This window comes from Rhodococcus opacus B4 (genome assembly GCF_000010805.1).
Classification (GTDB): Bacteria; Actinomycetota; Actinomycetes; order Mycobacteriales; family Mycobacteriaceae; genus Rhodococcus_F; species Rhodococcus_F opacus_C.
In genome coordinates, this window is the sequence record NC_012521.1 from 1 (window position 1) to 230,686 (window position 230,686).

Sequence of the window (230,686 nt, forward strand, 5' to 3'; positions counted from 1 at the left end):
CGCGGCGCTGCTCCCGGCGCTCCGCGCCGGGAGACGGGGCGAGTCGCTTCGCTCCCCGCCAGGGAGCCGCTGCGCGGCTCGCGGTGGGTCCATTCCCGTTGCCGACGATCGAGTCGCTTCGCTCCTCTGAGTTTCCGAGATTAGGCTCCCACCAAAGCTTTTCATCGGCACGTTTGATCCGGTCCCCCACAGCCGAACGAGGCTGTGGAGACGGGGTGGTGCGCCCGGCCCGCCGCCCACTCGCCTTCCTGTGCCGCTCCATGTCATACCCACAGCATACCACCCACCCCCACACAACCCAAAACATCGAAAACCTCAAATCATCTAAATCTGTTGATGAACAACAACTTCCAAACCTTACAAGCTGAGGTTTGTGCACAAAACACGTAAAGACCTATTCACCAACTAATTACCGAAACATGTTGCAAATCAACGTCTTTCAAAAACGACTCAAAACCGGACGCAACAGACACCCGCGCGCCCGCCGGAACCCCGGCGCCGCCACTCCCCGAACAGGTCGCCGGCGCCCCCACATCACAAACCGGGGACATGTCATCACACCAGGTCACAGCACCATTACGGCCGCGAGTGCCGAGGTCGCGTCGATCCCACCCATAACCACCTACACACCGCCCAGAATGGGCAGCAGGGAATTCAGCAGCGGTTCGCGTCGCTCGCGGCGACGCCTGGGGAGGAAGTACGTCATGGTGTTCGAGAGATTCTCCGATCAAGCCCGTCAAGTGGTCGTCCTCGCCGCCGGCGCCGCCCGCACCCACCACCAGAACTCCGTCGGCACCGAACACCAGCCCGCCCCAGATCTTCGACGCCGGCGCCCCGGAGCGGCAGCGCTGACCTCATGGGGTGTCACCGCGCCGGCCCTCGAGAGCAAGCTCGCGGGTGCCAGCGCACCGGCAGGCTCCGCTCCGGCGGTTGGGCACATCCCGTGCACCGGCGAAAACGAAGAAGGTCCTCGAGGACAGCCTGCGCCAGACCGCCCTGCTCGGGCACGAAGAGGATCGGCACCGACCACCTTCTCCTGGCCCTGCTCGACGACCCCACCTCCACCGGCGCTCAGATCCTCACCGACCTCGCATCCCTGCCCATCAGCGAGATGCGTGAGCACCTCAGACGCGAACTGGCCCAGCAGCCCACTCCAGGTCCCGCACACCGCATCCCCATTCGGCTCAGCGACGACGAGTACACCCGCGCCCACGCTGCCGCCCGCACCGCCGGCCAGAACCTCGAAACCTGGATCCACAACCGCATCACCGACGCCCTCGAACAACCCGAATAGCAGGTTCAGTCCACACACCCACCGGCGGGCGACCGAGGTTCTACCTACTGACACCGGCACCGAGACTGCCGAGGCACAACACGAACGGCCCCCACCACCGCAAACGGTGGAGGGGGCCGCCCCACGACACAGACGCGCCTGCATCGCATCAGCCCGTTTTCACCCGACTGCCAAGCGCACTAGTCGCTCCGCTGGCCGGAGAAGGAAGACCGGACCGAACCTGGACGTCACGCTACTGCGACCATCCACTCACGCACAACCACCGAAACCAGCACCGGGCTCACACCGGGACGTGTCATCTTTCCTGGTCAGCGCGCTCTCCGAAGCCGCGGTTTTTGCCGTCCATCCACGCGATGACATCGAACACCCGCAGTGCCGAGACCTCTTCGGGAAGGCCGGCCTCCTATTCAGTCTCGAATGGCTCGCGCGGTATCCATTAGGTTCTTTCTGGCCTGCACATACCCTTGCCGCGGTTCGTCAACATCGGGTGGCGACGGCTCATCGGAAAGGTCACCGTTGTTCTGAATATAGGCAACGGTCCGGCTCAAAACAGTTCGGTTCCAGTCAATGACCGACTCGCCGAACTTTGTGAGGGCTGTGTGCAGCTCATCTAGAGCCGTCTTGGCAGATGGAATTACTAACTCCGCGCGCGCAATCGCGTTCAGGAGCGCGGTTTCCTCCTCGCGGAACTTCCGAATCCGGGAGGCAATTTGTTCCCATATCTCGTCCTCATCGTTGTAGGTCGAGTACATTCGGATCTCGCTCTCAGCCGCGTCAATCCCGACGAACGCATGGTCCGCCGCTGCGACTGCCTCGACAAGGGCGATTCGTTGCTTTTCTCGCTGGTCGACACCGCGGGTTCGGTTCGACCATATGAGGTTGAAGGTCTGAGTGATAACAATGCCGCTGAGGGTGCTACCTGCCGCAAGGATTGCCGCCCAACCTGGGGTGAAGTACATCCTCAAACAATTACACGAGCGATCGCACTCACGCTGGTCGGGATATTCGGGTAAGTCATCTACGCGCTGCAACTGGCAACGCAATCCCGCGCTAACCGTTACCCGGTGGCGGCACCGGTTTCGGGTGATGTGGCTGACAAACCCCGCCAGCACAGTCGGGGCGGCGCTCACCGTCTACGTCCGCCGGGGCGGCGCGGTAACCTTCCACAACCACTTCCGATGGCCCGCAATCACACCCCAGCGGCCACCGGCCGGCCGCCAGCTACGGCTCGAACTACTGACCATTGCCGCCGAGGCCGACCAACTCGTCATTACCTTCACGACAGATAAACGCATCGCCACCACGTACAACAGGGACGGGTGGCGGGCACCCACCCCCGCCGAACGTCACGAGTACACGATCCCGACAACCACGAAACAAAACGGCGAGTTCACGCGCTGGGATCTGCTGTTCGATCCTCACGACGAAAAATGCGCAGCCACCCTCACAGCTGCACGAGCCGAACTCGCTACCTGAGAGACGCAGCTGTCGGTGGCTAGGCGCCGCGGCGGGCACGGGCGCCCTCGACCACGGACCGCTGAAGCACCCAGGTACCGCCCACACGGGTGACCGGCAGCCCTTGCCCTTGATGGCCTTCAGCACGCCCTGACGGGTCATTCCGAGGCCGTCGGCGGCCTCCTGCACCGACACCAGCGGCGGGCGGCGGTCCATCGCGTCGGTGAGGCGGTCGAGATGGAACCGGAACGGATCCTCGACACCGCACAGACCAGTAACCCGAACGCGACCCAGGGGCAAATATCGCTCGAGACTTCCAGTTCGGGGCAAGATCGAGACCTTCACCCGTCAAACATTTCGCCCACCACCTGTCAATACGCTGGGTGAATGAGTCCAACAAATGGTGAAGACTAGCCGCTTCGCCTGCAGACCGCGGTTCGGACGCGGAGCCGTATATTGATGCGATGACCACAAGCACGCAAAGCGCTCGGAGACTAACGCCACGCTCCCGCGTCATCCAGTGGACAGTCCGCAACTTCAAAGCGCTCGAGCATGCGACGTTGCCCCTAGACAGATTGAACGTGCTTGTTGGCCCAAATAGTTCCGGAAAATCGAGCCTTATCCAAAGCTTGTTACTTTTAGCGCAAAGCACTGATGATGAAGTAATCCTCAACGGCCCATTGGTCCGCCTTGGCGACCCTCTCGATGTCATAAGCGCAGATTCCGAATTTGTATCTCTTGGTTTTGTAGTAGACGGGACAAGAATCCCCGGAGCCGACGAATCGACAAGCAACGTACTGTTCGAAGTGACTTTGAGTCACCAGCACGGATCGCTCGTAGTTTGCGAATTTACTGCAGTCGAGGAAAACACTGACCGGATACTTATAAGAGCAACATCCGAACGAGTCAATGCCGGAATTCGGGCCGACGTCACGAAGGACTCGCGAGTCCACGAAACAGTCCTCCGCGTCCGAGAGATTAACGGCAGCGACTCACCCTCATCAACATTCATTACCTTTACCGGCCTATTTCCGGAAGCTTTGGTCTACAAAAGCACTCGGCAGCAGGTGCTGTCCGAATTGCGTAGAGGTATACGTAGCGCCAGAAACGATTCCGATTCTGAACTTGCATTTTCTGCGACGTATGAAGTAACACAGTGGATGCGCCGCAATATAGACAAAATGCCCGAAGAAGTCCGTGGCATCGTGACATCAAAATCACATGGGGCCTTCTCGCAACTGTTCGAATTGCCGCGCACTGCCTTGAGCGAGCTACTAGACGCATTCGTCGCGGCCGAAGTATCCGAAATCGAATGGGCACGAGTATCGATTACCAACTTCCGGCGCCTTGGGACCCGACGTATCCGATCTACCGCACTGCTTGGACTTAGCCCTAAACGTGAAAACGTTGTTTCGGTCCTTGCACTCGCTTCAGATGCTCTGCTGGCCTTCCAATCTTCGATTCGCTACCTTGGGCCCCTCCGTGAAGAGCCGCAGGTGGTTTCCCCGACCGGCGCCAGATATCGCGCGTTACCGGCAGGACCCAAAGGTGAATACACCGCCGATCTCTTGGCCAGAATGAGGGTAAGCGAGATCCGTTACGGCGATTGGAACGGCGAGATTCGCGTCGGAACAGTGTCCGAGGCTCTTACCCTATGGACCGCCTACCTTGGGGTCGGGGACGACGTCTCGGTTGAAGATCAAGGAAAACTGGGCAGAGGACTTCGCATCCGCGTTAACGGGATCGAGCGCGACCTTACAACAATTGGCGTGGGAGCGAGTCAACTAATACCCGTCCTAACCGTTGTTCTCACTGCTCCTGCCGGTTCAATAGTTCTCCTGGAACAACCGGAACTGCATCTGCACCCTTCGGTGCAAAGTCGTTTGGCGGATTTTTTCCTTCGTGCACGCATCAACATAAAATTGGTCGTAGAGACACACAGCGAGTACATGATCACACGGATTAGGCGCCGTGTAGTAGAGAAGACGACACCTGCCAGACATATTGCGGTTCTATTTGCCGAGCAACACGATGGCATCACTGAAATGCGCCACCTACACCTTGACCGCCTCGGAGACTTCTCTCATTGGCCACGCGCTTTCTTCGACACTCAGGACGAAGAGGCACGCGCCCTTGTGGTCGCTGTCAGAAAAGCTATTGATTCTGGACAAAAGTCATGAAACTGTTGCTCGATCCCCGATTGCTGATTTTCCCGTCAGAGACCAGCGACCGGAAGCAGTTGATTGAAATATGGGGAAGAATTGTAGATTGGTCTTCAGACAGTCGCATCGCTATAGGCACCGAATCCCTAGAACATGTGTGGAATCACTTCGGGGAGGTCGGATATCCCGAGAAGGACTTAGCAATGTACCCGCCGGCACTACGAAACGAGTACAGGCAGGCATTGAATAAAATAATGTCGCGCATTATCGAGCACTGTAATCACCCCACCGAGCTTGATGTGCGTCCGGAGTACGTCGGAAGTGAGGAACAGAAGAATGCGTTGACTCGCGACGTCGCGGGCACAGCCGGAGGGTCGATCGTCGGCATCGCGAGCACTCGATCAAGCTGGAGCGAGGATTGCGTAAAAGTGTGGTTCACACCGCCACCACCTAGCGAACTCGAAATATGCGTTGATGCACGCTCACCACTTGCAATTGAGACTCGAGCGACCGTCGAAGCCGCCCTGCGCGGAAGACGGGTTCACATAGTCGGCGGCAAGCCGAATCAACGTATTTATAAATCGATTTTTGAAATGACGGGGATCCGAGAGTCGGACATACACTGGATCGCTGCGGAAAAGTCTAAGCCTCCACGGGATCTAGACAAGAAGTGGGGAAGCTTAAGACCAGACCGCGACATAGCTATATGCATCACGGGGAGGATCGGACATGCACAGTCAGAAAGGGCCGCTACGACTGCCGCAAAGGCCGGGGTTATATACCTCCCACTGGAATCGGCTAACGAAATTGAATCTGCATTAGTTGAAGTGATTCCGCGCATGAGGGAAGCCCAAGGCTGGCGTATCAGCGAGAAAGATTGAATTGCCAGCCTTGGATTTTGTTTTATACGTAGAGCAGCATCCTCACTCAGGGACGCCGCGAGAAATGTCGAGGACACTGGCGAGCGGGGTAGAACAAGGTCAACCCCACCGGCTTTGTGGTGATTCGGCGACCGCTCACGGCTTCCGGTTGCCGAGGATTGCTAGCACAAGCGCCGGAAATCTTACCTCCCAATATTCGAATAGCCCACGGTCTTGCCTTCCTCATTCAATACTTCCACACTATCGCCTAGAAAATTCTCGACAAGCCAGTCATATACCTCCTCGCAAATTGCGACGTAGCGCGCCGGGTCTAGTTTTCGACCACCATGCATTTTTCCGTGCGCAACGTCATTCCTAACCTCAAGCAAATCCGACAGAATATCACGTCGATTGCTGTTCAAGAATTTTTCGAATGCAGATTTTTTCTCGTTCCCAAACCGTCCTATTAATGAAATAAATGGATTCACGCGTAGGTTAGGTGCATAGATAAAGCTCGACTTTGAGAACTCAAGAATCGGCCCGCTAGATTTCTGCACTAGATAGGAGGTTAGTATGACATGGGTTACCTGCTCAAGAAACCCAGCACACCGGAGACAAAGATATTTGCGCAGGTCTTCCTGCAACTTGAGTTCTGTCATCGGGATGTACCGCAAACTACGAAGATACCGCTCGTGCTCGGATTTCAAGCTTGTCCACAGAGAGTGTGCCTCCGCACGTCCAGCTATCACAACTCCGCGGCCTCAGAAAATATTGATCTTGCCACAGAAAGACGACCATTCACGCTATCCCGGTGTGACGTACTGCGAGTAACATACGCTCGGTATTCCTCCGAATCTCGAAGTTTGTCAAGGCTTTTTTTGAGCTCAGATGGAGAAATTGATCCCCCACCCAGAAAGATACTCATTAAATTTGCCAGTGTTGCATCCACATGCGCAGCATTGATGGTCCCTGAGTACCTTAAGGCATTACTGCCCGACGCCGCCACCAGCGCCGATGTCGATTTAGCGAAAGCATCCGAAAGTTCAGCAGTTGGAGTCGACTTCAGATCGCGGTTGTCTTTCAGATAGTTATTCAAGAAGTCGGACATGGGAGGACGATAAGCACTGGTCTCCCCGTTGCCCGACCCCGACGTGCTCATTGCCCGCAGCAGCGCCAGCGATCTTAGGATAAGCTCATGATCTTTAAGTCGTTTATGGGCTGGCCCGAAAAGCCTTCTCCAATTTTCGTCATGATTTAGATCTCGTATCCAGTCGACAACCGGACCGCGATAGAGTGCAACTCGGATTTCCTGAGCCGTCAAAGATACCCCACCACTATTTAGTCTACCGAAAAGTCGATAAATTGATTCGCGACCATCAGGGCCTTTAGGCTCAATAACGGTTGCTTGGATAAATGTATTGTTTAAGCGCCGCCGACTCTCACTATTTAGGGTTTCATATGTCGCCCCTTGGAGATGCTCCGCAACTTCGTTGAGTGAAAATTCACGGCCGTTGGGATACTTGCCCTTGTAGAACGACTCGAGAGCGGTCAATCGTTGTTGTCCGTCTAGGACCAAGTAACGCTGGTCGGGTTCAAGGACAAGAAAAATGCTTGGAACAGGCCATCCTAATAGAAGTGATTCGATGAACTGTTCCATCTTCTTAGGAGTCCAGACTCCCTGCCGCTGGAATCCGGAGATCTCAGATCCCGCCGATTCGTCAGGGTCAAACCGCGGTACTACGATATCTCCCTGCTCAAGTCGACGCACCAATCCAGCCACGTCGAAATCTGCACCTAGATAGGACAGTGTTGAATCACCTAGATCTACTAGGCCCTCGTCGTCCGTGACACTCTCGTCAATAACGTCGGGGTCTGGGAGGTCGGCGCTCGTTTGCATGCGATCACCATATCCGCGGGGAAGTGCAGATGGTAGTTCTCTGCGCTCGCGCCCTCCAACTGCGGAGGGGACGCGTTCCCCGTCAGCCTTCGCTGTTACTCGCGGAAACGCGCATGCTTGCCGGTCTTGCTGGCCACAGCGGTTGCGCCAGGGACTCACATCCATATGCCGATCTGGCGCCCTTGTCAGATACTGGCACCACAGCTATCTGACGTTGCTATCTCAATTTGTCCTCACCTGCGACAGCGCAAATTCGTCACAATGGTTTTTTGAGCTGACCGGACACGGCCCAAAGGAGTTGCCCTCGATTTCACGGAAATGCGGCTTATGTGAGAGTAGACGTTGCTCGAACATAAATTACTATTGAAAATGTGACGTAGATCCACTAGGCGCCCGGCAATCCTGTGTTGCCCCCGCAGTCGTTCCATTTATCAGGTTTCTAGCTGACTCGCGACCGAAACGCGGTGATGTATTCGTGACGCTGATGATCGTCTTGTCCGGTGAAGCCTTTGAACTCCCCCAGCCGGTAGGACACGCCCGACTTCGTCTGTTTGATGTCCACGGTGAAGTCGCGGGACAGGTTGGCGATCCGCCGTTCGAGGTCGTGCTCTTCCACCAGTCCGTCGGACAGTTTGAGAAGCTTTGTTGCGGTGACGAATCCGTCCGTCGATTTGAGGATGCGGTAGACGGCGTCGTGCACAGTCTCCGGCGCGAGCTCCAGGATTTCTCGGCGGGCGGCGGTCTTGTCGAAGGCGGCGACGATCGACTTGCCGATAGCCTGCGCCACCGGCGGGGGGAACGCGTTTCCGATCTGCCGGTACTTCGCGGTCTTGCCTCCGGAGAATTCCCATTCGCCGTCCTTCCAGCCCTGCAGCCGGGCGACCATCGGCAGGGTCAGCTTCGGCGGCACGTCCGCCGGGTGCGGGGAATCGGCTGCCGGGGGGTCGTTGGCAATGCCCATCCCGCTGGTGCCGAGCTCGAGCCAGGCCCGCTTGGCACGGGTGGGACCGAGGTCGGCGCCGCCGTGTTTTTTGCTGCCGCCGACCAGGGTGGGTGCGATGTCGTTGGCCAGCGCGGCCCAGTCGTCGACATGCTGCCACCCGTCCACGCCCATCAGGTCCTTCAATGCCGACCCGACAGTGTCCTGGGTGGGGGTTTTCTCGGGCCAGTGGAAGTAGGCGGCGTCCTCCTGCCGCAGTGCGACGAGGACGAACCTCGGGCGCAGCTGCGGAACCCCGTAGTCCGACGCCTGCAGTAGCCGCCAGTCGGCGACGTACCCGAATTCGGTCAGCCGGTCGAGGATCCGCTGCCGGTAGGCGGCGAACCGGGGGGCGGAGAGCCCGCGGACGTTCTCGAGCATCAGCGCCCGGGGCTGGATCTGCCCGGCCGTCTCCACCGCCCAGGCGAACAGGTCCCGCTCATCGGAGGCGCCGAGCTGCTTGCCGGCGATCGAGAACGGCGGGCACGGCACCCCACCGGCGAGGAGATCGACTCCCTCGTGTTCGCTGGGCTTCCATACCGTGGGGTCGGCGACGTCGCCCTCCTCGACGTCCCAGTCCGGCCGGTTCAGCTTCAGGGTCGCGCAGGCGTTGGTGTCCAGCTCGACCGCCAGCTTGTGCGAAAAGCCGGCCTTTTCCAGGCCCAGAGCCTGGCCCCCGGCACCGGCGCAGATCTCGACGACCTGGTAGTCGGACCTCGGCGTGGCGCTCTTCTTCTTCGCTGGCATGGGCCCCATCTTCCCTTACGCGGAACTGTTCGATGATATCCCCTCGTTCGAACACCCGTTTGATGCTGCCTTGTTCGGCGTGTCACGCCGAGCAGTGTCGCCGAACAGCGTCGAATATTCGCCGGACGTTGCCGCATCTCGACCGGCGCATTTGCTCGGACGAGCAGGTAGTTGTTGTTCGGGGCCAACCGGACCGGAGCCCAATGACCCCTCGCGAAAGGACACCGCCCGTGACGAACGGAGAAGTGCGCCGCTCCTCGCGGGTGCTGGTTGCCGAGTTCATCGCCGGAATCGGTGAGGGAAACAAGTTCACCAAACTCGACCTGAACAGGGCGATCCCCTTCTACGCGCAGAACGACCGGCGCATGCGTGACCTGCGCGAATGTGGGTGGGTCATTGACAACTACAAGGTCAACCCGTCGCTGGCACCGGACGAATACCTCGTCCGGCGCATCGGGGTCCGGATCGACCTCGGCGAACGCCCGCCCAAGCCCGCCCGCAAGACCGTCGGCGGAGCCAAACGCCGCCGGATCCTCGAACGCGACGGGCATGTCTGCGCCATCTGCGGCGTGCCCGCCGGTGAACCGTTCCCCGACGCCCCCGGCCGGCGGGCGGTGCTCACCATCGGGCACCTCATTCCCGTGGCCCGCGGCGGCACCGACGACGAGAACAACCTCCGCGCGGAATGCCAGCGCTGCGGTGACGAGTCCCGGGACAACACCCTCGACCCGCCCACCACCGACTTCGTCCTGACCCGGGCGAGGAACATCCGCAGCCGCAAGGAGAAGAAGCGGCTGTTCGCCTGGATGGTCGCCCGCCGTAAGGACCCTGACGACACCGAGCTGGTCTTCCTGGACTGGTGCCGGCTTCCCCACTCCGAACAACTGCGGGTGATGCAGGAATTCGGCCGACAGGTCCTCGCCGACGACGAGGGCTAACCGCCACACCCCTATTCACCACCCCTTATGACCGCGAGGTGCAACACGCACCCCGCGCGATCACACCTGCGCCGAACCGGCGCGAATCAGTTTCCGGAAAGGAACCCGGCCTGTGACCACCATGGACGCCTTCGCCGCCCCAGACCCCGAAATGGAGGCCGTTGCAGACGAACTCCTGCGCGCCGACCCGGACGGAGCCCGCTGGGCCGCCGTAGTCCGGCACACCTACGACATGATCTACAACGGCGCCGAAACCGGGCGCTACCGCTGGGACCAGCTGATGAAAACCGAGAAGACCCACTTCGGGACGTTGTTCGAGATCAATGCCCAGCGCGAATTCGAGTTCGACGGTGGTGACCAGACGGACTACCGCATTGCCGGTCACCAGGTCGATGCCAAGTGGAGCCAGAAAGAAGGCTCCTGGATGCTTCCCCCCGAGGTGTTCGGCCGCCTCGCTCTGGTCGCCACGGGTAACGACGAACGCGCGATCTGGTCCCTCGGCCTGGTCCGCGTCCGGCAGGAGTACCGCTCCGAGGGGGCGAACCGGGACAAGAAGACCACCCTCAACGCCCTCGGCAGATCCTCGGTGCGCTGGCTGTGGAAGGACGCCCCGATGCCCGCCAACATTCTCCTGCAGCTCCCCCGACCCGCCGTGGACGACCTCTTCACCCGCAAGCACGGCACGCAGCGGACCAACCAGCTCTTCCGCCTCGCCGAAGGGCAACTGGTGCACCGCAGCGCCGTCCGCACCGTCGCGATGCAACTCGACGACCAGAAACGCGTCCGGGCCAACGGCGGCGCCCGTTCCGCCCTCGCCCCCGAGGGGTACATCATTCTCAGCGGCACCTGGGAGAAGCAGAAGCAGATTGCCGCAGACCTCGGGGTCCCCGTACCCAGCAGGAAGGAATACATCTCGGTGCGGATCGTGCCCTCCGACCCGGGCACCGGCACAGAGATCAAGGGCGGACACTGGCGGCGGGCCACGCCGGGTGAGAACGTGACCGAACCGGCGCCGCTGTTCGTCAAGGACGACGAATAGGAAGAGCCAGGGGCAGGCGAACCCGGCCAGCACCGGAACAGCACGCACGCGATTCCGGAGCTGCGGGTCTGGCCACGGCGGTTCTCCCATGCCCCGCCGGGGCATGGGAGACCGAACGGCACTCGCGCTAGCCTGCGGACATGGCATCCGAGACGCGACCGCCGAGGAGCGGACGGGGTGCGCCGAGCGACGACGTCGTGGCGACATCGGCGGGCCGGTCACGCAACATGCAGGCCATCCGGCGCGCCGACACCAAGCCAGAGATCCGGTTGCGATCGGCCCTGCACGCGCTCGGGTTCCGATACCGCAAGGACTACCCCATCCGCATCGACGGCAGACTGATCCGTCCGGACATCGTGTTCACACGCCGGAAGGTCGTCGTGTTCGTCGACGGGTGCTTCTGGCATTCGTGCCCCGAACACGGTCGCAATCCCGCGGTCAATGAGCGTTACTGGTCCCCCAAGCTGCGACGGAACGCCGAGCGAGATGTGGAACAGACCCGGCTCCTGGAGTCGGCAGGCTGGCGCGTCCTGCGGATCTGGGAACACGTGCCCCTCGACGACGCGGTCGCCACGGTCACGGCTTCACTCACCTAAGCCGATCACCAAGCGACCGCTCACCGGAGACGGCAGCCCTTTATTCGCTGCCATCCCGACCGTGCATTTGTCACACACCGCGGGTGTATAGACACCATGCTAGGGTGTCTATACACCCACGGAAGGACCACGAAATGCGCACACTCAACGACTGGATCCCCGCCCTCGCCGCCAAATACGGCACCCCCGACGTCGTCATGCACATGACCGCTCAGCGCCAGGCCGGAGACCTCGGAATCGCCTGGGCAAAGGACATGCCTGCGAGCGACGTTCAGGCCGTCATCGAGGCCGTCGATGCCCTTTACTCCAAATGAGCAAAGGCACACCGCAGAAGGCGATTCGTGTCGACCCAGAGCTGTGGGAGACGGCGAAGCAGATCGCCTATCGACGCGATGAAACAATTTCCGATGTGATCCGACGGTCACTTCAGGAGTACATACGAGATCACAGCTAACGAGCGACGGCACCATGCGACCTCACCCACGCTCCGGCCGAGCGCACGGTGTACCGAAAGTTGTTGAATGCCGATCGAACCCGGCCTTACGGTCGTGCGAAGAAGCCCAGGGTTGGATCTGCGAATGTGCCGATGACTAGACCACGATCTAGGAAGCGGTTGAACTCTTCACAACTGGTCTCGGGCAGCAGCGCGCAGCCGTGGCAGGCGGCGAGGTTGCATGACTCGGGACCTTGCCCGAGCTCGCCAACTTCCATGCAGACAGGGTCGGTCGAGCACCAGCGGGCCTTATCGATTGTGGCTTCGAATACGGGTCCTAGGTTTTCGGGTCGGGCCATGCGCACCAGCCCACCCATCGTGCCTTCTGAATCACCAGCTGCGGTATAGATCAGTACACCAGCCATCTCACGGCCCGGCTCACCGGAGACGTACAGGCGTTCGCGTAGCGCTGCGGAGCTGTAGCCGCAGGTGAAGACCAGCTCGTTGATCAGCAGGTGCGCCAGGGTGTGCAGGAGGATCAGGCGTGGACTCAGGTCGCGTACCGGCCCGTCCGTTCCATGCCGGGAGGCGACGTAGTGCGTGCTGATCCGTCTCGCGCGCACCCGGACCTCGTCCCTGTTCTCCCAATCGGATAGCGCTTGGCTGTTGAGCTCGAGGTAGAGGCCTTCGCCCTTGACCACGCACGCTGGTAACCAGTCGTGGTCGGGAGGGAGGGCAGTCCGGCGCAGCATCGCCTTGCCCTCGCTGAGACGGAGCAGGCCGTCACGGACGCGGGTGAAACCCCGCAGCGCGCGGGTCTCGCGGAGGACTTCGACGCGGCGCACCCGATCGAGTACCTCGACGAGGCGATCCGGCACGCCGGGATCGCTGGCTTTCAGGTCGGGATCGTTCGGTGTTTCACGGAGCAGCTTGAATTCGGGATAGCGCCAGGTCACCGTTGAGGTCAAGGTTTCCGTTTCGCTGGGTCTGTCCGTTTTCTGACTGTTGCCGAGAAGCTCGTCGAGTCCCGCCGCCAGCTCGTCGTCGGAGAAGGATTTGAGTAGCTCAAGGGGAGTGGTCTTCCTCAAGCTGTCGGTTGTCACCTGTCCGACGATTTCATGGATCGCCGTGATCCTGGCCTGAACGTCGGGACGCCGGAGTAGCTCCAGCACTTCGGCGCTCACACCGCCTTCGTGTCGTGGCAGGTATATCGAGGATTCGACCTTCGGGAAGTAGACATTGCCGGCGGCCCGCAGCGCTCCGCGAAGGGGAAGGCCGCAGCCGCTCCCTTCATCGGCAACCCATGGGCGACTGCCGACACAATTGAATTCCGCGCCTGCGGCGAGATGGCTGGACAGTATCGTGCGCTCTTCGTCGCCGCGTTTGGCCGCTGTCTGTGTGATGCCCTCGAGTGAGCGTTGTGCCTTGCATCCGTCGCACTTGACGAGCTGCCCTGCAAGGGTCCCGCCGCCCTGTGACAGCAGGCGCAGTGTCCCGTGGCAGGTGGGTGAGAGCGAGTGGTGGACCCACTCGGGGAACGGGAAATCGTCTAGATGCCCACGCTCGCAGATGACGATGAACGGTACCTGCGACATGACTGGTCGCCGTCTTTCGTCGTGGGTGTTGTCTGTGCAGCGAACGAGTTGGGTCATGCTCAGCTTGGTCCGGCTGAGTCGTTTGCAGTAGATGCAAAAACACCAGCGCGGGAACCGCAGGACAGGAACCGAGAGCTTGAGATTGCGCTGTTCGTTACCTCCGCCGCGGGGGCGGCGGAAGTCTGGTGGCAATCGCAGCTCGCTCACCCTGAGCCGCTCTTGAAGCCGCCATTCCGGTACGAGAAACTCGTCGGGGTACAAGTTGTCGCGGTCGTCGGACTCGTACCAGTGATCGAGTCCGGCTGTGATCACCGAGCTGCCATTGACGAGGATGCTCAAGGCACCGACACCAAATGGGCTGACCAGTTGCGATCTGCGCATGTTCCCGGTGCTCATTCGGACTCCTCTGTCGTGCTTGCTGCGTCGGCGGCGTAGGCGGCGGTGATCCGCAACTGACATTCGGCGTCGACGTTGCGCATGCTTGTCGGTGTGTCCCAGATCGTCGGTACCAGTGCGCCGGGCTCTTGGGCCGATCCGGCCCAGCGCATCAGGCCCTGCATCGGATCGCCGCCATTTACGTTGGCGCTCCACTCTGTGCGCTCCCCATGGCGCCATTCCCGGGCGCGCCGGTCGATCACCGCGTCGAGAGTGGGTAGCTCGGCCGGGTCTGCGTGGGCGGCGCGGTCGCGGATGAGGCCGGTGGCCACACCGAAACGGGCGTCGGGAAACGGGTCGGGTCCCAATCGTGTCTCGGCGGACTGGCGAATATGGGCGACGGTGGCACCGTGTAGGCCACGTAGCAGCACCGGCAGGGCGAATGGCGTCAGGCTCGTGGGCTCGACCTGCGCGTAGAGACGCTGGTGGTAGCTGCGGAAGCGCTCGTAATGGCTACGGTCGCGTGGCTTGGCGGCACCGTAGATTGTGATAACCAATCCGGGCCGCTCCCACCATCGGCGGCCGACCCGGCCGCTCACCTGGATGTACTGAGCGGTGGTCTTTGGCTGCCCGATGATCGTCATGAGACCGAGCCGGTCGATATCGACGCCGACTTCAATGATGTTCGAGGCCAGGCAGACATCAACGCAGCAGTCCTGCCCGTACTCCTGCTGGAGCTCTTCTATCGCTTTCGGGATCTCGTCACTGCGCCGTCGGCTGGTGAGTTCTAGGGTGTTCCGCGGCCAGCGTATGTCCGCCGCGATGAGCCCATCGCGCTTGCGGATGCCAGTGAGGTAGTCGGGTATGTCGGACTGCAGGAGCGAGACGGTGTTGCCGAGTTCGCGCAGGCTGTTGAGGAAGTTGAGATTGGTCCAGTAGCCATCGCGATCCGCTTCCGGGATCTTCGTGGCTCCTTGGAGTGTCGCAGCGGCGACGCGGACCTGGACCGTCTGGATCGAACCCAGGGAGGGACTCATGACACCGAGGTAGCGGCGACCCTTGGCCTGGGTCCCGTCGGGGAGCGTGGCGGTCTCGGCGAAGAAAGACTTGCCCTCCTCGAGCCCATGGGGTGGAAACAGGGCCACCCGTGTACGCCCGTACAGGTCACGGATTTGCTGCTCGTAGCGCCGGATGGTGGCCGTGGAAGCGATGATCTTGGGGCGGATCGGCTCCCGGCCGCGATGGTCGGTGCAGAGGTCCTCGATAATAGCCTCGTACAGGCCGACCATCGATCCGAGCGGGCCGGAAATCAGGTGTAGCTCATCCTGAATGATGAGGCCCGGGGGGGAGACCTGGCGGGCACCATCCGAACCAAGGCCAAACAGGCCGCGGGCGTTCGGCTCCCAGGCGAGCATCGCGAACTTGTCTACAGTGCCGATGACCAAGGTAGGGCGAGTGTCATAGATGTCTTCGTCGACGACGTGGACCGGGAGGCCCTCCCGGTTGCGCATGCCGAATCGGCAGTTGCCGTCTGGGCAGATGAAACGGATCTTCGACCCGGCCACCGTCATATAGCCGATTGGTCCCTGACCGCCTGCTCTCCGAGAGTTGGACGCGGTCCCGGCTTTCGTTGCTCCCTCCGGCGGCCCCATCTGGGCGCCGCACCAGGGGCAGCGCAACAACAGGAAAGGGTTCTCCTGACTGCTGTCTTGCCGCAGCTTGCCGAGCGCGGTTTTGGCTGCCGCCCACCGGTTGGGTGTGGTGGCACTGCCGAGCCATATTCCGATGCTGAAGCGCTCGGTCCCGAGATCCGCTGCTCGCGAGCGAATGTCGTCCATCACGCACAGCAATGAGGCGGCCCGCAGGAACTGTTGTGCGGTCAGCAGCCGTAGCGTGTAGCGCATGAGCACGTCGGTGCCCGCGTCTGCCGGGTTGCGGAGTCGCCGGGCGAACATGCTGATTGCCGCCGCACCCAGATAGGCCTCGGTCTTGCCGCCCCCGGTGGGGAAGAAGATCAGGTCGACCAGTTCGCGGTCGGCTGTCGACGGGTCGAAGACGTCCGGCAGGCTGGCCAGGAGAAAGGCGATCTGAAACGGTCGCCAGGACCCGATGCCGGGTTCGGGTACAGCTGCCGGTGTTGGCCCGGCGACCTCGAAAATGCCTTGCCTGTTGAGGCTTACGGTACGGAGCGGGAGGCGCGAGCGGATTTGCTGGTAGTACATGGCTTCATTGGCGAGGCGGAACGCGCGGGCGGCGGCGGTGTTCGACTCCAGCAGTGCCTGCCCGGTCCGCATCCGTTCCAGGGCGCCCTCGCAGAGCTCCATGTGGCGGGCCGCGGCGTCGCGGTACCGATCCGGCAGGCCGGTTATCTCGTTGCGGCGGTCCTCGATCCAGCGGGCGTACAGACCGAGGACGGTCTCGATCTGCCGGTGCCCGTCCGCCGAGCCGTCGGCGAGGGATTTCATGCTGACCCGTACTGGTTCCCGCTGACCGTTGCCGTTGATGCAGTAGACATCGGGTGTCAAGCTTGGCACCTCGTAGGCCGGCAAGGCCTCGGCGCGGACCGCGCCCACCGTGTCACCGCCGGGCTCGTCCCAGTCGGCCGCGCAGCCATGACCGACGGCGTAGGTCCGCTTGTGCCGGTACAGCAGCGCGATGGACGCTTCCTCGTTACCGGATCCGCCCGGGGTGTCGGGCTCTGGGTAGGCCTCGATCCGGGCACCGTCTGCGGGGCGGACCTCGAATCCGGCTTGCAGGAGCGCGGCAGCTGAACCGCTGCCGCTTGTGGTGTTGACCAGCACGATGGTCACCAGGCGGCACGCGGGATCGGGATCGCCGGGGACGGGCCGGGTATAGGCCTGCAGTTGTGGTTGCACGCGCTCGTGGCGGGAGAGTTCGGCGTCCAGCGGGAACAGTTGTTTGGCGCCTCTGAACAGTGATTCAGCACTGGCTGTAGCGGTCATCGTGACAGGCCGGCGCAGCCACCACTCGCGCGGCGCGCCAGCGATGTGGACAGGCAGCCTGTCGTAGTACCCGAAAGAGGCCCGTATTTGCAGCGACTGTCCCGGTGCCATGCGGACACGGAAGGAAACGGCCATGGCGCTGGGCTGGAAGGAGTTGGCGTCGCTCAGGTCGAAGTCGTCGGTGTCAGGATCTGGCTGCCGCGTTGGCGTGACCGTGCCGCTGGGATCGATGTCGCGGATTTCGTCGTCCGTCGGAAGTCCCGGCGTTCCGGCGATGGTCTCGCCGGCGGCCTGGCTGCGGGCGGCCGAGCCTTGCGGGTACAGCACGCCGATACCGTAGCGCCGTAGCGGCTCGGTCTCGGTGAGGATTTCTTGACCGGTCGTCTCGTCGTACCAGAGGCCGTGCGAGGCGGGCCACGAGTCGAAGTGCACTGCACCGGTGGTCGTGTCGATCGGCTTGCCTCGTCGCGTCTCGCCCGGTGGAGGGCCGAACAACTCGCGCCGGACTGCCGCTTCCATGACTCCGCGCGCTTCGATCCCGCTCATTACTTCAGACCTCCAACTTTGGTCGCAGCGCTGATCGCCTTCCCACAAGGGACAGCCGGTCGGTGGCGCGGGTGAGACCGACGTAAAGCAGGGCATCGAATCCGGGAAGGCTGGCGTCGTCGATATCCGTCAGGATGATGGCCGGTGCTTCCAGGCCCTTGTAGGCATGAATGGTCGCGAAGCGCAGGCGGCCTTTCCGGGGCTGAGTGCCTTCTTCGGCAGCCAGGATCTGTCTCAGCCAGGTGTCGGTGGTGGTCGCGGCGAGCGAGCCGTCACGCCGGGGGCTCAGCAGCACGATCTCGTCCAGCTCGTAGCCCTCTGCTTTCAGGTCGCCGATGGCCTTGATGACCTCGGCGGCCTGCTCGCCGGGCGCCTCATACCAGTAGTAGCGCGGCGTTGCGCCGTCGTCGTCGCGCCGGAACCGTTTGTATCCCGGCGACATCGCCGCCAGCAGTTCGACCGTGGAACCAATGCGCGGCCTGTTCCGGCAGTTGGTCATCAGGCGGTGGTGGGCCAGGCCCGGGATGCGCTCGCGTAGGGCATCCCGCCCGTCTTCGAGGTCGTAGAGCGCCTGCCGCTCGAAGTCACCGAAGAAGAGGCAGCGACCGCCCGCCAAACCGCCCTTCACCATCAAGTCGAGCACGTCCAGATACGCGGGTCTCGCCAGATCCTGCATCTCGTCGACGATGAGGAAGTCACGGGTGAAGTCACCGTCGAGCAATCGGTCGATGGCGGTCACGAGTAGCTCATCCCAGAACGCGCGGTCGGGATGCGGCGGCGGTGTCAGCCTGGTCAGGCGCAGCAACTCGCTATGGAAGCCGCCGGCCTGCAGCCCGGCCGACGCCGGGGTGCTGGCCCGCAGGTGCCGGCCGAGCAGCCGGTTGAAGCAGAGAAGGCGACCATCAGCACCGCGAGCCTGCTCACGGCGTGACGCCTCGAGCGCCAAGAAGGTTTTTCCCGACCCTGCCGGGCCGGTGAACAGGACACTGCGATTCTCTGCCATGGCATCGAGGGCCTCGTACTGTTCCCCGAGGAAGGCTGTCAACTGCGTCGTACGGTCATGGCGGAGGTCGGCGGCCGCGATGGTGACGTCGAAGCGGGGACGCAGCGTAGCAGTGAGAGCGCCGGCCGACTCCTGGCTCGGCTGCCCGGGGCTCTGGCGCAGTGTGGGCAACCGGCCGGTCAGGTGTTCGCGGCCCTTGACCAATAGGCGCAGTACTGCCCGGGCGGCACCGGTGCGGAAATCCGTCAGGTCGAGAAGCTGCCACTCGTGCCACTCCGGTGAGGCCGGCAGGGATGCGCGGGCCCGGAGGTGGGTGAACCAGACACCGCTCACTATGGGCACCGCCCGCAGGTCAGCGCCCCGCTTCTGCAGGTATTCCCGAATGCTGTGCATTGCTTCATTCGACTGCTGGAACGGGCTGCGCGCGGTTGGCGGGTGGTTGCCGAGCTGCCAACGGCCATCGGGTAAACAGGTTGCCCTGGCGTGTGACTTGATCTCGATCACGGCGATGCCGTGACCGGGGGCAACGACCACGAAGTCCGCCTCACCCTGGGTCTGCCTGACATGTTCGGCGAGTGCCAGCGAGTGCAGCACCGTCCAGTCCTCGGCGAGGGGATCAGTGGCTAGCCGCTCGAAGACCTGGCGCTCCCCAGGTGGCGCATCGTGGGCAACGATGGGCGGAATCATTCGAGCCACTGGGCGCTCCGATCCTTGGACGGACGGCGGATGTCGCCCCGGTGCACAGGTTCGAGGTTCGGTGATATCGCGAGCACACGGGTCGCGATCATGCTCCGGAAGCCGGGGATGTTGAGTTCTAAGCGGAGGAAGCCGTCGCGATCGAGCCCGGCCAGGTCGGCTGTCGAGATGGCCTCTTCGAGGATCTCGCGGATGTCTTGACTGGCTTGCAGTCTGGCCCGGCGCAGGCTTGTGGCCAGCTCATAGTGCGGCTCCTTGGGCATGCCTAGCCAGCGCAGCAAGAACACGAAGTCGTTGCCGTTTTGCGGTCGCACCATGGTGGTGCTCGTCCATGCCGGTGCTCGGTCGGCGCGCGTGACACCGGCCTGCGCGAGGGACTGGATGGCAGTGCGGGTGCCCATACGGTCGAGTTCGCGGCGGAGCGCGGCCTTCCATTCCGCCTGGGAGGCGCGCGCTGCCGAACCGCGAGCGCCGAGTAACTCGATGGCCCGGTCGTAGAGCATCTCGGAAACGGTCGATCCCTCCCGCAGGACAAGGTAACTGCCCACCGTCAGGGCCGAGACGTCACTGAGATCGACGCGTTGTCCCGGCGGTCTTTGCGGGTGCAGGGTCCGGATGTGTTCGCCGGCCTGGTCGAGCATGATTGCCAGTCCACCACCGAGGAATACCTTCCGTGCCAACACCTCGCCTGGTCGAGGTGGCCGCGAGGGGGCCTGCGGGGACCAGCTCGGCTGCGGCACCAACTGGTCACCCACGACGACTGGAACTGGGGCGAGGACCGGTTCCGCGCCGATCGTGAAGACCTTGCGGCGGGGCCTGATCGCGCCCTCCGCATAGTCCGAAATTGGCGATACCGGCAACGTGCGGTCCTGCACCCACGACGGCAGCACGTAGGCAAGCTCACTGGCCCGCGGGGCCGACAGTAGCCCGGGGCCGAACAGTGAGGGCGATCCGACAGCGTAGGCCTGCTCGACGACGAACGCCTGCTCGCGAAAGGTCGCGCACAGAACCGGCACCGCGATGCCGAGTTCGCCAAACCATTGGCGGGTCGCATCCTGAGTGCGTCCAGACGCCGTAACCACAACACACGATTCGTAATTCACTTCAGCCAACGATTCGAGCAGTACCGCGCCGGTCGGGCGGTCCTCGAGATGTGCCCGTTCTGCCCGGTCTGCTAGATCGCTCAGAAGGAGCTGCGTCGTTTCATCCGCCCCGCGGATTCGCCGATCGCAGGCCGATCCCAGCGCAGCGACGAGTTCGTCCTCTCCAACCCGGAAGACTGGTGGGGCCGGGTTCGTCGCCAGGCGCCAGCGGAGTTGCCGGGCCATGGCCAGCAGGTCCTGCCAGACTTCAGGATCCTCCTCTCGCAGCCGGGCGATGAGCCGGCGCAGAGCAGCATCCAGCTGTGCGCCGGCGTCGTCGGCGACGGCATATAGCGCGATCTCGGCTCGCGCTAGCACCGCGGCCGCCCGGTAGCGGCCGGCGATCTGTGTCAGCGGCGTCATCGGCATGTCTCAAAGGCCAATGCTTCGATCCCCGGGGGTGGGTGCCAACCAATGTCATTGAGGGAGAGGGGAATGCCGCCCATCGAACGGGCCGCGAGGATGGAATCGGCGGCGAACTCATACGCAGCCGAACGATCGACGATCGCAACGGTTACATCGCACGACAGGTCGCTGATCCACCCAATCGCACTGCTGCCGTCCAAAACCGTCAGCCTAGCTTCGGGTGGCATGATCGCTTCTTCAGACCTGGCTGCGGGCAAAATTTCGCTGCGCCACGAGGGCCGAATTCCGTCGCTGGGGCGTAAAAGCTCAGCGAAGCTATTCCAGCCGGGATCGGAATCTCCTAACCCAATTCTGACGTCCATTTCCGAGGTGATCCAAGTCTTTGTGCCGATCAAGACAACATCTGACCCCGAGGCGACCTGTTCGGCTGGCCATGCCTCGGCACGGCCGGCACTGGTCACCAAACTACCCGCGAGGGGCACCTTGAGCTTGCGGTATCGGCTAAACCGCGGGGCCGGTACCAGGTACTTGATCTTCTCGAGCTGATAATCCATCTCACCGCCATGAATCTGGGTTCTTCCCTTGACCACACGCGACTCGTAGAAAGTCTCGGCCACCAAGCAAGTCCCGGCGAGTAGAAGAAGGACAGGCGTTCCCCGTTGCAAGGTAGGCAGCACGGTGTCCGGTGACCCCGGTAGCTCAACCGGTCTGGTCAGCGCCCAGCCCGTCGCGACAAGGACGGCGGCCAGATCCCTTGTTGGCACGGTGATCGCGACAATCAATCGCCTATCGGCAGCGGGTGGGGGCCGACGTGCAAGTCGCGCCCCCAGCGCAAGTATCGGGGCGGCCCAGGCGGCCTCCACAGGCTCAGCGCCATCATTCTCTAGCAGCACCAGGCCGCCTGTCATCTGCCGTCCCCTTTTTGCGCCGCGGTGTTCGTCGCATACTTACCATCGGACGACGACTCGTTGTCATTACAGCGCTGAGGCCGATCAGCCTGGGCGCCGCGCCCCGTCTGCCGGGGTGCGTGCGTTCCGCGGGCACAGTCTGGTTCGTACAGGGTTGATGTGCGATCCCACCCGTTGGGTTCAGTCCGACGCACCGCGAGGTGGCCGCATGTTCGCCTCGAGTGCAGCCGTCACTATCGGCATCGGCTAGTGCCCGCACCACCGACCAGCCGCAACCGATCTGGTTCGGCCCTTCGATGCTCGGCAGCTGCGGGCACGGGCTCCCGAACCGATACCGGGTTTGCCGGAGACGGAAACACCCGGACCGTTCCTGCCTGCCGATGCACGGGCCGCTCGTGCCACTCGAACCGCCAACCGACGTACGTGATGTGATTCGGTCGACGGTGCCCGCGATTTACGGCCCGCCGGCACGAAATGGAGGACCACGATGACCGAAGACGACTACATCGACGTGGTCGGGGCACAGTCCGTGCTCGAGGTGGCCGAAGTGGTCGCCGCGGTGCTCGGGGCCCGGATGGAGATGGGCGGTGAACCCGGCCGCATCGTGGTCACCGGAGCACCCGATCCCGATCTTCGGGTTGCCATCGGGCTGGCGATCAACGACCGCGGGCTACCCGAAAGGTGGACCAGGCGGATCACGATCACCCACAACCGTAGTAGCGACGAACGCCACCGCTGGGCACAGCACCTACACCGCGCCCTCACCGAACGGCGCGACTGGACACTCACCGTCACCCCCGGCGGTCCACCGAACCCACACACCCCACCCCCTTCGAATACCCAGGGGGGATGACCCGCTCCGCGGAAAGACACGCGCTAGAACCCTAGACACCGCCCCCTCGTGCACGCCGGGGGAGCAAGGCCGGGTACAGGGCGGCCCCCTGACCGGCGGGGGCATCGGCGTGAGGAACATGTTGGGGGTCGTTCTGACGCCAAAGCAGCCGCACCGCCAACGCGTGCACGCCAGACACCGAGGATCCTCACGGGACTCGGCCCGCGTGGTCACCGAGTCTTTCACGGACGGCGAGGTCGACTCGCCGGTCGCCCTGCTCGTGGGTCGACTCGGCGGCCGGGGCGCCGCGGCTGTGGTAGCCGCCTTCACCGCGCAGCGTCCACGCCGCACCCCGGAGCACCGGCTCACGCAAAGTTGAGCTGAGGTGACCGCCGTCGCCGGTGTCCCCTGTCCCCGACTGCGTTCTATCTGCAACACACACAGCTAATTCCGGTCATGAACGCGGCACCCACACTGGTCGGTCGGCCGTACGCTGACCCCACAGCGAAGGACCGGGCGCAGAAGTGGGGCGAGGCGACATGGACGAACTCGACAGCAAAAACCTGGGTAGGCTGCGCCGAATCGCGGACGCCCGATCAGTGTGGACCTCAGAGTCCGGCGACTTCACACCCTGGCTCGCCGAGAACATCGACGTTCTCGCCGACGCCCTCGGCATGTCCTTGATCGTCGTCGATACCGAGGTCCGCATCGGGGACTTCCGCCTCGACATCCACGCCAAGGACGGCAACGACCGCTCCGTCGTCATCGAGAACCAACTCGAACGCACCGACCACGGACACCTCGGACAGTGCCTCGTCTACGCCTCCGGCCTGGACGCCTCGACCGTCATCTGGGTCGCCCCCAATTTCCGGGAAGAGTTCCGCAGCGCCCTCGACTGGCTCAACGAACGCACCGACAGCGAACTCGGCTTCTTCGGTGTCGAGGTCGGCATCGTGCAGATCGGCAGCGGACCCCCGGCGCCGGTGTTCGACGTAGTCTCGCGCCCCAACGACTGGCAGAAAACGGTCAAAACCGCCGGTAACGCCGCCGAAGCCCGCGCCAGCACTCCGGTCAACGCCGCCCGGCAAGCCCTGTTCACCGACATCCTCACCGACGCGAACACCCGTCAGCCGGCCATCTCGGTTCCGACACCTGGGAAGGGAAACTGGATCTCCTTCGCCTCCGGACCATTCGGGAACTGGGACCTGACAGTCAGCGACGGCCGCCTACGCGTCGATGCCTACATCGACACCTACAACCGCGATCTCAACAACGCCCTGTTCGACGAATTCGCCGCCAAGGCCGCCTCCTGGCAGACCCAGACCGGACTGGATCTGGCATGGGAGCGGCTCGACGACAAACGCGCATCACGCATCGCCGCCTACCGGCCGGTCGACCTCGACGACCCCGCCGACCGCGACGCAACCCGCCAATGGGCGGCCGACGCGTTGGTCGCGATGTACAACACCCTGAACACGCCCCTGCGCGCGGCCGCGAAAGTCCGGCGCGCGGAGTACGCCGCCCCTGCACCACCGCCCGAGTCACAGATCTGACCTAAAAGGTGCTGCCACCTGCCCTGATTACCCCGCTTCTGGGGGCGATGTGCGAGGTGATCGGACCCGCCCTTCAACGCGGGCTCACGAGTCATCAATGCCTGGAACCAGACCTACCGACCATGGTCTACGACCCAGCCGGTCTACCGGCCGAGGGGTCCGTCGCCCGGTGGTGTGTGGCGGCCGCAATTGGGTGCGCTCGAAAGGGGTCAGCTGGTGGTGAGAAGGCGACCGCGGACGCGGCGACGAGAAGCCCGGCTGCCTGTCTCGGGATGAAGCGTTCTCGAAGAACGGTCACGCCGAGCAGACGGGGACGACCGGGTAGGGGGAGGACAACACAACCGCGACCACGACGAGGTGCTCCCTCGTGGCGAGCATGTAAGCGATCAGTGCCGCTGCCTCGCCCGTGAAGCCGGCGGCCAACGCGGGGACAAGGGACCACCGGATGTGTGTGCCTCGCGCAGTCGGCAGCAGCGGCACGATGGTGAGGATCGCCGCGACCCGCCCAGCGGCAACGGGCCACAATCCTGACCCCGCGCCGACCTGCGCCAACGCAACATATTGCACCGCAATGCCGAGTCCCGCGACGAGGCCGGCGAGGGCGGCGGCCGGCAGCGCGGGTCCGGCGTGAGTGCCGGTGTGCGCGACCAGCCATAGTGCCGGAACCGCGATCACGATGCCGAGCCAGGACAGCGTGGACGGGCGCTCACCGAGAGCAGCGACTCCCATCAGGACCGGCACGGCAATGCCGCAGACCGCGCTGATCGGAACAACCACGCTCATCGCCCCACGGCTGAGGCCGCGGAACAGGATAGGTGTCGGGCCACTCGATCCCGTAACTGTCGATTCCGCCCAGAATCTGGGTGGCAGTGACGATCCCGTCCTCCACGAGAGCCGCCACGAACACGCGGTCCTTCTCGCGACCAGCGATCGCCTTGGACGCACACAGGTCGACGGGATCGAGACAAAAGCCCGCCCGCCCGTATTCCGACCCGTCCTGAACCTCCACCGCGACCAGCGGTTGTCCCATTGCTTCGGCAGTACCACTACATCCCTTGTGGATCCCCTCGACGTACACGCCGAAAGACTCATGAAACGGTGAGCATTCACCAAGCCGTCCGTTGAGGATGAGGATCTTTTCCACCACTGCCGGCGACGCCGGAGCGTCGATGCCGCTCCGCGGAAAAACATCGACCTCACGCGACAAAGTCGCGTACTCCGGCAACTCCGTTTCGTCGTAGGTCCCGAGGATCGACTGGGAGCCGAAGACAATCACCTGACCCTCGTCGAGGTTCGCGCAGGCTGCCTCGATGACGTGCTCGAGCTCCTCGCGGTTCACTTCAGGACGAGCTCACGCAGATCATCGAGGACCTTCATTCGTTCATCCTCGGTCAGCAGCACGTGCAGCGGGGAAAGGTTGCGCATCTCGTTCCCAGTCTCGTCATCCGACTCCACGATCCGACGAAGGGTCTCGACGTCGTTGTCCTCGACGATTCGCTCCCACCGATCCAGGAAGTCGGTGAAGTACGGGCTGCGACTGACATGCTCGCGGACACTCTGCAGACTGCGGCGAACGCGGACGGTGTCGAGGGGCAGATGCTCGCGCTCGACCTTGTTCAGGATGGCGGCCTGCATGAGCTTCTGTCGGGTGCTTCATGTTGACGACGGTCATCTCTCGCTCCCTCATCGCTCAGGCCAACTACCGATGCGGTCGGTGCCCACAGTGTACGGGTCCGGCCACCGTTTACGCAGGTCACCCCACGCTCACGCAGCGACGACCCGACCTCCACCCGCCTATACGAACAAGGGCTCACAGGACCATCCGCGCTACCGCGATCACGCCCCGATAGCGTCACCTGTCGGACGACGGCAGCGCCGTCTGCTGCGGGGATCAGGCCACTGCTTCGCCGCAACCGCGGCGAGCACCGCGTTGGTGCGGCTGTTGCTGCGACCACCGCGGAAGAAAAATGTGCCGCCCAGGCGCATGGCCGTGAGGTGCCGATCCCGTCCTGCCCGTCCTTCGGTGGTATCTCACTGCCGACGCGGCGCCGGCCGCTACATCTCCGCCGTGGTGGTTCGGTAGGTCTTCGCCGCAGCGATACCGTCGTCGTAGTCGCTGACGTACGCACCGGCCGCCGGGTCATACAGTGAGCCGACCGCTGCTGGATCGTGGGCCATGAACACCACGTCGGGCCGTCCGTTGTTGTAGCGGCGGTAGGTGTCATAGTCCCAGCCGTCGGGTGCGTAGTCGTCGTTCCATGCCAGCCGGGCGACGGGGACGAATCCGGCGTCGGCATAGATGTTCGGCAGAACCGTGTCGAAGCAGTCGAGTCGCCTCCCTCCGAGGACGGTGGCCTGGCGCAGCATCGACGGTGCCGCGTTGGGATGCGCGCCATCGTTGTGGGAAAACACCGAGACGACTTCATCGTCCTTCAGAGCGACGCCAGCTTTTCCATCCTCGGTGACCAGCATCCGCATTTCGGCGTATTCATTCTCGTCATAGACGTACACCGAGGATGCGTAGCGGTTGTTGCTGGTCAGTTCCAGCATTTGGGTGCGGTACAGATCCGCATCCGACGACGATAGCTCGTACAGCGTCGGGCTGGACAGTCCGCGCGCAGCGAAGTCGGCTTTCTCGGAGTCGGGCCGGCTGTATGCGGCGAGCGGGTCGACGCGGCGGTCACCAATCAGAAGCCGAGGGCTTCGGCTTCCTCGATCTTCTCGTCCGTCCAGACCTGCTCGATCGCCTTGCGCTGCTCCGGCAGCAGATCGGGTGTCCACCGGTACTTCCGCCAGAACGCTTCCCTGCGCTCCTGCGTCATCGGCTCGTGATTCATGGCTGTCAGCTCCTTCGGTTCGAACATCGTTCCCAGTGTTTCGGGCGCGGCTCAGTGCTTCAGTTTGGTTCGCACGCAGTCTGTCACCTGCAGCCAAGCGGCGCTCGAGGTCGCTTCGGGCGGGCCCGGCTTCGCTCTTGATCGCCGACCGTAGTTCTTGTTGGCCACCGGGTGTGGCGTCGTAGAGGGCTTGAATTTCGGCGTGGTTGGATTCGGCCTTGTTGAGCCGTTGCTGGAGGTGGACGGCGTGGGGTTGGGCGTCGAGGTCGCGGCGGGCTTCGGTCAGCCGCGTCGCGGCGCGGGTGAGGCGGTTGCGCATGTGCGGGGTGCAGCGTGGTCCGGGCTTGGGTTTACACATCGGCGCCAACCTCGGTTGCGGTGTCGATGAGTTCGGCAAGGTACGTGCCGAGCTGTGCGACCGAATGTTTGCCGGGGCGACCATCATCGGGCAGATAGGTGTCGCGGCGCAGCTCGATCATCACGGCGGATACGCGTTCGTCGTGGCCGTAGCGGCCGAGTGGCACGTAACACCCGGCGTAGGGGGTGTTCTCAGCGATCTCCCCGAGAGGAAGGAAGGCCCGGCGGGTTGCGCTCGTCAACCAGTCCGGTGTGTGAAGGCGATCCGTGCCGATGCACACCGCTGGTCGTGCCGCGACCGGGTTCTCGAATCCAGACGGGCGTTTGGGGTAGGAGTGCACATCGATGATCACTGCTCGTCCGCATGCAGCGATGCGGTCGGTGACGAGCTCGGCGACAGCGCGGGCGTACGGACGGAAGTACTCGTCGAGAAGTGCCTCGGCGGCGGCGAATGGTTCGCCCCTAAGCCGCCTTCCGTTGCAGGCGCGGGTGTAGACGGCACCGCGGCCAAAGACTGTGGCCGGCTCAGAGGTGTCGGGGAACCGTTCGGGGTCGACGACCAGTCGGGACAAGGCGTTCTTCACAATCCACGGATGGGTGCGGGCGTGGTCGGCGCCGAGTGTGGCGATCAGGTCGGTGTCGGTATCGGTGGCCTCGTCCAGTTCGGCGTCGAGTGCCGCGTCGTCGAGCAGCAGCTGTGCGCGGACGTGCGGGGGAATCGTGCGGGAGGCGTGCGGTACGTGCAGGATCACCGGCGATGACGGGCGACCTGGCAGGATCGAGAAGCTGTTCATGCGTTCCTTTCGTAGATCGGCTGGCGGCCAACCTTGGCGGTAGGTCTGAACCGTGGCCGGTGGTCGAGCGCTCCGCCCGGACTACGTCCCCGTTCGGTCGGGTTCGTTGGCGGCAGCGAGCACTCCCGCCGGGCCAGGGACTCAGGTGAAAACATCGACGTACCAGCGCCCGTCGACCTTGTGGGTGGTCACGGTCTGGGTGCCGCGTTTGACCGGCTGGGCGGGTTGCATCACGGACAGATCGACGAGGTAGACCCCGTCGGACAGTTCGACGGTGCGGAGGCAATAGTTGGTGCCGATCGGGACCGCGTCGATGACCTTCTGCAGCTCGGGACCTGGCAGCACCGAGGAGGTGGGGGTTGCGAGGCCGCGGGCGGCTTCGCCGTTGCGCTGGCTGTAGTAGGCGTGGTTGAACGCTGCGATCACGCCCGCGCCGCTCTTCTGGTCACCGCGGTCGGCCCGGCATTCCCCGTCCGACGTGGATGTCTGTTCGGCCTGTTCGGGTTCGGGCAGGTTGAGGATGGGCAGTCCGTTCTCGTCAGCTGCTGTGGTGGTGGCGCTGGTTGTCGCCGCGGTAGACGCGGTCTCACTGTCTCCGCTGCACAGGTGGATGACGGCTACCCCGCCGGCCACAGCGACGGCGACCGCTGCGACGGTGGCAATCGTCTTCTTTCCCGGCCCGCGGCCGCCGCGGGCCGGCGGTAGAGGCGACCGGGGTGGGGGCGGTGGTGTGGCCGGGCCGCCGAGCGCCGTGGTGCGGGCGCCCGGCGGGTGGTCGGCGGTGGGTGTGGTGCCGAGAAGGTCGATCACGGCCGGATGCCGCGGCGTCGATCGGCCGAGGGTCGGCTTCTTCATGGTGCGCACCCGCCTTTGTGGTTTCAGTTCGCTGCCGGAATGCCGCCACCGATGGCGCCCGACAACAGGTTTCCGGCCAGGCCAGGGGTGGCGTCGGTGAAGAACGAATTCAGGGCGCCATCGACCTGCTCGATGATCTGCTCGCCGCCGGGCTGGGCAGCGACGAAGTCGCGGGCCTGCTGGTCGATCGCGGGCGCAGCCAGGGCCGTGTCCTGGACGGCGTCGGCGGCGGCCTGACCGACCGGGCCGGAGTTCTCCCAGTCGGTGAGCACGGTCTCGGTCTGGGCGGTCACAGCTTCGGAGTCGATGTCCGGGACCTCGATCTCCTTCGGTTCGCCCTTGTCCCCGGCGGCGATCGGGGTGACCGCGGCGACCGCGACCGCTCCGCCGACGACGCCGCCGAGCGCTGCCGCGGGAAGCCCGAATGCGGCGGCCCCGGCCGCAGCACCGGCGCCGGTCGCGATGGCCCCGACCGGTGCCCAGCCGATGCCGGGGATGAACGCGTTGCCTGCGGTAGCGCCCACGAGTCCTGCGACGGTGCCGACAGCGGCCCCGCCGGCGATGGCAGCAGGAACACCGGCGGCAGCAGCACCGGTGACCACTCCCAGCGCGCCGGCGCCGACCTGTGCGGCGGCGATTCGGTCGGCCCGGTTCGTGTCCACGCCGATCGACCGCCAACCGGTCGAGACCCCGGCCTGGACCACCGACATCGTGTTGTTGGTGCGGTCCCTGTCCAGGTCGCTGATCCAGTTCGGCTGCTTGATGTGCAGCTCACCCAGACGAAGGGTGTCTCGGGGCGCGATGAACGGTGCGGTCGGCTCCACCGGGGTCGGCAGGTGCAGCTGGTCGAACGCCACCGGCGCGAGGTAGTAGTTCTCCGGCTCGACATAGGCATTGGTGTCGTAGTCGTAGTTCGGGAGCGGCTGGTACTCGATGTTCTGGTACTCGGCGGGCGGATCAACCCAGTACACCGGTTCCGCCGGGATCTGCGGCACGAATGCGGTCTCGGGCTCGGGTGCCGGTGTCGGGGCGGTGGTTCCGCTCTGGGTGTCTCCTCCGGTGACACCTTCCTGGGTCTCGCCGCCCGTGACACCGCCCTGGATCGGGTCGGCGAATGCGGACGGGGACAGAGCGATTCCGGAGGCCAGGGCAGCGGCGATGACCGCGAGCGCGGTGGCGGCCTGGGTGGCGCTGCGGCGGCGGTGCCGGGCGCGGCGGGCGGCGCGGTTACCGGTGTTGATGTCGTTGCTCATCGAGCATCGCCTTTCATCTGGGTTCGCCCCTCGTGGGAGGGCCGGATCTTCATGGAATGGGAAGGATCGGAGGTAGGACGGTCACTCCCGACCTGGCTGGCCGGGCCAGCGCATCAGCCCACGGCACCCGCCATCAGGTCGACAACGGTGGCCGCGAGCACGGTCAACGCGTCCTGCGTCTCCCGCCGCAACTGGCTGAGCGCAATGCGCTCGCCGGAGGCGAACAACGGCTCGAACGGCATCCGGCACACCCGCAGCGCGGGGAGCGCGTTGACAACCTCGGTCTCGACCATCGGCACGTCCCCGGGCCCAGCGGTGATGACCACGACGGTGCGGGCGAGAACGTCGGGCCGGACTGCTGCGATCGTGGCGAGGGTGCGTTGGGCGGCCGCGGCGGCGTCGCGGCGCAGCGGAACCGGGAGTATCACCGCGTGCGCGGCCGTGATTGCCCAGCGCCAACTCCCGTCATGGCTGGAATTTCCGGTGTCAGCGACCAGGACGTCGCGGTGCCGGCCGAGGATCGCCCCGAGCGCTGCGGCGTCGTCGTAGCTCAGAGGCGAGTCGGCCCCGTCCCGCCCGGCGATGATGTCGGAGCCGGACGGCTGACGCGTCAGGTAGCGGGCAAGCGTGGACGGCCGGACATCGGTGGCCGCCGGGTCGACCGCGGCCAGCAGGCCGACCACGTCCTTGCCCGTGGCTGGAGGAACGGCCACGCGATCAGCGAAGCTGCCGCCGACTTCGCCGAGGTCCATGCACGTGACGGTGGCGGGGCCTCGGTGCTCGGCCAGCGTCTCGGCCAGGCTGATCGACATCGGGGTCTTGCCGACGCCGCCCTTTAGGTTGGCGAAGGTGATCACTGCGTCCTCGGGGAGCGGGCGGGCGATCGTTGTCTGCGAATCGCGCAGTCGCATCTCGAGCGAGTCCTTCTTCGGTGCGAGCTTGAGTCCGAGCATGGCGTTGAGTCGGCCACGCACACCGAGCCGAGCAGGGTCGCTCACCGCAGGGTTCGCGCGCGGCGCGGACAGCTGCGGGAGCACGTCCAGCGGGCCCGTGATTGGGCCTGTGATCGGCTCTGCCGGCCGCTGCCCCACTAGCGAAGGTGTGGAGACACCGAAGGGTGGCGGCGCCGCCTCGTAGGCGATCTGTTCGGCCGCCACGACCACCGGCCCGCCCGGCGGCGTGGAGACAGGCTCCGCCGCCACCGGTTCGGGCGCGGTCTGCGTGACGGTCGGCAGGGGCATGCTCGGGGCGCGTTCCTCCGTCTTCCCGTCCGGGCCGACGGTCAGGAACCGAGTGTCCTTTCCCGTCCGGTAGACGACCTCAACGTCAGCGCCCTGGGTCTGCGCCATCTTGTGCAGGAACTCGTGCACAACAGTGGAGAGGGTTTTGCTCTCGTTCGACTCCAAATTCATCGGAGGCACGTCGGCGTCCGCCAGGGTGGCGCGGGCAGTGGTCGCGGAGGTGATCTCGACATCAACGGTCGGCGGCGTCATCGTCAGCTGACCCCGAAGGTACTGGCCCCGGACAGCGCCTTGTCCATGTCGTCGACGACGGCCTCGGCCGTTTCCAGCTCGGCGAGGGCCTTGTCACGGGCGCTTCCCTCAGGCAGCGCTTCGATGACGACCCGACGCTTGGACGAGGCATCCCGGATCTCCGCGAGCCGCTCGCGGGTCAGCTCCTGCTCCTCACTGAGCTTGGCCAGCCACGCGGGGACCGAACTCTTGAAGTACTCGCGCAGCGATTTGATGACAGGGTCGTTCGCACCCTTGGCAACGAACGGTCCGCGCAGCGCGGCCACGTCCTCGGTAGTCGGGGTGATCGACTGGGAGATACGGCGACTCATGGGTGTTCCCTTTCGGTGGTGGTGTTGGTGGAGCTGAGGTCAGTCGCCCCGGGAGGCGTTGTCGAGGAAATTCGGGAGTTCCCGCGAGTACCAGGTCATCGGCGTAAAGGTTGGTTCTGCCGTGGTCTGCTCAGGGGCTCGCATCTGCACGGCAGTGGGCCGACCGTCGTCTCCGAGCGCGATCCCGCGGCCCTTGACGGAGGTGTCGACCTCGCGGCCCACGGTCGAGTCGCCCCACATCATCAGCGCGCCGTCCTGCGACAGGTTGCCGAGGCTGATGCGGGTACCGAAGTTGTCGCGGGCGTTACCGGACGCGCCACCGAACAAACTGGCGTCGGGGCGCTGCACCCCGAGTAGCAGCCGGATACCGGCCGAACGGGCAAGAACGGCGAGGTCGGCCCACGCACCGAGCGGGTCGAGTTCTTTGAGCTGTTCGCGGGTCTCGTCGTCGCCGGTCTTGGCCAGGCGCTGCCACTTACCGGAAAGGATGAAGCACTCGTCGACCGCGACTATGAGCGGCTGAAGGTCTGTCGGTTGTGCCCGGTTCTCCTGAACCCATCCCACCCGCGCGTGCATCTCGCGGTGCAGTGCTCGGATGAACCCTGCGGCACGCAGTGCATCGCCGATGATCGTGACGCAGTTCGGTTCGGTTTCGAGGCCGTCGAGTTCGATCGTCTTTGGGTCGACGCCGACGAAGGGAATGCCGCGGCGGGCGGCCTCGGTCAGCAGGGTGCGGATCACCGACGTCTTGCCGCCCCCGGTCGGTCCGACGATCAGGCAGTGCGGTCCGGCTGCGTGGGAGGAGATGTTCCAGGACACGGTTTCACCGTTGGCGGCCGTCGCATAGGGCAGATGCATGTCGGTACCTTCAGGCGGGTTCGCGGCGGTCATGCAGGCGCTCCTACGAGGTCGGGTTCGGGGAGGACGACGACGCCGGTGACGTCGAAGGTGATGCGGGTCTTCACACGTCCGGTGCCGACGGTCAGGACGGTTTCGGCGACCTCGCCCTTGGCGCCGCGGCGGACGTCGACCGAGTCGACGGTGACGGGGACGAGTTCGCCGTTGTCGTCGTCGACGAGGACGGTCTGGCCGGCCACTACTGCGGAGGCGGGAATGACGTCCGAGAAGTCGTCGTCGCCGGTGGGCGCGGCGTCCGCAGTCGGTGACGTGGCGGACGGGCCGTCGTCGGTGGTGGCGGTCGCGCCGATGACGATCGGCTCGGGAGCACTGCCGTGCTTGCGTGCTCGCTTGGCCAGGGCGCGCTCGGATTCGATGAACGAGGCCAGCTCCTGTGAGTAGCAAGTGAACTGCGGGGCCTCGGTGGGTTTGAGGCCGTCGATGATCGCCTTCTCACTCTCGGCGAGCTGGTTCCACTTGTTGGGGTGTCGGTCGACGTTGGGGGTCCACCACATCTGCGCGTCGACGGGGTTGCCGTCGTCGCCGAGCGCGATCCCGCGGCCCTTGACGGAGGTGTCGACCTCGCGGCCCACGGTCGAGTCGCCCCACATCATCAGCGCGCCGTCCTGCGACAGGTTGCCGAGGCTGATGCGGGTACCGAAGTTGTCGCGGGCGTTACCGGACGCGCCACCGAACAAACTGGCGTCGGGGCGCTGCACCCCGAGTAGCAGCCGGATACCGGCCGAACGGGCAAGAACGGCGAGGTCGGCCCACGCACCGAGCGGGTCGAGTTCTTTGAGCTGTTCGCGGGTCTCGTCGTCGCCGGTCTTGGCCAGGCGCTGCCACTTGCCGGAGAGGATGAAGAACTCGTCGAGGACCGCGATCATCAGCGGCAGCTGCGAGCCCTCGATCTTCATCTGGTGGATGTAGGCGTTGCGGGCCATCATCTCGGTGTGCAGCGCGCGCACGAACATCGCTGCGCGCAGTGCGTCGTAGATGATCGCGCCGCAGCCGGGGTAGCCCTCGAGGCCGTCGAGTTCGATCATCTTCGGATCGACGCCGACGAACGGAACTCCGCGGCGGGCGGCCTCGGTCAGCAGGGTGCGGATCACCGACGTCTTGCCGCCCCCGGTCGGGCCCACGATCAGGCAATGCGGCTTGTTCGAGCTCGTTGACACATCCCAGTACATGATTCGGTCCGCGGCACCGGTCGCATACGGCAGGTGCCGCAAGTTCTCGTCGACCAATTCGAGCGGGTGGTCGACGCGCGAGGGCATCGCGGTGACCAGACGCATCACCAGGTAGCCCTTGTCGGGGTACCAGTCGGTGGTCCAGTTGCGGCCGGACTCGTGCTGCCCCGCCAGGGAGGCGAGAGCTTCTTCGACCTTGAGCTGGAAGCCTTTGGCGCCTGCGTTCATCGACTTCTCGAACGCAATCCGGTAGCCGGTCTCGACGCCGGCCTCGTCGACAGTCTCTACGGTGACCTTCGGGTCCTTGAAGATCGAGGCGTCGTCGAGCGCGCCCTGGAGGGCCTTCTGGCGGTCGGAGCGGGTGTCCGGGGTGATGGTCTTACGGGCGATGATGATGCGGTCGTGGTGGGTCTTGTGGCGGACCTTGACCTCCCACTTGTCACTGCCGGGGAACGCGGCCGCGATCGCGCGGGAGACCTCCTCGAACTGCTTGGGCCGGATGACGGTGCCGCGGTGCAGTGTGATCGTCGCGCGTCGGATCACACGCCACCCGGGCGGGAACGAGACGACGATCTTCTTCGGCAGGTGTCCGGTGCCCTGTCGGACCACCGATTCGAACATCTGCGACCACCTGTGCATGCGGTGGCGCAGGACGTCGACGATGACGAGCAGGGCAGCGGCGGCGACGAGCAGCACCCGGTAGTCGTGCAGCTTCGTCAGCACGCCGACGACGGTCTCGTTGTCGGTGGCCGCCGACATGAGGCGCGGGGAGTACACAGCAAGGCCGGCGGCGACGATGGTGATCGGCGAGAGCGGGGTAAAACGGCGGATGCGCGTCGGCTGGCCGTCCTCCCTGACCTGGTTGCCGCGACCGTCGCCGGAATCGCCGAAGATGTCGCGCCACGTCGCGACCAACCAGTCCTTGAGTGGGTCGTGATTTCCGCTCACCGCCTGTGCCTTTCGATCGTTTCGATCCTGAACGCCTTCCGGGGAGGCGTCTTTGAGCACAGTGACAGAAACCCGTGATTTTCCTCAACGGGGTGTCCCCCTCGTGCGGCGCACCCCCGCCGGTGCGGTGAACACCGCTCTCGCGCATGATCTCCAGGCCGGAGTGCCGAACCCTCAACGCGTTCGACTCGCGCCCTTGACGGGTCTCTGATCACCGCCTTTGTGAGCTGTGGTTGCATCGGTATGTCGACCGCTGCGCCGAGGGGACTCTGTCGACCGCTGTTCGGCACGCTCGTTCGAGCGCTCTGCGGGAGCGTTCACCGAGTGCCCTGCGGGGCAATGTGGGACGCGGGATTCAGCGCCCGTGCGAGTGCTTTTTCGAGTACTTCGCCACGCGGGTCTGCGGACGGGTGCGCCCGCTCGACCGAGTGGTGTTGTGAGCGCTGCGGAAGGCGTGGACATGCCCGGTGGTGAGCGCTCGCCGCGGCACTGGTTCGAGCACTGCTCATAGCGTTCTACGTGGGTGTTCCGAATAGCGTTGGCGCTGAGCGCAATTCTGGATTACACTCCCCCCCAAGGAACGCCGGGGGGGAGTGGCCCCCGGAGGGGGTGGGCCTGGGAGGCGCTTTTTCGAGCGCTCGAATCCACCGCCGAAATCCATCGCCGAATCCGGCGCCGTTTTCACCGCGCATCTGAGCGCTGTCTCCACGCACCGGCGCACTGGGTGCTCGAGCCGCTCGCTACGCACCTGCCGCGACAGCCCGTCTGGGCGTGGCCTTTGGACCCGCCGTCTGCCCGAGTGCGCACACCGCCCGACGGTCGGTCGACGAGCAGGTGGAGCGCCTGACTCTGATCACCGCGACGACACACGAGCCGCCCCCATCGATCGAATCACCGCGGGGAATCCCCCCACGCGCAGCCTGATTGCCGGCTGCCCATCGAGATCGTTCCGGCCGCGCCGCGCCGCCGCTTCGCACCCATCGCTGGAAACGACATTCCCGATGCCGCACCGCCCCCGTTCACCTGCACCGATGACCCGATCCCGGCGCGGACACCCCGTTGAGATGAAAAGCGAGTTCGACTTACGGTCGTGCGCATCCACATTCAGATGCACCTACCGAACTCAGCGATGGAGTGTGCTCATGTCCCTCACGTCCGCAGTCGTCGACCTGGCGACCACCCCGCCCGGAAGCGTCGACGTACTCGCCCAGAACACCGAAGTCACCACTGGCGGCCTGCGCGCGTGGATCGGCGACAACATCATCTTCACGATCCTCGCCCTGATCGCGTGCGTCGTCCTCCTCGGCGGCCTGCGCGGCAACCTGTCGAAGGTCTTCACCGTAGGCGGTCTGTCGCTCGTCGGTATCGCGTTCTTTTCCCTCGCGAGCAGTGAGAGCGCCGCGACCGGAATCGGCAACTGGATTCTCGGCCTGTTCGGCATCCGAGTGGTCTGACCTGCCGTGCCCGATCACCAATCGACGATCGAAGGGAGCCGACTGTGATCGACAACGACGACCTGCTGCACCGGGTGGATCAGCACTACCTCGGCCCAACCGGGTTCACCCTGCCCGTCCGGATTCGGTACGCGGCGCTCGGGCTCGGGGCCGCATTCATGGTCACCGTCTTCGTCATCGCCCGCGGCATCGTGCACGTGCCGCTGGGTTTCAAGTCCCTCGTCGTGATGGTGGTCATCACCGTCGTGCTCACCGCGCGGGTGACGAAGTTCGTCAACGCCGACCGCCCGGTCCGGGCGGTGATCCGGGCTGCGTGGAACGACCTGAACGCACCGCGCCCACCGAAGCCCGGCCAGACCGTCGTGCTCCGCATTCCCGCCATTTCCCGCGCTGCCGGCAGCGCGCATGCCGTCACGCCGATCGAAGGTGAGTCCTCCCGATGACTTTGCAGCCCGACAACGAGATCGCCGCACTGTTCGATCCGAACTTCGACGAGCCCGAGCCGGTCATCGTTCCGCCCGGTGCGTTGCCACCGTCGTGGGCGGCGGCGATGGCGGCGAACCGATCGGCCGCCACGCCGGCCCCGGCCCAGGAATTGGCTTGGTCACAGGCTCCGGACAGCAACATCGCAGCCCCCACACCTGACGTGGTCCCCTCCCCCGCACCTGACGCGGAGCCAGAACCCACCGCGAAAGGTAAGCGGCGCGGAAAGAAGCGCGGCCGCCGCAGCGACCCGGAGGCGGAGTTCACCAGGCAGGCCGCTGCGGCGAAGAAGCGCGCGGACCGCGAACGCAAGGCGGTGCGGCTCGCGCTGGTCGGGGTGGAGGGCAACGTCACTCGCACGCGCCGGCAGTCGACGGCGTGGTTCGTGCAGCCGCCGGGGCCGTGGAACATGCGTCCGGTCGGCAAGCAGCGCCGCTACATCCAGAACGAGGGGTTGGTCGTGGCGAACCTCGCCGAGGCCGGTGTGACGGGGCTGCACCGGCGGCTGGTGCGCACACCGTGGCCGGTGCGGCAGTGGGCGCAGGCGCATGACGGGTGGGCCGATCCGATCCCGGACGTGCCGGGTGCGTTGTCGTGGGCGGATTACCTACGCGGGCAACAGCACGCGATGCTGTGGGGCAACCCGACCCAGAAGGGCCGCTACTGGGGAGTGGAGCTGCCGCCGCGCTCGGTGCTCGCGCAGGGGCTCGACACGGTCGGGCAGTGGCTGGTTCCTGTCGTCGACTGGCCACTGCTGGGCACGTTCGCTCAGCTGTGGCGCAAGTGGGCGCGCGATGCGTTCCTCGGCGAGCAGAAGGCGATCGCCGATCACCTCGCCACGATCGAGCGGCACCTGTCCGGGCAGGGCGTGAACGCCAAACCCGCGACCGCAGCGCAGATGGACTACCTGTTGCTGCGCTCGGCGACACTCGGGCTGCCGCTCGATGCGGACGGCGTGATCTCCGGCGGCGGCGACTGGGAAGAATCCGACGTCGCCGCGCTCGAAGACCTCACCACCCTCGAGCTGACCCCCGGCGACGGCTACACCACGGTGCGCGGGCTGGTCGGCGGCCGGGACTACACCGGCTACGCGATCGTCCTGACGGTCGGGCGCATGGCGCCGCTGCCGATCCCGGAGAAGATGCTGCCGTGGCAGGTGATCGGCGATCCGTCAGGCGAACCCCTCGAATGGTCCGAGCGGATCTCGCTCAAGACCAAGGGGCAGACGCTGCGCAGCCTGCGCCGGTTGACGTCGAAGATCGAGGCCCAGTTCGACCACTACACCGTCGAACACGACCAGGTCCCGCCGCAGGAACTGGCCGAACAGCACGCACTCGCCCAACGGGTGATCTCCGACATCGAGGAGGACCACTCGGGCCTGTCGGTACGCACCCAGGGCTGGTACCGCGTCCTCGTCGTCGGTTCGTCGCCGGAGGAGGCAAAGGAGAAAGTCGCGCTGCTGCAGGAGATGTACGCGCCGCGGATTCGCCTGGAACAGGAGCACGGCCAGTACCAGCTGCTGCGCGAGTTCATCCCGGGTGAGCCGCTGGCGAACATCGCGCACTGCCGGCGGATGAACGTCGAGGCGCTGTCGGCTGGCATGGCCGCGGTCGGTGACCGGATCGGTGACCGCACCGGCGTCGTGGTCGGGCAGACCGCGTCGATCGCTCCGCGGCCCGCGGTATGGGATCTGTTCGCCGCGCACGAGAAGAAGCACAAGTCCGGTCTGACGCCGATCGTCGCGGTGCCCGGCTCGGGTAAGACATTCCTCGCTGGCATGCTCGTCTACCAGGCGGTGCGTGCGGGTGCCTACGGTGTGGTGCTCGACCCGTCGGGGCCGCTGAAGAAGCTTGCGCAGCTACCCGAGTTCCGGGGTATCGCCGAAGTGCAGGCGCTGACCGGTCGCACCTCTCGTCCGGGATCGCTCAACCCCTACCGAGTGATCGTCGACCCTCGGCGCGAGGATCCGGAGTACGACCCGACGAGCCCGGACTACACCGACGACGCCGATCCGGTCGCCGCCGCACAGTCGCAGTACGAGGCGGATCTGCGAGCCGCGGAGGCGGAGCGGATCTCGGTGGCGGTGTCGGTGTTGAAGATGATGCTCACGCCGTCGCGTCTCGAACATCAATGGACCGAGACGGTTCTACAGACCGCGGCGAACATGGTCGGCGGCGACCGCCGCCACAACCTGAGCGAAGTCCTCGCCGCCATCGCCACGATCGGCGAAGGCAAGGACGAGACCAACGCCGACCTGATTTCCTGCGCACGGTCCATCCACCAGGACCTGGCGATGATGTCCCAGCTTTCCGAGGCTCGCGTGCTCTTCCCTGAGGAGGGAACCATCGGCGACGGCGAGGACGTCGACCGCAACGTGCGCCTGACGGTCCTGACGATGCCGGGCCTGCAACTGCCCCCGGAGGGCACCGACCCGGCGCAGTGGACCCCGCAGCAGCGGATGGCCGGCCCGCTGATGCATATGGCGGCGTGGATGGCGAACCGGCTCGTCTACGAGCTGCCGCGTTACGAACGCAAGGTGCTCTTTCTCGACGAGAACAAGTACCTCGAGCAGACCGGCGCCGGACGCACCCTGAACCTGCGGATCGCCCGCGACAGCCGCAAGTACAAGGTTCGCGCGCTGGTGTGCTCGCAGCTGCCCGACGACTACCTCGGCGTCGACGGCACCGACGACAAGTCCGCGCTGACGTACGAGGTGATCATCGGTGATCTCGGCGGCAACGCCCACGCGATCGAGGGCGCGCTCAAGCTGCTGAACCTTCCGCTCGGCGAGGGCTACGAGTCACTTCTGGCCGGCCTCGGCGGCGGCGGGGAGGACACCCTCGACGAGGACACCGACACCGAACACCTGGACCAGGCCCGCCGGTTCATCGTGAAGATGGCCGACGACATCGAGCTGATCCGTTCGGACTGGACGCACTACGTGCACCTGGCCCACGTGTTCGACGCCTTGGACTCGCGAGCGACCCGCGCGGCGATCGGGGGTGCGCCGTGAGCCGGCTGCGGCCCAAAGCCGCAAGGATCGGCCATTCCCCTTCCCCGCGCCGTTTCGGGTGGCGTACGGGGCTCGTAGGGCGTGTTCTGGTGGTGCTGATGCTGGCCGCGGTGTCGCTGATCGGACTCGGTGGCGCTGTCGCGGCGGCCGGCGGGTTCGACTGCCAGGACGTCCCGCCGCCGGAGTTCCCGAACGAAGTCATCGAGACCACCTTCGACTCGACCAGCGCCGACCGGCCGACCACCGGCGGCACCGGCTATCAGACCTACGGGTGGGCCGGGCTCAAGTGGCACACCTATGACCTCGGCTGCGGCGCGGACCTGGTCAAGGCACCTGGTGCGGTCGGCGACACCACCCTGGGCAACACGTTCTTGACCATCGGCAAGTCGATGGCGGCCGCCGCGTTCTGGCTCGACGACCAGACCAAGATCGGCCAGGACGCCACGGAGGCCGGGGTGACTCCCGCGCTGGAGCGGTTCGACCAGATCGTCTTCTCGATCACCGAGGGCATGCGGGGCCTCTACGGGCAATGGGTCGGCATCGGCCTGGTCGTCGTGGCCTCGATGATCCTGTGGAAAGCCCTGAAAGCCGACACAGCCGGAGTCACGAAGACCTCGGCGATCGCCGCCGCTGGGCTCGCGCTCGGGGCGTTGATGGTCGGGGCCCCGCAGAAGGCGCTCCAGGTGGCCGACGAGACGTTCGGGGCGCTGATCACCGAGACGCAGGACCAGATTTTCGCGGTGCAGTTCGGCGACGACGGAGGCACGCTCGCCGGCGGCAGCACCGACCCTCGAAACGTGCTGATCGACAAGGTCTTCCTCGACGACTGGCGCAAGGGTTGGTTCGGCCAAAACTACGACCCAGAGGACAAGGACCAACTCGGTCCGAAGCTGCGGGATGCGCTGGCGTTCAGCTATGACCAGCAGAACACGGTGAAGGACGATCCGAAGGCACAGGCGCAGCTCGCCGAGGAGAAGGCCGACCAGTTCCGCGACATCGTCTCCAAGCTGGAGACCGACTACCAGCTCTCCTACTACCAGTTCCAGGGCAAGGACTCCGGCCGCACCTCCACCGGCTTCATGGGCATGACCAAGCTGGCCATGCCATCGCTGCTGTGGATCGGCGCATCCCTGCTGAAGCTGACCGCACTGCTGGCGATCCGGTTCGCGATCCTGTTCGCCCCGATCTGGATTCCGGTCGCGATCGCCTACGGCGGGTGGCTGGCCCGGGTGATGCGTATGCTCGCCTCGGCCTACATGTGGGGCGTCGCCGGCTCGGTAATCGTCGCGCTCTACCTGATGGCGCTGGTCCAGCTCTACGTCAACTCGAACGGGGCCGTCGACGGCTCCTGGCGACTGTGGTTCATGGTGCTGCTGACCGTCGTGTGCTGGGCGATCATGCGGCCGTTCAAACGGATGAGCCAGACCTTCACACAGAACAGCGCGAGCATGGTCAACCGCAAGGCCCGAAGCGCCAAGAAGTCCATCAAACGCAAGGCATTCGACGCTGCAAGCTTCGCGGTCGGCGGGCCCGCGCAGGCGATCACGGAAAAGGCCGCCGAGCGCTTCGCCCGCCGTGGACGCGACGGACAGGAGGACGACGGGGCGACCACGGTCACTCGGCCCGAGGGTCGCGCGCTGGGCAATCGCCGCCAGCAGGCGCTCACGCAGTCACGGGCAGATGCCCGGAAAGCGCAGGGGCTCGGCCGGTCCGCACGCCTGGGCCAGGCGTCCGACGCCGCGATCGAGCGCGATGCACGTATCGCCGGGATCGCTGCCGTGGCCAGCCGCGACATCGGCCGCGGCAAGGGCGGGGTCGACGGCAAGGACGCCAATCGCGCGGTCAGGTCCGGCGCCGCGGCGTGGAAAAGGTTCGACCAGGACGAGGCCGACAACCTCGTCCAGGAACGCCGGGCCCGCAAGGAACTGCTGACCGCCAGCGTCGGGCAGCGGTGGGACGGCGGTGACCGCTCGGCCATCGCGCCGATGAAGGTCTACACCCCCACCAGCGGCCAGCGAGCGGCACATCACGCCACCGCGTCCACGCCGCACCGATCACCGGCGAAGGCGCCGCCGAACGCGAAGGTGTGGAACGCCGCCGCCCCGGCCCGCACGACACCTGAGGACCGGTACATCTGATGTCGTCATCCGGACCTCACCCTGTCCTCGCACCGATTCGCCGATGGGTGCTCTACTCCCGCACCCACCTGGCGATCACGGCGGCCGGCACAGTGGCGTTGCTGTTCGCCGCCGGCGCGGCCTTCGGAGAGAACCCTCCGCCGCGCGCAGTCACCCACCAGGCCGAAACCACCATCGAATCAGTCACGCCCGCGGAGACGATCAGCTACGACCTCGACGAAGTGAGCGAGTCCCTGGTCGCCGCCAAGACCGCAACCTGGGCCGCATCCAGCGCGCCTGCCACCGCAATGGCCTACGCGCATGCCTTCGTCGACACCACGCCGTCGGATGCGATGTGGGCCAGCACCATCGGCCGCCACACCGCCGACAAGCCGGGAGAGCACGTCGTAGCGGCCCGCCCGCGGACCCCGGTGGTCATCACCGGCCCCACGGTCAGCACGCTCACCGACGGGCCCGACGGCGAGCGGACCGCGCGGGTGACCGTTCCGACGCAGGCCGGGGACCTGCGGATCACGCTCACCGTCAACGAGGTCAACGGTGGGAAGCGGTGGGTGGTAGGCACTCCCCTACCGACCCTCGACCTCTCCGAGGTCGAGACGATGGCCCGGGCGACCACCACTGCGACACCACTCACATCGACGACACCGACCACCACCGCGGCCGAAACGACACCGCCGCAGCCGACATCGACGTCGAGCCTGTCAACGACGCCGCAGCCGATGTTCGATCTCGACGAACCGGCAACCGCCCCGAGCCAAGGCAACGACCCGACACCGATTCCCGGTCCGATCCCGATCCCGGAACTCGACACCCCAATCCCCGGAGGAAGGTGAACATCGGCGGCGCCCAGCGGGCGCTGCTGCTCACCGGTGCCATCGGCATCATTATCGGGACATCGGCGTGTTCACTGGGCGCACCAGTCATCCCGAGAGATCCGTGCCGGACCGTCACCTCCGACAGCGCCAACAGCGCGGGGTCGATCGCCGAGAATCTGACGCTGACCGTATCCGGACCAATTCGCCTGCCGGTCGAACCTGGGACCACCACGTTCACCTCCGGATTCGGTGAGCGCTGGGGAGCCCAGCACCAAGGAGTGGACCTTGCCGGGCCGGTCGGCACCAAGATCCTCGCCGCGCTCGACGGCAACGTCGTCAAAGCCGGGGACTCCGGCGAAGGGCCCGGGGTCGGGTTCGAGAACTGGGTGGTCATCGACTCGAACGTCGACGGCAAGCCCGTGAGCACGGTCTACGGCCACATGTTCGCCGATGGAATTCACATCAAACCAGGCCAGCAGGTCAAGGCCGGCGACCACATCGCCGACATCGGCAACGCCGGCGGATCGACGGGCCCGCACCTGCACTTCGAGTACTGGCAGGGCGGCCGGCTGCAGGGTGGAACGGCCCTCGACCCCCTCACCGTCCTACCCGACATCGCCGAACAGAACGGCACCAGTGGAGGCGACCCCGACACCGCCAGCAATAGTCCCATCCAACTCGTGGCCGCATCCCAGTCGACGACTGACTGCTCTGGCTTCGGCATGGCCGGCGGCGGCGAGCTGGCATTCGGGATCGTGCCGGCCGAGTTCGAGCCGTGGCTACGCCGCGCCGGCAGTGTCTGCCCGGAGATCGCCCCTCCGTTGCTCGCCGCACAGCTCCAGCAGGAGAACGGATTCCGGCACGGCCCCCATGCCCCGGTATCGGACACCGGAGCGCTGGGACCGGCACAGTTCATGCCCGGCACCTGGGCAACTTGGGGTAAGGACTACGACGGCGACGGGAAGGCCGACCCGAACTCCATCGGTGACGCGGTGATGTCGCAGGCGCATTTCATGTGCGCCCTGTACCAGGACGTTTCCGGCTACATCACCAGCGGCCAGGCCAAGGGCGACCCCATCGAGCTGACGCTTGCGGCCTACAACGCCGGCGCCGGCGCCGTGCAGAAGTTCGGCGGTATCCCGCCCTTCGCCCAGACCGAGAATTACGTGCCCAAGATCCTGCAGGCCCGTGCAGGGTTCACCAATCCCAATGCCCGCGGCCGATTCATCCCCAACGCATCCGGTGACAGCAGCCAAGTAGTCACGGCCGCTCGCGAATACCTTGGTACCCCGTATGTGTGGGGTGGCGGCGGAACCGGCGGACCCTCCGGCGGTGGGTTCGACTGCTCAGGTCTGACCTCGTACGCGGTGCACGCGGCCAGCGCAGGCAAGGTCTCCCTCCCGCGCACCTCGGAGCAGCAGTGGGGTGTCGGCATCGAGATCCCGATCGACCAGGCGAGTCCCGGCGACCTCGTCTTCGGCAGCTGGGGGCCGAACGGGCCTGGACACGTGGGTGTCTATTCCGGCAACGGCCAGATGGTCCACGCCCCCACGCAGGGCGATGTCGTCAAGGAAGCTCCACTCCAGCCAGGGCTTAAGGCCCGCCGCGTGATGTAGGGGGCGTGCCATCTCCGCAGGTGTGGATTCTCACACGACTTTTCGCCCTTCTCACGATCTTGTCGCCACTTCGTCGACGGCGAACCGGATTGCCAACGAACCTCCAGGTCAGCGACTCATGCGGATGGGGCGGGAGGTGCCGCCGAGTGCTGGAAGCTGGCCGCCAGCCGAGGAAAGCGACATTTCGATGAGAAGAGCTACCGACAGAGCGGTGAGAAAGCTACGCGAAACTGCAGGTTACGAGACAACTCGGCGAAAAATACGACGAAGACCTCCAGCTTGCGTGGTCGATGTCGTATCACCGCTCCGCGCCGGACCACCCATTCGGAGCACGGGGGACGTGTCATTTATCCTGGGTAATGGCCAAATTCTGCCACGGGGAGGAGGGTGACGTGAGGCCACGAAAGCTCGTCATTGCGGTGTTGGTGGTCGCTGTCGTCGGATTCCTGGCCTACTCGTACCTCTCCCGAACCAACGACGGCGAGGACTCGGCGAGCGTGGCAGCGTCGATGACCACCAGCGCGCCCACGGCCACTGCGGCCGCGGCGTCGCCAGTCGACGTCGAGACCGCCGAGCTGCCGACTTCCTCCCGCGACGCTGAAGAGGCCGCGCGACAGGGGCTGACCGTGGCGTTCACCTGGTACCCGGCTACCGACACCAACCAGAACGACGCATATGGGCGGGCCCGAAACTGGCTGACCGGCAAACTCGCTGACCGCATGCTCGTCGACGCCCGCACCGAGCGCGGGCCTGGCGTGCAGTGGGACGAGTGGGCGCAGGAGCAGGCCAAGGTCATCGCCGATGTCAGCGTCGAATGCTCCGGCTGCCCCGAGGACACCGACACCGTCGTCTCGCGGGTGGCCACCATCAAGCAGACCACGATCGCCGGCAGCAGCACCGATACGGTCGAACCTGACACCACGGTGTGGGTCTCCGTCGTCCGCGAGGGCGACCGCTGGCTCATCGACGACATACGCTATTGATCCGGAGGGCCCGTGAACCGCAAGAACGTTGCCGCAGTACTGATCCCCACTGTTCTCGCCGTCGGCCTGACCGCATGCAGCAGCGATGAGTCGACCACCCCCACCAGCGCACCAATAGCGACCACGACGATGTCTGCGTTCGGCACCGATGAGTTCATCGCCAACCGGCTGCGCAGCTCATCTACGACAATCGTCGAGACAGTGGAGGAACGCGGCGGCACGCCAGAACAGGCGATCGCTGCTCTCGTGTCCAGTGAAGCCGAGACGGGCTGGCAATCCGGACTTCGGATGGCCCCGCCGGCAACGGACATCCGGGACATCTTCGGCTGGCGGCTCGCGTACAACCTTCCGGCCGACTCCGCTGAGGTAGTCGTTGCCGCCACCAACACATTCATGGACAACGCCTCCACCGTCACTGTCAGCGCCGACGACCCGGCTGCCTACGCCCTGGCCGCCCAGTACGCAGACCCCCGCGGCTACAACGAGAAGGAACACTTCTACAGGAAGGGCGAGACCGCCGCCACCGAGTACGCCGTCGCCCTACCCAAGGCCCAGGCCGCGTACGCCGAGCTGCGCGGTTCGCAGTAATGAGAGCTTGGGCGTCGTTGGTGATGCCGGTATTCGCACGACTTCTTTGACGGGTCTGTCTTCGGTCTCGATGCCGTGTACACCTTCAGGGACGGCGAAGCCACGGTGCGCTGTGCGTTCCCCACCGTTGTACCGTGCAGCTCCTGGCCCATATGGTGTGACACGGTGTACCACCAAATGATCGGAGTTGCGTGTCCAAGACTGACGACAAGGCCGTCCAGGCTGGAGCTGCGCCGTATACCGCTCCCCTCGTGCACATTTACGACCTATGGGTGGTTCACCTCTCCAACGATCTGGCCGGCGCTGCGGCCGAGAGCGATTCGTGGAGATGGATGACCGGCACGTCGGCCGCGGTCATCACGAGGTAGGTCCGGGGAGCGGCTGGTACATGGCCAGCGAGGACCGAGCTCACCCGTCTGGACTTGAACGCCAACAGCCTCAAGCACTCCTACCGTCGGTTGTCCCCGCGCTATGACGTGCGGACAGTGGAAGCCAACGTCTTGGATCCCGTGCCTTCGAATCTGGGACCATTCGACTCCGTCGGTGTCAACCACGTCGTGCACTGTTTACCGGGTGGCTGGCGTGAGAAGGGTGCGGTCTTTCAGAACCTGGCCGGTGTGCTTGCAGCGGATGGCGTCCTCTTCGGTTCCACAGTTCTCGGGCCGGGGGTGAAACGGAACATCTTCGGCTTGGCGCTCAGTGAGGCATACAACCGTCTCGGGGCTTTCCATAACCGCGGCGACGTTACGACGGTCTCGTCGAAGCCCTGCGGGTCTCGTTCGGTCGCGTCGAGGTCTCTCAGGTCGGCAATGTGGGCGTTGTTCGTCCCCAGTAAGCCCAAGCGCTAGTTTCGGCGACGGGTGCGAAGCCTCAATCCTTCTGGTTTGAGGGTGATCAGCTCCTGGACCTGGAGTTGGTATGCGGGGTCTGCCTCGAAGTCGAAGCGGTGCAGAAGGAACGCCAGCGCGAGGATCGTCTCATGATCCGTGAGTCTTTCGGCGCAAACCCGGTCGTTCGGCCCGCCTGCGGACTCCCTCCGAGGCTGAATGTCGGACTGTGTGGCTAGTGTCTGGGTTATGGCGGGGAGGGTAGTGAAGCGGGCGTTCAAGTACCGCTTCTATCCGACTGCGGTGCAGGCGGAACAGCTTGCTCGGACGTTCGGATGCACCCGGTATGTCTACAACCGGGCGTTGGCCGAACGCTCGCGTGCCTGGTCGCAGGAACGGCGGCGGGTCACCTACAGCGACACCTCGAAGATGCTCACCGGATGGAAGCGAGACACCGAGACCGAGTGGTTGTCGGAGCCGTCGAAGGGGCCGCTGCAGGAATCGCTGCGGCAGTTGCAGGGCGCGTTCGACAAGTTCTGGCGCAAGCAGTCCCGCTACCCGCAATTCAAGAAGAAGGCCCAGTCGAAGGATTCGGCGACCTACTACTCGAACTGCTTCACCTACCGCGGCGGGCAGATCCGGTTGGCCAAGCAGTCCGAACCCCTGGACATTCGGTGGTCGAGGCCGCTACCGGAGGGGGCCGTACCGTCGCAGGTGACGGTGTCGCGCAATGCTCGCGGTCAGTACCACATCTCGATCCTCGTCGAGGACACGATCACCGAGCCCCCGTCGACCGATCGGGTGGTCGGGCTCGACGCCGGGATCACCAGCCTCTACACGCTCTCGACGGGGAAGAAGATCACCAACCCGCGCCACGAGCGCACAGACCGTGAGCGGCTGGCGAAGGCGCAGCGGGTGCTGGCCAAGAAGCAGAAGGGATCCCGTAACCGGGCCAAGGCCCGACTGAAGGTCGCGAAGATCTATGGCCGGATCGCCGATCGGCGCCGCGATTATCTGCACAAACTCTCCACTCGGCTGGTGCGCGAAAACCAAGTGATCGCCATCGAGGATCTGAGTGTGCGGAACATGGTCAGGAATCGGTCGTTGTCTCGGGCGATCTCGGATGCGAGTTGGTCCGAGTTCCGGTCGATGCTCGAGTACAAGGCCGACTGGTACGGGCGGCGGGTGGTGGCGATCGACCGGTTTTATCCGTCGTCGAAGACCTGCTCGGTGTGTGGGGCGATCGCGTCGACGATGCCGCTGAGCGTGCGGGAGTGGGCGTGCCGTTGCGGCGTTGTCCATGATCGGGATGTGAACGCGGCGAGGAATATTTTGGCCGTCGGACTGACGGCGGCAGCCTGCGGAGATGATGTGAGACCGCCCCGCACCTAAAGTGTGGGGAGGCGACTGTCGGTGAAACAGGAACCTCGGGACGCGAGTCTCGAGGGGAATCTCGGTCGTTCACGGCCGAGAGGACGTCAAAGGCGAACTGGCGGCCAATGCACGCACGGAGACCGGTACCGAATGGCTTGTAAACCACTGAGCTCTGTATTAGACACAGGGTCTCTCAAAGAACCGATCCGGATCAAATCCTCACCTTCCTCGTTGCAGGGCACGAGACATCGGCAGGGGTATTCGCCTTCGCATTGCATTACCTCGCAACGAACCCCGAGATCGCTGCAAAAGCCCGCCCCGAACTGGACGAGAGGTGGCCGACCGGAGACGTGACCGCGATCAGGTACGAGGACGTCGCGCGATTGCGCTACCTCCGACGGGTAGTGGACGAGACATTGTGCCTGTGGCCCATTGCTCCGGGTTACTTCCGAGAGACGAAAGAAGAGACGGTAATCGGAGGAAAGTACAGATTTGCGCCCGGTGATTGGGTCTTCGTGCTCACGTTGCAGGCTCACCGTGACCCGGTGTGGGGACCCGATGCGGAGAAGTTTGATTGCGTACGTTGACCTCGTCGAGCGGCTCACCGGTTTCGGGGCCGGGCTCGGTCAGCATTCGGGCAAGCAGATCGTTGTGTGTTCCTGAGTCTTCTGTTTTGCGTCGTTTGATGACGTCGTCGACGACCTGCATGACGAAGTGGATGTCGCGCTGGTGTTGCGCGGCCTGTCTGCGGCCGATTGTCTTCTGCAGGATTGGAGGCAGGTTCGAGTTGCTGTAGGTCAGGCCGCGCATCATGGCAACGAGAACAGCGAATGGGGACGTGTCGTTTACACAGGTCAACGGTATTAATCTCTCTCCAGTTCATCGCTGCTGACGCAGTCGCGAGGAGTAGATGAAGAGGCCTGGCCCGGCATCCTGGCCGCCGTTTGATGTGAACGGGGGTGGGTGCGGGACCAGGCCTCTTCTCGTAATCCGGTGATTGTCGTTTCAACTGATAGACCGGGTGTCGCGAAGACCCTGGCCGTCGAGAAGACTTTTGGGATTCATTCGTGACCAGCGGCGAGCGAGGATGATCGCGGTCCCCACCAACACGATGCCGACCACGGCACCGAGGGCGGGCCCATATCGGGTTCCCCACAGGATCGCGGTACGGGCGTCCTTCGCTTGTTGGGCAAGGCCGTTGATCGTTTCGTTGTCGAAGTGGGTGTGCGCTTCCAGCGTGGTCACAGCATTCGGGTCGTCAACCGACCGCGCCAGCCATCGCCTCGGCTGCTCCTCCACAGCAACGATCGCACCAGATGCAGGCTCGACCCACACATCGCGCGTGGTGGAGTAGTGCAGATCCATCGTTGTCGGCTCCGTGCCAGGTAGCCCCCACTTTTCAGCGGGCAAGGTCGTCGTCGCGACACTGCCGATCGATTTCCCAAGGTTCACGGGGCCGATCGTCTGCTGAAAGTGATACAGCCGCATGCCGTCGACCACGCGATCGTCGTCTACGTACTCGATCGGATGCGTCTCCCGTGCCGTCCCGTCGTAGTACGGGTAGCTGACCTTCTCGACGTCGAACGGAAACTTGTACTGAATTCCGGCGCGAGGCGTCTCCGTCGGGGGCTTGCCCTGCTCGGCTTGAGTGGTCGGGACGGGCTCGGCGAGCGGCATGCCTGATCGTCGGTCGATCGTGACGCGATCGACCATTGCCGAGACCAGGCCCAACCCCTCGCCCCAGTCGGTCCGGACCGTCTTCTGCGCCGCCTGCAGAGTTGTCGAAGCGGCCGAAACTGGATCCTCTGTCGTCACGTACACCTGAATCCGCAGCGGGACACCCCGGTCGGTCTTCAGCGGACCTTTCATAGCCACCGAGGTGGCCTTGAGCACCGCCGCGTCTTCCGCAACCGACACTGTCGCCGATTGCACGTCGAGCGGGATGACCTTCAACCTGGCGGCACCGTAGGTGGGAACCAAGACAGCGACGGCGAGCAGGCACGAGCCGAGCGCGAGGAGAGTGCAGACCGCTGCGGATCTCCTCCAACCCCGACGGTCGGCGGCATCCGCCTTGTGCACGTTTTCATCCAGTACGGTGTCGACCTGAGCACTCACGTAGCGCACCCTAGCTGCCGGAGCAATGCAGAATCCCGGTCAGCCGGTATCTTCGTCCTGAGGTATTTGCCACATCGCAGAAGGGAACCTGGTGCTCGATCCGTTTGCGCCTGGCTTGAGTGTCGCGGAGGCCGATCGCTTGCATGCGCACCTTCGCGCTGCCGGCCCAGTTGTCGAGGCCACCGACGCCGACGGACTGCGCGTCTGGATCATCACCCGGTACGACGACGTCTCTCGACTGCTCGCTGACCCCGGAATCGTCAATGTCCGGCCCGGCGGCCCGTCAGGCAGCCCGGGTCTTCCCCTACCACCGGCACTTGCCCGCAACCTGCTCAATATGGTCCCCGATGATCACCGGCGCGTCCGCGCTTTGGCAGCGCCCGCGTTCTCACGGCGACGAATCGGAGCGGTGAGGCAGATGGTGACCGCCCGTGCCGACGGACTCCTGAACGAGCTCGACCCGAACGAAACCGGTGTTGTCGACCTCTTTCCCGCCTACGCCTCTCCCCTGCCTGCTGACATCATCGCCGAGATCCTCGGCGTGACCGATACGGACGCCGACGAGTTCCGTACCGCCGCGGCGACCGTGATGGCAATGAATCCTGGCGAACCCACCGCGGACGACCCTCGCATCCCGGCCATGACCACGATCGTTCTCGTACTCATGCGTGTGATCGCGGCCAAACGGAAATCACCCGGTGACGACGTCATCACCGATTGGATCACCGCCCGCGACGCCGAAGACCGGCTGACCGAAGAGGAACTCATCTCCCTGGCATTCCTGACGTTTCTCGCCGGATTCGAGAACTCCGTCTACCAAATCGCCAACGCCATCGGCATTCTCGCCGGACTCGATCGAGACCAACTACTCGTCGAAATCGCCGACGACCAGCTCTGGCGCGCCCGGGTGACGCATCTTGTCCTCGACGCCGCGCCCGGGTCCTACGCGATACGGCGATTCCCGGTTGAGAACATCACCGTCGGCGGCATTCGCATCCCCGCCGGCAGTCCTCTGTATCTCTCCCTGCGCGCGGCGACCAACGACCCCGCCCGCGGCGAGCGCCCGGACCTGGCCTTCGGCCGCGGACCTCATTACTGTCTCGGCGCCGATCTCGCCGTGATGCAGCTCGACATCGCTACTCGCCGCCTGTTCCAACGCCACCCGGGCCTGTCCCTGGTGAAGCCATGGGAAACACTCGACCGGCGACATACCTGGCGCACTCACGGACCCACTGAGATGCCAGTAAACCTGATCTGACCCGCAAGCCAGTACGGGAGAAACGGATAAACCGATGACAGCTGATGCCCTCGAGCTCACACACGCCGAACCCACCCACCCGATCCGCGAATGGACGACCGTCTTCGTCGGTACCGGCGACGAGCACCATGTCGTCGCCGAAGGCGCCAAGATCCGCGAATGGCGCAATATCAACAACGTCGTTCGCGGACCTGCCCGCACGGCTGTCCTGGGGTTGATCCGTCAGTGCATCGCCGATCGTGACCTCAGGATCGAGCCGTTCGATGGCAAGGTCGCCGACGCCCTGGGACCGGTCGGGGCAGCCCACCCCATCCTGACTCCCGACAAGAGCGTGGTCGTAGCAGTTCAGGTCTGGACCGGTGACCCGAAGAAGAACCCGCCGGACCGCCCCAATGTCGGGGCATGGGAGTGGGTTCTGAGCTCGGAGGACAACCCGCCCCCACCGCAGTTGCAGTTGGACCCCGGAGCTATCGAGCTCATCGGGATGTCCGCCCGGCATCAGGATCGATCGGTTTTCGGTCCTGCGGATCTCTACACCCGTTCGGCCCGCCTGTCCGACACGTTGCGGCATGTGCGCCAAATCCGAGACTGCCAGGTAAAGGACAGGTTCGACGGCACGTTCACCATCCGGGCTGAGACCGACGTCACCCGGGAGCTGCGCTACGCCGAGCGGTGTGTGGAGGGCCCGGCGGGTAGACGTGTGCGCGGGATCTGCTGGGACGCGGGCACCGACGAAGCCCGTGTCCACGAAGCGATGCTCGACGCATGGTTGTCGACAATGTTGGCATCGACCTCGGGGATGTACATCGCGGTTGGGGATCTGTCGTACCAGTACCCGTACTGGCTGAAGTGGGTGACCGAGCACGTTCCCGGCCTCGGACACGGCGTGAGCACCGGACAGACCTTCGCGCTCCATGAGGAAGACTGGCCGAAGATCATCGAGTGGGTTCAGCAGGTGCGTAAGGGGCCGGTCTCCGGCACGGTGCGGGCACGACGGGGCGGTGGCGGCTGGCTGAAGGCCGAATTTCGGGGCTTCCTTCTCGATCCCCTCGTCAGCGACTCGATCGGTGTCGCGGTGATCTCCCCCGAGATCGAAACCATCCCTGACGAAACCTCCTGACGGAGAAAATCTTTCGGAGGACAAAGCTCGTGTGGAGAGTGTTCTACAACGCCGCGTTAGTTGTTGCGTTCATGGCCACCTACAAGACCGCCGGAATCTTCGCGGCGACGGTCGTGGTCATGGCCGGCGTCGTCGGCGAGATCATCGTGACGGTGGCCCGACGCCAACGGGTCGACAAACTGCAGTGGATCGGTCTATGCCTTGTGCTCGTCCTCGGTGGTTCGACTCTGTTGTTCCACAACGAGACCTTCATCAAGTGGCGTCCCACAGGGGTGTACTGGCTAATTGCCGGCGCTTTCCTGACGTCGTTGGTGGTCGCGAAGCGTGACCCGGTGCGTCTGATCATCGGACGATGGGTGAGCGCACCGGACGCTGTCTGGCGCTTCCTCAGTTGGAGTTGGTTCATGGCACTGGTCGCGGTCGGCGCCGTCAATATCGTGGTCGCCTACACGATGTCCACGGATACCTGGGTCAACTGGCGTGTCTTCGTCGCACCCGGAAGCCTCTTGGCTCTCGCTGTCGCCCAAGCCACCTGGCATCGCAACTACATCCTCACGGCATGGCGCGACCACCAATCCGAGGAAGCTATGTAATATCCCCTCCGACGTTGGTTCGACATAGAGTTCGCCGAGCGGACTGACTGCGCGATGCCCCCTCTGGCACGTGCCCGGTCGGCCGACGTCAGCGCACCTCACCCGAGGTTGCGGCGCGACCTTTTCGCGTTGCCCGCGCAGCACGCAGAAAGCCCCTCCTCGAAGGGGCTTTTCGTCATGCTCGCGAGAAGGTCGAATGATTACTCACATTGCTTACTGCACCACCACGGACGCCAACACCCACGTCCAGTGCGACTGGAACCGTTCACTTAGCATCCGCGGCGCCCGAGGGCTACGCGGGAGTGCCGGCGGGGCGGGTTCGTACCCGCTCGTAGCTCGCCCGCAGTTCGCTTTCAGGGATTTGAAGCGCTGCAGAGAGCTTCCTTGCCATGTTGTCAGACAGCGAAATCTCGCCTCGTTCGACACTTCCAACGATTTGGGTGGTGACGCCGGCAGCGGCGCCGAGCTGTGGCTGGGTAAGCCCTCGCAGAATCCGCCAATCGCCAGGGTAGCGGTCACCCTCCGGAACCTTGACGAGGTCGGAAATGGACACCCCAATCGCGGCGGTGACACGGGCGAGCAAATCAACCTGCGGCGACGAGTCGCCAAGTTCCCATCGCCTAATCGTGTCGGCATTGAGTCGCGCCAGGCGCGCGAGTTCGCGCTGCGATACACCAGCAGATCGGCGGGCTTTCTCCAGTTGATCAGGCTGGAATCCGCGCATAACTCGACGGCTCACAGACTGAGCCTTACCAGAAAAGTCGTCATCACTAGACACTGTGCAATCCCCTCGTTACGATGCGCACATAACGGTACCTATAAATCAATAGGTATAGATTCGGAGAAGGAGCGATGGGAGTTCTCACCAAACGTGAACGGTCCCCCGGCTGTTAGCGCAGCCAGGGGACCGTCAGAACAGCAAGTCGACTGTTAGCGCAGTCGGACAAGCCATGAGACCAGCGGGTTAGCGGCCCGCGGCCTCGAATGCAGATCGGAGCCTGCAAATGAACACGTTAGATGGCGCTGGTGCTCTACGCCTAGCGGCTGCAAGTTCTCATGCTGGTCGGGAGAAGGTCGACGGGCACGATCGCGTGACCAACGGCCCTCTCCGCGAGATCCTGGCCAAGCATCGTTCAAACCATGACCACACGTCGTGCACGGCCTGCGGGTTCGTCTACACCCCCGATCTCCCGTTGTGCCCGCCCGTCGCTGGCGCTCTGCGCGAGCTGTCCACGGGCGCCGTCCGGCCCCAGGACCTGTCTCTGGGCCACTACACGACCGGTCGACTTCGCGCGATGGCGCGCGAGCACACCGGCGAGGGCCGGTGCCGGCGGTGCGGGTTCGTTTACTCCGGGCAGGTGCGTCTATGCCCGACGTCGCGGCGGATCGCCGCCGAACTCGAGACCCGCGGCAAGGCGCCCGCGACCCAGCCCCGCACAGGTCAGGGGCTGTGCGCAGGTAAGGGCTCCGGTTGGACCGTTACCAGCACAAAGGCCGCGGCGTGGAAGCGTGCGATGGCGGCCTGCTCGGTGTGCCCGCTGCTCGCGCAGTGCGAGACGCAACTGGAGGACAGGCTCGCTACCGGTGTGAAGGTCCGCGAGCAGATCATTGCCGGAAGGCTGTTCACCGTCACCGGCCGCGAGGTCGAAGCCGCTGGGGTCGATGCGTTCGCAGTTGCCCGGGGGCGGACGAAGAAGAAGCAGCAGCAGAAGCCCCGGGCCCCAATCCCGGCCCCTGCTGCTACTCCGGCTCCGGCGCGGCAGCTCGCGCTCTTCGAGGACGGGGTGGCATGACGGTCCGCTCGGGTTTCGGCCTGAGTCGCAGCGTGACCACTGTCAGCGCTGTCGACTTTCACGGGCGCCAGTGGGACCTCGTCCCGATTCAGGATGTCATCTGCGCCATGATCGTTGCGGACAGCGTGGCGATACCTACTGTGCTTTCCGAACAACTTCTCGCAGAATGTCCTCTGGTGATCTCGGCTGAGGCGCCGACCCTGAGTGTGGGCGCCCGAGAGAAGCTCACCGATGTCATCGACTTGGTCGTGACGAACCCTGAGACGGCTTCCGTTGAACAGATCCGTGAGGTCGCTTCGCTCGCCCGTCTACTTCTCCGCCGACATCCCGCGTAGCAGTACAGATTCAGCGCGCTTCAGAGCAGGGCGGATCGGTCCCGATCACCCAATCTTGTCGCGCCTCACTGGAAGCGGGGTCGCTGAAACCCGCGGCTAAGTCCGTTCAGTCCTGATACGCCGAATCGACGAAAGGCAGTCACCTTCGATGACCACTTCAGTCACATGCGACACACCGAAGAGCGCCGGTTACCCGTATCGGTTACAGGTTCGATCTAGGGTTTCCTCATGGCACAGCACAACAAGGGGCCCCGCGGTCAGATCGCTACTCGCGCACCCCTCAGACACCACAAGGTTTACGAGAGTCGGGCAGCCGAACTCGGCATCCCTGCTGGCGACTACTCCGTGCTTATCCTCGCCATCACGCACGGACTGGACATCCCGGATTACATCAGCGAGAAACTTCGACCGGAACAGCTCCGGCTACTCGAAGTCGAGGCTTCAGGGTCGTTGCACCAGATCGAGCAGTTGGCGATGGGCGCATGAACGACACCTAAACACGAAACAACCCCCAGGGCTTGGCGGCATCGGGGGTTGTCCGTTTATGAAATTTCGGGACCTTGCCAGCTCCCTGACCACCACTACCTCGAAAGGAAGAGGCGGTGCTTTCTCAATGATAACGCACGTCCGCAAGTCTGCTTTGTCTGCGAACTTCTATTCGGTCACATGTCTGTCTCAGCAAGACCACACACTGACTGCTGCACTCCCGCACAATCGAGACCCTTTCGACGGCGCTACCTCTGTGTTGGCTTACCAGGGCGCCCATTACGCGACGGAATCTGCGGATTCTGATCTGCGACTTCCGGTGCTGCTTGGGAGCGCACCGGCCCTTCCAACTGAGGAAGGCGGTGGTCCTGGCGAATAGCGGATCGGAACTTCCTCGATAGCTAATTCAAGAGCGGCGGTACAAGCCAAAGGGACCCCCGGCGGGGGTGGGTTTATCCAATGAATCCCGATGGGAGGACTGGCAGGTCCTCCCCGTCTAGGGCGATCGTCTGGCAGGACGGTCATTCCCTGAGGTGAGTAGAAGAAGTTAGCAGCCTCTTCAACTCGGTACTGCATTCCCCGAAGGGACTACCTGTGCTAGGTACGTCTGAGGATAAACCATGCCTTGACGCCTTTTCCACGGTTCAACACTCCGATCTCGGCGTGTCGTGGGATAAATCACACAACTCGCCGATTTCCCAAACCACGCAACCGGACACGCATCCACTTCAGACCCCGTGGATTGACGAGCTGCGACGACTCAACACGGACACCGATCAGCGCGGAAAATCCTGGACGCTGCCCGTCAAGCCCGGCCAAGAAGCAAGCATCCCGATCTGGACAAGCCGCGACGGATGGATGCGACAGGTCCGGTACGCAATCACCAAGACCGCCGACGGCCGCGCCGCAGCCGCCCGACACAGGATCGGCGTCGAAAGTATGGTCGCCGTCGCTGGCGCGCACGCGTCGTCAGCCGACTCGAAAACTGGGCGCCGCGTTACTGCCACAGTCCAGAACCTCGCCGCCCGAGCAGGTGTGTCCGAGGCGGTGGTCAAACGAGGTCGCCGCGTGCTGAAAGCACTACACCTGGGCTTCGAGCTGGTACGGGGCCGCACCCTGACTACGCGGGAATTCCAAGCCGCAGAAGTCCACCATGGTGGGCGTCAGCACCGCGCTGCCAGCGTATGGGCTCTGTCCTCCCCACCTGACCTCGTCGCAGCCACCCCCGCTCCCCCACAACCAAAGAAGCGCGGACGCTCCCACGGCAGGACATACCGCCCGGTGGAGCACGCTCGCCACACCGCCACAAGGGGTTCGAATCCCAATCCCCAAGCCCGCGACCGTGACCCCCTATCTTTGAGTGGTCTTTCCCCGAAGGGGATCTCTTGTAGAGAAGTAATCACCAAACGCGCGTGCGCGCGCGAGAACCAAACCTCATCCTCAAATCAGACAGACCCGCGCCCGATGAATCTCCAACGAGCCGCCTCCGCGCTGGTCGCTGCAGCTCCAGCCATCGCCCCCAGCGGCCACATCGGAGCCGTGTGCGACGTCATCGAGCGTTCAGGAATCGACACCACCCGCTGGACAGGACGGGATATCGCCCAAGCTTTGACCGCTGACACAGTGTCGCGAGGTGAGCTCTGGCCAAACGCGGTGCGCTCGCCAATCGGATATCTGACCTGGCGTTTGTCCAGAATCGACTGGTCAGGCCCCTCCCCCAGTGAGCAACGCGCCACAGAGGCCGCGCGCAGCGCACAGCTGCGGGCTGCACGTGACGCCGAACGCGAGCGAGCTCGTCGCGCAACGGCCTCGCCTGAGCGCCAAAAGGCATTTATGGAACAGATCCGTGCCACCCTGGCGCCCAAAAGCGGGCAGCCTAACGATGCTCATCCAACCTCGGCGCACCATCCACACGGGAACGCTGGTCGGACCGACCGCGGACAATGACACCGCGCCGAGCGACATCCCACTCGCTACCGTGTATGGGCCATATCCTGCGAGAATCACCGTGGCCGACTTGCACAGAACGGAGTGCGCTCGTGGGTAAGAACACCGTGTCCCGATCGACCCGACGCCACCCGCGGGTCGATGTCAGTCGAGTCCAGGCGCATCCCCGCATCAGCCGCAACGCAGACTCGATCCGCGAGCGTCTCCGCAACGGCGCCCGCACAGTCGTGGTTGACACTGCAGGTCAGCTAATCGAACTCGACAACCACACCTTCGCGACGGCCGGCGACGAGTGGACCTTGCGTTTTACCGCTGGATCACAAGCACGGATTCATCTCGACTCACCACTACCCGCGACCGCGCACATCGTCGCCACTGACGCAGCGACCGTGGAAGTCACAGGGCACGTTCATCTTTGGGCCTATACCCACGCAACGGTTACTGCCTTCGATCAGTGCCGGGTCGTAGCTCACAATCACGCATTCATCAGAGCATGCGACCGCTCCTCTGTGTGGGCCGACGACAATGTCGTTGTCCACGCCTACGACGAGGCCACGGTCCAAGCTAAAGATCACGCGATTCTCGCCCTTTCCGATGAGGCACACGCAGTCGTGGAAACCGCAGTCGTGGTTCGCGGTCCAGCTCGCAAGAACGTCACCATGAGGGACACATGATGCCTGAGCATGGGCAGACGCAGCTCTCACACCGCACCACCTGCCCACCAGCAGTTCCGAGATGGCCTCGTATGCCTGACCATCGAAGTCGACCCTCTCGCACAGCCGTCGGTCCACCCCGTCTTCCTTGGTGAAGACTTTTCAACGGCGCACAACCCCAGCGGTCGCCCTCACCGGGCACAGCGTCCTTCTAAGCTGTTCGGCAGCCAACCAACCTGACCTGGCTCTGCTAGCAATGCGAGCTAGCAGAGCCAGGTAACTCTAGCTATTGCGAATAGTTAGACATCCCAGGGCCGTAGGACGTCAAGCAGCCCGGATGGTGCGGTGATCCCAGGCGATGTGTTCGTCGTAGTGGGTGTGGTGGCGGAGGCAGCCGTGGAGGAGGCCGACGAGGCGGTTGCCGAGGGCGCGGAGCGCTTGGTGGTGCAGATCGCCGGCGTCGCGTCGCTGGTCGTAGAACTCCCGGGCACCGGGACTGGACGACAAAGCGCAGAACGCCCACTGGTCGATAGCGTCGTAGAGACGCCGGTTGCGGACGTGGCGGGCGAGTACCGCGCGTTTCTTGCCCGACGCGACCGTCAGCGGGGAGGTGCCGGCGTAGTTTCTGCGAGACTTGGCGGTGGTGTAGCGGTCGGGGTCGTCCCCGAACTCACCGAGCACCCGGGCGCCGAGCACAACACCAAGTCCTGGCAGGGAACGGTAGATGTCGGCGTCCGGGTGTGACTCAAAATGGTCGGCCAGTGTGGACTCGAGTTCGATGATCTGCCGGTTCAACTCGACGATGAGACCGACCGCCGCGCGGGTGGTGGCGGCGAACGCGGCGACGACCGGCGCCGGCGCGGCGAGCTGCTCGACCCGCAACCCGGCCCGGATTTCGCGGGCCCGGGTATCGAGATTTCGTTGCCGACCAGCCCTTTTGAGCGCGGATCGGATCGCCGGCAGGGTCAGGTGCGCGGCCTCGGCGGGTGTCGGGGCGCGACCGAGTACGGCGAGGGTGTCGCGGTCGTGCAGGTCGTCGAACACCTCCAGCGCGGCCGGGTAGTACTCGCGCAGCGCCGAGCGCAGCGCGTTGGTTTGCCGGGTCCGGGCCCAGATCAGGTTCTGGTGTCCGCGGGCGAGGACCTTGATCGCCTCCACGTCCGGGCTGTCGCCGGCGATCGGGCGATGATTGTGCCGGTCCGTGCGTACCAGGTCCGCGAGCAGTTTGGCGTCACCGGCGTCGGACTTCGCGCCCGAGACGTGGTGACGGTCGCGGTAGCGTGCGACCGCGAGGGGGTTGATCGGGTACACCTGATAGCCGGCGGCGGTCAGCGCCTGTACCCACAGACCGCGGTCGGTTTCGATGCCGATCACGACCTGACCCGGCTCGTCGGCGTGGCCGGCTATCAGTTCGTGCAATGTGCAGATGCCGGCGAGTCCTTCCGGCAGCCGACGCGACGACAGTCGCCTGCCCGTGTCGTCCATCAAATGGACATCGTGATGTTGTTCGGCCCAGTCGTCTCCGACGAAGATCATCGATCGCCTCCTTTGGTCTCCTATTCTTGATGAAACCTGTTCGAGCCCAGAGGCACCCGGCATCGACCTAATGGATCAGTGCTCATACGGCACGACATCCCATCAGCGCTATAGGCGACCTCACCGACCGGCCGGGGCACAATCTAACTCTAGGAATCAACCTCACTCCAGGCGAGAGCAGTGCTCACCGGCCGGCGGCTCAGTGATCAGCTTGTCGTGGACGGGCAGTCACCTGTCGAAGGCTCGCCGATCGACTCCCATTAGGCGAGCATTGATGTCCCGGCTATCTACAGTTTCTGTCACGTGACGGCACATACGGACGTCGCCGGAATCTCGCCGGACGGCGCGCCGTGATAGCGCCTTGGCCGGTGCCTGTGGTGGACTGCGAATATGCCCAAGAGCCGAGGCCGCCGCAAGGGCGGCAAAAGCCGACCCGTTCGCCGTCCTCCCCGGCAACTCCACCCCGCCGATCTTCTGCTGCGCGACGCCCGGCAACTCCTCGAAATCGACGATGCGCTCACCGCGGAGACCTGGGCCAGCGGCTGGCTCGGCGAGGCGTGGTCGACGGCGGCAGTGACCGAACACGAACCCGAGCATCAACTGTGCATGCAGGTCACCGGCCGAGCATGCACCACACCGTCCCCGCACTCACTGGCCGCGATCGACGCGCTCGCGCGGGTCGCACCCGCGTCCGACACAGCCATGCTGACCGACACCCTCCACATCTTGACCGAAACCCAACCACTGCCGACCTGGCACACCGTCGAGGCCTGGACCCCGACCGCGGCGTGGCGCGCGGTCGACGTGTACGACAGCGAACGGGTCCTGTTCATTGACTACGACGGACCGCACCCACACACATTGATGGCAAATATCTACCAGGTCGGCGGGCTGATGATCGACAAGCTCGCTCTCCTCAATCCTGGCGCAGCCACCACCTGGGACCAGCTGCGCGAGCCCGACGAGGCACCCATGCCGCTCCAGCCGGTCCCGGTCGCCGAGGTGCTCGCCGATCTCGCGCACGCGTTGCGCATTACCGACATGACCTGGCCCCGCACCACCGACGAGGACTTTCGCGATCACCAGGCGCTGGCATGGTCCCGCTGCCGGGACTACCTGCCAGAATGGCCCGAACATGTCGGACTTCCCGAGCAAAGGCGCCGCCAACTGGTCGAGGACTTCCTCACCGACATCGGAAGCGACGACGAGGTGAGCCGGTCGCTGGCCGAGCTGTTCCTGGACTATGGCGACGGCTACATCGGCGCCGGGGCGCTGTGCTGGAGTCCGGGCGAGGTGATGCTGCTGCTTACAGATTGGCTTCCCCGCAAAGCAGTCCTCGACGCCGACCAACGCAACGCACTGCCCTTCGTGTTGCGCCGATGGCTGACCTTCGTGCTGACCCAACAGGGGATCGACCGCCAGTGGATCAGCCTCGTCGTTGATGCTGTCGACACCTTCCTGCCCGAGTTCCATGACGCGTTTGACGACGAAACTGCTTGGGGCCCTGCCAAACAGGTGGCCGCGGCGCTTGCCGAGCGAGGCGTCGACCTCACCGACCGCTGCGCCGTCGATGACGCCATTCGGCAACTCAACGCCGAACAACTCGCCCACCGATTACTGCCGTGAACCGTCGGCTTGGCTCTGTGCACACCCGATTCACACGGCCTGCCGCGGCCCAGCGAATGTGCGCTCGTTGGGAAAGTGATGTAACCCCACAGTGCGATGCTAGTAAGGCTACCTAGCGTCGATAGAGACGCTAGGTATCTTAGTAACGCTATTCCAGCTATTTTGGCTTGCTAGGCGAGCGTTGATTGCTCGCCCGCCTACTCCTGCTAGGAGTGAAGTAGTAGCTAGCAGTGAAGCGACCGTTGCACTAAGGCCGCTCGCGGAAATAGCAGTTCTCGCTCACAGAGATAAGGACGCTAGCCTAGCTAGCGGAGCGCGGCTAGCCCGAGAATCGTGCTCGGTTGATCCGGGGCGAGATCCGCTCGGGCAGCATGTCGAACTGCGATAACCAGAAGCCTGGCCTGCTCCGTTTCGCCGGGTTCCGCCGCGCCTAGGCAGATGCGATCTGGCTGGAGGGATGCGTTTCGCGTGACGGTGCCTCGTGCATATTTGGGGCGGCGACCCACTGACCTGCTGAAATATCAATGCTAGCTCCTGTAGCATTGGCGGGATCTACTTTGATAGCAGGAAGGGAAGCATAACTATCCAGGCTATCTGGGCTATGGTCTCTAGCCTTCATATCGCGGATATTCCTGCTAGGGATACGATCACAACTACTCGTTGTAGCGCAGCAATTCTCGCAATCGTGGCTATCAGAGAGATGCCAGCAACGATATCTACGTGAGCTAGACGCCGTATGAGCGCTACAGTAGCCCCGTTTTCTAGAGACGCTCGCACGTCTAAGCTGACTCGCCTTTCTAGCCTTACTAGGCTGGCAACGCAGTCTAGGGGCCATAGGGTTGCTTGCAGAGCTATGAGTGCGAACAAAACTACGAGTGCGATGCTTGCTAGGGAAGTTCAACTATCGATCGTTGCTGTCATCGCTATAGGCACATTCGTACTTAACGTCGCTATGAAAACTAGTGCAGCAAGTGTTGCGAGCAATGCGATTACAGACACCGTAGATACGATCGCAACCGTAGAGGTAATAGCTATGTCTGCGTCGGCAGCGTCGATCGCTACGAAAGCAAAACTAGAGAAGCTAGTTGCAATATGCACGCTAGCTCACCTAGCAAAGAACGCTAGCGTTGCTCGGCGTGTCGAGCTAGCTCAGCAGCCAAGCCTGGCTATGCTCCCTACGCGAGCGTGCGGAGTTGCACTAACGCTCATCGCGCGCATCTGGAAGTCTCCTGGCCTCGACGGAACGGAAACCAAGTCATGACACGCAAATGCGCGATCTGCAATCAGAAAGGGGGAGTGGGCAAGACCGCCACGACCCTCGGTCTCGCGAGCGCAATAAGCAACGCCGGCGGACACGTCCTCATCGTCGACGTCGACCCCCAGGGCAACGCCACCAACGGCGTAGGCGTCACCATCACCGACGAGATGCTGACAACCTACGACCTGATGAGCCGAACCGCGTCGGGCACGGCGATCGACGCCGTCATTGCCACCCCATGGGACGGCGTCGACCTGATCCCGGCCGACCAGACGCTCGCGAACATCGAGTCGGATGGGGCCAACGACCTCATCTTCCGCCTCGACATCGCCTTCGAGGGCCTCGACCTCTCCGCCTACGACGCAGTCCTCTTCGACTGCCCACCGTCGCTCGGCAAACTCCTCTTCGCCGTCTTCTGTGCAGTGGACGGGGTCATTGCAGTGACCGAGCCCACTATCGACAGCGTCCAAGGCGTCACCAAGCTCTTCGAAACCGTCGAGAACGTCCAGCGACGCCCCAACCCGAACCTGGCCATCGACAAGATCGTCCTCAGCCGACAGCGGGGGACAGGCGAACACCGATTCCGGGAGAGCGAACTGCGCGAGGTCTACGGCGACCTCGTCGCGCGCACCACCATCCCGGAATACGCCACGCGGCAGGACGCACACAGCGCGCGCACCCCGATCCACAAATTCACAGGCGGAAAATCGCTGTCACTGCAGCTCGCCTACACCGACCTTCTCAACGAACTACCCATCAAGACCGCAGGAGCGACCGTATGAGCGTCCAACGTGAACCCGCTATCCGCAGGCCGGCGCACCCTGCCGCAGATCTTCCTGAGCGCCCCCGGGTCGTCAAAGACCCCACCCCGGCCGCCGTCGACGAGCAGCCGACGCAACTTCCGACCGAATCGACCATCAGACGTGTCGCCGACGTGCCCGTCACGCCGGTCTTGTCTCCTGCACCCGAGGCGGCATCGCCTGTCGAGAAGCTCAGCGAACAACACAACGTACGGTTGCGGCCCTCGACGAAGGCGCGCCTGACGCGCGGTGTGGACAAGTTGCGCTACGAGACCGGGGATCGGAGCATCACCATTTCGTCGGTCACTGACGCCGCGCTTATCGAGTACCTGGCCAAGAATGGCTGCTAGCGCCAATAGCGACGCTAGCTATCGGTGCTAGGCGGACGCTCGTGGTTCGAGGTACCCCCACCGAAAAACGCTGGCCGCACCAACACAAGGAGGCCCCCGCCGATTGCGCCGGCGGGGGCCTCGTGGACCGGGACCCCGTGGAAGGAAACCCCGATCATGAACGACCTTAGTATCCGAGCAGCACGAATCCAGCTCCGCGCCCTCATTGCGGCCCTAATCGTTGCGATCGCCATTGCGGTCGGTATCACCACCGGAGCGTTCGTGCTGTCGTTCGCCGTGCAACGCGACCTCGCATTGCAGGCCGGAATCCCGCACTACCTCACCTGGATCTTCCCCGCCATTGTCGACGGCGCAATCCTCGGCGCAACGATCGCCATCGTTGCGCTAAGCAAAATCAACGGCAGCGCAACGGGGAAGCATTTCTTCCTCTGGCTCGCAGTGGTCGTCGTCTTCATCAGCGTCTTCGGCAACGCCTACCACGCCTACCGCGCCGGGGAAGCCGCCGCACGGAGTGCTGCAGCTGGCATCGACCTGGGATACACCCCACTGACTCCAACCGGCGCATCGCTCATCGCAGTCATCCCGCCACTTTTGGTCTTAGCTTTCACCCACGGTGTCGGAATCCTCATCAAGGCCATCGGCACCGCCCACACCGAGTACACCGCGGTCGTCCGAGACACCCGCGACCGCGAACAGCAGGACGGTGAGGACATCGCGGACCATTATCCGACGGTGGCGGCAGAGTCGATGCCGGCATCCGAACGGAACGTTGGCCATGTTGCGGACATCGTTGCGCCGCACATTGCTCAGGACCCCGACGTTGCGCCGCGCATTGCTCAGGACCCCGACGTTGCGCCGCGCATTGCTCAGACCGTTGCGCAGTTCGCCGACGTTGCAACGGCAGACGACTCCTCGGCACTCGACGACAGCCGTGCGGCCGCCGTAACCGGACCTGAGAGTTCCACTGGCGTTGCGGATGCCGCGCAACCAACCGAAACGAACCCAGATGACCGCACCGATGTTGCGACCCTCACCGAGGAGCACGTTGCGCGCAATGCACTGGACGGAAGCAATGCCGCTGCACTGAAGGTCAGCAATGCGCTCGAGGACTCGCAAGAGCCATTCGTGTTGCCGGACGAGGCCCAGACCATCGAGAACCTCCTCGACTTCATCGAAACGTGCGCCGACTTCGAGCCTGTAGTGAAGGAGACGGCCCGACTGCGGATCATCGAACAGCACAGCTACGCGGAGATCGCCACCCTCACGCGGGCCAAGGCCGCAAGCACCGCAATGCGCCGGTTCGACAAGGTTGCGCAACGCGCGGTCGACGCCGGGTTCCGGACGCCCCCGTTGCCGGAACTCGAGGAGATTGCGGACGGACGCAATGCGGCAACGCTCGATCCGCAGTACACATTGGTCGGGACACCCTGAACATCCGCCCACAGCAGGGCGGCGACGGCCAGTTCGTACTCTCCGGCGCTCGACTGGGAGACGACCGACCAACAGCGCGGGGCACGCCCCACACCCAGGGACTCTCGAACGGCTGCAACACCCAGCGCCTTTGACCGCAATGCTGCTCGACGTTGCAGCACAGCCAGATGGAGTTGCAACGCAACGCCGACAGTGCGAGATTGGCAACGCAACGTCAGATTCGGATGCAACGGACAACCGGACGTGGGCCGCTATGCAGACGCAACAACGTCGGCGCATTGCAGGTGGGCGGGCGCCGCATTGCAGGTTGGATGCTGGTGATTTACGCAGTTCACCTGAGAAGAGTGGATGAGGGACCGGTCGTGGAATGGTTCGTATCGTTTTGGGATCTGGAGACTCAGCGGACATCGGTGCGCGCGGGGGAAGCGTCCAATCGCGTTGACGCCATGGCTCAGGTCATCGCCGCGGGGCGCGAGCTGGCGCGCCGCGACGACGGGTCGGTGGTCAATAAGACTGCCCACGTCCGTATCGGAACAGAGCTGGCGGTGGTGGCCGGGTTCGACGATCCACACCTCGGCGACGAAAACCTGAGCTGCCGTATCGAGGCCGCTATCACCGCGAAGCAACAACACGCCCGCAGGATGCAGCAGCGTATACCCGTCGAGTTCTAGTCGCGGTCTCCTCTGGGGTACCTGGTGACGCTGACGCCCGCCGCAGGCACACCCATCCCGCCACTCGATCTCGAAGTGGGCGAGTAGATCCAGGACTAATGTCGTTTCGTCAGTCAGCGCCCTCGGCACGGAATACTCAGGTATGACGGCCGTAGTGGTGCACCACAGCCCAATGGTGGAGCGCGGCGACCCGTGCGATGATCGGATGTGGGGCGCTCGCGATCGTGGCAGACGGGGCCGCAACCTGACGACTCCGCTCGGCGTGCCGTGGGCTGCGACCGTCGGCGTCGCGGTGATTCTGGTGTTGCTGTGCGGCGCTGGTGGCAGGGGGAGAGCGCGGACAAGTTTTCATCACTGTGACGTAAGTGCCCGAGCTTGGGCGGTTGTCTGTTTTCTTTGTCGGCGGCCGGATGGCTGCCGCGGAAGTGGCATCGTCATGAATCGTGCGCCGAAAAGGCTCCGCGACCGTGACCGTGACCTCGAAGCGAGGATAGCTAACTCCGCTACGCTAGCTAGCATCTCAATTTGTGGGTTGCGTATTGTGCAACGCAAGGTGCCCGTCGTGGTGCCTCGTCCGTATCGACCACCCCGGGAGTCGTTCTCGCGGCGAGTAGGGCTGTGGCGGAACTGGTCGATGACATCGACCCAGACATGTCCGGCGATGAGGGCGAGACATCAGCTACTCGTCGTCAGTGCCGAGTACGAGATCGATCTCAAGGACGAGAACGCCAGCGCGTTCCACGCAGCCCTTGACTACTGCATCACACATTCGAGGTGGCCAGGTGGCGGTGAGCGCCGCTCATTTCGTGGCAGCATCCGCGCCTAGATCGTGCAACCCTTCCGTGCGCCTACTGATCCGGCATCGCACGTCTGGGGGATCGGTGACGGATCGAGCGGCGCCGACTGAAATCTGTCGTAGCCGGGCCGACGGTTTGGGGGTCATGGATTCGTCAGGACCGGATTTCGGGCCTCTACTTCGTCGGTCGGCTGTGCCATGCTGGTGCCACGGTTCGGTGACGTCGCGAGCGTGAGGGTGACATGACTGTGCAGGTGATCCAATCCAGTGGACACTGAGGTTGCCCCTCGGGAGTGGACACCCGATTTCATGCGGCGACTGACAGCGTAGACGACGCGATCAGCCGTTGTTCGAACTCCACCGGGGTGAGGTATCTCCGAGGGCGGAATGGCGGCGACGTCGATTGAAGTACGAGAGCCACTCGAACAACTCCAGCCGTGCCTGCGACTTCGACGTCCGGCTCCGTCCGTGCAGCCACTCCCTCTTGAGTCCTTGGAAGAACGACTCGGCGAGAGCATTATCGTAACTCGAGCCAACGCGGCCTCGACTCGGGCGGATCCCATGACGGCGGCACACATCGACGAAAGCTGCTGCGGTGTACTGAGATCCGCGGTCGCTGTGGAAGATGACGCCACGCACGTCACCACCGCGGGTGCGCACCGCCATCTCGATCGCGTCCGTGACGAGATCGGTGCGCATGTGGTCGGCGATCGACCAACCCACCACCCGGCGTGAGCAGATGTGGGGTGGGTCCACCAAGGCGCGACGAACGCACGAGGCTCGGTGACGCTCCAGCACCGGAACCAACACGGCAGCGGAGAAGGACATGCGGGCAGTGTCGGAGGGCGGCGATGGTTAGGCCGGCAAGGCCGGCGACCGCGACGAGCATGAGGAGGGCCAGCACGACGGATCTGAGGACGGTGCACGCGCGGATGGTCAGCACCGCCAGGCAGATGGTCGCGGCGACACCCGCGTCCGAGGACTCGAGGAGCGCCGCGCCGTGTCGCGGTATCTGGTGCCGTCCAGCGTTTTCACCGGTCGGGCTCGTCGGGTCTGCGGCGCTGACTCTCACACTGACACCAGGTTCGCTGAGGATCAGAGGTCCCACAGCCCCAGCAACGCGGACCTAAGGCCAGGGGAGCGGACGTAGTGGTCGGTCCGCAGCCGTGACCCGGGGTGCCCGAGATTGGTCAGCGCCTTCTCGGCGCCGGGGAGGGGGAGCGGAGACAGGCCGGTGCGCAGGCGGAGGAAGTACAGAACCGCTCCACCGGACCGCGGGATCTTCATCGGATCGGACACCACGACCGCCGGCGCGTAAATCCACTCGTCATCGGCCGAGACGAAGACGATCACGTCGCCCCGTCTCACCCCGCTGGGCCTGTCGAGGCGAAGCGATTCGAGCTGGTACTTCGCCGCCGGGCCGCCGCGGCTGTGGTGCCGGCCCCGCTGCTCGTCGAGGACCTGTTGTTCGGTGCGGGTGGGTTCGTAGTCGACGGCGTGTTTGACGAACATCCGGGTCACCGGCGTCGGCAGGAAATCGGTCTCGGTGCGGACGCGGCCGGTGACCCCGGGCAGGGGGACCGCGCGGCCGATCTCCCACTCGAGGATCGCGTCGTCGAGGAACACCTGATCGACCTCGGTGATCTCGTCGAGGCCGTCGATGAACTTACGCACGGAGGCGACGATCTCGGGGTCGTCGGTGATGACCACAGCGTCGTCGGCCAGGGTGGAGTTTTCCGACGCATTCGCCGACCCGATCACCGCCCGGGTGTTGGTGACGATCACCTTGGCGTGCAGGGTCGGCGACGACAGCACCCGCACCCCCTTGTTCACGTAGTACGCGAGGGCGGCGGGGGAGGTGGCGTGCGCCCGGACCGCGGCCTTGGAGGCGTTGACGACCAGGACGTCCCCGGCGCGCAGCGGAAGCAGGGCGGGCGCGTCCTGTCCGAGGTAGCCGATCGCGGCGTACCGGGCGCCGCGGGTGCGGATGGCGCGGGTGATGTGTGGCCACGGGCTCGGCCCGTGGAAGGTGGTCCCCATACCGACAGACGGTAACCGGCCAGGCCTTGTGCCGGGTGGCGGTCCCTGGCAACGCTAAAGAAGCTAAACGGGGGCGCCGCCGGTGCGGCGCTCCCTGGCGAGGTCGACGGTGGCGCGGGTGAGGGGCTGGCCGCAATCGCTCTGGGGGCAGCGATCCGGTCGAATGTCGGTTGCGGACAACGCGTCGGCGTCGGCGTCGGCCCCGACCGGCGGCCCGGCGCTCTTACGCTGGTGAGCACCACGAAACGAGACCGGCGGGAGAAGGATGATGAGTTACGAAGCGATCTACGACGGGGTCCGATATCCACTCGCCGATGCGGCCGCCGCCCACGGCCTTGAGGACGCCATCCGGGGCATCTTCGCAGACAACGGCAATGGTGGATTCGTCGGGTTCGTCAGCCAGAACTCGACGGTTCGCCTGCTGATCACGCCGGCGACTCCGATCGCGATTCGGGGCAGCGACGAGCCGAACCCGACCGTCGTCCACCGCTGGTAGCCCCGCCCCAGCAGATACCCCCCTCGGACCGAGACGGTGTGTCCGCCCAATGGACGAGGGGTTGTCAGCGAGACTTTCGGCAACGATCCACCGTCAGCAAAGGAGGGTATGGTGCCCAGCCTCATTTTTGGGTGGTGTCACCTACGGCATCAGCCAGACCAGGTTCGAGGCCACCCGGGAGCTGCTCGCACGGTTCGCCGAGGGACACACCCTGGGTGTGGCGATGTCGCTCACCCATGACGGCGCCCGGCACCACCTGTTCATCACGCCCGGGGTGCCGATCACGCTGGTGGACTGACGACTCCGCGGTGGTCGAGTCATGACGGTTTCCTGCGCTGACGGCCCGGGCAGTGTCTCCGGCGTCGTCGCCGCCAGCACCCGTCGATGCCCTCGGCGCGAGGTAACACCCCGTCACAGTCTGGGCGCAACTCTGCGCGCAAACATGCCAGCGAAAATACCGGCAACACGGCGCGTAGTGGGTAGGGTGATGTCCGCGCACGTACACGGGAGGCACACCGAACACGAGTGGGTGGGGATGGCGAAGGTAGGAAATTCCGAAGGCGGCGCCCGCCGCCGCCCGACCGGGGCCGGACGAGCAGCCGTAAAGGCGGCGAAGCGCGCGTCCGGTGCGGGAGACGTCGGCGGCCCGGGAACGCCGAGTCCGGAGCTGACGGCGAAGCTGGAACCGCGGAAGGGCCCGGCGAAGGTTCCGCTCAATACCCGCGTCCTGGCCTCGACGGAAGCCCGGTTGAACTGGCTGGTGAACGATCGCCAATCCACCGTGACCAACGTCGTGGACGTGGCGCTGCAGGAGTTCTTCGACCGCTACCACGTCCCGCCGGCAGATCATGACGGCCGGATCACCGAGCAGGAGTCATGAGCAGTCCGTGGGAACAGATCCCCCTGTTCGCACTGCCCGAGACAACCCTGACGACATCTCCCTCCTCCACCGATGATGTTCTCCCCGACGATGACTTTCTCCTCACCGATGAGGACGTTGTCTCTGTCGATGCTGATGTCTTCGTCGAAGCCGATCATGCGGATTCTGAGCCGGCCGCTGCCGCACACCCTGCATCGCCCGAGCGGTCGGATGTGGCCGAAGCCGCCGACCCCGCCGAAGCCCCGTCCCGGCCGACACCCGAGACGGACAGCGAAGAAGTGGACAACGCTGCGGTCGACGGCGACGAAGTGCACGACGACGCGGCTGAAAGCGACACGGCTGGCAGCGAAGAGGCTGGCAGCGAAGAGGCTGGCAATGACGCGGCGGATCCGCCGGTGTGGGAGGCGCTGCCAGTGGGTGAGGATGCCGATGGCCATGCGTTGATCGTGACCGCCGCCGGAACCTTCACACCCTCCGGGCGGGAGTTGACCGGTCCCGTCGATTCGGTGGAGAAGCTGGACAAGCTGATTCGCTGGGCCTCGTTGACACCGTTGGGTGCCCCCGCACAGATCTGGGTCGTCGGACAGGGCGCGTGCGAGCTGCTCGGGTGGATCATCGACCCGGGCAGCGAAGACGACGTCGACGACATGGAGGCCCTGCGCAACCGCGCCGCCCAGGAACTGACCGCCGTCCTGCACGCCACCCTCACCCCAATGCTGAACGCGGGCTGGGAGTTGCGCGGCGACCCCGGGCACGTGGTGCACCTGTCCCGCTCGATCGGGAATTTCACCTCGATGGTCGATGTGGTGATCGAACCGTACGTGTGGACCTATTGGAACAAGGACTTCGGTTGGCGCAACCGGGTCGGCGACATGGGCATCCTCGGCTCACCCACCGCGGGAACGTATCTCCCGGACGATGACCTCCCGGCGGCACGGGAGCTCGGTCGCCGGTTGGCGTGGTGCGCCGCGCACCTCGGGGTGCTCCCGGGGCCGACGCCCGCGCGGACCGGCGCGGCCCTCGTCGACAAGATCAAGCGGGAACGCACCCGCAGCGGCAAAGGCATCGTCGTCACCACACCCGGTTCGGTCCCACCGCTGGACGGCGCGCCGCGGGGAGACCTCGAACCCGCGGTCGGCTGGACCCGCGTCCCCGACGCGCAGGATCTCGAGGACACGACCCGGTTGGTGTCCATCGATCAACGCGCCGCCTACCTCGCCTCCGCGGGCATGCTCGAATTCGGCTACGGGCAACCCACACACCTCACTGGTGACACTGCTGCGGCCGCGGCAGTGGGGGAGAAGGGTGCCCCGTTCGGGCTGTGGCGGATCACCCTGCCGCCCGGGCAGACACTGTCACTTCCGGGAAAGATACCTCTGCCGCACCCGCACATGCACGCCGACCAACCGGTGCAGACCTGGGTGAGCACGGTCAGCCTCGACGGACTGTGCTCACCGGTCGCAGACGGAGGAATCGGCGCCGACCTCGACGACCTCGACATCGCCGAGGCCTGGGTCTACCCACAGCAGGGCCGGGCGCTGGACAAGTGGGCCAAAATCCTCCGCGAGGCACGGAAGGTCGCGGTGGACACCGACGACGACGCGACGAAGCGGTTCCTCGGCACCTGCTACAAGGGTTACATCGGGCGGATGGTGAACCCGGACATGTGGACTGCGAAGCAGATGCAACATCACCACCAACCGCTCTGGCGCGCGTCGATTATCGCGCACTGCCGGTGGCGCGGCCGCCGGGTGGCGATGCGGATCGCCCGCGAACACAATCGTTGGCCGGTCCGCACCGTCACCGACTCCTGGGTGTACCTCCTCTCCGGCGGTGAGGACATCGCCGACCCGAGCGACGCTTTGGGGAAGATGTCGGTCGAGAAGGACGTGGTCCTCACCGACACACTCCTGTCCGCCTTCACTTCGGCCGAGGACGTACACGAGGTGAACCTCGCGATCAAGGCGGCCTTCGCCGACAACGAGGACACCGACGACGAAGGGGAGGGGGTGCTCTGATGGCCCTACATCTCCCGAAGCCCCGCACCAAAAAGCCCGCGCAGGAGGCGGTCGGCCTCGACGGCCTCAAGGTCTCCGTCGCCAACGCCGCGACCAGCGGCGTCGAAAAATCCAAGCAAGTCAAAAGCGGGGGCCTGGCCGGACTGACCAGCAAGGTCTCCGTCAAACAACTGCGCAAGGAACTCGGCAACGAGGGCTTACGGCAGGCCGCGATCGATGCCGGCCGCACACCCCCATCCGCGCGCACGTTGCGCCGGTGGGCGCAACAGGGCCGCATCCCGCACGCCGACGTCGTCGAGCGTGCCCAGCGGCGTGCGGCGATCGAACGCCTCGGCGGCGTCGATGCCGTGGCCGCCAAGATCGGGCGGTCCCGCTCCGCCGTCTCCCGGTACAGGTCCGGTGAAACGAACGAGCTGCGCGCCGACGCCAGCAAGAAACTCCGCAACGTCAAGGCCGAGGACATCATGAAACGCGCCGGCGTACTGCGCCCCGACGGAACACCCAAAAAGGCGGTCATCCGCGTCAAGGGCGGCGTCATGGTCCGTAACGGCGCCGACGAGGGCTACGACTACCGGGTCCGGACACTGGATTTCGCGAACTCGGACACCCCGTTCACCAGTGAGGAGTCCCGCGAACTGGCCGCCGCGCTGGCCAACGATGATCACGCCCGGGTCGTGGCCTTGCTGGAGCGGCACGCCACACTCGACTACCCGGAGAACAAGGGTTTCGACAAGTACAGCGACCAGTTCGGATTCCACTTCGACCACATCGACTCCGTCCACATCGACTGGATCTAAAAACGCCTGGGGACCACCCCCCACCGGCCCGCCGCGGCACGGGTCGGGTGGCCCCTTGTTCCATCGCCTGTGAAAACACCCGACTCCGGCCCATTCTCACCGGTCAGCACCCGAAAAGGGAGCGGGGGCACCCCGACACCCCGTTGAGGGGAAACACCGAAATGGGTGAAGGTAGGCAGCAGTGTCCCTTCCGGCAATTCGAGGTGCCCATGCCCGCCAGACGTTCGAGAACCCGTCGCACGGTCGCCCTGATCGCCACTGCGACCGTCGTCGTCGGCGTCGCTCTTACCGCACCCGCGATCGCCAACGCCGCCCCGGTGGGCTGTGTGTCGACATTCAACCTGCTCATCCCCGGCACATGGGAGACCAACGAGCACGCCGACCCGAACCAGCCCGTAGGCATGCTCGCCCCGGTCGCGGAGGCAATCAGGGCACAGAACGGTGCCCGCGCACAGATTTACACGCTGCCGTACATGGCGTCCGCGTTCGACAACGGCCACACCTACGCCGACAGCAAACTCGACGCGGTCAGCAAGGCCACCGCCGTGTTGAAGTCCTACGCCGACAAATGCCGGGGCGCGAAGATCACGATCACCGGATACTCCCAGGGTGCAGACGCTGCAGGCGATCTCGCGTCGGCGATCGGAAACGATCAAGGGCCGGTCGATGCGGACCAGGTCCTCGGTGTGGCGCTGATCGCCGACCCGGGTGCCGGCACGAAGGGCGCCGCACCGGTCGGACCGACGACCTCCGGGGAGGGGATCGCCGGTCCCCGGTCGCAGGGCATGGGCACGCTGTCGGGGCGGGTCGCCTCGATCTGCGATCCGAAAGACCTGTACTGCTCGATCCGCAAGGGCGCCAACCCGTTCCTCGGATCGCTCGGATCGATCCTGTCGAAGACCCCCGGCAACACCAGCACCGGTGCCGGCGCGGATGGTGGTACCGCGGCGGTCGCCCACGCGCTGACCTCGGATTTCACCGACGCCGACCTGCCCGGTCTCGGATCGAATGTCGACGCGCTCGGACAGCAACTGTCCGGCAACGGTACCGGCGGCTCGATCGATGTGAACCAGATCGCCGACTCCGCAACCTCGCTGAGTAAGACGCTCAGCCCACTGGTCGACCTGCTGCAGTCCGGGGCCGCGAACACCGCCGCCACCAGCAAGTTGGCCGCAGCCCCGGTGGGTACACCGGAAAACGCGGCCGCACAGGTCCTCACCACAGCCAGCCATGCGGACCTGGGCGGTGCACTCGACTCGGTGGCCACGATCGCGAACACCGCAGCCAAACTCGCCAATAACGGCGCCACCACCCTGCCCGCCACCGCACCCGAAATCTCTCAACTCGCGGGCACCGCCGCATCACTCGGTAGCCAAATCGCACCCGTCGCCGCCACCCCGGCAGATGCCCTCTCCTCCGCGTCGAGCGTGCTGTCGGTCCTCAAACCGAAAGTCGTCGTCGACCAGGCCCTGAACGTCGTCACCGGCGTCACTGCCCTCGATATTCCGAAGATCCTGAACAACCTGATCGTGCTCCCGCAAAGAATTGCCGCCGGCGATGTCCGCGCCGCCCGCGATACCGCCCGAGAGCTGAACGTGCAGTTCGAGCCCATAGTGAAGATGGCCGCCGGTGTCGACTTGAAGTGGGTCTCCCAGATCCTCGCGATCATCCCGGACCCGTCCGGATACACCCAGATCGCAGCGTTGGTCACCAGCATCCTCGGCAACGTCGACGTGATCAAGCTGGCCACCATCGCCGGTCAAGCCCAGGAAATTGCGTGGGCCGCCGCGGACAAGCTCTTTCCCCCGCCCGGGGTATTACCCGACCCGGTCGGTGCCGCGGCACAGACCACGGCGTTGATCCCACTCGGCCTCGACCTCGCCTCGGTGGCCGCGAACATGCTCACCGGCAAAGCCAGCAAGACCGACCCCGCGCTGCTCGGCAAACAGACCAATCCCGTGGGCAACGCGATCACCACGCAGGCGCAGACCCTCGACCTCGCAGGACTCGCCGGGTCGGTGTCGACGATGACGCAGTCGCAGGGGGCCGAGGATCTCGCCGCGGTAGTCGGCGAGGGCCTGAACGCGGCCAGCTTCTTCGCCTCCGGTGCACACCAGAGCTACCAGAACCTCGTCGTCGACAACGCCGGCCGCAACGCCATCCAGTGGGTCTCGGATTGGCTGAACCTGCAGATCACCCGCGCCGCCTGACGAACCGACATCGTCCCGGTAGGACCACCACTGCGTGCTTCATCTCGCGGCCGACTTCATTTGAACTTCACCTCGACCACGGAACCGAGAACCTGGCAGATAGAGCGGATGCTGTGTCGAAATCCGACCTGGCCCGGACGAAGAAACGCCGCAGTTCAGGTCACCGCCCCGGCGTTGACGTTCGGTCCGAGAACCTATATCTCCCAGTCGAATAGGAGCACCGGAAAGTGGCCCGTCGAACACACCGCCCGACATCGTGCTGGGTGAGTTGCCCGCACTGCGGCGGCAAACGCACCTACTTCACCCGCAGGACCGCGCGTGCGGCCCGCACCCACCACGAAAAACGCCACGGCCTGGCGATCTACCCCTGCCCCCACCGACACCAGGACGGCGACGCCGGGATGTTTCACGTCGGGCACCGGCCAGAGGGGTTGGGTCGCGGCCACATCGACCGGGACACGCTCGCCGATAATCAGCGGGCAGCGCTCCAAGGCAGGGCTGCGGGCGGGGGTGCGCGGTGACACTGATGAACGCCACGGGATCCCCCACACCTCCGATCTCACTCGATGTTGGTGGGCGGATCCGGTTCGGTCTCGAACCACGCCGCCCCTACACCGTCCGCGCACTCTCGGAGCACTTCGTCGTCTGCACCCGCCCACGCGACTTCGCCACCACCGGTGAGTTCGTCTACACGGTCATCGACTGGCGGAACGGAATCCGCGGCCCGGTCAACGGGCAAAGCGCGGACGTGAGCACCGATGAGCGGTGCCGCGACCTCCTCGACGACCTCGAAGCCGGCCGGTGGGAGATCAGCCACCGCAACCGCGTCCAGCTCGACATCATCGAAAGTGACCAGTCATGAGACCAACCAGCCGAAAGAGCCTATTGCGCTGCGCTACCGCAGACGCAGTGGTCGTTCCACCAGCGTGGTGAAGGGCACTGTGACGCGTACTTCGATGGTTACAGGTCCAGCAGCGCCAGCAGGGCGGTCCGGAGGCGGCGGGGGAGGTGGCAGCACCGGGGATAGCGGCCTTGGAGGCGTTGACGACCAGAACGTCCCCGGATCGCAGCGGAAGCAGGTCTGGTGCGGCCTGGCCGAGGTAGCCGGTCGCCGCATAGCGGACGCCGCGGGTACGGATCGCGCGGGTGATGTGCGACCACGGACTCGGCGTGGAAGGTGGTCCCATACCGACAGACGGCAACCCGTCTCGTCCACTGCCTCATTAAGCGCCACAGGAGGCGCTGAACCTGGCCGCCGACCCTCCAGCACGGCTCACTCGAGTTCGACGGCGCAGGAGCCGGTCGGACGAGGACCCCACGGTGTCGGCCGGCAACACTGCAACCAGCCCTGTGGGTGCCGACGCGTCGACGAAGTCCGACAGCATCGTCACCGAGGCTCGCCACAAACCGACACTCTGCAGAGCAAAAATGCGGTGACGTGGGGATCCGGGCCCGTCGCTGCGATAACTGAAATTATCGTCGCCGAGTACGCACAAACCATGAGTGACACGATGTTGCGGCCTGAAATGGTCTCTTACAGGCCGATGATGTGTAGGTTCTCACCGCCGGTGCCAGTTTTCTCGATTTCGTTTCAGTAGGACGCGAACTTTGCGCGTTACCCCAGTTCAGCGACCTGGACGTCATCGAAATGTCCGAGATTCTGACAACTTAGTGAGAATCCCTCGGCGACAACACTTTGCAAAAAGGACGCAGGTCAGCACGGCGTGCGACCGACAAGACCGACGAGACCTACACGATGTAAGTTCCACGTCCTTTGCCGTTTGACTTGAGGGCGTTGCACGCTCACCGGAAGGCAGCCTCGACGTTCCTGCCATCGAGTTGAGGAGATTGAGCCTCTACCTGGCGTTTCGCAACAATCACTCACTGATCGGCGTCGACGACAGGCCTCAACTTGAATTAGGAATGCAGCAGAAATATCACCTGCGGCCGGTCGCCCATTGTGGAGGGCATCCAGATCGCGGCCCGTTTGTGTCTCAGATCAGAATGGCAGCGGGGCGGTTTCACTGGGCGCCCATGGGTGAACGACAAGGTACACCCGGTCACGTGGTTTTTGGACTTGCGCACAATGGGTGCATCCCAAGAAAAGCCGTCTCCTCGGCGTTGATGAGACGATCGTCACATGCGAGCTTCGGGCCCACCGCAAAGACCGCGCGTTCTCAGTGCCATCCAAATCCAGCCGACACCCACCAGCTGTCCGAGTACATTCGAATACGACGTGTGAAGAGCGTACGGAACTTTCGGGACCACACACCACCGCTGCGCCGGGTGGATGTTTCATTGACCACCCAGGGCAACAGCGAAACAAATGCCGGCCGCATCGCGTCTCAGAATCCCACCTGTCAGACATGGCTCATGAACCTGCCACTCTCCTTCACAGGAAACGTGGAAAAGAGCCGAACAGGAAGTATCTCCATCAACATCCATGGGCTCGTATCGGGCTCGAGTCCCACGCCCCTACTCCAGAGAGAAGCCAGATGGTATCGGAAAGCACGCTTACCACTCGTGCGGGCAGCACAGTTACCCGCAGCGCCAGGAGGGCAATTGTTGCGGCCAGCTTCGGCACATACGTGGAGTATTACGACTTTGTCGTATACGGGTATGTCGCTGTGTACATCGCCCATGCGTACTTCCCCTCCGACAATCCCCTCGTCGGCTTACTGCTCACCTTCGGGGCTTTTGCTGCGAGCTACGTCGCGCGTCCGCTGGGCGCGGTAATCTTCTCCCCGCTTGGCGACAAGTACGGACGCAAAACCGTACTCGCCGTCGTCATCTTGATGATGACCCTTGCGACCGCAGCGATCGGGCTTCTACCGACATATGCACAGATCGGTCTCTTCGCCCCGATACTGCTCACCGTGCTTCGTGTCCTACAGGGGATCTCAGCCGGTGGCGAATACGGTGGCGCAACCTCGCTGATCGCCGAGTTCTCCCCACCCGACAAGCGTGGGTTCTACGTCGGATTCATAGCTCTCACAACTGGTCTTGCACTTCTTACCGGATCGATCGTGGCTCTCTCCCTTACACGGATGCTGCCGGAGGAATCCATGCTCTCATGGGGATGGCGTATCCCCTTACTGCTCTCCCTACCGCTTGGTCTTGTCGGCCTGTACATCCGATTCAAACTTGAGGAGACCCCGCACTTTGCTGCGCTGAGCTCGCAAGAAAAGGCGGTAAACAAACCTCTGGCAACTACTGTCAAACGTGACTACAAGACGGTCATACTCACAATTGGACTCGCGGCCACGAACGCAAGCTTGCTGGCTGTCTACTTCATCTATATGCCATCAGCTTTGAAGCAATTCGGGAATTTCGAGGCCGCCGATGCCCAACTCATCACGTTCTCTGGACTGGCCGCCTACTGCCTGGCAATCGTTCCCTTCGCAAAGCTGACCGACAAGGTAGGTCGCCGCCCACAGTTGATCGCCTCGACGATCGCGCTTGTCCTCGTAATCTATCCATCCTTCCTGTTGGTATCACATGGCAGTATTGCTCTTGCTGTCTTGGGTATGGTCATCGTCACGCCGCTTATGGCAGCCAATGTAACGGCGGTGCTCCCGCTCCTTACCGAGCTATTCACTACCGCCAACCGGTACACCGGATTGTCGTTGGGCTGGCAGATCGCGACCACGCTGTTCTCGGGCCCCACTCCGGTCGTGCTGGCCGCGCTGGCCGGGGCCGCTGGCGCAACGATGCCGGCGTTCTATGCGATGGCCATCGTCGCACTGTCAGCATGTGCCGCATTTGCCGTTCGGGAAACCTTCGATACACCACTGCAGTAGGTGGTGAACCTGCTGAGAGCAGACTGAATTGTCGGGGGTCTCTACAGAACGACTGGACATCAGACGAATCGCCCGTGCAACTCAACGGCCGTCTGCAGAGCGTCAAGCATCCAGCTGCTCCTCCGCCGACCGCACACACCCACCCGCCGACGCCGGTCAAGAAGGTGCGAAGCTCTCAGGCCGCGGCGAATTGACGAGGCTCAGCGAAATTCCCCACTTCTGCTCGGCGAAATTCCCCACCTGTGAGCGGTGTTTACTGTAGCGGTTGCCGGGTTGCGGTGGTGGCTTTGCGGAGGTTTTCGGCGCGGGCGTGGTGGTCGCGGAGACGGTAGGAGTCGCCGTCGAGGTTGAGCACGACGGACCGGTGCAGCAGCCGGTCGAGCATGGCCGCGGCGACGGTGGTGTCGCCGAGGACCTCACCCCATTCACCCACGCTGCGGTTCGTGTTTACGATGATCGAAGTTTTCAGATATCGTTGCGCCACAACCTGAAACAACGCAGACGCCGCCTCGCCGGGCAACGGGAGATAGCCCAGTTCATCGACCTATACCGATGTTCACATAGATCGCTTTATGCCGCCCCCGTAACTATGCCGACATCGTCCTGTGGCGAACACGGGATGCACTGCAGCCTGGTGGTTCGTTGGAGATCACCTGCTGATCATGTCGGCATAAGCCCCACCGTCTGATCGATGCTGATCTGGACGGAGCACGGTGCTCCGGGATGGAGACACAGCCATGTCAGGTACCCGCAGAAGGACCGGGCCTCTGAGCCCGTTCGTCGAGAACTATCGGGATCTACTTCGTGGATTGGGCTACCGCAGCGAGACCATCAGAGGAATGGTCAAAGTCCTCGGCCAACTCGACCGCTGGATGATCAGCAACGAGATGTCGGTATCGAATCTCGATGCGACACAGATGGACTGCTTCCTCGCGTATCGGCGCGCCGACGACTACCGGCAATCACCGCATCGGCGAGGACTGCGGCTCCTGCTCGACATGTTGATCGAGATGCACGTCGTCGCGCCGCTGCCGGACGACCCACTGACCAGCACCGAGGTACTGCTCGACGATTACCGGCGGTGGTTGATCGAGGATCGCGGCCTCGCCGAGGCGACCGTGCAACGGTACGAGCGATCAGCGCGAAAATTCCTACTGACCGGATCCGACGCCGGCAGCGTCGACCCAACGGCGTTGACCGGCAGCGACGTCAGCGGCTATCTCCTCGCTGAAGCGGGGCGATGCAGCGTCGGTGCCGTCAAAGGCCGCGTCGCGGAAATGCGAGCACTCCTGCGCTACCTCTTCGTCCATGGCATGACCCCGACCCTGCTCAGCGGCGCGATCCCACCGGTCGCCGGCTGGCGTGAGACCTCGATACCCCGCTACTTCGCCCGCGACGACGTTGACGCACTGCTTGACACGTGCGACCGCAGCACAGCTCTGGGAGCTCGAAATTTCGCGATGCTGATGTTGCTGAGCATGCTCGGTCTACGATGCATCGAGATAGCGCGACTCGAACTCGACGACATCGACTGGCGGTCCGGGCACCTACGAGTGCGTGGTAAAGCCCGCCGGCTCGACACCCTGCCCCTGCCCCACGAGGTCGGCGACGCGGTTGCCGGGTATCTCCGAGACGGCCGACCCCACACCACGGACCGTCACCTTTTCCAGACGTACCGCGCCCCCATCCGAGGTATCCCTCCGGACCTGCTCAGCGACGTCGTCCGCCGGGCATGTAAACGCGCGGGCCTCCCACCGGCAGGGGCTCACCGACTTCGGCATTCGGTGGCGACGACGTTGCTCTCCGAGGGTGTCGCACTGGCCGACATCAGCCAGGTTCTGCGCCACCATGACCTGGCCACGACCGCCATCTACGCCAAAGTCGACCTGGCGTCACTGCGCACCGTCGCTCAGCCCTGGCCGGGAGCCCTCTCATGACCACCACCGAGAACCCGACATCCTTGCGGATGCATCTGACTCAATATCTGCTGCTGCGCAACCGATTAGGGCACGAACTCGCGTACGCAGCGCGCCTCCTGCCGCGCTTTGTGACCTACCTCGAGGACCTCGGTCACTCCACGGTGACCATCGCCGATGCACTGGCGTGGTGTCAGCAACCACCATCACCGCCCGGGAGCTCGGTCTGGCCGCGGCGGATGGGCGCAGTCCGAGGCTTCGCTCGCTACCTCAGTGGCATCGACCCGGCTACCGAGGTGCCGCCCATCGGGTTGCTGCCCAGTCGCCGCCGGTGGCGTCCACCATTCATCTACAGCTCCGACGACATCGCGGCACTGCTCGGCGCAGCGGCCGCGCTGCCCTCCCCGCGGCGGGCAGCGACCTACTCCACCCTGTTCGGTTTGCTCGCCGCCACCGGCATGCGAGTCGGGGAAGCGTTGACCCTCGATAGCTCCGACATCGACTGGGACGACGGTGTTGTGCTGGTTCGGGAATCGAAGTTCGGTAAGTCCCGTAACGTCCCCCTCTCGGACAGCACTACCGAGGCGTTGGCGCGCTACGCATCCCTACGCGAGGGCTTCGATCGCACACCCGGGAACGAGAGCTACTTCGTCTCGCTCACCGGCCGCCGGGTGATCTACGAGTCGGTGTTCGAAGTATTTGCAGACCTACGGCGCAGCAGCGGAATCGGGCGCCAATCGACGGTGACGCCGAGGATCCACGACCTCCGCCACACGTTCGCAGTGACAGTGCTGTTGCAGTGGTACCGCGACGGCGGGGACGTCGCCGCTCGACTTCCGCGGCTCTCCACCTACCTCGGTCACCGCGACCCACGATCGACCTACTGGTATCTGTCCGCGGCACCGCAGTTGCTGGCGTTGGCGGCAGAACGGCTCGAACCAACCCTGCCGCAGGTGAACTCATGACCGCCATCGCGCCGACGGTGCAGTCGTTCTTCCTCGAGCGGTTGAGCACGCAGCGCCGCGCCAGCGAACACACCATCGCCGCCTATCGAGATGCGATGCGGCTGCTGCTGGCGTTCATGGAACAACGAACCCACCGAGCCCCGTCACGGTTGGACTGGACCGATCTCGACGCCGACGCGATCTGCGCGTTCCTCGATCACCTCGAAAAGGACCGCGCCAACTCCGCACGCACCCGAAACGCCAGACTGACCGCCATCCGCTCGCTGTTCTCCTATGCCGCCCTGCGGCATCCCGAGCATGCTGCGCTCATTGCACAGGTCCTGGCGATCCCACCGAAACGGTTCGACAAAGCCATCGTCTGCTTCCTCGACGAACCCGAGGCCGCTGCGATGCTTGCCGCTGCTGACCGCAGCACCTGGGCCGGGCGGCGTGATCATGCGCTGATGACGTTGGCGATGCAGACCGGTCTGCGGGTCTCGGAACTGCTCGGACTCAACTGCGGCGACGTCGTCACCGGAACGAGCGGACACGTCCGGTGCGTAGGCAAGGGCCGCAAAGAACGGTCGGTGCCGATGACGGAATCGGTGCGCTCAGTCATGAACGTGTGGCTGATCGAGCGAGCCGGACAACGCGACGATGCGGCGTTCTGCACTCGGACCGGCCGACGGTTGAGCGTCGATGCCGTCCAACGCAGAGTCAACATCTACGCCGCACAAGCTCGGCAGTCCTGTCCGTCGCTGGTCGGAAAACACCTCAGCCCCCATGTCTTCCGGCATACCTGCGCCATGACACTTCTGCACGCAGGCGTCGATACGACCGTCATTGCCCTCTGGCTCGGGCATGCAGACGTTCGATCCACCACCGCCTACCTGCACGCCGACCTCGCGATCAAAGAGCGTGCCCTCGCGCACCTCGCGTCGTCGACATCGCCACCCGGACGCTACCGGCCACCGGATCAGCTGCTCGCGTTCCTGGAGGCACTGTGAATATGCTGAGCACATTCAGACTCGAAGTACTGCAAGTCATTGCAAGACAGGGCAGCCCACCCGGAACGCCGCCCGGCATCGGCATAGTTACGGGGGCGGCATAAATCAATTATCAGGAGGGTGGGGCCAGCGAAGAACCGCATCGTCGTCGCCCACCGGCCCTCGATCGCTGCCCGGTGACAGCGGGCGGCGAGGTCGGCGGCGGTGGTGAAGTAGGTGCGGTACCCGGCGTGCACCGCGGCCCGCGCCAACCCCACCGACAGGTGTGTCTTGCCCACCCCCGGCGGGCCGACCAGCAGGATATTCGTGGCGGTCTCGAGGTAGCGGCAGGTGCCGAGCTCGGCGATCAACTTCCGGTCCAGGCTCGGGGCGGCGTCGTGGTCGAAGTCCTCGAGCGACGCCGGGGTCGGCAGGCACGCGAACCGCAAACGCCCGGCCAAACGGCGGGCCTCGGTCGCATCGACTTCGATGGCGAGGAGCTCTTCGAGGGCGGCGGTCATCGACAGGTTGGTCTTCTGGGCGCGGTCGAGGACCGCCGGCAGCGCTTCGGCGGCGTCGTGCAGTTTGAGCACCGCCAGATGACCGCGCAGGCGTTGGTAGAGGCTGGCCGCCGCGGCGGTGTTCGGCGCCGGAGGAGTATCGGCGGCAGGGGTGGTGTTCATGTCAGGGTGTTCCTTCCGCGGGCGGCCCGCTCGTAGGTGGACAGGTCGATAACGGTCGGTGGCGTTGGCATCTGGGATGTTTCGGCTGCACCGGAGGTCGTCATGTTCGACTCGCTGGTGCCCCGACGCAGTGCTTCCGCGGCCGCGATCGCGGCGGGCCCGGGTGGGATCCGTTCCTTGCGGCGGTGCGGGCGACCGGCTGAGCCGGCGGCCGCCATGGCCGCCTGCTCGAGCGCGTAGACATGGCCGTGGTCGCGGACCGTGACGCCGGCGCCGTCCGGGGCGAGGCGGTGGCGGGCGATGGTGATCTGCGCGGTGGTGACGATGTCGATCACCTCGGCCCCGAGCACCCGGGTGACGGTGACCTGCGCCGACGCGAGCTCCGGGGGCACCGAGTACCGGTTGCCGCGGTACGACACCAGCGCCTGCCGGGATGCGGTCCGGGGTTCGGTGAGGATCGCCGGATACGGCGTGGCCGGCAGCGCCGTGAGCGGTTCGGTGGCGGCGACGGTCGCCACCGAGGCCTTGCCGTCGGCAGTGGCCCGCATCCGGGTATCGCCGCGCAGCCGGCAGAACTCGTCCAGGCGCTGCTGCGCCTGTTCGACCGTGACGTCGTCGGGCAGGGTGCGCCACCACCGCTGGGCGGCAGTGTGATTGGCCTTCTCCACCACCCCCTTGCGGTTCCCTGCCTTGGGTGGGCAAATAGCCACCGCGACCCCGTAGTGCTTCGCGGCGCCGGCGAAGCTCGCCGTCACCCGGCCCGACTCGGGGTGGCACACGGTCGCCATCCGATCGAACCGCCACACCTTCGTCACACCGCCGAGCCGTCGGCTGACGCGGTCGAGGCCGTCGACGAGGTGCGGCTGGGTCATCGCCGGCGCCAGGATCCCGCGCCAGCGCCCCGAATGCGCCAGGGAGCCGACCAGCAGGTGCGCCATCCCGCCCCAGCCCCAGGAGGCGGGTGGATTCGGCAGGTCGACCCAGTCCCACTGAGTTTCCTCGCCGGCAGGATGGGCGATGATCGCGTTCGCCCGGTCGGTGGCGGTCGCGCAGGCCTCGCACACCGGGCGCAGTCCGCGGTCACGGATCTGCCGGGTCAGCGTCGGATACGACAGCCGATATCCGAGCTCTTCGAGCTCGTCGCACAGGGTGCGAGCCCACAGATGCGGGTCCTCGGACAACCGGCAGGTGACGTAGTCGACGAACGGTTCGAACGGGTCCGGTTCGCGGCGTTTACGCACTCCAGGGGTGCGTTCGTCGTTCAGGTAGGCCCGGACGGTCTTGCGGTCCCTGCCGGTGTGGCGGGCGATCGCCGAGATCGACCAACCTCGTTTACGTAGGGCATGTACTTCCACATCGTCCTCCCATGTCAGCATGTGAACGCGGGTCTCCTTCGACTGGCTGATGTGTGGTCAGAGACCATCAGCATCGAGGGAGACCCGCCCTCGTTGGCGGAGCCACACGGGTGGGGAATTTCAGTGAGCGTTACTGGGGAATTTCAGGGATCTGGCGCACTTTTCGTGATTCTGTTGTCGGCCTTAGCTATACGGTGTGGATGACGCGCTTGCGGAGCAGGTCCAGGTTTGCGCGTCCATACATCTGGCGTTTGAGCATCTTGATGCGGTTGATGTGTCCTTCAACAGGGCCGGAGCTGTAGGGCAACGTCAGCCCTGCGGTGACGGCATCGAGATCGCGACGCAAACCTGCGACGAAGGACCGCAATGCCCGATCTCCGTTGGTGTCAACGGCCGTCATCCAGGCGCCGAGGTCGCGCCCGCGCCGCTCGATCATGATCTCGGCGAAGCCTTGGACGAGGTCTCGGGTGGCGGCCAGGGCGGGACTGCGTTCCAGCAGCGACTCGAGCTCAGTGCGTTCGTCGTCGCTGAGCCGATCCGGGTGGCGGGTCAGCCAGCCGGTGGCCTGCCGGACCGACGGCGAAGCGGGTCCTGACGGAAGCGGATTCAGAGTGCTCCGCAACGGCTGCAGGTAACGTCGGACAGTCTTGTCGCTGCCGCGGTATCCCAACAGGGCGATCTCACGAGTAAGTCGGGCGGCATCGGTGCACCCGGCGTTGAAGCGTTCGTGGAGGTGGGGCTTGAATTCGTCGAGCAGGCTAGCGCGGGATTCCGTCTTGGTCAGCAGCTCCTCGACCTCGGTGGCGCGGGCGAACCGCCGTACCGTCCTGCGGTCGAGTGAGAGCTTCCGCCCGATTGCGGAAATCGACATGCCCTGGGATGCCAGTTGCTGGACTGCGGCGTGCCGTTCGCGGGTTCGGGTGACGAGCCGACCGTCGATCGGCTCGACTTCGGCGTGGACGATCTCGTCGATGCCATCCGGGACGACGCTGACTTGATCGGCGTCCTCATCGGGCAGACGCAGGTCGGCGCGGTGACGGGTGACGGTCTTCTCCACCGCCTCGGCCAGGTTGTGCCACAGGTGCCAGCGGTCGGCCACCTGGACGGCGTCGGGAGCACCGATCCGGACGCCTTCGGCATAGGCGCCGGCGCGGTCACGGCACACCACCTCGGTGCCGGGATGCTTCTTCAGCCAGTCGGCAACGGTGTCCGCCGTGCGGTCGGCGAGCAGATCGATCGGCTTGCTCGTGACCATGTCCAGCATGAGGGTGCCGTACACGTGACCGCGGCGGATCGCGAAGTCATCGATGCCCAGGACGCTGACCTCGCCGACCTTCGGATCGCTCAGGGCCCGGACCGCCCGCAACAGGGTGTCCCTGCCGACAGCGACCCCGAGGCGAGCGGCCAGCCGGGCCCCTGCCCGCCCGGCCACGGCCAATCCGATCGCTGTGACCATCGCGCCGAGCACGGGCGTGCGTCGCGACCGTGATGTGGTCAGACCCGGCACCTGCTCGGCGAAAGTCTTTGCCGTGCAATCAATGGTGTCACAGAAGAATCGACGCACCCGAAGGTCGATCATGACCGGATGCCCACCGATCGCAGTGTCGGCCAGCTGCCGGCGGTACCGAGAATGCACGCGAGCGGACTCACCATCACAGCGCGGACACCGTCCCCCGTCGCCCTTCGGCTCTGCGGCGATACGGATCGTCGAACCTACCCGACGAACCCCCGCGACAGCGACACCAACCAGGTGAGGCAGCAACGCCCGCACGCCCTCGAAATCACACGCCGACGATCCTCACCCGCCGCAGGTCAGCGCACCGTGGCGACACGCCGAATACCTTCACGAAAAGTGCGCCAGATCCAATTTCAGCGAGCGCCGTCAGAATAGCCGCGGCCTGAGAGTCTGGCCTTCCCAACGGTGCCTGGGTGCGCAAGTCCCCGCAGATGAACGAGGTACTGCCGCTGTATCTGCACGGGCTCTCCACCAGTGACTTCGGGCCGGCACGCGAGCAGTTCCTCGGATCGGGCGCCGGGCTCTCGGCGGCCTCGATCACCCGGTTGAGGGACCCTCACCAGCAGTCGGGTAGCGGGGACGCATTGCTGCGTCCCCGCCCCCTCAGATCCGTGCGAGCGACTTTCACCGCACACGGCTCAAGCAAGCCGCAAGGGCGTCACGGATTGCTGGTTCCTCCTGCGAGCCTGAAGGCTGCGTCGGCAGGAGGCGTGCACAAGGCGTGTCGAGTTCCCCTTCGCCGCGTCATCTCGCCCGTGGTGGGTGAGGTAGTCGGCAGCGATTGCCTGCCTGACCACGCCGAGCCACCAGCGTTCCCATTCATCAGGGGAATCTGGCGGTTGATCGGGCGTGAGCAGGTGGTCTCCGCAGAGTGGACAGCGGCCGTTCTGCCTAGCGAGCAGGCCGGCGTTGTAGCTGTCGAGCGGTGGTTTGACCTTGCGCCGCCGCCTGATCCAATAGTCACGGAGGTCGGAGTCGTCTGGAGACGCCCTTCCCGCGACCGTGGTGTGACGGACGATGGGAGTCCAGGCGAACTTGACCAGGTGGGTGATGACCTCACCGTGGTCGCCACGCGGGTGGTCGGGATCGCCGAACACCCATTGGTCGTTCCTGAACTTGTGGAACCGGCCGAAGTAGCGATCTGCAATCCACCACTTCGGCTTGCCGGGGTGGCGGCGGCGGGCCCACCGCCATGTGAGCCGCCACATGTGGTAGTCCAGCGAGGCGAAAGTCTTGCTGGACACCACGCCCCGGTAGTAGGCGGTCCAGCCCCGGATGATGGGGTTGAGCCTGGCGATGACCGCCAACGCGTTCGAGCCACGCATACGGCGCATCTCGTTGGCGAGCCTACGATGGATTCGCTTGACCGCATCCGAATTCGGCTTGATGAGTAGTTTGGCGGGCCGGGTTCCGCGCCGGTATCGGCGGATGTTGTACCCGAGGAAGTCGAAGCCCTCTTCTTCGAGGTGCACGATGTGGGTCTTGTCCTCGTTGAAGGCCAGTCCCCTCGGAGCCAGCCAGCCCGCCAACCGGTCCTTGACCAGTTCGGCTTGCTGCCGGGAATGACAGCAAGCCACCAGGTCATCGGCGTACCTCACCAGAACGGGAGTCCCCGGCACCGAACGCGCATCGAGCGTGTCGGCGGCCTTGAGGTAGCGGACTCCTGCAGCCTCCTCCAGGCCGTGCAGCGCCACGTTCAACAGGAGTGGACTGATCACCCCGCCCTGTGGAGTGCCCTCCTCGGACGACGCGAACCGTCCGTTCTCAATCACCCCGGCCGTCAACCACTTTCCGATCAATTCCCGTGCTGGGAACGAGCCGAGTGTGTCGAGAAGCCGGGGGTGGTCGATTCTGTCGAACGCGGCCGACAGGTCGGCGTCCAGAATCCACACCCGTTTGGCTCGTGACCCATTGAGCGTAGAATACAGGGCGCCGATCGCATCGGCGCAGCTTCGTCCCGGCCGGAACCCGTACGAGCGGGCCTCGAACCGGGCTTCCCACTCGGGTTCCAGGGCGGTGCGGACCCGAGCCTGATGGCATCGGTCCATTACCACGGGAATGCCGAGCGGACGCCGCTTGCCGCCTGCCTTCGGAATGTACACGCGCCGAACTGGCACCGGCTCCCACGACGACCGCGACTCATGCACCCGCACCGCCATGTTCGCCCGCGCCTCCGGTGACAGGGCAGTCTCCCCGTCGATCCCGGCCGTTCGACGTCCAGCATTGCGTTGGGTCACCTGCCGAACACTGACCAACGTGTTCGACCAGGAACCCAACATCAATTTCTGCAGCGACCGGACCGCAGCCCAGTCCTGCTCCCGCGTCGCCTTGAAGATCCTGCGCCGCAACCTCACTACGTTCTGCTCATGGGCGCGCCAGTCAATGGCATCCCAGTCCAGCACGACGTCCCGGGGTCCGTTCACCTCATCGGTGTCCAACTTGCCCCTCAGGTTCATGAGGCCACAGCCTCGGTGTTCAAAGGCTCACCTGCCCACGTCAGCACCCTCACGGGCCCGACCGTTTCCGGTCGGTATCCGGCCAGTTATGCCACGGCGGTCGACGGAGGCGTCGACCACGCTGCCGCGGGTTTCCTGTCGCCTTTCGGCTACCGGCATTGGCTTCTTGGGCATCCTGTCCCGCCGAGGGATTCAGCTCTCCTTGCGGTCGGCTTACCACACGAGCGCCGACGTATGTCGGCGCTCCTGTGGACCACGGCGAGGTTTCCACGTTCCGCACACTCGATATCCGACCGGATTGGGTGCCCTCTTTACCCCGAGACCACGCGGTGCTCACACGATCGGTCATGCCCGCCCGATCGTCGCGCGCCCCCTCTGCCAGGGGCCAGGTCCTGTCACCCCGGTCACCATCCCATCGCCGGAGCTGAGAATGACGAGGCGTCGTCAAGGGTTCACTTGCGTTCACCCGCCCGGTCTTCTCCCTGACCTGGTGATCCCTGGATGGAACAAGGATCCCTTTGGGTACGATCCTCGGGCTTCGCACCCCACCGGCCAGGAGCCGGTGACGCACGCCGAGGCGGGAGACGAGCAGTTGAGCACTCGCCCGGAGCTACATGAGCGACACAGCGGAACCTGTCAACCTTTCTGAGACAGCGCTTCGGCAGGTTTAGTGTGTCGGGTTCTCCTCCTCGGTGCGTGGTTTGTTGATCCAGCTGGTGGTGGGCAGTGCCGGTGGTTCCGGTGGGTTGCGGACGAATCGTTCGGGGTGCGCGGCGTACGCGGTATCGAGGACGATGCCACGCCGGCGGCGCACCTCCGTGGCTCGGCCGTAGTGCACGTCGGCGGCGGTGTGTAGGCCGATCCCGGAATGGCGATGCTCGAAGTTGTACCAATCGAAGAATTCCTTGCCGTGCATCCGTGCGGCCTCGATGCTGTCGAACTGCCCAGGAAAGTCCGGCCGGTACTTCATCGTGCGAAACTGCGACTCCGAAAACGGGTTGTCATTGGACACGTGCGGGCGTGAATGGGACTTGGTGACCCCGAGGTCGGCGAGCAGCAACGCGACCGGCTTGGACGTCATCGACGACCCTCGATCGGCATGCAGGGTCAGCTGGTTACGGCCGATGTTCTGCTCCCGGATGGTTTCGGCGATCAGGCGTTCGGCCAGCGTCTTCGACTCGCGGGGGGCGATCATCCACCCCACCACGTATCGGGAGTAGATGTCCAAGATCACATACAGGTAGTAGTACGTCCACTTCGCCGGCCCGTGCAACTTGGTGATGTCCCACGACCACACCGAATTCGGTTGATGAGCAACCAGTTCCGGTTTCACCTTCGGCGGGTGTGTGGCCTGCCGGCGACGGTCCCCGGTCTGGTTCTTCTCCCGCAGGATCCGGTACATCGTCGACTCGCTACACAGATACATGCCCTCGTCGAGGAGGGTGGCATACACCTGCGCGGGAGCCATGTCGGCGAACCGCTGCGAGTTCAGTACTTCGAGGACCCGCACGCGTTCCGCGTTCGACAATGCCCGCGGCTGCGCACTCTCCCGCCCGGAAGCGTTCGCCGGCCCGACTTCGGGGATTTTCGGTGAGGTGCCCTGTATGCCAGCGTGTTTCGGGTGTGCACGATAGTAGCTGGCGTGTGCACGACCCGTCGAAGTGCACGCGTGGCGCACCCCGATCAGCGGCGTCAACTCGGCGATCGCGTGATCGATCATCGTCAACGCCTGCTCCCGCGATTCTCCACGCTGCTCGATGAGAGCTTCTCCAAGAGCGCGGACAGTTCCCCCTGGATGCGGATCACGTCCCGGGCCTGCTCGAGCTCCGCGGTCAGCCGCGCGTTTTCCGCAGCCAATCCGCTCTCGGTGGGCCCGGCTGCGGGCTTGGGTCCGCGCGGCACCGACAAGCCGGCGAGGGCACCCCTGTCGCGTTGACGCCGCCATTCGGTGAGCAACGACGAGTACAGGTTCTCCCGCCGCAGGATCGCCCCCCGCTCACCGTGGTCGGCTCGCTCGTATTCCTCGACGACGGCGAGCTTGTACTTCGCGGTGAACGTTCGCCGCACCGCCTTCTCGGCCACTTGGGGGTCGGGCACCTCACCGGGTCGCACACCGACCGGATCCATCCGGTCCGCGGTCTCTTCGCTACTCAATGCTTCCTACTCCGAACTCGCCCTCAAAACCTCACTGATTACAGACACAGATTGTGTCTCAGTGAAGGTTGACAGAGAGGGCAGCCGACCTCCTATCCATGCAACTCAATCGATGTGTGCGACTTCGTGTCGCACGGCATAGTTTGTCCTGCTCAAGCCTCACCTTGAGGTGGATGCCGTCGACCCACAGATAGACGAACTGCCCGAGAGGTCCCGACCCTGGAAGGCCTTGGCCTCGTCCTGCCCCTGCAGTGCTTGGGGGAATGATCGGGGTCCGCGCGGACGGCCGGAAGGAGCTCGTCGCCCTCACCGACGGGTACCGCGAGTCGACCGAGTCGTGGGCGGACCTGCTGCGTAGGTTGCCGACGCCCCGGCATGGCCGCTCCCGTCCTCTCGGTCGGTGACGACGCGCTGGGGTTCTGGAGGGCGCTGCGCGAGGTGCTCCCCGAAACCCGCGAGCAGCAGCGCTGTTGGTTCCACAAGCAGGTCAATGTGCTTGCTGCGCTACCGAAGGTGGCGCACCCAGGTGCACTTGCGGCGATGAAGGAAATCTACAACGCCGAGAACATCGACAAGGCGCAAGTGGCGATCAAAGCCTTCGAACTCGACTACCGCGCGAAGTATCCGAAGGAGGTCGCGAAGATCACCGACGACATGGACGTGCTGCTCGAGTCCTACAAGTATCCGGCCGAGCACTGGGTGCATCTACGCACGACAAATCCCATCGAGTCTACTTTCGCGACGTGCGGCTCCGGACGAAGGTCACTAAGGGACCCGGATCCCGTGCGGCGGGACTTGCCATGGCCTACAAGCTGATCGACGCCGCCTAGGCGCGCTGGCGTGCGGTCAACGCACCACATCTGGTCGCGCTCGTGCGCGCCGGCGCGGAGTTTCACAAGGGCAGACTGCTCGAACGACCCACCGACACCACCCCGGCCACATATCTCGGAAGGAGCGCCCCTCGCCCTCTATCCAGTTCACGCAGGGCAAGACATTGTCACCAGCACTTCAAACGAATTGTGATGGTCATATTGATCACATCATGGAGTTGGCATCACGTCATTGCCCTCATCAAACTGGGTAGCTGACGCAATCGCCATTGCCGCAAGGTAGCAGTCGGGTCGCGGGGGACGCATCCGGGATCCCACACCCGAACTGTGCCTTCGCTTCAACGCACACCGATCGAGCAAGCCACCTGAGCGGCCCGAAGTTGACCCCCTGCTCAACCAGCACCCAACGAGAGAAGTATGTGGAAAGCAGATCCCCGAAGGATGTCACTCTCAGGAGCCCACCTGCTCGCACGCGTTTCCTCGTTGGGGCGACACGTATCGACCACGAGAGTTATCAACGCGCGCCGAAAACGGGCTTTGCTAACTGGGGAGATGGCTATACGTCGAGGACGATGCGAGGGGTCTTCGACCTGGAGCAGCAGGGCGTGATGACCTCTCCGGATGCGCGTTGCTCCTCGGTGAGCACAGCATCTCGATGCTCAGGAATGCCCTCGAGCACTTTGGTCTCGCAGGTTCCGCAGACTCCTTCACCGCAGGAGACGGGAATGTCGATGCCGTAACCGGCGAGCACGTCGACGATGGTTTGGCCGGCGGGTATCTGTGCGGTTACTCCGGACTGTGTTGCGACGACCTCGAACGTCGCATCACGGAGAGGATCTGTCCCCGGGTTGACGGGTGCTTGGAATCGTTCCACGTGCAGTGATCCGGGGGGCCATGAGCGCGAGAGGCGTTCGACGGCTTTGATCAAAGGTTCCGGACCACAGCAATAGATGGCCGTCCCGAATTGCGGTGTACCGAGAACGGTGTCGAGGTCGATCAGGCCCCGCTCCTCTTCGGGCCAGATCTCTACCTTGTCACCGAAGCGGTCGAGTTCGGAGAGGAACGCCATGGATTCGCGGCGCCGGCCGCCGTAGACAAGAGTCCACGGTGTTTCCGGACGGGCCGCGTGGAGCTCTTCGATCATCGGCAGCAGGGGGGTGATGCCGATTCCACCTGCGATGAAAACGTACTTGCGCGCGGATTTCAGCGGGAACTTGTTGCGCGGGCCCCGTACCCGGAGGTGGTCGCCGGCTCGGATGCGATCGTGAACCCATTCGGAGCCGCCCCGGCTCTCACTGGCGCGGAGCACCGCTACCCGCCAATGGGACCGGTCGTCTCGAGACCCGCACAGGGAGTACTGCCGCTCGAGTCCGTCGTCCAACACCAGATCGATATGCGCGCCGGGATCCCAACCGGGCAACGGCCGGCCGTCGGGCGTGACCAAGGACAAGGATCGAACTCCGTCGGACTCCTCGTGCACGGTCTCGACGAGGACGTCGAATCCGGTCATGTCATGAGGTTGGGTCATGCTGTCGGTCCTGATACTTCCGCTAGTGGTCATCATCGGTTCCTGCCGCTTGTGCTTCGCGCTCAACCATGCGCAAGTACAGTTCTAATATTCTTCGGTCGAGTTGTTCGCGCAGAACTCCGTCCAGCGACTGGTCTGAACGCCAGCGCTGGTCGAAGTCTTCGAGGAGGCCCTGAAGGGCTTCGTTGACGGCCATTTCCATGGCCAGTCTGTGGTCGTGCACTCGGTACTGCTGTGTATTTGTACCGTTGCCGCCGGTTGCTTTTGCGAGGCGAGTAAAGAGGTCGCTGTAGTCCGCCCCGGCTGCGGCGGCGGCGACGTCGGCGAGGGCGATGCTCAAGGTTGCTGCAATGTCGTCGTTGTCGGCCGCCAAATTGGCCGGCATCCGATCCCAGGAGCGTTCGAGTCTGCCGAGGATGTGCAGTGCCGCCCGAAGTTGGCGGGCGGCGCCCCCGTCGGACACCTTCGGGAGGACGTCCTCGGTCAGGCCGCGACGTACCCCGCCGAGCAGTTCTGTGGTCGTGGGTTTCAGCACCAGGCCCATCCTTTCCCGTCGTCGGCGATCCAATTCAAGCTGCGTTTCAGTGAGGCGGTGACGGTTGCGGCGCGGTCCGCCAAGCGGAGGTTCCCGCTGACACCATCGGCGAACGAACGTGACGCCTTTAGGGAGATGGTTGCGAACTTCACTTCGGAGAAGACCCGGTAGAACCGCAACGCGTGTTCGGTCACCTTCGGTCCGCCGAACTCCTCGTACGAACGGACGAATTCCTCGAGGCCGACAAATCCTTCAGGACTCCACAGCGCACGGTAGGCCCAGGCGAGATCTTCGACCGGGTCACCGAGATGCGCCATCTCCCAGTCCAACAACGCGATCACGATGTTGTCTTGGTACAGAAAGTTCCCCGGGCGGAAATCCCCGTGTACCACGCTGATTTGGGTCGGCTCCGGCAGGTTTTCCCTCAGCCACCCGAATACGTAACCCAGTGCTGGATGAGGCTCCATGCGGCTGGTCCGGAACTGGGCTTCCCAGGATTCGATCTGTGCGAGTGGACTGCGGTCGGTGGGTCCGGACGCGAGGATGTCACCGAGGCCGAGTCCTTCCCAGTCCGAGGAGTGCAGTTCCGCGGCGGCCCGGGCGAGGTCGAGGGTCAGCTTTCGGCCACCTTCCCGGTCCTCGGATCGCAGGAAGCCGAGCGGATCGGCGCGCCCAGGCATCCGCTCGAGCAGGATCGACGGCGCCCCGACCACGGAGCCGTCCGCGTCGAGCGCGAAGGCGCGTGGTGCGCGGGTCGCCGAGTGCCCGAGTGCGCTGAGAACACCGAACTCCCATTTTGGGTCGGCGTCGACCTGTGATCCGTTCGTGCGGCTGAGCATGATGACCGATTCGGAGCGGCTGGCACCGGATTGGTCGGTCCAACGGACCGTCGATGCCCATGCGCGTCGGGCATTGCCGCCGAAGACACGCTCGACGCCGTCGGCCCGCACGTCGCGAGCACCGGTGATCGAGACGCGCAGCAGCTCCTCGATCCGCTCGCCGATCTCCGAATCGTCCATGGTCAGCGCACCCCGGCCGCGACTCGCATGACCTCACCGGTGACGGCGTCGGACTGTGGTTCGAGGAAGAAGGCGATTCCCTCGCCCAGATCTTCCGGTGTAGCCAGGTCACCGAGAGCGGTGTAGGCGAGGTGGCGCTCGTGATAGCCCGGTTCGATCCACGACTTGACACGCTCGCTCAGGACCAGGCCCGGGGCGATGCAATTGGCGCGGACACCCTTGCGGCCCATCGACATGCTCAAGCTGCGAGTCAATCCGACGACGGCGGCCTTTGCCGAGTTGTAGGCGGCGTTGCCGAGCTCGGGGCGGTTGGCGAAGGCGGCCAGTGAGGCGACGTTGACGATCTTGCCGTAACCCTCGTCGTAGAAATGTCCTTCGATCGCCTTCGACAACAGGAAGGCACTGTTGACGTTGAGTGCGAAGGTTCCGGCAAAGTAGTCGAGTGAGATGTCCGACAACGGCAGGTCGTACACATCCTGGTTGATGTTGACCATGCCACCGGCGACGTTGGCGATGCCTTGCACGGAGCCGAACTCGGACAACGCGTAATTGACGGCGTCCTGGGTGCCGGACTCGGTGGTCACATCGACCTTGATCGTCTTCAGCTTCCCGGGCAGATCTTTGGTCTTGTCCTCCGTCTCCGCCAGTCGTCGCGAGCTCAGATCAACCCCGACGACGTTCGAACCCACGCGCAGCAGTCGTGCCACCGCGGCGCCACCGATGCCACCACCCGCTCCGGTCACGATATAGGTCCGATCCTGCAGAGCCCGATTGGATCGGGGCGGAGCGGTAAAAGGCTGAGTTGACATGTGTGGTCGTCCTTCTGGTGTGGTCGTCGGTGATCAGATGTAGGAGCGCTGCTCGAATACGGGTGGCCGCTTTTCCTGCAGCGCGGCGAGCCCCTCTTTGGCTTCGGGGCCGGTGAAGCCGAGGATTCCGAAGGCCAGTGACGCCTCGAACGACGGCCAGGCGGCCCGAATCCAGTTGTTGAGAGCAAGTTTGGTGAATCGGATCGCGCTTGGCGCCCCTTGGGACAGGCGGATCGCGATCTCGAGAGCGCGAGCATCGACCTCATCGTCGTCCACGCAGAACGACACCAATCCGATGCGCTCGGCTTCCTCGCCGGTAATTGCGTCGCTGGTCATGAGGTAGTACTTGGCCTTGGCCATGCCGCACAGCAGCGGCCAGAGTGCGACGGCGTGGTCGTCGGCGGCAACGCCGAGGGTGGTATGTCCGTCGACGAGTTTCGCTGTTCGTCCCGCGACAGTGACGTCGGCGAGTAGTGCTGCGGCCAAGCCGCCTCCGGCGGCGGGGCCGCTGATCGCGGAGACGATCGGTTTGGTGCAGTCGAGCATGTTCTGCACCAGTGCGCGGCCTTCCTTCCACATTTGGCAGCGGAAGTCGTAGTCGTCGATGATCCGCTGGACCATGTCGAAGTCGCCGCCGGCGGAGAAAGCGCGTCCTTCGCCTGCCAGCAAGACCGCCGAGACGGTCGGGTCCTCGTCGATCCGGCGCCAGATGGATCCGAGGTCCTTGTGCATCTGGAAGTCCAGCGAGTTCATCTTGCCGCGGGAGAGCAGGACACGCAGCACATGAGGAGCGGGCCGGTCCAGTTTCAGGCTTTCGTAGTTGGGATAGACAACCGGCGGTGTTTCCGGGGCCGTCGTGGTGTTGTTGGGGGTGGACATCAGGCGGTTCCTCCGACGTATTCGATGGGTGCGCCGGTACCGAATTCACGGCGCAGAGCCTCTTTTTGGATCTTTCCGTACACGGCGCGCGGCAAGTTGTCTCGGAATATCACCGCACTGACCCGTTGATACTTCGCGAGTTGGTCGTTGCCCCAGACCCGCAGTTCCTCGTCGGTGATCACGGCACCGGCGCGGGGAATGGCGATCAGGATCGGGGTCTCTCCCCACTTGGGATCCGGTTTGGCGATCGCCGCGACCTCGAGGACGTCGGGATGGCGCATGAACACCTGCTCGATGTCCACGGCGAAGATGTTGATGCCGCCGGATTTGATCATGTCCTTCTCGCGCCCGGAGACGTAGAGGAAGCCGTCTGCGTCGACGTGACCCACGTCGCCGGTGCGCATGAAGGAACGACCGTCCGGCGCGTACCAGGTCGCCGCTTCGGTCAGCTCCGGGTTGTTGTAGTAGCCCTTCATCATGCCGATGGAGCGGGCGACGATTTCTCCGGTCTCACCGACGGGCAGTTCGGTACCGTCGCCGCCGACGATACGTACCTCCTCGAGCATGATCGGCTTGCCGACCGACGTCCGTTTCCCTCGGGCCGCGTCCTCCGGGATACGCAGGTAGGCAAAGCCTTCCGAGAACCCGTAGACCTCGTAGATGCCGGCGTTCTCGAAGGCGCGGTCGATGGCGTTGTAGGTCTTCTCGGCGATCGGCTGCCCGGAAGTGACCAGGCATTGCATCGAACTGACATCGAAGTCGCTCAGGTGCGGATCCTCGAGCAGCGCGATGTACTGGGTGGGCACGAGGAAGGCGTGTGTTCCCCGTTCCCGTTCGACCGCCGCGAGGAAGGCGTTCGAGGTGAACTTCTCCAAGATCACGATCTTCCCTCCCCGGTACATCGTGGGGATCATCGTGATCCAGGTACCCGACGCATAGGGCGGAGTGGCCAGGATGGCGGTCGAGTACCGATCGATGCGCAGCCCCATGCCGAAGCCGTAGGGATACATCATCCGGCTGAGATGAGTGTGTTCGATGCCCTTCGGCATCCCGGTGGTTCCGGAGGTGTAAAGGATCGTGATGGTGTCCTGCGGCTTGATCTTCACCGGCGGCGCCTCAGGTGAAGCGCCCTCGATCAGGGGCCGGATATCGGACCATCCCGTCCCGGTCTCCCCGAACGTGAAGAACCGATCTGCGGGAATGTTGGTCAGCGTCGAGCGAACGGAATCGATCTGGGCCGCGGTCTGCGAATCGACGAAAATGATTTCGGCATCGGAATCGTTGAGCAGACGGGCCAGGGAGTCGCCGTCGAGCAACACGTTGAGCGGAACGGTCACGCACCCGGCCTTCGCGCTACCCCAGAACGCGATGAAGGTGTCGATCGAGGCGGGCATCAGGAGTGCGACTTTGTCGCCCTTGTCCAGTCCCAGCTCCCGGAGGGTGTTGGCGAACCGATTGGTCGCCTCGTCGACCTCGCGCCAGGTCATCCGGGTGTCACCGCACACCAACGCAGTCTGATCTGTGAAGACGCGACCGTTGTGGCTGATCACGTCCGGACACATCAGGGGGAAGTCGTACTCGAGGGTCATGGGGTGCTCTCCTGTGCGGTGGTAGCGCTTCATGCGGATTGGGAGGTCGGTGCGTGTTGTGCCCTGCGGTCGTGACACATGCACCGGGTGCGGGAGTCACACTGTGGTGGTAGCCACACTAGGGAACGAAGGCGAAATTCTTTGGACTAGTCACCTCTGACCTTTGTGCACAAGTCCAAAATCCGGTTGCCGGTCGGCCGGCACCCGGGTCGTGGGCTCTGATCGGCACACCGGTGATCAGAGGAAGGCCCACCCGCGCTCACCGCGGGCACAGGACTCGTAGGCGTCCGGTTCCAGTGGTTGCAAGATTCCCGTGGTGGTGCGGTCCTCACAAATGATTCGGCAATGGTGCTCATTGAGACCGCTCAGTTTCGAACGCACCGAGGCCTCCCGGACATCGAATTCGTCGCCCTCCACCATCGGCTCGCCGACGTATTCGCCGTGGTGGAGGCCTGTTTCCGGGCTCCCGCCGTAGAGGCCGCACTTCATGTACGCGGTCTGGAAACCCAACCGTTCGAAGTGCACCTGCCGCTGCTCGCCGGTGTCGAAGGTGTAGTCGATCACGCCCTCGGTGAAGATCTTGGTGTCTTCCTCGAACCGGAGTCGGCGTTCGACGTTGACCACCCTTCCCGCTCCCGGGCGGGGATCACCGAAGTCGTAGAGGACGGTGCGACCCCAGATCGCGAAGTCGTCGAACCAGATCCAGTTCCCGCCCTTCCAGCCGGCCTTCACCGTGCGGCCCGGATGCATTCCGGGTCCGCCGACACCGCGCCCGATACCCCAATGCCGATCCCGGGTCCCGCGGGCGGCACCTTTCGGCCATTCGACCCGGACGTCGCCGATCTGCACCCACCCGGTCACATCCCCGAAACCCTCGAAACCCGCGGTCACGTGCTTCTGCGAACCCGTGGGGGTGGCTGATTTGAGAGATCCGTAGGCGGCGCTGTAGACCTGCCGCCTGCGGTCGACCCAGTCCAGCTCGTAGGAGATGTCCCAGTCATTGGGTGCGAGTACATGCCGCCATCGTCGAAGCCCCTCGACGATAGACGGCCGGATCGGACCGACTTCCAGGTCCATGCGGTCGACGCCGAGCGGACGAAACGCCCGGACGGAGCGGTGAATGCCGCGATAATTGACGATCGCGTACGCCTCCGCCAAGTCGAGGTTCGGGTAGAAGGTCCCCCCCGCGGCGATCAGCAGATCACCCACCTCGTCATGGAAGACATTCCAGTACCGCTCGTAGAACCGGGGGTCCGAGGACCAGGCCACCCTGATCGGATCCGGGGTCTGATGAATGAGGTGATCATCGAGTGGCGCCAGGGGAAACTGCTCGTCTAGGTGCTCCACGGGATCAGCTCAGCTTCACTGGAAGTCGGGTGGGGCCACGGGTGACCATCGAGTTGCTCCACGCGATCTCCTCGACCGGCTCACTGATCCGGTAGTCCGGGAAGCGCCGCACGATCTCGGTCAAAGCGATCTGCGCCTCGAGCCGGGCGACGGGGGCTCCGAGGCAGAAGTGTGCACCCTTGGAGAACGCAACGTGGGCGTTCGGGCGACGCTGAAGATCGAGTTCGTCGGGTCGATCGAACACGGCAGGGTCACGGTTGGCGGCAGCAAGGATCGCGAAAATGCGGTCGCCCTCGGCCAGGTGCTGTCCACCGAGTTCGGTGTCCTCGGCAACGATCCGGGCTGTCGAGAGCACCGGACCGTCGTAGCGTAGGAATTCCTCGATCGCCCCGGGTGTCACCTTGGCCGGATCGGCGCGCAATTCAGCCAGCGTTTCCGGGTGCTCCTGCAACGCCAGCAGGGCATTGCCGATCAAGTGCGCGGTGGTCTCCTGGGCGCCGTTGCCGATCATCATCATCGAGGCGACCAGTTCGTCCTCGGTCAGTGTCTCGCCGTCGATTTCGCTGGTGATCATGCGGGTGAGCACATCATCCTGCGGCGCCGCCTTCCGGTCCGCGATCAACCCGCGGAACAGTTCCGCCATCGCCAACGCGCCGTGGCGGGCGCGGCCGTACTTGTTCTCCACCGAGCGTGCACTGCCGATGAACAACATCATCTCGTCCGACCACTGTTTGACCTCCGGCAGCCGCTCCCGAGGGACGCCGAGCAGGTCCATCACGACATATCCGGGCAGCTGCAGGCCGAAGTCGGTGTAGAAGTCGAACGACTCGTGCTTCGGGAGACCGTCGAGCAACTCGGTGGTGATTTCCTGGATCGGCTCGCGCAGAGTCTTGGTCATGTTCGGGTTGATCACCTCCGCCAAATGGCGGCGCAGCCGGGTATGGTTCGGCGGGTCCTGGAACACCATCCAGATCGACAACCACCGCATGACGTCGGCGGCGGAGGCCTGATCTTTTTCCTTGAGCCGATCGAAGACCGGCACCAGGCGGTTCGCCGAGAACACCGTCGGTGTCGTGAGCACCGTCTGAACGGACGCCGCGTCCACCGCCAACCAGGCTGACAGCTCCGCGCTCCAGTGCACGGGCGCCTCGGCCCGCATCCGCGCGAACGTGTCATACGGGTTGCGAAGGGTCGCAGGATCCGTCGGGTCGAATTTAATAGTCGAAGTAGGCACTGTTTTCTCCAGATCATGTGGCTGGGGCCACCACCTCTGCCCGCGGCTGGGACGTGGCCGGCTCGTGTTTCGAGCATCACACGGATGAGTGCGGAGCCGGTGCGGCCAGCGTCGAAAACTTTGGACATCGGCACAAATAGTCATCGACCCTGGTGGAGGACGAGATCCAGGCTCGGATGGCCGGAGAGTCGAGGACGGCAGGCGCGCTGCGAGGGTTCTCCTCGCCCTGCAGTCCTTCCGGTACGCAGGCCCGACGACAAAGGTGTCCTCGTCTAGTTGGATAAGGGCACAAAAATTCGTCTCGTGGGCGGCACGGTAAACGAGAGCGTTATGAGACTGTCGTCACATGAGCCTTCCAATCAAACGCGTGGTCACCGGTATCGATTCCAATGGCAAGTCGGTCGCCTACGAAGCGGCGGATGTTGAACCCGTCGAGTTGGCGATGATGCCCGGCGCCCAGTTCTTCGCGATCTGGGGCACCGAGGGAGCCCTCGAGAGTCCGGTCGTCTCCCCGCAACCGGCCAACAAGACCTTCTTCCCCGGCCCGGGGGGCACCCGGTTCGGGTTGCTCCGTTTCCCTCCCGAGTCCGCGGCAGAGCCGGACGCCCCCGCTCCCACGGAAGAGGAGATTTCCGAGTGGGCCGCGGAGGCCGAAACAAAGCTTCCCGGCCTGGTCGGAGTCTTCGAGCCCGACGCCCCGGGTATGCACCAGACCACGACGGTCGACTACTCCATCGTCGTCGAAGGTGAGCTCTACCTCGAACTCGACGACGGCGCCGAGGTGCACCTTCCCACCGGGGCGACGATCGTTCAAAACGGCGCACGCCACGCCTGGCGCAATCGAAGCGACCAGCCGGCGACCCTCGCCTACGTGATCCTCGACGTCGACAAGTAGGAGTCGGCTGGACCTCACATTGCCGCCGAGACAGATCCTCACCGCCCGGGCATCCCGGGATACCTAGGAGATGGTTGTGCCTACCAACCCTTACAAGTCGCTCGATCTGACGGATAAATCGCTGATCGTCACCGGCGCCGGCAGCGGTATCGGCCGCGCCAGTGCACAGCTGTTCGCTGCGCGCGGTGCAAATGTGATGGTCGCCGACATCAATGAGCAGAACGCGAAAGAGACCGCAGAGCAGATCAAATCCGGCGGCGGCCGGGTCGAATACCTGCGCATCGACGTCTCCGTCGAAGAAGAGGTCGAGGCCCTGGTGCACACCACGGTCGAGAAATTCGGTGGCCTGCACGGCGCGTTCAACAACGCCGGAATCGGGCCACAGTCACCGCTTCACGAGACCAGTGCGGAAGACTGGTACCGCACCCTCGGCATCAATCTGACCGGTGTCTTCTTCTGCCTCAAGCATGAAATCGGATACCTGCTACAGCACGGCGGCGGGTCGATCGTCAACACCGCATCCCTGGCCGGATACAAGGCAGTTCCCGGGATGCCGGCGTACGTGTCGAGCAAACACGGCGTCGTCGGACTCACCCGCGCCGCCTCACTCGACTACGCATCCCAAGGCATTCGGGTCAACGTCATCTTGCCCGGCACCATCGCCACGCCGATGCTCGACTCGGTGCTGCACGATCCGGTGCTGGCGAAGTCATTGGCAGAGGGTCAACCGATCGGACATGTCGGGAACTCGATCGACATCGCCGAGCAGGCTGCCTGGCTACTCTCCGACGCCTCCGCCTTCTCGACGGGTTCACTGTTCTTCGTCGACGGCGGCAGCAGCGGTGTCTGACCGGCTTCCTCACTTATACGAGTCCAGGACATCGTGGTGGTTGCTTGTGGGACTGTCCAATTCTGCCAAGCGGCCGCCGAGGTGACCGCGCCAATGCCCTGCTACACAGGGAACATCGGCATCACCTTCGGTGAATTCCTCGAGGATCGGTTCGCTGCCACCACCTTTCGCGCCACCGGTGTCGTACCAGCTGGTGCCGAGAAGCGGGCCCCCGCCCGCCAGGGCGTCGAGTCCTCGAGCCGGTCGGTGCCCAGGAAATCGCCTACGCCGGGGCGCCGACCGCTTCCATCCGCAACGAAAGAAGTTCACTCATGACCAACGCGGTAATCGTCGATGCCGTGCGCCTCGCCTCCGGCAAGGGCAAGCCGGGTGGTGCCCTGTCCGGCACCCACCCCGTCGACCTGCTCGCCCACGTGCTGCGCGCCGTGGTCGACCGCAACAACCTCGACCCGGTTCTGGTCGACGATGTCATCGGCGGCTGCGTCTCCCAGGTCGGGGAACAGGCGCTGAACATCTCCCGCACTGCGCTGCTGTCGGCCGGATTCCCGGAGTCGGTGCCCGCGACGACCGTCGACCGCCAGTGCGGCTCGAGCCAACAGGCCGCGCATTTCGCGGCGCAAGGCATCATCGCCGGCGCGTACGACATCGTCATCGCCTGCGGGGTGGAATCGATGAGCCGCATCCCGTTGGGTGCCGCGTCGATCGGTCAGGACACTTCCGGCCCGGGCATCGCCGCCCGCTACCGGCAGGGCCTGGTCCATCAGGGCATCTCCGCCGAGCTGATCGCGGCCAAGTGGAAGTTCGACCGTGAGGCCCTCGATGCGTTCTCGGCCGAATCCCACCGCCGGGCCGCCGCCGCGGCCGCGGCCGGATTCTTCGACGGTGAGATCGTGCCCATCGCGGTACCCAACGCCAACGGCAGCGTCATCGAACACACCGTCGATGAGACGGTGCGCGCCGCGACCACCGCCGAGGGCTTGTCCGGACTCAGGCCGTCGTTCCGCACGGACGGGTACGCCGCCCGGTTCCCCGAGGCGCAGTGGCTGATCACCCCGGGCAATTCGTCGCCGCTGACCGACGGGGCGTCGGCGGTGCTGATCATGAGCGAGCAGGCCGCGGCCAAGCTGGGCCTGACTCCGCGGGCGCGGTTCCATTCCTTCGCCGTCGCGGGCGACGACCCGCTGTTCATGCTCACCGCCCCGATTCCGGCCACCCGCAAGGTGGTGGCCAGGTCGGGGCTGGGCATCGACGACATCGACGCCTTCGAGGTCAACGAGGCCTTCGCGCCGGTGCCGTTGATGTGGGCGCACGAGTTCGGTGCCGATCCGGCCCGGATGAACCCCCGAGGCGGCGCGATCGCCCTCGGGCACGCCCTCGGCTCGTCCGGCACCCGGTTGCTGACCACGCTGGTCAACCACCTCGAGGTCACCGGTGGCCGCTACGGCCTGCAGACCATGTGTGAGGGCGCCGGCCTGGCCAACGCCACCATCATCGAACGCCTCTGAAACGAAAAGTCGGAACAACAATGCAGCGCACCTTCTTCGAAGAAGACCACCAGGCGTACCGGGAGACGGTGCGCGAATTCCTCGCCCGCGAGGTCGAACCGCACTACGAGCGGTGGGAGACCGAACGGCTCATCGACCGCTCCGCCTGGCTCGCCGCCGGCAAGTCCGGGATCGTCGGCCTCGCCATACCAGAGGCCTACGGCGGTTCCGGCGTGACCGACTACCGATTCCGTAACGTGGTCGCCGAAGAGATCGCCCGCACCGGCACCACATCCTTCGGCGCGGGTATGAGCCTGCAGGACGACGTCGCACTTCCGTACATCATCGATCTGGGCACCGACGACCAGAAGCAGCGCTGGCTGCCCGGCATGGCGGCCGGCGAACTCATCGGCGCCATCGCCATGACCGAACCCGGCACCGGATCGGACCTGCAAGGAATCAAGACCACCGCCGTCCGCGACGGTGACGACTGGATCCTCACCGGACAGAAAACCTTCATCACCAACGGCATCCACTCCGACGTGGTGATCGTCGTCGCCCGCACCGACCCCAGCGCCCGCGCCCGCGGCTTCTCCCTGCTCGTCGTCGAACGCGACATGCCTGGCTTTACCCGAGGACGCAAGCTGCACAAGGTCGGCCTGGCCGGCCAGGACACCGCCGAACTGTCCTTCGACCAGGTGCGCGTACCAGGATCGAACCTGCTCGGCACCGAAGGCCGCGGCTTCCTCTACCTGATGGAGCACCTTCCCCTCGAACGGACCTCCATCGCCGTCACCTCGATCACCGGCGCCCGCGCCGCGTACGAATGGACCAAGAACTACGTGTTCGAGCGCAGCGCGTTCGGCGCACCGATCGGCGACCTGCAGAACACTCGCTTCGCTCTCGCCGAGATGCTCACCGAAATCGAAGTCACCCAATCGCACATCGACCGGTGCGTCCTGGCCCTCAACGCCGGGGAGCTGACCGCCGTCGACGCCGCCAAGGCCAAATGGTGGGCCAGCGAACTGCAAAAGCGTGTCGTCGATCGGTGCGTGCAACTGCACGGCGGCTACGGCTACATGCTGGAATACCCCATCGGCCGCGCCTACGTCGACACCCGCGTCCACACCATCTACGGCGGCACCACCGAAATCATGAAGGAAATCATCGGCCGCGACATCGCCGCCGACATGTCCGCACCTGCGTAACCCGAACACCGGACAACAGCTCCGTGACCGGGCTCGTCCCAATCCAAGGAAGACGTGCCCGGCGGGCCAGTTCACGTGAACTGATCCAGCAACACCACGGGCGACCAAGTAACCAACTGCCGGGCGCTGTTTTGATGCGGCCACCCGGCGTAACGCGAAACTGAGGTGAAACGTATGGCCAAGCCCGTACTTCTCGTGCACGGTGCCTTCACCGGAGCATGGGCATGGGACAAAGTGATCGCCGAACTGGAACAGCGCGGGATACGGGTAAATACCGTGGATCTTCCGAGCCGCGGTCCGGACGGAACGCTCGAGCGAGATGCCCAGGCAGTCCGCGACTCGCTGAAGGTTTTCGATGAGCCGGCCGTCTTGGTGGGCCATTCGTACGGCGGTGCCGTGATTACCCGTGCCTCCGCGGACAACGACGGCGTGGCACATCTCGTCTACGTCTGTGCCGCTCTGCCCCAGACCGGCGAATCCGTAAGCGACCTCCTTGGCCGCGACCCGGAGCCACAGGGCGATCTCGGTGTAGCGCTCGAACCGCGGGAGGACGGCACCGCCACGCTCGAGCGCGAGGCAGCACGGGAAACCATGTTCAACGACGCCCCAGACGAGCAAGTCGCCCACGTATTGGACAAGATGGGCCCACACGCGCTCGGCACGCTCGGCGAGACCGCCACTGGGCTCGGCTGGCAGCAACACCCCGCCACCTACGTGATCACGCTCCAGGACAAGATGTTCTCCGTCGCCTTGCAGCACGAGTTCGCGAGCCACGTCGACACTGTCGTCAAGGTGGACGCGGGACACGGACCGATGTTCACCAAACCGGTCGAGATCGCCGAGGCGATCGCCGCAGCGGCGAGCTGACCCTGTCCAAAAGTGCCGGGCCGGAACGAATTCCGCCCGGTCCGGCGACGCGTAGTCAGCCGATCTAGAGGAAGCCCCTGGCCCTTTTCGCGGGGACACGCCTCGTACTCGACGGGTCGATGGTCTGGCCGAAGGCCGTCCAGCGGGGTGCCTGTCCGATACTGGCGGGCGCGTCGTCTCAACAGCACCGTGGCGTGCCATCGAGTCACCCCCGGCGCGTCTGAAGGGGGACAGCGACGACGTCGAAGCAGCGGCCGGGCGCTCGGTGTCGATCTAGGCGAGCGGGCGGGTGGTCTGCCTCGGTGCCGCTGTGCGCGGGCCCTCCCGACTCAGTTTCGGGTCACGTCCAGCGGCGGCGCAGCTCTCCGCCGATCGCGACTGCCCGTCGGCGACATCTCTACCGAGCCGGGCTGTTGAGGTGGGTGAAGAATCGCGAAGACCCGGCGTGTTGGGGGAACTGACGTTCAAGCGCATTGGGGATGGTGTGGGCCGGCCTGAGTTCGACTGGCGAGGTGTGCGCATCGATCTCGGCGGTGGGAGACGACAGAAGCCACGAATCAGCCCGATCGGGATGCGCAGCAGGTGCTGAGCTGGCCGGGCGAGCACCCGTTCGACGCGGCATCAGGATTGCGCTCGGTCGACGAAGCTGGTGCGGCTCGGCTCCTGCTGGATCGCCTGCGGGGGGAGGCCCCACATCCCGAGATGCGCTCGGATTGCTGGTCCGGACCGTCGGGTCATGGCCGAGCAGTTTGCTCGAGGCCCCTGGAGTCGTTCCTCATGTGGGGCGGGAAGCGTGCGCTGACCGTGCCGGCGAGCTCGGCGTTCATGCGAACACGGTGCGTGAGCGTTTTCGGCGGCGTCGCCGGCTCGCTTGCCGATCACGACCCGGCGATCGCGACTACATGACGGCCCGGACGGCGTTCCCCGTCCGTGGCTCGGGCGAACCGCTACTGGGCCGGCTCGAGGCCGTTCCGGCCACCGGCTGACGGTTCGTCGAGGATGCCCGTCTCGTCGATCTCAAGCTCTGCGAGCACTTGACGCGTTTGGTCGCTTCCCCGCGCGGTGGTGCCCAGCGGCCGAAGCGCCGTTCGGCTGAACCGGGGCGCCGGCGAGGGAAGGAGATCGTCGCCGGCTCGGGTGAAGACCCCACGTTCCCGGTTGTGCGGATGGTCCGCGGCCTCCGCCCCCGTCAACACCGGCGAGATGCAGGCACCAGCGGCCTCCGCGTGCTCGGACCACTCGGATTGCGTGCGCTGGGCGAAAGCGGCCCCGAGTCGTTCACGCCACCAGGGCCAGGTGGCACGATCCCACCGATCCGGCCCGTCTCCAATGTCGAGCAGCGCCAGTAGGAACTTCCAGTACCGCTCCTCCACGGCTCCGACCGCGACAAGGCGGCCGTCAGATGCTGGGTATACGTCGTAGAACGGGGCGCCGGAATCGTTGAGGTTCGAACCCCGGTCTTCGTTCCACCGTCCCTCGTTGCGCATCTCGTGACTCATGGTGCTGAGCAGCGCGTGGCCCTCGAGCATCGACGTGTCGACCACCTGTCCCATACCTGACGCGCGGGCCTCCAACACGGCAGCCGTCACCCCTAGCGTGAGCAACATTGCGCCACCGCCGTCGGCGAGCAAGTTCATCGGTGGTGCCGGCAGGGTGCCGGCGCGTCCCAGGTGGGCGAGTACGCCGGAGACGGCTAGGAAGTTGATGTCGTGGCCGGGCTGGTTCGCCAAGGGCCCGGTCTGCCCCCAACCGGTGATGCGTCCGTAGACCAGCCGGGGATTTGCGGCCATACAGTCAGCGGGTCCCACACCGAGGCTCTCGGCGACTTCGGGTAAGAAACCCTCGATGACGGCATCGACCCGGCTCGCGATCGCGAGCACGACCCGCCGCCCCGCATGGGTGCGCAGATCGAGACTCACTCTCCGCCTGCCGCGCCCGAGCCCGGCGTCTCCTAACGGCGTGATGTCATCGGCGGGCCGAGGGCGGCAGATGCTGATCACCTCGGCGCCGAGATCGGCTAGCAGCATTCCGCTGAAGCGCACCGGACCTCGGCCCCCGAGCTCGAGCACCCGCAGTCCATGCAGGGGTCCCACGTTGCATCCATTCCCGTACGGATTATCGCGCTTCGAGGGTCCGCTCGCGCTACTGCACGAGCGGACCCTCAAATGTCAGCTAGGCAAGAACGGGCGCGGCATCAAGCACATAGCTCGAGAACCCGCCCTCGACCTCCTGATTCACGGCTGTGACGTAGTTGCCCAAGCCGCCCAGATAGCACAAGGTGCTCGGCTTCTTTCCGGGCACGTTCGCGCCCAGGAACCACGGCCGATCGCCCAGGCCCTGCTCGAGCAGCGTCGCCTTGAGGACCATGTCGCACTGGTCCGACCAGGCCTCGACCCCCTCCGGAGTGGCCTCGACACGGGTGGCCTTCTCGGCTAGGGCGCGTTCGAGGATCTTTTCGATGAGATCGACCTGCGTCTCGATGACCGGTGGGTGGCTGGCGAAAGGCGCCTGAGGTCCCAGGATCGTGAACAGGTTCGGGAAGCCGGCCGCCGACAGACCGAGCAGCATCTTGGCCCCATCTGCCCACTGCTCCGCGATCGTGCGACCTCCGACTCCGCGGATGTCCAGGTTGGACAGGGGGCCGGTGATGGCGTCGAACCCTGTTGCGTAGATGATCACGTCCAGCTCGTACTCGGCGCCGCTCGCAGTACGTAGGCCGGTCGGCGTGATCTCGTGGATCGGATCCTCGCGCACACTCACCAGGGACACGTTCGGACGGTTGTACGTCTCGTAGTAGAAAGTTCCCAGCGGTGGGCGCTTGCCACCGATCGGGTGGGTCGTGGGGCAGAGCAGCTCGGCTGTGTGCGGGTCCTTCACAATGGTCCGGATCTTGCGGCGGACGAACTCCGCAGCCGTATCGTTGACGCGCTGGTCTACCAGCAGGTCGTCGACGGTCTCGAAGATGAACCGGAAACCGCCGGCCTCCCAACCCGCCTCGAAGACCTTCTCCAGCTCCTCGTCGCTGAGCTCGGAACCAAGCCGCTCCGGGGATTCCATCGGGAAGCCGAAGACGTGCTTGAACGCCTTGTCCCAGACAGTCTCGTAGTCGCGACTGAGCTCGGCCTTCTGCTCGGGCGACAACGCATGATTGCGGGTGGGCACCACGAAGTTGGGGGTGCGCTGGAAGACCGTCAGATTCTCGGCGACGTGCGCGACACTCTGGATGACCTGGACTCCGGTAGCCCCGGTACCGATGACGCCGACCCGCTTGCCGGCCAGGTCGACCGGCTCGTGGGGCCACTGGGACGTCGAATAGAACTCGCCCTGGAAGGAGTCCGCTCCGGGGAAGGGCGGCTTGAAGGCGACACCCAGCCACCCGAGGCCCGTGATCAACCAGCGGCAGCTGACCTCGAGGCCGTCCTCGGTGACCACGGTCCAACGGTTCGTGTTCTCGTCGAAGGTTGCGCCCGTGACACGCGTGGAGAACCGGATGTGCTTGCGCATGTCGTGCTTGTCGGCGACATGGCGAAGGTAGTCGAGCGTGTCGGGCTGCGCGGAGAAACGCTCACGGAAGTCCCATTCCTCCCAGCCCTCACGGTCGAAGGAAAAACAGTAGGCCCAGCTTTCGGTGTCGGTCCGTGCCCCGGGGTACCGGTTCCAGTACCAGGTTCCGCCGACGTCGGTACCGGCCTCGAACACTTGCATGGACAGCCCGAGCTTGCGCAGGGCGTGGATGGTGCGCAGGCCGGCGAAGCCTGCGCCGATGACGACGGCGTCCACGTCGGACAGGGTCTGCAATGGCATAACGGGTGGTCCCTTCGATCTTTCAGGTTTTGTGTTACTGGTGCGCCAGCTTCGGCGGTCGACCTAGATCGACGAACTGCGTCGAGGATCAGGTGGGCAAGGTGTGGCCGGCACGCTGCCGTGGTTGCCAGCCGGGCCGGACTCGTCCTGGACGCAGCCGCCCACCGGAAAGCGCATGCCGTCGGTGGTGACGCCAGTGATGACTCGCTGGAGGGGAACAGTCATGACGCAACTGTGACACGCATCTCAGAACCGGTCATCCTCGTGCCCACCACAAGTTTGTGCACTAATACAGAAGCGGTCCGAACAGCGCCTCCGCTGGAATTCCCGCGGTGATTAGTGCGGGTCTGGATTGAATTACGGTTCGACTGCGGAGAAGGCGACTCCTCTGCCGGCACGCGACCCGCGGCCCCGGCGCCCGCCGGTGTTGTCGGCCAGGTTGAGCGGGGGCTGAGGGTTGACCTCGACAGAAGATCTTCCTGGCCGGTGCCGTCGACCTCACCTCGACGACGGCACCGCCCGCCAGCCGCGTCACGGGGCTCGACCATCAGGTGACCTAAGCGGCGGCTTCCACCAACACTTCGGGCAGCGGTCTGCATCACGGGGAGTACGACGGCCCCGAGCGGGTCGAGTCGGACTGGTTTGCCGTGACGGATCCGGATGTCGAGGCTCAGCTCGGGGAGGGAACGAGCACTACGACCGGGTCGTCAAAGGGAGCCCGCACCACCACTGGCATCCTGCAGCCCCTGCAACCCGACACACGCGTCACCTGCATCGACCGGCAGTTGGGCTGGTGACTGTGGGACGACCACTGCACCCTCTTTGTATGTATACACAGAAATGCAGCGTCGGAATCATGGCCTGCGAACCCTGGGGAGACTCGCCGCCGAGGCAGACACCGCCGCGGCCCGGCTAGAACAATCATCGGGCCAGCTCGGACTTCGACCCGGCTACCTACGGAGGGAGCTGGAAAGTTGAGAGTCCACGACTTCTCCCTGATGTGTCCAAACCTCATCAAACACGCTCACCAGCCACAACAGGTCCACTTCGAGCCGACTCTCGTACAGCACTTTGGTGCGCCCGTCGAATCGGCGGACGGTGAATCAATCGATTGGATTAAGAGTTGCTATTCCACGTCCGCGTCGTCGGCCTCGTCGGCCTCGTCGGCCTCAATCTGATCGCTGGTTTCGGTGGGGTGATCTGTCATGGGTAGGGCGGATGTCGGGGGGAGCAGGCCATTCATCCGCAGAATGAGGAGTGCGAGCTGCGCAGTCAGCTGGGCGTGTGCATCGGTGGCGACGTCGAGGCCGGTCAGCTGCTCGATCCTGGCGGTGCGATAGCGGATGGTGTTGGCGTGTACCCCCAGAAGTCGTGCGGCGCGTCGAACGCTCCACCCGGCATCCAAGAAGACGCTGAGCGTGGTCAACAACTCTCGGGTTTTGGCGCTGTCCGACGCGAGGAGCGGGCCAAGTGCGTCATGCGCGTAGCGCAAGGCATCAGTCGGGTCGGTGGAGGACAAGAGCAGACGGCCGGCGCCCAGTTCGTCCACTGTGAGGAATTGAGTGCCGGGAATGCCTAAATGGTGGTGCATGCAGGACAGGACCTGACGGGCCTCGTTAAAGGCGCGGGTGTCCTCACCCGGGGCGTAGGCCACGGTGGAAATGGCAACGTTCAGAGCGTCCTCGGAGGCGATTCCGGTGACGGCTGCACGGACTCGATCTTTGGCCCAGGCGACGCCGCGGCGGTGATCGGCACTCTCGGGAAGCTCGAGAATCAGGGCAATGTCGTTCCCGGATGGCGCAGCCATGACCGCCGAGGGTGATTCACGATCGGTGAGCCGTTTTGCCAGCATCTGAGGTGAGATTTGCAGGGGCGCGTCCTTCTGCCGCGCGGCAACCAGACATACGACGCGCGGAACGTCCAGACGCAGGCCCAACACCTCGGCCCGCTCCTCGAGGGCCGCGAGCGACTCATCGCCACGTAACAGACTTCCCGTGAATGCCTCGATTGTGTGCCATTGAACGGTGCCGGCGCGTCGCTCACCGGATCTTTCCAGCGCGATGTTCAGTGCGGCGCGGCGAACCACGGCCTCGTCGAGCGGGCTCAATCGACGACCGTGCTCGGCTACAACGACATAGCCCCAGCAATCCCCATCGAGCATGACGGCGCAGAGGAGGAGACGGTGATGCAATCCAAGCCAGGGGAGGGGTTGGATCACCGTGGGCGTTCCGGGCTTCAATTGGGCGAGCGATTCCCTGACCGCTGGAGCCTCGCGAATATCCTTGTCCAACAATTTCGGGGTGAAGTTCTGCGCGGACTGGGCAGGAGAGGACAACACGCGTCGGCGGAATGCGTTGTCGTAGATCGCGCACGGTTTGCCCAGAAGGCGGGCGACCGTGTCACCAATCTCCCTTAGGCTCGACCCTCGAAGCACTATCTCGGTCAACTGCTCTTCCAGGCTGGCGGCTTGCCGCAGCTGTTCGATCTGAGTGGCTACCGTGGACAGACTCGAGCGCAGTCGAGTAGTTAACTGTGTCTGCCGGATCGCCGTGGCCCCCAGGTCCGCGAACGCGACAGCGAGTTCCTGGTCCGCGGCGCTGAACTCGACAGGGGTGTTTTCGCTGTCGAGGTAGACGACCCCGATGACTTCATCGTGAAGGACCATCGGAACACCGAGGACGGATTGGGCGTTCCATCGGCGCATCGCGGATTTGATCGGTCGCGGGTCAGATAAGGTGTTCGATAGGGCCACCGGTCGGCGAGTCGAGAGGATCTCCCGGGTGAAACTGTCCTGCATCGTGCCGCTGACCAGCTGTTTGACTTGAGCGTCGATGTTGGTCGGGGCATGCGCCGCCCGACCATGCAGAAGCCCGGTTTCCTTATCCACCAGATGAATGCTGCACCGGTCGGCACCGGTCAATAGGCACAGCTTCTCGGCGATAACATGCAATACGACATCGAGATCGCGGCCCTCGGCCAACGCCTCGGCCACCTCACGAAACGCGGTGCACGCCCGGATGTCGGCGCGGTAGGAACCTTGTGCCGTGCCAGCTGATTTACATTTATCAGGCAAGGGGGCTGCAGTGCTCACACGAATCTCCGTTGATCTGGGTCACGCCTGGAGGCAACCCGTAATGTGAAGCCTGCCACATGACCCATGTAGCGCCATGCTCGCGATGAGAAACCCTGATGTCAAATCTCCGCGCGGCTTCATCCAGGATGCCCGCATAGCGGCGTGTCTGTCACGTCGGTGCGGTGGTCGAGGAGTAGGGCCGGATGATGGAACTGGCCATGGCTGACCGTAGGGCCGTCGCCACGGCGATCGCGACCCGACGAGCCGGGTATGGCGAAAATCTCGACGAGCTGTGCGCCCGCGACCGGCGGCATAGCGACCATGCCCGCAAGGCATTGGGGGTAGCTTTGATCCCGAAGGCGGTACATCCCCGGACAGCAGGCCCGCCGACGTACGAGCCGAACGTTGTTGCGGCGTTGATCTTCTGCTGGGCGGCGCTGGCAATGGGCGGCAAGCGGCTGGCGCCGACGTTGGCCGATCTCGTACCAACCTCGTACCCACTGTGCGGTCGTTCGATGAACTTGACGGCAGGTCTGCGGAGCCATTGACGGAAGGCCGAACGCATGAAGTAGCGTCCTTGCGAGGCTGGATGTCCGTGTTTCTTCATGACACCGCCACACAGGACCGTGGGCTCTCAAAGTTGGATCTGGGGCAGCAGGCACTTGTGCAACGCGAGCCGGTAATCCTCACTCAACCCGGCTGCGCCGGCTTGACCCTCGATGGTATTCACGTCGACAGACCGCGACACGGCCACACAGCGGTCCCCCTGGAAGAGAGCAGCTCCTTGCCGTACCGAGGTTCTGCCGATCTCATGGACGCCGATTCCGAGCTGCACCTCGCCGGGGTAGGAAACTTCCGCGGCATAGTCGATTTCGACGTGTGCCAGCACCATCCTCATCGGGCGTTTCTCGGAAAGATAGCTGTCTACCATTCGATACAGATGGACCCGTGCCTCTTCGAACAATCTCGCGATCGCCACGTTGTTCACATGGCCGACGGTGTCAATGTCCCCGAACACCAGGCTGAGGTCGCGCTGACACGGGTACTTGTCGAGCGGCAGGCGAGCCAGGGGATACATGGTCATGAAGTACTCCAGGCGCCCGTGTTGGTGTGACGAAGAAGCTGACTACCCCAGGCCGAACGCATTCTGCGCGTCGTCGGACGTCGCGGAACCAGGTCGGACATCGCCGACTCAGATAGTGGGGTGGGTCTCGGACCAGCAAGCATGTGCTGATCCTCTCAGTAACGTCAGTGACAGGTTGTTCCGCGGCGGGCACACGCTGTGCACAACTCCAAAACCCACGTCAGCAGGATGAACCGGCACGATCAAATCGCCATCTGGCCACCACTCACGATTGTCCGACGATTCTTATTGACTCACCCAACACCCAAAATGCGCGGCCACCACATCAACGATCCTGCGCCGGGGATAGGTCGACCCTTTGCTGCTTCACGCGTATTCGATATAGCTGACTGCCCCCGGTCAATCCCTTCAGTTGATATGTTCCCGCCGATTCAATGGTTATTTCAGCACTGTCAATTCGGCGCATGGCCTCACTGTCTACAAGCACCTCAAGAGGCTCGGCTATTGTTGCGATCCTGCTGGCCCGATTCAGCGGCTGGCCAATCCAATCGCCAGCACTGCGGACAGCGGTACCCCACGCAATGCCGGCATGTATGGGCGGAAGGCCCTCCTGTTGGGCGGCGGTAACAATTTTGAGCACAACCGCAGCCAGACGGGTTGGATCGGGCGAGAGTAACATCACCGCGTCGCCCACTGTTTTGACGAACTGGACCGGCGGCTCGACCAAATCGGTAGTTAGGGTGTCAAGTCGATCAGCCAAGTCGCCCAGTTCGGTCGGCGTCAACTGTTCGCCTAAAACGGTGAATCCGACCATATCAGCGAAACACGCTGCAATGACATGTGATTCAGACGTGTGTTCAGTAGTTATGTCTGCACGAATTTGTTGACTGATTTGCTGTCTAAGGCGAGTGGCGACCGCCCCGTGGAGAAGTTGGGATTGAAATTCGGCGAACCGTTGCAACTCACGCGCAAATTGTAAAGCGATTTCTGGTCGATCGCGGTTGGTGTCCAGATTGTTCTGTATCAATGACTTGCTCGCGTCGGCTAAAGTCGAGGTATTTCTGCCCACGATCCGGGCGAACGCGAACAACCCAGCGTCTGCGATACCCAAAGCGCGATACTCGTTGAGTAGTTGCGCAAGGCGCAGGTCGTCATCGTTATAATCTACCGAAGTACTTGCAGACACGCCGCGACCCATCGACCTAAACCATCTTTCCACGTCTTCCGGCGATATATTGGTCGATTGTGAAATCTGCTCCAACGAGTATATGGCGCCGTGGGGCGAAAGGGTCACGTCGAGCAATTGGTGACCTAACTGGCCTTCACGAGTTGCGGACGCCAGGCTATCGGTACTGATCCCTCGGTCGGCGAGATGTTGCAGTACCCGGATCCGGGTAGATCGTTCTGTTCCGTCCAGGCCATCTAACAAGCCCGCCTCTGCGAATTCGCGAATACGCCGGTGTCGTCGAAGAACTCGGACGAATGCGGACCACAGAAATCTACCCCTTGACGACGGCACGTCAAGATTGTCTCAGGCCGCGCCCGAGGCGGCTCAGGACCAGACTCCACTCAGCGCCGATTCCATGCCCAGCGGGGGGTGCGGTCTTCTCGAGCTTCCATCATGGCGTGGTCGGACTGGGGGCGGTCGGCTTCCAATTCGTGTTGAGGTTGCGCGTGCGAGGGTTCGGGACGATGACCCATGAGCCTGCACAAGGCGGCGACTGACTCTGCGAGTGATCGTAGGGTCGCCCAGCTTAAGGCTTGTCCGGCTTACGCTGCATGCCGACGAGATGGGCACGTCGTCGACCGACTACCCGAGTGTTTCTGTAGAAATAGTTATTGGAATACCGTCCAGGGATCTTTCGCCCGGTGGGGGATGTAACGTGGTAGGACGGCTAGATTTCCCCCATGGGCGAAGACAGGGTGCGTGTCCGAGTAGGGGATAACGGTGTCGCGACGGTCACCATGGTCCGCAGCGACAAGCACAACGCGTTGGATCATGCAATGTTCGAAGGATTGCTGGAGGCTGCCGACGAGTTGGCTGCCAACCGACGTGTTCGAGCAGTCGTGCTCCATGGGGAGGGTAAGAGTTTCTGCGCGGGTCTGGACGTTCCGAGCTTTCTGGCTGGTCCAACGGGTATCGATGTGCTACTCGTCCGAGAACACGGTCGTAAGGCCAATTTCGCCCAGCGCGCAGCTCATGACTGGTCGCGCGTCCCTGCGCCGGTGATCGCCGCCATCACCGGCAACTGCTTCGGAGGAGGCATGCAGATCGCACTCGGCGCCGACATCCGTATCGCCGCGCCCGACGCGAAACTCTCCATCATGGAGGTCAAGTGGGGGCTCGTGCCGGACATGGCGATCACACAGTCGCTACCCAGGTTGGTCGGCATCGACGTCGCCAAGGAACTTACTTTCACCGGCCGCATCCTCTCCGGCGATGAGGCCGATGCGCTTGGTCTGGTCACTCGCACGGCGGAAGATCCGCTCGCATCGGCGTTGAGATTGGCAAACGAGATTACCCAGAAGTCCCCCGACGCGGTCCGCGCGGCCAAGCGCCTGTACGACGAGACCTGGTCCGGCGCCGACGCCGCCGCGGCACTCATGCTGGAAACGGACTTGCAGACCGAACTTTACGGAAAACCTAATCAGGTCGAGGCCGTCACAGCGGGCGTCTGCAAACGAGCTCCGTCATTCGCCGATCTAGACTGAGGCCTGCCCCAGGGAGTTCAAGACACAGTAGGCGGAGGTCCGACGGCGCATCCCTCACAGGGTGGGCGACAGGGGCGTGTGCTCGTTCCTGTTGGTGGCCTCAGTTCGAGTGGGATGAGAATTTGGACAACACACCAGGGTTGAGACAACACACCAGGGTTGATCTGCCGAGCCAGCGGCCCGCTCTTCACCTCAGATTAATGTCGGCGGGATACGTCGTCCGTCGGGAGGAACTTGAGTGTCTGCTCCAGTTACAGAGAAGAAGGGCCCCCTCGCGGGCATTCGCGTCGTCGAATTCGCAGGCCTGGGCCCGGGCCCGCACGCCGCCGCGCTCCTGGCCGATCTCGGCGCCGACGTGGTGTGCGTCCAGCGTCCCGGAGTGATTCCGCCGGACGGCCCGTACGACCAGATCCAGCGGGGTCGTCGCGTCGTCGAGGCCAATCTGAAGGACCCCGAGCAGGTGGAGAAGGTTCTCGGTCTGATCGAGCGCGCCGACGTCGTGATCGAGGGCTTCCGCCCCGGTGTCACCGAGCGCATGGGTCTCGGCCCCGACGTGTGCCTGGAGCGCAACGAGCGCCTGGTGTACGGACGGATGACGGGCTGGGGACAGGAGGGCCCGCTGGCCGGCGCCGCCGGCCACGACATCAACTACATCTCGCTGACCGGTGTCCTGCACGCCATCGGCCGCAAGGGTGAGCGTCCCGTGCCGCCGCTGAACATGGTCGGCGACTTCGGCGGCGGCTCGATGTTCCTGATCTTCGGGATCCTGTCGGCGCTGGTGGAACGCCAGACGTCCGGGAAGGGGCAGGTCGTGGATGCGGCGATGGTCGACGGCGCGCTGGCCCTGTCACACATGATGTGGGCGTTCCGTGGACGCGGCGTGTGGTCCGACGAGCGGGGTGTCAACCTGCTCGACACCGGTGCGCCGTTCTACGACACCTACGAGACGTCCGACGGCAAGTACATGGCCGTCGGATCGATCGAGCCGCAGTTCTACGCTCTGCTGCTGCAGGGCCTCGAACTCGACCCCGCCGAACTGCCGCAGCAGATGGACGTCTCGGCGTGGCCGCAGATGAAGAAGGTGTTCGCGGAGAAGTTCCTGTCGAAGACCCGCGACGAGTGGGCGGCGATCTTCCTCGGCACCGATGCCTGCGTGTCGCCCGTGCTGACGTTCGCGGAGGCGCCGTCCAACGAGCACATCGCCGCGCGCGGGTCGCTGGTCGATCTCGACGGCGTCACGCAGCACGCCCCGGCGCCGCGGTTCTCCCGCACCCCGGCCGGCGCACCCACCCCGCCTGCCCGCGAGGGCGTCGACATCGACACCGTCTGGGCCTGACCTGGAACAGGCGGAAGCATGCAAAGGCGGCGGCGCCTGTATCGAGGCTGCCCTTGATTACTGGCTAACTCCGACGGCCTCGAGCACTGGAGCTGGTCGTCACCGGCGGGCAGGACTTGCTCTTGATCTCGCCGGCGACGCCGGCGAAGTACCGGAACAGGTTCGCCAGGGTGGCGATCTCGGGGCGCGCCTGGGTGTGCAGCGCATCGCCGGTGTCCAGAGCGGTCATGCGGGCCAGTTCCTCGGCGCGCGCGTTGGCCATACCCAAGCCCCATGTTCCCGAGCCCGAGCCCGAGCCCGAGCCCGAGCCCGAGGAAACGGTAAACCGACCGATCCCCCCTCGACGGCGGAATAAACGATTCCTGCGGCTCTGCTCGATCCGTCGCACTCGCTTGCCGCGGACTGTGCACCCCAGTCCTGAACCGGGATCGTCAGAAGTCAACTGCAGCAGTCGCAAAGTGCCAGCTAGCGGTGCAGTCGTCTTCTGAATCTGACACCGCAGGCCGGTTTCCGGCCACTTGGTCGACAAACGCGGCTAAGGCGTGAGCGCGCCGACAGGTACCGCCGACGCGCTCTCCGTCTCTGGACGTGCTGGGTCAGCCAGCCAGGATAGGACAGTATGTGTAGGACGACGAGCGTGAGAGCGCGAATTCGAAGATCCCGTAGCCGGTCTGCCCGTTCCACTCGAACTCGCAGCAACGGTCGGTCAGGGCCGAGTCGAGAGTCTTCGGACCCACGGTCCCGTCGAGCGGGTAGACGTCTAACTCTTCGTGGTCGCGGCCACGAACCTTGCCGTGATGCCCGCCGTAACCGCCGCCCGCCATGTAGCCACCGCCGGCCGAGGCGTCCGAATCGATGCGGTAAGTCCTACCGCCGGCAGTCACGACCTCCACCGCGCCACTGGCGAGGTCGTTGCCCGCGGTGAACACCAAGTCGTGCCGGACGTCGGTGATGTCGTCGAGTCGGCCGTCGTCATGCATGACGGCACCCTCCAACAGGATTCGCCCGCCGTCACGATCCTCGACGAGCAGGAATCCGAACGTGCGGTCCGGGAACTGCGCCTGGTACCAGATGTGCAGACCCTGGCCCCGGACATGGTGCGAACCCCGCGGGAACGGTCCCGCAGTCCGTACCAGCCCGCGACGTCGGTGGTGGTTCCGTCGAGGGTGAGTGTGCCCTCGTACCGGCCGGGGTGGAACAGATGGTCGAATGAGGTGACGTTTCCGTCGGTGTTCTCCACATCCACCGACCCGAGCCAATAGGGTGCGCGGGCGTGCCAGAGCAAATCCAGTGTGAGGCCGGTCTTGTTCTCGCCCAGCTGGATTCGCCAGGTGGAATTGTCGTCGACCGTCTCCCACTTCAACGGTCCGACGGAGGCGGCGTCGGTCTCGGAGTGTTCGGTGGAGTAGCGGAGATTGCGCTGCTCGGACTCCGTGGTGAGGACGACGAAACCGTCCACGACGTTGCGGGGCGGGTAGACACCGGCGCCGAGGATTACCGACGGTGTGGTGCCGCTGTCCGGGTGGAGATTGAACATGAACCGGTCGAAAAATCTCTCCGGCATCTCCGAGGTGGCCTGCGTTACCAGGGCGTCGTGGAATCCGTCGGTCATACGTGCTCCTTCTGGTTGACGGCAGGTGTCAGCGGGAGACAGGCGCGGTCGTCTCCTGTTGACTTTTCGATGGAATCGACCTCTTTGTGGTCGAGGGTGAACCGGTAGGAGCTCCTCATCAGCAGGGAGGCGAGGGAAACGCCCTCCAGCGGGAACGCCTCGGTTTCGTACGCGGACCACATCCCCCGCGGCCGGACCGTCCGGGGGGGCTCAATTCGGCGGCGGTACCCAGTGGCGAGATCCGCCCCCCCAAACCGGATCAAGTCGACCTACATAGAGTCCGGCAACTCGCGAGAGCCATACACAAAACACTGCATCAAGCTCGGTCAGTTCTGATCTTCGCTCCCTCGGATGTGCTGTGTCATCAGTTCGCGCGCACGGCCCGAATTGCGGTCGGCGATCGCTTCCGTGATCTCGCGGTGAGCCGTTAGCGAGCAGAGACGGGACTCGTGCGAACTGAAGCGTGCACTATTGGTTGCCGCCATTAGTACCTCGGCAGTGGCGTGCATGAACGCTGCCAATAGTGTGTTGTGACTTGCATCACTCACTGCGACGTGCCAAGCCTGACTTGCTGAGAGATACTCGGGGATGTTGTCGAGCGAGTGTGCCTGGCGATCCTGGAAGAGGTGAATCGCATCGAGTTCGGCCGTGGTCCGCCGCTGTGCCGCCAGAGCGGCGCATGACGGCTCGATGATTTCGCGGGACTCAGTCAGCGTGGGAGTCTCCGGTCCCCAACCCTGCGCCTGGAGAAAGACATCGAGCGATGTAATCAGGTCTTGCTGCGTTGGGCGAGACACAACGGAGCCGCCGTGACGTCCGGTTAAGGTGACGATCAGTCCTTGTTGTTTCAGGATGGCGAGGGCGTCGCGAACCGCCGCACGGGTGAGTCCACCCTGCTCGACGAGGACTCGTTCGGGCGGTAGGTGATCGCCGGACTTGTATTCCCCGTTGAAGATTTTCGTACGCAGATGCTCGGCGAAGAGCTGCGCGGCTGTAGGTACCCGCACAGGGCCGAATGGGGTGTGTCGCTGCGTGTCATGTTCCACGTCCACGGTGCTCCAATCGGGTTCAATATCGACTGGTCCAACCATATCCGGTCTACTTCGGTGCAGCTGGTGCAGCTAGAGACTTGTGATTACTTGGACACTGCCTGCAAACGTAATATCCGGGACAACGACGCTAATAGCACTGGTTGGGTCATTTGGAATTCGTCGTCAGTGAATTGTTGCGTGTTTGGGCCAGCTTCAATCCGTCCTCCCATGTCGCGGCACGGGCAATGAGGGCCCGGTATTTCATGATGTCGCTGCGACGGTTGAGGGTGAGCGCGCCGATCAAACGGTGGCCGTCTCGGTAGAGGGCAGTGAACACGTCTGTGGCAGTGTCTCCGGTAACGACTGTTGGTTCGCCGATAGGCCGACCAGCGAGTTGAATGCGGTTGCCATACCAATCGGACCAGAAGTAGGGAATGTGGCGGTAGGGCGTTGCGTTGCTGGGATCGAGCAGGTTACGCATGGCGTGCGCCCCCTGTTCTGCGGCGTTTGTCCAGTGTTCGATCCTAAGTGGTGTGTCGAAATCCTGGCTGTACCATCGCGCAACATCCCCGGCGGCCCACACATTGCCCCCCGCGTGCATCGTTGCATCGCAGACGATGCCGTTGTCGAGGGTTAGTCCCGAACCCGTCAGCCAGTCGGTGGCAGGTGTGGCCCCGATTCCGACCACTACGAGGTCGGCGGGGAGATGTCGTCCATTCGCCAGACGGACCCCTTCGACGCGGTGATCGCCGGAGATCGACTCGACCGCGACACCGCAGATCAGCTCAGTTCCGTTGCGTTCATGCAGTGCGCTGAGCCACCGTCCGGCGGTCTCGCCGACCGCGCGGACGAGCGGTATAGGGAGCGCCTCCACGACGGTGACTGAGCGACCCCGCTTACGAACGGCGGCGGCAACCTCGGCGCCGATGAATCCGGCGCCGACTATGACCACTCGTGCGCCCTGGTCCAGAGCCGAACGCACGATTCGCGCGTCGTCGATTGTGCGTAATGTGACCACCCCGTCGAGGTGGGCGGCAGCGGGTATGGTGCGCGCGATGGCGCCGGTCGCGATCAGGGCCGCGTCGTACGGCACCGTGCGGTCCCCGACATGTACGATGCCGTTGGCAAGATCGAGTGAGGTGGCTGGTTGGCCGAGCATCAGGCTCACTCCGAGTCCGTCGGCCAGTTCTTCTACGCCAGTGAAATGGGTGATATGGGAGTCCTGATCGCTGTCGATGTACTCCTTCGACAGCGGTGGACGATCGTAGGGCAGATGCGTTTCCGCCCCGATCAGGGTGAGTCGGCCAGCGTATCCGGCGCGGCGGGCAGTCTCCAGTGCACGCAGGCCAGCCAGCGAACCGCCGACAACGACGATATGTTCCGGTGCCATCGTTCAATCCTGCTCGAGGATGAGTGCGGCGGTTGGGCAGGCCGCGACCGCCTTCTCCACCAACTCGCGCTCGTCCTCGGGGACGTCCTCGCGCAGAAGAAGGAGATCCCCCTCGTCTCCGACTTCGAAGTAGGTGGGGGCAATCGCTTCGCAGTTTCCCAGGGCGGTGCACTTGGCGCGGTCGACTACAACTTTCACTGTTCTTCTCCTTCGTGCGCGTACTGTCGTGCCCATTCCTCAAGGGCGGGGAGTTGAGGAAGTTCGTGTTCTATTGCGCGGATGACGATTTCGTCCGTCGGCGTCGTTACGGCACCACGCCAAACCTGGCCCGTGGTGCCGTCGATGGTGATGACATCTCCCACGCGAATCAGCAGCCCGGAAGGGGCGTGGATGCCGTTCGCGCTGCAGGTCAGGTCTTGCGCGCCCACGACTGCCGGGATGTTCCAGCCGCGTGCGACGACGGCGGCATGGCTCACCAGGCCGCCCTTGGTGGTGAGCAGACCCACGGATGCGGCCATGCCCGCGACGTCCTCGGGCTTGGTTTCGGGACGGACGAGAATGACGTCATCGTCGGCGTCCGCGGCCTCATCGCTGGTCAGTACGACGCGGCCGACCGCCCGGCCGGGAGACGCTCCGAGTCCTGTTGTAACGAGATCGTGGGCGGCGTCATCCGCTCCGACGTGGGCAAGGGCCTCGTCGCGTGCCCGCTGACGAACGGCGGCAGGTACACGGCTGACTGCCTCGGTGGGAGTCAGCCGGATATCCGGGTCGTTCACGAGGTCGACCGCAATTCGTACGGCGGCGACCGCGCTCCGTTTGCCGGCACGGGTCTGCAGCAACCACAGTCGACCGTTTTCAATGGTGAACTCGACATCGCACACGTCGCGGTAGTGCACCTCCAGGCGGCGCAGGGTCTCCTGCAATTCGGTATAGATCGCGGGGTGCAACTGTTCTAGGTCGGCGATAGGCAAGGTATGTGCAGTGCCCGCGACCACGTCCTCGCCTTGAGCCATCGGGAGGTAGTCGCCGTAGAGGACTGCCTCCCCGGTCGACGGGTCCCGGGTGAAGACGACACCGGTTCCCGAGTTGAGCCCTCGATTGCCGAACACCATTGCTTGTACGTTGACCGCGGTGCCCATCGACTCGTCGATGCCTTCTTTTGCGCGGTAGGTTCGGGCCCGCTGGCTATCCCACGAGCGGAAGACCGCCTCGACCGCTTCACGCAATTGCACCGTCGGCTCGGCCGGGACGTCCCGGCCGGCTACCTGACGGATGCGTTCACGCAGCAAAACGACATGCTCGCGTAAAGACTCCGTGGTGTCGCCGCTGTGGCCGACGTACAACTCGTCGCAGTGCACGCCCATGACGGTGGTGGCATACATGTGCAAGAACCGTCGGTAGCTGTCCCAGGCGAACTTCTCATCACCGGAGACCTTGGCCAACCCTTCGACGGTGTACTCGTTGAGTCCGAGATTGAGCACCGTGTCGAGCATCCCCGGCATGGAAACCGGGGCTCCGCTCCGAACCGCGACGAGCAGCGGATCGTTGTGGTCACCGAACCGGCGGCCCATCCGGTCACCCAGCCGGCTGGTGTGCAGGGTGATGGCCTCGTCCAACCCCTCGGGCCAGCCCTCCCTCCGATATCGCTGGCAGAGCGGAACCGAGATGGTAAAGCCCGGCGGGACGTTGATCCCGAGTGTCGAGATCATCTCCGCCAGGCCGGCCCCTTTGCCACCGAGCAGATCCGTCAATGCCCGCGGACGAGCACGGTGCGGGTGATCGAACGGATAGATCGCCGCGGTCAGCGGGGCGGCGTCCCCCAATGCATTCGACTTATGAGCAAGCGGCACGTCAGATCCTTTGGTCATGCCATTTTCAATGGTTGACAGAAACGTAACAGAGATCATAGCGTCTGGGGAAGAGAGACGTAGAAAACAGACGGGAAGTGGACAAAGTGGCGGCAACCGAGGCGGCATCTCGCGCGGACTTGATGGACATCTCAATATTCGGCCAGGACCGCGAGATGCCGGTCTTCGACGAATTGCGGGCGCACGATCCGGTGCATTGGAACGCACCGTCCCCTCTCGGCCCCGGATTCTGGGCCCTGACGAAGTACGCCGACGTGAAGTCGGCCGCGTCCGACAACATCAGGCTGTCCTCCGCGGGAGGCACGCAGATCCTCGACCGGAAGGTCGAAGGCAAACTCGCCAGCCTGCACAACATGGACGATCCGGAACATGCCCAGCTCCGAAAAATTGCGGTCCCACACCTGCGTGCCCTCCGCGTCCAACAGTGGCAGGACGCGATCGACGAAGCGGTGAAGTATCTGCTCGACGACGTCGCGAGCCGAGCAGGCGAATTCGACATGGTGCACACGGTCTCCGCGAAGCTGCCGATGCTTGTGCTCTCCCGAGTCCTCGGCGTGCCCGCAGCCGATGCGCCGAGAATGGTCGACTGGACCAATCGGCTCACCAGCTCCGACCCAGCCGACGAGGTCGATCAAGCGGCACTGGCCTCGGCTCGCGACGAGGTGATGGCGTACTTCGAGAAACTGACCGAGTTGCGTCGACGTGAGCCCACAACCGACCTGATCAGCGTCCTGGCCAACGGCAAGAAGGATGGTCGGCCGCTTACTTGGGAAGAACTCGCGGCCTACTACATCCTGCTGGTCGCCGCGGGAAACGAGACGGCCCGACATGCAGTCTCCGGCGGCACCATGCTGTTGCACCGGCACCCGGAAACCTGGCAACGCCTGGTCGCCGATCAGAGCCTCCTCCCTTCGGCGGTCGAAGAGATCCTCCGGTGGGTCACCCCCGTCGCAGCAATGCGGCGTACCGCGCTCGAGCCACTTCGGATCGGTGACAAGGACATCGCGGCGGGCGACAAAGTGGTGTTGTGGTTCTCCGCGGCCAACCGTGACCCCGAGGTATTCGAGGCGCCACATGAGTTCCGTATCGATCGAACTCCCAACGAGCACCTGACCTTCGGCTGGGGTATCCACTTCTGCCTCGGCGCACACCTGGCCCGCGCAGAGATCCGCACCTTCTTCGGCGAGGTACTGCGCCGCGGGATCCGATTCGAGGTGATGGGTGAGCCTACGCGAGTGCAGCACAACATCTTCCGAGGTTGGACCCAACTGCCGGTCCGCGTCGGAAAGGCATAACGATGTCCACGACCATGCCGGGCTCCGACACGATGCCCTTCCCACCGAATTCGGTGTATATCGCTGGTGAATGGATTTCATCCCCCGACCTGGAACGGTTGCCGGTGCTGAACCCGGCCTCGGAGGAGGTAATCGGTTCCATCGTGGACGCCTCCCCAGCCGAGGTGGAGGCAGCTTTCGCCGCCGCCCGGGCCGCGCTACCGAAATGGTCGGCGACGGCACCGGGCCAGCGAGCCGACGTTCTCGACCGACTTGCCGACGCGTTCCGTGAGCACGGTGAGGAGTTGGCGGTTCTTGCCTCCCGTGAGATCGGCATGCCCATCAAGGAGTCCCGCGCCGGTCAGGCCGACCTGCCCGAGCGCGTGCTGCGTAGCACCGCAGATATCGCCCGGAACTTCCCATGGGAAGCCCGCGACGCATCCGGAACTACGGTCATCCGCGAACCAGTCGGGGTGGTACTCGGCATCACACCGTGGAATTTCCCTGTGCACCAGATCGTCGCCAAGCTGGCGCCGGCGCTCGCGGCAGGCTGCACTATCGTGCTGAAGCCCGCCGAACTCACCCCCTTGAACGGACTGTTCGTCGCAGCCCTCTGTGAGCGGATCGGGGTGCCGTCCGGCGTCGTCAATGTGCTGACCGGTAGAGGGGCGACGACGGGGGAGGCGTTGGTTCAATCCGGCCAGTACGACCTCGTCTCGTTCACCGGCTCACTGGCAGTTGGTCGCCACATCGGTGCGGTCGCCGGTGAGCGAGTCGTTCGCGCGACGTTGGAGCTCGGAGGAAAGTCGCCCGCTGTGGTCCTTGACGACGCGGACGTCGAGGCAGCTGTGCGTGCCACCGTGCGCAACTGTTTCACCAACGCCGGCCAGAAGTGCAACGCCCCCACCCGCCTCATCGTTCCGGAGGCTCGACGTGAGGAAGCTGTTTCTATCGCCGCGTCGGCGGCCGCGGCGTACGTACTCGGGGACCCGCTCGACGAGAACTCCACGATGGGCCCGCTGGCGTCCGCTCTGCAGCGCGAGAAAGTCTTGAGCTATGTGGAAGGTGCACGCGCGCGCGGTGCACGCGTTGCAGGCGGTGGTGCGGTGGACGGGGTCAATCGCGGCTACTTCGTTCGCCCGGCGATCATCACCGACGTCGAACCAGACGACCCGGTCGTACAGGAAGAGATCTTCGGTCCCGTCCTCGTCGTTCTCGGGCACGAGGGTGAAGACGATGCGGTCAGGCTCGCCAACGACACCCCGTACGGTCTGTCCGCCGAGGTGTGGTCGGGGAACCCCGCCCGAGCCGCGGACCTAGCGCGCCGAATCCACGCCGGGCAGGTGCGCGTGAACGGGGTGCGGACACCGGCCCTGCCGATCTCGCCGTTCGGCGGTTACAAGGCGTCCGGGCTCGGCCGTGAATTGGGGCCGTTCGGCCTCGAGGAGTACGTCGAGGTCAAAGCCGTTCTTGGCGACCCAAGTGATTCGATCCCATCGAAAGAGGAGCCGCAGTGCGTGCTGTAGTCATCTGGAACCCGGGCGAGCCTTTTACCATCCACGACAACGTCTGCCGCCCGGCACCTGGGCCGGGTGAAGTGGTGGTGCGCATCCGCGCGGCCGGTGTGTGCCAGACCGATATCGCGTTGTCGAAAGGTGCTTTCGGGCAGTCGACACCGGTCGTCCTCGGCCACGAAGGCGCCGGCGAGATCACCGAACTCGGGCCGGGCGTAACCGGCCTCATCCCCGGTGACCGAGTGCTCGTCACCTGGGTACCGCCATGTGGTCGTTGCTACCACTGCGTGCGAGGGGAAACCTACATCTGCTCCAATCGTCGCCGCTCTAGTGAGCGAGGCGACGAGGGAAGTCTCTCGGTCAGCGGAGTGCCAGTCCAAGCCGGAATGGGCACCGCAACCTTCGCGGAGGAGACCGTCGTCCCGGCCACCGGAGTGCTGCCGCTTCCAGACGACATCCCCTTCGAGTACGCCGCATTATTGGGATGCGCCGTACCCACCGGATGCGGTGCAGCACTGAACTCGGCGCGGGTGCGAGCCGGAGAGTCGGTGCTGGTCATTGGTTGCGGCGCGGTGGGGTTGAGCGCTATCCAAGGCGCTGTCATCGCCGGTGCGGCCGACATCGTTGCGGTGGACCCACAAGATCCTCGTCGCCGAGCGGCGCTGGAGTTCGGTGCGACTGCGGCCCTGCCACCCGGTTCGGATCCGAGGGAGAGTTTGGTGGACGCGCCCGGATTCGACGTAGTGATCGACGCCGTCGCGCGGTCATCGACCATTCGCGACGGGTGGCAAGCAGCTCGACGCGGCGGTCGCGTCGTCGTCGTCGGCGCCGGCAAGCCCGACGACATGGTGCAGTTCAGTGCACAGGAGCTGTTCCACGACGGGAAGCAACTCATCGGGTCCTTTTACGGTTCTTCGGATATGCGCCGCGAACTTCCGCGACTCATCGCCCTGTGGAGGGCCGGGCGACTCGACCTCAGTCGCATGGTCTCCGAAGTCGTGGACCTCGAACGGATCAACGACGTCGTGGCCCGGCAGACAGCAGGCGAAGTCGTGCGTTCCGTCCTATTGGTTTGACCAGTGTCTCCCGGTAGACGCGACGCAACCACGCAGGTCACGCGATTGATCGGCGAAACCAGTGGGCGGGCGGGGCCTGGGACGGCGTCGACGGCGCGGGCACCTCTGAGTTCGCAGACCGTCGCAGCCGGTCCTACATCTATTCAGCAACGTTGCGCGACACGGCGTCAGCCGGTCCGTTTGAAGGAGACCACATTCATGGGCAATCAGACGCTCGCAAACACACCGCTCGACCGTGAGGCGCTTGACCGGTTGCTACGGCCCGAGCGGATTGCCTTGGTCGGCGCGAGCGACAAGAACCTGTTTTCTCGTCGAGCATTCGCACAGCACCACAGGGTCGCAGCGGCCAAGCAGCTGATCCTGGTCAACCCGCGCAGTCGGCAGGTTCACGGCGTCCACACGGTGCCGACGTGCGGTGACATCGACGGCGGTATCGACTGCGCGTTCCTCATGACACCGCAGCATGCGACCGGCGAAGCGCTGATAGATGCCGCTGCCGGTGGTGTGAAGGCGGCTGCCGTGCTCGGCCAGGGCTGGGCGGAGGAGGGATCCGAAGGCTTACAACGGCAAGAGGAGCTTGTCGCGCTCGCCGAGGAACTCGGGGTTGTGCTGCTCGGGCCCAATCACCTCGGGTTTGCGAATCTCTGGGACGGCGTGGCTCCGTGCGCTCTGGGTTTGGACATGCCGGTCGAGCCGGGCGCCTTCGCTCTGGTTTCCCAGAGCGGCGCAGTGGGATCGTCGATGGTCGGCTACGCCGGCCGGCAAGACGTCCGATTCAGCTTCGTCGTGACTACCGGTAACGAGGCGATGGTTACGGTTGCAGATGTAGTGCGCTACCTCGTGGAGGACGAGCACACCCGCGCTATCGGCATCTTCGCTGAGACGATCCGCAAGCCCGCGGTCTTCCGTGCTGCCGCCCGGCGCGCAGCCGAGCTGGGAAAAGCACTCATCATCCTCAAGGCCGGGTCGAGCGAACTCGCCGCACAGACTGCTCAAGCACACACCGGTGCACTTGTCGGCGACGATCGGGTGATCGACGCGGTATTGCGGCAGGACGGTGTGATCCGAGTGCGCTCGGTCGAGGACCTGATCTGCACGGGAATGCTCTGCGCTGGTACCGGACCGTTGCGTGCCAGCGGCGTCGGAGTCATGTCGGTCTCCGGTGGCGCTTGCGACCTCATCGCCGACCGCGGTCAGGACGTTGGACTCCGGTTGCCGCCGCTCTCGTCGGCGACCAAGGACCAACTTGCGCAGGTACTGCCAGCATATGGCCACCCCCAGAACCCGCTCGACGTCACCGGATCGGCCGCGACCCGGCCCGAGGTGTGGCGCAGCGCGTTCGAGTCGCTGGCCGCCGAGCCCACGATCGGGCTGATCGGCGCAGTCACCTCGCTACCGACGCCTGGCGAACCGCAACGCGACGACACCTTTCATGCCGTCGGCGCGGCAATCAGGGCCACCGGCGTCCCCGGCGTGATCTTCCCGCAGATCGATCAGATTCAGAACGATCATGTGCGCGAGGTCAAGTCAGCGTCCGGAGTGGACATCGTGCTGCCGAGCGTCGAGCGCTTTGCTCTTGCCGCCGCCGGACTCGGGCGTTGGTCGGACTGGCTACGGACCCGGCCGGGCCGGCCTGCGGCGTCTTCGGCGTCGCACGGCGATATCACCCTGCCGGGCAGTGGGCCGCTCAGCGAACTGGCCGGACGGGACCTGCTCGAGCGGGCCGGCATTCCTGCCGTCCCAGCGACACTCGCAACCAGCACTGACGACGCCGTTGCCGCCGCGGTCCGATTGGGTGAACCGGTGGCGCTCAAGATGTGCTCAGCGCAGGTAGCCCACAAGACCGAACTCGGAGGCGTCGAACTCGGCGTCTCCGGTACGACAGCGGTCGCTGCGGCATACGAGCGTCTGGCCGCTCGGGCTCAGGCGGCAGGTGTCGAACTCGACGGTGTGCTCGTCAGCCCCATGCGAACGGGCGGCGTGGAACTTCTCGTGGGAGTGACACACGATCCCGACTGGGGTCCCGTCCTAGCCGTTGCGGTCGGTGGCGCATTGGTGGAACTGCTCGACGACAGCGCCCTACGGGTGCTGCCGGTCGGACCGGACGAAGTTCGATCGATGTTCGAAGAACTGCGCGGCTACAAATTGCTGACCGGATTCCGGGGAAGCAAGCCCGCAGACATCGACGGTCTTGTCGACGTGGTACTCCGGCTGTCGGAGTTGGCGCTAGCACTCGGGCCATCGGTCGAGTCGGTCGAGATCAATCCGTTGTTGGTGGACGGCGACCGGATTGAGGCACTCGATGTCCTCGTCACACGGTCCGTTCCATCCTGAGTCAGGCCCTACCCTTCCTTGAACTGATGATTGGAAACGAATATGGTTAGACCGCCTTTGACAGGAAACCGTATTACTCCCGCTGCAGCCGAAAGCGCCGAGGCGGACCGTATGGTGCACGCGCTGCAAAGTGCTGGGATGGCGGTGCCGAGTGCCGAATTGATCGGCATGGAGAAGGCACCTATCGGGATCGGCGCCATGGCCGATACCTTCCGAATCCAGCTAACTTGGTCGGAAGAATCCGCCGGTCCTCGCTCACTCGTCATCAAGAAACCATCCGCAGACCCGGCTGCCGCGGCGACGGCTGCTTCGCTCGGCGCCTACGAACGCGAGGCCAAGTTCTATGTTGAGTTGGCGCCACGCACTGCGGTTCGGGCGCCGCGGCTCTTCGGTGTCGAACTCGACGACGGCATTCCGAGCACCGTGCTGCTGGAAGACCTGTCCGAGGACTACCAGCCCGGCGACCAGTTCGCCGAGCTGGCGCTACCGCTGCTGCGCCGGGCGCGGCATCAGCTGGTGCTGTTGCAAGCGCCATTCTGGCAGAATGCGGACACCGCCAACCTGGACTGGCTGCACCGGCGCCTCGGCGTACCGATCCCGGCCATCGTCGAGCGGATGCAGCGCTCGTGGTGGTCGGCTCGCTCGACAATCGGGAGCGGCCTGACCAGCGACGAACGAGCCTGTGTCGACCGATTCGTGAGTCACGCTGGGGAATGGGCGTCCGGCCTGAATGGACCGTGTTCGCTTGTCCACCACGATTTTCGCGTCGACAACATGCTCTTCGGGCAGAACGAGATCGTCGTGCTCGATTGGCAAACCATCGGCTGGGGTCCCGCGATGTTCGACGTGGCCTACCTGCTCGGTACCTCACTTGAACCGGAGCGCCGGCGCGCTGTCGAACGGGACGAAATTGCCCGTCACGTCGACGAGCTGGCCGAGCATGGCGTGGACTGGGACGTTGCCGAAGCCTGGCAGGCATATCGGCAGGCGGCGTTCGCCGTGCTCCTGATGCTGGTGCCGCCCATCGCAAGTGTCAAAACCAACGCGCGTATGGAGGCAATGTACCGCCGCCTGATCGCATTCGGAGCGCGCATGGCAATCGATCTGGATGCTCTCGATCTCCTGCCCGCTTGACCAAAGATCTTGACTTACTTCCGCTATCTCCATCTGGGTACGACCATCGGAGGAACCATGACCATTCCCGAGCAGACAGTCTGCGCGACGCCGGGCGCTTTCGAGCCTGTCGGCACCGGACTCAATGTCTATGTAAGCCCGGACGCGGTTGAGGGCCGCGCACAGTGGCTGGACACACCTGAAGATGTTATCTCCTTCGTCGAGAGCGGGGAGGACGTCAGCGATGTGATTGTGATCGCACGCGGCGGAACCACGACGTTCCTGTCCATGGCATTGAACGCCGGGGTGCGTGGTGTGATTACCCTGCAAGGCGCACCGGAGAGCCACCTTGGAATCCTCAGCCGCGAATACGGCATTCCGTGCATCATGTCGGTCGCCTTCGACAAGGGCGTCCGTACCGCTCGCGGCGAAATTATCCCGGCGGACGGCGTCCGAGTGCGCATGGACCTCACCTCTCGCCCGACGGGCACAGTGAGCGTCGAAACGGGTGCGCCGGTGGATGATACGCCGACGACGGACAGCGCCCCAGCCATGACGGCCGAACAGTTGGCACAGATCCAGTTGTTGCTCAACAAGTTTCAGGGCGAGGTTCCGCGCGGGCGAGAAGGTCACGAGGTTATGGTCGCCCGCCAGGGCTCGGCGGTGCTCGACCTCGATGACACGTCGATGAATCGTGAGCTCACTGTGGACGAGGTGAACGATGTGCTTCACTACCTTGTCTGGAACGAGTGGGATGCCCTCGCCGCCCGTGCCACCGAGGGCGAGTCCGGTCTGATTCCTCGTCAGGAGTACGAGGCGATGGGGATCATGGATAGCTGGTTTCATCACCCGGAGTGGCTCAGAGTCATCCAGGACCACGTGGGTGCTGACGGAATCAGCGCGATCGCGACCCGAGCGCACCGGGAGATCGGCACCAAGATCAATATGTTGCACATCTGGGCGTGCGCCAGCGCACCGAGCTTCGGGCGGGGTATCGCTCTGGAACTCGGACTGCATGACTACGACTACCGTACGCGGCGGATTACTGAAGCGATGAGCACGGTTCGACGTCTGTACAGGGGCTTGTGGGGATCTGGACCGATGTTCGCGTCGATGCGCGATTATCAGGCCCCCATCCTCGATCCGTCATGGATCGCGCGTTTCGAGTCCGACCGCATTGCACTCTCCGACGACAGGGGCCGGTCGACGTTCCAGCGGTTCAACGGCGCCCTCGAACTGCTCGGATTTCTTGTGCACTTCGACAATCGCCTCGGACTCGGCGACAGCGGCCCGTATCCCACTGCGGACGGCGGCTTCGTCATCGTGCGTGATCTGTTCATCAACGAACCGGCATACCCGTGGTCGGACACCACGGCGGGCCTGCCGTATGCCGTGACGATCGCAATGTTCTTCGCGGGTGATACCGACCTCGAGACGAAGGTGTTCGACCTCTCGACGATGTTCACCGAACCGAGCAACTACCTGCCCCACGTCACCGGCGTGGCGGTATATGCCCGCGAGAAGTTCGATACACCAATCGACCAACTGCGCACATTGTCTTTGGAGGACATGGCGCAATTGCGGGCCGAGGCGGAAACCAAGTCCGAGGCGCTCTACAAGCGGATAGCCGTTATGAGCCAACAGGAGAAGGTGATGGCCGGCGCGGTTGTCTACGCCTCGGGCTTCCTGCTGCCCTTCGCCCGCGCGGCGGGAATCTATGACGATCTCGTTCGCGATCACGGCTTCATGTCGATTCATCCCGTCGTTGAGGCATGCCACGACAGGATCGTCGGGGGCGTCGCCAGCGAGATGATCCCGCGGCTCTTCCTGACCGGCTCGTGGGCCAACGACGTACCGCCGCACAGCAGCGACACCGTATCGACCATGCCCGACGAGTTCGAGGTACTTCAGGCAATCCGAACTCGTGGGTTCGCAACCGTGGAGCAGATCTCCATCAGTAGCGGCATCCCGGCCGAACGTGTTCGCGAGGTGGTTGCGGCGAGCGAAGAGAAGGGCTTCGTCAAGCAACGCACGGGACGGATCAACGGAGCCAGCCTCACCCCCGTGGGCCGTGCACGTCTGCTGCTGGTCACCGAGGCGGCGGTAACCGCCGACCAGCACGCGGCCATCACGTCTGCCTACGCCGTGTTTCTCGGGCCAAACCGCGCCTTCAAAGCCATCGCTTCGTCCTGGCAGATGGATCAAGACCTCACCACCACGCTCGGCAGCCTGCCGCCCGTCCACCACGATGTTGCCGCGGTCATAGCGCAAGCGGCCACTGCACAGCCCAGATTCGGTCTCTATCGTCAGCGCCTGGACCATGCGTTCGAACAATTCCGGAACGGAAACACCGACGCACTAGCCCGTCCGATGGTTGAGTCGTATCACGACATCTGGATGGAGTTGCACGAAGACCTGCTGGCCACACTGGGTCGCGCACGCACCGACCACGATGAGTGACGAACGCTCGGTGGGGGCTCGACGGAACCAGCTCGATCCCCGGATCCCGATTCCTGGCACTACCAACGTCCGAGACGTCGGCGGATACCCCACAGGCGACGGAAAGCGGACCGCGATGGGCCGGCTGTATCGATCGGAGGTTCTCGGGCTTTCCGGATCCGGTGCCGAATCGCTATGGGATGAGCTCCGCACAGAGGATTATCAGTGCCTTCGTCTCAGGTCAATTGTCGACTTGCGGTCGCACCGCGAGGCCAGAATGATCCCGTCTGCCTGGGATCGAGCGACCGGCGCACAACTGGTTCACGCTCCGATCCCCGAAGGTGTCGAAGGTAGTGAGACTGACTTCATGCGCCTGCTGCGGGACGGCAAGATCACCACATTCGACGAGGAAGATCTCGGCCGGTGGTACCAACTGGTGCTACGTCGCCGCACCGACGTGCTGGGTGAGGTGATCCGAGTACTGTCAAATCCGCACCACCTCCCGGCTCTCGTGCACTGCCACGCTGGAAAGGATCGAACCGGCCTCGTTGTGGCCCTTGTTCTGGAAGTGGTCGGCGTGCCGCGGAACGTCGTGACCGCCGACTACGCACTGACAAGTAGGTACCGACCCGACCGGGCGGCCGAGCATGCTGCTCTGCTCGAGCACCTCGGAATCCACGTCGACGACGTTCGGTCCTTGTGGGAGGCGCCGGCGCGGGCGATGGAGTCGGCGCTCGAATTCCTCGACATCACCTACGGGGGAGTCGCTGCCTACCTCACGAACGAATGCTCAGTCACCCCCGCGCACATCGAGTCACTGCGCGCCCAGATGCTGGAGGATGCATGAACCCCACCACCCTAACCGAGCCCTCTATGGCGGGTGACATCGCCGAGGCTCTCCGAGCTGGTGGATCGCTGCCCGAAGGCGGGAATGTCGAGCAGTGCCGAGCGCTGCCACTCGGGGCCGGCCAGCTTGCCGACAGCTACCGCGTCGAGCTCACCTACACCCCCGGGCCGTCAGGCCCGTCGTCCGTGTTTGTAAAGCTGCCCCCCAGCGACACACACTCGGCAGCAACGGCATCCAGAATCGGCGCATTCGATCGGGAGCGATTCTTCTATGCAGAACTCAGACCGCGCCTCGACATCCGGACACCGAGGTTCCTTGGCAGCCTTCCCCGAGGGGACGGTCCGCCCGGGCTGATTCTGCAGGATCTCTCCTCCTCCACCCGTCCCCTGGACCAACTGCGCGACGGTACGATCGAACAGGTTGAATCTGTCGCAGATCAGCTGGCGGGACTCCAGGCCCCCTTCTGGGATGACGAGGATGCCGTGGGTGGCACCGACCGCTTCTACAACCGAACCGAAGACCACATCACGGGTCTCGCTGAACGCTATGAACAGTCGTGGCATCGGCACCGGGACACCGTCGGCGCTCTCCTAGACCCACAACAGCGGCAACTCATCGAGACATTCGGTCACCACTGCCTCAGCTGGGCGTCCGGAATTCGAGGGCCCCGCACACTCGTGCACCAGGACCTTCGCCTCGACAATCTGCTGTGGGGTGATGCCGGCGCCTGGATAGTCGACTGGCAGACGCTGGCCTGGACCTCACCCGCCTGGGACCTCGCATTCTTCCTGGGCACTGCACTCGACCCCGACACTCGCCGCCGAGTGGAACAGCGACTGCTCGAAGCGCACGTGAGTGCGCTGCACGACCGCGGCGTACAGGGGTGGGATATCGATACCGCAGAGCGTGAGCACTGGCGGCTCAGCGGCTCCGTACTTATCGCCATGGTTGCCGCACTCGCATTCGTGCAGCCCACCGCGCGCGGTTTCGAAATGTTTGCCTCACTCATCCATCGCGGTGCCCAACAGGCACTCGACCACGACTTGCTGTCTTTCATCTGAAATCCAAAAGGAGAACCTGTGCTGAGCAAATGGGACGACTATCCGGTGCACCAGGCGGCGCTGCCTGTGGCGCAGACCGCCTCGAGTGACCTAGGCCGCTATGACCGCCACTGGATGGCAATGCACGACATCGACTTGACCACCCAGGTCGGCTTCGGCCTCAGCGTGCATCCGAACCGCGGTATCGTCGACGCCTCGATCAGCATCGCGCGTGACGGCCGCCAAGACTCGGTGTTCGCCTCCTCCCGACTCTCGCGCGATCGCGACACAATCGCGGGCCCCCTGCGAGTCGAAGTCATCGAACCGATGCGCGTGCTACGTGTAGTGCTCGAGGAGCACGACGGTATCTCGGCCGACCTCACCTTCACCGGTGTAACACAGCACATCGAGGATGGACGGATGAGACGAGACTCAGGAACGACTCTCGTCTCGGAACGTCTCCGTACAGTGCAATTCGGAGACTGGTCCGGAGAATTCACCGTCGGCGGGGAAACCGTAACCTGCTCGCCCGACAAGTGGCGGGGCTTCCGAGACCGCTCGTGGGGCAGCCGGACCACCGGCACTGTGGCCGAAGGTCAACACGGTGTACACAAGAGCGCCATCTACTTTGCCTGGACGCTGCTGCGATTCGAGGACGAATGCTTGCTCGTAGCCGTAAATGAGATGCCGGACGGCCGCAGCGAAGCACGAACGGTCGCCGTCCTGCCCTTCCTGAAGGCCGGCGACCCGGCTTACGGCGAAGAGGATCGGATCCTCCGCGGCGACACCTTCCAATTCGACATCGACTACCGGCCTGGGACTCGCCGCGCCCAACATGTTGACCTCACCGTCGGACCGCGTGGGCTGGTCAACCGGAAGATCACCATCGAACCCGAAGGTCTATTCCTCATGCAGGGATTGGGCTACTACCACCCGATGTGGAAGCACGGCACCGATCACGGGAAAGACATTGTCGGAACGGACAGTTGGAAGCTCGCGGGCCTCGATCCGAGCGCGATGGAAAACGTTCACGCACAGCAGATTTGCCGAGCAACCCGCGCCGACGGTGCGATAGGTCTGGGCTTGTTCGAGCACGTGGCGATCGGACCGCACTTGCCTTCCGGATTGCCTGACGGGATTGCGCCACTCGGCCAGTGACGGCCTTGAATCACCACTCGTGCTGTTGCCGGGAGGCGGTCGGTTTCGACGGGATGCACCATGTTGCCTGTGGAAGCCGCCCTCATCAACCGACGTCACGCACGGCCACTTGTTCCTGACTCAACAGGAGCGCGAAAAAGGCGGGGCGTTGTGGCGCTAGTGTCCTGAGTCATAAATAAGCCATCGGTTGTTAAGGTTGGTCATGGCAACTCGTGGTCCGCGACCGACGGAGATTGTGCTGACCGAGACCGAACGCGTAGAACTCGAGGGGTGGTCGCGGCGACGCAAGACCGCTGCAGGTTTGGCGGTACGGTCGCGAATCATTCTCGCTGCGCCGATGGTGGATCGAATACCGAAGTGGCGCAGAGGTTGGGGTTGAACCGAGGCACGGTGCGGCGGTGGCGGGACAGGTTCGTCGAGGACCGATGCGACGGGTTGCTCGACGAACCACGCCCGGGCCGTCCGCGGACGATCGACGACGACAAGATCAAGGATCTGATTACCTCGACCCTCGAAACGACACCGAAGAATGCCACACACTGGTCCACACGATCGATGGCGGAGCATCTCGATATTTCGCAATCGACGGTCTCGAGAGTGTGGCGCGCGTTCGGTTTGGCCCCGCACAAACAGGACTCGTGGAAATTGTCGAAGGATCCAGTGTTCACGGAGAAGGTCCGTGACGTCGTCGGCCTGTACATGAACCCGCCCGAGCGGGCTCTGGTGCTCTGCGTCGACGAGAAGACTCAGATCCAAGCACTGGACCGGACCCAACCGATATTCCCGATGCTTCCCGCCACCCCGCAACGCGCTAGTCACGACTACGTCCGCAATGGCACCTCGAGCCTGTACGCCGCTCTAGACATCGCCTCGGGGAAGGTGATCGGATCACTCCATTCACGCCACCGCGCACAAGAATTCATCGCATTTCTTCGCAAGATCGACGCTCAGGTGCCCGACGATCTCGATGTCCACCTCGTGATGGACAATGCATCGACCCACAAGACTCCCGCGGTCAAACGATGGCTCCTCGCGCACCCGCGCTTCGTCATCCACTTCACACCGACCAGCTCATCGTGGATGAACCTCGTCGAACGCTGGTTCGCCGAACTGACCACCAAGAAGCTCCAACGCTCCACGCATACCTCGGTCCAACAGCTCAACAAAGACATCCGAGCATGGATCGAGACCTGGAACGACAACCCCAGACCTTACGTCTGGGTCAAGACCGCCGACCAGATCCTCGACTCCATCGCACACTACTGCGCCAGAATTAAAGACTCAGGACACTAGAACGCCACAACGCCGCGATCATGAGGGAATGGATCCAAAGCGATTAGCGCCCGCACGGACAGCCTCCCGCCCTGAATCGACCGACTGAGAGGGAACGCGTGGCTACCGCAGTGCGGAAGGGTCGTCCGACGGCCTGGCAGCTCACTGACGACGACATCCTGGACTTAGCGATCCTTTGGTACCCTATCGGCAGACCGTCCGCCGCCAGGATCCGCGCGGCATTCGGAATCGGGATGAACGAGTACCGCCGCCGACTCGAAGCCGCTGTACGCACCCACCAACAGAAAACTCTCGACACCCGCGGTTCGTGGCCGGACCGAGTCTATGCGCACAACGTCCTGGAAGCCGTGGTCCGGCAGGTGGTAGATGCGCCAGTAGGTGCTGGCTTACTTGACCAGTTGGTGCATTAGTTTAGCCTCGATACACCGATTCGCATGAGTGCCTGAGGGTGTCATAACGGCGAAATGCCCTGTCGTAGTGGAAGAATAATACTTCTCTAGGGTCAAATTCAGGCACGCCGAAGGGCATTTCGTAGATGCAACTATCTCACACCCGACCCGTTACGGCGGCCAGGTTCGACGACCCCGACCTCGTGGCGACCGCGGGACTGGTCCCGGTGGTGGCATTGGCCCAGGCCAGCGGCCTGCTCACGCTCGCCGATCAGCACCTGAGCGTGCCGACCGACAAGGGCGCCAACACGGGCCGCAAGATCGGGTCCCTGATCGGTGGGATGGTCGCCGGCGCCGACAGCATCGCTGACCTGGCGATCCTGCGGCACGGGGCGATGGGAACGATATTCGATCGACCCTATGCACCGTCGACGCTGGGATCGTTCCTTCGCCAGTTCAGCTTCGGGCACGTCCGGCAACTCGACGCCGTCGCCTCGCGGTTCCTGAGCAACCTCGCCGCGAAGACCCCGCTGGTCACCGGCATCGACACCGGGCGAATCCTGGTTGATATCGACGATACGATCATCGAAGTCCACGGCCACGGCAAACAAGGCTCCGGATACGGCTACTTCGGGATCCGCGGGCTCAACGCCCTCATCGCCACCGTCACCAGGCAGACCGCTGCGCCGGTGATCGTCACCCAACGCCTGCGCCGAGGAGCGCGCGGCTCCGCACGTGGGGCCGCCCGGATGGTCGCCGACGCCCTGGCCACCGTCGACCGGCTGCGCACCCACGCCGGCGGACCCAGCGGCAACGGGGCACCGAAGGTGCTGATGGCGTGCGCCCAGCGGCGGGTGGTGACGTATTGCCGGGCTTCGCATTTGGTGAGCCAGAGGTCTTGTTCGACCGCGGAGAGGTGCGGGCCGTGAAGTGCGGCGGTGGTGAGGGTGACGGTGAGGGCGGTCAGGGTGCGGCCGGCCACGGCGGAGGCAGAACGATCCTCGCAGTGGTGGGGTCCAAGGGGAGGACCCGGCAGATGGTTTCGGCGATCGAACCCTTTGCATGGAGCATATTCTCGATATATCGAAGCCGCAGTTCATGTTCTCGATCATGCTGTGACTGCGCCGCACTCACGTCATGATGTCCAAGTTGCCCAAGGCGACCTGACGCCTTATCTGCAGTGACGTTGCTTGTGGCCTCCACCTCCGCAACTGGTGGTCGTCGCCATCCGGTCGATATGCGAACGAGGAACGAGCATTGATTGCTGGCTCGTGCGTCGATCGCGGGTCCCGAGGAGATCGCTTCTTGGCATCTGCTCTGGAGCCGCTGACATTCCCGACTCGGGGTCTTGCGGGTGGCCAGCGGTCGATTGGCCTACTTCGTCATCTCGCTCGGCCAACTGCTGGTGAGCCCACCTCGCGAGCAGCTTCTGCTTCTGCGATTAGCCTCTTTTCTGAAAGTCTCAGCAAGTTCGTCCGCGTTTCGGTGTCAAGCGAGTGTTGTGATGTGTGTAGCACCCGTGTTAGCCGCTTATAGAAGATGGATGGCGTGACACCGAAGTTGACGAATATCTCTTCCCGGGTTCCGCCACCGAAGTAGTGCCAACGCCGTGCGAAGTCGATCATTCGTGACGTCTCTGTGATCGAGGTGGGCTTCATCTGAGATGTCGAATCCTTTGCTGGGTGAGACGCGCTTGAGCGAGTCCTCGGCTCTTCTCGCAGTTCACAAGTTCGTTGTTTTGCTTTGTTGTTGGGTCTTGTCCGAATCCCTCTCGAGGGATTCATAATGCGCTGGTCGATAGCGGCGCATGGTGACTGCGATGATGACACCGGCAGCAAACGCAACCGCGAGTATGACGCCGAGGGCTACCTCGGCGGCGGTGTTCTCACCGACGAGTAGTCCAAAGTTCTGTATTGCGATAACGAGGACGACGACCATGCCGATCGAGGAGACTGCCGGTGCAATCAGGGTTGTCCACGTGCCGTCGGACGTCGGATGGTGGCGGAAGAAGCGAATGACGGCGATGCCTGTTGTTGTCATCATGATGATGATGCCGAGTGTTGCTGCGCCGGAGAGCCAGGTGAATGCTTCCGAGATGGGGTCGAGTCCGAGAGCGACGATCATCATCATGCTGACGACGGTGATCAGGGAGATCACTGCTGATGAGCGTGATGGGGCATGATGTTTGGGACTGATTCGTCCGAGCGAGCGGGGTATGACACCTTTGGTACCCATAGTGTACTGGTAGCGGGTCAGGACGTTGTGGAATGCCAATGTGCATGCGAATTGACTGCTCACCAGCAGTACCAGCATCACGTCGCGGGCTATGGGTCCCACATACTCGCTGGCGAGGTTGAGCACTGCCACTGTTGGGTCGTCGCCTGTGACCGCAACGGCGCGGCTGGGGCCGATGCCCATGATCACGCACCACATGGTGACTGTGTAAAACAGTCCGATACCGATGACGGCAATGTAGGTTGCGCGAGGGATGGTACGGACGGGGTCCTTTGCCTCGTTGCGGAACACTGCGGTTGCTTCGAAGCCGAGAAAACACAAGAAGGCGAACATGAACCCGAGGCCAGGGGCGCCTTGGGTGAGCATGGACGGGCTGAAGGGCTCTGCCGAGAGTCCCTCCTCGCCGCCCTGGAGGATGATCGCGGTATCGACGACGATGACGATGGCGGCTTCTAGGACGAGGACCAGTCCGAGTACGCGTGCGGAGAGGTCGACGTTTCGATATCCGAGGTAGCCGGCAAGTGCGAACGCGATCAGGCACCATGTCCACCAGGGCAGGTCGATGTGCAGGAATATTCGGCCGGCGTTCGATGCGTTTACCCCAAGATACGTTGTACTGCCCACCAGGAGCATCAGATACGAGACGTATGCAAGTGTCGCGCAGCCGGTCCCGATGATCCTGCCCAATCCGGCCTGGATATAGGAGTAGAAGGCACCGGCGTTGGGCACATACCTGCTCATGGCTGTGTAGCCGACGGCGAAGACGGTGAGTAGCGCTGTGACCATGAGCAGGAACAGGGGTGCGCCGATGCTCTGCTCGACTGAGATGATGACCGGGAAGGTAGCGGCCACAACACCGAGTGGGGCTGCCGCGGCGACGACCATGAACACGATGGAGCCCACGCCGAGACTGCTTCGGAATGAGGTCTCGCCTTCCCCAGCGATGTTGGTCGGTGCGGTGCTTGGTCCTAGATTCTCAGATGTATCCATTGCCTGCTCCGCTGTTCTGGGCCGTGTAGGTATAGGGAAGAAGTTTCATGTGGACTGTCCTCACAGGGATTTGCGAGTGGAGTCGATCTCGGACAGGACCTTCGCCAGAGCGTTCCGGATCAGGGTGAACTCCTGGTCTTCGGCGACGAGTGGGGGTGATACACAGATGATCGGATTGACGCTGTCGAGCGAAACCCGCGTGAGGATGCCGAGGTCCTCCAAGGCGCCGGCGAGATGGGGGCGGGCGAACAGACGATCTCGCTGGGGTTGGCTCAACGGCGAACCGTTCGTGTCGGTACCGGTCAATTCGACGGACCAGAAGAATCCGGCGCCGCGGACGTCACTGACGATCTCGAGATCACGGAGGGACTCCAAGCTGGTGCGCAGCGAGTTTTCCTTCGCACGGACCTGTTCGGGGATCTGAAGGCGTTCCATGATCTCGAGGTTCTTGAGGGCTACAGCGGCCATGACAGGGTGTCCACCGAAGGTGTTCCCGTGCTGCAGGGAAACGCCTTTTTCGGAGAAGGGCTCGTACACACGGTTATTGACGATCACTGCGCCGATCACTGCGTGCGCTGACGACAATCCCTTGGCGGTGGTGATGATGTCGGGGGTGAAGTCGAATCGCGTTGATCCGAACCATTCTCCGACGCGCCCGAAGGCGGTGATGGTCTCGTCCGAGACGAGCAGGATGCCGTACTTGTCGGCAAGCGCACGAATGCCGGCGAAGTAGCCGTTCGGTGGGGTCAGCGATCCGCCGTGGTTCTGGATGGGTTCCAGAATGATCATGGCGACGGTGCTGGGATCCTCGGACACGATTCGTTGCTCGAGGTCGTCGAGGAGGAATGCGGTGAAATCTTCCTCGGATTCGCCTGCGGGGCGGCCTGCCCGAGCTGTACTCCGCGCGTGTGCCACGGCCGGTACGAGTGGCTCGAAGGGTGAGCGCATCCGATGGATGCCGCCGAGGGATAGTGCGCCGAGCGTCGTCCCGTGGTATGCCATGTCGCGGGCGATCGCCTTCCAGCGGTTTTCACCTCGGAGCTGATAGAACTGTCGTGCAATCTTCCAGGCGGCTTCGACGGATTCTCCGCCGCTGGGCGTCAGGAACACATGGTTGAGGTCGTCAGGGGCGAGCTCGGCGAGGCGTGCAGCCAGTTCGATCGCGCGCGGGTGTGTGGTTGTCCAGTTGCTGTGATAGCCGAGCTGGCGATACTGGTCGAGCGCAGCCTGTCCGAGTTCTTCACCGTACGAGTAGCCGAGGTTCACGCAGAACAGGTTGGAGACTGCATCGAGGTAGCGGTTCCCGTCTGTGTCGAAGAGGTAACTTCCCTCTCCTCGGGTGATCACTTTGAGGGGGGTACGCTCGGCCTCCGCCATTTCTGCGAAATGCCGCCACAGGTGCTGTCCTGCAGTCGTGCGGTAGTCGGCGTCATCGGCCACGGCGTCGGGCATGAAATCGAGGTGTGTCACAGGCTCTCCTTGGGGTGTCTGGATCTTCCGCGGCAGATTCGCGCGTGTCTCATACCGGCGAGAGGCAGGCACCGTGACATGTCGACCTTCGTGTGATCGCTGGTGCAATCGCCGGCCTGGGTCGGTGGCTACTGGGCGCGCTGACGTCGCCATCGTCTGGTCTCGGACCAGGCGGCGCTTGCGTTCATGCTGCGTTGAAGTGGATAAGACGCTAGCCATCGTTGGACACGGTGTCAACCGTCACACTGGGCGAGCATGTGGTGGAAAATCCGGCGGATCGTGCGTGGTCATGGGCAGGGAAGTCCCATTTCATACCCGTCGCGAGAGGGATGATCTACCTACTTGTCGTTGAGGTTCGCACAGAGACGTTCGATCCAGGCTCCGCGGCCTGACGCACTGCCGATTCCACCGTTCGGCCGGACCTTCGCCCAGGAAAACCGGGCCTTGACACGGTGTCTAACGCGTGGTTAGTTTGTCCAGTGTGAGTCCGGCAACAATCACCGTTGGTTGAGTGGATGCCCCGGAGCGTCGGACCAAGCGACGATTCGTGAGAGCTGCCGATCGCAGTCACAACTTTAAGGAGCGCAATGCCGAAATTTGATGGCTTCAGCGCTCCGGCGCAGCACGAAGAATCTCGAGAAACGGAGTCCCCGTTATGGGCAGGATAGAAGGCAAGGTCGCGTTCATCACGGGCGCTGCGCGTGGGCAAGGGCGCGCCCACGCGGTACGTTTCGCTTCCGAGGGAGCCGCCATCGTCGCCATTGACATCTGCGAGGCGATCGAAGGTGTTCCGTATTCGCTGTCGACCAAAGATGATCTCGACGAAACGGCACATCTGGTACGCGAGGCCGGAGGTCGTGTGATCACCGCCGTCGCTGACGTACGAAACCAAGAATGTCTTGACAATATTGTTGCAGAAGGTATTTCGGAGTTCGGTGGCATCGACATCCTCATCGCAAACGCCGGCATTCTGACATCGGAAGGGCGTGCGTGGGAAATCTCTGACCGAGCCTGGAACGACATCCTCGATGTGAATCTCACAGGCGTGTGGCGCAGCGTGAAAGCTGTCGCACCCACGATGGTCGAGCGGAACCAGGGCGGCTCCATTGTCCTGACGAGTTCGTACACCGGATTAAAGGGCGAAGGATACATCGCACACTACGCCGCCGCCAAGCACGGGGTGGTCGGCCTCATGCGCTCCCTCGCCCATGAGCTCGGGCCGTACAACATTCGTGTCAACACGGTAAACCCGGGCAATACCGCCACGGGAATGGTCCTCAACGACTTCAGCTTCGGCCTCCTCAGGCCCGACCTCGCCAACCCGGACAGGGCGGATGCGGCCGAGACCCTCAAGCATTTAACACTTATGGATGTCGACTTCATCGAGCCGGAAGACATCGCCAATGCCGCCCTATGGCTGGCATCGGACGAGGCCCGGTTCGTCACGGGCGTCACCCTGCCGATCGACGCCGGCTGGTACGCCAAGAGCACCTAGACAGCATCTGGATCCCGAGCTCTGGGGTCCTACCTGCCACTGAGCTACTGATAGGAACCACAATGACGACCGAACAAGGCGAGTCGCCCCCGATCACCCACGACGATCAGTTCGTCTACACCGAAATGACCACCGACAGAGTCGCGATCGTCAGGCTCGAGCGACCAAGAGCCAACGCATTGTCGCTCGCAGTCCTGCGCCAGCTCGACGAGGCGTTCCAGGCGCTCGCGAGTGACTTGCCCGGTGCAGTTGTCATATGGGGGGGCCCTCGCATCTTCGCCGCCGGCGGCGACATCTCGGAGATGGGCGGACCCGAAGATGCGGCGCGCTTCGTGAAAGCATTCCGCTCGACCTTCGACAGGATCGCCTCCATCCCTCGTCCGGTGATCGCGGCCGTGTGCGGCTACGCATTGGGTGGTGGACTCGAACTCGCGTTGTCAGCCGATCTGCGTGTTGCAGGCGAGGGAGCAAAGTTCGGGTTGCCCGAGGTCAATCTGGGACTCGTGCCCGGAGCTGGAGGGACCCAGCGACTGAGCAGGTTGGTCGGGCCATCCCGCGCGAAAGATCTGGTGATGACCGGTCGTCAGGTGAATGCAGAGGAAGCCCTCCGGATCGGCATTGCCGACCGAGTCGTGCCCGACGACGAAGTGTTCAGTGAGTCGATCGCCCTCGCGAGGCGCCTGGCCACCGGACCCAGTGTTGCTCTGGCCACGGCCAAAAGTCTCATTGACGCCAACTTCGATCAGCCGTTGAATGCCGGGTTGGATGCCGAGGGCCGGGCCGCAGTGGCCATGCATCACACCGAGGACGGCCGCGCGGGTGTGAAGTCGTTTATTGCGAACGGTCCGGGCCAGGCAAAGTTCGTGGGCAGGTAGGTCCGACGTGACGAATGTGAACAGCTCGGTCCTTGATGACGCAACGTTCCCCAACGGTGGCGGTACCAGACCGTCGAAAGAGGCTTCGACGGTCGACGGACTGATGATGGACACCCCCCTGACGACCCAAATGCTGTTTCGGCGTATGCAGACTATATGCGGACAGCGCAGGATCGTCACGATCACCGATGACGGCAGGCGGATGTCCCAAACGTTCGAACAGGTATCCCGTCGCGCGGCGAGCTTCGCGCAAGCACTCGACAGCTTGGGCGTCTGCAGAGGCGACCGCGTCGGAAGCTTGCTATGGAATACGCAGGAACACGTCGAAACCTACTATGCCACAATGGGATTGGGTGCGGTCCTTCATACGATCAACCCCCGCTTGCACGACGAGCAGGTCATCTACACGATCAACCATGCTGGTGATCGCGTGATCGTCGTTGATTCGTCGCTGGTCGACCAACTCGACCGTGTGCTCGACAAGCTCGCCAGTGTGGAGCATGTAGTCATCGTCGGTGACGGCGCGAGTGTGGTGTCGAGGTCGGCGAAGGTACATAGATACTCTGAAATGCTCACCCTCGGTGAAGGGGTGAACTTCGAGTGGCCAGCGTTGGAGGAGAGCTGGGGGGCTTGTCTGTGCTACACCTCCGGTACCACTGGGAATCCGAAGGGCGTTCTGTACACCCATCGCGCGATCGTCCTGCACGCATTGACGATGGCTGGCGTCGGCGGTCTCCAGGTGCAGGAGGGCGACCGAGTCCTCGCGCTGGTCCCGATGTTCCATTCGTTGGGGTGGGGTCTTCCCTTCGTCGTCACTGTCACCGGATCAGACCTGGTTCTTCCCGGACGCAATCTCGGTCCCCAGGCCGTTGCACGGGTGATCCGTGACGAGAGGGTCACTTGGGCCGGCGGTGTCCCAACCCTCTGGATGGATCTCCTCCGCCACGTCGAGGATCCCTCGAATAAGGATGCTGTCGACCTTTCGAGCCTGCGGATGGTCCTCTGCGGGGGTGCGAAGGTAGCAGTGCCGCTCATGCAAGCGTACGACGAGAGGCTGTCCGTGACGCTGATTCAGGGGTGGGGCATGACCGAGACATTACCCGGCGCCGCAATGAGTTTGGACATCGTAGCGCCACCCGCCGAGCGCTGGCAGCGGCGCGGTCAGGTAGGACGGGTGTCCCCGCTATACGAGATGCGGATTGTCGATGTGGACGGCAGTGTTTTGCCCTCCGACGGCACATCTGTCGGCGAGGTCGAGATCTCGGGTCCGATCGTGGCTGGCAGCTACTACGGACCGGAGGACACCTCGGACAAGTTCCACGAAGGTTGGCTGCGCACAGGAGACTTGGGAACACTCTCGTCCGACGGCTGGCTGGACATCACCGATCGCGCGAAGGACGCGATCAAGTCCGGAGGAGAATGGATTAGCTCGCAGGACCTTGAGTCGGCGCTCATGGCTCATCCGGCCGTCCACGAAGCGGCGGTCATCGGCGTCCCAGACCCGCGATGGAGTGAACGGCCGGCAGCCTATGTCGTTGTTTCACCCCACGGACCCACAGATGACGAACTGCGAGAGCATCTGCGTTCCCACGTCGCGAACTGGTGGATACCCGAGGAATATCACCGCGTCGATACTCTTCCTCGCACAAGCACAGGGAAGTTCGACAAGAAGGAACTGCGGCGCCACCGTGCGGATTTGGCAGGTAGCCTGCAGAAAATCTCTCCGGTAGAGAACGCCTAGAGGCAGAGAAGGATTGTCAGCATGCCATCAGATGAGCAGGACAACAGGGAACGGATCCTGGCGGCGGCACGGCGCCACTTCAACTCGCCAGGATACAACTCCGCTCGCGTCGCCGACATCGCGAAGGATGCTGGTGTTTCTCGGGCGACTGTGTACAACCACTTCCCGGACAAAGATGCAATCCTGGCAGCGCTCGTCGACGAGTACCTTGCAGGCTACGCCAGAATCGGCGAGGCGATGAGCGCAACCGTCGACGTCGGCGATACTGTGTTCGCCATCCTGTTGAGAATGGTCGAAGACACCTTGATGTGGCGGGTGGAGAATGCGGACCTGCGACCAGCGATAGACGTGGCGCGGCAGGTTCTTCCAGCGAACCTGCTGGAGGCGAACCGGGCCGCCGACGAGGTACTGCGAGGTCACCTGGCCGATGTGTATCGACGAAGTACCGCCCACGGGATTGTCCGCGACGACATCGATCCCGAATTCGCGGCCTCCGCGCTGTATTCGATGATCGAAGCAGTGCTCAACGCCACTGACGTCGGTTCGAGTGTGGACGAGATCAAATCAGCGGCATTGCAGCTTGCGCTTCTGCAATGGTACGCGGTGTACACGATTGTTCCCGAGCAATCCCCGAGGTTGGACAGCATCTGAGACTTTCGTCGCCCGTCGGCGATAGCAGTTTCGATCGCATCGAATCGGCTACACGTGACGCCGATGGAGATCCTACCGACCCGAACAACCTTCGATCGACTCAGTGATCTCCGAACGGAGTCAGCATCGCGGGTCCGGTCAACCGTCACCGTTTCCTGCGCGAACTGGCACCACCGGTGGTTGTGCCCCTGATCGTTGGCGACGCACTCCTCTGCTCGAGGTCCTCGGGCGGCCAGCCACACAGCAAAACTCATCCTACGAGGCCCGAGCCTCCGATTGGACGGACATGATGACCGAATATGCAATGACCATCGACGGGACGCTGGCGAAGTCGGCTACAGAATTCGATGTGGTGAACCCGGCAACCGGCCAGGTGTTTGCCACCGCCCCTGATTGCACACGCGAGCAGCTGGATCAGGTGATGGACACGGCTCATCGAGCTTGGCTTGAATGGCGAACGGACGAGGGCGCTCGGCGCAAGGCTCTCCTGGAAGCTGCCGAGGTGCTTGGATCCGCGGCGAACGAACTCGCTGCCCTTGTCACCGCAGAGCAAGGAAAGCCCCTCAGCGAAGCCGCGGAAGAGGTACGCGACGCACAGACGTGGTTCCGCTATTACGCGGACGTCGAAGATCAGCCTCAGATCATTCAAGACGATGCCATTGCCTACGTCGAAGTCGTGCGCAAGCCGCTCGGGGTTGTCGCTGCCATCACACCGTGGAACTTCCCGATCACCCTGGCCGCATGGAAGTTGGCACCGGCGTTGCGGGCTGGCAATACCGTCGTGCTCAAGCCATCTCCGTACACGCCCATGGCGACGCTGCGGCTCGGTCAGCTCCTCTCCGGGGTGTTCCCGCCCGGTGTCGTCAGCGTCGTGAGCGGAGGCGACGAACTCGGCCAATGGGTGACTTCGCACAACGTGCCGCGCAAGATCTCCTTCACCGGATCTGTCAGAACAGGCATGCGTGTTGCCGCCACCGCCGCGACCGATCTCAAGCGTTTCACACTCGAGCTCGGCGGAAATGATGCAGCGATCCTGCTCGACGACGTCGACGCCGCGTCCATCGTGGAGAAGCTCTTCTGGGCTGCGTTCGAGAACAACGGCCAGGTGTGTTCGGCGATCAAACGGATTTACGCGCCCGCGTCCATCTATGACGAAGTCGTCGAAAGCTTGGCTTCCTACGCCCGATCGGTCAAGGTCGGCGACGGTGCCGTCGAAGGCACCCGCCTGGGCCCGATCAACAATCGGCCGCAACTCGAGAGAGTTCGCCATCTGGTTGACGAGGCACTGAGGCAAGGGGCGAGGTCCGCCACGGGGGGAAAGCTCATTGAGGGTCCGGGCTACTTCTATGAACCGACAATCCTGGCGGATGCCTGCGATGGCATGGCCATCGTTGACGACGAGCAGTTCGGGCCGGCCCTTCCCGTTGTGCGATATGACAATCTCGACACCGTCATCGAGCAGGTGAACTCATCGAATTTCGGGCTGTGCGGCTCGGTCTGGAGCAGCGATCTCGATCGCGCCAGCGCAGTCGCGCCCCGAATCGACAGCGGAACAGTGTTCGCGAACACGCATCTCGCGCTCCAACCGAACCAGCCGTTCGGTGGATCGAAATGGAGTGGGATCGGCGTCGAGAACGGGATTGCGGGGCTCCACGGCTTCAGTGAGCCTCAAGTCTTTCACCGGCCGGCGCGCAGCGTCGGGTAGACCGTCCCGCTTCTGATAATCGAACGTCAATGAATTGAGAGCCTATGAGATCCGCGGTTATCGTAGATGTGGTCCGGACACCATCCGGCAAGGGCAAGCCGGGCGGCCAGCTGTCACATCTGCACCCCGTGAACATCTACGCCGATGTCCTGAACTCCATGATCGAGCGAACAGGACTCGATCCGCGACTTGTCGACGACGTGATCACCGGCTGCGTGAGCCAGGTCTCCGAGCAGTCCTCCAACATCGCCCGAAGTGCAGTTCTGGCGGCGGGTTGGCCCGAGCACGTCCCGGGCACGACCATCGACCGGCAGTGCGGCTCCAGCCAGCAGGCGCTGCACTTCGCAGCACAGGGTGTGATGGCCGGCGCCTACGACATAGTCGTGGCCGGCGGTGTCGAACTGATGAGCCGAGTCCCGATGTTCTCACCCGTGCAGGGGAGCGACCCATATGGGGACAGGCTGACTGCCCGCTACAACGACGCGCTCGTCAACCAAGGTGTGTCGGCGGAACTGGTCGCCGGCAAATGGGACCTGTCACGCCGACAGCTCGATGAGTATGCGGCCGAATCGCACCGCCGCGCTGCCGCCGCAGCCTCGGACGGCGGCTTCCACAACGAGATCATCCCAGTGGGTACGGCGACCCACGATGAGACGGTCCGGGGTAACACCACCAGCGAAAGTCTCGCCGGGTTGAAGGCCAGCTTCGCGACGCCGGAAACACGCACTCGCTTCCCGGATATGGATTGGCGCATCACACCCGGAAACTCCTCACCGCTGACGGACGGGGCCTCGGCCGCATTGATCATGGGTGAGGACACCGCGAAGTCGCTAGGGCTGCGTCCACGTGCTCGTTTCCACTCGTTTGCCGTCGTCGGAGACGATCCCATCTTCATGCTGACTGCCCCCATCCCGGCCACGCAGAAGGTGCTGAACAAGGCGGGGCTCACGATCAGTGACATCGATGCTTTCGAGGTCAACGAGGCATTCGCTTCCGTTCCACTGGCATGGCTGAAGGAAACTGGCGCCGACCCCGCCAAACTCAACCCCCGCGGTGGTGCAATCGCCCTCGGGCATCCTCTCGGGGCATCTGGTACGCGCCTGATGTCCACAATGCTCAACTACCTCGAATCCACCGGTGGCCGTTTCGGCCTCCAGACGATGTGCGAGGCCGCTGGTATGGCGAACGCCACTGTTATCGAACGGATTTGACGCTCGGATGAAGCGTCTGGGTCACACCAAACGGACTCTGATCCGTGCGAACCATGAAGGAGAAGCAATGTCCACAACTGATGTGAACCGCGCAGCGGTCCTACGAGAATTGATGGTCGATCGATGGAGCTGCCGCTCCTACCTCGACAAACCCGTTACCGATGACGTCCTCGACGAGCTCCTCACCATGGCACAGCGCAGTCCCTCCTGGTGCAACTCGCAGCCCTGGCACGTCACAGTGATCCGAGGCGATCGCCTCGACGACATGCGAGAGAGGTTCGTTCGCCACGCGGAGTCGCATACCGAGGCGCCCGACCTTCCCTTTCCCCTCCGGTACGAAGGTGTGTACCGTGAGCGTCGCCGTGAATGCGGCTGGCAGCTCTACGACAGCGTCGGAATCCAGAAAGGTGACCGCGAAGCCTCGCAGAAGCAGGCGATGGAGAACTTCCGATTCTTCGGCGCTCCCGCCCTCGCGATCATCACCACCGAGGCAGACCTTGGCACCTATGGTGCAATCGACTGCGGCGTCTATATCGGGAACTTCCTCCTTGCAGCCCAATCGCTGGGGCTGGCGACCATTCCGCAAGCCGCTTTGGCATCGCACTCAGGGTTCCTTCGCGGCGAACTGCAGCTTCCGGACCACCGCAAGGTCGTCGCAGGTGTCTCCTTCGGATACGCCGACGAGAACCACCCCGCCAACGGCTTCCGCACCCACCGTGCAGACATTGGTGAAAGCAGCACCCGAGTCGGCAGCTGACCGATCCGGCGCAACCACACCACACGGAGACACCATGAGCTACAAGATAGTCGCCTTCCTCGCCAAACGAGAGGGCCTCAGCATGGAAGACTTTGTCGACTACTACGAAAATCGGCACGTTCCTCTTGTCCTGGGTCTGCCAGAGACTCCAAACAGCTACGTACGCAATTACATCGAGCCCTCCGGAGACGATATTGAATTTGACGTGATCAGTGAACTGAGGTTCGACGACGAAGGCGCATACAAGCGCTGGATCGCCGCCATGTTCGCTCCGAACTCGGGAATCCCCGAAGACGAGGACCAGTTCCTCGACCGTCGGCGCACCAGGTCACACGTCGTACGCGAGTGCCCAATCTCGTCCGTGCAGTGACAATCACAAAGAGTGTGGTGCCGTGCCGACACTCAACGGTGAGAAGCTCCAAAACCATCACGAGAGGTCCAGCACCTGAAATACGTCGGTTCGGGCAGCACTCGGCTCCCTTTGGTCCGAGGGCCTACCCACAGGTCGTGCGTAGGTCGATGCACCGTGGCGTGGAAGGCGATCCCCGATCGTCGATGCGGACAGCAAGTCGATTCAGTGCGACGTCGACATCACACCTGCGGATGGACGTCGAGTGACGACGTGCCCTCCTGTGGAGGATTGAGACACCAACTCACGCAGTGCCATTCACGCGTGAATGCCGCCCCGGGATTCCAGAGTCCTTGGTGGGGGTCCGCTGTCGGACACCCTCGCGGTGGAGAACGCATTCCGTGGTCCGTGTGATCCCCAGCGAGTCCCCGATCGGGCTATGTCCGGTTCGTGGAGTGTCGATGGGGTGAGCCCGCCGGCATCGGACACAGTGTGTGTTCACCCGCGGGCCCCGGCCATACGAATAGAGTGTGGCTCGTAGGAATTCAGGTGGGGGCGAACGTTTCCTACTGCCGTGCGAGCCCTGCTGCGACGCTTGGCCAGTGTACATCCGGTTCCCGATGTGATGGCACGGAGTCGTTGCGTGCTTGGCGTGGGCGAAGCTCGGCTGGACGGGGAGATTGCGCTCATGATGTGTTCTGTCCTGGCGGCTGGGTCACTGCCCTGCACCATGCCGCCGCCACCCCAATGCTCAGGCGTAGTGCTGCTGCTGTCGATGTGCCCGTTGAACAATGTGCCGTGACGCCGGAGCGCCGCGCATCGACGACAACGGGTGCAGACTGTTGGAGATCGATGTCGCCGTATCGGCGAGTGCAGGAGAAAAGGAGGCCGGATGACCGCAGCCCACGCCGTCTCGATCGCGGTGACCTTCACCTGGCTGGGGATGGTGGTCATCTCGTTCATCGAAGCGCCGCTAAAGTTTCCGTACGCTCGGGTGACGGTTCGGCTCGTACTGGAGATCGGTCGGCTCGGGTTCCGGGCCCTGAACGTCACCGAGATAGTCTGGGCGGCACTGCTCATTGCAGGGCTCGTCGCCGGTGACGAGGTCCCGTTCTCACGCGCACTACGTCTACTTTGGTCTGAAAATCGTTAAGGTCGTTGCGCTGCTGGTGACGGATCTTGTTGCTCGGTGTGGGAGGTGCCTGCGGTGACCTGTGTCCGGGGAAGGTGCACTACGGGTTGCCGAGGGGTGGGTGGAGCCGCCGAGTTCGTACGGGACGTCGAGGTCAGGTCCGCTTTCTCGCGGATTTGGGCGCTGGAGTCGCAGCGGAAGGATTTCTTCACCGTTCAGCCTCTCAACGAACAATTGCTAGAGGATTCTAGATGTGCGCTCGCCGCTATGGCTAACCATCTTGCATTGGCTCGTGCGACGGCGAAACTCGTAAGGATCCGTTGGATCGATGCGGTGGCGCGGCGGGGTGTGATCAGACTGGCGAACGCAATCGCCGCATGAATGATGAGCAATGGCATTGGGATCTCCTAAGTCTGCGGCGAGGTGACGATTTGGACATCGGATACTTCGTGAACGGAGGATCTGATGGTTGCAGTGTCGGATGCGGTTGGTGTCCGTCAATCGGTGAGCCGGATTGCGCCGACGACGAATGCCCGTTGTGATGCGCTCAAGGAGCCGCGGTAGGCGGAAGTGAGCAGGGTGAGCGATGATCGTCATGAGCCGCACCGCCGACGCGAACCTGATCAGCCCGGGATCAAAAGAGACGGATTCCGATCGGGCGCACGGACGGGGTGCTTCGTCTTGCCCGGCTCACCCTCCCCAGACCTCGGGCTCTGGGGGGTACAACGTTGCCCCGCTGTACCTGAGTGAGGGTGTACGGTCTTCTGCAAGAAGCAGTGGCCCGTCGAGGTGCACCACGTCGGCCCGTTGCGCAAGGATGATTCCCGGAGCCATGGACAAAGAGGTGGCGACCATGCAACCGACCATCGTGCCCAGGCCGCTAGCCCGTGCTGCGGCCTGCAACGACAAGGCCTCCGTCAAGCCGCCAGCCTTATCCAGCTTGATGTTCGCGATCTCGTACTTCCCGACAATCTTCGACAGGCTCATGAGTGTCCGACACGATTCGTCCGCCGCCAATGGGACTGGGCTATTGAAGCTCTTGAGAAAATCATCGGCGTCCGCTGGCAATGGCTGCTCGATGAGCTCGACTCCCATTGCAGCGAATTCCGGAGCGAACGCGCGCAGATGGTCGATGCTCCAGGCTTCATTGGCGTCGACCATCAATCTGGCATGAGGGGCCGCGGCGCGCACGGCTCGAACCCGCTCCAAGTCACCATCTCCACCAAGTTTGAGCTTCAGGATTGGAAGGTGCTCGTGCACGGCGGCGGCTTTCCCCATCGCTGCAGGGGCGTCGAGGCTGATCGTGAATGCCGTGAGCACAGGTTGTAGTTCGTGGCCGAGCTCGATCACTGATGCCAGAGACTGCCGTGTTTTCTGTGCTCGAAGGTCCCACAATGCGCAATCGACGGCATTGCGCGCCGCTCCGGGTGCCATCGCTGACTGCAGTTCACTGAGGTCCATTCCCGCCTCGATCGCGGGTGTCATGGACCTGATCTGGTCCATAACACTCTCGATCGTCTCGCCGTACCGGGCGTATGGCACACATTCTCCGCGCCCGATATAACCGCTCTCGGCTATGGAGACCGCGATGACCTGAGCGGATGTCTTGGATCCGCGACTGATTCGAAAAATTCCATTGATCGCGAAGGTTTGCGGTATGGCATCGACGGTGCGCACAGCAACTCGCCCCTTCATCAAGCTGTTACCAACTCGTCGGCGGGCTCCTTCAAACGCTGGCGCCCGATGATGGCTGCGATAGCGGATAGGGCTCCGACAATGGCGAGATAGACGCTGAAGGTGATGTTACTGCCGGTGACGCTGTTGAGCCAGATGCCGAGGGAAGGGCCCGCTGCGCCGAAAAGGATTGTGCAGACGTTGTAAGCGAATGCTCCTGCTGTCACTCGGACTTTGGCGGGGAACATGTAGGACATCGCCATCGCGGCGGCTACAGCGACAAGTCCCTTTCCGATGGAGAGGAGTGATCCGCCGATGAGAGCTCCGACGATACCGAGGGTCGAGATTGCAAAGGCGGGCACGCTGACCACCGCGATAAAGAGACCGCCAACGATGAATGTGCGCTGCAGCCCGTATCGGAACATCACCCGACCGGCGGCCAGGGTAGTGGCGATCATGACCACGTTGATCGCAAGCGACACGTTGTAGGACTGGCCACTGGTCAATCCGCCTGACAGCTGAATGAAGGTGATGAAGTAGGAAGACAGGATCGGCGTGATCAAGGCATACGACGAGACGATGCAAAAGAACAGAATCATCGCGGTCGCTTGGGTCCGGAACGTGGACCTAATCGGTGCGGCTTTGACCTCCGACGTCTCTCGGTCGGCTGCGAGCTGCTTGAACTGGGGTGTCTCCGATACCTTGCGCCGCAGGTACATGCCTGCAAGGCCAAGGGGCGCCGCGAGCCAGAACAGGACGCGCCAGCCCCAGTCTTCGAATGCTTCATCACCGAGGACTGTGGTGCACAGGCTGGCGATCAATACGGCGCTGGTGATGCCGAGGAAGGTGGTGGTGACGAGGTAGCTGATCCGAATAGGCCTCGCCCGCGCCTGACTGTGTTCGTAGACGAAGCTGATTGCGGAACTGTATTCACCTCCTGTGCCGAGTCCCTGCACGAGCCGACAGAGGGTCAGCAGGATCGGCGCCAGAACTCCAATCGCGTTGTAGGAAGGTATGAATCCGATGAGTGCGGTTCCCGCGCACATCAGAAGGATGGTGAACGAGAGTGCACGACGTCGTCCGAGGGTGTCGCCGAGCCAACCCGCGATCAATCCGCCGATGGGGCGACTCACATAGGTCAGTCCGAATACGACGTATGCACTGATCAGTCCGACGACTGGATCGCTTGATGGGAAGAAGTGGAGGGCCATGATTGAGGCGACGACCCCGTAGACAGCGAAGTCATACCACTCAGCGAAGTTGCCGATCGCAGCTGCGGTGATGGCTCGCCTGGGGGAACTAGCTGAAGTCTCGCCTTCCACTTTTTCCTGCTGTGACGTGTGGGCACTGGCACTCATGGTCGATCTCCTGTCTTGACAATAACGCCGGGAACCCCGATCCGATACCTTCTGAATAGAACATACGTTCGATTCGGCCGGGAGCGATCAAGGCTCCAAACCCATATACTGGGTGAGTTATGTAATGGAAAACCATTCTATGGCTCACGTCGATAGTGAACCTCGGTGTGACCCATGTCAACCCAACGAATAGAAGCGGCCTGCATGACGGCAGTCCGAGCCCGGCGCGGCCGTCACGTCCGTTCCACGACCGCGCATACCGCGGCCAAGCATCGGCACATGCGCGGCAGGGCCCCACGCTCCAGTGATTCGCACGCCGTGCCCGGGTCGGCCATGGCCGCCGCGGTCGAGTCAAAACCCCTCAAGGGCTCTGTGCCAAGCGCCGTGCAGCGCAACCCCTTGATGATCAGTTCACTGTGGGCCATACTATGGTTTGTGAAACCATATAATGATCGGAGGTTGTGGTGAACGATCAGGCGTCCCGGTCCGAGGCCTCAGCGCCAACTCGCACATCGAAACTGCACAGCCTGCAGTCGGCGGTCGAGTTGATCAAGGACGGTGACTTCATCGCTCTTGGCGGGCTGTGGTTCCAGAACAATCCGTCCGCAGCGGCCCGCGAGCTGGTGCGGGCCGGTAAGAAGGGCCTCCGGCTAGTGGCGGCACCACCGGCAAGTTATGCGGTAGACCTGCTCTTAGGGGCAGGCTGCGTCAAATCGGCGCACTTAGCGCATGTGTCCTTCGAGCACTTGGGCATGGCGCCGAACTTCCGACGCGTTGTCGAGCAGGAACTGACCAAGGTGTTCGACTGTGATGAGGCGACGATCCTCGGAGGACTGATGGCAACCCTGGAGGATCTGCCGTACCACCCAGTTCCGTCGGTGAAGGGCACGGACATTATCGATGGCTGCGCTCAAACCAGCACGCGTCTGGTAGCGGGACTGGGCACGGTCGTGTCGGCGCCGGCAATCCGGCCCGATGTGTGCCTTCTCCACGTTCAAGAGGCGGACGCCTACGGGAATGTTCGTTATCACGGAACTCCGTTCTGCGATCCGCTCTTCGCTAAAGCCTCTACAACCGTGATTGTGACAGCCGATGTCATTGTGAATAATGACGTGATTCGGGCCGAACCGCACCGGACGGTGATCCCTGGATATCTTGTCGATGCTGTTGTCGAAGCACCCTATGGCGCCCACCCCTGCGCAAGTCAGGGACACTACCCCCACGACGAACCCCACCTTCTCGAGTACATCGCCTCAGGAGCGTCCGCTCACCGATGGAACGACGAATACCTCGGGCCCTTCGTTCACCAGCCGGCCAACCTCGACGACTACATCGAATTAGTTGGCGGCGCAGCACGAATCGACCAACTAACAGACACAGTCCGATGATTGATTCCTACTCGACAGACGAACTGATGACCGTATTAATGGCACGGGAGTTGCACAACGGCGACTTGGCGGTCACCGGCGCAACCTCCCTAGTGCCGGTCGCTGCGTGTCTCCTCGCTCAACAACTTCATGCACCCGACCTCACACTGATCATGCCCTCGGGCCTCGTCAATCCCCGACCAGGACGCCTGTATCGCTCCGCTTCCGACGGGCGGTGGGTAAAATGCGCCGAGGCAGTGGGAACCGGATACGACCTCTTCGAGATGTCGGAAAATGGCCGGCTCGACGTCATGTTCTACGGCGGAATTCAGATCGACAAACACGGCAATATCAACCTCACTAAGACGGGACTCTCACAGGGGAGTCCACCAAAATTTCGGGGACCCGGCCTCGCCAATACATCCTTCGCCGTGGTATCCAAGCGAATCATCCTCTTCAGCCGGTCGCATACCTCTCGTACCTTCGTGGAAGAAGTCGACTTCGTGACCGCTTCCGGTCATCTGAGCGGCGGGTCGTCCCGGGCCGAGTCCGGCATCACAACCGAGGGTCCGGTCGTTTGCATCACACCGCTTGCCACCTTCTCGTTCGACGAGACCAAGGCGATGCAAGTACGCAGCATCCACCCTGGAGTCAATCCGGAAGACGTTGCAAACAACACAGGATTCAATTTGAGGCAGGGAAATTGGGACACAACCAGAGCTCCAACGGTCAACGAACTGACGACATTACGTCAATGTGTCGATACCACAGGAGAACTCCGCTGAACGTCTCACTGGCCTAGTCGGAAAGGGCTAAAACCAAATGAACTACAGCAATACCGCGCTCAAAGGTCTCCGCATCGTCGACTTCTCACGTGTTGTTGCGGGACCGTTCTCGACGATGATTCTGGGTGATATGGGCGCCGAAGTCATCAAGATCGAGCGACCGGGAACCGGTGACGACAGTCGCGGATGGGGCCCGCCGTTCCTCGGGGAAGTCAGCTCATACTTCATGGGCTTGAATCGCAACAAGAAAAGCGTAGCGATCGACTTGGGAACTCCTGAGGGAGCATCGATCGCGCGTGAACTCGTCCGGAGCGCAGACGTCGTCGTCGAGAGCTTCCGGCCCGGGGTCATGAAACGGCTCGGACTGGACTACGAAACACTCCGATTGACGAACCCAAGCCTAATTTACTGCGCGATATCGGCTTTCGGTCAGGACGGTCCTTACCACGAGCGGCCGGGCTACGACTTGATGGTCTCAGCCCTGGGTGGACTGATGAGCGTCACGGGACCACCGCAGGGTGAGCCGGTCAAAGTAGGTGTAGCCGTGATCGATGTGTGCACGGGGCTACACGCTGCGCTGGGTGTCCTCTCCGCCTTACACCACCGGACGGTGACGGGCGAGGGGCAGCGAGTTGACGTGTCGCTTCTGAGCACCGAATTGGCGATGCTCATCAACACCGCCAGTGAGTACCTCATCGGCGGCAGCGTCGCTAAGCCGCAAGGTTCAGCACACGCGAACGTCGTTCCCTATCAGGCATTTCCCACCGAGGACGGATGGGTGTTGCTCGGTTCTCCCAATGATAAGCTCTTCCGAGTTCTTGCGGCAGCACTCGGAAGACCCGAGTGGGGAACCGACCCACGGTTCATCACGAATGGCGAGCGAGTCAAGCACCGCGACGAGATTGTTGCGCAGATCAGTGCGATCACATGCACCCAGACAACGGCACATTGGGTGGAACTTCTGTCTTCCACCGGCGCGCCGGTCGCCCCGATTAACCGGATGGATGCTGTTTTCGAGGATCCTCAAGTACGTCATCTCGATCAAGTGGCAGAAGTTGACCATCCCATGTTCGGTAAGCACAAAGTGGTCACATCGGCACTAAGGCTCTCCGCCACACCGCCCATCGTCGGTGACGCTGCTCCGCGGTTGGGTGAACATACGAAACAGGTTCTGACCGAACTAGGCATCACGAATGATCGCATCGATGAATTGGTGGACCACTGTGTTGTGGAATTCCGTCCGGCCGATGAAGAATTCACGCTGGTCGATTAGAGCCACGATGGCGATCTTGGCGTGCACACTTCCTTGAGGAGATATCTCGTGGCACAACCCTCCATCCCGTTCCACCGTGGGCCACTCACTGGTCTACGAATTGTGGACATGACAACTTCCTACGCCGGCCCCACCGCGGCGATGTATCTCGCAGATCTCGGTGCTGATGTCATAAAGGTCGAACGCCCTGGCCACGGCGACGAGGCCCGCATGTGGGGTCCCCCGTTCGTCACGCACGCCTCCGCATGGTTCGCCTCAGCCAACCGCAACAAAAGGTCAGTTGTCCTCGACATTCGTCATAATGAGGGTCTCGACGCCCTGTACAGCTTGATTGGTAACTCTGACGTCTTCTTGCAGAACTTGAATCCTGCGAAACTCAGGAAGCTAAAGCTGCATCCTGAAGTTCTACGTACCAGATTCCCGCGCTTGATCTACTGTGCCATTTCAGGATTCGGCCTCGACGGACCGGACGCCGAACTTCCCGGTTACGATCTGGCTGCGCAGGCCAGATCGGGGTTGATGTCGGTGACAGGTGCGCTTGGCGGATCGCCTCAGCGAGTGTCGACCGCACTCTCGGACATCGTGACCGGAATGTGCGCGGCTCTGGCGGTTAGTGCGGCAGCGGTGAGACAGCGCACCGATGGTGTCGGCGATACGATCGACGTTTCGTTGCTGGACTCGGACCTGGCACTGATGGCGCCGCGAATTGCTGCTTACTGCGCTGGCGGGACCGAGCCAGTACCGAGCGGCGGCACGGATTCCGTCCTGGCGGTTTACCAGACATTCCGAACGGAAGACCGGGATATCGCGATCGCGATCGGCAACGATTCCATGTGGACACGCTTCTGCCGAGCAATCGGAGAGCCCGATCTCGGTACCGACCAGGCCTTTGGAACTAACGCCGATCGACGCCGCCACCGAGGGCAGCTCACACAGCTAATCGAACGCCGCCTCATCGAGAGACCAGCCAGCGAATGGTTGACGATTCTTGCTCAGTCCGGGGTGCCGTGCTCGCTCGTTCAATTCCTCTCCGAAGTCGTCGCCGATCGCCAAGTCATTGCGCGTTCGAGCCTGATGCCAGTTCCCGAGTCTGCAAGGCAGATGGTGAGCGTGCGGAGCCCATTCCGACTCGCTTCCATACCGAATCCGCGGAATGACCGCTTCCCTGAGCATGGAGCCCACACCGAAGAAGTTCTTCTCGAAAGCGGCTTGAGCCCGGAAAGGGTTGCGCAGCTACTCGTATCGGGGGCGGTCTCCCAGCTAGAGCAGAAAGAATGATTTGATGAGCACCGCAAATGAGTTGCAAGTCAGTACCCATGGTCCAATCACGGTTGTCACAATCTCCCGACCAACAGTTCACAATGCCCTCAACAGCGCCCTTATCCAGCAGCTCGCGGCCGAAGTTCGTGATCGTTCCGAGGACGGTCACACCCGAGCGATAGTAATCACCGGCCTCGGTGACAAGGCCTTCAGCGCCGGAGCCGACCTCAATGAACTGGCCACGCTCGACGCAAACGCCGCGTACGAGGTTATGCGTGCCGGACAGACAGCATTCCGCCTGATCGAAAGGAGCCGCATCCCAGTGATCGCTGCTGTCAATGGCATCGCGCTGGGTGGGGGGTTCGAGTTGGTCCTGGCATGCTCTTTCTCGATCGTCAGTCGGAACGCCTCCATGGGGCTACCTGAGTCTGGTTTGGGTCTCATTCCGGGGTATGGCGGCACCCAACGTCTGCAGCGACGTATCGGCCCCAGCACCGCTAGGTTCGTCATGTTGACGGGCCGACGGGTGGATGCAAATCGCGCCTACCAGATCGGTCTCACCCCGTTCCCACCAACGGATCCAGAGCTGCTGATGCCGGTTGCCTTGGAAGTGGCGGAAGAGATCGCCCACCGCGGGCCCGTTGCTACCGAAACCATTCTCGGGCTCGTCGATCAGGGCTACGAACTCGCCCTTGACGCAGCACTTGCACTCGAGACGCATCATGCCGCGCTGGCAATCGGCGGCAACGAGTCGACGGTGGGTATCCAGGCATTTCACGATCGGCAGAGACCACAGTTCGCTGCGTTGGCCACCACCACCACCACATCCGATGACAGGAGAAACTGACATGAATCTGATCCAAAGCCCGGTTGCGGTCATCGGGGCCGGAACGATGGGTTCCGGAATCGCAACCGTCGCGGCCCGGGGAGGCTATGACACCGTCGTCTATGACGTCAGCGAGCAGGGACTGACCCGTGGGCTCGACACAATTCGTTCCTTCTTCGAGAAGAGCCGAGATCTAGGGAAACTCACCGCGGAGGAGGCCTCCGCTGCGAACGCTCGTGTGAGGGGTACGACCGACATTACTGATTTGGCAACCGCCGGAGTAGTCATCGAGGCGGTCTTCGAAGACTTGGCGGTCAAGAAGGAACTCATGGGGCAGGTGGAGTCCATCGTGGCCGCGGACACGCTTCTTCACACCAACACGTCAACGCTGTCCGTCACCGCGATCGCGTCAGGTCTCAAGCATCCCGACCGTCTCGTTGGAACGCACTACTGCAATCCTGCGCCTCTGCTCTCGCTCGTCGAAGTCGCGGATGGACGACACACCGCAACGAGCGCACGTGAAACATGTATCGAGTTCCTGCGATCGGTTGGTAAGACGACGGTCGTAACAAAAGATCGTCCTGGTTTCATCGTCAATCGCTTCTTGATCCCGTGGGAAAACAGCTGCATTCAAGCCCTCGACTCGGGTCTCGGAACGATCGAGTCCATCGACACCGCAGTCACCGGGGCACTCGGCCATCCGATGGGGCCGTTCCGACTTCTCGACATCGTCGGATTGGATATCCACCAGCAGGTCGCGACCCGACTGTATGAGCAACTGCGCGATCCCCGCTTCTTCCCGCCGCCCATGGTCGAACGGATGGTCTCCGCCGGCAACCTCGGACGAAAGACGGGACGCGGGTTCTACGAGTACGACAACACCCGGCTGTTCGGATCGTGAGCGACAACAACATTCCTGGTTTCTTCCAAGCCCAGCAAAGGAGTACCGATGTCTGAACTACAGAACGTGGCAGTAATGGGATACGGCACGATGGGAGCCGGAATCGCGCAACTCATCGCTCAGTCCGGGCGCACAGTGAGGATCCTCGAAGCCGAGCAGGACCGTCTAGACGCCGGTCGGCGATCGGTGGAGGAATTTACGGCCACCGGTGTACGGCGCGGAAAGCTGAGCGAAGACCAGCGCGAACAACTACTCGGCCGTTTGCACGGCACAACCCAAGTTTCGGATCTCAGTGACTGTGACCTCGTAATCGAAGCGGTGACCGAGCGGAAAGACGTCAAGCAGGACCTGTTCGAGGCCGTATCGGAGCACGTGCCGACGACTACTTTGATTGTCACGAACACTTCGGCTCTCTCAATCACCGAACTGGCGCGCAGCGTCGAGGCACCCGAGCGGTTCGCAGGACTCCATTTCTTCAATCCGGCACCACTAATGTCGGTTGTCGAGGTTGTGCATGCTCTCCAGACCTCCGACACTGCAGTGACGGCCCTGTCGGAATTCGTCACCTCACTAGGCAAAGCCCCTGTCGTCGTGAAGGATCGTCCGGGCTTCCTCGTGAACTTTCTGCTCATGCCCTATCTGAACGACGTCGTTCAGGCATACGACGATGCACTCGCAACCGCCGAAGATATCGACACCGCCCTGAAGCTAGGTCTCGGCTATAAACTGGGGCCGCTCGAATTGCTCGACATGATTGGGCTCGACGTACACAATCACGCAACCCACAGCGCGTACGAGGCGACGTTGGACCCCCGATTCGCTCCGCCCCCACTCCTTCGCCAGATGGTCGCGGCGGGTCGCCACGGAACTAAGACCACGTCGGGGTTTCGCACGCAGGATGGTACGTACTGATGAGCGCTGAATACGATGACATCCAGATCAAACACAACGGAGCGGTGCTGACGATCACCATCGATCGGCAAGAGTCGGGCAACAAACTCCGCGCACAGACGTGCAATGAGCTCATCGATGCCCTCCAGCGCTTTCGGCTCGATCCCGCTCTGCAGGCTGCTGTGCTGACCGGCGCCGGCGAGAAGTTCTTCTGCATCGGCGGGGAACACGACGAACTTACTCGACTCGACCAATCGGCGGTCATTCCAATTATCGACGTATACCAGTCCATTGACACGATCGGGAAACCGATCATCGCGGCGGTGAACGGCTTCGCGGTCGGCGGTGGCAACGTCCTCCACACCGTTTGCGACCTGACGATCGCCTCCGAGTCAGCGGTGTTTCGTCAGGTAGGGCCTATGGTCGGCAGCTTCGACGCCGGCTACGGCACTTGGTACCTGGAAGACACTATCGGCCGGAAGCGGGCCAAGGAGATGTGGTACCTGAACAAGAAGTATTCGGCAGCGCAAGCGCTCAGTATAGGCCTCGTGAACGAGGTCGTTCCGATAGACCAACTGCAGTCGCGCGCACGCGAAGTGGCGCAAGATATTTCGCACCGCAGCCCGCTCGCCATCGGAGCACTCAAAGGAGCGTTCTCGGCACGGCACAATGGTGTTTCCGGGCAAGCGCGCCTGGCACACGACCAGTTGCTGACCCTCTACTTGGCGACCGACGAGGCGCACGAAGTCGCGACGTCGTTCGCCGAGCGACGTCAGCCCGATGCCAAAACCTTCTGGACGTAGGGGTCCGGGGGAGCACCTCGCTCCAGGCAGTACTAGGCCCGGCAGCCAGACTCCGGGCGGTGTCTTCAGTACTGGCACCATCGACTTCAACCAGCACGACGAGTGCCATTGGCAAGGGACTCTCACCTCCTCGCTACACGCTCGCAATCGTGCATCGCTGGAGGTTCGTTACTCTTGATCTGTCCATGCGGTACGCGAATTACGAGACCGAAGTGAGGTTGTTTGGCGGTGTGCGCCCGTATCGCATGCCGCCAAACAACTGCGCGGTGACGGTGTATATTCTGGCGCCGAGTAAATACTCAGCCGCTTCGTGTGGCCCCACCGAAAGGCGCACCGAGATGCACCGTCGCCGAGATCCGTCAGGGTCGCAGCTCAAGGGTATCTCGGGGCGGCGGTTCTGCACTGAAGAAGGGTGCAAGTCCGGTGACCGGGACAATTCAGCAGCGTGATCGAGGACCTGTCGAATGCCGTGGCATCCGCAGGACGCCGGGGGGTGAACCGCGCTGCCGACCGCCTTCCTGTACGTCTGGTGGAACGGCGACGTTGAGTGCCTACGGCCGGAAATTTCGACTCACGCCTACTCCACCGGCCCTGCAGTGGAAACGGCATCGAACCCTCGACCACGTTCTCCTACCAATCAACCAACGCTCTCGGTCCAGCCACCAGGCGACAACTTTGAGCCAGGTGCGGGCACAGGCGCGTTCCGTACCGTCCTACTACCTTTGGGCCTGGCCCGCGCGAGGGAGTGCGGCGGCTCCAAAACGAGACGCGACCGCTCGAATCCAACACCGGTGAACTCCCGCCAATCCTGTGCCGGTTGTATGATTAAGTAACGAAAGTTACAAGGAAGGTCACCAGTGGCGAAGCAGTCTACGGGGCAAACGCTCCGCTCGGCTGAACGAATGCTCGACGTACTCGAGGCATTCTCACTTCATCAGCCAGCGTTAACCGCAGCGGAGGTAAGCGAACAACTCGAGTTGGCTCCGAGCACTGTTCGCCGACTCCTCAACGTTCTCGAACAGCACGGTTTCGTACGGGTCGACCCGATGACAGGTCAGTTCGCTCCTCACTACCAGGTCGTACGACTGGCCGCTGTTGCCCTCGAGGGCAACGATCTGATCTCCAATGCACGAGTCCCCCTCGACCTGCTCCATGACCGCACCCAGGAGGCGGCCCAGCTGGTGGTGCTATCTGATCATGACATCGTCTTCGTAGATCGACGTGAAAGCTCGAGCCTGATTAAGATCTTCAGCGCGATTGGGCAGCGCTACCCTGCATGGGACGGGCGCGCTTCAGGGAAAGTCTTGCTGGCGTGGCTTCCTGAAGACGACGTAAGCGCAATGCTGCCAGCCCCCGAGGATTGGGCTCAAGCGGGCCCGAATGCAGCGCCGACTCCGCAGACATATTTGGAGGGGTTGGCAAAGGTCCGGGCGCAGGGATATGCCGTCAATGATGAAGAAACTGACCGCGACGTCTGGGCCGTTGCGGCCCCCGTCCGAGACCACACGGGACGCGTAGTCGCCGCGATCAATGTTCCGGTCCTGAAGACGCGAGCAACGGACCCCAACCGAGTCGCCGAACTGATCGACGCCACGACCACGGCGGCAGCATCCGTATCCGAAGGCTTGAAGTTCTTCTTCTCTCACTAGCTTGATTTTTAACCTGGGCAGGCGGCCCCGACGGGTTTTCTAGCTTTGGTTTCGGCGCGTTTGCCCACGTGGTGATGCGGTGCGCGGTGGGTGTTTTTCGATCCGGGTGGGCGTCCGGGTCCGGGTCGACTGGGTTTCGGTGCACTGGCCGGAACAGGCATCGTCGCACGGGTGCGCGAAAACCCTCGACGAACCCGTGCCGGCGTCAATCGTGTTGGTGGGACAGGCCGTTCCCACGGGCGGCGTAGGTCCTCGGCCAGAGGACGGGCGAGCCGGAGTTGGGCGTAGGCCACCAGCACGATCCAGGTCCAGCGGTCGGCCGCCTCGGGACTGCGGAGCCGAGGTGCGGTCCACCCCAACGTCTGCTTGAAGAATCGGAAGGTGTGCTCGAGATCGAATCGCCGCAGAAACAGCTGCCACAACCGGTCGAGATCGTCGGCACTGACGCCCGGGTCCGAGCACCACAGCCACACCGGGGTGGGATGCCGGTCCCCAGGAAGGTGGTCGACGGTCAACCGGATCACCGTGCCTTCCACGATGGGTGGCGGCCCCGGGTGCTGAGCCCACGAGCCACGATGAACAAGTCGCGGGTGCAACCGATTCCACGCCGAAGCGGAGGCTGTGCCGTATCGGTCCGTCTCGGTGCTCGAGGTGGTCTCGGGTGCAGGCCACGTAATCGGGTCGGCGAATCGAAACTCGGGGCCGTGCCGGGGTGGGCGCCCAGTACGGCCCGGTGGCGGCGCCGGGAAGCACAGCACCCGGTCCGAACGCATCCGACCCAACACCTGCACCGGGAGATCGGCGAGCACGAACGCCAACCGCGCCAACTCGTATCCGGCGTCGAACACCAGCAGAATGTCCGGGTCGCCGTCGCGGTGGTGCCCGGCCTCGCGCAACCGCGTGATCACTTCACGCACCTGGGTCGCCGTCACAGCGGTTTCGTCATCGTCGGGGCGCAAGCGAACCGCGTCGAGCACCGACGTCCACGAGGTACGCCCGGTCTCGAGTGCGGCGACGAACGAGTACGGCCACCCCGGGATCAGCTGCGCCTGATTCTTCCCGCGGCCGTAGACGTGGCAGAACCCGCGCTGCGGACTCGTCGGTGCATCCGGGCGCAACCAGGCACTGACATCGACGGCCAGAACGATCCGGCCGCCACGATCACACGGGATCGTCAGCCCGCCAAGGTAGCGGCGCAGCCGAGTGAAATCTACTCTGCCGCAGTTAATTGCGTCGTACAAGGCGCCGTGACCGCGCCGATGCTCGGCGGCCAGTGACAACTCGACCAGGGTGCGAACCGCGGTGCCGGAACACAGCAGCGCATCGGTCAACTCGAACAATGCATCACCTCGGGACGGAAGACACCGGTAGAACTCTTCGCGGAACGACACCAGGTCGACACGCGGATCGGGGACCGATTCTTCCCCGACCGCCCACCGATCGGGCACACTGATACTCACGGCCACCGCCTGTTTTCGTCTCGAAAGTTCTCTGGAAGGAACCTCAAGATGATCAGGCGGTGGTCGCCTCATGCCGCGGCGACACGCCGAACAACACCAGCACCAACTGCCCCACGCGATGGCCGAGGTTAAACGACAAGCTAAGAAAGTGTTCTGAAAGTGTCACGCCGCGCGGGTCGACTGCCAGGGGTGTCGTCCGCGTGCGGGGGCGAGTCGTCGGGTCATCAATCCGATCATTGCCCATTTGATCATCGCCTCCGAGTGCGCCGGGAGGCGTTCGTAGTCGTGGTCAAGTCGACGGCAACGCACGATCCACGCCAGGGTCCGTTCGATTAGCCAACGGTGCGGCAGAACACTGAATCCCAGCTTCCCCTTGGGTTTCCGCACGATATCGAGCGTCATCCGGCAATGCTCCGCGACCCACGCGACGAGACGTCCGGCGTAGCCGCCGTCTGCCCACACCATCGACGGCATCACTGTCTTCGCCCGAGACAACGCCAGGCGCCCGCCGTCGCGGTCTTGCACGCTCGCCGCGGTCACCAGCACGACCACCAACAGGCCCAGCGAGTCCGTGACCACGTGTCGCTTCCTGCCGTGGACCCGTTTCCCGCCGTCCCATCCGCGGGTTTCCGTGCCGACCGTGTCGGCGCCCTTGACCGCCTGCGCGTCGACCATCCCCGCCGACGCCATCGGATCCCGGCCGCTACGGTCACGGAGCTTCGCCCGCAGCGCGTCGTGGATGCGGTCGGTCACCCCGGACTCGTTCCATCGCTGGAAGTACCCGAAAACGGTCTGCCAGGGCGGGAAGTCATGCGGGAGCTGCCGCCACGAGCAACCGGTGCGGTTGACGTAGAGGATCGCTTCCACGATCCGCCGACGATCGTGGATCGCCGGGCGACCGCCCGGCAGCGCCGCGGGCACCATCGGTGCGATCAACTCCCATTGGGCATCGGTCAGATCGGACGGATACGGCGTCCGCTTGCGACGTTTCCTGCGAGCAACGACGGACCTAATCATGCCGCCACCGGGCCGGTCCGCCGCGCCCGAATCGAAAACTTTCAAAACACTCTCTGAGTATCGCGAGAGTCCTAGCCGTTGGTATCGAACCGACCTAATCATGGCCGCGAAGGGGCGTGCAAGGCTTGTTCGTATCCAGCAGCTGCTCAAGGGAGTCTCCAGAATCGGACTGTTCGGGCGACCATGACTTCGGCGCAGTTGGTGCCTGACAAGCTGCGGCGCTGATCATGAGTGGGCGCTTCTGACCTCAGGCGCGATCACGACCATATTGGTTGCCGTAAGGAATTCCAGCCGGGTGGGCAGGTCAACAGGCGAGCCCCCACAGATCGTCAAGAAGCGCAGAGAAGATTGGCCGGAGCTGACGCGATCGGCGAGCTCGCGGCTCATCTCGACGATGTGAACAGCGAAGGACACCATCGGCAAGGTCACCGACACGGTCGTCACCTAGGTCCGCCATCGGGTCCTGTGCAGCGGAGTCGGCGCTCCGGGCGCTCGCCCGCAAGGCACTCGAACGCCGACATCGGTACACGCTGGTGGATCTCGCAAACCTGATCCGCCCGACCACGTGGCTGTAGTACGAGCACCCGAACTCGTGTCACAGCACCCCGAATCCGATGTGCTCGCGGCCCCGCATTCCACGCCATCACCTGCATGCGGTGATCACGGCTGCGCACTGTTTCGGCCAGCTGGCTAATGAGTTCGATGATTCGGCGCCGGGCATCCTCCAGTTCCGTTGCCAAGCGCTCTTCCTCCATCGACCTTGCGGCGCGGTTTCTGCCCTACATGGTCGAGCTTCCCAGTCCCACAAGCATTCCGAGGCGTTCATGCGGTCCGCTGACAACTCCTACCGTACGGTCTCGACACCCCCGCCGCGGCAGTGTCCTCGCAGCGGAAACATGGAGCAGGTCCGTCGATCCATCGGACCGGCGGGTTCCGTAGTTTTCCCGGATGTTCGCCGATGAGATCTGGATCACTATGGATGCCAGCGAGTGAGCACGGCGAATGGATCGGAAGTTTTTCCGTCGGGCCGTGGTTCACCGTCGGCGACGTAGCCGAAGGCATTTACGACGCAGACCTGAGTTCCATTGAACGCACTAACGACCGTACAAGTGTGATTTGCCGACGAGAAAGGAAAGCCGCATGACTGACGTGCAATGTGAACCCGCGCTTGCGGGGAGAAAGCCCAAGTGGGCCGACGCGGACATCGCTGAACTCGTAGACGAAAGGACCGGCCGGCTAGACCCGCGGATCTACACCGACGAGGCGCTGTACGAACAGGAACTGGAGCGGATCTTCGGTCGCTCGTGGTTGCTGATGGGCCACGAGACGCAGATTCCGAAGGCCGGCGACTTCATGACGAACTACATGGGCGAGGATCCCGTGATGGTCGTTCGTCAGAAGAACGGGGAGATCCGCGTCTTCCTCAACCAGTGTCGCCACCGCGGAATGCGGATCTGCCGCGCGGACGGGGGCAATGCCAAGTCATTCACCTGCAGCTATCACGGCTGGGCCTACGATACGGGCGGCAACTTGGTGAGTGTGCCTTTCGAGGAGCAGGCCTTCCCCGGGCTGAGGAAAGAAGATTGGGGCCCGCTACAGGCTCGCGTCGAGACCTACAAGGGCCTGATTTTCGCAAACTGGGACGCTGACGCCCCGGACCTGGACACCTATCTGGGTGAAGCGAAGTTCTACATGGACCACATGTTGGATAGAACCGAAGCGGGCACCGAAGCGATCCCGGGGATTCAGAAGTGGGTCATTCCCTGCAACTGGAAGTTCGCAGCGGAGCAATTCTGCAGCGACATGTACCACGCGGGCACCACATCCCATCTTTCCGGCATTCTCGCGGGCCTGCCTGATGGCGTCGATCTGTCGGAGCTCGCGCCCCCCACGGAAGGCATCCAGTACCGCGCAACCTGGGGCGGGCACGGTAGCGGCTTCTACATCGGCGATCCCAACCTGTTGCTCGCCATCATGGGGCCGAAGGTCACCGAGTACTGGACTCAGGGCACTGCCGCAGAGAAGGCTTCCGAGCGCCTGGGAAGCACAGAGCGTGGCCAGCAACTAATGGCGCAGCACATGACCATCTTCCCAACCTGTTCGTTCCTGCCAGGCATCAACACCATCCGAGCGTGGCACCCTCGCGGGCCGAACGAGATCGAGGTCTGGGCCTTCACCGTCGTTGATGCCGACGCACCCGAGGAGATGAAAGAGGAATACCGCCAGCAGACACTGCGAACCTTCTCGGCAGGTGGTGTCTTCGAGCAGGACGACGGCGAGAACTGGGTTGAGATCCAGCAGGTGCTGCGCGGACACAAGGCCCGCAGTCGGCCGTTCAACGCGGAGATGGGACTCGGCCAGACCGACACGGACAATCCCGATTACCCCGGCACGATCAGCTACGTCTACAGCGAAGAAGCGGCGCGTGGGCTGTATACGCAATGGGTCCGGATGATGACTTCGCCGGACTGGGCTGCACTGGACGCCACCCGACCCGCAGTGTCCGAGTCGACCCACACGTGACCGCGGCGGGGCGAGCGGACCGCGGTGGAACCATCGCCGGGTCTCCACCTGAACAGAACTCCCGACTGATTAGGAAGAATTATGATTGACGCCGAATCGCCAACCACGGCATTTCGAACAAAACCCGCACCAGTAGACCCCAGCCTGCAGCACGAGATCGAGCAGTTCTACTACTGGGAGGCGAAACTTCTCAATGACCGCCGCTTCCAAGAATGGTTCGATCTGTTGGCCGAAGATATTCATTACTTCATGCCAATCCGAACCACGCGTATCATGCGAGAAGCCGAACAGGAGTATTCCGGCGCCCATGAATACGCACATTTCGACGACAATGCGCAGATGATGCGAGGGCGCCTGCGCAAGATCACTTCCGATGTGAGCTGGTCAGAGAACCCGGCCTCGCGCACGCGGCACGTGATTTCCAACGTCATGATCGTCGACGGTGATAACCCTGGTGAATACCACGTCTCGAACGTCTTCATCGTGTACAGAAATCGGCTCGAGCGGCAGCTCGATATCTTCGCTGGGGAGCGGAAGGACATTCTGCGTCGAACTGGTAGCGAAGCGGGTTTCGAACTCGCGAAGCGAACGATCCTGATCGACCAGAGCACAATTCTCGCCAACAACCTCAGCTTCTTCTTCTAGGAGTGACGATGGCCCTCACAAAGATATGCAGCTCCGGCGATTTGGCGCCGGGTGAGATGCTTCGCTTCGAGGAAGGTCCAGAGCCGATTCTGGTCTGTAACGTGGGCGGAGAGTTCTTCGCGACTCAGGACACCTGCAGCCATGCCGATTGGGCACTCTCAGACGGGTATCTCAAGGACGACGTCGTGGAGTGCACACTCCACTGGGCCAAGTTTTGCGTGCGCACTGGCAAGGCGAAGGCGCTCCCGGCCTGTCTGCCGTTGCGGACCTTTGTGGTCAAACTCGAGGGAGACGACGTTCTCGTGGACCTCGAGGGCGGAGTGACGACATGACTTCCGACATCGTGGTCATCGGGGGCGGGGTCGCTGGCGTGAGTGCCGTGCAGTCGCTGCGTTCGGAAGGCTATGACGGGCGTCTGTTCCTGATCGGCAAGGAACGCGAACTCCCATATGACCGCACCTCGCTTTCCAAAGCGGTCTTGGCCGGGGATCTGGCCGATCCCCCGCCGCTGTCACCGGCTGACTGGTACGACGAGCTACAGGTAGAGACGGTGCTCGACAGGACGGTCCTGCAGGTGGATGTCACCCGCAAGGAGGTTCTGCTCGACGGCGGCCGCTCGCTCGAGGTCGATCGTGTTCTCTTGGCGACCGGGGCCAGCGCGCGCGTTCCCTCCTTTTCCGGCGCCGACCTTCCTGGCGTCACCACCCTGCGAACGGTGGACGACGCGCAGCGGCTGCGCCAAGACTGGGAGCCAGGACAACGGCTCGTCGTCGTCGGCGGAGGCTTGATCGGCTGTGAGGTTGCCACCACCGCTCGGAAGCTCGGGCTCGAGGTCAGCATCCTCGAGGCCTCAGACGAGTTGCTACAGCGCGTTCTGGGCCGCCGGATCGGTGGCTGGTGCCGGGCGCGCCTCGAGGAACTCGGGATTTCGGTCATGGTGAACACGGGAGTCGCCGAGTTCGACGGGGTGGACAGGATCACCGCCGTGATCGGCACCGACGGACGGCGTTTCCCGGCAGATAGTGCAATCGTGTGCGTCGGCGCGGAACCCGAGACGGCGATAGCCGAGCAGGCTGGGCTTGCGTGCAGCCGCGGCATCATCGTGAACGATTCCGGCGGCACCGCCGCTGAGGGGGTCTTCGCGGCCGGCGACGCGGCATCATGGCCGCTACGGACGGGCGGCCGGCGGTCGCTCGAGACCTACATCAACAGTCAGAAAGAGGCGACCGCAGTTGCGTCCGCGATGTTAGGGAAAGCCGTTCATGCGCCGCAACTACCGCTGTCGTGGACCGAGATAGCCGGACATCGCATACAGATGATCGGCGACATCGAAGGTTCAGGGGAGTACGTCATGCGAGGCGCTCCCGACGACGGCCCGGCACTGCTCTTCAGGCTCACCGACGGCAAACTGACTGCGGCCCTTTCGGTGGATGCTCCGCGAGAGTTCGCCATGGCGACCCGCCTTGTCGAGAGCGGTGCTCAGGTGGGCCGGGACGTTCTCGCCGACACAAGCGTGGAGTTGCGCGAACTGAATCGGGCGGCACGCGAGAGAACAACAGCGGCATGACAGAGAGCCCTGATCGCGGAGTGATCAGCGGTGCCGCTAGGGCCGATCACTCATCCGCTCCGCCGCGCCACTGGTTCGGCGACGATATGCACCAACGGTCGCCTGCTCTGCTGGATCGAGAACATGTCGAAGACTGGGTAGGACGCCAACGCAGGCACCGCGATCGAGTCGCATCTCCCAACCAGCGGTCAAGTCGGCTCGGGACGCCGGGTGGCCAATCTCCTTCGGCCATCACACACGGCAACAGGAAAGCCATACCCGAGGTCCCTGGGTGATTCACAGCCTGCGGCCGACGGCGCAAATCACACTCCAAGAAAGGTAAGAAATGAGCGTTCAGAGACTTGGTTACATGGGCTTCGAGGTTGCGGATGTGCCCGCATGGCGCGCCTTCATGACGGAAAAACTGGGGGCCATGGAGGCCTCGAGCAGCGAGAATTCGGCGCGGTTCAGGATTGACTCCCGCAGCTGGCGCCTGATGGTCGAAAAGGGACCGTCGGATGACATCTCGCTCTCGGGCTACGAGGTCGAGAGCGAGGACTCGCTACTCGCGATCAAAAAGCGTCTCGAAGCGCATGGAATCGAGGTGACAACAGAGAGCGGCGAGTTGGCGGACGATCGCGGTGTCCTCGGACTGATTTCGTGCACGGACACGGCAAACACCCGGGTCGAGATCTACTATGGCGCGACGGAGCTGTTCGAGAAGCCGTTCATCTCGCCGACCGGGGTCTCGGGCTTCACGACCGGCGACCAGGGGTTCGGCCACTACGTGCTGGCTGTGCCGGATATAGATGCTGCCCTGGATTTCTATGTCAAGGGCCTGGGCTTCCATCTCTCCGACATCATCGACTGGAAGCTCAACGATGAACTGACGGTCAAACTCCACTTCCTGCACTGCAACGGTCGACACCACACCCTGGCGCTCGCCGGTCTCCCGGGAGCAAAGAAGACTCACCACTTCATGCTCGAGACCAAGCATATGGATGACGTGGGCCTTGCCTACGACAAGTTCGATGCGGACGGGACAGTGGTCATGACGCTTGGCCGCCACACCAATGACCACATGCTCTCATTCTACGGCGCGACCCCCTCCGGATTTGCCGTCGAATACGGCTGGGGCGCTCGCCAGGTCGAACCAGGCTGGTCCGTCGTGCGCTACGACAAGATCAGCATCTGGGGTCACAAATTCGTTGCCGAGCGCGACAGGCAAGTGAGCAGCAACGCAATCGAGGATGAATTGATTGACATCGATGCCACGCTGAGCGCCCCGGCGCAAGCGTAAGACGAACCGAACTCACAAGACGAAGAAAGGGATTCAGATGGGTTGGCTGGAAGACAACGTCATGATCGTCACCGGCGGAGGGTCGGGCCTAGGCCGGGCGCTGGTCGAGCGATTCCTGGGAGAAGGAGCCCGGGTGGGTGTCCTGGAGAAGTCGGCGGAGAAGGCTGAGAAGCTTGCCAACGACTTCGGCGAGGATGTCCTCGTGGTCGAAGGCGACGTGCGCAAGTACGACGACAATGCGCGCGTCGTCCAGGAAACGGTTCGCCAGTTCGGTCGCCTCGACACGTTCGTCGCGAACGCCGCGATCTGGGACTTCTCGACGAAGATGGTCGATATCCCGGTGGACCGACTGGACGCCCTCTTCGACGAAATGTTCCACATCAACGTCAAGGGCTACTTGCACGGTGCACGTGCGGCGGTCGAGGAGCTCGCCGCCACCGGAGGCTCGATCATCTACACCGTGTCGAACGCCGGCTTCTACCCCGGCGGCGGCGGCCCGCTCTACACCGCGTCGAAGCACGCGGTAGTCGGGCTGATCAAGGAACTGGCCTTCGAACTCGGCCCCAAGATCCGCGTCAACGGGGTGGCTCCGGGCGCAATGCCCACCGATCTGAGAGGACCTGGTTCGCTCGGAATGGGCGAAACCACCATCACCTCAGTGCCGCTCGGCGATCTGGTCAAACAGTGCACCGTGCTGCAGGAGCTGCCCGAGGCGGCGGACTACACCGGGCACTACGTTCTGCTGGCTTCGAAGGCGAACTCGAGGACGGCAACCGGCGCGATTATCAACTGTGACGGCGGGATGGGGGTGCGCGGCTTGGCCGAGACGGCCGGCGGAAACGACCTGTAAAAAGCAGCCCTCGGAAAGGAAGAAACAACAGCGAACGACACCAGGCCCACTTTCGGTACCCGACGCCCTCGCCGAAACACTCAACAATGACCACGTTTGGCTGAAGAAGGCCGACAAGATGACCTTCGGGGTGACACATGTGTACACCGGGAAGCTAACCCTCGTCGTCCGCATGGACTTCGGCAGGGGCGTCATGTCCGACGTCGTCGAACATGCCAACGCGGACGACGCGCCACCCAGCGAATTCGTGCTCACCGGTGAACAGCGAGAACTGGCGGCGCATGCTGGTGACAGGCGAGCTCACCGTCAACATCGCGCTGGTCACCAAGCAGATCTCGGTGAAGGGGAAGATGGGACCCCTGCTGAAGGACATCCCACAGTTCAAGTACATCATCGTCAAGTTGAGCGAGCTCGGGCCCCGCGCATTGGATCAAGAGGCCACTTGACCTGGCTACCTTCCGAAGTCTCGGGTAGGTCCTTCCCGAACCTCCGGGATAGCAGTCGGTGACCACGGTGCCGGGATCCCCTCCGGGCCCACATTGTGGTTACCCAGCCGCTCATGGCGCGAGTCTGGTTTGTTGGGGAGACTGGACCGTGACAGCGAAGTCGCTGATCTAGGGAACAACATGGAAATCGACACCGTGAGGGTGCTGCGGCAGAGTCCGGGCATCACGACGACTCTGGCCCTGTCGGGCGAGACCCGTGAACGTGTGGTTGTCCGGCGGGTGGATCTATCCATGACGTTCCCATGGAGTTGGCACTGGCTCGAAGGTGAGCTGGAGGCCATGCGCAGGGCGAGGCTGCCACACGTCATCCCCACCCAGATTGCACACAAAGGACCCGACCACGTCGATCTCGTCCGCCCATTCATAGCTGGTCTCGACATTCGAGAATGGTCTGCGCAGGAGTCACCCCAATCGCTCGACGTCCAGCTCCAGCTGATGTGCAACCTGTTCTACGCACTGGCTCGTCTGCACCGAATGGGAATCGCTCACGGCGGGGTGAAGCCAGCGAATATCATGCTCGCGGAGGGCACCAATCAGCTCGTTCTCCTCGACGCCAGCGTGACGCGGACTCAATTGGCTGCCGTGACCCATCCCGTCGAGGGGCCGGAAGGTCGATATCTGCTTCCGGAAAGTCCCGGACTCGCACACCCGGCGGCGGGCTTCACGGCCGACATCTTCGCAGCGGGGTGGGTACTCCTCGAGTCGACCGCGGAGGGAAATCGGACGGCCAGCGCGTTGCGTAGGGCGAACCCTCGTATCGGTACCCACGCAGAGCTGTCACACCTGGTCGATATCGTCGGCCTCCCGGCTACGCTGCGCCCGATATTTCTCAAGCTGCTGAGCCCACGGGCAGCGATCCGCTACGAAAGCGCCGACGAGGTGCTCGCAGCGCTCGAGGCGGTGGTCGCGACCGGCGGTGGGGAGAGCGCTCTCGCGTCTGCTGTCGCGCCGCCCCGGCAGTGCGGATCGCTCGCCTACGTGGAGCCGCCGTTGGTAGGCAGGCATGACGAACTCGCCACCCTCACCGCATGTGCCGACGGCGCGAGCCGATCGTCCGGCGCGGTCACATGCCTGAGCGGTGAGTCAGGAGTCGGCAAGAGCCGCCTGCTCGACGCCGTCGCCACGCACGCCTCGACGGCCGGGGTGACCGTGATGCGTGCCGGCGCGTTCGACCACGCGGCGGCCCGTCCCCTCGGCCTGTTCGCCGGCCCTTTCCGCGACGTGGTCGCCTACTTGACCGCGCACCCGCGCGAGGCCGAGCGGGTGCGCGGAGAAATGGGTGAGCTGCTCCCGGCAGCACTCGAACAGATACCGGAGCTGACCGCTGCCTTCGGCGATCCACCCGCGGCGAAGAACTCCGACAGCGGATTCGGCGATCACGCGGTAGCCGCCGCCCCGACTGCCGTCGCTCGACTTCTTCGCTCCGTCTTCACCAAGGAACAACCTGGACTGATCGTGGTCGACGACTGTCAGTGGGCCGACGATCTCAGCTGGCAGGTGCTCGCCAAACTAGCTTCGACGATAGCGATGGAGGAAACGCGATCCCAGTCGAACGTGTCGTTGATATGTTCGTGCCGAACGGAAGCTGTTGCGCAAGTGAGGGCCTGGGAAATCAGTGATATCGAGTTTCTCGACCTTCAGCCGTTGTCCGCAGCCGATACGGAGGAATTGATCCGGTCGATCGGTGACCGTATCCCCGACGAGATCATCCCCTATGTCACGAAGTACTCCAAAGGCAATCCGCTCGAAACCATGCTGGTTTTCCAGGCGCTCGTCGACTCGTCGGCGTTGACGCGCGAGTCGGGTCGATGGGTGATGGACGAGAATGGGATGGCGTCACTCCCGCTGCCGTCGCAATCCCGCGATTCCGACGCCGCGTCGGGGAGGGACAGTGTGCTCGTCTCGTCACGGCTGAGTCTATTGTCGCCGGACACACAGCAGGCGATACGTCAGGGCGCGGTGCTGGGACGCCGGTTCTCGTCCAGGCTTCTGTACGCGGCACTGGCGGCGAGCCCCACGGACGTCGATCAGCTCCTCCTGGAGGCAACCCAGCACGGAATCGTGCGCGGCATCGCGGACGGCGGCCACGCCGAGTTCGAATTCACGCACGATCGGCTCCGCGAAGCCGTGCTGAGAACCTTGACCGACGACGCCCGGCGCGAGCTGCATCTGCGCGCCGCACAGGCACTCGAAGGCGTCCCTGCGGTTCGGGCCGACTACGACATCGCGTATCACTTCGACCGCTCCGGCCGAGCCGCATCTGCAGTGCCGTACGCCCTACGTGCGGGCGAGGCGGGACTGAGGCACAATGCGCTCGACGTCGCGGAAGGCAACTTCAAGATCGCTGAAACGGGACTGGCCCTGTGCGAGTCGGCCGACGACACCGCGAGATTCCGTGTTCACGAAGGACTCGGCACAGTCCACATGCTCCTTGGGAACTACGATCTGGCCGCGAAGGAACTGGCGTGGGCATACGAGCTGACCCGTGCGCGCTCGGGACTCGACTCTTCACGGGTTGCCACTCTGCTCGGCGAACTCGCGTTCAAGACAGGCCGATTCGATGATGCCGCGGAGTGGATGCGACAGAGCATGCACGACATCGGGCTTCGCTTGCCCCGGAGTTCCATACTCGCCGCCGTATTCGCGGTCGGCGAGGTGGGTCTGCTTACCCTTGGTTGGCTCTCTCGCCGAATCCGGCCGGGCCGAGCCGGAACAGAGCGTGACCGCCTGGCCGCCCGCATCCACAACCGGCTGCTATACGAATGGTGGTTCGTCAGGTCACCGATCTGGCTGGTATTGGCCATCCTCCGTGGCGTGCGTTTCGCGAATGCCGCAGGAAGCACGCGTGAGCGGGCACAGGCATACTCCACCGCTGCCGTGATTTCCGGTGTAGCCCCCGTCCTTGCGCCGCTGGCGTTGCGCCTCGCCGACCGCTCGCTGCGACTGCGCCAGACGGCGGGCGAAGGCTGGGGCATCGCCCAGTCGCACCATTTCCGGGGATTCGTTCTCTACGCTGCCAACCGGTACGACGAGGCGATCGCGGCGTTCGACACCGCAATCGCCGCCTTCGACACTGTCGGGGATCGTTGGGAACAGGTAGCCGCGATGTGGCAAAAGGCGCTGTGTCTGGCTCGACAAGGGAAACTTCACGATGCGGGAGTGCTTGCGCGTGACACCTACTGGGAGGGCAAGCGCAGAGGCGATCGGATCGGCGCGGGGACCGCCCTCGCGATCTGGGTCTCGTGCCTGCCGGGTGAGGTGAGCATGGAGACGATCTCTCGTGAACTGCGGCAGACGAATTCGGGCGACCGCCACACGATGGCGATGTTGCATGCGGCGCGGGCCTGGCGACTTTTCCACGCGGAGCAGGACGTGCAGGCTGTGGACGCGTTTCGGCAGGCAGACGAGCTGATCCGCGGTTCGGGCATCAGGAATCATTTCCTCGCACCGATCCTGACCGCGCACCTGCAGGTCCTTCGCCTCTCGCACGACGCCGCACCTGCCTGGTGGACGGAGGAACGCCGGCTCCAGGCCACGGCCGCACGACGGCAGCTCACTCGTGCCCGGTGGTCGGCCATCGTCTTCTGGGGCGAGCGGCCCGCGGTTCTGCGGGAATGGGCGTTGATGTCGTTTTCGCGGGGACACAAGTGGCGCGGCCGCATGATCTTGGCCGCAGCATCTCGCAGCGCATTCCGATACTCGGCGCAAGGCGAACTCGCCGCATGCGCTCTGGTCGCTACACTGGTGGGGCTCACACCCCGACGAGGGCCGCTCAGCGCGCTGGCGCCGGTGACCGAACTGTGCCGACCGCTGGGTATCCGGGTGGATCGCGGGATCGTCGAGTCGGCGCACTCGCGAGACGCCCTCGTCGGCAGGGGCTCAGCCCGGCACCAGGCCCTGCTCGACGCTGTGAGCAGCATCGTCGCCTCCGAAGACATCGACGAGGTTCTCGACAAGCTCCGAGACGCAACTTTCGCGACGACCACCGCGCGCCGAGTCGAGATCTCGCGCCATACACCGGTGAGCGTCGATGCGATCAGAGTTCCGAACGCGTCTCCAGCGTCGATGCTCGGGGATTCGGGGGCGGCCGGTGAGGCCCGCGAAATGAAGTTGACGGAGCGCATCATCAAGCCGGTCGTCGGGAACGATGTCACCGAAACCGCGGTCGTCGCGGCCTTTCCCCTCGGTGAGAGCGAGCACCACGGGCCGACCATGGAGGTGCTGGCCGCGCTGGCGGGCGCCGTCATCGAGCGGGAGGGCCTTCGGCGAGCGTCCATGGAACGGATAGTGGAAGTGCAGGAGGCCGAGCGCGGGAGAATCGCACGTGATCTGCACGACGAGTTCGGCCACCTCTTCGCGGGCGTGATGGACGGACTCAGTGCTCTACAGAACTCCGAAGACGCCACCACACGCCAGACTGCGACCGATGTCCGCACGATCGTCCGACAAGGGATACAGGTGGCCCGGACTGTCGCGTGGTCATTGCGGCCCTCGGGGCTCGACGATCTAGGGCTCACCGGCTGCATCGAGCAGTACGTGGAAGATTGCCGGCAGATGTACCCGATCCGGATCGAACTCACCGCAACGGGACAGCCGATATCCGTTCCGCCGGCGGTCACGACCGCAGTCTTTCGTATCGTGCAGGAAGCACTGACCAATATCGGCCGACACAGTCGCGCCGGGGAGGCGAGTGTCATGATCGTGTCCTCGGCAGACACCCTGCGGGCCGTGGTCGAGGACAACGGGACCGGATTCGACCTCGACCTGGTCGGACAGCGCAGGTCGCTGGGATTGATCGGAATGCGGGAACGGGCCCGGCTGGTAGGCGGACGGATGTCCGTCGAGTCCCGACCAGGACAAGGTACGACGATAATGGTGGAGGTGCCGATCAGACGATGATCAGCGTTGTGGTGTGTGACGACCATGGCATTATCCGGTCCGGGATCCAGAGGATCCTCGAGACCACGACGGACTTTCACCTGGTGACGTCCGCACCGACCGGAGAACTTCTCCTGCAAGCAGTGCGAGACTTCGCGCCGGAACTGGTGGTGCTCGACATCCGACTGTCCGACTGCAACGGCCTCGACCTGTTGGAACAGATTTCAGCCATCTCGCCCGAGACCCGTGTCGTGATGCTCAGCATGTACGGCGCCAGGGGGTACGTCGAGAAGGCGAAGACGCGGGGTGCGCGAGGGTACATCACGAAGGAATGCCTCGACGAGGAGCTCGTGTCTGTCCTCTACGCCGTGATGAAGGATGAAGGATTTGTCTCGTTTCGAGCCGACACCACCGAACCCGGCGGCTCCGAAGGCCTGCTCGAGGCCAATATCGACTCTCTTTCTTCAAGGGAGCTCGAGGTAATGAAGCTGATCGCCTCCGGCCTCACCAACACCGAGATCGCGGAGGAACTGACGGTCTCCCCGCGCACCGTCGAGAGCCACCGAGCCAGCATTCAACGCAAGCTGCTGATCCGCACCCGCGCCGAACTGGCCCGAGTAGCCCGGGACGCAGGCCTTTTGGACTAGAGCGTGTCTGCTTAATGTTCGGGAATTGATGCGTGATGCTGGGTATGTGTTGCGCGCCGACGAGATCCCCGATGACCTGTGGGCTGTGATCGAGCCCGTCCTACCCGCACTGGCGGGCCGAAGGGGGCGTCCGTGGAACGACCACCGGTTGACCCTGGAAGGAATCGCCTGGCGGTTCCGAACCGGATCACCGTGGCGCGATCTGCCCGAATACTTCGGCCCGTGGCAGTCGATCTGGGAACGGCATCGCCGCTGGTCGGACGACGGCACCTACATTCGGATGTTCGCCGCGGTGCGGGCGGCAGCCCCCGAACGAGAGGAACAGCTCGAACGTCTGCTGTCGATCGACTCGACGATTGTCCGCGCACACCAACATTCGGCTGGCGCCCTGACCGATGCGCACACAGGGGGCTCGGTCGAATGACAAGAATCTGGCCAACGAACCCGCAGACCACGCACTCGGCCGCTCCCGCGGCGGGCTGAGCACCAAGATCCACGCCCTCACCGATACCTTCTGCTGCCCGCTGACGCTGCTGCTCTCGCCGGGACAGGCAGGCGACAACCCCTACCTGGCGCCGCTGCTCGACGCGCACCGCGCCCACGACACCGCAGCGTTCCGCCTGCTGGCCGACAAGGCGTACTCGCACCCGAGCACCCGAAAGAACCTGCGGGAACGCAGAATCTCGCACACCATCCCCGAACGCTGCGACCAGATCCGACGCCGCAAGACGAAAGGATCGGACGGGGGTCGACCGCCGGCGTTCGACAAGGACCGCTACCGCGAACGCAACGCCGTCGAGCGTGGTTTCGGGCGTCTCAAGCAGTGGCGTGGCATCGCCACTCGATACGACAAGTACGCCACCACCTTCCTTGGTGGCGTACTCTTCGCTGCGCTCGTCATTCATCATCGTGTCCGTAAATAGCAGACACGCTCTAGAAACTAGACTGTGCCGGACTGCCTGCGTCAATTCACGCCGCGCGTCGACCCTTCCCAATACGGCGCTCGGAGCTTGAACTTCTGGATCTTGCCCGTCGCGGTATGTGGAATCGAGTCACGAAACTCCACCGAAGTCGGCGCCTTGTAGCCCGCCAGGTGCTGCTTGCAGTGTGCGATGATCTCGGCCTCGGAGACTGTGGAGGGACCCGTGGTGACCACCAGCGCCTTGACGGTCTCGCCCCATTTCTCGTCCGGTACGCCGATCACCGCGACCTGGGTCACACCGGGATGGCTGAAGATGCATTCCTCCACCTCAATCGACGACACATTCTCGCCACCGGTGACGATCACATCCTTCTTTCGGTCGGAAATCGTCAGTTGGCCCTCGCCGTCGATCATCCCGCCGTCTCCCGTGTGGAACCAACCATCACGCAGCGCCTCGTCCGTCGCCTCGGGGTTGTTCCAGTATCCGTTCATCACGACGTTCGAACGCGCCAGAACTTCACCCGAGTTGGAGATATGAAGCCGTGCACCGAGGGCGGGAAGTCCGGCGCGGGTCAGTCTGTGCGCTCGTTCCTCAAGATCAAGACCGTCATCCGCAGGCAGCGACCGGTTGAAAGTCAGCAGCGGCGATGTTTCCGTGAGCCCGTAGATCTGCTGCAGTTCCCACCCCAACTCGCTGCTCAGGCGCGCGATGGTACGGCTGGGCGGAGGAGCGCCGGCGCACACCACCCGCACCCGATCGCGACCAGGAATCTCTCCATGCCAGGACCGGGCAGCATCGAGCACCGCGTTCCACACCGCCGGAGCCCCGCACATCAACGTCACACCGTGTTCCTCCACCCGCCGGAGGATTTCGGTGCCGTCGACCTTGCGCAACACGATCTGCTTCGCGCCCAGTCCCGCCATCCCGAACGGCATCCCCCAACCGTTGCAGTGGAACATCGGCAACGTGTGCATGTACACATCGCGTTCCCACGCACGGGTGTGCATCGCGAGTGTGACGGCATTGACCCAAAGATTACGATGAGTCATCTCGACACCCTTCGGGCGCGCGGTGGTGCCGGAGGTGTAGTTGATTGTTGCCGTCGACTCCTCCGTGGGCGACGCCCAGGGGGCCGGCTCCGTATCGAAGCGCATCAGATCCGCGTCTGTGTGCTTCCCGAGTACGAACCGGTGCCGAACCTTGATACCCGACAACGCCTCTTCCAGCTCGGGATCGACAAGAAGCACTGACGCGCCGCAATCTCCGACGATGTAATCGACCTCCGCCGGAGACAGACGGAAATTGATCGGAACACAAATCCGGCCGCTCGCCGGCACCGCGTACAAGAGCTCGAGCAGTCGGGCCGAATTGTGGCTGACGACGGCGACCCGTTCGCCGACCCTGATGCCCAGACGGTCGAATCCTGCTTGCCAGGCACACACGCGGTGGGCGAGTTCCCGAAAAGTCACCTGCCCGACCGACTCGCCCGGTTGTTCCGGCTCGTCGATCACGGCCACGCTGTCAGGGAAACCGGCCGCTCCCCGCTCCAGAAAGTCTGTAACCGTAAATGGGATGTGCATCGGTCCACCTCCACGACAACGTCAACGTCACTGCCACACCGCGTGGCCACACCACACGGTATCGAGCGGCAGCCGAGTTAACTTCCGTAGTTTTCCCGGATGTTCGTGGGCGGCCGTGGATCGTTGAATGGTGGAACACGATCTGTCGCCGCACTGTTGAGCACGCACACGAAGCCGTGTCGAACAGTGGATCGACAGGAACCGGAGGTTGTGATGGTGCTGCCAAACCTCGTTGCGGCAGAAGAGGACACCTACAGCCGCGTGCTGTGCGATCAGCACGACGGAGTGTTGCGCGTGACGTTGAATCGGACCACTGCGCTCAATGCCATCAATGCGACCATGGCCAAGCGGCTACAGCAGCTGTGGTCGCTGGTTCGGGACGACGCGAGCATCCACTCGATCATCGTGTCCGCGGCTGGTGTCGAAGCATTCTGCATGGGGTTCGACGCAGAAGACCCGCCCCAGCCACTTTCCTGCGGCGGCAACGCCCTGGGATGGGAAGCTTTTGCCATCAGCCCGAAGGAATGCGGCGTCGACAAACACCTGATCGTGACCGTGAACGGCATCGCCTGTCGAGAATCATTCCGATTCTTGCGTGATGCCGATGTCGTCGTCGCGTCCAGCAACGCCTCCTTCTTCGAGCCGCCTCGTTTCACCCCTGCAGATGATGTGAGCAACAGGGAGGGTGGATTGCCAGCAGGACTTCGCACGATCTGCGCCACAAACCCGACCGTGCACAACCCTGTGACGGCATTACAAGCGCACCATGCGGGCCTGGTTCACGAAGTGGTCCCGCTGGCGTCGCTGCGAGGTACCGCCGAACGCCTTGCCCACAGGGCATGACCGTCGACTCCTGACCCCTTACTTCCCCAATGACTGCAATCTTCTACGGAAGACACCGCGCATGACTGTCACGACGATAGGGAGTTCCAGCCACACGATCGACGTAGACGGCATCACGACGCACTATCACAAGGCAGGACCCGGCGATCCCGTGTTGCTGTTGCACGGACCCTGGACCGGGGGTGTCAGCTTGGGCGAACTGGCAGCACACGATCCTGCCACTCGCCGCCAACCATCACGTTTTGGCCCCTGATGTTGTCGGGTCGGCGGCCCGTAGCTGACGGACAAGAACCGGGTGTCAGCGACACCTGGCGACCGACGATCCCGCATATCCGCGCGCTATCACGTTCTGTCCGTGCAGTTTGCAATCAATCCGGCCTACCGCCGGAACGTACTGAGAGGTCCACGTCATGCTCGACCGAATCTTCACAACCCTCCTCACTCTGGCTGGCGTCGCGGCCGACGGCAGGTACATCTCGCTCGTCGACAACGACATCGCCGGTACCGCAGACCTGGACGAGACGCCCACTGGTCGGTTGGCGCAGGCCGGACCGCAGAGCACGTTATCGGACAGATAGCGCCAGGCCTGTTTCACGGCGCTCCGATCGTGAAATATGCTGTACACCACACTATTTAGGGCCCAACACGCGGTGATGAACTGCGCATTCGTTATGACCGGAGTGCTGATTGTCGTCGGAGCGATCGGGCGTGAGAGAGTTTGTTCCCATCGCCGACTACGCATTTCCTGGGGGGACGGCTTGACTGTCTCCGAGATCTGGGAATCCCGGGACGTCCACGACAACCCTTCGACGAGGTGATCCGACCGAAGCTACCTCATCAGATCCCTCCGCCCGCCGTCTTCGAGTTGATCAACACGATCACCCGGTAGGGCGCGGAGCGCCCGACCCACCCACGAACTTTGGAGAAGTCGATGTCCATAGCTCTGACGCACGCTGCCGAGGTCCAGCAGTCCGGCGTGAACGGCCGCATCTCGCTCGAACGCAACCACAAACGAATCCGGGTGTTCTTCGCAGGTCACGTGATCGCGGACACCACCCGCGCGGTGTACCTGTTCGAGAAGGGGCACCTGCCGGTCTACTACATCCCCCGCGACGACGTGCGCACCGACTCCCTCGAGCCCCTCGACGCCACCACGTGGTGCCCGTGGAAAGGCAAGGCCAGGTACTGGGATCTCGTCGTCGACGATCGGCGGGCCGAGCGGTCGCTGTGGGGTTACGACGAACCGCTGAAGGACTCCCTCGATCTCAGCTGGTATGTCGCTTTCTACTGGCACAAGATGGACGCCTGGTACGAGGAGGATCAGCAGGTGTTCGTGCACCCGCGCGACCCTTACTTCCGCGTCGACGTCCTGCCGTCCTCCCGGCACGTGGAGGTCTTTATCGGCGACACCCTCGTCGCCGACACCACCCATCCACGCTTGCTGTTCGAGACCTCACTACCAGTTCGCTACTACATCCCTCGCATCGACGTCCGCTCCGAGTTCTTCACCGGCTCCGACGCCAAGACCTCCTGCCCGTACAAGGGCACGGCCTCGTACCTGTCGTTCACCGGATCGGACGACAGCGACCCCGTCGAGGACGCCGCCTGGTACTACCCGTTCACGACCGCGGAGGCTTCGGGCATCGGCGACCACGTGTCGTTCTACCCCGACGGCGCCAGGATCGTCGTCGACGGCGCCCCGGTGGAGGGCTGTCCGACGCCTCTGTGAACTTCGTACCTTGACCGGTGTCGCTGCGGCCGGTTCATGGTCGTTTGCTCTGGTTTCGGTCGGGTGGTGCGGGTTTCGCGATGTAGTCCTGGCCCGGCATGATCCCGGAGTTGCCCCGGGCGTCGTAGAAGTTGAGGTGGCGGTCCCCAGCTCGAGACCTGCCATGTCGTAAGTGTCGGGCGTTCCTCCAAGAACTCCGACAGCAGGGGACCGCCGTGAAGAAGAATAGCCAGAACCAGACCGTGCCCGCGATCCCGGAGCGGGTGAGCGTGGCGATGGCCAAGATCGCCGAAACATGCACGAGGGCCGCCGTCGGCGGCCTGCAGGCGATGCAGGCGATGATGGACGCCGAGGTGACCGCCCCGGCCGGGCCGAGAGGCCGTCGCGACCGGCAGCGCATCGCGGGTGCGCCATGGCCGCGAACGCGGCTCGGTGACCCTCAGCGGGCGTCGGATGCCCGTGACCCGGCCGCGGGTGCGGGCCGCCGACAGCGCCGGGGAACGGCCCACCCCGTCGTACGAGCTGGTCACCTCCACCGAGATCCTGGGGAAGATGGCGATGGAGGAGATGCTCGCCGGGCTCTCGACCCGCCGCTACACAGCCGGTCTCGAACCGGTCGGACGGCGAGCCGCCGAGACATTCTCGGCGACAAGCAAGTCCGCCGTCTCACGCAGGTTCGTGAAGTTGACCGAAGCCGCCCTGACTGAGCTGCTCGCCGCGGACCTGTCCGGGCTGGATCTGGTAGCGTTGATGATCGACGGGGTCCACTACGCCGAGTCGTGCTGCATCGTCGCCCTGGGCATCGATATCGACGGGGACAAGCACCCGTTGGCGCTGGTGGAGAGCTCGACGGAGAACGCGACGCTGGTTGCGTAAGGCGGTGGTCGACGTCCTCGATCACCCGGTGATCCAACATTGTCAGCTACACAAGATACGAGACGTGAAAAATCATCTGCCGCGACGACTTCGGAGCAGTGTCGGGCGGAATATGGCGGACACCAACCATGCCGATTCGGCGCTCGAGGCCGAGGCCGCGCTGCCCGCCCTGGCGAAGGAACTCGACCGTACCCATCTCGCGGCGGCCGCGAGCCTGCGCGAGGGACGCGACGGGACACTCACGGTGCTGCGATTGGGTGTGCCGCCCACTCTCGCCCGTACGCTGCGCTCGACCAACGCGACCGTCATGTATCGGAGTCACGAAGGTCAAGTAGAACTTTTCTCGACTCACCGTTCTCGACTGCTTCGTGAGCTAAAGCGATTTCATCTAGCGGGAACGTGAGATGAGGCAGTGGGGTTAGTGCCTGCTCGGCAAGTGCGTCGGTGATGCTCTGCGCGGCGAGGGAGAGGGCTGAACGACTATGTGTATAAAGAAGGAAGAAACGGAGCCCGAGACCTGCAGCCATGCACTCGCGGATAGGGATCGAGAGTTCGCGACCGTCGGTGGCATAGGTGGCGATGCTTGCACCAGGTGCCGCGACAGCTAGGTCGATGTTCCAGTTGTCCACGATGGCGACTTCTACAAAGATGTCCACGCCGTTGGTGAAGGCTGTGATCTGGTCGGCAACGTCGTCGTCGCGGTAATTTACGACGAAGTCTGCGCCTGCCTGTCGTGCGAGTTTAGCTTTGTCGGGCGTGCTCACTGTAGCGATGACAGTGGCACCCGCCCATCGCGCGAGTTCGATCGCGAAGTGGCCTACAGCGCCGGCGCCACCTGCAATCAAGACTTTCTTGTGCGTCACCGGTCCTGCATGCAGTAGGCACTCGTGGGCGGTCATGGCCGGAATTCCCAGACACGCACCCAGTTCGTCGGAAGCTGAGTCGGGCAACGCCACGGCTTGATTCGCGGGAACGAGGGTATATTCGGCGGCCGTACCCCATCTGCTGCCCAGCGCCGCAAGCCAAAGCCATACACGTTGGCCGATACGGCCTTCATGGACTCCTGGTCCCACTGCAACTATCCGACCGCACCCGTCCATATGAGGAATTTGGAAGTCGTCTATCGGGCGCGGAGTCTTGCCGCTGCGGGTCTTTACATCAGAGGGATTCACTGCGGAAAAGGAGACTCGAACGAGAACCTGCCCGGGACCCGGTTCAGGCTTCTCGCATTGGATGATGGAGAGAACATCGGAAGCCTCTCCGGACTTGTGGTACGTCGCTGCGCGCATCTGCATTTCTTAACTGCCGTTCGATCGGGTAGGGATAGAGCCCCGTGAAGTGGTGTAAATCGTTGTGCGCCGGGAACTGTGATGTTGGGGAGTATGCCGTAAGTGTGGTTGTTTCGTCCAGCACCATCGCCTGGGCGGGTGCGTCAGCCGCGATGACTGTCGGCGCAGGCGGGCGGAGCCCGGCAGTGGATTCCTCGGACAGGTAGCGGCGTTGGGATACCTGTCACTCGTCGTGCGCCTCGATCAACACACACCTCGCCAGACGCAGCAGCGCTGCAGGGTTGGGGAAGATACCGACGACGTCGGTTCGACGTTTGACCTCTTTATTCAGGCGCTCGATGATTTGGTCGACCATATCTTGCGCCAGTGTGCCTCCGGGAGGTCCGCGAACGCCGTGGTCTCCTCCTTTGCATTCGTTTAACATCGCTGCCACCGTGGGGAATTGAGATTCCAACATCACTGCGACGGTAGCGACACGATCACGCACCAGCGGCCCCCGTCGGCTGGCTGAAAATGACGCGTACAGCGGCCGCGACCATCTCGGATTGACACTGTCACCGATTCGCGGAACCCGATTTACACCACCCCATGGGACTCACCCTTGGAGTACTCGGTGGACTGACTTCGATGCGTGGGTATTCCGTAGTTTTTACGGATGTCCGGGATTGGGACCAAGCCCACACTGGTCAAAACAGCGCCACGGCAAGCTCGGTCGGAGGGAAAGTTATGAGCACGGAAGTGCCCCCAGAGGATAATTCAATCGTCGCGAACGGTATCAGGACGAACTACCTCGAGGCTGGTAGCGGTCCTCCTGTCGTGCTGATCCACGGGTCGGGTCCGGGGGTCACTGCCTATGCGAACTGGCGGCTCACGATCCCGGCACTCGCGGAACGGTTCCGCGTGCTTGCCCCCGATATGGTCGGGTTCGGTGGGACCGAACGGCCCCCTGGCGTGGTGTATGACCTCAAGACCTGGGCAGACCAGGTGGTGGGTTTCCTTGACGCGCACGGCATTGAGCGGGCGTCCCTGGTTGGCAACAGCTTCGGCGGGGCAATCGCGCTGCGGGTCGCCACGCAGCACCCGGAGCGTGTCGGGCGGCTGGCGCTCATGGGCAGTGCGGGTGTTTCCTTCCCGCTCACCGATGGCCTCGATGCGGCATGGGGTTACCAGCCATCGATTGAGAACATGCGTCGACTGCTCGACATCTTCGCGTACTCGCGCGAGCTCGTGACCGACGAGCTGGCCGAAGTGCGGTACCGCGCGAGCATCGAACCGGGCATTCAGGAGGCATTTTCCACGATGTTTCCCGAACCGCGGCAGAACGGCGTGGATGCACTGGTCACTCCCGAGGAGGACCTGGCACGCCTGCCTCATGAAACGCTCGTCATTCACGGCCGCGAGGACCGCGTCGTACCACTGTCGAGCTCCATTCGACTCATGGAAGTCATCCCCAAGGCCCAGCTACACGTCTTCGGCCGCTCTGGACACTGGACACAGATCGAATGGGCCGAGAAGTTCAACCAGCTACTCAACGACTTCCTCGCCAACTAGCCCAATATCGCATGCCTTGGGTTGCGTGTTCCCGTTCATTCCCGGCCCCCGGGGAGTGCGTGGGCTAGTACTGCAACGGCACTTATGGCAGGTGACCGCGGGTTCGATAGTGGGAGGTGCGGGCCTGGTGTTGTCGGCGTCTCCGCCAGTGTGACCAGGACCAGGTGTGCTCGTCGGGGTGGGCGTGTCGCAGGATCAGATACACGAGTAGGCGGCGGATCTCGGGTACCGTGTAGCCGATCATGTCCTGATCATCGGTTCCGATTCCCCTTTTATGGCTTCGGTTTTCGTGCCTGCGAGCCAGGCGAGGGCGAGCATCGACAGGGTGATGTGGGCGTACCAGGCCCGGTAGGTGCGTACCTAGACTGGTCGAGGCCGGCCTCGTTCTTGGCCTGTTGGAAGCATTCCTCGACCCGCCACCGCGAGCCGGCGACGGTGGCGAGTTCGGTGAGCGTGGTGCGGCGGGGTCCGGCGCAGATGTAGTACGCGATCTCGGTCGGATCCGACAGTGATCGGCGGGCGAGCAACCAGTGCCCGCGCCCGGGTGCCCAGGCGATCCGGATCGGGATCCGGACCCAGGAGTACTCGCGTCGGCCGTGGGCGCCGTCGCCGGCGGAGATGCGGCGCCACTGTTTCGGCGGGATCGCGGCGATCATCTCGTCGGCGCGGCCGGCGCGGCCATCCGGGGTGAACACGTCGCCGCCCAGGCGGGTGGCCAGCACGTAGGAAATGTCGCGTTCCTCGAGCCAGACCCGCAGGTACTTCACCTGCCCGTAGGCTTCGTCGGCGGTGGCCCAGGAGAATGGGACCTGTGCGTCGAGGGCGCGTTCGATCATGTGCTGCGCCAGAACGGGTTTGGTCGCGAACTTCACCTCGTCGCCGATCCCGGCGGCGCGGCACCGGTCCCGGTCGGAGGTCCAGGACTCGGGGAGGTAGAGCTCCCGGTCGATGAGCGCGTGCCCGGCGCCGGACGCGTAGGCGAGGAACACCCCGATCTGACAATTCTCCACGCGCCCGATCCTCGCGATGAGCGGAGGCGAACTGGCGGCGCGCGTATACGAGCTAGCTGCTGCCCCAGACCCTCGCAACGAATCAACCCCCGCCGTCATTGCAAGACATGCCGACGCTCTGGAAACGTATCTGCGACTGACCCTCTCCGAGTATGGATCCAAGAATCGCCTATTCATCCTCTTCGAGGACATCAAGCAACCACAACCGCGGCGCTACGCACAGGCGATGGTTCGTGCAATCGCCACCGCGTTCGACCACTGGGAACTCGACGACAACCTCGTCGAATCCATCCAGGTGCTAACCGGGGCACGCGCACCCCGTCCCGGTGCAGTCCACGACGACCACACTACCCAGACTGCGCACCAACAGACCATCGATATCGCACTCGATGCAGCGTGGGCCACAGCCACCATCGAACTCGCCCGAGTTTTACGCGCATCGTCGGCCCGCGACACCCTCATGCACATCGGCCGGGCCAGAACCGCTCTGGCGCCAATCACGGGTAACGAGGATGCGATCGATGCCATCGTTCTCGACTCGACGCTGAAGATCCTCAGTGACTTCCTTACTGGTGTTACCGAGTCCAGCACCGGCGAGTGGCCGATCGAACCTTCTGCGGTCGCTGAACTGGAACATCTCGTGACGCGCTACCGAATCGGTGCACACGGGCTCCACCACTGGGTGGGAGACCGCAAACAAAGTGTCCTCACCGGGTGGGGGCGCCTCGCCCAAGATCTGCTGTTCCTGCGAACCCACCTTGAACGCGCAAGCATCTACCGCGCAGCCGTCGTGCTCGACGACATCCTCGACATCTACACCGCCTCTCGGGCGGTCGAAGTCGTCGCCCGCGAATCCGATCTCGACGGTGTGCGGAGAATGCTTCAGCCGCCGATCGTCGGCAGCTTCGCTGCCCGCGCTGGATTACTCCGCAATCTCGAAGACCACGTCGATGAACTGCAAAAGTGCGTCGACAACCCGCAATCGAATAGCCACGGGCGGGCGGGGGAGGTTCTTCCTGTCGCGCGGATTGTCTTAGAAGCGGCCCGCGACCAGGTCGCGAAGCATGAGCCGCCGGGAAAAACTGTTGGGGCGTCGGCGCCGCTTCCGCCCCCGCTCGCTGACCTGTTCGGCGGCGGAAACGTGCCCAACGCTATCGCCGAACTCGATCCCGAAATCCTAAAGACCCTTGCGATCGGAATCACCGACGCGCGAGACTCCCGGGGCCCCTTCCAACATGTAGCCATCTCCGCGGTATGCGAGAGGATCAAAGACAACCTCAGCGCTAGCCCGGACTACAAGGGCGATATCAAGGACAAGGTCGACTACGTCCTCGAACTCCTCGTCCGATTTCTACACTCGCGCATCAACATCGAGAAAAAGTACAAACCCTACCTTTACAAGCCAAACGCGAGTGAAAACGACTTACACCTGGACCTGTTCGACTATCTCGTGGGTAGTGGTCTGGCCGGATTCGCCCAAATCGAACTAACGAATGTTGCCGGCGGTCGAGCCGATATTCAAGTCGGCTTCGGCGCCTTCCACATCTACCTAGAACTAAAGGCAGACGCGACCAAAGCACGACAGGCCGCCAAGACCGCCTACATACAGCAAACAGTCTCCTATCAAGGCGGCGACATTCGTATAGGATTCCTCATAATCCTCCGCCTCGGTGACGGCAAGGGCGCACCTCCACACCTCAGCGACCTGGTCACACACACCACCACGACAATCGCTGGAAGCGCCCACCCTCGCCACGTTGTCATCGTGGAACTGCCCGGAAACCGCACGGTTCCCTCAAACATGAAATAGAGCGACGACATCCGAATAACTTTCGGGCTCAACGCCGCGCGGCACGGCCGCGCGTTCGGAGCTCGGCCACGCCGAGGTCGTTTACCATCCCCGCGGAATCGGTGTGGCAGGCCACCTCGACGGTGCTGGCGGTCCTGGGGACCTACCCGTGGCGGTTGCGGTCGCTGCGGGTGCTTACCACCGCCGATTTCGACCGCCTCACCGACGCCTTGGACCTCCCGCCGCTCGGGGAGATCTTGACCGCCGACGAGATCGCGCGGTTCGTGGTTCGGGTCGCGTACCCCACGTGTCCGGTGGTGCTGGTGGACGAGGAGCTGGCCCTGATCGCCCCGGCGCGGGCCTACGGTGATTGGCTCGGCGCGCTGGGCCTGCCGGATCTGGCGGGGAAGGCCCGCACGCGCCTGCCCCGAAACGACCGGATTCGGCGCGCGCACCGGCCGCGGCGACAGGAGACCGCCCCAGTACGGTTCCCCGCCGCCTGCCCCGCTGTCCCCAGGGATGCTCAGCTACGCCTCTTCTGTGGGGGAGGAATCGTCTCGGGCGTCCTCGACGCGGGTTGATTCGATCGACAACTGTGCGCGGCTGAGTTGAGCGAACGCATCGGTGCGGTCGTCGGTGAAGAGTGAATTGATTATTTCGGGGCTGAGCGAGACCCCATCCTCGATGAGTTGCTTGGTGACGTGGGCGCGTATCAGCTTCCGAGTCTGGATTTGGTCTTCGTAGTCATCGTTTGAAAGGCGCTTTCGGCGCCGGTCTTGTTTCCAATCGCGGATCAGTACAAGGATCCGGTAGAGAATTTCGCCAGCGGGTCGTATGCCTGCAGCGCTGATGGCGGTGAGTACTGCGTCGAGGGGGTTGGCATAAGTGAGGCTGGTGACGTATATCTCCCCGTCGGAGGCCCAGCCTCGTTCGTTGATGATTCGACTTATCTCTGCCTCGACGGCATTCCTGGCAAGATCCTGTAACGGACCTAGGCTTAGGAAGTAAACCTCTCTTTCGATGTCGGCGAGATTCTTCCATCCGCTGGGAGGGTTGAACCTCTTGTCGACCATCAGTCGATACCACAAATCTTCTGAGTTGAACCTATAGAGCATGTTTGCGCGCGTGATCTGTTTCTCCAGGTCAGTGCTCAGCGCGCAAATGGTGTTGAGATCGGATAGGGCCGCGCTGAGGATCTGGATGGGAGCATTCGGTCCCAGGTTTATCGACACAGCGATTCGTGTGGACATCTGACGAACGTACTTCGGTCAGGTGTCAGGTGGGCCCTGGATGGCACCGATACCTGGGTGATCGATCTCGCCGTTGACGGAGACGGGCTGGTCTGGAGCTTAAATCATGCCCGCAACGTCGAGGTGGGAGGGCGAGAACCATGCCTGCCCCCGACCCCCGGGTGCTGGCTGTTTCGGGTGGTCCGGGCGGCGGGTTCGCAGTCCTCGAGCGGTCCATGCCGTCGAAGAAGCCAGTGGTGGTGCACTCGCCTTCAGGCCATCCTTTGCGCGCATCGATCACCGCGCATTCCTATCACTGAACTGGGCAGATGAAACGTCCCTGTGACGTCCGAAGGGCCACGCCCACAACGCGATACTGTCCACACAACGTCCGCCGACGAGATCGCCCGGTTCGTGGCGCGGGTCGCGTATCCCACCAGTCCGGTGGTGCTGGTGGACGAGGAATTCGCCCTGGCCGCCCTGGCGCGGGCCTACGGTGATTGGCTCGATGCGCTCGGCCTGCCGGACCTGGCGGAGAAGGCCCGCACGCTTCTGCCGGAGACCGCCGGCGGCCGCGCCGCGGCCGGACACCGCCCCTGATTCCGGGCCCGGCGCGTAGCGCCCACCTCGGTTCGGTTCCCGGTCGCCGGCACCTGGGGGGTGAGGGGGTGCGGGGTATGACATTGCGGCTGCCGACCACCCTCGCCACCGACTCGGACGCCGCGGCGATCGAGGCACTGACGAAGTATTACGACCGCCCGTACCTGGGCGACGACGCCTACGTCGGCGCGCACTTCGACTCCTGGTCCAGCACCGGTAATCGGGCCGGGGAGGCGGACCGGTTCACCGCGGACGACCTGGTCGCGGTGACGTTCCTGTCCGTGCAGGTCCCCCCGAAAGCGGCGCGGACGATCCTCGACACCCAGTCCGAGGCGCTGAACGCCTTTCTGACGGCGATAGGCCCGGACCGGGACCTGGTTCGACGAACCGGAACCGCTGACCCCGGGATGGCCCGCCTGGGACCTGGAAACGGCCCTGTGGGCGCTGCCGGGGATTGGACGAAGGAAGGCGACGAAGTTGATCGCCCGCAAACGTCCCCGGCTGTATCCGATCTGGGACTCACGGAGAAGTCCGCCAGCTCGCGGGTCTCCTCACCTTGGAATGGGCGGATCGGGATCCGCCCCTTGATGCATTGATCGACCTGTGCAAGGCATTGGTGCCGGTGCCGCCGCTGACGGGGAAGGTCAAGGGCGGCACCGGTTCCCTAGGAGGCGTGTCCGAACGACTCGGGTGGGGTCAGGCCCCAGGGGCTGAACGCCTTCGGGAAGTTGTCCCACATTCCGGGCGCACCGGGGCGCACCCGGGGCATTTCCGCGGACAGTTCGTAACGGTTACCCGCGACCCAGAAATATGTGTAGAGGTTGGCGCCCACACCGTGACGGCCGGGTCCGGTCTCGATCGGCACACCGTGCCGTGCGAGTTCGTCAGCGGCCACCTTGAGGTGGTCGAAGGACTCCATTCCCAGGGCATAGTGGTGCAGCGACTTTCCGGGCTCGGGTGTGGAGATGATTGCCACGTCGTGGTGCAGGTCGCTGGCGCGGAGCCAGGCAGCACCCATCACGCCGGGTGCGGGAGCGAAGATGTCGGAGATCTGGAAGTCCAGGATGTCGACCATGAACTCGACCAGTGGTTTCGGGTCCTGCGCCTGGAGTGTGATGTGGTCGAAGTCCAGTGCCCGGATCCCGCCGCGATGGGCGGCTCGCGCCGGATGAATGTACTGCGGCCCCTCGGCGTCGGTGAGCAGTGACAGCTCCATCACGTGGCCGGTCGGCGTCCGGAACTGCAAGGACTGGCTCACGCCGGGATCCTCGTCGCTGCGGGTGCTGTGTTCGACGCCGGCGTTGGCGAGGCGTTTGCCGTAGTGCTCGAGGTCGTCGTGCGAGTCCACCCTGAGGGCGAACCGGCGAACGCCGGTGCCACCCGAGGTCAGTACCAGGTCGCACCTTTCGTCGACGCCCGCGGTGAGCCGGACGGAACCGTCGGACCGGCCGAGTTCCTTCATGCCGAGCACGTCGACGTGAAGGCCGACCGCTTCTTCGAGGTCGCCTACGGCGAGTTCGGCGTGGGACACCTGTGAGATTCCCATGATTGGATCAACTCCTGTCAATGTTGTCGTGGTAGGCGATATTTCCGGCGCTCTCCCGCCGATTGATGCCGAGGCTGTCGAGCATCCGCGAGTTCTCTACGAGGATCATTCGGACGTTCGTCGTGCCGTCGTTGTAGTGCCGGTGCCAGACCCATGGCGGGGTGTAGACGAAGTCCCCTGCCGTCCAGCGCAGGGTCTTCCCGCCGATCTCGGAGTAGCCGCTGCCGTCAACGACGCAGTGCACGGATTCGTGCAAGTGCCGCTGAAGGTCGGTCGCCGTTCCGGCCGGAATCTCCTGGAGGTAGAACTCCATGGACTTCGCCGGCACGTCCGCGAGTACCCCGACCCGGCTGGGGTTGCCGGTGATCTCCTCCTCGAGCCAGCGCGCGCTGTCCGGGCCGGTGACCAGGCCGTCCGGCAGCGAACGCTCCGGGTCGAAATCCTTCATGTCGTGCAGCTTTTCCATCCACACGTCGAAATTCGTCATTCTTTCCGCCTTAGATCGAGGTCATTCCGCCATCGACGACGTGCGTCGACCCGGTCTGGAAGCTGGCGCGCTCCGAGCAGAGATAGGCCACGAGCTCACCGATCTCCTCCGGCCGCCCCCAGCGGCCGACGGGGAGCTCGGCGGCGAGCTGCCGCCGCTCCGTTTCCTCCACTGAGGTACCCGCCGACGTGGCGGCCGCCGCCACCAATGCCCTCCGCCGCGTGGTATCGACGTGCGCCGGGGCGATGACGTGGGTAGTGATCCCGTTCGGCGCAACCTCACCCGCGAGGGACCGAGCCAGCGCCGCCACGCCGGCACGCATCACGTTGGACGTGTGCAGGCGGGGCAGTGGCCGCACCACACCAACCGAGGTGAGGTAGATCAGCCGACCCCACTCCGAGGCCAACATGCCCGGCAGGACCGCGTTGGTCAGCGAGATGGCACTGTCGAGGATCAACCGGTAGGCCGACTCCCAGTCCGCTTGTGCGAGTTCGGTGGCCGGAGCGGCCCGCGAGCCGCCGGTGTTGGAGACGAGGATGTCCACACCGCCGAGAGTGTCGAGGGCAGACCGGACCGCGCCGGTGGCGGCGCCGGGCATGGTGAAGTCCGCGATCGCCCAGCCCGCCGCCCCGAGGTCCCGGGCGACGTCGGCCGTGTGCGGTCGGGTTCCGGTGATGAAGACTTCCGCGCCGCCCGCCCGCAGCGATGCCGCGACGGCGGCACCGATCCCGCTCGACCCGGCGGTCACCAGCGCCCGCTTGCCCGTGACGGTCATGCCGCGGCGCCCCCCTCGGTGCGGTCCGGCTCTGCGGAGCCGGCGGTCCGTGCGTGTTCGGCCGAGGTGGCCAGCAACCCGTCGATCAGTCCCAGCGGTTCCGTCCAGTCGTACTGGTTGAACTGGGTGTTGATGCGCAGGAACATCGGATCGCCGGCGTAGAAGCGTTCATAGAGTTCATGGCGTCCGCCGAAGGCGGAGACCGCCAGATCCGCTGCCACCTTGAAGACGGAAATGCGGTCGACGCTGCTGTTGTCGGGGCCGCGGTAGAACTTGGCCAGGTCCGACGCGATGGGGGAGTCGAACGCACTGACGTCGGCCGGCTGGTAGAGCAGTCCGCCGGCGAGGATCTGCTGGAGGATCTCGCGCACCCGTGGATACCAGCGGTTTCCGGAGTTGCGGATGGCGTACAGCGGCCGGAGGTCGGGGAAGAGGACACCGTCCTGGTTGGGCGTGGCGCCGGCCTCGGACGCGAGGATCGCGGCCCTTGTCAGTTCGATGTAGGTGCTGATCTCCCCGAGGGCGTCCCGGACCTGCGGGAACTGATCTGTCTTGACCACCTCGGTGGCCCGCTTCGCCAGCCCGGCGACGAACTGCAGCTTCGCCATCAGGCGGACCGAGGTCTGGGCTCCGGTGAAAGCGTTGGAGTTGATCTCCCAGATCCGGTTGACCCGCTCGTAGTCCTGGTTGATGAAGACCCGGTCCCAGGGCACGAGCACGTCGTCGAAGACGACCACCGCGTCCATCTCGTCGAACCGGCTCGACAGCGGCTGGTCGAACGCATTGCCGCCGCCGAACGGCTCCCGGCAGATCAGCCGCACGCCGGGTGCGTCGGTCGGGATGGCGAAGGCGATGGCGTAGGGCTTCTCCTCCGGGGCGAACTTGCGCAGCGAGAACGGCCAGACGAGGATCTCGTCGGAGTAGGGTGCGGCCGTCGCCAGCATCTTCGCGCCGCTGACGATCAGGCCCTCCGCGGTCTGCTCCTTGACCCCGAGATAGGTGTAGGGGTCGGGCTGCTGTGACGCGGGCTTGGACCGGTCCACGGGCGGGTCCGCGATCGCGTGGGACAGGAACAGGTCGTTGTCCCGCACGTGCCGGAAGTAGTCGCGTACCTTGTCGGCGTTGTCGCCGAAGAAGTCGGCATTGGCGTTCCAGGCCACCAGCATGGCGCTCACGAAATCCGTGGTGCGACCCATCATGCCCAGGGTGGAATCCGCCCACTTCTTGTGCATGGCGTGTCGTTGCTCCAGGTCCTCGCGGGAGCGCGGCTCGAGGAACTGCACTCCGACCGGGCCGTCGCCGTCGGCGGGTTCGAAGAGCATGTCCTCGTTGCCGTCCTCGAACTGGAGGTCGTACAGGCGGGCGATCTCGGCGGCGGCACCGGCCGTGGCCGGGTGCCCGACGACATCGACGATCTTCTCCGATCCCACCCACAACTCGGGACTGTGCGTGCGCAACCTCTCGAGGTACGCTGCGCCGTTTCGTGCGGTCATGACTTTCCTTTCAAGAATCGAATGTGTGCCTCGTTGAACTCGTCCGGTTTCTCCCACTGCGGCCAATGCCCGGCCCCCTCGATGACTTCCAGGCGACTTCCCGAGATGAGTGTTTCGAGCAGGGAGGCCTCTTCGACGGCGGCGGTCGGGTCGTGGTCGGTCCACAGCAACAAGGTCGGGGCGAGGATGCGGTCACACCATGTCGGTGACCACACGAAGGGGCGCCGGTACTCCCAGTCCTGCACCGCAAGGATGTTGGCCATCGCCGTCTCGAAGCCGGACTGGGAATAGATCCGCAGCCGCAGGCCCACGAGTTCGTCGGTGACCAGGGACGTGTCGTGGAAGAGCCACTCGACCCTGGCTCGCACGGTCTGCGGGCTGGCCTCACGAACCGCCTTCATGCTCGATTCCTTCAGGCCGGCCATCACCTCGGGCTTGTTGGTGATGTTCCCGGGTGTGTTGAGGACCATCCCGCGGACGCGAGTGGGGTGGTGCGCGGCCGTCCAGGCCGCGACCCAGCCGCCGAGGGACTCGCCCGAGAGGTCGGCCCGGTCGATGGACAGCGCGTCCATCAACGCCACGAGATGATCGCTGAGATAGTCGATGGTGTACGGCCGGTCGGGCTTGTCCGAGTAACCGTGCCCGGGCATGTCGTACAGGACCAGATGGAAATCCTTGGCCAGATCCCGCACGTTGCGCGCGTACGCCTCCAGGTGCCCGCCCGTCCCGTGCACCAGGATCAGGCTCGGTCCGCTCCCGGCCTCCACGACCCGCGTCGCGACTCCGTCGACATCGACCGTTCGTTGAACCAGGTCGACACCCGCGAGGTCTCCCCAGATGCTCACATGCTCTTCCACGGCAATCCTTCCTGTTGCAACCAGGCCCGGCTGGTTCGGCTCGGCGGCAGTCATGCCGCCCCGATACATTTCGCCGGCCGGATGCCTATCCCCGGTACCTGACTGATATCCGACCAGTGACTGCGATCACACGTAACATGCTGGCATACTAAGATCTCAATGACAAGATGCTGTTTTTCCGCCGCGGTGTCGCGTGGGGCCGCCAGGCGGATGCGGTGACCGACACAGCGATGCCCCACACATGCTTGCGCCGGTGCAGACAGCGGAGCGGCTCCGCGCCCTGCCCGGGCTCGGTGTCCGCGGGCGGATGCGGCGCACGGGGTAAGCCGTGCTTCCCCGGCCCGCACAGCGGAGTGTGCGCGCTACTCGCGTTCTGCTCTCGGAACGATCTCGGCGGTCGCCTCAGAGATCATCGCCGTCGACCTCCCCGTGTTCGCCCTGACGGGCACGCGCCATTCGGCCGGATTCAACTCACGGGGCGGGGACGCCGCTCGGGTCGGTCTTTCTCCGGCACTCCGGAGCCTGATGGCGCTTCGCCGCCCGGCTACGGCTGGGCCGCGGGCTTACACCCTGTCGAGGGTGACCCGCTGCCTCGCCTGCCGTGGACGTGACCGGCGAGTGGCTAGATGTGAACGCCCATCCAGAATCGCGAGAGATGCCCTTCCATGAGCTCTCGCGCAAGCCCTGGTTCCCGGCGCGAGATCGCCCCTGCAATGTCGGAGTGTTCACTCTGAGATCTGCGCAGGTCCGTGCTGACTCGGTTCTTCTGGATGTAAAAATCGCTCAGATCCCAGGCGTGTTTGGCGAGCTCGGTCAGTCGCTGGTTGCCGCTGGCTGCCAGCACGGCGGAGTGGAAGTCGCGGTTCGCGGCCGCGAAGGCCGCCGCATCGTCCGCCTCGGCTGGGCCGGCGCAGCGGCCAAGTGCAGCATCGATGTCGGCCAGTTGCACCTCGGTGGCGTTGAGGGCTGCCAGCTTGGCGCCCGCACCTTCGAGGATTCCGGCCAGGGCGAAATGCTCACGGACCCTCTCTTCGTCGGGGATGATCACCCGGCACCCCACCTGGGGGATGATGGAAATGAATCCCTCGGACGCCAGCCGCATCGCAGCGTCCATGACCGGCCGGCGGCTCACGCCGAACTCCTGAGCGAGTTCGTAGGTGCTCAGGACCTCCCCGAACTGGTAATGCCCTTGCATCAGCCGGGTGCGGAGGGCGTCGTAGATCTGGTCCGTCTTGCTCCCCGACGCGGTCATGGTCATGGTCATGGAACATCCAGCCTCTCGACGATCACTGCACGGGACCAAACCGATGAGGGTTGACCCTGTCAGATTCTAGTATTTCAATACCATATCTCGCTCGAGAATACGGCTCACACGATCGTACTCGAGGCGCTCGATGATGCGGTCCAACCGAACGCGGCGACGGAACAGATGGCGCCCAGAGGATCCATCAAACGCCCTCTGGGCTAGGTGAATGCGGCCGACCGTGGGGCTGCCTTACCGGCGGTCGACGACGACGTAGATCGCCGGTGGACCGGAACAGCTTCCGGTCGCCTTTGACGGAGAGGCTTGTCAGGTCGATCACACACCCCTAAGCTGACATACTAAGATCTCAGTTCGAGAGGTGGAGCAATGAGCACATCGACGTCGACTACTACTACTACTACTACTACTACTACCGGCCCGGATGCGGCGCCCCCTGTGGAACCCCGGCGTTTCCGTAATGTCATGGGGCGCTTCACCACCGGAGTGACGATCATCGGTACCAAACACGCCGATGGCATCCACGCCATGACCGCCAACGGATTCATGTCGGTGTCTTTGGACCCGGCTCTGGCGATGGTGTCCATTGCTACCAAGGCGAAGATGCACGAGATGCTGCTCGCCAGCGGCCGCTACGGGGTGAGCTTTCTCGGTGCCGACCAGGAAACCGTTAGCCGGCACTTCAGCGGGCGCCCCGACCTCCTTCCGGATTTCAGCTTCGACGAGATCGCCGGTGCCCCCCTGGTACGGGGCGCCCTGGCTCGCATCAGTGTCGAGGTGGTCGACGCCCACCGCGCCGGGGACCACACCCTCTTCATCGGGAAGGTCCACCATTTGGACGACGCCCCGGGCGACCCACTCGTTTTCTACTCCGGCGGCTACCGACACCTACTGCGCGCAGCGCACGACACCGAATACTCCGACGCCTGGTCCGGCTTCTGCCTCGAACCGACCGGCCCGCTCACCCTTGCCGGCTGAGTGCTGGCCCGCCGCTGAGGCGAAGACCATATTGTTCACCGAAGGGAACCGATAATGACGCTCGCGCTGGTCTGCACGTCACACAGTCCGCTGCTGGAGTTCAACAACCCCCCGCCCGAGGTCCGCACAGAGGTGGACAGGGCCTTCGCGCAGGCCCGGCAGTTCATCGAAGACTACGACCCCGACCTCGTCGTTTCCTTCGCCCCCGATCACTACAACGGGTTCTTCTACAAGCTCATGCCGTCATTTTGCATCGGCTTCGAGGCCTCGGGCGTGGGGGACTTCGGCAGCTCCGCCGGCCGGCTCGACGTGCCCTCGGCGCTTGCCGAGCAGATGGCGCAGTCGGTGCTGGACCAGGGCGTGGACATTGCAGTCTCCCTCGAGATGGAAGTCGACCACGGTGCGGTCCAGCCCTTGGAAATCCTGCTCGGGGGCATCGCGACGAAGCCGGTGATCCCGATCTTCGTCAATTCCGTGGCGGCACCGTTCGCGCCGATGAAGCGAATCCGCCTGCTCGGCGAGGCCGTGGGCACATTCCTGAAGAATTTCGACGGGAACGTTCTGCTCCTCGGGTCCGGTGGTCTGTCCCACGACCCGCCGGTACCGCGGCTCGAGGCAGCGACCGGGGAACAACGGAAGATGTTGCTGGGTGGCCGCCACCCCACCGCCGCGGCGCGAGCGGTCCGCCAGCAGCGGGTTATCGACACCGCCAAGGCCTTCACCAGGGGTGAGGCCGGCATCATGGACCTCGCCCCGGAGTGGGACCGGCAACTTCTTGACATCCTGGCCTCCGGGGAGCTGGAACGGCTCGATGCGTGGACCGCCAAGGAGATGGCCGCCACGGCAGGCAACTCCGCCCACGAAGTGCGCACCTGGGTCGCGGCCCACAACGCCCTGAAAGCGGCCGCCGGCCAGTACACGGTGACCTCCGAGTACTACCGGCCCATTCCCGAGTACATCGCCGGGTTCGCCGTGACCACGGCCGTACCCGTTCACACGACCGCCGGCCTCACGTAAACAGCGGTCGCTGCCGGAACGGTGCGCGCATGAATGACGCCGACACGCCGGAACACCATCGACCAGGCGCAGCCGGCCGACCTCGGCGCTCTCGCCGCGATCTCCTCGCTGCCGCAAGCAGGCGTATCCCGATCTCCCCGCTCTCCGAACGCTGTCCGGGCTGACCATCGACGGGGCCTACCTGGATCCAGACCAGCGTGCGCGCTCACCTGCTCGGCTCGGGCAGAATGCTGTGTGGGCACAAAGTGGGGGTGACCTCGCAGGTGATGCAGCGTCAGCTCGGGGTCGACCAGCCGGACTTCGGATTCCTGCTCGACGAGATGATCTTCGAGTCCGATCGGTGCGTTCCTGCGGACCGATTCATCACCCCACGTGTGGAACCCGAGGTGGCATTCATCCTCCAGGAGGATCGTGCGGGCGCGGGCCTCACCATCGAGGATGCTGCAGCCGCAGTGGGCCGGATCCGACGGACTGGCCCGGGCTACCCGTCTCGGAGTGCCCGCTACCGCTGCCGGTGTCGACGGTCTCATCGGCATGCCCGGCTTCGAAGACATCGACATCGTCTTCGACGTCACCTCGGCTGTAGCGCACATCGCGAACGCAGAAAGACTCGCCGGGTACGGGAACAAGCTCTCACGACGGCGCGGCTGACCACACTGTTGCTGCCCGGTATCGGAACAATCGACGAGCTGAAGCTCGTGCATTCACTCGGCGTTAGATCGGTCCGCGTCGCCACACACGCCACCGAGGCGGACGTCTCCGCGCAGCACATCAGCGCGGCACGAGAATTGGGCATGGACGTTTCCGGGGTTCTGATGATGAGCCACATGGCGTCACCGACGCACCTCGCCGAGCAAGCCAAGCTGATGTAAGCCTACGGCGTCCACTGCGCGTACATCACCGACTCGGGTGGCCGTCTGACCATGAACGACATACGAGCGCGGATGCGCGCTTACCGAGAGGTCCTCGATCCCGAGACGGAGATCGGAATCCACGCACACCAGAATCTGTCACTGTCCGTGGCTAACTCCGGGGTTGCGGTCGAGGAAGGAGCTGCCAGGGTCGACGCATCCCTGGCCGGGCAAGGAGTTCGAAGCGGGCAACACCCCCATCGAAGCGTTCATCGCCCTCGCAGACCTGACCGGATGGAAGCACACCGGTGATCTGTTCAAGTTGCAGGACACGGCTGACGGCATCGTCCGGCCGCTGCAGGACCGTCCGGTGCAAGTGGACAGGGAGACAATCACTTTGGGCTACTCGGGCGTTTACTCCAGCTTCCTCCGGCACGCGGAGCGTGCGGCCACCACCTACGTACTCGACACCCGCGAAATCCTCGTCGAGGTCGGGCGGCGCGGACTCGTCGGCGGTCAAGAAGACATGATCGTCGACATCGCACCCGACCTCTCGGCCTAGATCTTACGGGGCTTCGCCCGCCCGACGAGTCGTGTGGTGGCGGCTGCGCTCAGGGGCACCGGCGGGTCGGGGTGGTGACCCTGGTCGACGACGTCGATCGGGTGCATGGATCGTCGTAGCGGTTGGTTGGCCTACTGGCCGCCCGACCCACCGGAGCCCACCATCACCGAGAAAAGCCGCGACGCCGACGGTCGGAGCTATCCGTGGAGCGTCAGGTCCACTGGCATGGTCAACCACTACTACTTCTACTGCGTCGCCGCCGACTTCGGCCCGTTCTTCCTCGAGTTCTGCTCGTCCTTTTCCTGCAACGCCAAACTCTGTATCAACGGCCGCCACTGGGCCCAGCGTCAGGCCGCGGGGGCAGGGCTCGGGTTCACCGCACTGGCACTCGACAACGGGTTCGCCGCGGTCGACGATCCGGCCGTGCTGCAGGCGATCTGCGACCGGCTCACCGGGGCACGGATCGATGCGCTGCTGCGCAAGTGGCTGGCGATGCTGCCCGATCCGTTCACCGGCGCCGACCGGGACGGTGAGCCAGTTCCGGAGGAGGGATTAGTGCACCGCCGCGACAAGCTCCAACAGATCAGCAAGTACCGGTTCGATATCCGCGGTGACGACTGCGTCGGCGAGGCCGGACAGTTCGTCGAGCTGGGCGTCGGGGTCTACCACGACGATCTGCCCTGCTCCACTCACCGCACGGAGGGTCCCGGGGTCGTGTCTCCCCAGGCCCAGATAGATCGAGGGGGCGATCGTGCGGGCGAGTGGCCCGATCTCGATCTGCCGCGGTGCGTCGCCCGCGGCCACCGCCGCTGGGGTGGCCGCCACCGCGCCGCCAGTCGCCTGAGCCAACCGCTCGGCCGCCCGGCGCGTCGCCGCATCGAGCCCGGGGCCCAGGCCGATGACCACCCGCGCCGCTGTCAGATGGGGAGCGTCGGGATTCTCGACGCGCCGCTCGATCGGCGTGCACCGGTCGTCGGCGGCCTTGGCGGCCGGCCCGAGGACGTCGACCTGCGGATCGCCCTCGTCTCGGACGGCGGCGACCGGGAAGGACCCGGGGCGCAGTGTGCCCATCGATGGGGTGGTGTGCGCGATGACAGGCGCGAGCACGTTCCCCGCGAGCGCCGGCTTGAGCCAGAGCAGGTCCGGGTCGTCGCTGTCCGCGCCGCGTACCTCGAGCGCGACGAAATCCCCGGTGAGCCCGAGGCCCAACCGGGCCGCGACGCGCGGCGCGTAGTCGCGGCCCCGGGCGCTGAACGGGGCGATCACCGCGAACGGCGAGCCGGCGATGATCGCCGCACTGAGGGCGCTCGTGAACGGCTCCGTGGCGTACTCCTCGAGCCCGGCGTCACCGAGCACGATCACCCGGTCCGCCCCGTGCGCGTGCAGGACGCGCGGCGCGTCGCTGCTGTGCGCACCGGGGAGGACGGCAACGGTCGTGGAGTGCAGCTCGGCAGCGATCGAGCGGGCGCAGGCGAGGGCCTCGAGGCTGGTGGGGTGCAGCCCGCCACCCGGCAGCGGCTCGGCGACCGCCCAGATCTCCCGCGGCGGGGATGCCGGACCGGCAGCGTAGGTCGCGGGCCGGAGGTCCTCGCGGGCCGCCGCGAACGCGGCGGCCAGCATGCTGGCGGCGGCGGGGGCGTCGGCGCCGTGCTCCGTGGAGCGCATACTGCGGCCGGGACGGATCTCGACGACGAAGGTCGGCGAGCCGCGGGTCCCGAAGTCGCGGGGCCCTCCTCCGAGATCATCGGCGGTGACCGTCTCGATGGCCGCGGCGTCGGCGGCGTCGACGACCCAGGGCGGCTCGATTCCACGTCCGACCGACACCAACCCCGGCAGCTCGATGGCCCAGTCCTCCGTGCCGACATCGGTTTCCACCTCGGCCCGGATGCGACCGTCGTCGCCGGTATGCAGGGCCACGACTTGCGTGAGTTGCGGCAGCCCGGCCAGTTCGGCGACCTGCGGACCGACCTGTGCGGTGGCGCCGTCAAGCGTCCAGCGGCCGGTGAGGACGAGGTCCGGCGCTTCACGTTCGACGACCCGGGTGATCGCGCGCGCCGTCGCCAGCGTGTCGGCGCCAGCGAAACGCCGGTCGAGAAGATGGACGGCGCGGTCGGCGCCTCGGCGTAGTGCGTCGACGAGGGTGGCCTGGGCGGCGGGCGGCCCCATCGTGACGGCGACCACCTCCCAGCCGAGCGCGTCGCGAAGCGACAGCGCGTGCGCGAGAGCACACAGATCGGCGGGGTTGGTGATCGCGGCGTCGGAATCGCGGCGAATGCGCTTGGTGCGTTCGTCGAAGGAGACCGCCCCCGGGGCGGGTACCTGCTTGAGGCAGACGAGGACGCGGCCGCTGCCGGAAGCGCTCATCCCAGCTCTCCCGTCACGAGGTCTTCGCTCACATCCTGGTATTCCTCGCCCGGCCTGAGCTTCCGGAATTCCTTCTTGCGCGCCCCGCAGACCGGACAGACCCAGTCGTCGGGGATGTCCTGGAAGGCAGTTCCCGGGGGGATGCCACCGTCCGGGTCACCCAGCTGGGGGTCGTACACGTCTTCACAGACCTCGCAGACCCACAGCTCGGTTGCCGGGTCCGCCTGTGTCTCTTCCGTCGCGATCAGAATCTTCATGAACCCTCCACGGTGCGTTTGATACTAGTATGCTAGCGCGCTATTGGACATAGTGGAAGGCAGTTTGCCACAGACCTCCCCGTCGGTGGACACGGCTGGTCCACGGATCGGGGGTGGGGACTCGGCAGGCATCGTGCGGCGCTCCGGCGGGCGCACGGATGCTTGCTCGCGGACGTCGATCACCCGGGAGGCCCTCGACCTGGCCTCGGCGAAATCACACCCCCGCCACGCACCCTCGGCTCGGTTGTCCCTAGCGGCGCGGCATCGAAGAAGCGTTGCAGAGCTTGATGTTCCGGCGCGTGTGACGTTCATGGTGTCGGCCAAGCCGTCGGCGTGGGTTCGGGTGATCCACCACACCGCAGTGGCATCAACCGCACCCAACTAGCGTAGTAACATTCTAGCCGGATCGGGTACGCGTCCACCGGTGCAATACACTGGAGTGAATCGATCACTTCGCACACCTAGGATCCCATGGTCAGTCAGCGCCTCAATCGAAGCGGTCAAGCGTATGAGCAGCTCACCGCGGAGATCCTCCGCGGTCGCTGGCAGCCGGGCGACACGCTCTCGACTTACGCGCTGTCCGAGGAGCTGCAGATCAGTCGCACGCCGGTGTCCGAGGCCCTCAAGCGACTGGAGTCAGAGGGACTCGTGGAGATCATCCCGCAGGTCGGGTGTCGCGTTGTTCGGCCGAGTTCCACGACCGTCACCGAGCTGTTCGCGATACGTGGCGTGCTCGAGGGCCTCGCCGCCGAGGTGGCCGCCAAAGCGATGAGCGCCCAGCAGCTCGCTGAGCTCGGTGGCGTGCTCGAGCGGATGGAAGCGGCCATTGATCATGGGGACGAAGTGGCCTACGGTGACCTCAACTACGAGTTCCACCTGAAGATCATCGAGGGTAGCGGCATGCCGCGGCTCATCCAGACCGTCGAGGGCGTGTGGTCGCTGCTGCGCTATCAGCTTGCGCGGCTTCCGTTCACGGGCGACCAGATGGGGGAGTCGATGACGGAATCCAGAACCGAGCATCGGGCCATCTTCGAGGCGCTCGAGCGACGTACCGCCAAGCGTGCCCGGACCCTCGCAGAGCAGCACACCCGTCGGTGCGGCGACCGCTTCGTCGCCTACCTGGAGGGTGTCGCCGCCCCGCGGCGAGGAGGAGAGAAGCCATGACCGAGCTGTCGGCATTGATCGCTCGTGCCCTCGACGACATGTGTGAGTACCAGGAGCGCTTCACGCGCGACCCGGGCCATGCCCAGGTGTCGCTCGCCGGCATTCCACATGCCCTGGTTCCGACCCACGTCGTGGCCAGCGACCTGCCGCGCGAGCTGGTCGAGATCCTCGGTGCCGAGCTGGCACCCGCGGTGATGTACCGGTTCGGTCGGCTCATCGGGCTCAGCCACGCGGCGGCGTTCTTCGCGGACCGCAAGATCGGCATGACCGAACCGCAGTATCGCGTGCTTACCGGCCCGTTCCACTTCGCATGGGCGGGCTACGGAGACGTGCAACTGCTCCTATGGGAGCCCAAGCTCGACGAGGACTTCCTCGTGCTGTGGGAGTCGGACAACTCGTTCAGTGCGCGAGAGGCGCTGAACGACGGGCACCGCAGCCGGGCCTGCCATCTCCAGGCGGGATACGCGGCGGGCTGGGCCTCGGAGGCGACAGGCCTCCCAATCGATGTGCAAGAGATCGCCTGTCGGGCAGAGGGCGTGTCGTACTGCCGCTTCGCGATGGCCCACCGCGATCGTGTGTCGCTGTGGATGCGCGATCCGCGCCTGCACCGCCCGACCAAGCAGTACAAAGTGATGCCGGCCAGTATGCCCCGCGCCGCGTCCGTCTGACGACGCGTCGGCAAGGTCGCCGGCTGACGAGCGGCGACCCCTTGCGTGCGCCACAGTTCATGCGAGCCCTGGGTACTGGAGCTGACCACACGCCTTTCACCCTGACGCAGCAGCGTCCAACCGCGGCGCGCGCAAGGGAAAGACGAACGATGTGGGCAGCCGACGAGCACGGGCACGCGCTCCGCCAACGAGAGGTCCGCACCGCCCGCCCGTCGCTTCAGGTTGGAATGATCAAGGGCCGCAGCGGGTCCCAACCTCGCTGCGGCAGGGCGAGGAAACGCGCCCTCGGCATCATCGGTGGAGTGCCGTCCGTACACGACCCGCGCATGTCCAATGCTGATGATGTGACCTGGCCCAGGGCGGCGTCCCGGTCGCGCGTCGACCGGGACGGTCCTCATCTGCTGTTCCGCGGCGGCGTCGGATGCTCGATGCAGGGCGGACATTTCACCGTCGTGCGCGAGGGCTTTCCGGTTACACCGACCAGTCGGTGCCGTCGATCTGGCCCATCATCTTCATCGCTGCTTCCAGGGATGGAAGGTTCGCCATAGCGACCGACATGGGGCCGCGGAACTTGACCTTGCGGGTGACCATCGCCTTGGCTGCCGGGAGTTCGCCCAGGCCGAGGCGCTGCCAGGTGTCCGTATTGGCTGTCAGCACGAACTCGGGCTTGACGCCGTCAGCCGGGGCGCCCGCCCGGACGACCTCGCCGAGGACCACCTGGATCTGACCTGCGCGGCTCTCGTCCTCGGCGAGTCGGTACTCGATGACCATGCTCAGTTTCTTGAGTCCCTGGCGTGTCGCCTCGGTGTTGTTCCACAGCTCGCCGTATGTCTGCATCCACTCGGGGGAAAGGACGGGTGTTGTCATGTTGCGCTCTCCTTGTTGGTGGCCCACGACACACAATCCGGTCGTCGGTGACCTACGACACAAAAATACGTTGACCGATGTGAGCAAAGATACTAACATGGTAGAACGTCAGTCAAGTAGCTGGCTTTGCGCGGGATCGAATTCGCTTCGTAGGACCACACTTTCAGGGTTCGATGGCCCGCACTTTCAGGGTTCGTAGGCCCGCACTTCCAGAAGGAGAAAGAGAATGTCTGACTCGAGAAAGCCGAAAGCATGCTGAGCAACGAACTCCGGCAGACCCTCCAGAAGGGTTTGCACGACGTGAAGTCCGACTGGACCGTCCCCGCCTCGATCATCAACGATCCCGAGGTGCACGACGTCGAGCGCGAGCGGGTCTTCGGTCACGCGTGGGTCTTTCTCGCGCATGAGAGTGAGATCCCCGAGCGCGGTGATTACGTCGTGCGGTACATCTCCGAGGATCAGTTCATCGTCTGCCGCGACGAGGACGGCGAAATCCGCGGGCACCTCAACGCTTGCCGCCACCGCGGTATGCAGGTGTGCCGCGCGGAGATGGGGAACGCCTCACACTTCCGGTGCCCGTACCACGGCTGGACCTACAGCAACACGGGAAGTTTGGTCGGCGTGCCGGCCGGCAAGGACGCGTACGGCAATCAGCTGAAGAAGTCCGACTGGAACCTGCGGCCGATGCCGAACCTGGCCACCTACAAGGGCCTGATCTTCGGCTCGCTGGACCCGAACGCCGATTCGCTGGAGGACTACCTCGGCGATATGAAGTTCTACCTCGATATTGTTCTGGACCGCAGTGACGCCGGGTTGCAGGTCGTCGGCGCCCCGCAGCGGTGGGTGGTCGACGCGAACTGGAAGCTCGGCGCAGACAACTTCGTCGGCGACGCCTACCACACCATGATGACCCACCGCTCGATGGTCGAGCTGGGGCTCGCCCCGCCCGACCCGCAGTTCGCGCTCTACGGAGAGCACGTCCACACCGAGCACGGTCACGGCCTGGGCATCATCGGTCCGCCGCCGGGTATGCCGCTGCCGGAGTTCATGGGCATGCCGGAGAACATCGTCGAGGAGTTGGGGCGTCGGCTCACGCCGGAGCAGGTCGAGATCTTCCGGCCCAATGCCTTCATCCATGGCACCGTGTTCCCGAATCTGTCGATCGGCAACTTCCTGATGGCCAAGGACCACCTCTCCCCACCGACGCCGTTCCTGACGCTGCGCCTCTGGCACCCGCTCGGACCGGACAAGATGGAGGTGATGTCGTTCTTCCTCGTCGAAAAGGAGGCGCCCGACTGGTTCAAGGACGAGAGCTACAAGGCCTACCTGCGCACCTTCGGGATCTCCGGCGCCTTCGAACAGGACGACGCCGAGAACTGGCGCAGTATCACCCGTGTTCTGGGTGGTCAGTTCGCCAAGACAGGGGAGCTCAACTACCAGATGGGGCGCGGCGTTCTCGAGCCCGACCCGAACTGGCCCGGACCCGGGGAGGCCTACCCGCTGGACTACGCCGAGGCCAACCAGCGCAACTTCCTCGAATACTGGATGCAGCTCATGCTCGCGGACACACCGCTGCACGCCGGCAACAGCAACGGCAACGGCAAGGTGGAGACGTCGGCGCCGGCCGCCCCCAAGACCCCAGCGAAAGCGGAGGCGTAGGCCATGAGTACGCAGACACAGATCTCGGCCACCACCGTCCGTGAGATCACCGACTGGCTCTACATGGAGGCCGGGCTGCTCGACGCCGGTAGGTACCGGGAATGGCTGGACCTCGTCGCCGAGGACCTGAGCTACATTGTGCCCCTGAGGGTCACCCGGGAGCGTGAGGCCGTGACCGACGTCGTCGAGGGAATGACCCACATGGACGACGACGCGGACTCGATGGAGATGCGCGTGCTGCGCCTCGAGACCGAGTACGCGTGGGCAGAGGACCCGCCGTCGCGCTCACGGCACTTCGTCACCAACGTTCAAGTCGCGCCAGGCGATAGCGAGGACGAGTTCGAGGTTACCTCGAACCTGCTGCTCTACCGCACCCGCGGTGACGTTGCTACCTACGACGTCCTCTCGGGCGAACGTAAGGACGTGCTCCGGCGCGCGGGCGACGGCTTCCGTCTCGCCAAACGTGTTGTGCTGCTTGATCAGACCACGATAATGACACACAACCTCGCCCTGATCATGTGACGGAGGAGCCTACATGAGCATCATCCACAACGACCGCGGAGAACCGATAATCCAGATCGCCAACGAGTTCACGGTGATCCAGGTCGGCTACACCCGCACCGGCAGTGGTGAGCGCCTCGTCATCACCTCGCCGCGCCTCGGATTCCAGACCCATCTGGATCCGCTGCAACTCGAGAGCCTCACCTGGCAGACGCCGGACATGTACTCGGCGCTGCTCGACACGCCCTACGGACCGGGCTCGGAACTCAAAGCGAGCCCCCTGTCGGCTCTATTCAGAAAGGACTGATTCCCTTGGGATTCCTGGACGGCAAGGTGGCGCTCGTCACCGGCGGCGGATCGGGTATCGGCCGCGCTGTGGTCGAGCTCTACGTGCAACAGGGCGCAAAAGTGGGGATCCTCGAGATCTCCCCGGAGAAGGTGAAGGACCTGCGCAACGCACTGCCCGCCGACTCCGTCGTGGTGACGGAAGGCGACGCCACGTCGATGGCCGACAACGAACGCGCCGTCGCCGACGTCGTGGACGCGTTCGGGCCGCTCACCACGCTCGTCTGCGTGGTCGGCGTATTCGACTACTTCACCGAGATTCCGCAACTGCCCAAGGACAAGATCAGCGAGGCGTTCGATCAACTCTTCGGCGTCAACGTCAAGAGCAACCTGCTCAGCGTGAAGGCGGCGCTCGACGAGCTGATCGAGAACGAGGGCGACATCATCCTCACCCTCTCCAACGCTGCGTTCTACCCCGGTGGCGGCGGCCCGCTGTATGTGTCGTCGAAGTTCGCCGTACGCGGCCTCGTGACCGAGCTCGCGTACGAGCTGGCGCCGAAGGTGCGCGTCAACGGCGTGGCACCAGGCGGCACCATCACCGAGCTGCGCGGCATCCCCGCTCTGGCCAACGAGGGCCAACGTCTCAAGGACGTGCCGGACATCGAGGGTTTGATCGAGGGCATCAATCCGCTGGGCATCGTCGCCCAGCCTGAGGATCACTCATGGGCATACGCGCTTCTCGCCTCGCGGGAGCGGACCTCGGCGGTGACCGGCACCATCATCAACAGCGACGGCGGTCTCGGGGTCCGCGGTATGACGCGGATGGCGGGTCTCGCGCAGTGAGGGTCGGCGCGTGGGCGGGCCACTCCTCCCACGCGCCGTGACGGGTTCGGGCGTCCACCAGCACGGCGACGGTCCCCGCCGTCGGGCTGGTGTCCGCTGCGATCATTCCTGCCCAGCCCGACCGTTCCTGACCTTCAGCGGCCACCGTGGAGGGGGCGCTTCCCGAACCGTTAGGACGTCAACGACGACATTGGAAACGACACCTTCACATCGGAGATGGCATGGCACAGAAATTCGGAGTCAATGACCTGCGCGGCGTCGTCGCGGTCACGCCGACCCCGGCGCTCCCCGGCGCGGGGGAGCTCGCCGGGCGCGACACGGTCGACCTCGAGGAGACGGACCGGATGATCCGGCGGCTGATCGCCGACGGCGTCGACGGCATCATCACCAACGGCACGCTCGGCGAGATGGCAACCCTGACCCTCACCGAGTGGCAGGCATTCACACGGCGCGTGTCCGAAGTCGTGTCCGAGGTCGCCCCCGACCTGCCGCTGTTCATCGGGGCGACCACACTGAACACCCGTGACACCGTCGACCGGATCCGCTTCCTGGAAGATCTCGGGATCCAGGGGGTGTTCCTCGGTCGTCCGATGTGGGGCGGACTCGGCGCCGACACGATGGCCGCCTTCTACCGCGATATCGCCGACACGTTCCCCGACATGGCGATCGTGCTCTACGACAACCCTGAAGCATTCAAAGGCCCGATCCCATCACCGGTCTACGCCGAGCTCGCCACGCTGCCCCAGGTCATCGGCGCGAAATACATTGCGCTCACCCCGAAGTTCGCGGTGGACATCGCCGCGGTCGACGGCAAGATGCGGCTGCTGCCGCTCGAAAGCGACTGGCTGGCGACCCGCACCCTCTACCCGGACGAGGCGCTTGGCTGTTGGAGCAGCAGCGCGCTGTGCGGCCCGGAGCCCGTGCTCGCCCTCCGGGACGCACTCGCATCCGGAAACCTCGATGCGGCGCGACATCTGACCCATCGCATCGACTGGACCTACGAGCCGTTCCTCGCCCGTACCAACTTCCCCGAGTTCTCCAAGTACAACGTCACCCTGGAGAAGCTCCGCTTCGACGAGGCTGGCTACATCAACGCCGGGCCCGCCCGTCCCCCATTTCTGACAGCACCCGAGGCCTATGCCGAGGGCGCGCGCGAAAACGGACGTCGGTGGCGCCATCTCGTCGACGAAATCACCACCACGAACTAGCGGCCCGTGCTAGAAGTTCTTTAATGGTACGCCTGGTCCAGTTTCCCCCAGCAGATACCGCGTTCGCGACGTAACCGATGCCTCGACTCGGGACCTCGCCGAAAGCCTGGAAGGTTCGATAGATGCCCGTACTCATCCTTCATGCTGCGATCGCATGCGCCAGACTGCTGACGCCCCGGCGTCCCACGGAGACGATCCAACGCATGCTCACGAATATCGCGGTCGCGCTGGCCACTACGAGATGGGTGGCCATGGCTGCGAGCGAACAGCAGGAGGGCCCTGTGTCCATCTCGATTGAGAGATAGACCTTCCGAGTTCGAACAGCACGACCCAGTACGCCGACCACTGCCTGGATCGCGACAATTGGTCGGCGATGCTCAAGCTGGACGGAGAGGCGCGAGGCCGTGATGCCTTCGCTGGTATGAACGGTCTCAGGGTGATTGAACGGTGGGTCCAGGGAGGCGCCGTGTCCCCTTCGGCGGCACGGCAGGTCCGCACAATCCGCGCAGCACGACCAGCGTAATTGCCGCGCTGGCCATCAAGGACAAGGAGATTGGATCGATGACCGACAAGCTGAAGCTCTTCTCACAGGAGTGGTGTGACGCAGCACTCGACGCGGTCAATGCCAACGATGCGGTGTACGAGGGTTTCAAGGATCCTGACACGTTCACCAACAAGTTGGAATTCGGCGTCATCGGCCGGGACGATGTCGCCTGCCATCTCGAATTCAAAGAGGGCAAGGTCGTCTCGTTTACGCCGCGGACGTTCGACGAGAGTGAGCTGTGGCTGATCATCAACGGCAGCCTCGAGACCTGGCAGGCCGCCGCCGCGGGTAAGGAAGAAGGCGGAAAGCTGCTGATGAAGGGGCAGATCAAGTTCGCCAAGGGCCCGATGTCCGCGGCGATCGAGAACGCGGGAGCACTCAACAACTTCCTGCTTACCTGGGGTCAGGTCCCCACCGACTGGGACGTCTGATCCCACGAAACTCTCGCACGGGGCACGCGCCCGACCCCTCATCCGGGTGAGTCGTCCGTGCAGGACCGCACGAAACGCCGTCACCCTGTCTGAAAGGCCCACTCCATGACTACTGTTGAATCCGGCGCGTACCCCGTCAGTTTGTTCGATGGTGAGGACGCGAATGGCGTCGCCAACATCGTCGGGATGTTGCTCGGGCAGAACCTCGAGAACTTTCCGTCGCGAATCAAGTTCGCACGCAAGATCGCTCGACCGGTCTCCATTATCAGCACGGACACCGACAGCGCCTGCACAATCGTGTTCGGCACCGACGAGGCGGTCGTCTACAACGACGTCGTCGGGAAACCAGCCGTGACCGTCATCGCCACCGTCGATCAGATCCTGGATGTGTCACAGTTGCCGATGAAGGCCGGCGGGCTGATCCCGGTGGGTTTCTTCACCGGCCGGGGCATGACGGTGCTCGGGGAAATCGTGAAGCACAAGCTGGTCGTGAAGGGTCTACTCACCCACACCGTGACCGCGCTGCGCACCATCGCGTTGGTCTCGGTGATCGAACCATGACCTCGCTCTCGGGCCGCAGCCGCCCGGCCAGTCACGCCTCCGAGGACCCGGCGATGCAGTTCGAATTGCCCTATGCGGACGACGACGTCGTGCAGGGCGGGGAACCGCCTCGGGCGTCGAAGGCCACGAACATCGCCAGGGGGTTGCTCCTGCTCGCCCTGATCCCGGTCTCGGTGTTCTACCTGGGCCCGCGGATCTACAACCTGACCGCCACCCCCTACCGCCTGGACCAGGCGGTGGTTTCCGCCGGGAACTACAACCCGGCGCTGGACAAGATCGTCGAGCACGAGAAGGTGACCCTGTCCGCGTTCGCGTCGCTGGAGAAGATGAAGACCGCGCTCGCGAGTGTTCTCGTCACCGATGCGACCGTCACCGCCGAGCTCCATACCTTGACCGGTCAGATCAGCGGCGATGTGCAGGCGACGCTCGATCAGGCCGGCGCGAACGTGACCGACCTCATTGCCTCCCTCGACACTCTGACCACGCACATCAACTCGTTGCAGCCTCCCGTCGACGGCGCCACCGCGGCCCTCGCGGCCGACAGCGCCACGTTGGGGGTCATCCTCGACGACGCCCGTTCGACGGCGGCGAAGGTGCACAACGCCCGGGTCTCCGCGGAGGAGTCCGCGAACGACCTGTCAGGAAAATAGGAGAAGTTCTGTGATTTTCTTCGGACGCCGCGGCGGTCCCGCCCGGATGGTTCTGGCGATCGTGGCGGTCGGTGTACTCGGTCTGCTCACGTTCGTGGTGTTCAACCTCAACACCCGCCTCGACAATCAGCAGCGCGCCAACGTGACGAGCATCGCCGCTTCTCAGGACATCGTCGACGTCAACGACAAAGTGACCGGCCAACTCCGGCAACTGACCGAGCTCACCCACACGGCACAGACCGCGCTCGATGCCACCTCCGCGCTCGGTCCACTGCTGACGAAGTTGGATGAGGCGATCGCCCCGGCGGCGGCGATGCTGGCCAGCAGCACCGCGGGCGCACAGATGACCAACGACCAGCTCACCAACATCCAGTCCATCCTCGGCGAGGTCCAGAACACCGTGCTCCCGTTGGTGTCCTCCGCGGAAGCGTTCGGGGAGCAAGGCAACCAGCTGCTGGTGATCGTGCAGGGGCTGGTGAGCGACCTGAGGGTCTCGGTCGAGGCGGCGAAAACGATCAACCAGATGCTTCCACTTCCCGGCTGAGCACCCTTTCACCGTCGACGATCCGACACTACTTCCACTGGACGTGATATGCAGCAGCGCAACGATCTACCTCCCGACGTTCTCCCACCCCGAGGTGTGACCAAATATCAGCGATTCGATGTGCCCGCGGCGGCGCTGCCCTACCGGAAAGGCACCAAGCCGCATCGGCCGGATGTGCTGGTGCCCGCGATCCCCGACGCGACCGGGTTCTCGGTGGCAATCGAGTGGCTGGGCCGCCTCGCCGCGGTCATCGCCGTCGTCCTGTTCGCACTGGTGGTGGCCTCCATCCACAAGGGGCTGCAGGTGCAACACAGCGCGCGCACCGTCGTGGACAACTTCCGCCTCACCAACGACTTCTTCGCCCAACGCGCGGACCTGACCGCGCCCGCCACCGCCCGCAAACAACTCGACGAACTGACAGGAGTCTTGACCCAGCTCAACACCGCGACCGCGACCGACGTCGACCACCTCGACGCCCTCCTGCCGAACGCGCGCACGTTGCTCGCCGCCGGCCAAGGTGACACACAGATCGCCGGCCAACTCGAGGGGGTCGCCACCACATTGCAGGGCTCGGCGGCATCCCTGCATCAGATATCGGCAGGCGCGAACACGACCGTGACCGGCGTCGACAACGAACTCACCCAGGCACTCGACCTGGTGAACCAGCTCAACGCGGAACTCACCCGCACGACGAACAAGCTCGCGCTCGTTCCCGCCACCGACGCCTTCATTCCTGCCCCCGGAGGGAACTGATGATCACCAGAAAGTTGTGGACCGCGATCGTACTCGTGCTGGGTGCGGGGTCGGCGGTGGTTCTGTGCGCCCTCAACGGGTTCTTTCCCGCGCTGCGTGATGTGAGCGATCCGCTGGGGCGGCCGTCGAAACTCAGTCTCGAGCTGATCGATTCCGCAGGCCAATTCGACACCCTGACCGCGATTCTCGTCCCCAAGCACGCGCGTCTGGCCTCCGACATCCAGACCTTGACGCCGCTCGCGAACGATCTCGAAGGACTCACCGACAAGGCCAGCGAACTCTCCGGTCAAGCCAAGACACTGAACGCCTCCACCAGTACCGTCAGCGAGATCGCGGCGCCGCTGCCCGACCTCATCGTGAAGGTGACCGGTCGTGCCGACACCGCGAGCCCGACGGTGGCCGGATTGTCCACTGCGGTGGGATCGGTTACCACCCAGCTGGAGGCGATCAACCACGGATTGACCACCGTCCAGGGATCCCTCGGTGCGCTCGGCCCGAAAGCCTCCGCCATCTCTGCGACCCTCGCAATCGTTCGGGAAGAGGCCGCACACGTGCAGGAGTTCGGCCCCCTCCTCGCGGTAATCGGCCCCCCGGTCAATGACCTGAACCTCCCCGCCCTCGGTGTCGCACCCGCACCGCCCTCATGACCGCCCGCACCGGCTTGTGGCCGACCACTGAGCGAGTGAAAGGCAGAACTTGATGTTTCGGCTCTCCTGGGCGATCGCCCTGTCCTTTACCATTGCGGTTCTCGCTGGCATCCTGATCGTGACGCGCGATCTGAGTATCTCGAACGACATCTTCAAAGAGGGAGTGGCACAAGCGAAGATCGTCGACAGTACAACCGACCAGGCACTGGACGGTGCGCAGCAGTTGCCCCCCGCTGATCAGGCCCTCCACGAGGGTCTACCCCAGGTGGTGGGGGTACTCGACTCCCTCGCCAGAGCCGACCGGACTCTGGGTTCGCTCGGTGATCACTTGCAGTCTCTGGGGGACGCCTTGAAGTCCGCGGACGCCCCGCTCGGCGGGATCATCGATGCCGGCCAGTCCGCAACCGATCAGGCGAACGCGGCGGCCGCCCCGGCCGCGGACATCGTGAACACCCTGTCCGCGGCCGATACGAAGGTTCAAGCCTTGGGCCCGTTGCTCGACCGATCACTCGCCCTCAGCCAGACGATCGACTCGAAACTGCGCATCGCGCTCACCCTGCCGAAAGTAGGAAACTGAGGTCCGACGATCCGATACGCAGTCCGAGCGGTCGCGCTCCCCGGCTTCTACGGTAGGCATCCACGGTGAAGCGAATGTGCGCCCCTCTCCCGTGCTCGTCGCGCAGGAGCGCATCCTCGAATCAATACGCTCACAACCTATGTCTGCCTGGGCCGAACAAGAACTCTCAGCGTCGACCTTCTACGACTTCACAGAACTCGATCGTGCTCGCGACTGTGTGCCGGGAGTGTCGGCGAGATGAGCAACCTGCGATTCCATTCGCGTAGTTGGTCGATTGTGTCTTTGCCTTGCTAAAGCTAAAGAGTCGGCCGCACTCAATTGGACATAGCGGTTTCCCGCCGGACCGCCTGGGGAGCTGAAGGACTGGGCGGAAGACACTGGCTGGGCGGCCGAGGTGTACGAGCGGCGTGAGAGTGCCCTGATTTTGATGGGGTTCACCGGCGCCTTCTGGCGCAGCGAACTCGTCGCCCTGAACTGCGGCGACGTCAGCGTGCACCGGCTAGACGGTATCCACATCCGCCTGCGCCAATCGAAGACCGACCAGGAGGGCGCCGGATCGGTCAAGGCGCTGCCGTTCACCACCTCGCCCCAGTGGCACACCGTGCCCACACTTCCGGTGGGCGCAGGTCGTGGCCGCCTTCGACACCGCCAACCGTCCCGGGGTGATCCGGATGCTGCGCCGCACCGCCGTTCGACAACCAAGTCTGCCGCGGCGCGCTGCCGCGGATGAGGGCCCGGTCGCCGTTGTTCCGGTCGATCCGCAAGAACGGCAACCTCGGGGGCACCGCCCTGTCCGGGCGTCGGTGCATGCGGCAATCCGCCGCCGCGCCGCCCTGGCCGGGTACGACGAGAACATCGTCGCCCAACTCGGTGGGCACTCGCTGCGGGCCGGGTTCGTCACCCAGGCCTTCCGCAACGGCGCCGACGCGCACGCGATCATGCGCCAGACCGGGCACATCCGGCGACCGTGGAGATCTACGCGCGGGAGAACGCCCCGCTGATCGGCAACGCCGTCACTGAGATCGGACTCTGACGCCGATGAGCACGGACTGTTACCCGCAAGCACCGGCGGGTAACAGTCTGGTGGTCGCGGGACGGTACGCCCCGTCTGGGGACGGCTACCGTCAGGAATTGACGGTAGCCCAGATCTCCTCCGTGGACAGGCTCGGGTCGTCAACGCTGCGGATAGATTGTGTCACCAGCAGTCTTCCTGTGTTCTCCAGATGTGCCCGCATGGCCGCCTCTGCCTCGACTGGATTGCCGGCGATGATCGCGTCGATGATGGGCGCGTGCTCGTTGTCGATGTCGGTGAGTGTTCTGGTCTTGTCGGCGGTGTTGGCCCCGAGTAGCCGGGTGGTCTCGCGAAGGGTCTTGACGATCGCGCGGGCTCGGGCGTTGTCGGCGGCGTCGAGAATCAGGTCGTGAAGCCCGAGATCATGATGGGCGAACTCGTGTTCGTCGCCGCCGGCGGCGGCGTCCTGCATCAGGCGTCGTTGCCGCTGCAGTGCGTCCGAGAGCGTGGGGTCGGCCACGGCTGCGGCCTTGCGGACCGCGGGTAGTTCCAGGGCCAACCGGACTGCGAAGATCTCCGCGATCTCCTTCGGCTGGGGGAGAAGAATGCGGAAGCCCTGGCGTGCTTCGAACTTGATGACTCCCACTTCTTCCAGGCGCAGCAAAGCGTCCCGCACCGGGGTTCGGGAGATCCCCAGACCCTCGGCGAGTTGGTAGACCGAGTACTTCACTCCCGGTTTCATGCGGCCGTCGTCGATGGCCGCCCGCACCGCCGCGATCGCCTGCTCCATCCGTCGTCCCGCGAACGGGGTGAGCGGTTCGAGTTCGAGCGCTTCGTCTGCCACCCGATCACTGTAACAACACGGGGCTGTTCGTAGCATGCTAGGTGCATGTAGCATGCTACGAATGATCTCCGCTGAATCACTGGCCGCTGAGCTGCGCAGTTCGGGAGTGAGCGACGTTCTCTCCGACGGCACCACCCGCGCTGCCTATTCGTCCGATGCGTCCCTGTACCGGGTGCGACCGCTGGTCGTCGCGCGGCCGCGCCATGCCGACGAGGTGGCGGCCGCCCTCGCGGTGTGCCGCCGAGAGGGCGTGCCGCTGACCTCTCGCGGTGGCGGCACCTCCGTTGCAGGTAACGCTGTCGGGACCGGACTGATTCTCGACTTCAGCCGGCACATGAACCGGGTGCTGTCGATCGACAGGGACGCACAGACCGCCACCGTCGAGCCGGGCACGATTCAGACGGTGCTGCAGCAGGCCGTCGCACCGCAGGGCCTACGATTCGGGCCCGACCCATCGACGTTCACTCGATGCACCATCGGCGGCATGATCGGAAACAATGCCTGCGGTTCGCGCACGCTCGGATACGGCCGGACCTCGGACAACGTGAAGGGCTTGCACGTTCTGACCGGGACCGGGGAGTCGTTGCAACTGGGTTCGGCCGGTGAGGTGACGGCCTCCCCGGCGCTGAGTGCACTACAGCAGGTCACCCGCGCCGGTTTGGCGACCATCCGCACCGAGCTCGGGCAATTCGGCCGTCAGGTGTCCGGATACGCCCTGGAACACCTGTTGCCGGAAAATCGGTTCGACGTGACCCGCATGCTGGTCGGCACGGAGGGCACCCTCGCGGTGGCAACCCGCGCGACGGTCCGCTTGGTGTCCGAGCCCGCCCACCGCGTCCTGGTCGTGCTGGGGTACGCCGACATCGCGTCGGCGGGTGACGCGACCCCGCTGGTGCTGAAGTTCGATCCGACCGCCTGCGAGGGTATCGATTCCCGGATCGTCGACGTGGTGCGCGAGCGCCGCGGTCCGGATGCGGTTCCGCCGTTGCCTGCGGGGGCGGCCTGGTTGTTCGTCGAGGTCGTCGGCGACGACCTCGACGAGACGATCGCCAGGGCCCAGCAGGTCGGACGGGACTGCGGAGCCGTGGACAGCCTCGTCGTCACCGACGAGGGCCGCACGGCCCAGCTGTGGCGGATTCGCGCCGATGGCGCCGGACTCGCCGGCCGCAGTCCTGCCGGCCTTCCCGCACACGCAGGATGGGAGGACGCGGCCGTGCCACCGGCCATGCTGGGCGACTATCTACGCGACTTCGACGCCCTGATGGACGAGTACGGCGTTACCGGCCTGCCGTACGGGCACTTCGGTGACGGATGCATGCACGTGCGCATCGATTGGCCGCTCGACAAGCCCGGCGGGGACCGCATCTTCCGGGACTTCCTGGTCGCGGCGAGCACACTCGTCGCCGGCTACGGCGGATCCCTGTCCGGTGAGCACGGGGACGGCCGCGCCCGCAGCGAACTATTGCCGCTGATGTACTCACCCGACGCGATGAAACTCTTTGCTGCCGTCAAGCACGTCTTCGACCCGGACAACATCCTCAATCCCGGAGTCGTGGTCGACCCCCGCCCGGTCGACGCGGACCTGCGCATTCCCGCAGCCCCACTCCTGCGCCGCAACCTGGCCCTGGCCTATCACCACGACGACGGAGATTTCACCCAGGCGGTGCACCGCTGCACCGGCGTCGGAAAATGCCGGGCCGACAACACCGCCACCGGGGGAGTGATGTGCCCGTCGTATCAGGCGACCCGGGAGGAGAAGGACTCCACCCGCGGCCGCGCGCGCGTGTTGCAGGAGATGATCAACGGCACCGACATCGACGGTGGCTGGCGATCGCCCGAGGTTCACGACGCCCTCGACCTGTGTCTGTCCTGTAAGGGGTGCTCCTCGGACTGCCCGACCGGTGTCGACATGGCCGCGTTCAAATCCGAAGTGCTGCACCAGAGCTACAAGGGCCGCATCCGCCCCGCCTCGCACTACTCGCTGGGATGGCTTCCGCGTTGGGCGAAGATCGCCAGCCACGCGCCCGGTCTGGTCAACGCCACGATGCGCGTTCCCGGCATCGGACCGCTGGCGTTGTCGTCGGCCGGAGTGGACAAGCGCCGCACCATTCCACCGTTCGCGAAGCAGACGTTCCGGTCCTGGTTCAAGGCCACCGAAAACGACCGTGCCACGACCGGTGACCCGGTGCTGCTGTTCGTGGACTCGTTCACCAACTACTTCACCCCCGAGGTCGGGCACGCCACGGTGCAGGTGCTCGAAGCCGCCGGCTACCGGCCGCAATTGACCGACAAGCAGCAGTGCTGCGGACTCACCTGGATCTCCACCGGGCAACTCACCGCGGCGAAGAAGATCCTCGGCCGCACCGTGGACGCACTGTCCGGTAGCGCCGCGGCCGGAATTCCGATCGTCGGAATGGAGCCGTCCTGCACGGGTGTGCTGCGCTCGGACGCCGCGGAACTGCTCGGTAGGTCGGCGGCCGAACCGGTCGCCGACGCAACCCGTACCCTCGCGGAACTGCTGACGGAGCGCGGCTGGGAACCGCCGTCGCTCGAAGGCAAGTCCGTTGTCGCACAACCACACTGCCACCACCATTCGGTGATGGGGTGGAGCCCGGACGCGCAACTCCTGGAGAAGGCCGGTGCACAGGTGCAGCGGTTGGGCGGATGCTGTGGTCTCGCCGGTAACTTCGGTGTGGAGAAGGGACATTACGAGGTGTCGGTGGCCGTGGCCGAGCAGCAGTTGCTCCCCGCGGTGGCCGGGGCGGACGCGGACACCACCATCCTCGCCGACGGATACTCCTGCCGGACGCAGCTGTCGGATCTGACCGACCGCCGCGGTGACCACCTGGCGCAATTGCTCGCCGCGCAACTCGAAGGTGGGGCCGCGCGCCGGCGGGACTGACCCTCGTCGACCGCTGGACACACGGAAAGGGGCGGTGGCGGAGACCACAGTCGGTCTCACTCGCCACCGCCCCCGGCGGTCGTGCGTTACCCCGGAGAAGACTCGGTGATCGTGTGCGGAGCAGGATCGGAGATGTTGTGCGCGAGCGGATTTTCCGGATTGATGCGGCGCCGAATCTGGTAGGCCACCAACGCCAGGATCAGGGCTGCGACACTCAGCGAGATCTGCGAGCGAGAGGACTCGACGTAGAACATCGACACCAGCACCCCGACGATGCCGGCGGCCGCGAGAACGGACAGGGTCGGGAACCACCACATCTTCAACTTGAGCTGCGCGACCTCGTCACGGCTCATGCTGCTGCGCAACTTGATCTGCGACAGCGCGATCATGAGGTACACCATCAGGATGGTGGCGCCGGACGCGTTGAGCAGGAAGGCGAAGACCGTCTCGGGCGAGAGCCAGGGTGTGCGCACCACCAAACGTGCGGTGAAGAAGTTTCGACACCAACGAATCGCTCGACGACGCGACCCGGCAGGGCATCGACCACGCCAACGCCGCCGCACTGTTCACCCGCTGAATCCCTGCAGCTGCCCGTCCCCTCGACACTGTCGTCACGGTGACGGTCGCCAGCAGATCCCGCCGCCGCGTACCGGAACAGGTATCTGCATGATCGTGCCGTGACGGTAGACCTCGCCACCGTCACGGCGCCGCAGTCTCAGTTGCCGCCTGCTCGGCTACGCAGGTCGAGGGCGATGTCGACGATGAGGTCTTCCTGTCCGCCGACGAGGCCGCGGCGGCCGACCTCGAGGAGGATGGTGCGCACGTCGATGCCGTACCGCTGGGACGCGGCTTCGGCGTGCCGGAGGAACGACGAGTACACACCGGCGTAGCCGAGGGTGAGGGTTTCCCGGTCGACGCGCACGGGCCGGTCCTGCAGCGGCCGGACGAGGTCGTCGGCGGCGTCCTGGAGGGCGAACAGGGCGCTGTTGTGCTTCCAGCCCTGCAGGTCCGCGACCGCGATGAACGGTTCGATCGGGCAGTTGCCGGCGCCGGCGCCGTGCCCGGCCAACGAGGCGTCGACCCGGGTGACACCCTCTTCGACGGCGACGACGGAGTTCGCGACCGACAGCGACAGGTTCTCGTGGGCGTGGATCCCGATCTCGGTGCCCTCGTCGAGCACGTCCCGGTAGGCGCGGACCCGGTCGCGGACCCCGTCCATGGTCAACCGGCCACCGGAGTCGGTGACGTACACGCAGTGCGCGCCGTAGGACTCCATGAGCTTGGCCTGGGCGGCGAGCTCGGGTGCGGTGGTCATGTGACTCATCATGAGGAAGCCGGACACGTCCATGCCGAGTTCCCGGGCCTTGCCGATGTGCTGGGCGGCGACGTCGGCCTCGGTGCAATGGGTCGCGACCCGGACGGACCGCACGCCCAGTCGGAAGGCGTGTTCGAGTTCGGCGATGGTGCCGATGCCGGGCAGCAGCAGGGTGGTCAGCCGGGCGTGGGTGAGGTTGGCGGCGGCGGCTTCGATCCATTCCCAGTCGGTGTTGCTGCCGGGGCCGTAGTTCAGCGATCCGCCGGCGAGTCCGTCGCCGTGGGCGACCTCGATGCCGTCGACCCCGGCGGCGTCGAGCGCGGCCACGATCTTTCCGACGTCGTCGGGGGTGATGCGGTGGCGGACGGCGTGCATGCCGTCGCGGAGGGTGACGTCTTGGATGAACAGCCTGGTGGTCATCGGGTGGCTCCCTGGGTTGCCGCCGGGGCGGCGATCGTGTCGGCGACGGACTCGGCGTAGCGGACCGCGGCCGAGGTCATGATGTCGAGGTTGCCGGCGTAGGCCGGCAGGTAGTGTGCGGCGCCTTCGACTTCGAGGAACACCGACACCTGGTGGGTGGGTGCCGCCGTGTCCCCGGACGCGAGCAGGGTGTGCACGGGTTGGCCGTCCGGGACCGGGGTGATCTGGACCTGCTGCTTGAGCCGGTAGCCGGGCACGTAGGTCGCGACGTGCTCGACCATCGCCTGGATCGAGTTCCGGATGGCGTCGTGGGTGGCCGGGTCGCGGGCGGAGATCAGGCACAGGACCGTGTCCCGCATGATCAGCGGCGGGTCGGCCGGGTTGAGGACGATGATGGCCTTGCCGCGGCGGGCGCCGCCGACGGTTTCGATGGCGTGGGAGGTGGTTTCGGTGAACTCGTCGATGTTCGCCCGGGTGCCCGGTCCCGCGGACTTCGAGGCGATGGAGGCAACGATCTCGGCGTAGGCGACCGGTGTCACGCGGGAGACGGCGGCGACGATCGGGATGGTGGCCTGACCGCCGCAGGTGACCATGTTGACGTTGGCGGCGTGACGGTGTTCGTCGAGGTTGACCGCCGGCACCACGAACGGGCCGAGGGCGGCCGGGGTGAGGTCGATCAGCCGTTTGCCGAGCGGTTCGAGCAGGGCGGCGTTGGCGGCGTGTGCCTTGGCGGAGGTGGCGTCGAAGACCACGTCGATCTCGTCGAAGTTCGGCAGCTCCAGCAGGCCGTGGACGCCGACGGCGGTGGTGGGGACGCCGAGGCGGCGGGCGCGGGCGAGGCCGTCGGAGTCGGGGTCGATGCCCACCATCGCGCCCATCTGCAGGACGTCGGAGTGGCGGATCACCTTGATCATCAGGTCGGTGCCGATGTTGCCGGATCCGATCACCGCGACGGTGACCTTACGGGTGTTCTCGCTCATGGTGCTCACTCCTGGGTGAAGGTTGCGGTGACCGATCCGAGACCGGTGATGTCGGCGCGGACGGTGCCGGCGCTGTCGATGGCGGCCATCGGCCCGAGGGCCCCGGACAAGATCACCTGACCGGCCAGTAGTGGTTGGCCGAACTCGCGGGCGGTGCGCGCGAGCCAGGCCAGCGCCCGCACCGGGTCACCGAGGCAGGCGGCACCGGTGCCGGTCGACACCTCGGTGTCGCCGATGAACATCTGCATCTGCGCGGCGACCGGGTCGAAGGAGTCGAGGGTGCGCCGATCGGCACCGAGGACGAACAGCCCGCTCGACCCGTTGTCGGCGACGGTGTCTCCGAAGGTGATGTCCCACCCGGCGATTCGGCTGTCGACGATCTCGAGGGCGGCCACCGCGTAGTCGACGGCAGCGCGGATCTGGGCGTCGTCGAGCGGCCCGTCCACCAGATCGCGGCCGAGGACGAACGCGATCTCCGCCTCCACCTTCGGCTGCAGCAGACGAGACAGCGGGATCGGGCCGGCCTCCGCGCAGCGCATGTCGTCGAACAGCACCCCGAAGTCCGGTTGGTCGACGCCGAGCTGCTGCTGGACCGCCGGGGAGGTCAGCCCGATCTTGCGGCCCACCACACTCGCACCGGCGGCGATCCGGTCCGCGACGATCCGCTCCTGGACGGCATACGCCGCCGCGACGTCGTCGGCACCGATCAGGTCGCGGACCGGGGTGCACGGCGTGGAAGTTGCGGCGGCGGTGCTCAACCGCTCGGCAGCGACGGCGATAGCGTCGGCGGTGGCTCGCGCCGTGGGGGGCAGGCTGGTGCCCTGAGGTGTGCTCATCTGACTTCCCGATGTGATCGTGGCGAATGGACTGTGGGTTCCACTGTCGCCGCGGGGTGATCGTCCGCCAAGCATTGCGTTCCACTGAGCCGAACACGCGCCGTATCGTGGACGACGTCGCCGGTAGCAGCGGAAGGGAGGAGCCGGCAGTGTCCGATCAGGAGTTCGACCGCACGACGGTGCTGGGCAAGGTCATGATGGTGCTGCATGCGTTCACCATCGACGACTCGACCCTGTCGCTGGCCGAACTGGTCCGGCGGACGTCCATCCCGAAGGGCACGCTGCACCGGGTCCTCTCCGACATGGTGGCGGTGCGAATGCTGGACCGCACCGATGCCGGTTACCGGCTCGGCGGCTCGTTATTCGAGCTGGGCATGCGGGCGTCGGTCGAGCGCAGCCTGCTCGAGGTGGCGATCCCGTTCATGGAGGACCTCTATGTCCGCACCCACGAGACGGTGCACCTGGGGGTCCTCGACGGGACGGAGGTCGTGTACCTGTCGAAGATCGGCGGCCATCGGCAGGCGAGCGCACCATCGAGGATCGGGGGCCGGATGCCGGTGCACTGCACCGCAATCGGCAAGGTGCTGCTCGCCCACGCCGACAACGCCCTACGGGAGCAGGTGCTCTCCGCTCCGCTGGCCCGCTACACCCCGCGGACCATCATCCTGCCCGGATCGCTGCGCACCCAGCTCGACCGCATCACAGAAGAGGGCATGGCCTACGAATACGAGGAATCCGCCACCGGAATCGTGTGCGTGGCCGCCCCCGTCCGCGACGGCGAGGACGCCGTCGCGGCGATCAGCGTGACCGGCCCGTCCCACCGCTTCCGCCCTGACACGCACGCCACGTCGGTCCGCGCAGCGGCTGACGGCATCGGCTTGACACTTTCTCGCCGTACTCAGCTTGTTGCCGACACTCGATGAAGTTCGTACCACTCTCTGCGTCTTCAGGAATCCAGTGACCCGTTCCGACCCCGTCTGGCCCAAGCCACACTTGGCATGAAACCGCCGCAGCGGCCGCGGGTGTATAACGCCGTCACCTGAGGGAGAGCGTGTCCGCGTGGATAATTCGTGGTCGTGGCGACGCGCGGTGTGCTGCGCGGTGGCTCACCGAAGCGAGGGACGAGGGCAGAGCGAATCTAAATTTCACGCCCACATTGACCGCCTCGCTGATACGGGTCGGTCGCGGGTTGTGGTCAGGCGGAGTGCCTCTGGATGTACTCCTCGACGGCCTCACGCATCAGTTCGCTGGGCTTACGGTGCTGGCGTTCAGCGAGTTCGTCGAGCTTGTTGCTCAGCGGCGCCGGCAGTCGGACCTGCCGCTTGGGTGATTCGCCGCTGGCGCCGGCCAAGGACGGACGGCCGGCGCCCACCCTCTCGAGCAGTTCGCGCCCCGCTGCGGCGGCCTCGGCGCCCCGCTTGGCAGTGGCCGAGTTCTTCGGCAGCGTCATCTCGTGCTCCGCCCACTCGGCGAGCCCGTCGTAATCGGAGTTCTTATCGTTGCTGTTCATCGGTATTTCACCCCTTCGAGTGTGGTTGGACCGGATGCCTGCGCAACCGGGGATCGGGCGGTCACGGCTGGTCCTTCATGCGGTCGAGATGCTTCTGCCGCGCCTGCATCACATGGAAAACCACCATGCCCCGCGGCGGAACGATCTCCACCATGACTTCGAGCAACGGACCCCCAAGTGTGCGCGGAGGACCGATGAACAGCCAAGGCTTTGAGTGCCCGGGAACGCGTGGTTCGTCGAACTCTTGCTCGACGTACACGGCGTTCTCGATCGCGTGCAACGCGTCGTCGCGGTCGATGCCGTGTTTGTCTGCGCTGGTCGCCCATTCGATCGCCACATCAATACTGTACTACAGAAATAGGTATTCTGTACTACGAAATTACAAGTTCGACCCTTGGATCGAGTGAGAAACCGCCTGTTGGAAAGCCGTTGGGTCATCGGGCGTGAGGTCTCGTTGCGGCAGGTCCCGCACCGTCTGTCGTCTTGGAGTTGGTCGAGGGGCTTGGCCTTCGCGAAATCGCGCTACTGGTTGCTAATGGCGCCCTGCGTACGAAGTTCTTCTCGTCTGCTCGTGGCGACGATCTGCGGTCGTGCAGTCCACCCGTGTTTCGTGGGGAGCGGTTCGTGGGGTACATGATGTTCCTGGTGGTGGAGGGGAACTACTCACCGTCACTTGCCTGCTCGAGGCGCTCCCGCTGTCGTGGAGCCGTCGATCCCCGTCCAGCGGATTCACACACGCACTAGTCGGGTGGGACTTGCTCGGGTAGCGCTCAGGGCGTGTCGGCCGGCTCGTCGTAATGGTTCTGTGACCTGGTGTGACGACATGTCCCTGGTTTGTGGTGTGGGGGTGCCGGCGACGGTCAGCACTCCGCGGGATCGGGGCCCACGAGTCTGACCCGCCGGGAACAGCAGATAGCCGAACTTGTCGCCGAGGGCTTCACCAACAAGTCGATCGCCGACAGGCTCGTCATTTCGCAAACGCACCGCGCAGGGGCATGTCGAGCGCGTACTCTCCAAGCTGGGATTCGCCTCTCGTACTCAAATCGCGGCCTGGATCATCGTGCAGAAGCAGGGCCAGAAGTCCTGATCGCACCGAGCCGAGGCCGACTCGGCGTCCTTCGCCGAACCGAATGGGTCGATCATCGGCAACAAGCAGATGCGCGACGCGTTGTAACACGACATCGCAGGCGAAGAGTGAATCAAC

General features: G+C 64.1%; 188 protein-coding genes and 21 pseudogenes. 126 read left to right on the top strand and 83 right to left on the bottom strand.

Annotated features, from left to right (window positions below; all coding sequences use genetic code 11):
• Nucleotides 1-943: 943 nt before the first annotated feature.
• Nucleotides 944-1,294: a Clp protease N-terminal domain-containing protein gene (locus tag ROP_RS44705; RefSeq protein WP_012687054.1), complete on the top strand. Its 351-nt coding sequence runs from the start codon at nt 944-946 to the stop codon at nt 1,292-1,294.
• Nucleotides 1,295-1,701: 407 nt separating this feature from the next.
• On the opposite strand, the gene ROP_RS43455 is transcribed toward ROP_RS44705, so the two are convergent.
• A complete protein-coding gene (locus ROP_RS43455) occupies nt 1,702-2,253 on the bottom strand; it encodes a hypothetical protein (protein WP_012687055.1) in 552 nt (183 codons plus the stop codon).
• Between the two features lie 124 nt (nt 2,254-2,377).
• Here ROP_RS43455 and ROP_RS38730 point away from each other — a divergent pair, with 124 nt between their 5' ends.
• The 3 genes from ROP_RS38730 (at nt 2,378) to ROP_RS43060 (ending at nt 5,792) form a co-directional block, all read left to right on the top strand.
• Entirely contained in the window at nt 2,378-2,770 is a 393-nt protein-coding gene (locus tag ROP_RS38730; RefSeq protein ID WP_231869141.1) for a hypothetical protein, read from the top strand.
• A gap of 443 nt (nt 2,771-3,213) precedes the next feature.
• Nucleotides 3,214-4,929: an AAA family ATPase gene (locus ROP_RS42170; protein WP_012687057.1), complete on the top strand. Its 1,716-nt coding sequence runs from the start codon at nt 3,214-3,216 to the stop codon at nt 4,927-4,929.
• Nucleotides 4,926-5,792, top strand: coding sequence for a DUF2325 domain-containing protein (locus ROP_RS43060; protein ID WP_148222687.1), 867 nt, complete (start codon nt 4,926-4,928; stop codon nt 5,790-5,792). Before ROP_RS42170 ends, ROP_RS43060 begins: the two co-directional genes overlap by 4 nt.
• Before the next feature lie 182 nt (nt 5,793-5,974).
• Here the strand turns inward: ROP_RS43060 and ROP_RS43065 are convergent, their stop codons facing one another.
• The 3 genes from ROP_RS43065 to ROP_RS38740 form a co-directional block, all read right to left on the bottom strand.
• Nucleotides 5,975-6,430: a HEPN domain-containing protein gene (locus ROP_RS43065; RefSeq protein WP_148222688.1), complete on the bottom strand. Its 456-nt coding sequence runs from the start codon at nt 6,428-6,430 to the stop codon at nt 5,975-5,977.
• Nucleotides 6,431-6,516: 86 nt separating this feature from the next.
• Nucleotides 6,517-7,668, bottom strand: coding sequence for a DUF262 domain-containing protein (locus ROP_RS42175; RefSeq protein ID WP_148222689.1), 1,152 nt, complete (start codon nt 7,666-7,668; stop codon nt 6,517-6,519).
• 439 nt (nt 7,669-8,107) lie between these two features.
• On the bottom strand, nt 8,108-9,394 hold the full coding sequence (locus ROP_RS38740; protein ID WP_012687059.1) for a DNA cytosine methyltransferase: 1,287 nt from the start codon (nt 9,392-9,394) through the stop codon (nt 8,108-8,110).
• Between the two features lie 230 nt (nt 9,395-9,624).
• Here ROP_RS38740 and ROP_RS38745 point away from each other — a divergent pair, with 230 nt between their 5' ends.
• The 4 genes from ROP_RS38745 (at nt 9,625) to ROP_RS38760 (ending at nt 12,281) form a co-directional block, all read left to right on the top strand.
• A complete protein-coding gene (locus ROP_RS38745; RefSeq protein WP_012687060.1) occupies nt 9,625-10,332 on the top strand; it encodes an HNH endonuclease in 708 nt (235 codons plus the stop codon).
• A 121-nt stretch (nt 10,333-10,453) separates the two neighbouring features.
• Entirely contained in the window at nt 10,454-11,371 is a 918-nt protein-coding gene (locus ROP_RS38750; RefSeq protein ID WP_148222696.1) for a NaeI family type II restriction endonuclease, read from the top strand.
• A 140-nt stretch (nt 11,372-11,511) separates the two neighbouring features.
• Entirely contained in the window at nt 11,512-11,967 is a 456-nt protein-coding gene (locus tag ROP_RS38755) for a very short patch repair endonuclease (protein ID WP_080512624.1), read from the top strand.
• Between the two features lie 134 nt (nt 11,968-12,101).
• On the top strand, nt 12,102-12,281 hold the full coding sequence (locus tag ROP_RS38760; RefSeq protein ID WP_043827429.1) for a hypothetical protein: 180 nt from the start codon (nt 12,102-12,104) through the stop codon (nt 12,279-12,281).
• A 226-nt stretch (nt 12,282-12,507) separates the two neighbouring features.
• Here ROP_RS38760 and drmB read toward each other — a convergent pair whose 3' ends face one another.
• From drmB to ROP_RS40645, 5 genes are read right to left on the bottom strand one after another with little or no spacing between them, the layout of a single operon-like run.
• Nucleotides 12,508-14,391: a DUF1998 domain-containing protein gene (gene drmB / locus ROP_RS38765; RefSeq protein ID WP_012687064.1), complete on the bottom strand. Its 1,884-nt coding sequence runs from the start codon at nt 14,389-14,391 to the stop codon at nt 12,508-12,510.
• A complete protein-coding gene (locus tag ROP_RS38770; protein WP_012687065.1) occupies nt 14,388-17,879 on the bottom strand; it encodes a helicase-related protein in 3,492 nt (1,163 codons plus the stop codon). The genes drmB and ROP_RS38770 overlap by 4 nt, the downstream gene beginning before the upstream one ends.
• A gap of 4 nt (nt 17,880-17,883) precedes the next feature.
• Complete coding sequence (locus tag ROP_RS38775; protein WP_050785280.1) at nt 17,884-19,569, bottom strand: nuclease-related domain-containing DEAD/DEAH box helicase; 1,686 nt, start codon at nt 19,567-19,569, stop codon at nt 17,884-17,886.
• Nucleotides 19,566-21,089 carry a hypothetical protein gene (locus ROP_RS38780; protein ID WP_012687067.1) on the bottom strand — a complete coding sequence of 508 codons (1,524 nt, stop codon included), beginning with the start codon at nt 21,087-21,089 and terminating at the stop codon, nt 19,566-19,568. The genes ROP_RS38775 and ROP_RS38780 overlap by 4 nt, the downstream gene beginning before the upstream one ends.
• A complete protein-coding gene (locus ROP_RS40645; protein WP_148222690.1) occupies nt 21,080-21,703 on the bottom strand; it encodes a hypothetical protein in 624 nt (207 codons plus the stop codon). The genes ROP_RS38780 and ROP_RS40645 overlap by 10 nt, the downstream gene beginning before the upstream one ends.
• Before the next feature lie 778 nt (nt 21,704-22,481).
• Between ROP_RS40645 and ROP_RS38790 the strand changes: the two genes are divergently transcribed.
• The 3 genes from ROP_RS38790 to ROP_RS38795 all read left to right on the top strand — a co-directional run bounded on the left by ROP_RS38790 (nt 22,482) and on the right by ROP_RS38795 (nt 24,379).
• A complete protein-coding gene (locus ROP_RS38790) occupies nt 22,482-22,847 on the top strand; it encodes a hypothetical protein (protein WP_012687069.1) in 366 nt (121 codons plus the stop codon).
• Nucleotides 22,848-23,052: 205 nt separating this feature from the next.
• Nucleotides 23,053-23,205: a hypothetical protein gene (locus tag ROP_RS43330; protein ID WP_158306534.1), complete on the top strand. Its 153-nt coding sequence runs from the start codon at nt 23,053-23,055 to the stop codon at nt 23,203-23,205.
• 160 nt (nt 23,206-23,365) lie between these two features.
• Nucleotides 23,366-24,379, top strand: a complete 1,014-nt coding sequence (locus ROP_RS38795) for a DUF4268 domain-containing protein (RefSeq protein WP_012687071.1) — start codon at nt 23,366-23,368, stop codon at nt 24,377-24,379.
• Nucleotides 24,380-24,673: 294 nt separating this feature from the next.
• Here ROP_RS38795 and ROP_RS38800 read toward each other — a convergent pair whose 3' ends face one another.
• The 12 genes and pseudogenes from ROP_RS38800 to ROP_RS38850 form a co-directional block, all read right to left on the bottom strand.
• Nucleotides 24,674-25,108 carry a hypothetical protein gene (locus tag ROP_RS38800; RefSeq protein ID WP_158306535.1) on the bottom strand — a complete coding sequence of 145 codons (435 nt, stop codon included), beginning with the start codon at nt 25,106-25,108 and terminating at the stop codon, nt 24,674-24,676.
• A complete protein-coding gene (locus tag ROP_RS38805; protein ID WP_012687073.1) occupies nt 25,086-25,718 on the bottom strand; it encodes a hypothetical protein in 633 nt (210 codons plus the stop codon). The genes ROP_RS38800 and ROP_RS38805 overlap by 23 nt, the downstream gene beginning before the upstream one ends.
• A complete protein-coding gene (locus tag ROP_RS38810; RefSeq protein ID WP_012687074.1) occupies nt 25,715-26,014 on the bottom strand; it encodes a hypothetical protein in 300 nt (99 codons plus the stop codon). Before ROP_RS38810 ends, ROP_RS38805 begins: the two co-directional genes overlap by 4 nt.
• A gap of 420 nt (nt 26,015-26,434) precedes the next feature.
• Nucleotides 26,435-26,929, bottom strand: coding sequence for a hypothetical protein (locus ROP_RS38815; protein ID WP_012687075.1), 495 nt, complete (start codon nt 26,927-26,929; stop codon nt 26,435-26,437).
• Nucleotides 26,930-27,066: 137 nt separating this feature from the next.
• Nucleotides 27,067-27,243 carry a hypothetical protein gene (locus ROP_RS43670; RefSeq protein ID WP_012687076.1) on the bottom strand — a complete coding sequence of 59 codons (177 nt, stop codon included), beginning with the start codon at nt 27,241-27,243 and terminating at the stop codon, nt 27,067-27,069.
• A gap of 323 nt (nt 27,244-27,566) precedes the next feature.
• Nucleotides 27,567-28,367, bottom strand: a complete 801-nt coding sequence (locus ROP_RS38820) for an N-formylglutamate amidohydrolase (RefSeq protein ID WP_012687077.1) — start codon at nt 28,365-28,367, stop codon at nt 27,567-27,569.
• A gap of 141 nt (nt 28,368-28,508) precedes the next feature.
• Nucleotides 28,509-29,222 (bottom strand): hypothetical protein, encoded by a 714-nt coding sequence (locus ROP_RS38825; RefSeq protein WP_167315996.1) that lies wholly within the window; start codon nt 29,220-29,222, stop codon nt 28,509-28,511.
• 23 nt (nt 29,223-29,245) lie between these two features.
• Nucleotides 29,246-30,475: a hypothetical protein gene (locus ROP_RS38830; protein ID WP_012687079.1), complete on the bottom strand. Its 1,230-nt coding sequence runs from the start codon at nt 30,473-30,475 to the stop codon at nt 29,246-29,248.
• Between the two features lie 113 nt (nt 30,476-30,588).
• The gene (locus ROP_RS38835) at nt 30,589-31,968 is read right to left on the bottom strand and encodes a ParA family protein (RefSeq protein WP_012687080.1); all 1,380 of its coding nucleotides are present in this window, start codon (nt 31,966-31,968) and stop codon (nt 30,589-30,591) included.
• A gap of 2 nt (nt 31,969-31,970) precedes the next feature.
• A complete protein-coding gene (locus ROP_RS38840) occupies nt 31,971-32,318 on the bottom strand; it encodes a hypothetical protein (RefSeq protein WP_012687081.1) in 348 nt (115 codons plus the stop codon).
• 57 nt (nt 32,319-32,375) lie between these two features.
• Nucleotides 32,376-33,173: pseudogene (locus ROP_RS38845) on the bottom strand (FtsK/SpoIIIE domain-containing protein); the annotation flags it as partial.
• Nucleotides 33,174-33,205: 32 nt separating this feature from the next.
• Nucleotides 33,206-35,353: an FtsK/SpoIIIE domain-containing protein gene (locus ROP_RS38850; RefSeq protein WP_012687083.1), complete on the bottom strand. Its 2,148-nt coding sequence runs from the start codon at nt 35,351-35,353 to the stop codon at nt 33,206-33,208.
• Between the two features lie 1,142 nt (nt 35,354-36,495).
• Between ROP_RS38850 and ROP_RS38855 the strand changes: the two genes are divergently transcribed.
• From ROP_RS38855 to ROP_RS42195, 10 genes are all read left to right on the top strand, one after another.
• Nucleotides 36,496-36,807 (top strand): hypothetical protein, encoded by a 312-nt coding sequence (locus tag ROP_RS38855; protein ID WP_043827431.1) that lies wholly within the window; start codon nt 36,496-36,498, stop codon nt 36,805-36,807.
• Between the two features lie 44 nt (nt 36,808-36,851).
• Complete coding sequence (locus tag ROP_RS38860; RefSeq protein ID WP_012687085.1) at nt 36,852-37,250, top strand: hypothetical protein; 399 nt, start codon at nt 36,852-36,854, stop codon at nt 37,248-37,250.
• Nucleotides 37,247-40,303, top strand: a complete 3,057-nt coding sequence (locus ROP_RS38865; protein ID WP_012687086.1) for an ATP-binding protein — start codon at nt 37,247-37,249, stop codon at nt 40,301-40,303. The genes ROP_RS38860 and ROP_RS38865 overlap by 4 nt, the downstream gene beginning before the upstream one ends.
• A gap of 98 nt (nt 40,304-40,401) precedes the next feature.
• The gene (locus ROP_RS38870; protein ID WP_231869158.1) at nt 40,402-42,441 is read left to right on the top strand and encodes a hypothetical protein; all 2,040 of its coding nucleotides are present in this window, start codon (nt 40,402-40,404) and stop codon (nt 42,439-42,441) included.
• Nucleotides 42,441-43,274 carry a hypothetical protein gene (locus ROP_RS38875; protein ID WP_012687088.1) on the top strand — a complete coding sequence of 278 codons (834 nt, stop codon included), beginning with the start codon at nt 42,441-42,443 and terminating at the stop codon, nt 43,272-43,274. The genes ROP_RS38870 and ROP_RS38875 overlap by 1 nt, the downstream gene beginning before the upstream one ends.
• Nucleotides 43,271-44,872: a peptidoglycan DD-metalloendopeptidase family protein gene (locus tag ROP_RS38880; protein ID WP_012687089.1), complete on the top strand. Its 1,602-nt coding sequence runs from the start codon at nt 43,271-43,273 to the stop codon at nt 44,870-44,872. The genes ROP_RS38875 and ROP_RS38880 overlap by 4 nt, the downstream gene beginning before the upstream one ends.
• Before the next feature lie 392 nt (nt 44,873-45,264).
• The gene (locus ROP_RS38885; RefSeq protein WP_043827485.1) at nt 45,265-45,855 is read left to right on the top strand and encodes a hypothetical protein; all 591 of its coding nucleotides are present in this window, start codon (nt 45,265-45,267) and stop codon (nt 45,853-45,855) included.
• Nucleotides 45,856-45,867: 12 nt separating this feature from the next.
• On the top strand, nt 45,868-46,443 hold the full coding sequence (locus ROP_RS38890) for a hypothetical protein (protein WP_012687091.1): 576 nt from the start codon (nt 45,868-45,870) through the stop codon (nt 46,441-46,443).
• A 1,076-nt stretch (nt 46,444-47,519) separates the two neighbouring features.
• Complete coding sequence (locus ROP_RS38895) at nt 47,520-48,662, top strand: RNA-guided endonuclease InsQ/TnpB family protein (RefSeq protein WP_012687094.1); 1,143 nt, start codon at nt 47,520-47,522, stop codon at nt 48,660-48,662.
• Between the two features lie 254 nt (nt 48,663-48,916).
• A complete protein-coding gene (locus ROP_RS42195) occupies nt 48,917-49,231 on the top strand; it encodes a cytochrome P450 (RefSeq protein ID WP_012687095.1) in 315 nt (104 codons plus the stop codon).
• Here the strand turns inward: ROP_RS42195 and ROP_RS38900 are convergent.
• Nucleotides 49,164-49,457, bottom strand: a complete 294-nt coding sequence (locus ROP_RS38900; protein ID WP_012687096.1) for a hypothetical protein — start codon at nt 49,455-49,457, stop codon at nt 49,164-49,166. The two genes, ROP_RS42195 and ROP_RS38900, sit on opposite strands and share 68 nt — an antisense overlap.
• A 192-nt stretch (nt 49,458-49,649) precedes the next feature.
• Nucleotides 49,650-50,759, bottom strand: a complete 1,110-nt coding sequence (locus ROP_RS38905; protein WP_231869142.1) for a DUF3068 domain-containing protein — start codon at nt 50,757-50,759, stop codon at nt 49,650-49,652.
• A 139-nt stretch (nt 50,760-50,898) separates the two neighbouring features.
• On the opposite strand from ROP_RS38905, the gene ROP_RS38910 reads away from it, so the two are divergent.
• Genes ROP_RS38910 through ROP_RS38920 form a run of 3 tightly spaced genes read left to right on the top strand, consistent with a single transcriptional unit; the run spans nt 50,899 to nt 53,730 of the window.
• On the top strand, nt 50,899-52,017 hold the full coding sequence (locus ROP_RS38910) for a cytochrome P450 (protein WP_231869143.1): 1,119 nt from the start codon (nt 50,899-50,901) through the stop codon (nt 52,015-52,017).
• A gap of 34 nt (nt 52,018-52,051) precedes the next feature.
• The gene (locus tag ROP_RS38915; RefSeq protein ID WP_012687099.1) at nt 52,052-53,137 is read left to right on the top strand and encodes a GAF domain-containing protein; all 1,086 of its coding nucleotides are present in this window, start codon (nt 52,052-52,054) and stop codon (nt 53,135-53,137) included.
• A gap of 38 nt (nt 53,138-53,175) precedes the next feature.
• Entirely contained in the window at nt 53,176-53,730 is a 555-nt protein-coding gene (locus ROP_RS38920) for an inner membrane-spanning protein YciB (protein ID WP_231869144.1), read from the top strand.
• Between the two features lie 292 nt (nt 53,731-54,022).
• Here ROP_RS38920 and ROP_RS42200 read toward each other — a convergent pair whose 3' ends face one another.
• Nucleotides 54,023-54,454, bottom strand: a complete 432-nt coding sequence (locus tag ROP_RS42200) for a helix-turn-helix domain-containing protein (RefSeq protein ID WP_043827433.1) — start codon at nt 54,452-54,454, stop codon at nt 54,023-54,025.
• Between the two features lie 367 nt (nt 54,455-54,821).
• On the opposite strand from ROP_RS42200, the gene ROP_RS40650 reads away from it, so the two are divergent.
• The 4 genes from ROP_RS40650 to ROP_RS42210 all read left to right on the top strand — a co-directional run bounded on the left by ROP_RS40650 (nt 54,822) and on the right by ROP_RS42210 (nt 58,965).
• Nucleotides 54,822-55,523: a hypothetical protein gene (locus ROP_RS40650; RefSeq protein WP_012687102.1), complete on the top strand. Its 702-nt coding sequence runs from the start codon at nt 54,822-54,824 to the stop codon at nt 55,521-55,523.
• The gene (locus ROP_RS38935) at nt 55,520-55,858 is read left to right on the top strand and encodes a hypothetical protein (protein ID WP_012687103.1); all 339 of its coding nucleotides are present in this window, start codon (nt 55,520-55,522) and stop codon (nt 55,856-55,858) included. The genes ROP_RS40650 and ROP_RS38935 overlap by 4 nt, the downstream gene beginning before the upstream one ends.
• 228 nt (nt 55,859-56,086) lie before the next feature.
• Nucleotides 56,087-56,344 carry a hypothetical protein gene (locus ROP_RS38940; protein ID WP_043827435.1) on the top strand — a complete coding sequence of 86 codons (258 nt, stop codon included), beginning with the start codon at nt 56,087-56,089 and terminating at the stop codon, nt 56,342-56,344.
• 2,039 nt (nt 56,345-58,383) lie between these two features.
• The gene (locus ROP_RS42210) at nt 58,384-58,965 is read left to right on the top strand and encodes a hypothetical protein (protein WP_231869145.1); all 582 of its coding nucleotides are present in this window, start codon (nt 58,384-58,386) and stop codon (nt 58,963-58,965) included.
• Nucleotides 58,966-59,268: 303 nt separating this feature from the next.
• On the opposite strand, the gene ROP_RS38950 is transcribed toward ROP_RS42210, so the two are convergent.
• Complete coding sequence (locus ROP_RS38950) at nt 59,269-60,480, bottom strand: IS110 family transposase (protein WP_012687108.1); 1,212 nt, start codon at nt 60,478-60,480, stop codon at nt 59,269-59,271.
• 390 nt (nt 60,481-60,870) lie between these two features.
• Between ROP_RS38950 and ROP_RS38955 the strand changes: the two genes are divergently transcribed.
• From ROP_RS38955 to ROP_RS44710, 5 genes are all read left to right on the top strand, one after another.
• Nucleotides 60,871-62,106, top strand: a complete 1,236-nt coding sequence (locus ROP_RS38955; protein ID WP_012687109.1) for a hypothetical protein — start codon at nt 60,871-60,873, stop codon at nt 62,104-62,106.
• A 1,257-nt stretch (nt 62,107-63,363) separates the two neighbouring features.
• Complete coding sequence (locus ROP_RS38960; protein ID WP_012687110.1) at nt 63,364-64,146, top strand: ParA family protein; 783 nt, start codon at nt 63,364-63,366, stop codon at nt 64,144-64,146.
• On the top strand, nt 64,143-64,514 hold the full coding sequence (locus ROP_RS38965) for a hypothetical protein (protein WP_012687111.1): 372 nt from the start codon (nt 64,143-64,145) through the stop codon (nt 64,512-64,514). Before ROP_RS38960 ends, ROP_RS38965 begins: the two co-directional genes overlap by 4 nt.
• Nucleotides 64,515-64,670: 156 nt before the next feature.
• Nucleotides 64,671-65,945, top strand: a complete 1,275-nt coding sequence (locus ROP_RS38970; RefSeq protein ID WP_012687112.1) for a DUF2637 domain-containing protein — start codon at nt 64,671-64,673, stop codon at nt 65,943-65,945.
• A 167-nt stretch (nt 65,946-66,112) separates the two neighbouring features.
• Nucleotides 66,113-66,616, top strand: a complete 504-nt coding sequence (locus ROP_RS44710) for a hypothetical protein (protein WP_012687113.1) — start codon at nt 66,113-66,115, stop codon at nt 66,614-66,616.
• Nucleotides 66,617-67,719: 1,103 nt separating this feature from the next.
• Here ROP_RS44710 and ROP_RS38980 read toward each other — a convergent pair.
• Nucleotides 67,720-68,153, bottom strand: a pseudogene (locus ROP_RS38980) (IS3 family transposase); the annotation flags it as partial.
• Nucleotides 68,154-68,507: 354 nt separating this feature from the next.
• Nucleotides 68,508-69,452, bottom strand: a complete 945-nt coding sequence (locus ROP_RS38985) for a phospholipase D family protein (RefSeq protein WP_012687116.1) — start codon at nt 69,450-69,452, stop codon at nt 68,508-68,510.
• Between the two features lie 268 nt (nt 69,453-69,720).
• On the opposite strand from ROP_RS38985, the gene ROP_RS38990 reads away from it, so the two are divergent.
• The 7 genes from ROP_RS38990 (at nt 69,721) to ROP_RS39020 (ending at nt 76,715) form a co-directional block, all read left to right on the top strand.
• Entirely contained in the window at nt 69,721-69,948 is a 228-nt protein-coding gene (locus tag ROP_RS38990) for a hypothetical protein (protein WP_043827490.1), read from the top strand.
• Nucleotides 69,949-70,075: 127 nt separating this feature from the next.
• A complete protein-coding gene (locus tag ROP_RS43675) occupies nt 70,076-70,246 on the top strand; it encodes a hypothetical protein (RefSeq protein WP_012687118.1) in 171 nt (56 codons plus the stop codon).
• Between the two features lie 189 nt (nt 70,247-70,435).
• Entirely contained in the window at nt 70,436-70,828 is a 393-nt protein-coding gene (locus ROP_RS38995) for a hypothetical protein (RefSeq protein WP_012687119.1), read from the top strand.
• Complete coding sequence (locus ROP_RS39000) at nt 70,825-72,846, top strand: hypothetical protein (protein WP_043827440.1); 2,022 nt, start codon at nt 70,825-70,827, stop codon at nt 72,844-72,846. The genes ROP_RS38995 and ROP_RS39000 overlap by 4 nt, the downstream gene beginning before the upstream one ends.
• Entirely contained in the window at nt 72,846-73,643 is a 798-nt protein-coding gene (locus ROP_RS39005) for a hypothetical protein (protein ID WP_012687122.1), read from the top strand. Before ROP_RS39000 ends, ROP_RS39005 begins: the two co-directional genes overlap by 1 nt.
• Before the next feature lie 209 nt (nt 73,644-73,852).
• The gene (locus ROP_RS39010) at nt 73,853-75,853 is read left to right on the top strand and encodes a cutinase family protein (RefSeq protein ID WP_012687123.1); all 2,001 of its coding nucleotides are present in this window, start codon (nt 73,853-73,855) and stop codon (nt 75,851-75,853) included.
• Between the two features lie 526 nt (nt 75,854-76,379).
• Nucleotides 76,380-76,715, top strand: a complete 336-nt coding sequence (locus ROP_RS39020) for a hypothetical protein (RefSeq protein ID WP_231869148.1) — start codon at nt 76,380-76,382, stop codon at nt 76,713-76,715.
• 133 nt (nt 76,716-76,848) lie between these two features.
• On the opposite strand, the pseudogene ROP_RS44720 reads toward ROP_RS39020, so the two are convergent.
• Nucleotides 76,849-77,077 (bottom strand): annotated as a pseudogene (locus ROP_RS44720) (phosphatidylserine/phosphatidylglycerophosphate/cardiolipin synthase family protein); the annotation flags it as partial.
• Nucleotides 77,078-78,348: 1,271 nt separating this feature from the next.
• Between ROP_RS44720 and ROP_RS39025 the strand changes: the two are divergent.
• Nucleotides 78,349-79,653 carry an MFS transporter gene (locus ROP_RS39025; protein ID WP_012687126.1) on the top strand — a complete coding sequence of 435 codons (1,305 nt, stop codon included), beginning with the start codon at nt 78,349-78,351 and terminating at the stop codon, nt 79,651-79,653.
• Between the two features lie 253 nt (nt 79,654-79,906).
• Here ROP_RS39025 and ROP_RS42230 read toward each other — a convergent pair.
• A pseudogene (locus tag ROP_RS42230) lies at nt 79,907-80,197 on the bottom strand (ATP-binding protein); the annotation flags it as partial.
• Nucleotides 80,198-80,492: 295 nt separating this feature from the next.
• Between ROP_RS42230 and ROP_RS39035 the strand changes: the two are divergent.
• From ROP_RS39035 to ROP_RS39045, 3 genes are read left to right on the top strand one after another with little or no spacing between them, the layout of a single operon-like run.
• On the top strand, nt 80,493-81,590 hold the full coding sequence (locus ROP_RS39035) for a tyrosine-type recombinase/integrase (RefSeq protein ID WP_231869149.1): 1,098 nt from the start codon (nt 80,493-80,495) through the stop codon (nt 81,588-81,590).
• On the top strand, nt 81,587-82,534 hold the full coding sequence (locus tag ROP_RS39040) for a tyrosine-type recombinase/integrase (protein ID WP_012687129.1): 948 nt from the start codon (nt 81,587-81,589) through the stop codon (nt 82,532-82,534). The genes ROP_RS39035 and ROP_RS39040 overlap by 4 nt, the downstream gene beginning before the upstream one ends.
• On the top strand, nt 82,531-83,520 hold the full coding sequence (locus tag ROP_RS39045; protein WP_012687130.1) for a tyrosine-type recombinase/integrase: 990 nt from the start codon (nt 82,531-82,533) through the stop codon (nt 83,518-83,520). Before ROP_RS39040 ends, ROP_RS39045 begins: the two co-directional genes overlap by 4 nt.
• On the opposite strand, the gene ROP_RS39050 is transcribed toward ROP_RS39045, so the two are convergent.
• From ROP_RS39050 to ROP_RS39060, 3 genes are all read right to left on the bottom strand, one after another.
• Nucleotides 83,490-84,182: an ATP-binding protein gene (locus ROP_RS39050; protein ID WP_012687131.1), complete on the bottom strand. Its 693-nt coding sequence runs from the start codon at nt 84,180-84,182 to the stop codon at nt 83,490-83,492. The genes ROP_RS39045 and ROP_RS39050 overlap by 31 nt on opposite strands.
• Entirely contained in the window at nt 84,179-85,558 is a 1,380-nt protein-coding gene (locus ROP_RS39055; protein WP_012687132.1) for a Mu transposase domain-containing protein, read from the bottom strand. The genes ROP_RS39050 and ROP_RS39055 overlap by 4 nt, the downstream gene beginning before the upstream one ends.
• Nucleotides 85,559-85,724: 166 nt before the next feature.
• The gene (locus tag ROP_RS39060) at nt 85,725-87,308 is read right to left on the bottom strand and encodes an ISL3 family transposase (RefSeq protein ID WP_012687133.1); all 1,584 of its coding nucleotides are present in this window, start codon (nt 87,306-87,308) and stop codon (nt 85,725-85,727) included.
• A 152-nt stretch (nt 87,309-87,460) separates the two neighbouring features.
• Between ROP_RS39060 and ROP_RS43085 the strand changes: the two are divergent.
• Nucleotides 87,461-87,616: pseudogene (locus tag ROP_RS43085) on the top strand (transposase); the annotation flags it as partial.
• 75 nt (nt 87,617-87,691) lie between these two features.
• Here the strand turns inward: ROP_RS43085 and ltrA are convergent.
• The 3 genes and pseudogenes from ltrA to ROP_RS45350 form a co-directional block, all read right to left on the bottom strand.
• A complete protein-coding gene (gene ltrA / locus ROP_RS39065; RefSeq protein ID WP_012687135.1) occupies nt 87,692-89,509 on the bottom strand; it encodes a group II intron reverse transcriptase/maturase in 1,818 nt (605 codons plus the stop codon).
• A 667-nt stretch (nt 89,510-90,176) separates the two neighbouring features.
• Nucleotides 90,177-91,217: pseudogene (locus tag ROP_RS39070) on the bottom strand (IS3 family transposase); the annotation flags it as partial.
• A gap of 14 nt (nt 91,218-91,231) precedes the next feature.
• Nucleotides 91,232-91,663, bottom strand: a complete 432-nt coding sequence (locus ROP_RS45350; protein ID WP_012687137.1) for a hypothetical protein — start codon at nt 91,661-91,663, stop codon at nt 91,232-91,234.
• A gap of 263 nt (nt 91,664-91,926) precedes the next feature.
• Between ROP_RS45350 and ROP_RS39080 the strand changes: the two are divergent.
• Nucleotides 91,927-92,601: pseudogene (locus ROP_RS39080) on the top strand (IS256 family transposase); the annotation flags it as partial.
• A 448-nt stretch (nt 92,602-93,049) separates the two neighbouring features.
• Here the strand turns inward: ROP_RS39080 and ROP_RS39085 are convergent.
• From ROP_RS39085 to ROP_RS39120, 8 genes are all read right to left on the bottom strand, one after another.
• Nucleotides 93,050-94,021, bottom strand: coding sequence for a PDR/VanB family oxidoreductase (locus ROP_RS39085; RefSeq protein ID WP_043827445.1), 972 nt, complete (start codon nt 94,019-94,021; stop codon nt 93,050-93,052).
• Between the two features lie 22 nt (nt 94,022-94,043).
• The gene (locus ROP_RS39090; protein ID WP_050785284.1) at nt 94,044-94,565 is read right to left on the bottom strand and encodes a hypothetical protein; all 522 of its coding nucleotides are present in this window, start codon (nt 94,563-94,565) and stop codon (nt 94,044-94,046) included.
• Nucleotides 94,550-95,575: a phosphotransferase family protein gene (locus tag ROP_RS39095; protein ID WP_012687145.1), complete on the bottom strand. Its 1,026-nt coding sequence runs from the start codon at nt 95,573-95,575 to the stop codon at nt 94,550-94,552. Before ROP_RS39095 ends, ROP_RS39090 begins: the two co-directional genes overlap by 16 nt.
• Nucleotides 95,576-95,577: 2 nt before the next feature.
• A complete protein-coding gene (locus ROP_RS39100; protein WP_012687146.1) occupies nt 95,578-96,384 on the bottom strand; it encodes an SDR family NAD(P)-dependent oxidoreductase in 807 nt (268 codons plus the stop codon).
• Between the two features lie 33 nt (nt 96,385-96,417).
• Nucleotides 96,418-97,263 (bottom strand): enoyl-CoA hydratase/isomerase family protein, encoded by an 846-nt coding sequence (locus tag ROP_RS39105; RefSeq protein WP_012687147.1) that lies wholly within the window; start codon nt 97,261-97,263, stop codon nt 96,418-96,420.
• Entirely contained in the window at nt 97,263-98,852 is a 1,590-nt protein-coding gene (locus ROP_RS39110) for a class I adenylate-forming enzyme family protein (protein WP_012687148.1), read from the bottom strand. Before ROP_RS39110 ends, ROP_RS39105 begins: the two co-directional genes overlap by 1 nt.
• A 237-nt stretch (nt 98,853-99,089) precedes the next feature.
• Nucleotides 99,090-100,199 (bottom strand): hypothetical protein, encoded by a 1,110-nt coding sequence (locus ROP_RS39115; RefSeq protein ID WP_012687149.1) that lies wholly within the window; start codon nt 100,197-100,199, stop codon nt 99,090-99,092.
• Nucleotides 100,200-100,203: 4 nt separating this feature from the next.
• Nucleotides 100,204-101,433: a cytochrome P450 gene (locus tag ROP_RS39120; RefSeq protein ID WP_012687150.1), complete on the bottom strand. Its 1,230-nt coding sequence runs from the start codon at nt 101,431-101,433 to the stop codon at nt 100,204-100,206.
• A 346-nt stretch (nt 101,434-101,779) separates the two neighbouring features.
• Between ROP_RS39120 and ROP_RS39125 the strand changes: the two genes are divergently transcribed.
• From ROP_RS39125 to ROP_RS39145, 5 genes are all read left to right on the top strand, one after another.
• Nucleotides 101,780-102,328 carry a cupin domain-containing protein gene (locus tag ROP_RS39125; RefSeq protein ID WP_012687151.1) on the top strand — a complete coding sequence of 183 codons (549 nt, stop codon included), beginning with the start codon at nt 101,780-101,782 and terminating at the stop codon, nt 102,326-102,328.
• A gap of 70 nt (nt 102,329-102,398) precedes the next feature.
• Nucleotides 102,399-103,178: an SDR family NAD(P)-dependent oxidoreductase gene (locus tag ROP_RS39130; RefSeq protein WP_043827446.1), complete on the top strand. Its 780-nt coding sequence runs from the start codon at nt 102,399-102,401 to the stop codon at nt 103,176-103,178.
• 311 nt (nt 103,179-103,489) lie between these two features.
• Complete coding sequence (locus ROP_RS39135; protein WP_012687154.1) at nt 103,490-104,683, top strand: thiolase family protein; 1,194 nt, start codon at nt 103,490-103,492, stop codon at nt 104,681-104,683.
• 20 nt (nt 104,684-104,703) lie between these two features.
• Nucleotides 104,704-105,870 (top strand): acyl-CoA dehydrogenase family protein, encoded by a 1,167-nt coding sequence (locus ROP_RS39140; protein ID WP_012687155.1) that lies wholly within the window; start codon nt 104,704-104,706, stop codon nt 105,868-105,870.
• 174 nt (nt 105,871-106,044) lie between these two features.
• Complete coding sequence (locus tag ROP_RS39145; protein ID WP_012687156.1) at nt 106,045-106,737, top strand: alpha/beta hydrolase; 693 nt, start codon at nt 106,045-106,047, stop codon at nt 106,735-106,737.
• A 947-nt stretch (nt 106,738-107,684) separates the two neighbouring features.
• On the opposite strand, the gene ROP_RS39150 is transcribed toward ROP_RS39145, so the two are convergent.
• The 3 genes from ROP_RS39150 to ROP_RS39160 all read right to left on the bottom strand — a co-directional run bounded on the left by ROP_RS39150 (nt 107,685) and on the right by ROP_RS39160 (nt 113,632).
• The gene (locus tag ROP_RS39150) at nt 107,685-108,830 is read right to left on the bottom strand and encodes a CaiB/BaiF CoA transferase family protein (RefSeq protein ID WP_012687157.1); all 1,146 of its coding nucleotides are present in this window, start codon (nt 108,828-108,830) and stop codon (nt 107,685-107,687) included.
• Nucleotides 108,831-108,909: 79 nt separating this feature from the next.
• Nucleotides 108,910-110,541 carry a flavin-containing monooxygenase gene (locus tag ROP_RS39155; protein WP_012687158.1) on the bottom strand — a complete coding sequence of 544 codons (1,632 nt, stop codon included), beginning with the start codon at nt 110,539-110,541 and terminating at the stop codon, nt 108,910-108,912.
• Between the two features lie 1,126 nt (nt 110,542-111,667).
• Complete coding sequence (locus ROP_RS39160; RefSeq protein WP_012687160.1) at nt 111,668-113,632, bottom strand: helix-turn-helix domain-containing protein; 1,965 nt, start codon at nt 113,630-113,632, stop codon at nt 111,668-111,670.
• A gap of 185 nt (nt 113,633-113,817) precedes the next feature.
• Between ROP_RS39160 and ROP_RS39165 the strand changes: the two genes are divergently transcribed.
• Nucleotides 113,818-114,162, top strand: a complete 345-nt coding sequence (locus ROP_RS39165) for a hypothetical protein (protein WP_012687161.1) — start codon at nt 113,818-113,820, stop codon at nt 114,160-114,162.
• Between the two features lie 86 nt (nt 114,163-114,248).
• Here ROP_RS39165 and ROP_RS39170 read toward each other — a convergent pair whose 3' ends face one another.
• Together ROP_RS39170 and ROP_RS42240 are read right to left on the bottom strand one after the other, a co-directional pair.
• Complete coding sequence (locus ROP_RS39170; protein ID WP_012687162.1) at nt 114,249-114,698, bottom strand: acyl-CoA thioesterase; 450 nt, start codon at nt 114,696-114,698, stop codon at nt 114,249-114,251.
• 325 nt (nt 114,699-115,023) lie between these two features.
• Entirely contained in the window at nt 115,024-116,217 is a 1,194-nt protein-coding gene (locus ROP_RS42240) for an adenylate/guanylate cyclase domain-containing protein (RefSeq protein ID WP_012687163.1), read from the bottom strand.
• Between the two features lie 389 nt (nt 116,218-116,606).
• Between ROP_RS42240 and ROP_RS39175 the strand changes: the two genes are divergently transcribed.
• Nucleotides 116,607-117,410 (top strand): crotonase/enoyl-CoA hydratase family protein, encoded by an 804-nt coding sequence (locus ROP_RS39175; protein WP_012687164.1) that lies wholly within the window; start codon nt 116,607-116,609, stop codon nt 117,408-117,410.
• Between the two features lie 238 nt (nt 117,411-117,648).
• The gene (locus ROP_RS39180) at nt 117,649-118,746 is read left to right on the top strand and encodes a CaiB/BaiF CoA transferase family protein (RefSeq protein WP_012687165.1); all 1,098 of its coding nucleotides are present in this window, start codon (nt 117,649-117,651) and stop codon (nt 118,744-118,746) included.
• A 65-nt stretch (nt 118,747-118,811) separates the two neighbouring features.
• On the opposite strand, the pseudogene ROP_RS39185 reads toward ROP_RS39180, so the two are convergent.
• The 6 genes and pseudogenes from ROP_RS39185 to ROP_RS39215 form a co-directional block, all read right to left on the bottom strand.
• Nucleotides 118,812-119,002, bottom strand: a pseudogene (locus ROP_RS39185) (aldehyde dehydrogenase); the annotation flags it as partial.
• A gap of 340 nt (nt 119,003-119,342) precedes the next feature.
• Nucleotides 119,343-120,358 (bottom strand): annotated as a pseudogene (locus ROP_RS39190) (DUF7064 domain-containing protein).
• A 326-nt stretch (nt 120,359-120,684) separates the two neighbouring features.
• The gene (locus ROP_RS39200) at nt 120,685-121,410 is read right to left on the bottom strand and encodes a FadR/GntR family transcriptional regulator (protein WP_158306536.1); all 726 of its coding nucleotides are present in this window, start codon (nt 121,408-121,410) and stop codon (nt 120,685-120,687) included.
• 145 nt (nt 121,411-121,555) lie between these two features.
• Nucleotides 121,556-122,779, bottom strand: coding sequence for an NAD(P)/FAD-dependent oxidoreductase (locus tag ROP_RS39205; protein WP_012687171.1), 1,224 nt, complete (start codon nt 122,777-122,779; stop codon nt 121,556-121,558).
• Between the two features lie 3 nt (nt 122,780-122,782).
• Nucleotides 122,783-122,977 carry a ferredoxin gene (locus tag ROP_RS39210; RefSeq protein WP_012687172.1) on the bottom strand — a complete coding sequence of 65 codons (195 nt, stop codon included), beginning with the start codon at nt 122,975-122,977 and terminating at the stop codon, nt 122,783-122,785.
• Nucleotides 122,974-124,686, bottom strand: a complete 1,713-nt coding sequence (locus ROP_RS39215) for a pyruvate, phosphate dikinase (RefSeq protein WP_231869151.1) — start codon at nt 124,684-124,686, stop codon at nt 122,974-122,976. Before ROP_RS39215 ends, ROP_RS39210 begins: the two co-directional genes overlap by 4 nt.
• An 83-nt stretch (nt 124,687-124,769) precedes the next feature.
• Between ROP_RS39215 and ROP_RS39220 the strand changes: the two genes are divergently transcribed.
• From ROP_RS39220 to ROP_RS39275, 11 genes and pseudogenes are all read left to right on the top strand, one after another.
• A complete protein-coding gene (locus ROP_RS39220) occupies nt 124,770-125,942 on the top strand; it encodes a cytochrome P450 (RefSeq protein ID WP_050785285.1) in 1,173 nt (390 codons plus the stop codon).
• A gap of 2 nt (nt 125,943-125,944) precedes the next feature.
• On the top strand, nt 125,945-127,447 hold the full coding sequence (locus ROP_RS39225) for an aldehyde dehydrogenase family protein (protein ID WP_050785286.1): 1,503 nt from the start codon (nt 125,945-125,947) through the stop codon (nt 127,445-127,447).
• On the top strand, nt 127,435-128,511 hold the full coding sequence (locus ROP_RS39230; RefSeq protein WP_012687176.1) for a Zn-dependent alcohol dehydrogenase: 1,077 nt from the start codon (nt 127,435-127,437) through the stop codon (nt 128,509-128,511). Before ROP_RS39225 ends, ROP_RS39230 begins: the two co-directional genes overlap by 13 nt.
• Nucleotides 128,512-128,709: 198 nt before the next feature.
• Nucleotides 128,710-130,845: an acetate--CoA ligase family protein gene (locus ROP_RS39235; RefSeq protein ID WP_012687177.1), complete on the top strand. Its 2,136-nt coding sequence runs from the start codon at nt 128,710-128,712 to the stop codon at nt 130,843-130,845.
• 111 nt (nt 130,846-130,956) lie between these two features.
• Nucleotides 130,957-131,979: a phosphotransferase family protein gene (locus ROP_RS39240; protein WP_080512626.1), complete on the top strand. Its 1,023-nt coding sequence runs from the start codon at nt 130,957-130,959 to the stop codon at nt 131,977-131,979.
• A 57-nt stretch (nt 131,980-132,036) separates the two neighbouring features.
• Complete coding sequence (locus ROP_RS39245) at nt 132,037-134,418, top strand: PEP-utilizing enzyme (RefSeq protein WP_043827458.1); 2,382 nt, start codon at nt 132,037-132,039, stop codon at nt 134,416-134,418.
• Nucleotides 134,411-135,244, top strand: a complete 834-nt coding sequence (locus ROP_RS39250) for a tyrosine-protein phosphatase (protein ID WP_050785288.1) — start codon at nt 134,411-134,413, stop codon at nt 135,242-135,244. The genes ROP_RS39245 and ROP_RS39250 overlap by 8 nt, the downstream gene beginning before the upstream one ends.
• Nucleotides 135,241-136,305 carry a phosphotransferase family protein gene (locus ROP_RS39255; protein ID WP_231869152.1) on the top strand — a complete coding sequence of 355 codons (1,065 nt, stop codon included), beginning with the start codon at nt 135,241-135,243 and terminating at the stop codon, nt 136,303-136,305. The genes ROP_RS39250 and ROP_RS39255 overlap by 4 nt, the downstream gene beginning before the upstream one ends.
• Before the next feature lie 18 nt (nt 136,306-136,323).
• Nucleotides 136,324-137,442 (top strand): hypothetical protein, encoded by a 1,119-nt coding sequence (locus ROP_RS39260; protein WP_006932568.1) that lies wholly within the window; start codon nt 136,324-136,326, stop codon nt 137,440-137,442.
• A 202-nt stretch (nt 137,443-137,644) separates the two neighbouring features.
• Nucleotides 137,645-138,735 (top strand): annotated as a pseudogene (locus ROP_RS39265) (IS630 family transposase).
• Between the two features lie 535 nt (nt 138,736-139,270).
• Nucleotides 139,271-139,915 (top strand): annotated as a pseudogene (locus ROP_RS39275) (IS1380 family transposase); the annotation flags it as partial.
• 931 nt (nt 139,916-140,846) lie between these two features.
• Here ROP_RS39275 and ROP_RS39280 read toward each other — a convergent pair.
• Nucleotides 140,847-142,349 carry an APC family permease gene (locus ROP_RS39280; RefSeq protein ID WP_012687185.1) on the bottom strand — a complete coding sequence of 501 codons (1,503 nt, stop codon included), beginning with the start codon at nt 142,347-142,349 and terminating at the stop codon, nt 140,847-140,849.
• A 60-nt stretch (nt 142,350-142,409) separates the two neighbouring features.
• Nucleotides 142,410-144,056: an aminotransferase class III-fold pyridoxal phosphate-dependent enzyme gene (locus ROP_RS39285; RefSeq protein ID WP_148222691.1), complete on the bottom strand. Its 1,647-nt coding sequence runs from the start codon at nt 144,054-144,056 to the stop codon at nt 142,410-142,412.
• Nucleotides 144,057-144,474: 418 nt separating this feature from the next.
• Between ROP_RS39285 and ROP_RS39290 the strand changes: the two genes are divergently transcribed.
• The 9 genes from ROP_RS39290 (at nt 144,475) to ROP_RS39330 (ending at nt 153,756) form a co-directional block, all read left to right on the top strand.
• Complete coding sequence (locus ROP_RS39290) at nt 144,475-145,314, top strand: mycofactocin-coupled SDR family oxidoreductase (protein ID WP_012687187.1); 840 nt, start codon at nt 144,475-144,477, stop codon at nt 145,312-145,314.
• Nucleotides 145,315-145,376: 62 nt separating this feature from the next.
• A complete protein-coding gene (locus ROP_RS39295; protein WP_012687188.1) occupies nt 145,377-146,189 on the top strand; it encodes an enoyl-CoA hydratase/isomerase family protein in 813 nt (270 codons plus the stop codon).
• Between the two features lie 7 nt (nt 146,190-146,196).
• Nucleotides 146,197-147,930: a long-chain-fatty-acid--CoA ligase gene (locus ROP_RS39300; RefSeq protein ID WP_148222692.1), complete on the top strand. Its 1,734-nt coding sequence runs from the start codon at nt 146,197-146,199 to the stop codon at nt 147,928-147,930.
• A 21-nt stretch (nt 147,931-147,951) separates the two neighbouring features.
• Nucleotides 147,952-148,581, top strand: coding sequence for a TetR/AcrR family transcriptional regulator (locus ROP_RS39305; protein WP_012687190.1), 630 nt, complete (start codon nt 147,952-147,954; stop codon nt 148,579-148,581).
• 289 nt (nt 148,582-148,870) lie between these two features.
• Nucleotides 148,871-150,286 (top strand): aldehyde dehydrogenase family protein, encoded by a 1,416-nt coding sequence (locus ROP_RS39310; protein ID WP_043827505.1) that lies wholly within the window; start codon nt 148,871-148,873, stop codon nt 150,284-150,286.
• A gap of 44 nt (nt 150,287-150,330) precedes the next feature.
• Nucleotides 150,331-151,497: an acetyl-CoA C-acyltransferase gene (locus tag ROP_RS39315; protein ID WP_012687192.1), complete on the top strand. Its 1,167-nt coding sequence runs from the start codon at nt 150,331-150,333 to the stop codon at nt 151,495-151,497.
• A gap of 67 nt (nt 151,498-151,564) precedes the next feature.
• Nucleotides 151,565-152,254, top strand: a complete 690-nt coding sequence (locus tag ROP_RS39320) for a nitroreductase (protein ID WP_012687193.1) — start codon at nt 151,565-151,567, stop codon at nt 152,252-152,254.
• A 34-nt stretch (nt 152,255-152,288) separates the two neighbouring features.
• The gene (locus ROP_RS39325; RefSeq protein ID WP_012687194.1) at nt 152,289-152,624 is read left to right on the top strand and encodes an EthD domain-containing protein; all 336 of its coding nucleotides are present in this window, start codon (nt 152,289-152,291) and stop codon (nt 152,622-152,624) included.
• A gap of 871 nt (nt 152,625-153,495) precedes the next feature.
• Nucleotides 153,496-153,756, top strand: a complete 261-nt coding sequence (locus tag ROP_RS39330) for a hypothetical protein (RefSeq protein WP_012687195.1) — start codon at nt 153,496-153,498, stop codon at nt 153,754-153,756.
• A 669-nt stretch (nt 153,757-154,425) separates the two neighbouring features.
• Here ROP_RS39330 and dgcA read toward each other — a convergent pair.
• Together dgcA and ROP_RS39345 are read right to left on the bottom strand one after the other, a co-directional pair.
• Complete coding sequence (dgcA, locus tag ROP_RS39340) at nt 154,426-155,430, bottom strand: N-acetyl-D-Glu racemase DgcA (protein ID WP_012687196.1); 1,005 nt, start codon at nt 155,428-155,430, stop codon at nt 154,426-154,428.
• A complete protein-coding gene (locus ROP_RS39345) occupies nt 155,430-156,767 on the bottom strand; it encodes an MFS transporter (protein ID WP_012687197.1) in 1,338 nt (445 codons plus the stop codon). The genes dgcA and ROP_RS39345 overlap by 1 nt, the downstream gene beginning before the upstream one ends.
• A gap of 464 nt (nt 156,768-157,231) precedes the next feature.
• On the opposite strand from ROP_RS39345, the gene ROP_RS39355 reads away from it, so the two are divergent.
• From ROP_RS39355 to ROP_RS39390, 9 genes are all read left to right on the top strand, one after another.
• Nucleotides 157,232-158,155, top strand: a complete 924-nt coding sequence (locus ROP_RS39355; RefSeq protein ID WP_148222693.1) for a CoA transferase subunit A — start codon at nt 157,232-157,234, stop codon at nt 158,153-158,155.
• The gene (locus ROP_RS42250) at nt 158,152-158,919 is read left to right on the top strand and encodes a CoA-transferase subunit beta (RefSeq protein ID WP_012687199.1); all 768 of its coding nucleotides are present in this window, start codon (nt 158,152-158,154) and stop codon (nt 158,917-158,919) included. Before ROP_RS39355 ends, ROP_RS42250 begins: the two co-directional genes overlap by 4 nt.
• A 37-nt stretch (nt 158,920-158,956) precedes the next feature.
• Entirely contained in the window at nt 158,957-160,192 is a 1,236-nt protein-coding gene (locus tag ROP_RS39360; RefSeq protein ID WP_012687200.1) for a CaiB/BaiF CoA transferase family protein, read from the top strand.
• Nucleotides 160,193-160,240: 48 nt separating this feature from the next.
• A complete protein-coding gene (locus tag ROP_RS39365; protein WP_012687201.1) occupies nt 160,241-161,470 on the top strand; it encodes a CaiB/BaiF CoA transferase family protein in 1,230 nt (409 codons plus the stop codon).
• 4 nt (nt 161,471-161,474) lie between these two features.
• Nucleotides 161,475-162,299 (top strand): enoyl-CoA hydratase/isomerase family protein, encoded by an 825-nt coding sequence (locus tag ROP_RS39370; RefSeq protein WP_012687202.1) that lies wholly within the window; start codon nt 161,475-161,477, stop codon nt 162,297-162,299.
• A 1-nt stretch (nt 162,300) separates the two neighbouring features.
• The gene (locus ROP_RS39375; RefSeq protein ID WP_012687203.1) at nt 162,301-163,179 is read left to right on the top strand and encodes a 3-hydroxyacyl-CoA dehydrogenase family protein; all 879 of its coding nucleotides are present in this window, start codon (nt 162,301-162,303) and stop codon (nt 163,177-163,179) included.
• A 48-nt stretch (nt 163,180-163,227) separates the two neighbouring features.
• Complete coding sequence (locus ROP_RS39380; RefSeq protein WP_012687204.1) at nt 163,228-164,091, top strand: 3-hydroxyacyl-CoA dehydrogenase family protein; 864 nt, start codon at nt 163,228-163,230, stop codon at nt 164,089-164,091.
• Nucleotides 164,091-164,873: an enoyl-CoA hydratase-related protein gene (locus ROP_RS39385; RefSeq protein WP_012687205.1), complete on the top strand. Its 783-nt coding sequence runs from the start codon at nt 164,091-164,093 to the stop codon at nt 164,871-164,873. The genes ROP_RS39380 and ROP_RS39385 overlap by 1 nt, the downstream gene beginning before the upstream one ends.
• A gap of 902 nt (nt 164,874-165,775) precedes the next feature.
• Complete coding sequence (locus ROP_RS39390; protein WP_231869154.1) at nt 165,776-166,522, top strand: IclR family transcriptional regulator; 747 nt, start codon at nt 165,776-165,778, stop codon at nt 166,520-166,522.
• 8 nt (nt 166,523-166,530) lie between these two features.
• Here ROP_RS39390 and ROP_RS39395 read toward each other — a convergent pair whose 3' ends face one another.
• The 3 genes from ROP_RS39395 to ROP_RS39405 form a co-directional block, all read right to left on the bottom strand.
• Nucleotides 166,531-167,982 (bottom strand): NF041680 family putative transposase, encoded by a 1,452-nt coding sequence (locus tag ROP_RS39395; RefSeq protein ID WP_012687207.1) that lies wholly within the window; start codon nt 167,980-167,982, stop codon nt 166,531-166,533.
• Between the two features lie 162 nt (nt 167,983-168,144).
• On the bottom strand, nt 168,145-168,999 hold the full coding sequence (locus ROP_RS39400; protein ID WP_012687208.1) for an IS5 family transposase: 855 nt from the start codon (nt 168,997-168,999) through the stop codon (nt 168,145-168,147).
• Between the two features lie 225 nt (nt 169,000-169,224).
• The gene (locus ROP_RS39405; protein WP_005254554.1) at nt 169,225-169,443 is read right to left on the bottom strand and encodes a hypothetical protein; all 219 of its coding nucleotides are present in this window, start codon (nt 169,441-169,443) and stop codon (nt 169,225-169,227) included.
• 26 nt (nt 169,444-169,469) lie between these two features.
• Here ROP_RS39405 and ROP_RS42255 point away from each other — a divergent pair.
• The 11 genes and pseudogenes from ROP_RS42255 to ROP_RS42270 form a co-directional block, all read left to right on the top strand.
• Nucleotides 169,470-169,574, top strand: a pseudogene (locus ROP_RS42255) (tetratricopeptide repeat protein); the annotation flags it as partial.
• A 565-nt stretch (nt 169,575-170,139) separates the two neighbouring features.
• Nucleotides 170,140-171,522: a biphenyl 2,3-dioxygenase subunit alpha gene (gene bphA1 / locus ROP_RS39410; RefSeq protein ID WP_012687209.1), complete on the top strand. Its 1,383-nt coding sequence runs from the start codon at nt 170,140-170,142 to the stop codon at nt 171,520-171,522.
• Between the two features lie 81 nt (nt 171,523-171,603).
• Complete coding sequence (gene bphA2 / locus ROP_RS39415) at nt 171,604-172,167, top strand: biphenyl 2,3-dioxygenase subunit beta (protein ID WP_005254552.1); 564 nt, start codon at nt 171,604-171,606, stop codon at nt 172,165-172,167.
• Between the two features lie 8 nt (nt 172,168-172,175).
• On the top strand, nt 172,176-172,499 hold the full coding sequence (bphA3, locus tag ROP_RS39420; protein WP_012687210.1) for a biphenyl 2,3-dioxygenase ferredoxin component: 324 nt from the start codon (nt 172,176-172,178) through the stop codon (nt 172,497-172,499).
• A complete protein-coding gene (locus tag ROP_RS39425) occupies nt 172,496-173,734 on the top strand; it encodes an NAD(P)/FAD-dependent oxidoreductase (protein WP_005254550.1) in 1,239 nt (412 codons plus the stop codon). The genes bphA3 and ROP_RS39425 overlap by 4 nt, the downstream gene beginning before the upstream one ends.
• A gap of 325 nt (nt 173,735-174,059) precedes the next feature.
• Nucleotides 174,060-175,013, top strand: a complete 954-nt coding sequence (gene bphC / locus ROP_RS39430; RefSeq protein WP_005254549.1) for a biphenyl-2,3-diol 1,2-dioxygenase — start codon at nt 174,060-174,062, stop codon at nt 175,011-175,013.
• A gap of 37 nt (nt 175,014-175,050) precedes the next feature.
• On the top strand, nt 175,051-175,863 hold the full coding sequence (gene hcaB, locus ROP_RS39435) for a 3-(cis-5,6-dihydroxycyclohexa-1,3-dien-1-yl)propanoate dehydrogenase (protein WP_005254548.1): 813 nt from the start codon (nt 175,051-175,053) through the stop codon (nt 175,861-175,863).
• A 281-nt stretch (nt 175,864-176,144) separates the two neighbouring features.
• The gene (locus tag ROP_RS43680; protein ID WP_005254547.1) at nt 176,145-176,309 is read left to right on the top strand and encodes a hypothetical protein; all 165 of its coding nucleotides are present in this window, start codon (nt 176,145-176,147) and stop codon (nt 176,307-176,309) included.
• 180 nt (nt 176,310-176,489) lie between these two features.
• Nucleotides 176,490-181,268 (top strand): AAA family ATPase, encoded by a 4,779-nt coding sequence (locus ROP_RS39440; protein ID WP_012687212.1) that lies wholly within the window; start codon nt 176,490-176,492, stop codon nt 181,266-181,268.
• Nucleotides 181,265-181,894, top strand: a complete 630-nt coding sequence (locus tag ROP_RS39445) for a response regulator transcription factor (RefSeq protein WP_012687213.1) — start codon at nt 181,265-181,267, stop codon at nt 181,892-181,894. The genes ROP_RS39440 and ROP_RS39445 overlap by 4 nt, the downstream gene beginning before the upstream one ends.
• Before the next feature lie 46 nt (nt 181,895-181,940).
• Nucleotides 181,941-182,817, top strand: a protein-coding gene (locus ROP_RS42270; protein ID WP_397504779.1) for an IS5 family transposase whose coding sequence is annotated in 2 segments (ribosomal slippage) — nt 181,941-182,285 and nt 182,287-182,817 — 876 coding nt in all. Because the reading frame shifts where the segments join, the coding sequence is not laid out codon by codon here.
• Between the two features lie 41 nt (nt 182,818-182,858).
• Here the strand turns inward: ROP_RS42270 and ROP_RS39460 are convergent.
• Entirely contained in the window at nt 182,859-184,397 is a 1,539-nt protein-coding gene (locus ROP_RS39460; protein WP_005254542.1) for an AMP-binding protein, read from the bottom strand.
• A gap of 213 nt (nt 184,398-184,610) precedes the next feature.
• Here ROP_RS39460 and ROP_RS39465 point away from each other — a divergent pair, with 213 nt between their 5' ends.
• From ROP_RS39465 to ROP_RS42285, 4 genes and pseudogenes are all read left to right on the top strand, one after another.
• Entirely contained in the window at nt 184,611-185,240 is a 630-nt protein-coding gene (locus ROP_RS39465) for an enoyl-CoA hydratase/isomerase family protein (protein WP_005254541.1), read from the top strand.
• A gap of 410 nt (nt 185,241-185,650) precedes the next feature.
• Entirely contained in the window at nt 185,651-185,818 is a 168-nt protein-coding gene (locus tag ROP_RS43335; RefSeq protein WP_157792686.1) for a hypothetical protein, read from the top strand.
• A gap of 353 nt (nt 185,819-186,171) precedes the next feature.
• Nucleotides 186,172-186,969 (top strand): DUF427 domain-containing protein, encoded by a 798-nt coding sequence (locus ROP_RS39470; protein WP_012687216.1) that lies wholly within the window; start codon nt 186,172-186,174, stop codon nt 186,967-186,969.
• Between the two features lie 257 nt (nt 186,970-187,226).
• Nucleotides 187,227-188,146 (top strand): annotated as a pseudogene (locus ROP_RS42285) (transposase); the annotation flags it as partial.
• 4 nt (nt 188,147-188,150) lie between these two features.
• Here the strand turns inward: ROP_RS42285 and ROP_RS45155 are convergent.
• From ROP_RS45155 to ROP_RS42290, 3 genes and pseudogenes are all read right to left on the bottom strand, one after another.
• Nucleotides 188,151-188,744 (bottom strand): zinc-binding dehydrogenase, encoded by a 594-nt coding sequence (locus ROP_RS45155; RefSeq protein ID WP_241769506.1) that lies wholly within the window; start codon nt 188,742-188,744, stop codon nt 188,151-188,153.
• A 54-nt stretch (nt 188,745-188,798) separates the two neighbouring features.
• A pseudogene (locus tag ROP_RS45160) lies at nt 188,799-189,140 on the bottom strand (alcohol dehydrogenase catalytic domain-containing protein); the annotation flags it as partial.
• Between the two features lie 220 nt (nt 189,141-189,360).
• Nucleotides 189,361-189,679 (bottom strand): annotated as a pseudogene (locus tag ROP_RS42290) (transposase); the annotation flags it as partial.
• Nucleotides 189,680-189,860: 181 nt separating this feature from the next.
• On the opposite strand from ROP_RS42290, the gene ROP_RS39490 reads away from it, so the two are divergent.
• A complete protein-coding gene (locus ROP_RS39490) occupies nt 189,861-190,685 on the top strand; it encodes an alpha/beta fold hydrolase (RefSeq protein ID WP_011133506.1) in 825 nt (274 codons plus the stop codon).
• 240 nt (nt 190,686-190,925) lie between these two features.
• On the opposite strand, the pseudogene ROP_RS39495 reads toward ROP_RS39490, so the two are convergent.
• Nucleotides 190,926-191,701 (bottom strand): annotated as a pseudogene (locus ROP_RS39495) (IS701 family transposase); the annotation flags it as partial.
• 10 nt (nt 191,702-191,711) lie between these two features.
• Between ROP_RS39495 and ROP_RS39500 the strand changes: the two are divergent.
• On the top strand, nt 191,712-193,505 hold the full coding sequence (locus ROP_RS39500) for a hypothetical protein (RefSeq protein ID WP_012687222.1): 1,794 nt from the start codon (nt 191,712-191,714) through the stop codon (nt 193,503-193,505).
• 101 nt (nt 193,506-193,606) lie between these two features.
• Entirely contained in the window at nt 193,607-194,065 is a 459-nt protein-coding gene (locus ROP_RS44725) for a hypothetical protein (protein ID WP_012687223.1), read from the top strand.
• Here the strand turns inward: ROP_RS44725 and ROP_RS39515 are convergent.
• Nucleotides 194,012-194,734: a hypothetical protein gene (locus ROP_RS39515; protein ID WP_012687224.1), complete on the bottom strand. Its 723-nt coding sequence runs from the start codon at nt 194,732-194,734 to the stop codon at nt 194,012-194,014. The genes ROP_RS44725 and ROP_RS39515 overlap by 54 nt on opposite strands.
• 321 nt (nt 194,735-195,055) lie before the next feature.
• Here ROP_RS39515 and ROP_RS39520 point away from each other — a divergent pair, with 321 nt between their 5' ends.
• Both ROP_RS39520 and ROP_RS43780 read left to right on the top strand, forming a co-directional pair.
• The gene (locus ROP_RS39520; protein WP_012687225.1) at nt 195,056-195,313 is read left to right on the top strand and encodes a hypothetical protein; all 258 of its coding nucleotides are present in this window, start codon (nt 195,056-195,058) and stop codon (nt 195,311-195,313) included.
• Between the two features lie 77 nt (nt 195,314-195,390).
• Nucleotides 195,391-195,901, top strand: a pseudogene (locus ROP_RS43780) (DUF6308 family protein).
• A gap of 76 nt (nt 195,902-195,977) precedes the next feature.
• Here the strand turns inward: ROP_RS43780 and ROP_RS39530 are convergent.
• From ROP_RS39530 to ROP_RS39555, 6 genes are all read right to left on the bottom strand, one after another.
• The gene (locus ROP_RS39530; protein ID WP_012687227.1) at nt 195,978-196,859 is read right to left on the bottom strand and encodes a VOC family protein; all 882 of its coding nucleotides are present in this window, start codon (nt 196,857-196,859) and stop codon (nt 195,978-195,980) included.
• A gap of 7 nt (nt 196,860-196,866) precedes the next feature.
• Nucleotides 196,867-197,346, bottom strand: a complete 480-nt coding sequence (locus tag ROP_RS39535) for a cupin domain-containing protein (RefSeq protein ID WP_012687228.1) — start codon at nt 197,344-197,346, stop codon at nt 196,867-196,869.
• Between the two features lie 10 nt (nt 197,347-197,356).
• Complete coding sequence (locus ROP_RS39540) at nt 197,357-198,121, bottom strand: SDR family oxidoreductase (RefSeq protein ID WP_012687229.1); 765 nt, start codon at nt 198,119-198,121, stop codon at nt 197,357-197,359.
• Nucleotides 198,118-199,614, bottom strand: coding sequence for a 4-hydroxyphenylacetate 3-hydroxylase family protein (locus ROP_RS39545; RefSeq protein WP_012687230.1), 1,497 nt, complete (start codon nt 199,612-199,614; stop codon nt 198,118-198,120). Before ROP_RS39545 ends, ROP_RS39540 begins: the two co-directional genes overlap by 4 nt.
• The gene (locus ROP_RS39550; protein WP_012687231.1) at nt 199,611-200,471 is read right to left on the bottom strand and encodes an alpha/beta fold hydrolase; all 861 of its coding nucleotides are present in this window, start codon (nt 200,469-200,471) and stop codon (nt 199,611-199,613) included. Before ROP_RS39550 ends, ROP_RS39545 begins: the two co-directional genes overlap by 4 nt.
• 622 nt (nt 200,472-201,093) lie before the next feature.
• Nucleotides 201,094-201,735, bottom strand: a complete 642-nt coding sequence (locus ROP_RS39555; RefSeq protein ID WP_012687233.1) for a GntR family transcriptional regulator — start codon at nt 201,733-201,735, stop codon at nt 201,094-201,096.
• 462 nt (nt 201,736-202,197) lie between these two features.
• Between ROP_RS39555 and ROP_RS39560 the strand changes: the two genes are divergently transcribed.
• The 5 genes and pseudogenes from ROP_RS39560 to ROP_RS44735 all read left to right on the top strand — a co-directional run.
• Nucleotides 202,198-202,710 carry a flavin reductase family protein gene (locus ROP_RS39560; protein ID WP_005253601.1) on the top strand — a complete coding sequence of 171 codons (513 nt, stop codon included), beginning with the start codon at nt 202,198-202,200 and terminating at the stop codon, nt 202,708-202,710.
• Between the two features lie 54 nt (nt 202,711-202,764).
• Nucleotides 202,765-203,727 carry a 3-carboxyethylcatechol 2,3-dioxygenase gene (locus ROP_RS39565; protein ID WP_012687235.1) on the top strand — a complete coding sequence of 321 codons (963 nt, stop codon included), beginning with the start codon at nt 202,765-202,767 and terminating at the stop codon, nt 203,725-203,727.
• Between the two features lie 438 nt (nt 203,728-204,165).
• Nucleotides 204,166-204,378, top strand: coding sequence for a hypothetical protein (locus ROP_RS44730; protein WP_012687237.1), 213 nt, complete (start codon nt 204,166-204,168; stop codon nt 204,376-204,378).
• Nucleotides 204,357-205,140: pseudogene (dmpG, locus tag ROP_RS39575) on the top strand (4-hydroxy-2-oxovalerate aldolase); the annotation flags it as partial. The gene ROP_RS44730 and the pseudogene dmpG (ROP_RS39575), both read left to right, overlap by 22 nt.
• A 165-nt stretch (nt 205,141-205,305) precedes the next feature.
• Nucleotides 205,306-205,668, top strand: a pseudogene (locus ROP_RS44735) (hypothetical protein); the annotation flags it as partial.
• Between the two features lie 24 nt (nt 205,669-205,692).
• Here the strand turns inward: ROP_RS44735 and ROP_RS39580 are convergent.
• Nucleotides 205,693-207,504, bottom strand: coding sequence for an FAD-binding protein (locus ROP_RS39580; protein ID WP_012687240.1), 1,812 nt, complete (start codon nt 207,502-207,504; stop codon nt 205,693-205,695).
• Nucleotides 207,501-207,761 carry a rubredoxin gene (locus tag ROP_RS39585; RefSeq protein ID WP_005253614.1) on the bottom strand — a complete coding sequence of 87 codons (261 nt, stop codon included), beginning with the start codon at nt 207,759-207,761 and terminating at the stop codon, nt 207,501-207,503. Before ROP_RS39585 ends, ROP_RS39580 begins: the two co-directional genes overlap by 4 nt.
• Before the next feature lie 471 nt (nt 207,762-208,232).
• On the opposite strand from ROP_RS39585, the gene ROP_RS39590 reads away from it, so the two are divergent.
• Nucleotides 208,233-208,925 carry a GntR family transcriptional regulator gene (locus ROP_RS39590; protein WP_012687241.1) on the top strand — a complete coding sequence of 231 codons (693 nt, stop codon included), beginning with the start codon at nt 208,233-208,235 and terminating at the stop codon, nt 208,923-208,925.
• Nucleotides 208,922-209,593, top strand: coding sequence for a V4R domain-containing protein (locus ROP_RS39595; protein WP_012687242.1), 672 nt, complete (start codon nt 208,922-208,924; stop codon nt 209,591-209,593). Before ROP_RS39590 ends, ROP_RS39595 begins: the two co-directional genes overlap by 4 nt.
• A 471-nt stretch (nt 209,594-210,064) precedes the next feature.
• On the opposite strand, the gene ROP_RS39600 is transcribed toward ROP_RS39595, so the two are convergent.
• Nucleotides 210,065-210,460, bottom strand: coding sequence for an SCP2 sterol-binding domain-containing protein (locus tag ROP_RS39600; RefSeq protein WP_005253619.1), 396 nt, complete (start codon nt 210,458-210,460; stop codon nt 210,065-210,067).
• A 252-nt stretch (nt 210,461-210,712) separates the two neighbouring features.
• Here ROP_RS39600 and ROP_RS39605 point away from each other — a divergent pair, with 252 nt between their 5' ends.
• The 13 genes and pseudogenes from ROP_RS39605 to ROP_RS39670 all read left to right on the top strand — a co-directional run.
• Nucleotides 210,713-212,119, top strand: coding sequence for a Rieske 2Fe-2S domain-containing protein (locus ROP_RS39605; protein WP_005569761.1), 1,407 nt, complete (start codon nt 210,713-210,715; stop codon nt 212,117-212,119).
• 3 nt (nt 212,120-212,122) lie between these two features.
• Entirely contained in the window at nt 212,123-212,641 is a 519-nt protein-coding gene (locus tag ROP_RS39610; RefSeq protein WP_005253626.1) for an aromatic-ring-hydroxylating dioxygenase subunit beta, read from the top strand.
• A 13-nt stretch (nt 212,642-212,654) separates the two neighbouring features.
• Nucleotides 212,655-212,927, top strand: coding sequence for a hypothetical protein (locus ROP_RS39615; RefSeq protein WP_005253629.1), 273 nt, complete (start codon nt 212,655-212,657; stop codon nt 212,925-212,927).
• 5 nt (nt 212,928-212,932) lie between these two features.
• Entirely contained in the window at nt 212,933-213,748 is an 816-nt protein-coding gene (hcaB, locus tag ROP_RS39620) for a 3-(cis-5,6-dihydroxycyclohexa-1,3-dien-1-yl)propanoate dehydrogenase (protein WP_012687243.1), read from the top strand.
• Nucleotides 213,749-213,969: 221 nt separating this feature from the next.
• A complete protein-coding gene (locus ROP_RS39625) occupies nt 213,970-214,956 on the top strand; it encodes a dihydrodipicolinate synthase family protein (protein WP_005570095.1) in 987 nt (328 codons plus the stop codon).
• Nucleotides 214,957-215,517: 561 nt separating this feature from the next.
• Nucleotides 215,518-215,931 (top strand): SCP2 sterol-binding domain-containing protein, encoded by a 414-nt coding sequence (locus ROP_RS39635; RefSeq protein WP_005253633.1) that lies wholly within the window; start codon nt 215,518-215,520, stop codon nt 215,929-215,931.
• Between the two features lie 105 nt (nt 215,932-216,036).
• Entirely contained in the window at nt 216,037-216,492 is a 456-nt protein-coding gene (locus ROP_RS39640; RefSeq protein ID WP_012687245.1) for a hypothetical protein, read from the top strand.
• Entirely contained in the window at nt 216,489-217,142 is a 654-nt protein-coding gene (locus ROP_RS39645; RefSeq protein WP_012687246.1) for a hypothetical protein, read from the top strand. The genes ROP_RS39640 and ROP_RS39645 overlap by 4 nt, the downstream gene beginning before the upstream one ends.
• A 10-nt stretch (nt 217,143-217,152) precedes the next feature.
• A complete protein-coding gene (locus tag ROP_RS39650; protein ID WP_012687247.1) occupies nt 217,153-217,686 on the top strand; it encodes a hypothetical protein in 534 nt (177 codons plus the stop codon).
• A gap of 48 nt (nt 217,687-217,734) precedes the next feature.
• Complete coding sequence (locus ROP_RS39655; protein WP_012687248.1) at nt 217,735-218,439, top strand: hypothetical protein; 705 nt, start codon at nt 217,735-217,737, stop codon at nt 218,437-218,439.
• The gene (locus ROP_RS39660) at nt 218,439-219,086 is read left to right on the top strand and encodes a hypothetical protein (RefSeq protein ID WP_012687249.1); all 648 of its coding nucleotides are present in this window, start codon (nt 218,439-218,441) and stop codon (nt 219,084-219,086) included. Before ROP_RS39655 ends, ROP_RS39660 begins: the two co-directional genes overlap by 1 nt.
• Nucleotides 219,087-219,138: 52 nt before the next feature.
• Nucleotides 219,139-219,663, top strand: a complete 525-nt coding sequence (locus tag ROP_RS39665; protein WP_012687250.1) for a hypothetical protein — start codon at nt 219,139-219,141, stop codon at nt 219,661-219,663.
• Between the two features lie 376 nt (nt 219,664-220,039).
• A pseudogene (locus ROP_RS39670) lies at nt 220,040-220,696 on the top strand (integrase); the annotation flags it as partial.
• A 91-nt stretch (nt 220,697-220,787) separates the two neighbouring features.
• On the opposite strand, the gene ROP_RS39675 reads toward ROP_RS39670, so the two are convergent.
• Nucleotides 220,788-221,519: a GntR family transcriptional regulator gene (locus ROP_RS39675; protein WP_012687255.1), complete on the bottom strand. Its 732-nt coding sequence runs from the start codon at nt 221,517-221,519 to the stop codon at nt 220,788-220,790.
• Nucleotides 221,520-221,571: 52 nt separating this feature from the next.
• Between ROP_RS39675 and ROP_RS39680 the strand changes: the two genes are divergently transcribed.
• A complete protein-coding gene (locus ROP_RS39680) occupies nt 221,572-224,421 on the top strand; it encodes an FAD-binding and (Fe-S)-binding domain-containing protein (protein ID WP_080512631.1) in 2,850 nt (949 codons plus the stop codon).
• An 86-nt stretch (nt 224,422-224,507) separates the two neighbouring features.
• On the opposite strand, the gene ROP_RS39685 is transcribed toward ROP_RS39680, so the two are convergent.
• From ROP_RS39685 to ROP_RS39700, 4 genes are all read right to left on the bottom strand, one after another.
• On the bottom strand, nt 224,508-224,897 hold the full coding sequence (locus ROP_RS39685; protein WP_231869155.1) for a hypothetical protein: 390 nt from the start codon (nt 224,895-224,897) through the stop codon (nt 224,508-224,510).
• Nucleotides 224,898-225,136: 239 nt separating this feature from the next.
• Complete coding sequence (gene dmpG, locus ROP_RS39690; RefSeq protein ID WP_012687257.1) at nt 225,137-226,156, bottom strand: 4-hydroxy-2-oxovalerate aldolase; 1,020 nt, start codon at nt 226,154-226,156, stop codon at nt 225,137-225,139.
• Complete coding sequence (locus ROP_RS39695; RefSeq protein ID WP_012687258.1) at nt 226,153-227,136, bottom strand: acetaldehyde dehydrogenase (acetylating); 984 nt, start codon at nt 227,134-227,136, stop codon at nt 226,153-226,155. Before ROP_RS39695 ends, dmpG (ROP_RS39690) begins: the two co-directional genes overlap by 4 nt.
• A gap of 5 nt (nt 227,137-227,141) precedes the next feature.
• Nucleotides 227,142-227,972 carry a 2-keto-4-pentenoate hydratase gene (locus tag ROP_RS39700; RefSeq protein WP_012687259.1) on the bottom strand — a complete coding sequence of 277 codons (831 nt, stop codon included), beginning with the start codon at nt 227,970-227,972 and terminating at the stop codon, nt 227,142-227,144.
• Nucleotides 227,973-228,121: 149 nt separating this feature from the next.
• On the opposite strand from ROP_RS39700, the gene ROP_RS39705 reads away from it, so the two are divergent.
• Nucleotides 228,122-228,895 carry an IclR family transcriptional regulator gene (locus ROP_RS39705; RefSeq protein WP_012687260.1) on the top strand — a complete coding sequence of 258 codons (774 nt, stop codon included), beginning with the start codon at nt 228,122-228,124 and terminating at the stop codon, nt 228,893-228,895.
• Between the two features lie 272 nt (nt 228,896-229,167).
• Here the strand turns inward: ROP_RS39705 and ROP_RS39710 are convergent, their stop codons facing one another.
• Together ROP_RS39710 and ROP_RS39715 are read right to left on the bottom strand one after the other, a co-directional pair.
• Entirely contained in the window at nt 229,168-229,482 is a 315-nt protein-coding gene (locus ROP_RS39710; protein WP_005264155.1) for a ribbon-helix-helix domain-containing protein, read from the bottom strand.
• Nucleotides 229,483-229,543: 61 nt separating this feature from the next.
• The gene (locus ROP_RS39715; protein WP_005264154.1) at nt 229,544-229,819 is read right to left on the bottom strand and encodes a hypothetical protein; all 276 of its coding nucleotides are present in this window, start codon (nt 229,817-229,819) and stop codon (nt 229,544-229,546) included.
• A 530-nt stretch (nt 229,820-230,349) separates the two neighbouring features.
• Here ROP_RS39715 and ROP_RS42310 point away from each other — a divergent pair.
• A pseudogene (locus ROP_RS42310) lies at nt 230,350-230,569 on the top strand (response regulator transcription factor); the annotation flags it as partial.
• Nucleotides 230,570-230,686: the final 117 nt, after the last annotated feature.

Coding starts and splice junctions, on each gene's coding strand:
- ROP_RS39020 (WP_231869148.1), top strand. CDS start 76,380: ATGAACGCCACGGGATCCCCCACACCTCCGATCTCACTCGATGTTGGT.
- ROP_RS39095 (WP_012687145.1), bottom strand. CDS start 95,575: ATGGACGATTCGGAGATCGGCGAGCGGATCGAGGAGCTGCTGCGCGTC.
- ROP_RS39615 (WP_005253629.1), top strand. CDS start 212,655: ATGAGCATCATCCACAACGACCGCGGAGAACCGATAATCCAGATCGCC.
- ROP_RS39025 (WP_012687126.1), top strand. CDS start 78,349: ATGGTATCGGAAAGCACGCTTACCACTCGTGCGGGCAGCACAGTTACC.
- ROP_RS39595 (WP_012687242.1), top strand. CDS start 208,922: ATGACCGAGCTGTCGGCATTGATCGCTCGTGCCCTCGACGACATGTGT.
- ROP_RS39580 (WP_012687240.1), bottom strand. CDS start 207,504: ATGAGCGCTTCCGGCAGCGGCCGCGTCCTCGTCTGCCTCAAGCAGGTA.
- ROP_RS39360 (WP_012687200.1), top strand. CDS start 158,957: ATGAACTACAGCAATACCGCGCTCAAAGGTCTCCGCATCGTCGACTTC.
- ROP_RS39645 (WP_012687246.1), top strand. CDS start 216,489: ATGACCTCGCTCTCGGGCCGCAGCCGCCCGGCCAGTCACGCCTCCGAG.
- ROP_RS38870 (WP_231869158.1), top strand. CDS start 40,402: ATGCTGGCCGCGGTGTCGCTGATCGGACTCGGTGGCGCTGTCGCGGCG.
- ROP_RS39145 (WP_012687156.1), top strand. CDS start 106,045: ATGGCCAAGCCCGTACTTCTCGTGCACGGTGCCTTCACCGGAGCATGG.
- ROP_RS39085 (WP_043827445.1), bottom strand. CDS start 94,021: ATGACCCAACCTCATGACATGACCGGATTCGACGTCCTCGTCGAGACC.
- ROP_RS39535 (WP_012687228.1), bottom strand. CDS start 197,346: ATGACGAATTTCGACGTGTGGATGGAAAAGCTGCACGACATGAAGGAT.
- ROP_RS39045 (WP_012687130.1), top strand. CDS start 82,531: ATGACCGCCATCGCGCCGACGGTGCAGTCGTTCTTCCTCGAGCGGTTG.
- ROP_RS43060 (WP_148222687.1), top strand. CDS start 4,926: ATGAAACTGTTGCTCGATCCCCGATTGCTGATTTTCCCGTCAGAGACC.
- ROP_RS38875 (WP_012687088.1), top strand. CDS start 42,441: ATGTCGTCATCCGGACCTCACCCTGTCCTCGCACCGATTCGCCGATGG.
- ROP_RS39255 (WP_231869152.1), top strand. CDS start 135,241: ATGAACCCCACCACCCTAACCGAGCCCTCTATGGCGGGTGACATCGCC.
- ROP_RS39125 (WP_012687151.1), top strand. CDS start 101,780: ATGAGCCTTCCAATCAAACGCGTGGTCACCGGTATCGATTCCAATGGC.
- ROP_RS39245 (WP_043827458.1), top strand. CDS start 132,037: ATGACCATTCCCGAGCAGACAGTCTGCGCGACGCCGGGCGCTTTCGAG.
- bphA3 (WP_012687210.1), top strand. CDS start 172,176: ATGGCCCTCACAAAGATATGCAGCTCCGGCGATTTGGCGCCGGGTGAG.
- ROP_RS38965 (WP_012687111.1), top strand. CDS start 64,143: ATGAGCGTCCAACGTGAACCCGCTATCCGCAGGCCGGCGCACCCTGCC.
- ROP_RS39600 (WP_005253619.1), bottom strand. CDS start 210,460: ATGACAACACCCGTCCTTTCCCCCGAGTGGATGCAGACATACGGCGAG.
- ROP_RS39110 (WP_012687148.1), bottom strand. CDS start 98,852: ATGACCCTCGAGTACGACTTCCCCCTGATGTGTCCGGACGTGATCAGC.
- ROP_RS43065 (WP_148222688.1), bottom strand. CDS start 6,430: ATGACAGAACTCAAGTTGCAGGAAGACCTGCGCAAATATCTTTGTCTC.
- ROP_RS39375 (WP_012687203.1), top strand. CDS start 162,301: ATGAATCTGATCCAAAGCCCGGTTGCGGTCATCGGGGCCGGAACGATG.
- ROP_RS38895 (WP_012687094.1), top strand. CDS start 47,520: ATGGCGGGGAGGGTAGTGAAGCGGGCGTTCAAGTACCGCTTCTATCCG.
- ROP_RS38985 (WP_012687116.1), bottom strand. CDS start 69,452: ATGGGGACCACCTTCCACGGGCCGAGCCCGTGGCCACACATCACCCGC.
- ROP_RS39310 (WP_043827505.1), top strand. CDS start 148,871: ATGACCGAATATGCAATGACCATCGACGGGACGCTGGCGAAGTCGGCT.
- ROP_RS39625 (WP_005570095.1), top strand. CDS start 213,970: ATGGCACAGAAATTCGGAGTCAATGACCTGCGCGGCGTCGTCGCGGTC.
- ROP_RS38970 (WP_012687112.1), top strand. CDS start 64,671: ATGAACGACCTTAGTATCCGAGCAGCACGAATCCAGCTCCGCGCCCTC.
- ROP_RS39655 (WP_012687248.1), top strand. CDS start 217,735: ATGCAGCAGCGCAACGATCTACCTCCCGACGTTCTCCCACCCCGAGGT.
- ROP_RS39135 (WP_012687154.1), top strand. CDS start 103,490: ATGACCAACGCGGTAATCGTCGATGCCGTGCGCCTCGCCTCCGGCAAG.
- ROP_RS39050 (WP_012687131.1), bottom strand. CDS start 84,182: ATGAACACCACCCCTGCCGCCGATACTCCTCCGGCGCCGAACACCGCC.
- ROP_RS39155 (WP_012687158.1), bottom strand. CDS start 110,541: ATGCCATTGCAGACCCTGTCCGACGTGGACGCCGTCGTCATCGGCGCA.
- ROP_RS38770 (WP_012687065.1), bottom strand. CDS start 17,879: ATGAGCGGGATCGAAGCGCGCGGAGTCATGGAAGCGGCAGTCCGGCGC.
- ROP_RS38935 (WP_012687103.1), top strand. CDS start 55,520: ATGACGGTCCGCTCGGGTTTCGGCCTGAGTCGCAGCGTGACCACTGTC.
- ROP_RS38840 (WP_012687081.1), bottom strand. CDS start 32,318: ATGAGTCGCCGTATCTCCCAGTCGATCACCCCGACTACCGAGGACGTG.
- ROP_RS38755 (WP_080512624.1), top strand. CDS start 11,512: ATGGCATCCGAGACGCGACCGCCGAGGAGCGGACGGGGTGCGCCGAGC.
- ROP_RS38830 (WP_012687079.1), bottom strand. CDS start 30,475: ATGAGCAACGACATCAACACCGGTAACCGCGCCGCCCGCCGCGCCCGG.
- ROP_RS42170 (WP_012687057.1), top strand. CDS start 3,214: ATGACCACAAGCACGCAAAGCGCTCGGAGACTAACGCCACGCTCCCGC.
- ROP_RS38865 (WP_012687086.1), top strand. CDS start 37,247: ATGACTTTGCAGCCCGACAACGAGATCGCCGCACTGTTCGATCCGAAC.
- ROP_RS39380 (WP_012687204.1), top strand. CDS start 163,228: ATGTCTGAACTACAGAACGTGGCAGTAATGGGATACGGCACGATGGGA.
- ROP_RS39465 (WP_005254541.1), top strand. CDS start 184,611: ATGGTGCTGCCAAACCTCGTTGCGGCAGAAGAGGACACCTACAGCCGC.
- ROP_RS39540 (WP_012687229.1), bottom strand. CDS start 198,121: ATGACCGTCACGGGCAAGCGGGCGCTGGTGACCGCCGGGTCGAGCGGG.
- ROP_RS43670 (WP_012687076.1), bottom strand. CDS start 27,243: ATGTTCGAACCGAAGGAGCTGACAGCCATGAATCACGAGCCGATGACG.
- bphC (WP_005254549.1), top strand. CDS start 174,060: ATGAGCGTTCAGAGACTTGGTTACATGGGCTTCGAGGTTGCGGATGTG.
- ROP_RS38825 (WP_167315996.1), bottom strand. CDS start 29,222: ATGAAGAAGCCGACCCTCGGCCGATCGACGCCGCGGCATCCGGCCGTG.
- ROP_RS39140 (WP_012687155.1), top strand. CDS start 104,704: ATGCAGCGCACCTTCTTCGAAGAAGACCACCAGGCGTACCGGGAGACG.
- ROP_RS39400 (WP_012687208.1), bottom strand. CDS start 168,999: ATGATTAGGTCCGTCGTTGCTCGCAGGAAACGTCGCAAGCGGACGCCG.
- ROP_RS38955 (WP_012687109.1), top strand. CDS start 60,871: ATGCCCAAGAGCCGAGGCCGCCGCAAGGGCGGCAAAAGCCGACCCGTT.
- ROP_RS38855 (WP_043827431.1), top strand. CDS start 36,496: ATGTCCCTCACGTCCGCAGTCGTCGACCTGGCGACCACCCCGCCCGGA.
- ROP_RS39590 (WP_012687241.1), top strand. CDS start 208,233: ATGGTCAGTCAGCGCCTCAATCGAAGCGGTCAAGCGTATGAGCAGCTC.
- drmB (WP_012687064.1), bottom strand. CDS start 14,391: ATGAGCACCGGGAACATGCGCAGATCGCAACTGGTCAGCCCATTTGGT.
- ROP_RS39515 (WP_012687224.1), bottom strand. CDS start 194,734: ATGTCCACACGAATCGCTGTGTCGATAAACCTGGGACCGAATGCTCCC.
- ROP_RS39460 (WP_005254542.1), bottom strand. CDS start 184,397: ATGCACATCCCATTTACGGTTACAGACTTTCTGGAGCGGGGAGCGGCC.
- ROP_RS38800 (WP_158306535.1), bottom strand. CDS start 25,108: ATGGGAGTCGCTGCTCTCGGTGAGCGCCCGTCCACGCTGTCCTGGCTC.
- ROP_RS39055 (WP_012687132.1), bottom strand. CDS start 85,558: ATGCTGACATGGGAGGACGATGTGGAAGTACATGCCCTACGTAAACGA.
- ROP_RS39000 (WP_043827440.1), top strand. CDS start 70,825: ATGAGCAGTCCGTGGGAACAGATCCCCCTGTTCGCACTGCCCGAGACA.
- dgcA (WP_012687196.1), bottom strand. CDS start 155,430: ATGAAGGGGCGAGTTGCTGTGCGCACCGTCGATGCCATACCGCAAACC.
- ROP_RS39320 (WP_012687193.1), top strand. CDS start 151,565: ATGTCCACAACTGATGTGAACCGCGCAGCGGTCCTACGAGAATTGATG.
- ROP_RS38810 (WP_012687074.1), bottom strand. CDS start 26,014: ATGCAGGCCGCCATCCTGAACAAGGTCGAGCGCGAGCATCTGCCCCTC.
- ROP_RS43455 (WP_012687055.1), bottom strand. CDS start 2,253: ATGTACTTCACCCCAGGTTGGGCGGCAATCCTTGCGGCAGGTAGCACC.
- ROP_RS39635 (WP_005253633.1), top strand. CDS start 215,518: ATGACCGACAAGCTGAAGCTCTTCTCACAGGAGTGGTGTGACGCAGCA.
- hcaB (WP_005254548.1), top strand. CDS start 175,051: ATGGGTTGGCTGGAAGACAACGTCATGATCGTCACCGGCGGAGGGTCG.
- ROP_RS39490 (WP_011133506.1), top strand. CDS start 189,861: ATGAGCACGGAAGTGCCCCCAGAGGATAATTCAATCGTCGCGAACGGT.
- ROP_RS38940 (WP_043827435.1), top strand. CDS start 56,087: ATGGCACAGCACAACAAGGGGCCCCGCGGTCAGATCGCTACTCGCGCA.
- ROP_RS39665 (WP_012687250.1), top strand. CDS start 219,139: ATGTTTCGGCTCTCCTGGGCGATCGCCCTGTCCTTTACCATTGCGGTT.
- ROP_RS43335 (WP_157792686.1), top strand. CDS start 185,651: ATGCTCGACCGAATCTTCACAACCCTCCTCACTCTGGCTGGCGTCGCG.
- ROP_RS39280 (WP_012687185.1), bottom strand. CDS start 142,349: ATGGATACATCTGAGAATCTAGGACCAAGCACCGCACCGACCAACATC.
- ROP_RS39205 (WP_012687171.1), bottom strand. CDS start 122,779: ATGGCACCGGAACATATCGTCGTTGTCGGCGGTTCGCTGGCTGGCCTG.
- ROP_RS38990 (WP_043827490.1), top strand. CDS start 69,721: ATGAGTTACGAAGCGATCTACGACGGGGTCCGATATCCACTCGCCGAT.
- ROP_RS39425 (WP_005254550.1), top strand. CDS start 172,496: ATGACTTCCGACATCGTGGTCATCGGGGGCGGGGTCGCTGGCGTGAGT.
- ROP_RS38820 (WP_012687077.1), bottom strand. CDS start 28,367: ATGAACAGCTTCTCGATCCTGCCAGGTCGCCCGTCATCGCCGGTGATC.
- ROP_RS39090 (WP_050785284.1), bottom strand. CDS start 94,565: ATGGGCCTGGTGCTGAAACCCACGACCACAGAACTGCTCGGCGGGGTA.
- ROP_RS45155 (WP_241769506.1), bottom strand. CDS start 188,744: ATGACCGCCCACGAGTGCCTACTGCATGCAGGACCGGTGACGCACAAG.
- ROP_RS39440 (WP_012687212.1), top strand. CDS start 176,490: ATGGAAATCGACACCGTGAGGGTGCTGCGGCAGAGTCCGGGCATCACG.
- ROP_RS39330 (WP_012687195.1), top strand. CDS start 153,496: ATGACCGCAGCCCACGCCGTCTCGATCGCGGTGACCTTCACCTGGCTG.
- ROP_RS42250 (WP_012687199.1), top strand. CDS start 158,152: ATGATTGATTCCTACTCGACAGACGAACTGATGACCGTATTAATGGCA.
- bphA2 (WP_005254552.1), top strand. CDS start 171,604: ATGATTGACGCCGAATCGCCAACCACGGCATTTCGAACAAAACCCGCA.
- ROP_RS39610 (WP_005253626.1), top strand. CDS start 212,123: ATGAGTACGCAGACACAGATCTCGGCCACCACCGTCCGTGAGATCACC.
- ROP_RS39315 (WP_012687192.1), top strand. CDS start 150,331: ATGAGATCCGCGGTTATCGTAGATGTGGTCCGGACACCATCCGGCAAG.
- ROP_RS38790 (WP_012687069.1), top strand. CDS start 22,482: ATGACCGAAGACGACTACATCGACGTGGTCGGGGCACAGTCCGTGCTC.
- ROP_RS39235 (WP_012687177.1), top strand. CDS start 128,710: ATGGGCAATCAGACGCTCGCAAACACACCGCTCGACCGTGAGGCGCTT.
- ROP_RS39560 (WP_005253601.1), top strand. CDS start 202,198: ATGGGGCGCTTCACCACCGGAGTGACGATCATCGGTACCAAACACGCC.
- ROP_RS38795 (WP_012687071.1), top strand. CDS start 23,366: ATGGACGAACTCGACAGCAAAAACCTGGGTAGGCTGCGCCGAATCGCG.
- dmpG (WP_012687257.1), bottom strand. CDS start 226,156: ATGACCACCAGGCTGTTCATCCAAGACGTCACCCTCCGCGACGGCATG.
- ROP_RS39700 (WP_012687259.1), bottom strand. CDS start 227,972: ATGAGCACACCTCAGGGCACCAGCCTGCCCCCCACGGCGCGAGCCACC.
- ROP_RS39545 (WP_012687230.1), bottom strand. CDS start 199,614: ATGACCGCACGAAACGGCGCAGCGTACCTCGAGAGGTTGCGCACGCAC.
- ROP_RS44730 (WP_012687237.1), top strand. CDS start 204,166: ATGCTGCAGCCGCAGTGGGCCGGATCCGACGGACTGGCCCGGGCTACC.
- ROP_RS39170 (WP_012687162.1), bottom strand. CDS start 114,698: ATGACCATGTATCCCCTGGCTCGCCTGCCGCTCGACAAGTACCCGTGT.
- ROP_RS39305 (WP_012687190.1), top strand. CDS start 147,952: ATGCCATCAGATGAGCAGGACAACAGGGAACGGATCCTGGCGGCGGCA.
- ROP_RS38950 (WP_012687108.1), bottom strand. CDS start 60,480: ATGATCTTCGTCGGAGACGACTGGGCCGAACAACATCACGATGTCCAT.
- ROP_RS38760 (WP_043827429.1), top strand. CDS start 12,102: ATGCGCACACTCAACGACTGGATCCCCGCCCTCGCCGCCAAATACGGC.
- ROP_RS39370 (WP_012687202.1), top strand. CDS start 161,475: ATGAGCACCGCAAATGAGTTGCAAGTCAGTACCCATGGTCCAATCACG.
- ROP_RS39290 (WP_012687187.1), top strand. CDS start 144,475: ATGGGCAGGATAGAAGGCAAGGTCGCGTTCATCACGGGCGCTGCGCGT.
- ROP_RS44710 (WP_012687113.1), top strand. CDS start 66,113: ATGGAGTTGCAACGCAACGCCGACAGTGCGAGATTGGCAACGCAACGT.
- ROP_RS39165 (WP_012687161.1), top strand. CDS start 113,818: ATGATGGAACTGGCCATGGCTGACCGTAGGGCCGTCGCCACGGCGATC.
- ROP_RS39225 (WP_050785286.1), top strand. CDS start 125,945: ATGTCCACGACCATGCCGGGCTCCGACACGATGCCCTTCCCACCGAAT.
- ROP_RS39660 (WP_012687249.1), top strand. CDS start 218,439: ATGATCACCAGAAAGTTGTGGACCGCGATCGTACTCGTGCTGGGTGCG.
- ROP_RS42200 (WP_043827433.1), bottom strand. CDS start 54,454: ATGCGCGGATTCCAGCCTGATCAACTGGAGAAAGCCCGCCGATCTGCT.
- ROP_RS39105 (WP_012687147.1), bottom strand. CDS start 97,263: ATGTCCACCCCCAACAACACCACGACGGCCCCGGAAACACCGCCGGTT.
- ROP_RS39605 (WP_005569761.1), top strand. CDS start 210,713: ATGCTGAGCAACGAACTCCGGCAGACCCTCCAGAAGGGTTTGCACGAC.
- ROP_RS38815 (WP_012687075.1), bottom strand. CDS start 26,929: ATGCTGGAACTGACCAGCAACAACCGCTACGCATCCTCGGTGTACGTC.
- ltrA (WP_012687135.1), bottom strand. CDS start 89,509: ATGAACCTGAGGGGCAAGTTGGACACCGATGAGGTGAACGGACCCCGG.
- ROP_RS39010 (WP_012687123.1), top strand. CDS start 73,853: ATGCCCGCCAGACGTTCGAGAACCCGTCGCACGGTCGCCCTGATCGCC.
- ROP_RS39445 (WP_012687213.1), top strand. CDS start 181,265: ATGATCAGCGTTGTGGTGTGTGACGACCATGGCATTATCCGGTCCGGG.
- ROP_RS39695 (WP_012687258.1), bottom strand. CDS start 227,136: ATGAGCGAGAACACCCGTAAGGTCACCGTCGCGGTGATCGGATCCGGC.
- ROP_RS38995 (WP_012687119.1), top strand. CDS start 70,436: ATGTCCGCGCACGTACACGGGAGGCACACCGAACACGAGTGGGTGGGG.
- ROP_RS38750 (WP_148222696.1), top strand. CDS start 10,454: ATGGACGCCTTCGCCGCCCCAGACCCCGAAATGGAGGCCGTTGCAGAC.
- ROP_RS39470 (WP_012687216.1), top strand. CDS start 186,172: ATGTCCATAGCTCTGACGCACGCTGCCGAGGTCCAGCAGTCCGGCGTG.
- ROP_RS39345 (WP_012687197.1), bottom strand. CDS start 156,767: ATGAGTGCCAGTGCCCACACGTCACAGCAGGAAAAAGTGGAAGGCGAG.
- ROP_RS39500 (WP_012687222.1), top strand. CDS start 191,712: ATGAGCGGAGGCGAACTGGCGGCGCGCGTATACGAGCTAGCTGCTGCC.
- ROP_RS39640 (WP_012687245.1), top strand. CDS start 216,037: ATGACTACTGTTGAATCCGGCGCGTACCCCGTCAGTTTGTTCGATGGT.
- ROP_RS39175 (WP_012687164.1), top strand. CDS start 116,607: ATGGGCGAAGACAGGGTGCGTGTCCGAGTAGGGGATAACGGTGTCGCG.
- ROP_RS38780 (WP_012687067.1), bottom strand. CDS start 21,089: ATGCCGATGACGCCGCTGACACAGATCGCCGGCCGCTACCGGGCGGCC.
- ROP_RS38960 (WP_012687110.1), top strand. CDS start 63,364: ATGACACGCAAATGCGCGATCTGCAATCAGAAAGGGGGAGTGGGCAAG.
- ROP_RS39100 (WP_012687146.1), bottom strand. CDS start 96,384: ATGTCAACTCAGCCTTTTACCGCTCCGCCCCGATCCAATCGGGCTCTG.
- ROP_RS39585 (WP_005253614.1), bottom strand. CDS start 207,761: ATGAAGATTCTGATCGCGACGGAAGAGACACAGGCGGACCCGGCAACC.
- ROP_RS39220 (WP_050785285.1), top strand. CDS start 124,770: ATGGACATCTCAATATTCGGCCAGGACCGCGAGATGCCGGTCTTCGAC.
- ROP_RS39295 (WP_012687188.1), top strand. CDS start 145,377: ATGACGACCGAACAAGGCGAGTCGCCCCCGATCACCCACGACGATCAG.
- ROP_RS39130 (WP_043827446.1), top strand. CDS start 102,399: ATGGTTGTGCCTACCAACCCTTACAAGTCGCTCGATCTGACGGATAAA.
- ROP_RS39240 (WP_080512626.1), top strand. CDS start 130,957: ATGGTGCACGCGCTGCAAAGTGCTGGGATGGCGGTGCCGAGTGCCGAA.
- ROP_RS38915 (WP_012687099.1), top strand. CDS start 52,052: ATGACAGCTGATGCCCTCGAGCTCACACACGCCGAACCCACCCACCCG.
- ROP_RS43680 (WP_005254547.1), top strand. CDS start 176,145: ATGCTGGTGACAGGCGAGCTCACCGTCAACATCGCGCTGGTCACCAAG.
- ROP_RS39565 (WP_012687235.1), top strand. CDS start 202,765: ATGACGCTCGCGCTGGTCTGCACGTCACACAGTCCGCTGCTGGAGTTC.
- ROP_RS39005 (WP_012687122.1), top strand. CDS start 72,846: ATGGCCCTACATCTCCCGAAGCCCCGCACCAAAAAGCCCGCGCAGGAG.
- ROP_RS38900 (WP_012687096.1), bottom strand. CDS start 49,457: ATGATGCGCGGCCTGACCTACAGCAACTCGAACCTGCCTCCAATCCTG.
- ROP_RS39530 (WP_012687227.1), bottom strand. CDS start 196,859: ATGGGAATCTCACAGGTGTCCCACGCCGAACTCGCCGTAGGCGACCTC.
- ROP_RS39555 (WP_012687233.1), bottom strand. CDS start 201,735: ATGACCATGACCATGACCGCGTCGGGGAGCAAGACGGACCAGATCTAC.
- ROP_RS39215 (WP_231869151.1), bottom strand. CDS start 124,686: ATGATCTCTGTTACGTTTCTGTCAACCATTGAAAATGGCATGACCAAA.
- ROP_RS39680 (WP_080512631.1), top strand. CDS start 221,572: ATGCTACGAATGATCTCCGCTGAATCACTGGCCGCTGAGCTGCGCAGT.
- bphA1 (WP_012687209.1), top strand. CDS start 170,140: ATGACTGACGTGCAATGTGAACCCGCGCTTGCGGGGAGAAAGCCCAAG.
- ROP_RS38775 (WP_050785280.1), bottom strand. CDS start 19,569: ATGATTCCGCCCATCGTTGCCCACGATGCGCCACCTGGGGAGCGCCAG.
- ROP_RS39250 (WP_050785288.1), top strand. CDS start 134,411: ATGAGTGACGAACGCTCGGTGGGGGCTCGACGGAACCAGCTCGATCCC.
- ROP_RS39385 (WP_012687205.1), top strand. CDS start 164,091: ATGAGCGCTGAATACGATGACATCCAGATCAAACACAACGGAGCGGTG.
- ROP_RS38835 (WP_012687080.1), bottom strand. CDS start 31,968: ATGACGCCGCCGACCGTTGATGTCGAGATCACCTCCGCGACCACTGCC.
- ROP_RS42175 (WP_148222689.1), bottom strand. CDS start 7,668: ATGCAAACGAGCGCCGACCTCCCAGACCCCGACGTTATTGACGAGAGT.
- ROP_RS38740 (WP_012687059.1), bottom strand. CDS start 9,394: ATGCCAGCGAAGAAGAAGAGCGCCACGCCGAGGTCCGACTACCAGGTC.
- ROP_RS39325 (WP_012687194.1), top strand. CDS start 152,289: ATGAGCTACAAGATAGTCGCCTTCCTCGCCAAACGAGAGGGCCTCAGC.
- ROP_RS39035 (WP_231869149.1), top strand. CDS start 80,493: ATGGTCAAAGTCCTCGGCCAACTCGACCGCTGGATGATCAGCAACGAG.
- ROP_RS39040 (WP_012687129.1), top strand. CDS start 81,587: ATGACCACCACCGAGAACCCGACATCCTTGCGGATGCATCTGACTCAA.
- ROP_RS39390 (WP_231869154.1), top strand. CDS start 165,776: ATGCTCGACGTACTCGAGGCATTCTCACTTCATCAGCCAGCGTTAACC.
- ROP_RS39710 (WP_005264155.1), bottom strand. CDS start 229,482: ATGAACAGCAACGATAAGAACTCCGATTACGACGGGCTCGCCGAGTGG.